Below are 230,686 nucleotides of genomic sequence, written 5' to 3'. Positions count from 1 at the left end.
GTGCAGCGCGGGCAGGGTGAGCAGCGCCGCGAGCACGACGGGAATCGGCAGCAGCAGGAACAGCGCCCGCCACGAGAGCCGATCGGCCAGCGCGCCGGCCACGACCGGGCCGACCAGCGCGGGCAGCGTCCAGGCGGAGGAGGTCAGGGCGACCATGCGGGCCTGCAGGTGGTCCTCGTAGGCCAGACCGATCACCAGGTACGCCAGACCCATCACGGCGCCGACGCCCAGGCCCTGGACGAATCGGCCGGCGACGAAGACCCACCAGGTGGGCGCGACCCCGGCCAGTACGCAGCCGGCGGCGAGGAGCGCGAGGGCCACCGCCAGGGGACGCCGGGGGCCGAGCCGGTCGCCCGCCCCGCCCGCGACGACCGCGCCCAGCACGCTGGTCAGCATCAATGCGGACAGGCCCCAGCCGTACGACTCCAAACCGTCGAGGCTGCGGGCGATGCGGGGCATGATCGCGACGACGCCCATCGCCTCGAAGGCGACCAGACCCACCGAGATCAGCAGGCCCAGGGACAACGGGCGATGCTCGCGGTCCCAGGCCCCGGCGCGCCCCGGGGGCTTCGGGGGCGGGGCGGCCTCCTCGGGGGGTTCGGGTGTGCGCGCCGCGGCGAGGTCCGCCGGGTGTGGGCCCGTGTGGGGCTGTGGTTCGAGTTCGCGTTGCCGTTCGGCTGCCAAGGTCGGCTCCCGGGTCGATTCCATTTATGTTCCGTTCCGGAACAGAACGATATTAGATCCGATCTATACTCGTGACCATGGCCACCTCCGATGTCCGACCGATCACGACCGGTCGCGGTCGCCCCCGCGACCACCGCATCGACGAGGCGGTCCTTGCGGCCACCATGCGATTGCTCGAAGAGGGCGGCTACGCCGACTTCACCCTCGAAGGCGTCGCCGTGATGGCCGGCACCACCAAGCCGGCGATCCGCCGCCGCTGGCCGTCCCGCCGGCACCTGGTGATCGACGCCTTGGTGACCGCGATGGGCGATGCCCCCACACCCGACACGGGATGCACACACTGCGATCTGATCGTCGGGATCGCCACCCTCACCACGGCCTTCGCCGGACCGGGCACCCGGCGGGTGTGGCCGGCCCTTGTCGCGGACCTGGCCGCCGATCCGGCGCTGGCCCAGACGTTCTTCGCCCGACTGTTCGATCCGCGCCGCGCCGCCACGGCGGCGGCGCTGCGGCGGGGGATCGCGCGCGGCGACATCCGGCCGGACACGGACCTGGACCTGCTCCTGGACCTGCTGGCCTCCACCACCTACTACCGGGCGTTGTTCGGCCACCTGCCGATCACGGACACACTGGCCGAGGACATCGTGATGATCGTGATGTCCGGCGTGGCCACGGATGCCTGGCGGGCGGAACACCGGCCTTCGCACACGCACGGCTGAACACCCGGGCGCGGCGGGCGGTACAGGTGCCGGGTATTCGTGATGGGCGACGAACCGCCGCTACGCGGACTTCTCGTGCGGGGGTTGCCGCAGGACCACGATCGGCTCGACGCCGTCGGTCACCGTGCGCTCGTTGATCACGACCTTGGCCACGTCCGTGCGGCCGGGGATGTCGTACATGATCGGACGCAGGACGAGTTCCATGATCGCGCGCAGCCCCCGGGCGCCGGTGCCGCGCAGGAGGGTCCGATCGACGATGGCCTCCAACGCCGAGCGGCTGAACTCCAGTTCGATGTCGTCCATCAGGAACAACTTCCGATACTGCTTCACCAGCGCGTTGCTCGGCTCGGTGAGCGTGCGCAACAACGCGGTCCGGTCCAGGCCGGTCACCCGCGCGACGATCGGCAGTCGGCCGACGAACTCGGGGATGAGGCCGAACGCGATCAGGTCGGCCGGCATGACACCGGCGAACACGTCGCCTTCCGGGACGGCGGACCGGGTGGGTCCGGCGGGCGGTTCGGCGGTGAAGCCCATGCCGCGTTTGCCCACGCGCTCGTCGATGATGCGCTCCAGTCCGGCGAACGCGCCGGCCACGACGAACAGCACGTTCGTCGTGTCGATGTGGATGAACTCCTGATTGGGGTGCTTGCGTCCGCCCTGGGGCGGCACCGCGGCGACGGTGCCCTCCAGGATCTTCAGCAGCGCCTGCTGCACACCCTCGCCGGAGACGTCGCGGGTGATCGAGGTGTTCTCGCCCTTGCGGGCGATCTTGTCGATCTCGTCGATGTAGACGATGCCGGTCTCGGCGCGCGGGACGTCGTAGTCGGCCGCGCGCAGCAGTTTGAGCAGGATGTTCTCGACATCCTCGCCGACGTAGCCGGCCTCGGTGAGGGTCGTCGCGTCGGCGATGGCGAACGGCACGTCCAGTAACTTCGCCAGGGTCTGGGCGAGGTAGGTCTTGCCGCAACCGGTGGGCCCGAGCAGGAGGACGTTGGACTTGGCCACCTCGACCGCGCCCGCCCGGTGGTCGCCGGCCCGGACCCGCTTGTAGTGGTTGTAGACGGCGACCGCCAATGTGCGCTTGGCGGCCTCCTGTCCGATCACGTAGCGGCTGAGGAAGTGGTGGATCTCGGCCGGGACCGGCAGGTCGCCGCTCCGGGGCGCGTCGTGGTCCGGGACCGGCTCCTCGTCGATCAACTCGTTGCACAGGCCGACACATTCGTCGCAGATGTACAGGCCGGCGGGTCCGGCGACGAGTTTTCGCACCTGCTTTCGGGTCTTCGCGCAGAAAGAGCACTTCATCAAGAATTCACCGTCGCCGATGCGTGCCATGACCTCGGACCCGTCCCCTCCGGCGCGCGGCCGAATGTGCTCCGTGCCGGCGTTCGGACCCGGCCGGCGCACGTCAAGTGGTCGCAACAGATGGTCTCACCATCCGGATAGTACGGTACTTTGACCGTCGGGGAACGGCGGTGCGCCTGGGCGGGGCGTCCGGACAGGGAGAGCGATGGCCCGGCTGAGCAGGGCGGAGACGCAACAGCGCACGCGGGGCCGGGTGTTGGCCGCCGCTCGCGCCGAATTCGCCGAATTCGGCTTCCGCGCCGCCCGGATCGATGCCATCGCCGAACGGGCCGCACTCACCCGAGGCGCCGTCTACTCCAACTTCCCCGGCAAACGTGCGCTCTACCTGGCGGTCCTTGCCGAACTCGCCCAAGGTCACGGCGAGTTCGTTCCGGCGCCGCCGGGCACGACGATGCGCGAGGCGTTGGGCGCGCTCGCCCGGGCCTGGGTGGCGCGGCTGCCGCACGCCGACACCGATCCGCACGACCTGGCCCGGCTCGGGTCGGACCTGATCCCCGAGGTGTTGTCCGACGAGCGCATGCGCCTGCCGTATCACCAACTGATGAACCTGGACGCGCTGTTGGTGGCGCTCGCGCTGGAGCGCCTGGACCCGCCCGAGACGGTGCCCGGGGCGCCGCCGGCGCGGCGCGTGCGATTGGCGGAGACGGTGCTCACCGCGCTGCACGGGGCGAGTCAAATGGCCGCGGTGGCACCGGGGTTCGTGGAGCCGTTCGACATCGTCACGGCCTGCGAGCGGTTGGCCGGCCTGCGGCTCGGCGACTGGTGGTCGCCGCCGGCCGTGGTCGCGCCCGCGCATCGGGTGGACGAACGTTGGGTGCCGCCACCGGCGTTCGACCTGGTTCGGGCCGAGCCTGCCGATCTGCTCGACGACGGTCTGGTGGCGATCCTGGGCCTGCATCGACTCGCCGCGGCCGAGCAGGCGGTACGCTCCACGCCGCCCGGCGCGGCGGTGACCCTGGTCATGGTCACCGGGGATCCGCAGGAGTTGACCCCGCTGGCCCGGTTGATCCTCGCCGAGTTGTGCGACTGTCTGCGGCGGGCGTTCCCGCGCGCGGCCTGGCCGCGACTGCGGGTGGTGTGCGACGAATCGGGCGCGGTCGCGGCGGCGGCCGGGGTGTCCGCGGTCAGCGACGCGACCGAGACGGCGGTCCGCATCGATGCCGGCCGGATCCTCACCCGAGCCGAGGGGGCCGGCGCCTGCCACGCGGCGGCATCGACCGTGCCCACACCGACACCGTCCGCCACCGGGTAGGCCCTGTCCGGCGGATCTTGGTGGATCGGGCCGCGTCGTCCGGTGCCGTGCATCGGCGTGCCGGAGAAGCAGCCGCATGGTGGTTCCATTCGGCTGTTTCTCCGGTGCGGCGAGGTGCGGTGCCGGGCGGCGCGGACCCGCCAAGATCCGCCGGACAGGGCCTAGCGCGGGTCCGGCCGCCACTCGGCGCCCGCCGGAGGGTCAGCGCGGCCCGTGCGTGTGCAGGTACAGCACCGTCCCGTCGCCGAGTCCGCCGCGTGCGTTCAGGTCGCGCAGGGCCGCCAACGCCTTCGCGGTGTAGACCGGTTCGAGTTCCGGGCCGCCGATCCTTCGGCTGTCGCGGATCATGCGTTCGCCCTCCGGTGTCGGATGCCCGTAGCCGGCGCCCAACCATTCGCGGGTCATCGTGACGTCCTCGGCACGCAGGCCCTCGACCCTGAAGTCGCCGGTCCGTCTGCGCAGCAGTCGAGCGGTCTTGTTCGCCATCTTGGTGATTTGCTCGGCATCCAGGGGCAGTTGATCGTTGACCACGACCCCCGTCACGCGGGTGCGCAGGCCGGCCAGGCGCAGTCCGACGGCGAGGCCCGCGGCCGTACCTCCGCTGCCGACCGGGAGCACGACGTGCGACGGTTCGGGGAGTTCGCCCGCGTCGACCTGTGCGCCGATCTCCAGGCCGCACTCGACGTACCCGAGCATCCCGACCGGTGACGAGCCGCCGGTCGGCAGGACGTACGCGGGCCTGAACCGGCGGCCGACGAACCGTCCGTGACGCAGGATCAGCCACGGCGCGAGCAGCCTGGTGCGGCGCTTGGTGCGGGTGCGGTGGATCGTCGCCCCGGAGGCCTCGAGCCGCTCCGTCTGCAGGCGCACGTGCTCGTCGACCGGCTGGTCCACCAGAGCGAGCGCGACGTCGAGCCCGTGTGCGCGGGCGAACCGCGCCGTCGCCAACCCGTGGTTGGTGCCCAGCGCCCCGAAGGTGAGGATGGTCGGCGACCGCCGCCCCAGCGCCTCGGCGATCACCCACTCCAACTTGCGGACCTTGTTGCCGCCCCAAAGATCGCCGAACCCGCTCTCGTCCTTGATCCACACGTCGGCGGTGCCGTCCGCGAGCCCGGGGAGCCGGCCGACCGGGGTCGGGCGCTCGCCGAGCGGGAGGTAATGGAAGAACGGCGCATCGGGCTGATGCGTGGGAAAACGCTCGTGCAGCAGCGGAGTCTTCACGACATCCAGCCTACGGACCATCGGCGCCGAGGGTGCGTGAAGGAAGATCGAGAGGTTAGCTTAGGCTGTCCTAACAAGCCGCGACATTTTCGGGCTGTACGCAGAAAGAGGTCATCGATGTCTCTCCGGTTCGAGGGCAGGGTTCGCCGCCGATTCGTGGCGCCCGTCGCGGCGGTTGTCATGGCGCTCGTGCTGGGTGCCTGTGGATCGAAGGACGACAAGGACGACAAGTCCGCCGGGACCGATCGCCCCGCCGGGTCCGCGGGTGCCCCCGCTGCCGGCGTCCCCGGCGCCTTCCCGGTCAGCATCAAAAGTGCCCTCGGCACCGCCACGATCACCAAGAAGCCCGAGCGGGTCGTGACGCTGGGGCAGGGCTCGGCGGAGACCTCGATCGCGCTGGGGCGGGTCCCCGTCGGCATCGAGAGCTACGCGTGGGGCAGCGACGGGTCCGGCTATCTGCCGTGGATCCACGAGGCGGTCACCAAGTCCGGAGGCAAGCTGCCGAAGCAGTTCAAGGGCGGCGAAGAACTCGACATCGAGGCCGTCGCCGCGCTCGACCCGGACGTCATCCTCGCGCCCTGGTCCGGCATCACGCAGAAGCAGTACGACCTGCTGAAGGACATCGCGCCCACGGTCGCGTACCCCGACAAGGCCTGGAGCACCGACTGGGACCAGCAGATCGACATCGTCGGCAAGGCGCTCGGACAGCCGGACAGGGCCAAGGAGTTGACCGCCGGGATCAAGCAGCAGCTGGCGGACGCGGCGGCGAGCCGGCCGAACTACAAGAACGTCACCTTCTCCTACATCTACACGACCGGCCCCGGCACGCTCGGTGTCTTCAAGCCCGAGGAGCAGCGGGTCTCCGTGGTCTCCTCGCTCGGGCTCAAGGTCGACCCGATCGTGCACACCTTCCCGGAGACCGACGGCACCGACTCGGCGGTCATCGGACTGGAGAACGCCGACAAACTCGCCGCCAGTGACGTCGTCTTCACCTTCTACACCGACGACAAGACGCGCCGTGAGATCGAGGCCCAGCCGCTCTACGCGTCGATTCCGGCGGTCAAGCGCGGCGCCGTCGTGGCGAGCAACGACAACCCGTTCGTCACCGCGTCGTCGATGATCAACCCGCTGACCGTGCCGTGGGCCATCCAGCGCTACCTCCCGCAGATCGACGCGGCGGTCGCCAAGGCCGGCAAGTAGCCCCGACCGAACCGACGCGCATGAAAGCCGAGAACGAAGTCGCCGACGGCGGGGTGTTGCGGACCACCGCTCTCCTGATCGGGTGCCTCGTCCTGCTGCTCGTCGCGCTCTTCGCGAGCGTGATGTTCGGCAGCAGGACGACGTCCTTCGGGGACGTGGTCGACGTGCTCACCGGCAACGGCGACCCGTACCTGACCACCGTGGTCGAGAGCCGCTACCCCCGGACCGCGCTCGGGGTACTCGCCGGCGCGAGTCTGGCCGTGGCCGGCACCCTGATGCAGGGCGTCACCCGAAATCCCCTGGCCGACCCGGGACTTCTGGGCATCAACGCGGGTGCGGCGGCCGGCATCGTGACCGGCACCGCCTTCGCCGGCGCCACCGGCGGCTGGGCGGCCATGTGGTGGGCGCTGCCCGGCGCGCTGCTCGCCGGCGGGTTCGTGCACATCCTGGGCGGGGGCGGCGCGGGCGGCGGCACCGTGCGCCTCGTGCTGGCCGGCGCCGTGCTGTCCGCGGTGCTCGGCGCGTACATCCAGGCGGTCGCGCTCAGCAAACCCAAGGTGTTCGACAGCTACCGCTATTGGGTCGTGGGCGCGCTGGGCGGGCGCGGGTGGGACGTGTTCTGGTCGGTGCTGCCGCTCGCCGGGCTCGGTCTGGCCGCCGCGCTGCTGCTCGGCCCCGGGCTGAACGCCCTTGCCCTGGGCGACGACTCGGCCACCGCGCTGGGCGGCAACCCGGCCGTACTGCGTGCCGGCGGTCTGGCCGCGGCCACCGTCGCGAGCGCCGCGGCGACCGCCGCCGTGGGCCCGATCGCCTTCGTCGGCTTGGGAGTTCCGCACATCGTGCGGGCCATGGTCGGCACCGACTTCCGACGCCAGATCGCCTTTGCGGCTCTGCTCGGACCGGCCCTGCTGCTCCTCGCCGACGTGCTGGGCCGGGTCCTGCTCCGCCCCCAGGAGTTGATGGTGGGCGTGGTCACGGCCTTTGTGGGCGCGCCGGCGCTCCTGGTCGCGGTACGGCGCATGCGGCCGGCGACATGAGCACGGTCGAGGCCGAACTCGAAGGCGGTGCGGGTGTGTCGGTCGAGGTGCGTCGGCCGCGCGGCCATCTGCGGATCGGGAACCTGGTCGCGCTGCCCGTAGGCGGGGTCACCGTGCTCGCGGCGATCGTCGTACTCGTGCTGACCGTTGCGGCGGCCGTCGCCACGCTGACCCTGGGGCGGCTCGGGATCGCGCCCGGCGACCTGCTGCCGGCGATCTTCGGCGGTGCGGAGGGCAAGGAGAAGTTCGTCCTGAACCGGTTGCGCGGGCCGCGGCTCGTGGTGTGCCTGGGTGCGGGAGCGGCGTTCGGGTTGTCGGGCGCGCTGTTCCAGACGGCCACCCGCAATCCGCTGGCCAGTCCGGACGTGATCGGGCTCGCGAGTGGCGCGGGCGCGGGTGCGGCGATCTTCGCGCTCGCCATGCCCGGCGGCGCGCCCGTGTGGCTGGGCGCGTTGCTCGGGGCGACCGGCGCGATGGGCATCGTGCACCTGGCCACCGGTACCGGGTTCCGTGACCCGGGGCGGCTGGTCGTCGCCGGGATCGGGGTGGCCGCGATCGGGACGGCGATCACCCAGTACGTGGTCTACGTCGTCGAGCGGGACAAGGCGAGCGCGCTCAGCGCGTACGTCAACGGCAGTGTCGCGGCCCGCTCCTGGGACGACGCCACGACCATCGGCCTGGTCCTGCTCGTGGTGGCCGTCCCGGCCGTGGTCCTGTCCCGGCACCTGGATCTCGGCGAGATGGGCGACGAGGTGGCCCGCTCGCTCGGCGGCAACCCGGGCCGGGCCCGAACCTGCGCGGTGGTCCTGGCCATCGTGCTCTCCGCGGGCGCCGTCACCGTGGCCGGTCCGGTGGCCTTCATCGCGCTCACCGCGCCGCAGATCGCCCGCCGGCTGACCCGCGGATCCGGTCCGCACCTGGTGCTCTCCACCCTGGTCGGGATGTTGCTGCTGACCGTCGCCGACCTGGCCGCCCAGCAACTGCCTTACGTCGAACCGCTTCCCGTCGGCATCTACACCCTCGCCTTCGGCGGGGCCTACCTCGGATTCCTACTGACCCGCGAGTGGAGGAGTGGTCGACTGTGACCGCCGAACCGGCCCCGACGTTTGTCGGGCTGAGCGCCCGCGACGTGACCCTGTCGTACGGTCGCACCCCCGTCGTCGAGGGCGTCGACCTCGACCTCCCCGACGGCGGCCTCACCGTGATCGTGGGCCCCAACGGCTGCGGCAAGTCCACGCTGCTCAAGTCGTTCGCCCGGGTGCTGCGTCCCATCGGCGGCACGATCACCCTCGCCGGTCGGGACGTACACGCATACCGGGGACGGGAGTTCGCCCGCAAGGTGGCGCTGCTGCCGCAGAGCCCGATCGCCCCCGAGGGCATCACGGTGCGCGGCCTGGTCCGCCGCGGCCGATACCCGCACCACACGCTGCTGCGCCAGTGGTCCCCGGACGACGATCGCGCGATCGCCTTCGCCCTCGACCGCACCGGCCTCGCCGACCTGGCGGACACCCCGGTGGGCGACCTGTCCGGCGGGCAGCGGCAACGGGCGTGGATCGCGATGGTGCTCGCCCAGCAGACCCCGGTGATCCTGCTCGACGAGCCGACCACCTTCCTGGATATCGCGCATCAGTACGAACTCCTGGAGCTGTGCGCTGAGTTGAACCACGAGGGCCGCACGATCGCGGCCGTCCTGCACGATCTCGACCAGGCCGCCCGCTTCGCCTCGAACCTGATCGTGATGAAGTCCGGCCGCATCGTCGCCGAGGGCCCACCCGACGCGGTCCTGACCGCCGAACGTGTCCACGACGTCTTCGCCCTCCCCTGCGACATCACCCGGGACCCGATCACCGGAACCCCCAAGGTCATTCCCCATACCCGCACCCCGCGGAGCGGTTCGGGCGTCATGCCGAGCGGCGGTACAGTCGCACGGCCTTGACCATGGCGACGGCGGCGGCGGTGGACAGCACGGCGCGGATGCCGTTCCAGATGTTCCAGGTGGTTTCGAAGTCGGTGCGGGTCTTGGTGGGGTCGGCGCTGCCGGCGTGGGCGAGCATCTGGTTGAGAGGGACGTTGATGCCCGAGGTGGTCAGGACCGTGGTGGTGTAGAGGGCCAGGGCGGCGAGGGCCCACTTCATGGCGGTGCCGCCGCCGAGCTTGCGGAGCTTCCAGGCGGCGACGGCGGGGGCGGCCATGGCGGCGGTGAAGACCGCGAAGAACAGCGGGTTCTCGATGCCGGTGTTGATGTCCTGCATGGTGGTCACGAAGTCGGCGTCGCTCTTGGTGCCGAGCCAGGGCATCACGCCCGCGGAGAAGACGACGTAGGTGCCGGCCATCAGGGTGTTGGTGACGGCGCCGGCGGTCAGCCAGAGGCCGACGGTCTTGTGGGTGCGGGCCGTGGCGGTCGAGGCGGCGGCGAGCGTGTGGTCGATGGCGGCCATGATGAACTCCCTTGTGACGGTCGGGTGTTGGGTGTCGGAGCGGTGGCTTTCCCTGGTGCTCCGCCGTGCCGTTCTTTCCGACACCTCAAGATTCGCGGGTGCGCCGGCTTCGAACAACGGCGGATCACGCAACCACCATTAACCCTCGTGTTATCCATCCGGCCGCTGTCTTCGCGAGGCGTGGAACGTCGTGTGGCCCGCCGAGGATTTCGGCGGGCCACACGACGTTTCGATGGATGGGCGGGAGGCTGGACCACAACCGCCCTCCCGGGCGTTCAGCTGCGCCTCGTGCGCCACATGGCCAGGGAGGTCAGCGCGGTCAGGACGGCGCCGGCGAGCAGGATGCCGGTGGGGGAGATGGCGTCGACCACGATGCCGCCGAGCAGTGCGCCGAGGGCGATGGCCAGGTTGAACATCGAGGTGTTGAGGGCGGTCGCGGCCTCGGTGTCCTCGGCGGCCGAGGAGCGCAGGATCCAGGTCTGCACGCTCACCGGCACGCCGCCGAAGGCCAGGCCCCACAGCAGGAGCATCACCGCGCCGCTGACCCGGGTGGTGCCCAGGAGCGGGAACAGGGCCAGGACACCGGCCAGTACCGCGCTGATCGCCACGATCGTGCCGCGCAGGTTGCGGGCCGCGGCGGTGCCGGCGAGGAAGTTGCCCGCGATGCCGGCGATGCCGAAGCCGAGCAGCAGGGGGCCGACCATGCCCTTGTCCAGACCGGAGACGTCCTCCAGGACCGGACCGACGAAGGTGAAGGCGGCGAAGTGGCCGCTGACCAGGAGGAAGGTGGCCAGCACGCCGGTACGCACGGCCGGGTTGCGGAACTGGGCGGGCAGGGCGCGCAGTCGCACCGGTTCGCCGGCCGGGATCGGCGGGACCAGGAAGACCAGCGCGGTGATCACGAGCAGGCCGAGCGCGGCGACGGACAGGAAGGCCACACGCCACGTGGCGAGGTTGCCGATCAGGGTTCCGGCGGGTACGCCGAGGACGTTGGCGGCGGTGGCGCCGCCGAAGGTGATCGCCACGGCGCGGGGGATGTGCGCCTCGGGCACGAGGCGGACGGCGAGGCCGGCCGCGAGGGCCCAGAACCCGCCGATGCCGATGCCGACCAGGAACCGGGTGGCCAGCAGGACGGCGAAGTTCGGGGCGAACGCCGAGCCGAGGGTGGCCACGACCATCAGGGTGATCAGCGCGAGGAGGACCAACCGGCGGTCGAGTCGGCCGATCAGGACGGGAAGTATCGGCGCGGTCGCGGCGGCGACCAGGCCCGGGATGGTGACCATGAGGCCGGCCAGGCCCTCGGACACCCCGAGCGATCCGCCTACGGAGGTCAGCAGGCCGACCGGGAGTTGTTCGACGGTCACCACGGAGAACGTGCCGACCGCGAGGGCGATCACGGCGAGCCAGCGCTTGAGCGAAACCGTCGAGGTGGTGTTGGTGGTGGTCGGATCGGATGGGGCGGTGGTCATGACGGGCTCCTTCTGAGCGCCTGGTGTGTCTTAGCGCTAAGAGAAAACCACGAAACTCGGTGAACGTCAACTTAATGAACGTTGAGATAAATCGGCGGCCGGCGCCCCCATGAGCGGCCCGCCGGGGGCAACCGACGGACACCCCGCGCGGCTCGCCGATTTCGCCCGCGGCGGACAACGCGGAAACGGCGCGGGGTCGCGGCCTACGATGAACCATGGCCGAGACCGCTCCACCGCTTTCGCCCCGCACCGACGACAAGGCACGCCTCGCGCCGGCGCCCGCGCACCTCGCGCCCGCGCCCGCCGCGCCCGCGCCGACGGCCGCGCCTCGCCGCCCGGCCCCCGTTCCGGACCGCGAGCCGCTGTGGCGACACGTGCTCGGCGAACACCTGCGATCGTTGCGCCACGAACGCGGCGAAACCCTCGCCGAGACGGCCGGCCGGGCCGGTCTGTCGCCGCAATACCTCTCCGAGGTGGAGCGTGGCATCAAGGAGCCGTCGAGCGAGATGATCGCCGCCCTCGGTGGCGCGCTCGACGTGACCCTCGGCGACCTGACCATCGCCGTCGCCGACATCCTGACGCGCGCCCGCCCGACGGGCCGTTCCGCCCCGGTGTGCCGCGCCGCGTTCGGCCTGGCGGCCTGACCGCACGCCCTTACGGAGCCGGCGCGTGTCTTCAGACCCCCGCCGAGCTCCACGACGCCCGGCACCGCACCTCGCCGCCCCGGAGAAACAGGCGAATCAAACCACGATGCACCTGCTTCTCCGGCACGCCGATGCACGGCATCCGCCCTTCGGGCTCCTCGCTGCGCTCACGCCGCGAAGTCCGACGGGGGCTGAAGACACGCGCTGGGGCGCGCCGGGCCGGGTACGTCGGTGTCAGCGCGTCACCGCTCCTCCAGCACCATGTCGATCAGGCCGTACTCCTTCGCGCCCTCGGCGGTGAAGACCCGGTCGTGATCGGTGTCCGCGCGCAGGGTGGCCGTGCTGTTGCCGGTGTGCCGGGACAGGATCTGCTCGATGTCCGCCCGCACCCGCACCACTTCGTCGGCCTGCAGGATCAGATCCGGGATGGTGCCGCGACCCTGCGCGGCGGGCTGGTGCAGCACCACCCGCGCGTGCGGCAGCGCGGCGCGCTTGCCCGGCGCGCCGGCCGCGAGCAACACCGCGCCGACCGCGACCGCCTGGCCGACACACGTGGTGGCGATCTCAGAGCGCACGTACCGCATCGTGTCGTAGATCGCCAGCATCGCGCTGGGGTCGCCGCCCTCGCAGTTGATGTAGAACTGGATCTCGCGGTCCTGGTTGTCCGCCTCCAGGAACAACAACTGCGCGACGAGCGCGTTGGCCACGCCCGCGTCGATCGCGGTGCCGAGGTAGACGACGCGCTCCGCCAGCAGATGCGAATACACGTCCATGATGCGCTCGCCGCGCGAGTCGCGGGTGATCACGTTCGGAATGGCGTAGGTGCTCATGACAGGGTCCCCTGGAAGCCGGCGTTGGTGGTGAGGCGGCGCGGGCCGCGCGGCGCGATCTCGGCGAAGTCCGCCACGATCGAGTCGATGAAGCCGTAGTCGAGCGCTTCGCGCGCGGTGTACCAGCGGTCGTGGAGCGAGTCCTCGAAGATGCGCTCGGCCGGCTGCCCGGTGTCCTCCGCGATCAGGCCGAGCACCGTGTCGCGGGTGTGCCGAAGGTCGTTGGCCTGCAACTCGATGTCGACGGCCGTGCCGCCGATGCCCGCGGAGCCCTGGTGCATCAGCACCCGGGAGTGCGGGAGCGCCCGGCGTTTGCCGCGGGTGCCCGCCGAGAGCAGGAACTGGCCCGCGCTGTACGCGATTCCGAGCACCAGCGTGGATACATCGCACGGGATCACCCGCATGACGTCGCGGATCGCGAGCATCGCCGGCACCGAGCCACCGGGCGAATGGATCCACAGCGCGATGTCGGCCTTCGGGTCCTCTGCCGCCAGGGTCAGCAACTGCGTGGTGAGCAGCGTGCCATTGTCGTCGTCCAACGGTCCGTCGAGCAGCAGCACGCGCTGCGTGTACAGGTCGCGTCGGGTGTGTTCGAGGAGGATGGGGCTCTTCGGGTCGTCGCTCATGTCTCCACCCTGAGCCCTCGGGTCGGGTGGCGACGACCGGATCTGCCGTGAGCGGATCTGCTCACAGCAGATGCCCGAGGCTCGCCCGCGCACGACCCGAACGCGCCTACCGCGTCCGCCGATTCGACCGCGCCGCGCCGGCCCGGCAGTCGGATGGTGAACGTCGAGCCCTCGCCGAGGGTGCTGTGGGCGGTGACCTCGCCGTCGTGTGCCCGGGTGAGGCGCTGGACGATCGCCAGGCCCAGGCCGGTACCGCCGGTGCGGCGGTTGCGGGACTTGTCCGCGCGCCGGAACCGAGCGAACACGTGCGGCAGGTCGTCTCGCGCGATGCCCGTCCCGGTGTCCGTCACCTCGAACACGACCGCCGACCCGTCCTCGCGGGCATGCACCGTCACCCGTCCGCCCGCCGGCGTGTGGCGTACCGCGTTGGACACCGGATTGCCCACCATCTGCCGCAGCCGCACCGGGTCGGCGCGCAGTACCGCCCCCGGCTCGCCCCGCACCACCAACGCGACGCCGGCCGCCGTGGCCCGGGCCGGATGCGCCGCGACCACCTGCTCCGCAACCTCGTACGGCGACACCGATTCCAGCCGCAACCCGAGCCCGCCCGCGTCGGCCTCGTCGTCGGCACCCCATGGCGGTGGAGGCGCTGGGCCAGTCGGCTGACCCCGACGGAAGCCCTGTCCGGTGCCTGAACCCGACGTGCCCCCGGCCGCGTGGCCGGGGGCAGGCCGGTGTGCGGGTCAGACGGTCGCGTTCCGTGCGACGTCGTACATCGCCTGGGTCAGGTCACCGAAGCCGTTGGACATCAGGTACGGGCCGTAGGCCCAGTTCGGGGTGCCGCCGTGCACGATCGCCCAGGCCGCGTCCCACCAGGGGGAGGTGCCGGTGGGGTCGGTGAACCGCGAGGTGACCGCGATCTGGGTGCCGGTACCGGTGGCCGGGTCGAAGTTCATCAGCCACGGGCCGCCGCTGGAGCCGGGTGACATCGCCGAGGCCATGTCGTGCGCGAGGCCGACGGTCGAGTCGGCGATGGTGTCGCCGTGCGCGTACATCAGGGTCCGGCCGTCGAATCCGCGTCGCAGTGAGGGAGCGACGCCGAAGTCGGCGGCGGTGCTGCCGTCGCTGTTCTTCGACCAGTACCAGTTGCGGTTGTTGTCGGTCGGGTAGCCGAACTGGTGCAGCGTCAGCGGATTGGCGGCCACGCCGAACGCGATGTTCTCGCCGCCGGTGATCTGCTGGATCGGGGTGGGGTCGCCGGGTCGTTCGACGGTGGCCATGGCCACGTCGCCGCCGGACCGGAAGGTGCTGTCACCGTCCCAGGTGGGGGTGATCCAGGCGCGCGTGACACCCCAGACGCCGTCCGGTGCGACATCCGTGCCGGGCGGGGGCGCGGTGGAGTCGTCGGTGCCGGTGAAGCGGGGCACGTTCGCGCCGTTGAAGCCGGGGATGAACACCGCGTTGACCACGACGTCGTCGCCGAGCGCGCCCCGCAGATTGGCCGTCACCTTGAAGCAGTGGCCCGCGGTGACGATGGTGCTCCGGTTGGCGGCGGTGATCACGTTGGCCGAGCACGCGGAGGGCACGTACTGGCTCGGGTCGAAAGAATTGCGGTACACCATCAGCAATTTGCCGGTGGTCCGCGACACCGTGCCCTGCCCGGCCCACGGTCGGCTGAGGTCGTCCCAGCCGCCCGGCGGCGGGAACGCGTCGGCGCCGTCGGCATTGAGGCCGTACTCGGCGATCCGCGCCAGGTTCCACCAGTTCACCTCGGTCTGCAACATGCCCGCGTGATTGGCCGGGTCGCCGGTGACCAGGCGCGGCAGTTCGACCGGGGCGGTGTCGTCGGCGCGGGCCGTTGTCGGAGCCGCGAACAACGCGGCGGCGGTGAGCCCGAGTACGCCAACGAGTGTGGTGAACCTGTCGCGTAACGTGCGTCGTAGATACATGAAGTGCTCCACATCCTTTCGAACAGGTGGAAAAACAAAGCCTGTTGCTTTCATGACCGGGCGGTCGGTCATAAGGTGGGCGCGACGGGTCCAACTGTCAAGACGACCAGCCGGTTCGGCCGTCGGGAAGTCGAGGTGGGCGATGGCGCGGCCGGCCGGACCGGGACGCGAGGCGTTGTTGCGCGCTGGGCTCGAAGTCGCCGACACATGCGGACTGTCCAGGATGTCGGTGAACGCCGTGGTGGCCGCGGCCGGCATGGCCAAGGGCAGCTTCTACCAGCACTTCGCGGATCGTCGCGGCTATCTCGTGGCGTTGCACCGCAGATACCACGGCGAGATGGAGGAGCGGGTGCTCGCCGCCGTGGCCGGACTCGCGCCCGGCCCCGAACGGGTGATCGCCGGCGTGCACGGCTACCTGGACGCCGGTCTGGCCACGACCGGCACCCGTGCACTGCTGGTCCAGGCCCGCACCGACCCCGACCTGTTCGAGGAGACGCGGGCCCGCAACGCCCGCACCCGGGAGCTGCTCCGGCCCGAACTCACGGCGCTGGGTTGGGATCCACCGGACGCGATGGCCCACCTGCTCGTCGCGATGGTCTTCGACATCAGCCTCGAGGAATTGTTCGCCGGTCGCCGCGACGACCTGCGCGAGGCATTGCTGGCACTGGTCGTGCGCTGATTTCGGCCGCGCCGATCGGCCGCGGGCGCATCACGATTCGACGTTTGCGGCGAGGCGAAAAACCTCCGCGGGCCGGGAGGCAACTGCGCCCGGGGCCAAAGCCGGCCGGAGGTCTTGGTGGCTCGTGCCAACGCCGCTTTCGGGCCGCTCATTATGCTTCGAGGTGTGGCCAATCGAGGAGTTCGGTGATGGTTGTCCCGTTCGACATGACGGAATTCCGACGCACACTCGGACATCTGCCGACCGGCGTCACGGTGATCACCACCACCGGACCGTTCGGTGGTCCCGTCGGAATGGCGTGCAATTCCTTCGCTTCGGTGTCGTTGACGCCCCCGCTGGTGATGTTCTGCGTGGGCAACGAGTCGGCGACACTGATCGACCTCCGACGCAGCGGCACGTTCTGCGTCAACGTCCTCGGCAGCGACCAGGGACGGTTGTGCCGGCAGTTCGCGGTCAAGGACATCGATCGGTTCGCCGATGTGGGCTGGGCCGAGGCGGCGGCCGGACCGGAACTGTCGGACGCGCTCGCCTGGTTGGCGTGCACGATCGACGTCGAGCACGCCGCCGGTGATCACGTGATCATCGTCGGCAGGGTGAACGCACTACGGGCGAACCGCGACGAGCCCGCGCCGTTGGTGTTCCACCGGGGCAGGTTCGGGTCGTTCCATGAGACGGTGGAACCGCTTGCGGCAACCGGGGTCCCGCCCCGGTCGGGGGCCGGTACCAACGGTCGGACCCCGTCGTCCGTACGGAATACATAGTTCACATGGAGTGCCCTTGTTTCCCGAACCGGATGCCGGATTGTTCGAAGTCTACGAATGGAGCCTGAGCCGGGACGGATTCGCGGTCGACGACATCGCCCACGCATTCGGCTTCACGGACCCCGACGCGAGTGAGGCGATCGTCGCCACACTCCTGGGACTCCAGCTCATTCGACCGTCCCACGACCGCGACGCCTGGTTCGTTCCCGCGGATCCGAGCATCGCCTCCGCGAACCTCCTGACCAGGAGCGAACTGGAACTGCTGGAACGGAAACAGGCGACGGGGCGGTTGCGCAACGACCTGGCGCGGCTTTCGTTGTTGTTCCGGTCGAGCAAGTTCGGCAGCCAGTACACGAATTCGTTCGACATCGTGCAAGTACCCGAGACCATCGAGCTGTTGCTGTCCGAATCGGCGGCGAACAGCTCGGACGAAATCGTCTGCATGCAACCCCGGAGCGAGTGGCCGGCCGAGAATCTGGTCGAGGCTCGGGCCCGGGACTTCCACCGGCCCGACACGGGCGTGCCCATGCGCGTCCTGTACCAGCACGCCGCCCGATTCGACACACCGACCCGCGAACACGCGGGAAGGCTGGTCGAATCCGGCGTGGAGGTACGCACGGCCGGGGCGCTGTTCGGCACGATGTTCATCTTCGACCGCACCGCCGCGTACATCCTGGCGAACGGCGAGGACGGCGGCGCCCTGGTGGTGCAGGAACGTTCGCTGATCGACTTCCTGTACTCGTGTTTCGAGCATGTCTGGGCGACGGCGAAGGAGTTCGACACCGGGCGTGCGGAAACCGACCTGATCAGCAACGACATGAAAAAGGAGATCGTCAGGATGTTGATCTCCGGTGCCAAGGACGAGGCCATCGCCCGACGCCTCGGTGTGTCGGTGCGCACATGTCGCAAACACATCGGTCAGGTCATGCAGATGTTCGGTGCGACGAGCCGCTTCCAGTTCGGCTACCTGGTGAAGGAGGCCAACCTCGCGGAGGACGTATAGCCCCCGACCTGCGCGTTCGCATCACGAGTGGGCTTCGTCGAGTGGCGGCGGGAGAGCTTCATCAAGTGGAAGTGCAGCTTGATGAGCGGGTCGCGGGCTGGAGTCCGCCGGTCCTGCGGCACAGACTTGTAAGCCGTGAGAACGATGCGATCGCGGAGATTCTCGTGGAACCACCAGGGGGCGATATTCCGAACTCCGGTGGCGCGGTGGGCCGCGCCTGACCGGATCGCACGCACCGGATCCGGGCCGTCGTCCCGGAAGCGGATTTCGTAACAGTCATCGCAGGGAACGGCCTTGCAGTCGGCGTCGCGGCGATGCGACTCGGTCGACCTGACGATCCATGCCCGTATTCGGCCCGCGCTTTTGCGCGCGCTCCTTCCTTCCCTTTTTCCTTCCTTCTCGACTTCGGACAACCTTCCTCCGGAAAAGCTTCCGCATGCACAACGCACAAGCTGGGGTGATGATGAGCGGGTCTGTCGTTCGTGACATCGGCCGGGGATCGCCCTGGCCTCGCGCCGTCGCGGCACGGTCGGAAGTGGTCGGCCGATGACCGGCAACGGGCGCGCGCCGCGGCTCGCGGTGTTCGGCGCCGGCGTGATGGGCATCGGCATCGCCACCCTCGCCGTCGCGCGGGGCGTGGCGGTCACGCTCGTGGACGTGGACCGGGCGCGACTGGACACGGCACGCACGCGGTTACGCCACGAACTCCGGCTCGCGCGGATGATGGGAGCGCTCTCTCCGGGTGCGACGATCGGCGACCTGCACCTCGCCGACGCGGCGACGGCGGCCGCGGACGCGACCTGGGTGATCGAGGCGATCACCGAACTCGCCGGGCTCAAGGCCGACGTGCACAAGGAGATCGCCGCCGTGGTCGCGCCCGGCACCCTCCGCGTCACCAACACCTCGTCGATCCCCGTCGACGAACTCGCCGACCAGGTCCCGTCCCCCGAGGACCTGGTCGGCATCCACTTCATGAATCCGCCGTACCTGATCGGCACGTTGGAGATCGTGCGCGGACCGCGCACCGGCGAGCGGGCGATGTCGGCCGTACGGGATCTGCTGTCCACCCTGGACCGCAAGGGCATTGTGGTCGGCGACGGCCCCGGCTTCGTCACCAGCCGGCTGCTGCACCGCATGATCAACGACGCGGCGAACCTCGTCGAGGAGGGCCGGGCCGGCGTCGAGGACGTCGACGCGCTGATGGAGGGCTGCCTGGGACACCCGACCGGACCGTTGCGCACGGCCGACCTGATCGGCATCGACAACCTCGTCGACTCGTTGTGGGTGCTGCACGAACGCACCGGCGACGAGGGATGCCGCCCCAGCGAACTGCTGCTGCGCAAGGTCGCCGAGGGCGAGCACGGCCGCAAGACCGGGCGTGGCTTCTACCAGTACGGAGCGTTGTGATGGCCGGCCAGGTGGAGTTGGACGAGCGCCTGCTCGCGTACGTGCGCTCGGTGTCCCTGCGCGACGACGACATCCTGCGCGACCTGGTCGCCGAGACCGCGTCCATGCCCATGCTGGATGCCATGGTCACCATGCCCGAGGAGGGGCAACTCCTGGCCCTGCTTGTCGGGTTGACCGGTGCCCATCGGGTGTTGGAAATCGGCACGTTCACCGGCTACGGCACCCTGTGCATGGCCCGGGCGCTGCCACCCGACGGGCGCATCGTCACCTGCGACATCAACGAGCGCTGGACCCGGATCGCCCGGCGCTACTGGGACCGTGCCGGCGTTTCGGACCGGATCGAACTCCGACTCGGGGACGGCACGGAGACCATGGCGGCCCTGCTCGCCGAGCACGGCCCCGAAACCTACGACCTGGTGTTCATCGACGCCGACAAGACCGGCTACGCGCGTTACTACGAGGACGCGCTGACCCACCTGCGGCCCGGCGGCCTGATCGTGCTCGACAACACCCTCTACTTCGGCCGGGTCGCCGACCCGGAGGCGGACGACCCGGACACCAGGGCGATCCGCGAACTCAACGCGGCGCTGTTCGCCGACGCCCGGGTGGAGCTGTCGATGCTCGTCATGGCAGACGGGATCACGCTCGCCCGCAAGAACAAGGTGCGATGAGAAAGGGACTCTCCCATGACGGACTCGACAACACGCTCGACGACGGACTCGACCACGTTCGAGCCGGCCGACTCGACCACGGATCTGCCGGTTGCCGCCATCGAGGAGCGCATCGGCGCGTTCCTGACGGCCAAGACCAAGACGACCTGGGAGCGGGAGGTGGACCTGTTCGCCTCGGGCGCGGTGTCCTCGCTCTTCGCGATGGAACTGGTGGTGTTCGTGGAGAGCACCTTCGACATCGAGGTGGAGGGCCCCGACCTCGCCCTGGACAACTTCCGCACCCTGCGCTCGATGAGCGCGCTGGTGCTTCGACTGCGCGGCGGGGGCGACGGTGCCTGACCACCTGAACGCGCTGGTGACCGAGACGGTCGCCGACGCCGCGAGCGGGTGGGACGTGGCGGGCGAGATCCCGATCGCCGTCCTGCGCGCACTCGGCGCCAAGGGCGTGTTGTGCGCCGAGACCGAGCAGAGGTTCGGCGGCCTTGGCCTGTCCTGTACCGACAACGGCGAACTCACCGCGCACACCGGCGCGTTGTGCAGCTCGCTGCGCAGCGTGATGACCTCCCAGGGCATGGCCGCGTGGACGATTCGACGCTTCGGGAACCGGGCACAGCGCGAGGAACACCTGGCGCGACTGACCGGCGGCGAACTGGCCGCGGTCGCGTTCAGCGAACCGGCCGCCGGGAGCGACCTGGCCGCGATGAGCACCGGGATCCGGCGCGACGGCGCCGACATCGTCGTCCACGGCACCAAGACGTGGATCACGGCCGCCGACTACGCCGACTGGATCGTGGTGTTCGGCCGGTACGAGGGCGGCGGCGCGGTTGCCGTGGTGCCGGCGACGGCGCCCGGAGTGCGGGTGACCCGGGTGGCCCACCCGATGGGCTGCCGCGCGGCCGGACACGCCACGGTGGAACTCGACCACGTGCGGCTGCCCGCGGAGCACCTGCTCGCCGTGGCCGGCCAGCCGATCGTCATGCTCACCACCATCGCGCTGACCTACGGCCGGTTGTCGGTGGCCTGGGGTTGCGTCGGCATCCTGCGCGCGTGCCTGACCGCGGTCGCCCGACACGCAGCGACCCGCGAGCAGTTCGGCAAACCCCTCCTCCAACACCAACTCGTCGCCCGTCACCTGGCCGAGCTGTACGCCGCGGAACGCACCGCGACGTTCGCCTGCGAGCGGGCGAGCGGCAGCCGCGACGAGGGATCGCCCGAACAGGTGCCCGCGTCGGTCCTGGCCAAGCACGTCGCGGCCGGCCATGCCACACGCGGCGCGGCGTCCGCGCTCCAGGTGCTCGCCTCCGCGGGGGCGGCGAGCGGACACGTGGTCGAACGCGCTTACCGGGACGCGAAGTTGATGGAAGTCATCGAAGGCAGCAACGAGATCTGCCAGCTGATCCTCGCCGAGCACGCGGCGTCGTCGGCGGGCTGAACCGTCGTACGAAACGGGAGCTGACATGTCCGAAGCACAACCGGTCGTGAAGTGCCTGATCTGGGACCTCGACAACACGCTGTGGCGCGGCACACTGATCGAGGACGGCCACGTCGAGGTGGACGAGGCCGTACGCAAGGTCGTGGTGGAACTCGACGCGCGTGGAGTATTGCAGGCCGTCTCCAGCCGCAACGACCACGACGAGGCATGGGCACGGCTCGAGGAACTGGGCCTGGCCGAATACTTTGTTCTGCCCCAGATCGGCTGGGGCCCGAAGTCGGAGTCGGTGCGCCGGATCGCCGAGCGGCTGAACTTCGCGACCAGGACGATCGCGTTCATCGACGACCTGCCGACCGAGCGCGCCGAGGTCGCCTACCACCTGCCCGACGTACGGTGCTACCCGGCCGAGCAGGCCGAGGCGCTGCTCGACCTGCCCGAGTTCAGCCCGCCGGTGGTTACCGTCGACGCGCGTCGCCGCCGGATGATGTACCGGGCCGGGTTCGAGCGGGACCGGGAGCGGGAGCAATACAGCGGCGCCGACGAGGAGTTCCTGCGCTCGCTCGACCTGGTGATGCGGATCGCCGAGGCCCGGGACGAGGAGATCACCCGGGTCGAGGAACTGACCCTGCGCACCAGCCAGATGAATGCCACCGGCGTGCACTACTCGGACGCCGCGCTGCGCGCCCTGGCCCGCGACGAGGACCACGACGTGCTGGTGGTCTCGATGAGCGACCGCTTCGGTCCGCACGGGGCGGTCGGGGTGATGCTGATCGAGAAGACGCCGCAGACCTGGCACATCAAACTGCTGGCGACCTCCTGCCGGGTCGTCTCCTTCGGCGCGGGCGCGGTACTGCTGCGCTGGCTCACCGACGCCGCAGCCCGGGCCCGGGTGCACCTGGCCGCCGACTTCCGGCGTACCGAGCGCAACCGAATGATGGAAGTTGCCTACCGGTTCGCGGGATTCGCCGATGCGGACTGCACCTGCCTCGCCTCCTTCCCGCCCACCGAAGGCACCGAGGTCCTGCATCTGGAACCGGTCCGCCAGGAGCCGCCGACGACCATGCGGGTCACCGCCCCCGACCCGCAGGCCGGCGGCCGGGAAGCGGAATGGGCGTAGGGCGTTGCCTCAAGCCCTGACCGCGCATCGATCCGAAGTCGCGTATCGATCCCAAGGCGCGTATCGATCCGACGGATGACGCAGAGCACGAACGATCTACGGGGGATCTCTTGCAATTCATGGTGCTTGGCCCGTTAAAACTGATGGACGACGAGAAACCGATCGCGCTCGGCGGCGACCGGCGGCGGGCGACGCTCGGCCTGCTGCTGCTCAACGCCAACCGCGAGGTGGCGACCAGCAAACTCCTCGAGGGCCTGTGGGACACCGAGGAGACGCCGCCGACCGCACGCAAGATCCTGCAGAACGCGGTGCGCGGCCTGCGGGTGATGTTCGCCGAGCACACACGCGGCGACACCCGCCCACCCGCACTGCTGACCTGCTCGCACGGATACCAGTTGCAGGTCGACCCCGAACGGGTCGACATGTTCCGCTTCCACCGCCTCGCCCAAGTCGGTCGCGCGGAACTGGCGGTCGGCCGTCCCGCCGCCGCCGCGGACATCCTGCGCGAGGTGCTGGAGCTGTGGCGCGGACCGGCCCTGGCCGACCTGGTCGAGGCCGGACACTCCTGGACGGAGCTGACCGCACTGCAAAACGCTCGCCTCGACGTGATGGAGGACTACTACGAGGCCGAGTTGGCCAACCGACACCACCAGAGCGTGCTCGGCGAGTTGGAGGCCATGGTCGAGGCCGAGCCACTGCGCGAGCGGGCGTGTCACCAGCTGATGCTCGCGCTGTACCGCAGCGGCCGTCAGGCCGACGCACTTGCGGTCTACCGCCGTGCCCGGCTGCGCCTCGCCGAGCAGTTCGGCCTCGAACCCGGCCGGGAACTGCGGATGTTGCAACACGCGATCCTCGTGCACGACCCATCCCTCGCCACGCCCGCCGGTCCGGCCCGACCCGTGGTGCTCGCCGCGCCCACGTCGGAGCCGGAACAGCCCGAATACCCGCTCGCCCGCACCGCCCCGGCCGCCGTGCCGCAGACCGCCGGGGCTCGGAGCCGGGTCAGCGCCGTACTGATCCGCGCCGACTTCGGCACGGGCTCCCGGGTTGCCGACGTCGGCGAGGCACTGGAGCGCACCGCGACGACCGTACGCGAGGAGGTCGAACGCTTCGGCGGCCTCGTCGCCGGCTCGACCGGCTCGGTCACCCTGGCCGTGTTCCGCTCCGACACCCGGGACGACGACAACGACCGGGTCGCCGAACGCGCCGTGCACGCCGCCATCTCCCTGCGCCGGCGCATCTGCTTCGACGTCCCCGACGGCGAACGACCCGCCCTGCGGGTGGCCGTGTCGACGGGCGAGATCCCGGTGCGGCCCGCCGAACGATTCCTGGAACCGCTGCCGGTCAACGGTGCGTTGCTCGTCGACTGTGAGTCCCTGCTTCAGTTCGCCGAGGACACCGAGATCGTGGTGTGTGACCACACCAACCTCCTGACCGGAGCGGCGATCCGCTACGGCCGCGAGGGCGGACCGCGCCCACGATGGACCGTCCGGGGACCCTGTCCGGACTCACCGCTCACGCCCGAAGCAGTCGATCGTGAACCCGAGTTGGATGTACTGAGCAGCCTGCTCGAACGGGTCCGCCGGCGGGCCCGGCCACACCTGGTGCTGGTCCTCGGCGGGCCCGGGATCGGCAAGTCGCGGTTGCTCGCGGCGTTCGAGAGACGGGTCCGGAACGCCGCGACGATCCGGCTCGACCCGCACGGCCCGGCGACCACCCCCAATGTGGCCGAACTCGCCGAGTACCGCCCACTCGTGGTGTTCGCCGACGACCTGCACCTGGCCGACAGCACGGTCTTGGCCGTCGTCGAGGACCTGCTCGATCAGCCGGAGCCGACCCCGCTCCTGGTGGTCGCCGCCGCCCGCCCGGAATTGTTCCGCCGCCGCCCGGGATGGGGCGACGGTCGCCGGCACGCGAGCCGGATGACCCTGGAGCCGGTCGCACCCGAGGCACCCGCCCGGGTGCCGGAGGAGCGCGACGCACCCAGGCTCTGCCACGTCCCCGGGCGGGTTCGTCCCCGCTCTTTGGTTCGGGGAGCCAGATTCGCCGCCCGGTCCGGGCTTCCGGAACCGGGTTGCCCGCCGCTCTCGCAGGGTTCACTGGCCCCGTTGAGTACTCGGCCGGAGGAGTGACGAGACCATGGAGAACGAAGGCAGGCTACGGAACTACCTCAAGCAGGCGGTCGGCGAGCTCCAGGACACCCGCGAACGGTTGCGGGAACTGGAGCAGGCCGCCGCCGAGCCGATCGCCATCGTCGGCATGGCCTGCCGCTTCCCCGGCGGGGTCGAATCACCCGACGGACTCTGGGAGTTGGTGGCCGAAGGGCGGGACGCGATCGACGCGTTCCCGACCGACCGCGGCTGGGACGTCGACGGCCGCTACGACCCCAACCCCGGTGTGCCGGGCAGCTACTACGCGCGCGGCGGGGGATTCCTGTACGACGCCGCCGAGTTCGACGCCGACTTCTTCGGGATCTCGCCGCGCGAGGCGTTGGCCATGGACCCGCAGCAGCGGCTGCTCCTGGAGACCGCGTGGGAGGCACTGGAACGCACCGGGACGGACCCGCAGACGTTGCGGGGCAGCGACACCGGGGTGTTCGTCGGTCTGATGGGCCACGGCGGACAGCGGTACGGGCTCGGTGCGGAGGAGGCCGGTCAGGGCGGCGACGGCTTCGGTGGGACCGGCAGCGCGGCCAGCGTCGCCTCCGGGCGGATCGCGTACCTGCTCGGCCTGGAGGGTCCGGCCCTGACCGTCGACACGGCGTGCTCGTCGTCACTGGTGTCGATGCACCTGGCGAGTCGGGCATTGCGCAAGGGCGAATGCTCGCTGGCACTGGTCGGCGGCGCCTCGGTGATGGCGACGCTGGACACCTTCGTCGACTTCTCCCGGCAGCGGGGGCTGGCCGAGGATGGCCGCTGCAAGGCGTTCGCGGCCACGGCGGACGGCACGGGGTGGTCCGAGGGCGTGGGCATGGTGGTCCTGGCCCGGCTGTCCGATGCCCGGCGGCTGGGATACCCCGTGCACGCGGTGATCCGGGGGAGTGCGGTCAACTCCGACGGCGCCTCCAACGGCCTGACCGCGCCGAACGGCCCGTCCCAGCAGCGGGTCATCCGCCAGGCACTGGCCGACGCGGGCCTGACCGCCGCCGACGTCGACGTGGTGGACGCGCACGGCACCGGCACCCGACTGGGCGACCCGATCGAGGCACAGGCCCTGCTGGCGACCTATGGCCGGGAACGTCCCGAGGACCGGCCGCTGTGGCTGGGCTCGCTGAAATCCAACATCGGCCACACCCAGGCCGCGGCCGGCGTCGGTGGCGTGATCAAGATGGTGCAGGCGCTGCGACACGGTCTGCTGCCCAAAACGCTGCACGTGGACGAGCCGACCCCCGCCGTGGACTGGGCGTCGGGCGCGGTCGAACTGCTGACCGCGGCGCGCGCCTGGCCCGAGACGGGCCGGGCCCGTCGGGCGGCGGTATCGGCCTTCGGGATCAGCGGAACCAATGCACACGTGATCATCGAGGAGGCCCCGACGCCGGCGGAGCCGGAGCCGGACTCGGAGTCGGTGTTGGAACCGGGTCCGGAACGGGGCTTGGAGCCGGAGCCGGAGCCGGAGTCCGAGCCCCCCGTGGTGCCGCTGCTGCTGTCCGCCGCCTCGGCCCCGGCGCTCGCCGCTCGGGCGCGCCAACTGCACGAGTTCACGGCAGCCGACCCGGCCGCCCCCGTGGCCGCCGCCCTGGCCACCCGGGCCCCACGACTGTCGCACCGCGCGGCCGTGCTCGGCACCGACCCGGCGGCGGGACTGCGCGCCCTCGCCGAGGGCCGGCCGTCCCCGGACGTCCTCCTCGGCACCGCCCGCCCGCGCGGGAAAACCGTGTTCGTCTTCCCCGGCCAGGGCTCGCAATGGTCCGGCATGGCCCTCGACCTGTACCGCGAATCCCCGGTGTTCCGCGCGCAATTGGACCGCTGCGCCGACGCCCTCGAACCGCACGTCGACTGGCTACTCCTCGATGCGCTCGCCGGACCGCTCGACCGCGTCGACGTGGTGCAGCCGGCGCTGTGGGCGGTGATGATCTCGATCGCCGCGCTGTGGGAAAGCCACGGCCTCGCTCCCGATGCGGTACTGGGCCACTCCCAGGGCGAGATCGCCGCCGCGTACGTCGCCGGCGCTCTCTCCCTCGCCGACTCGGCCACCGTCGTCGCCGCCCGCAGCAAGGCCATCGTGCGCCTGGCCGGTACCGGCGGCATGGCCTCCGTGCAACTCGCCACGGCCGACACCGCGCACCGGATCGAGCGCTACGCCGGAGCGGTCGAGATCGCCGCGATCAACGGACCCGGCAGTACGGTCGTCTCGGGTACCCCCGCCGCCCTGACCAACCTCGTCGAGTCCTGCGAGGCCGACGGGATCCGGGCGCGGCTCATCCCGGTGGACTACGCCTCCCATTCGGTGCACGTCGAGGCCCTGCGAGATGACATCCTCGGCACGCTCGCCGGCATCCGACCCCGCCCGACCCGAGTCCCGTTCCACTCCACGGTCACCAACGAGATCCTGGCCGGCCCGGAACTGGACGCCGAGTACTGGTTCCGCAATCTGCGCCACACCGTCGGCTTCGCCGCCGGGACCCGGGCGTTGCTCGACCGGGGACACCGAGTGTTCGTCGAGGTCAGCGCACACCCCGTGCTGACCACCGCGATCGGCGAGACGATCGAGGAAGCCGAAACACCCGACACGGTCGTCCTGGAGTCGCTGCGCCGGGACGAGGGCGGGTCGACGCGCTTCGCCGCCGGACTGGCCAGGGCGTATGTCCACGGCATCGAGGTCGACTGGCAACTACCGGCGACCAACCTGGAGTTGCCGACCTACCCATTCCAACGCCGGTGCTACTGGCTCGAAGAGCCCGCCGCGATCGGCGACATCACCGCCCTCGGCCTGCACCGCGCCGACCACCCGATGCTGGGCGCGGCGCTGCGCACCGCCGACGCGCAGACGCTGGTCCTCACCGGCCGGTTGTCCCGTACCGCGCAACCGTGGCTGGCCGACCACGGGATCGGCGCATCGGTGCTGCTGCCCGGCGCGGCGCTGGTCGAACTCGCCCTCCAGGCCGGCGACCGGGTCGGCCGCGCGCATCTGGCCGAACTGACCATGCAGGCACCGGTGGTCGTCGACACCGACCTCGATCTCCAGGTGCTGATCGGCCCGGAGGTCGACGCCGGTCGGCCGGTGGCGGTGTACACCAGCCCGAGCGGGCGCGACGAGTGGACCCGGCACGCACAGGGTGTGCTGACCGCCGAGGAGCCACCGGCGGTCGGCGAATCGACCTCCTGGCCGCCGCCGGGGGCGGTGGCCGTGCCGGTGGACGGGCTTTACGAGGACCTGGCCGAGCGCGGCTACGCCTACGGCCCGGCCTTTCGCGGCGTGCGGGCGGCGTGGCGCGACGGCGACGTGATCCACGCAGCGGTCGCGCTGCCCGACGAGCTGGACGTCTCCGGTTTCGGGGTGCACCCCGCCCTGTTGGACGCGTCGCTGCACGCGGTCGGTCTCGCCGAGGCCGACGACCTGCGCCTGCCGTTCGGCTGGACCGACGTACACGTGTACGCGAGCGGCGCCCGGACCGTCCGGGTACGCCTGTCCCCGGCCGGGCCGGACACGATCGCCGTACTCGTCACCGACGAGGCGGGGCAACCGGTCGCTTCGGTGGGCCAGTTGTCGCTGCGCCCGGTGGACGCGGGCACGTTCGGTCGGGCCCGGGTGGACGCGTCGGCGCTGTTCGGCGTCGACCTCGTGCCGATCGACCTCCCCGAAGCGTCCCCCGAGCACCCGTGGTTCACCCTCTCGCCGGCAGGCCACGACCGTCCGATCCCTCCGTCTTCCGCACCGGCCGCGCTGTGGACCTGCCCGAGCGGCGAGCTGGAGGACGTCGTCGCCCGGACGCTGGAGGTGGTCCGGGACTGGCTCGCCGACGCGGACCTCGCCGGCGTCCCGCTCGTCGTGCTCACCCGCGCGGACGAGCCCGCACACCGCGCCGTGGCCGGCCTGCTTCGCACCGCCCGGAGCGAACACCCGCGCCGACTCCGGCACATCGACGTCGACGACCACCTGCGCACCCGGCACGCACTGCCCGCCGCGATGGCCGTCGACCACCCCGAACTGGTGATCCGCGCCGGGATCGGCGCGGTCCCGCGCCTGGTCCGCGCGTCCGCGTCGCCCGCCCTGCCCGAGCCGAAGGATCGGCCGTGGCGGCTGGCCCCGACCCATCGCGGCGATCTCGACGGGTTGTCGCTCGCCGCGTGTCCCGAAGTGCTGCGTCCGTTGGCGGCCGGCGAGGTGCGGGTCGCGCTGCGGGCGGGCGGGCTGAACTTCAAGGCCGTGCTCCTCGAACTGGGCATGGTGGCGCGGGACGAGTGGTCCTCGCTGGGCGAGGGCGCCGGAGTCGTCCTGGAGGTCGGTGCGGATGTCACCGGACTGGCCCCGGGGGACCGGGTGATGGGCTTGTTCACCAGCGGTCTGGGTACGGTCGGCATCTCGGATCACCGGCTGGTCGTGCCGATGCCGAAACATCTGTCGTTCGCGCAGGCCGCCGGGGTCCCCGTGGTGTATCTCACCGCCTACTACGGCCTCGCGGACCTGGCCGGGCTGCGATCCGGCGAATCGCTGCTGCTGCACGCCGCGACCGGCGGGGTGGGCTTTGCGGCCCTGCAACTGGCCCGACACTGGGGCGCCGAGGTGTTCGGCACCGCGAGCGCCGGCAAACGCGACATGCTGCACGCGTGGGGCTTCGACGACGACCACCTCGCCGACTCGCGCAGCCTCGGCTACGCCGAGCGGTTCGGCCGGACCACCGGTGGCCGCGGCGTGGATGTCGTGCTCAACGCGTTGGCCCACGAGCACGTCGAGGAGTCGCTGGCCCTGCTGTCGAGCGGCGGACGCTTCGTGGAGATGGGCAAGACCGACATCCGCGACCCCGAGGAGATCGCGAAGACGCATCCCGGGGTGCGTTACCGGGCGTTCGATGTGATGGAGGCCGGCTTCGACCGCCTCGGCGAGATGCTGGAGGCGATCCGCGTCCTGTTCGACGAGGGCGCGCTGCGACCGATGCCGCTGACCACGTTCGAGGTACAGCGGGCCCCGGAGGCGTTCCGGTACCTCCGCCAGGCCCGACACGTGGGCAAGATCGTGCTGACCGTACCCGCACCGCTCGACCCCGACGGCACGGTGCTGATCACCGGCGGGACAGGTGTGCTCGGCGGGGTGATCGCCCGGCACCTGGTCGCCGAACACGGCGTACGGCGACTGCTGTTGACGAGCCGCCGCGGCCCGGCCGCGGAGGGCGCGGGCGCGTTGGTCGAGGACCTGCGCGCGGCGGGCGCCGACGTGGACGTGGTGGCGTGCGACGTCACCGACCGCAAGTCCCTTGCCGAGCTGATCGGCTCGACGCATCGACTGACCGGGGTGGTACATGCCGCCGGGGTGCTCTCCGACGGCGTTCTGGAGGCGCTGACCCGCGACGACCTCGACGCCGTACTGCGGGCCAAGGCCCGCTCGGCATGGGATCTGCACGAGCTGACCCGGGATCACGACCTGTCCCTGTTCGTGCTGTTCTCCTCGGCCGCCGGCGTGCTGGGCAACGCGGGCCAGGGCGGATACGCCGCGGCCAACGCCTTCCTCGACGGCCTCGCGGAACATCGGCGCGGGCTCGGCCTGCCGGGGTTGTCGATTGCGTGGGGCCTGTGGGCCCGGGAAAGCGCGATGACGGGCCACATGAGTGACACCGACCGGGACCGGCTGTCCCGGATGGGGCTGGGCGCGATCACCGACGAGCAGGGCGCGGCCCTGTTCGACGCCGCCCTCGCCCTGCGCCGCCCGGTCGCGGTGGCGGTACCGATCGACGTGGCCGGCCTGCGCAAGAGCGGCCGACCGTGGCCCGACGTGTTGTCGGCCCTGGACCCGAGCGGCCCGACCCGGCGCCGCGTCGCGGCCCGGGCGGCCGACACCTCGCGCGCGGACCGGCTCCTCGAACTGCCCGAACGCCAACGCCGCCGGGAACTGCTCGAACTGGTTCGGGAGTCCGCGGCGCTCGTGCTCGGGCACGACACGGCCGCCGCGGTCGACGCGGACAGCGCGTTCAAGGAACTCGGGTTCGACTCGCTGACGGCGGTGGAACTGCGCAACCGACTGGGCAACGGCACGGGCCTGCGCCTGCCCCCGACGGTCGTGTTCGACCACCCGACGCCGGTCGAACTGGCCGGCTTCCTGGACGAACTGCTCGTGCCCGCCGAGGAGACCGGGGTGCGGTCCGTCGTCACGGAACTCGATCGACTCGCCGTGGCGGATCTCGACGACGAGGAACGCGACCTGCTTGCCAAGGGACTCCAGGAGGTGCTGCGCCGACTCGCCGCACCGACCGACGGAGGCGGCGAGGACAGGGACTTCACCGCCGCCTCCGACGACGAACTCTTCGACTTCATCGACGGCGAACTCGACATCGCATGACTTCGCGTCCGTACGGAAGGGGGCTGCCCGGGATGTCCAACGAGCAGAAGCTGCGCGAGTATCTGAGGCGCGTCACGACGGACCTCCAGCGCGCCCAGCGGGAGCTGCGCGACGCCGAGGCCGCCGCCCGGGAGCCGATCGCGATCGTCGGCATGGCGGCCCGGTTCCCCGGTGCCGCCAACGCGCCCGAGGAGCTGTGGGAACTGATCCGTGGCGGTGGGGAAGCCCTCACGGATTTCCCGAGCGACCGAGGGTGGGATCTCGATCGGCTGTCGGACCCCGACCCCGACACACCCGGAACCACCTACCTCACCCGGGGCGGCTTCCTGGCCGGCGCGGGGCGGTTCGATGCCGAGTTCTTCGGGATCTCACCGCGTGAGGCGGCGGCGATGGACCCGCAGCAGCGGGTGTTGTTGGAAACCTCGTGGGAGGCGTTGGAGAGCGCCCGCATCGACCCGGCGTCGATGCGGGGCAGCTCCACCGGCGTCTTCGTCGGGGTGATCCCGCAGGAGTACATGCCGCGCGCGGGAGAGACGCCCGAGGACCTGGAGGGCTTCGTCCTCACCGGCGGCACCACCAGCGTCGCGTCGGGCCGGATCGCCTATGTGCTCGGCTTGTTGGGACCGGCGGTGACGCTGGACACGGCGTGCTCGTCGTCGCTGGTGTCGATGCACCTGGCGGAGCAGTCGCTGCGCAGCGGGGAGTGCGACCTCGCGCTGGCGGGCGGCGCCACCGTGATGTCCGGGCCGAGCGTGTTCGTGGAGTTCTCCCGACAGCGCGGGTTGGCGCCGGACGGCCGCTGCAAGGCGTTCGCCGCGGGGGCGGACGGCACCGGATTCTCCGAGGGCGTCGGGGTGTTGGTCCTGGCCCGACTGTCCGAGGCGCGACGGCGCGGGTTGCCGGTATTGGCGCTGGTGCGGGGCAGTGCGGTGAACTCCGACGGTGCGTCCAACGGCCTGACCGCGCCGAACGGGCCGTCCCAGCAGCGGGTGATCCGGCAGGCACTGGCCAACGCCGGTCTGTCCCCCGCCGAAGTGGATGTGGTGGAGGGGCATGGCACGGGAACACGGCTGGGCGACCCGATCGAGGCGGACGCGCTGCTGGCCACGTACGGACGGGCACGTACGCCGGGCTCCGACGAACAGGCGTTGCTGCTGGGCTCGGTGAAGTCGAACATCGGCCACACCCAGGCCGCGGCGGGCGTGGCCGGGGTGATCAAGATGGTCATGGCCATGCGGGACGGGGTGGTGCCCAAGACACTGCACGTGGACGAGCCGACACCCGCGGTGGACTGGTCCGCCGGGACGGTCGAGGTGGTGACCGAGTCCCGGCCGTGGCCGACGACGGGTCGGCCGAGGCGGTCGGCGGTGTCGTCGTTCGGGATCAGCGGGACCAACGCGCACGTGATTCTCGAACAGGCCCCAGTGGACGAGCCGGTGGCGGCGACCGACCCGGCCGAGGCACCGGGGACGGCGTTGCCGGTGGTTCCGGTGGTGGTGTCGGCGCGGTCGGCCGCGGCGTTGCGGGCACAGGCGGAGCGGCTGGTGCCCGTGGTCGCGGGCGGCGCGTCGCCGGCGGATGCGGGTTTGTCGGCGGCGGTGTCGCGGTCGACGTTCGAGCACCGTGGGGTGGTGCTGGCGGCTGACGCGGATGAACTCACGGCCGGTTTGCGGGCGTTGGCTGCGGGTGAGTCGGCCCCGAGCTTGGTGTCCGGGGTCGCCGCCGAGGGACTCACGGCATTCCTGTTCACCGGTCAGGGCGCGCAGCGCATGGGCATGGGACGGGAGTTGTACGAGACCTTCCCGGTGTTCGCGGCGGCGTTCGACGAGGTTTGTGGTCACTTCGACACGCTGTTGTCCGGGTCGTTGCGAGACGTCGTGTTCGGGGACGGCGAGGGATTGGACCGGACCGGGTGGACGCAGCCGGCGTTGTTCGCGGTCGAGGTGGCGATGTTCCGGCTGCTGGAATCGTGGGGTGTACGACCCGACTTCGTAACCGGGCACTCGATCGGCGAATTGGCCGCCGCGCATGTTGCCGGGGTGCTCGATATGGCCGACGCCTGTGCGGTCGTGGCGGCGCGGGGCCGGTTGATGCAGGCGTTGCCGGCCGGCGGGGCGATGGTCGCGGTGCGGGCCGGCGAGGCCGAGGTGCGCGAACTGCTGCGCGGGCATGAGGACCGGGCCGGGATCGCGGCGGTCAACGGGCCGACGTCGGTGGTGATCTCCGGCGCCGAGGACGTCGTCCTCGCGGTCGCGGACGCTCTGCGCGAGCGCGGCCACAAGACGAACCGGCTCACCGTGAGCCACGCCTTCCACTCGCCCCTGATGGACCCCGTCCTCGACGCGTTCGCCACGGTCCTGGACGGTGTGGAGTTGGCCGAGCCGTTGATTCCGATGGCCGCCGACCCCGCCGATGTGCGCTCGGCGCGGTATTGGGTCGACCACGTCCGCGAGCCGGTGCGCTTCGCGGAGCACATCGCCCGTCTGCGGGAGCGGGGCGTCACGCGGTTCCTGGAGGTCGGCCCCGACGGCGTACTCACCGCGCTGGGCCCGGAGACCGCACCCGACGCGAGGTTTGTCGCCTTCCAACACCGCGACCGCCCCCAGACCCGTACCGCGCTCACCGCACTCGCGCACCTGCACACCCACGGCCTCACCGTCGACTGGCGACACCTGTTCGCCGACACCGACGCCACCCTCGTCGACCTCCCCACCTACCCCTTCCAACAGCGCCACTACTGGCTGCCGGAGTCGTCCTCGGGCGACGTCGTGTCGGCCGGGCAGGTGGCCGCCGGCCATGCGATGTTGGAAGCCGTGGTGCGGGTCGCCGGTGCCGACGAGGTGGTGTTCACCGGGCGGCTGTCCGTACGGACGCATCCCTGGGTCGCCGAACACGAGCTGGGCGGACGGGCGTTGGTGCCCGGAACCGCGTTGCTCGACATGGCGATCCGGGCCGGGGACGAGGTCGGCTGCGCCGGCGTGGCCGAGATGGTGGTCACCGCGCCGCTGACCCTCCCCGAGTCGGGTGGAGTGCGGGTGCAACTCGTGGTGAACGAGGCGCGGGACGGCGGGGAGCGGCCGTTCGCGATCCACTCCTGCCCGGAGGACGCGTCCGGCGAGGAATGGACCTGCCACGCCATCGGCCTGCTGGCCGCCACGGCGCCCGAGCCGGACTTCGAGTTGAGTGAATGGCCGCCGACCGGGGCTCGACCCGTGCCGGTGGACGGGTTCTACGAGCGGCTCGCGGAGCACGGCTACGTCTACGGCCCGCTGTTCCGCGGGCTGCACACGCTGTGGCGCCGCGACGGGAGCGCCGGGGCCGAGTTCTTCGCCGAGGTCGCGCTGCCGGAACACGCCGAAACGGCCGGGTTCGGGATCCATCCCGCCCTGTTCGACGCGGCGATCCATCCCCGGGTCGTGGCCGCGATCGCCGACGCGGGTGAGGACTTCACGCTCCTGTTGCCGTTCGTGTGGAACGGGATCAGCCTCTACGCCACGGGCGCGACCGCGTTGCGGGTACGGGTCCTGATCGACGACCCGACCGAGGGGACGTCGTGCCGCGTGCAACTCGCCGACCAGGCCGGACAACCGGTCGCCGAGGTGCGCTCGGTCGAGGCCCGTCCGGTGTCGACCGACCGGTCGGCCGCGCGGAACGAGACCGCCGGCTCCCTCTTCGAGGTGGAATGGGTTCCGGTCGAGCCGACCCCGACGGAGCCGACCGGGCGCTGGGTTCTGCTCGGTGCGGCCGACGGCGTCATCGAGGACGCACTGCCCGTCGAGCGCCACGAGACGTTGCGGGAGGCGGCCGGGGCCGACGTGGTGGTCGCCGCGTACACCGCACCCTCGGGCGACGGCGACGGCGACGGCGAAGGCGAAGGCGAAGGCGACGTCGTCGCGTCGGTGCACGACACGACGGTCCGAGTCTTGGGTTTCCTCCGGGAATGGTCGGCCGACGACGCGTTCCTGTCGAGCCGCTTGGTCGTGGTCACCCGGGGTGCGGTGGCGACCGATGCCGCGCCGGACCTGATGGGCGCCGCAGTGTGGGGCCTGTTGCGGTCCGCGCGGGCGGAACATCCCGACCGGATCTTGCTGGTGGACGTCGACGACGACCCGGCCTCGCTCGCGGCCCTGCCCGCCGTGTTGGCGGCCGGCCACGACGAGGTCGCGCTGCGCGCCGGCGCGGTGACGGTACCCCGCCTGGTGCCGCAGCCCGCGCCGGCGGACGGGTCCCGGCCGGTGCCCGCGCCCGACGGCACCGTCCTGGTGACCGGTGGGACCGGCGCGCTGGGCGCGTTGTTCGCCCGGCACCTGGTCACCGAGTACGGCGTCCGGCACCTGGTCCTCACCAGCCGCCGGGGGCAAGCCGCCCCGGGCGCGGGCGAGTTGGTCGAGGCGCTCACCGAACTCGGGGCCACCGTACGGATCGCCGCGTGTGACGTGGCCGACCGGGACGCACTCGCGGCGATCCTCGACACCATCCCCGCCGAACACCCGCTCACCGGTGTCGTGCACACCGCCGGCGTGATCGACGACGGCATCCTCACCGCCCTCACCCCCGAGCGTGTCGACGCGGTGCTTCGGCCCAAGGTCGACGCCGCGTGGTACCTGCACGAGCTGACCCGCGAGCACCCGCTGACGATGTTCGTGCTGTTCTCCTCGCTGGCCGGCACGCTGGGCAACGCCGGACAGGCCAACTACTCGGCGGCCAACCACTTTCTCGACGCGCTCGCGCACCACCGCCGGGCCCACGATCTGCCCGCGGTCTCGCTGGGCTGGGGGTTGTGGGACACCGAGGGCGGCATGCAGGCCGGCGACGCCGACCAGGTGCGACGGAGCGGCCTGCGGGCGATCACGCCGGAGACCGGGCGGGCGTTGTTCGACCGGGCCCTGGCGGCGAACCGTCCGGTGACCCTGCCCGCCCGATTCGACCTGCGCACGTTGCGGGCCGGGTCGGCGCCGATCGTGTCGATGTTGCGGAGCCTGGTCGGGCGTCCGGCACGCCGGGTGGTGCGGCCGGGCGCGGCCGACCAACGGGCCCTGGCCGAACGGCTGGTGGCATTGCCGCTCCGGGAGCGGCAGGAGCAGGTCGCCGACCTGGTCCGGACCGAGGTGGCCGCGGTGCTCGGGTTCGGCGCGGGCGAACGGGTCGGCGAGAGCGTGCCGTTCCGGGACCTGGGCTTCGACTCGCTGACCGCCGTCGAGTTGCGCAACCGGCTGTCCGCGACCACGGGACTGCGCCTGTCGCCCGGGGTGGTGTTCGACTATCCGACGGTCGCGACGCTCGCGGAGCACGTGGTGTCCGAGCTGAGCGGCGATGTGCCCGCTGCGACCACGGCCGTCGCCGCGTCGGTTCCCGGGCCCGGCGGCGCGGACGAACCGATCGCAATCGTCGGCATGGCGTGCCGCTTCCCCGGCGGGGCCGGCACGCCCGAGGAGTTGTGGCGGCTGGTCGTGGACGGCGTGGACGCGATGTCGGACATACCGGATGATCGGGGTTGGGACGTCGCACGGTTGTGGGATCCGGATCCGGACAAGCCCGGCACGTTCTATCCGCGCGCCGGCGGATTCATCGACGAACCCGCCGGGTTCGACGCCGGCTTCTTCGGCATCTCGCCGCGCGAGGCGCTGGCGATGGACCCGCAGCAGCGGTTGTTGCTGGAGACCTCCTGGGAGGCCTTGGAAAGCGGCGGCATCGACCCGCAGTCGTTGCGCGGCAGCGGTACGGGTGTCTACACCGGCCTGACCGCACAGCAGTACGAGGCGGGCGCCGGGACGGTCGAGGAGGGCGTCGAAGGGTATCGGCTGACCGGCTCGACCACGTCCTTCGGATCCGGCCGAATCTCCTACGTCCTGGGCCTGGAGGGCCCGACGATGTCGATCGACACGGCGTGCTCGTCGGTGTTGGTTTCCCTGCACCTCGCCGCCAACGCGGTGCGCAGCGGCGAGTGTGCACTCGCCCTGGCGGGCGGTGCGACGGTGATGGCGCAGCCCATCGGCTTCATCGAGTTCTCCCGGCAGCGCACGTTGTCCCCCGACGGCCGGGCCAAGGCGTTCGCCGAGTCCGCCGACGGCACCGGATGGTCCGAGGGCGTGGGCATGTTCGTCCTGGAACGCCTGTCCGACGCCCGCCGCAACGGGCACCCGGTGCTCGCGCTGATCCGGGGCAGCGCGGTGAACTCCGACGGCGCGTCCAACGGCCTGACCGCGCCCAACGGTCCGTCGCAACAGCGGGTGATTCGGCAGGCGTTGGCGAACGCCGGCCTCGCCGGGTCCGACGTGGACCTGTTGGAGGCTCACGGGACGGGTACCAGGCTCGGTGACCCGATCGAGGCTCAGGCCCTGTTGGCCACCTACGGCCGGGACCGGCCGGCGGATCGGCCCCTGTGGCTGGGTTCGGTCAAATCCAACATCGGGCACACCCAACACGCCGCCGGAGCCGGTGGGTTGATCAAGGCGATCCTGGCCATGCGCGATGGCCTGATGCCGAAGACGCTGCACGTGGACGAGCCGACGTCGGCGGTGGACTGGTCGTCCGGGGCGATGCGCTTGTTGACCGAGGCGCGCCCGTGGCCGGACGTGGACGGACCGCGTCGGGCCGCGGTGTCGGCGTTCGGGATGAGCGGTACGAACGCGCATGTCGTGCTGGAGCAGGCCCCCGAGGAACCGGCCCCGGCGGAGGCCGGGGTGTCCCTGCCGGCGGTGCCGTGGGTGTTGTCGGCCAAGTCGCCGCAGGCGCTGCGGGCGCTGGCCGATCGGCTGTCGTCGCTGTTGCACGCCACGGATGACACCGACGACGCCGCGCCGAGTCCGCTCGACGTCGGCTTCTCGCTGGCGGCCCGGTCCGGGTTCGAGTACCGCGCGGTGCTCGTGGTCGGGGAGGTCGCGGAGGCACGGGCCGGACTGCGGGCGATCGCCGAGCCCCGGCACGAAAACGAGCTTGAGCCCGGGCGGGACGTGCCCGCCGCCGCGGACGGGCGCACGGCGTACCTCTTCACCGACCGCCCCGCGCCCGGTCCGGATCGGGACCTGTACGAGACATGGCCGGTGTACGCCCGGGCGTTCGACGCCGCGCTCGCCGAGGTCGAGGGTGAGGACCGGTTCGCCGCCGAGGTGGCGCTGTTCCGCCTGGTCGAGTCCTGGGGCATGAGCTTCGGCTGCGTCGCCGGGACCGGCGTCGGCGAGCTTGCCGCGGCGTACGTCGCCGGGGCGCTCTCGACGACCGACGTGCGCCGGTTGTTGGTCGATGGGCAACGGGCCGACGGGCGACGGGCCGAGGTGACCTTCGGGGAGCCGCGCATCCCGGTGGTGTCGTTGCGCACCGGCATGCCGCCGGCCGCCGATGACGCGCCGGGAGCGCCCGGAACCGAGGGCGCCGCCGCCGCCGAGCGGTGGATGGCCGAGCAGCGCGTGACCCGCCTCGTCGAATCGGGCGGCGCCGGAAGGGTGTTCCGGCGCTCGGTGGCGCTGCTCCCGGACGATCGGCCGCAGGTGCGCGCCGTGCTCGACGGGATCGGCGAACTGTTCGTGGCCGGCGCGCCCGTCGACTGGTCGGCCGTGTTCGCCGGCACCGGCGCGCGCCGCATCGCCTTGCCCACCTACCCGTTCCGGCACGAGCGGTACTGGCCGGCCGTGCCCGAACCCGCCGAGGGCACCGACGCCGGCACCGCCTCGCTGTTCGAACTGCGCTGGACCCCGGTCGCGGTGCCGGCGGACGACGAGCCGGAGAGCCTGCTCGCCCTGCTCGGCGACGACCCCGCCGGCCTGGCCGCGATGGCGCCGCTGCGCTTCGGCGACGTCGAGGAGGCCGCGACGGCGTTCACCCCGTGGGACGTACTGCTGGTGCAGCCGTCGACCCCGGAGGATCCCGCCGTCGACGGCCCGGCCGAGGTGCACCGTGCGGTGGCCCGGGCGCTCGACGTGGCGCAGGCGTGGCTGGCCCGGGAGAACCTGCCGGACAACCGCCTGATCGTGGTGACCCGGGGCGCGATGGCCGTCGAGGCCGGGGAGGGCGTGCCCGACCCGGCCGGCGCCGCCGTGTGGGGCCTGCTGCGCTCGGCCCAGGCGGAGCACCCGGATCGGATCGTGCTGGTCGACCTGGACGACGACCCGGCCTCGACCGACCTGCTGTTCGTGGCGGCCCAGACCGGGGAACCCCAACTCGCGGTGCGCGCCGGGCGGTTGCTCACCCCGCGCCTGGTGCCGTCGGCGCCCCTGCCGGATGTGGTCCCGCCGACACCGGTGGCGGGCGGCACCGTGCTGGTGACCGGCGCCGGCGGGCCGCTGGGCGCGCTGTTCGCCCGACACCTGGTCACCGCGTACGGGGTGGAACACCTGGTGCTCGCCGACCCGAACGGCCCCGATTCGCCCGCCGGCCGACTGCGGGACGAACTGGCCAAGCTCGGCGCCGCGGCCACCGTGGTCGCCTGCGACCCGGCCGACCGCGAGGCGGTCCGCACGATGCTCGCGGACATCCCGGCCGCGCACCCGCTGACCGGGATCGTGCACACCGAAAACGTGCTGGACGACGGCGTGTTCACCGCGCTGACCCCGGCGCGCGTGGCGGCTGTGTCGCGGCCCAAGGTGGACGGCGCCCGGCATCTGCACGAGCTGACCGTGGACGCCCCGCCCGCGCTGTTCGTGCTGTGCTCGTCGGTGGTCGGCATGCTCGGCAGCCCGGGTCAGGCCAACTTCGCCTCGGCGAACGCCTACCTGGACGCGCTGGCGACCCGCCGCCGGGCCGCCGGACTGCCCGCCGTGTCGCTCGCGTGGGGCCGGATGGTGGCGAGCGCGCAATCCGGCCTGCGGGTGATCGGTGAGGACGAGGCGTGCGCGCTGTTCGACGCCGCGCTCGCCGACGGGCACACCGTGCTCGCCCCCGCCCCACTCGACCTTCCCGCGCTGCGCCGCGACGGTGCGCAGGTCCCGGCGGTGTTGCGGCACCTGGTGCCGCACGACGAGCGCCGGACGGCGAGCACCGAGCCGCCGGCCGACCGGTTCGCCGCGATGAGCCGGGCCGAGGCCGCGGCGTTCCTGCGGGACCTGGTGCGCACCGAGGCCGCGGCCGTGCTCGGTCACGCGGCGCCGGACCGATTGCAGTGGGAGGTGTCCTTCCGGGACTCCGGCTTCGACTCGTTGTCCGCCGTGCAGTTCCGCAACCGGCTGGGGGAGCGCACCGGCCTGTCGCTGCCGACCACGCTGGTCTTCGACTACGCCTCACCGGGCGTACTCGTGGACCACCTCCTCGAACGGCTCGCCGTCACCGACGGAGCGGACCACCGCGCGGCATTGGCCGAACTGGACCGCCTGGAGGCGGTGTTGATGGCCGTGCCGGTCGAGCCGACGGACGACGAGGACGCCGGGCACACCGAGATCGCCGCCCGCCTGAACACCATCCTCGCCCGCTGGAACAGGGCCCGGGCCGACGCCCGTGCACACGCCCCCGGCGGCGTGATCGACCCGGCCACCGCGATCGAGACCGCGACCGAGAACGAGATCTTCGACTTCATCGACCGGGAACTGGGCCGCTCCGCCGCCAACCCGCAACGCTGACCACAAGGAGACACGGTGAACGCACCCACCCGCTACGCCGAGGCCCTGCTGACCGGAATGCTCGGCACCTTCGGTCTGGACGTCCAGTACGTCCGGGCAGAGCGCAACTCGCTGTACCACCTGGACGACACCGGCACCGAGGTGCCCGTGCTCGACCTGATCGGGGGCTGGGGCTCGCTGATGCTCGGGCACAACCATCCGGAGATCGTGGCGTACGCGAAGGAACTCCTGGACACCGGTTGGCCGGTGCACTCCCAGCACTCCGCGCACCCGGTCGCCGACCAGGTCGGCGCGGTGCTCAACGGCATCCTGGGCCGCGAATTCCCCGGCGCCGAGCCGTATTCGATCGGCTTCGCGAACAGCGGTGCGGAGGCGGTCGAAGCGGCGGTCAAACACTGTGAGTTCGACCGGGTGTTGCGGATACAGAGCCTGGTCCAGGAGATCGAGTGGCACGCCGACGTCGCGCTTCGCGCGGTGAGCGACGGAAGTGCGGCGCTACCCGACGACACGTCGCTGCTGCCCGGCGACGTGCCGGTGCCCACCACCGTCGAGGAGTTCGCCGGAGTGCTCGGTGCGATGGCCGCGCACAACCTCTCGCGCGCGGGTACCGGCCCGGTGTTCTTCGCCCTGGAGCGGGCCTTCCACGGAAAGCTGATGGGCAGCACCCAGTTCACCTACAACCCGCTGTTCCGGGCGGCGTTCGCGGCACTCGGCTCGACGGTGACCTTCGTGCCGCCCAACGACGCGGCGGCGTTCGAGAAGGCCGTGGCCGAGCACCGGGTCACCGTGCTCGACGTGGAGGTGGTGCACGGCCGGGTCACCCTCGTCGAGCGGGCCTTCCCGGTGATCGCCGGACTGATCGTCGAGCCGATCCAGGGCGAGGGCGGAATCCACGAGCTGACCGAGGAGTTCGTCGCCCGCGTACGCCGGATCTGCGACGAGGTCGAGTGCCCGATCGTGGTCGACGAGATCCAGACCGGGATGGGGCGCACCGGCCGGTTCTTCGCGAGCAGCCACATCGGACTGCTGGGCGACTACTACGTGTTGGGCAAGTCGCTCGGCGGCGGCATCGCCAAATCCTCCGCGTTCCTCGTGCGACAGTCGCGCTACCGGCCCGAGTTCGAGCTGGTGCACAGCTCCACGTTCGCCAAGGACGGCTTCTCCACGGCGCTCGCGCTGCGCACCCTCGACCTCCTGGAGGCCGACGGCGGGGCCGCGTACGAACGGGCCGCCGAGCGCGGCGAGCGCATCCTGGGCATGCTGCGCGAACTGGCCGCCGAATTTCCCGACGTGGTGGCCGACGTGCGCGGACGCGGGCTGCTGATCGGGCTGGAGTTCGCCGACCAGAGCAACGCGTCGTCCGCGATCATCCGGGGCAAGGCACAGGCCGGGCTGCTCGTCTTCCAGCTGGGCAGCTACCTCCAGGCGGTGCACCGCATCCGCACCGGCCCCACGGCCAGCGTGCCGACCATGTTGCGGATCGAGCCCTCGATCCACATCAGCGACGAGGAGATCGATCGGTTGCGGACCGGCCTCACCCAGGTCTGCCTGATCCTGCGCAACCAGGACGCACTGCCCCTGGTGCACCCGCTGACCGGCGCCGGCGGCCGGCCGCCGCGCGTGGAAAGCGCGGACTTCCGGCCGCGGCGGGGCGATTCGGCCGTGCAGGCCGAGTCGGGCGTACAGGCCACACCGACCGAGCCGGCCGATCGTCGCGTCGCGCTGATCGGCTACCCGCTGACCCCGGACCTGCTGCGGGAGGTCGACCCCTCGCTCGCCGACCTGGACGACGAACACCTGCTCGGCTACTCCCGACGGTCCGAACTGCTCAAGGACCTCCCGGCATGCGCGCCGATCCGCTTCGACTCGCCGCAGGGCACGTCGGTGGACCTCACCGTCTACCCGCTGCTGGTGTCCTCGCAGCAGTTGCGGGAGTACCAGGTCTCCGGGCAGACCTTCCTGATCGGCCTGGACCTCGACCGCCGGGTGCGCGCGGCGAAGGCGGACGGCTGCGACACCGTCGGCCTCGGATTCGGCCTCGGCGCGGTCGCCGGCCACGGTCGCGCGCTGCGTGTTCCCGGGATCACGGTGACCGCCGGCAGCGCGCTGGCGGTCGGCTCGGCGCTGGCCGCCGTCCGACACGCCGCGACAAAGCGGCTGGGCGGGTTCGCCGGATCGACGGTGGCGGTCGTCGGCGCCGGCGGCCGGATCGGCTCGGCACTCGCCGTACTGAGTGCACGCGAGGCCGCCGTGATCGTGCTCGTGGGCAGCGGCCGATCCGGCTCTGCCGATCGACTCCGGGCCACGGAGCAGTGGATCTACCAGGAGGCGTGGGCGCGGATCGCCACCGGCGACGCGTCGACGGGTCTGGCGGCGGCGCTGTCCGCGGAGCCGCTGATCACCGGCTGGCTGGCCCAGGGACGCGCCGCCGACGAGCCGAGCGGGGCCGCCATCGCCGCCCACCTCGCCGAAACGCACGACGTGAACCCGTACGTCGTGGTCACCGACGATCTGCCGGCGGTGCGCCGGGCCCAGGTGGTCTTCGCGGCGCATTCGAGCCCGGTCCCCGTGCTCGACGGGAAACACCTCGCGGACGGCGCCGTGCTCGGCGACGTGTCCTTCTTCGGCACCGGCGCCGAATGCGCCGCGACGGTCGGCCGCGACGACCTGCGATACGTACGCGCCGGCGTGCTCTCCGTATCCGACGGGGCCGAAGTGCCGCGCGCCCTGGGCATCTCGCCGAACACCGGTGAGCTGCTCGCGGGCGTGGCCGAGGCCATCACGCTCGCGTTGTCCGGCGACGGCGGACCCGCGGGCGCCGGCGGACGGAGCGGCGCCGGCGCCCTCACCGGTGAGCGGGTGCAGGCCGTGATCGACCTTGCGCGGCGACACGGCTTCGAGACCGTCACCCCCTGAGAACCGCCGGATACGGCTCGCCGGACCATCGGCCGATGGTCCGGCCCGATCAACAGAAGGTACGCGGAATGTCAGAGTCAGCAGATTCCGAGTCGAAAGTGGCGGCGGAGGGCACGCCGGATCTCCACTACACCAACCGCTGGTTGATCCTGGCGGTGATCGGTCTCGCCCAGATGACGATCTTCCTGGACACGACGGTCGTCAACATCGCGCTGCCGTCGGCGCAGGCGGATCTGGGCTTCGCCGACGGGGACCGCCAGTGGGTCGTCACGGCCTACGCGCTCGCCTTCGGCAGCCTGCTCCTGCTCGGCGGCCGGCTGGTCGACCTCGTGGGGGCCAAACGCTCGCTGATGATCTCGATCGTCGGCTTCGGCGTGATGTCGGTGCTGGGCGGCGCGGCCAACGGCTTCGCGATGCTGGTGACCGCGCGCGCGTTGCAGGGGGCGTTCGCCGCGCTCGTGGCGCCGGCGGCACTGTCCTTTCTGCTGACCGTGTTCAAGGATCCGAAGGAACGGGTCACCGCGTTCGGGGTCTACGGCGCACTGGGCAGCGGCGGGCTCGCGCTGGGGCTGATCCTGGGCGGCGCGTTGACCGACTGGCTGGACTGGCGCTGGTGCCTGTACGTCAACGTGATCCTGACCGCGGTCGTCTTCGTGGGCGCGCTGCTGACGATGCAGAACCGGCAGGCCGCGCAGCGCCCGGAACGGCTCGACCTGCCGGGCACGGTGACCGCCTCGGTCGGCCTGTTCTGTCTCGCCTACGGTCTGTCCAACGCCGCCGACGGCGAATGGGGCGGCGCCGACGTGTGGGGCTACCTGGTCGGGAGCGGGATCCTGCTCGTCGCGTTCGTCGTGTTCGAACTGCGCTCGCGCACTCCGCTGTTGCCGATCCGGATCGTGCTGCACCGCAACCGGGGCAGCGCCTACCTGGCGATGTTCCTGCTCGGTGTCGGGTTGTTCGTGCAGTTCCTGTTCCTGACCTACTACCTGCAATTGATCCTGAAGTTCACCGCGATCGAGAGCGGCCTTGCGTTCCTGCCGATGATCTTCGGCATCGCGATCGGCGCGACCACCGTCCCGCCGGTGCTCGAACCCAAGCTCGGCGCGCGCATCCTGATCCCGGCGGGCCTGCTCCTGGCCGCCGTCGGGTCGTTTTGGCTCAGCCGGCTGAGCACGGACAGCTCGTACGCCGCCGGCGTGCTCGCCCCGTCCTTCATCGCCGGCATCGGCTTCGGCCTGGTGGTCTCGCTCGGCGCGGCGGTGGCCACGGTCGGGGTCGAACCGCAGGACGCCGGTGCCGCGTCGGCACTGGTGAACACCGTGCAGCAGGTGGGTGGTTCGATCGGAACCGCGCTGCTGAGCACGCTGGCAATCACGGCGGCGGACTCGTTCGTCGAGGGCAAGGAGAAGACCGCGAAACTGGCCGCGGAGGCGTCCGTGGAGAGTTATACGACCGCCTTCTTCTGGGGCGCGATGGTCTTTCTCGGGGGGGCGATCGTCTGTGGCCTGCTGTTCGACCGCTTCGTGACGGCGCAGACCGACCCGGAGATCGAGGAGCCGGCCACTCCGGTCGGCGCCTGATCGGTTTCGCCGCACCGGTCGTCCTGCGGTACTGGTTCCCAGTACCAGCGGGACGACCGGTTTTTGGTTTCGGGGCGCTGGGATCGGCCGGCCGCAGGGGATTGACTCGACCGTGAGACGCGGTGCGTGAGCCCGCCCCGATCGGGGCCCGGGCCCGCCGGCGACCCCCGATCGCAGGAGGATTTCATGACAACCGTGACCAGTGAGCGGGCGGAGGAGACGGCCGCGTCCGCGGTCGACCCGGCCGAACTCGTGACCCGTGCCCGCGAACTCGCCCCCCTGATCCGCGAGCACGCGGCGAAGACCGAGGAGGATCGTCGGCTCGCCGAGGAGGTCGTCGTCGCGCTGCGCGACGCCGGGCTGTTCCGGCTCACCACGCCGACCCGGTTCGGCGGCTACGACCTGCGCATGCCGGACCTGCTGACGATCGTCGCCGAGGTCGGCCGGGCGTGCGGCTCGGCCGGCTGGAACCTGTCCATCGACACCGCCTCCACCCGGTTCGCGCTGAACGGGATGCCGGAGACCGCGCTGTCCGACATGTTCGAGGGCAACCCCGACGCGTACGTGATCTCCACGGCCCACCTGAGTACCACCAAGGCGTGGAAGACCGACGGCGGGTGGCGGATCACCGGCACCTTCCCGTGGAGCTCGGGCTGTGAGATCGCCGACTGGGCCTACATCCCGGTCGTGCACGTGTACGACGGCGACGAGCAGACCGCGGACCTGGTCGGCGGCGTCGTGCCGATGAGCGACCTGAGGATCGAGCGCACCTGGCACTCGGCCGGCTTGGGCGGCTCCGGCACGCATACGGTCCTCGCCGAGGACGTGTTCCTCCCGGAGCGGCACGCCGCCGCGTTCAGCCTCACCGACCTCGTCGGCGAGGACGAGCGGGACAGCATGCTCGTCCAGGGCAGCGCGCAGTCGCTCGCCGCGATCGTGGGCGCGGCACGGGGCGCTCTCGAGGTCACCCGGGGCGCCCTGGACAAGAAGCGGCCGATCACCTACGTGAACTACGAGGCGGCCATGGACGCGCCGTCGGTGCAGATGTGGTTCGGCGAGGCCACCCACCTGGTGGAGACCGCCGAGTTGCACCTGCGCGAGATCGGCCGCTCGCTCGACGGGATCCCGGAGACCGCGCCGATGCCATGGGCCGAGCGGGCCCGGCTGCGCATGCACCAGCGCTCCGCCCAGGAGAAGTCGCGCGCGGCCGTGGAGCGCATGCTCGACGTGGTCGGCGGCAGCTCGTTCGCCCTGTCGAACCCGCTCCAGCGGCTGTGGCGGGACATCTCGGTGATGAGCCGGCACACCGCGCTCAACGCGCCGATCATCCTGGAGGACTACAGCCGCGCGGCGCTGGACATCCACCCGGCGGTCACCCTCCTCTACTGAGGGATGCGTCGAGGGATTTCGGCGAGGGATTCGGATTCCATCGAAGTAGATATCGAATGCGTCGGTATTGCTCGGCGACCGGGAGGGTCCGGTGGCCGTCGGGCAATACCGACGTTGTTTTTGGGAATGCGGTCCGCCCGGAATTCCCCTGTTGGTTTCGCTCACCAGATTCGCCGGCGCACTTTGGGCCGGAGGAACAAGCCGTTCCGCGGGCACACGGCGTTGACTGGGGAATATGAGACGGATCGCCGTGGTCGGGTTGGCTTGTCGGTTGCCTGGGGCCGGCGACGGCCGCGCTTTCTGGCGGTTGTTGCGGGACGGGACGGACGCGATACGGGAGGCCCCCGAGGACCGCCTGCGCGGCGCGGAACCTGCGCACCGCATCGGCGGGTTCGTGGCCGACATCGACCGCTTCGATGCCGCCTTCTTCGGCATCTCGCCGCGCGAGGCGGCGGCGATGGACCCGCAGCAGCGGCTGATGTTGGAACTGGCCTGGGAGGCCCTGGAGGACGCGCGGATCGTGCCCGCGCACCTGGCCGGCGGCGACACCGGGGTGTTCGTCGGCGTCATGTGGGACGACTACGCGGCACTGCAGGACCGGCTCGGCGCGGCCGGGATCGACCGGCACACGATGACCGGCACCCGCCGCTCCATCATCGCCAACCGCGTCTCCCACCACCTGGGCCTGCGCGGCCCGAGCCTGGCCGTGGACACCGCGCAATCCTCCTCGCTGGTGGCGGTACACCTGGCCTGCGAGAGCCTGCGGCGCGGCGAGTGCACGACGGCCGTCGCCGGCGGGGTGAACCTGAACATCCTGACCGAGACCACACTCGGCGCGGCGCGGTTCGGCGGTCTGTCCCCCGACGGCCGGTGTCACACCTTCGACGCCCGCGCCAACGGCTTCGTCCGCGGCGAGGGCGGCGGCGCGGTGGTGCTCAAACCGCTGGACGCCGCGCTCGCCGACGGCGACGACATCTACTGCGTCGTCTCCGGCGGCGCGATGAACAACGACGGGGCGGGCGAGGGCGAACACACCGGCCTCACCGTGCCGAGCCGGTCCGCCCAGGAGGAGGTCGTGCGCCAGGCGTATCGGCGGGCCGGCATCACCCGGCGCGCCGTGCAGTACGTGGAACTGCACGGCAGCGGTACGAAGGTGGGCGACCCGATCGAGGCCGCCGCGCTCGGCGCCGCACTGGGCGGCCGGGTCCGCCGGTCCGGCGCGCCGCTGCGGGTGGGTTCGGTCAAGACCAACATCGGCCACCTGGAGGGCGCGGGCGGGATCGCCGGGCTGCTCAAGGTGGCATTGAGCATCCGGCATCGGATGTTGCCGCCCAGCCTGCACTTCGTCGCGCCGCCCCCGGAGATCCCCCTCGACGAGCTGGGCCTGCGGGTGCAGACCGCGCCGACGCCGTGGCCGCAGCCGGACCGGCCGCTGGTGGCGGGGGTCAGCTCGTTCGGGATGGGTGGCACCAACTGCCATCTGGTGCTGACGGAAGCACCGCTCCCGGTCTCGAAGGTCGGTCTCTCGATCGGCCGGCCGGTGGAGGTGGGCGCGGTGGCGTGGCCGGTCGCGGGCCGTACCGCCGCGGCGCTTCGGGGTCAGGCCGACCGGCTGTCCACGTTCCTCGCCGAGGAGGTGTCGTGCGCCGCAGACATCGGCCGCTCGCTGGCCACCACCCGGACCGCCTTCCGGCACCGCGCGGTCGTGGTCGGCGCCGACCCGGCGGAACTGCGGCGTCGCCTGGCCGAGTTCGCCGCCGGCGCGGCCGTCGCGGGGGTGGTCGAGGGGCAGGCCGCAGCGACCGGGAAGGTCGTGTTCGTCTTCCCCGGGCAGGGCGCGCAATGGGCCGGGATGGCGCTCGAACTCATCGAATCCGTTTCGGAGTTCGCCGCCTCGATGCGGGACTGCGAGCGGGCGTTCGCGCCGTACGTCGACTGGTCGCTCCGCGAGGTGTTGGGCGATCCGACCGCGCTGGAACGGGTGGACGTGGTCCAGCCCGCGTTGTTCGCGGTGATGGTGTCGCTGGCCCGGCTGTGGCGCTCGTGCGGGGTCGAGCCGGCCGCCGTGGTCGGACACAGCCAGGGCGAGATCGCCGCCGCGTGTGTGGCCGGAGCGCTCTCGCTCGACGACGCCGCTCGGGTGGTGACATTGCGCAGCCGGGCCCTGTGCGGGCTCTCCGGCGGCGGTGCGATGGTGTCGGTGCTGCGGTCGGCCGACGCGGTGCGCGAGCGGATCGCAGAGTACGGCGGCACGGTGTCGATCGCGGCGGCGAACGGCCCGTCGTCGGTGGTGATTTCCGGCGATCCCGACGCGCTGGACGCGCTGATCGCGCGGTGGACCGAGGAGGGCGTGGAGACTCGACGGATCGCGGTCGACTACGCGTCCCACTCGGCGCAGGTCGAGCAGATCCGCGAGCGGCTGCACACCGTCCTCGACGGGATCCGGCCGATGCCCTCGTCGGTGCCGTTCTACTCGACGGTGACCGGCGACCTGCTCGACACCACCGAACTGGACGCCGCGTACTGGTACCGCAACCTGCGGCGGACCGTGGAGCTGGAACGGGCGTCCCGGGCGCTGATCCGGGACGGACACGGCGTGTTCGTCGAATGCAGCCCGCACCCCGTGCTGCTGCCCGCGCTGCGGGACACCATGGAGCAGGGCGGGACCGGCTCCGGGGTGGTCGCCGGCTCGCTGCGCCGGGGCGAGGGCGGGCCGGCGCGATTCCTCACCTCGCTCGCCGAGGTGCACGTGTGCGGGGTCGAGGTGGACTGGCCCCGCGTGTTCGCGCTGCGCGACGCGCGTACGGTGGCCCTGCCCACCTACGCCTTCCAGCGCGAGCGCCACTGGCTCACCGAGTCCGCGGTTCGGGCCGTCGCACCCGACGCGGAGCCTGCGGTGACCGGTCCGGCCGGGGTCACGGCCGTGATCCCGGCCGGACCGGAAATGCTCGGTCTGGTGCGGTCGATCGTCGCGGTCGTGCTCGGTTATTCGGGCGGCGACGCGGTGGATCCGGACAGTACGTTCAAGGACCTCGGGGTCGACTCGTTGTCCTCCGTGGAACTGCGGGACCGGTTGGGCGCGGCGACCGGGCTCGTGCTGCCGGCGGGGTTGTTGTTCGGCTATCCGACGCCCGCCGAACTCGCCGCGCACCTGCGGACGTTGGCTTCCGGCGGCGAGAGGCCGAGCGATGCCGGTGAAACCGTGTCCGACGGCGACGAGCCGATCGCCATCGTCGGGATGGCCTGCCGGCTGCCCGGCAAAGTCGCGTCGCCGGAGGACCTGTGGCGGCTGGTGACGGAAGGGATCGACGCCGTCACGGAGTTCCCCGACAACCGGGGCTGGGACCTCGACCGGCTCCACGCCGCCGACCCGGACCGGGCGGGCACCTCCTACACCCGGCACGGCGGATTCCTGCACGACGCGGACCTGTTCGACCCGGAGTTCTTCGGCATCTCGCCGAGGGAGGCGCTGGCGATGGATCCACAGCAGCGCCTGCTCCTGGAGACGTCCTGGGAGGCGCTGGAGCGGGCCGGCATCGACCCCGTCGGCCGGCGCGGCACGTCCGTGGGGGTCTTCGTCGGGGCGATGGCGCAGGACTACGGCCCGCCGCTGCACGCCGCGCATGCCGAGTCGGACGGGTACCGGCTCACCGGCAGCACGATCAGCGTCGCGTCCGGCCGGATCGCCTACACGCTGGGCCTGCAGGGGCCGGCGGTCACCGTGGACACGGCGTGCTCCTCGTCGTTGGTGGCGCTGCACCTGGCGGCGCAGGCGTTGCGGGCGGGGGAGTGCTCGTTGGCGCTGGCCGGTGGGGTCGCGGTGATGTCCGGTCCCGGGATGTTCGTGGAGTTCAGTCGGCAGCGCGGGTTGGCCGAGGACGGGCGATGCAAGGCGTTCGCTGCCGGCGCGGACGGTACCGGGTGGGCCGAGGGTGCCGGGATCGTGGTGCTGCAGCGGCTGTCGGACGCGCGGCGTGACGGGCACCGGGTGTTGGCCGTGGTCCGGGGCAGCGCGATCAATCAGGACGGTGCGTCGAACGGGCTGACCGCGCCGAACGGGCGCGCCCAGGAGCGGGTGATCCGCCGGGCGCTGGCCGGCGCGGGGATGGCCGCGACGGACGTCGACGTGGTCGAGGCACACGGGACCGGGACGACCCTCGGCGACCCCATCGAGGCCGAGGCGCTCGCGGCCACGTACGGGCGCGGTCGGGCCGCGGACCGCCCGCTGCTCCTGGGCTCGCTGAAGTCCAACATCGGCCATGCCCAGGCCGCCGCCGGGGTGGCGGGCGTGATCAAGACGGTGCAGGCGCTGAGGTACGGCGTGGTGCCGAGGACGCTGCACGTCGACGAGCCGAGTCCGCACGTGGACTGGGCCGGCGGGGGACTGGAGTTGGCGACCGAGACGCGCGAGTGGCCGTCGACCGGACGGCCGCGCCGAGCCGCGGTGTCGTCGTTCGGGATCAGCGGGACCAACGCCCACGTGATCCTCGAACAGGGCGAGCCGGTGGGGGGATCGGGGCCGGGGGCCGAGTCGGCGCGCGCGCCGGAGGGTACGCGGGCCGCAAGGAGCGGGCGCGCGCCGGAATCCGGGCGCGACGCGGCGCAACCCGGGCGCGCTGCGCCGGAACCTGTGGGCGACGGGCCGGAATCCAGGCGCACTGCGCCGGAGCCCGGGCGCGATGTGCCGGAAGCCGGGCGTGCCGCGTCGGAACCCGGGTGCGCCGCGCCGGGTGGCTCCCGTGTGCCCGTGCTCTCGTGGGTGCTCTCCGCGAGCAGCGAGGAGGCGCTGGCGGCGCAGGCCGATGCGCTGTTGTCCTTCCTGGACGCCAATCCCGACGCGAACCCGGCGGATGTCGGCTTCTCCCTGGCCGGCGCCCGCGCCGGCCTGCCCTACCGTGCCGCCGTGATCACCGCCGATCCGGCCGCGCGCCGCCGAGGCGTGAGCGCCCTGGCCACCGGCGCGGACACACCAACCCTCGTACGCGGCAGCGCGCGGGCGTCGGGCGGCGTGGTGTTCGTCTTCCCCGGCCAAGGCTCCCAATGGGTCGGCATGGCCACCGAACTCATCGACGAAGCACCCGTGTTCGCCCGGTCGATGCGAGCCTGCTCGGAGGCGCTCGCGCCCCACGTGGACTGGAACCTGTTCGACGTGTTGCGCGATCCCGCCGCGCTGGAACGGGTGGACGTGGTCCAGCCCGTGCTGTTCGCGGTGATGGTGTCGCTGGCCGCGCTCTGGCGCTCGTACGGGATCGAACCGGCCGCCGTGGTGGGCCATTCGCAGGGCGAGATCGCCGCCGCCTGCGTCGCCGGTGCGCTGGACCTGGCGGACGCGGCCAGGGTCGTCGCGCTGCGCAGCAGGGCCATCCTGGCGCTGTCCGGCGCGGGCGGCATGGTCTCGGTCGCGCTGTCCGAGGACGAGGTGGCCGAACGCCTGCGCCGCCACGCCGGTCGGCTCTCGACGGCGGTGGTCAACGGCCCGGGATCGGTCGTGGTCTCCGGCGACGTGGACGCGCTGGAGAAGCTGATCGCCGAGTGCGAGGCCGCCGAGGTGCGGGTCAAACGACTGCCGGTGGACTATGCGTCCCATTCCGCGCAAGTAGCGGCAATAGCCGATGAACTGGCCACGGTGCTGGCCGATACCACGCCGCACCCGTCCGCGATCCCCTTCTACTCGACGGTGACCGCCGGCCCGCTGGAGACCACCGCCCTCGATGCCGGCTACTGGTATCGCAATCTCCGCGAACAGGTTCGCTTCGCCGAGACGGTCGAGGTGCTGGCCGAGCGCGGGCACTCGTTGTTCGTCGAGGTCGGCCCGCACCCGGTACTCACGGCGGCGATCGAGGACGTGGCGGAACACGCGCCGGCAGTCGGCTCGTTGCGCCGCGACGAGGGCGGAATCGCGCGTTTCCTGACCTCGCTGGCCGAGGCGTACGTACGCGGAGCGGCCCCCGACTGGCGGGCCGTCTTCCCCGACGCACGGCGGATCGACGTGCCGACCACGGTGTTCCGTCGGCGCCGGTTCTGGCTCGAACCGACGCCCGACGGCGACGCGGCGGGCGTCGCGGCGGCCGGACTGGCCGCCGCAGGGCACCCGTTCCTCGGCGCCGTGATCGAACTGCCGGAATCCGGCGGCGTCCTGCTCACGGGGCAGCTCTCCCGCCGGGCCCACCCGTGGCTGGTCGACCACGGCCTCGGCGACACGGTCCTGCTGCCCGGCACCGCGTTCGTCGAACTGGCGATCCGCGCGGGCGACGAGGTCGGGTGCGAGCGCCTGGCCGAACTCACCTGCGAGGTCCCACTGGTGCTGCCGGCGCACGGCGGGGTGGACCTCCGGGTCACGGTCGCCGAGCCCGACGGGTCCGGACGCCGGCCGTTGGCCGTCCACGCCCGCCCGGCCGACGGTTCCGGCGACTGGACCCGGCACGCGAGCGGGCTGCTCGACCACGGCCCGGCCGAGGAGTTCGACCTCACCGCATGGCCGCCGCCCGGCGCGGTCGCCGTCGACTGGGACGGCGACCACGCGCGTTGGACCGCGCTGGGTTACCACTACGGCCCGGCGTTCCAGGGCCTGCGCGCCTGGTGGCGACGGGGTACGGAGATCTTCGCCGAGGTCGCGCTGCCGCCGGGAATCGAGGCGGACGCGGGCCGGTTCGCGCTGCACCCGGCTCTGCTGGACGCCGCGCTGCACGCCGTCGTCGGCGACGCCCCGGACGCCCGCCTGCCGTTCTCCTGGCAGGGCGTGTCGCTGCGGGCCGGCGGCGCGGCGGCCCTGCGGGTGTGGATCACGCCCGACGGCGAGGACACGGTCACGCTACGCCTCGCCGACGCCACCGGAGCGCCGGTGGCCTCGGTGGAATCCCTGGCCCTGCGGCCGATCCCGGCCGGTACGCCGATCACCGGACCGGCCGACGCGCTGTTCCGCGTGGACTGGATCGAGGCCCGCCTGCCGGAAGCCGCCCCCGAGACCGGCCCGTGGGCGCTGATCGGCGCCGACGACTTCGGGCTCGGCGGACCCACCCACCCCGACCTGGACACGCTGGCCGCCGCCGGGCCCGTCCCGGACCTGGTGCTCGCACCGCTGACCGGCGAGCCCACCGCGGCCGGTGCGCATGCCGTGACCGGCCGCGCGCTGCGCCTGATCCAGGACTGGCTCGCCGACGAACGTTGCGCCGCGTCGAGGCTGGTCCTGCTCACCCGCGACGCGATGGTCGTGGAGTCCGCCGAGGCGGGCGCGGCGGGGATGGCGGGCGCCGGCGTGTGGGGCCTGGTGCGCGCGGCCCAGCGCGAACACCCGGACCGCTTCGTCGTCGTCGACCTGGACGGCCACGAGGCATCGACCACCGCCCTGCCCCTGGCCCTGGCCGGCGCGGAGCCGCAACTGGCCCTGCGCAAGGGGCGTTCGCTGATCCCTCGGCTGGCCCGGGTCAGCGGGACGGCCGCGCCGCGCCCCGACCTTGCGGCGGGCACCGTACTGATCACCGGCGGCACCGGCACGCTCGGCGCCCTGTTCGCCCGCCACCTGGTCGCCCACTACGGCGTGACCCGCCTCCTGCTGGCGGGCCGACGCGGGCCGAACACCCCCGGCACCGCCGAACTCGTCGCCGAATTGGCCGAGTCGGGCGCCACCGCCACCGTGGTCGGCTGCGACATCGCCGACCGGGACGCGCTTGCCGCACTGCTGGCGTCGATCCCCGCCGAACACCCGCTGACCGGCGTCGTGCACGCCGCCGGCCTGCTCGACGACAGCGTGATCGAGGCCATGCGCCCCGAGCAACTGGCCCGCGTACTGCGACCGAAGGTCGACGCCGCGCTGAACCTGCACGAACTGACCCGTGGACTCGACCTGTCCATGTTCGTGCTGTTCTCCTCGATCGCCGGCATTCTCGGACTGCCCGGACAGGCCAACTACGCCGCCGCCAACACCTTCCTGGACACCCTCGCCCAACACCGCGCCGCCCACGGCCTGCCCGCCCTCTCGCTCGCCTGGGGGCTGTGGGCGCAACCCGGCGGGATGACCGGCCGCCTCGCCGACACCGACCTGAGCCGGCTGCGCCGTGCCGGCGTGGCCCCGCTGATCTCGACCGACGGCCTGGCCCTGTTCGACGCCGCGATCTCCTCCGGCGCCGCCCTGCTCGTCCCGGCCCGGATCGACCAGGCCGCGATCCACGCGCAAGGCCCGGTGCCGGCGCTGCTGCGCGGCGTGATCCGCGCACGGGTCCGGCGGGCGGAGGCGGCCGGCGGCACGACCGCCGAAGTCGCCTCCCTGGCCGACCGCCTGGCGGGAATGCCCGACGCGGACCGCGCCGAGGCGCTGCTCGACCTCGTCCGCGAACACACCGCCACCGTGCTGGCCCACGGCACCCCGGGCACGATCGTCCCCGGCCGCACCTTCAAGGAACTCGGATTCGACTCGCTGACGGCGGTGGACCTGCGCAACCGACTCGGTGCGGCCACCGGACTGCGGCTGCGCGCCACGCTGGTCTTCGACTACCCGACCCCGTCGGCCCTCGCCGTCCACCTCGGCACGGCACTCGCCCCGGCGCAGCCGGCCGCGCGACCCCGGCAACCCGAACCGCCCGAGCAACCCACGCAGCCCGTACCCGAGTTGAGCGGGCTGGAGCTCGACGAACTGTTCGACCTCATCGACGGCGAACTCGGCCTGTCCTGAGAACTCGGCCCGTCCCGAACGGAGCGCTTGTGAGCAACGAAGAGAAATTGGTGGAATACCTCAAGCGGGTCACGGCCGAGTTGCAGCAGACCAGGCAGCGGCTGCGCGACGCCGAACAGGCGACCCGCGAGCCGATCGCCGTGGTCGGCATGGCGTGCCGATTCCCCGGCGACATCGGATCCCCCGAGGACCTGTGGCGGCTGCTCGACGCCGGCGGCGACGCGATCGGCGAATTCCCCGCCGACCGGGGCTGGGACCTGGACGCGCTCTACGACCCGAACCCCGACACCCCCGGCCGCACCTACACGCGGCGCGGCGGATTCCTGTGCGGCGCCACCGAGTTCGACCCCGAGTTCTTCGGCATCTCGCCCCGCGAGGCGACGGCCATGGACCCACAGCAGCGCCTGCTCCTGGAAACCTCCTGGGAGGCGCTGGAGCGCGCCGGGATTCGCCCCGCATCGCTGCGCGGCGCCGGAGTGGGGGTGTTCGCCGGAGCGATGGCCCCGGACTACGGCCCCCGGCTGCACCAGGCCGTCGACGGCGCGGAGGCGCACCTGCTCACCGGCACCGCCAACAGTGCCGCGTCCGGCCGGATCGCCTACACCCTCGGATTCGAGGGTCCCGCCGTCACCGTCGACACCGCGTGCTCGTCGTCCCTGGTCGCCCTGCACCTGGCGATGCGCTCCCTGCGCCGGGGCGAGTGCACCATGGCCCTGGCCGGCGGCGCCACCGTGATGTCCACGCCGGGCATGCTCGTCGCGTTCAGCCGACACCGCGGCCTGGCCGCCGACGGGCGATGCAAGTCGTTCGCCGACGCGGCCGACGGCACGGGCTGGGCCGAGGGCGTCGGGATGCTTCTGGTGGAACGCCTCTCCGACGCCCGGCGGCTCGGGCATCCGGTGCTGGCCGTGCTCCGCGGCAGCGCGGTCAACCAGGACGGCGCCTCGAACGGACTGACCGCCCCGAACGGCCCGGCCCAACAACGGGTGATCCGCCAGGCGCTCGACGACGCCGACCTGTCGCCGTCCGACGTGGACGCGGTCGAGGCACACGGCACCGGTACCGGCCTCGGCGACCCGATCGAGGCCCAGGCCGTCCTGGACACCTACGGCCTCGACCGCGAACGCCCCCTGTGGCTGGGCTCGTTGAAGTCCAACATCGGCCACACCCAGGCCGCCGCCGGGATCGGCGGCGTGATCAAGATGGTGCTCGCGCTGCGCCACGGCGTGCTCCCGAGGACGCTGCACGTGGACACCCCGTCCTCGCACGTCGACTGGTCGGCGGGCACGGTACGGCTGCTGACGGAGCGTCGGGAATGGCCGGTGACGGGCGCGCCGAGACGGGCCGCGGTGTCCTCGTTCGGGATCAGCGGCACCAACGCACACCTGATCCTGGAGCAGGCCCCGGAGCCCGAACCGGCCGCGCCGCCGACCCGGGCCGCGCTGCCGCTCGTCCCGCTGATCCTCTCCGGCCCCACCCCCGAAGCGCTCGCCCGCCAGGCCGCGCGACTGCTGTCCACGGCCGACGCCATCGACCCGCTCGACGCCGGCTTCTCGCTGGCCACCACCCGGACGGCGTTCGAGTATCGGGCCGCGCTCGTGGCCGGGGATCGCGACGACATGCGATCCGGTCTCCGGGAGATCGCCGTCGGCGGATCCGGTCCCGGCGTCCTGCGGGGCGTCGCCCACCCCGGCCGTACCGCGTTCGTGTTCGCCGGCCAGGGCAGCCAACGCATCGGCATGGGCCGCGAGTTGTACGCGGCCTTCCCGGCCTTTGCGACAGCCCTGGACGAGGTGTGTACCGGGTTCGACGGCCTGCTCGACCGCCCGCTGCGCGAACTCCTCGTCGAACCGCCGAAGCACGCGGCGGAGTTGCTGGACCGCACCGGCTGGGCACAACCCGCGCTGTTCGCGATCGAGGTCGCGCTGACCCGGCTGCTCGGCTCGTGGGGCGTACGCCCGGAGGTCCTGGCCGGACACTCCGTCGGCGAACTGTCCGCGGCCTTCGTCGCGGGCCTGTGGACGCTTGAGGACGCCTGCCGCGTCGTTGCGGCTCGCGGACTGCTGATGGAACGGCTGCCCGAGGGCGGCGCGATGGTGTCCATCCAGGCCACGGAGGACGAGGTCGCAGCGGCCTCGGCGGACGGCCCGGCCGGCATCGCCGCCGTGAACGGACCCGAGTCGGTGGTCGTCTCCGGCGAGTGGGACGCCGTACTGCGCCTCACCGAACACTTCGCCTCCCTCGGCCGCCGCACCAGGCGCCTGCGGGTCAGCCACGCCTTCCACTCGCCCCTGATGGACCCGATGTTGGCGTCCTACCGAAAGGCTCTCGCCGAAGTCACCTACCACGAACCCGTGTTGCCGATCGTGTCGACCGTCACCGGCGAGCCGTTGGCGGCGGAGACGGTGTGCGCGCCCGAGTACTGGGTGCGCCAGGTCCGCGAGCCGGTGCGATTCGCCGCAGCAATCCGCCGATTGCAGCACGACGGCGTCACCCGCTTCGTCGGCATCGGCCCGGACGCCGCGGTGAGCACGATGGCCGAGGGCTGCTTCACCACGTCCCCCGAACGGGACGCGGCCCCCTTCGCGGTGCCGGTGCTGCGCGCCGACCGCCCGGAACCTCACACCGCGCTGACCGCGCTGGCGACGGCACACGTGCACGGCGTGGAGGTGGACTGGCACCGGGTGTTCGCCGGCACCGGCGCGACCACCGTGACCCTGCCGACCTACGCCTTCGGGCACGACCGCTACTGGATGGACGCCCCCGCCTCGCCGGGCGACCTGCGGGCGGTCGGCCTGTCCGCCGGCGAACACCCGCTGCTCGGCGCGGTGTTGGCCCGCCCGGAGGCCGGCGGTGCGGTTTTGACCGGCCGACTGTCCCTGGCTACCCACCCCTGGCTGGCCGACCACGCGGTCCTCGGCCGGGTGATCGTACCCGGTGCGGCGTTCGTGGAGATGGCGCTGCGCGCCGCCCGCGAGGTGCACTGCGACCTGCTCGACGAACTGACCCTGCACACCCCGCTGGTCCTGGGCGAGCGGGGCGGGGTGCAGGTCCAGGTCGTGGTCGAGGACGCCGACGAGTCGGGGCGACGGGCGGTGTCGGTGCACGCCCGGCACGAGGACGGCGGCGAGTGGGTCCGGCACGCCGCCGGTTCGCTGGTCGAGCGGGCCGAACCGGCGGTGTTCGACGCGGCCGAGTGGCCGCCGGAGGGCGCGGAGGAGGTCGCGATCGGCGATGTCTACGCGGACCTCGCCGCACGCGGCTACGACTACGGTCCGGCGTTCCGGGGGCTTGCGGCGGTGTGGCGGCGCGAGGAGGAGGTGTTCGCCGAGATCGCCCCACCGGCGGAGTCGATGGTGGACGCGGAGCGATTCGGCCTGCATCCGGCGCTGCTCGACGCGGCGCTGCACGCGGTCTGGTACGGCTCGTTCCTGGCCGGCATGGACGGCGCCGTGCTCCCCTTCGCCTGGTCCGGCGTGTCCCTGTCGGCGGTCGGCGCGTCCGCGCTGCGCCTGCGGATGTCGGCGGCCGGCCCGGACACGGTCTCGATCGTGCTTGCCGACCCGACCGGCGCGCCGGTGGCGTCGGTCGAGGGGCTGCGCTTTCGGCGGATGCCGGCCGGCGGCCGGGGTACGCCCGCGGAGTCGATGTTCCGGGTGGACTGGTCGCCGGCGCCGACGCAGCCGACGCCATCGACGCGGCCCGCCCGGTGGACGCTCGTTTCCGCCCTGGCGGAGGTGCCCGCCGACCCGGGCGTGGTGTTCCTGCGCTGTCCGGTCGGACCGGACGCCCGGGAGGTCACCGGCGCGGTGCTGGCGGTCATGCAGGAGTGGCTGGCCGACGAGCGGTACGCCTCCGGGACGCTCGTCCCGGTGACCCGGGGAGCGGTGGGCACCGATACGAAGGATCCGGTCGACGGGCTCGCCCAGGCAGGCGTGTGGGGTCTCGTACGGTCCGCGCAGACCGAGAACCCGGGCCGATTCGCCCTGGTCGACGTCGACGTCGACGTCGACGTCGACGCGCACGCGGACACGGACGCGGACTCCGAGTCGCCGTCGTGGGACACCCTCGCCGCGCTGATCCCGCAGGAGCCACAACTGGCCGTGCGGTCCGGCCGGGTCCTGGTACCCAGGCTCGTTCGCGCGGATGTCGGCTCCGGCACCGCACCGGCAACGGCGTACGGGTCCGGGACGGTGCTCGTCACCGGCGGGACCGGCACGCTCGGCGTGATCGTCGCCCGCCACCTGGTCGCCACGCACGGGGTTCGGCGGTTGGTGCTGGTCAGCCGCGCCGGCGCGGACTCCCCGAGAGGTGCGGAACTCGCGGCCGAACTGACCGCGGCGGGCGCCGAGGTCGTGCTGGCCGCCTGTGACACGACCGACCGCGCCGCGCTGTCCCGGGTCCTGGCCGACATCCCGGCCGAGGCCCCGCTGACCGCGGTCGTGCACGCGGCCGGCGTCCTGGCCGACGGGATCCTCACCGAACTGACCCCGCAGCGGCTCGACGCGGCACTGAACCCCAAAATCGTCGCCGCCCGGAACCTGCACGAGGCGACCCGCGACCTCGACCTGTCCGCGTTCGTGCTGTTCTCCTCGATGTCCGGCCTGATCGGCCCCGCCGGCCAGGCGAACTACGCGGCGGGCAACACCTACCTGGACGCCCTCGCGCAACACCGACGGGCCCGGGGACTGCCCGCGGTGTCCCTGGCCTGGGGCATGTGGGCCGAGCGCAGCACGATGACCGAGCGACTGACCGACATCGACCTGGCCCGGCTGGCCCGGCTCGGGGTGACCCTGTCCTCCTCGGCGGAGGGCGTCGCGCTGCTGGACGCCGCGCTGGGCCTGGACGAGCCGACGCTGGTCCCGGTCGCCCTCGACCTGGCCCAGGTACGCGCCCAGGCGGACGTACCGCCGCTGCTGCGCCGCCTGGCCGGGCGCGAGGCCGTGGCCCGAACACCGCGACGGGCACCGGCCGGGTCGGGCCCCGTTCCGCTGTCGGACCGCCTGGCCGGCCTGCCGGAGGACGCCCGGTACGAGGTGCTGCTCGACCTGGTGTGCACCCGGATGGCCGAGGTGTTGCAGTACGCGCCCGGCCGCACGGTCGACCCCGACCGGGCCTTCGCCGACCTCGGCGTCGACTCGGTGTCCGCCGTCGAGTTCCGCAACCGGCTCGGCGCCGAGACGGGCCTTCGGCCGGCCCAGACGCTGGTGTTCGACCACCCCACGGCCGCCGCGGTGGCCCGCGAGCTGGTCCGTACCCTGGCGATCCGCGGCCAGGCGCCGCCGGGGTCGGTACTGGTCGAGCTGGACCGGGTCGAATCGGCGCTCACCATGGACTCGGCGACCGGTCCCGACGGCGACGAGATCGCCGAACGCATCGAGGGCCTGCTCCTGAAGCTGCGTACGTTCCGCGACTACGCCGACCGCCCCGACGCCAAGCTGGACGTCACCGCCGCGACGGACGAGGAACTCTTCCAGTTCCTCGACGGCCGCCAGTAGTACCGAACGGCCAAGGGTCCGCCGGGGCTTCGATGCCCCGGCGGACCCTTCGGCTTGCGCGCCGCAGCCCGCGGCCCGACCGCCTTATCCGACCCGCGCCGGGGTCGGGAAGTAGCCGACTCCGGCGAAGAACTGCGCGTACCTGCCGAACAGTTCCGCGTCGATCTCCGGGCAGGAGATGCCGGTACCGGCCAACGCGGCCTCCGTCGCGGCCACATCCATCCGCATGTACAGCGCCTCGCCCGCCGTCATGTAGCTCCGGAAGATGTCGATCGTCGGGAAGAGCGCGTTGTCCCGATCGGCACGCACACCGGCGACGAACTCGTCCCAGGACACCTCGTCCAGGACATGGCCGGACTCGCGCAACCGCCCCACCATGTCGGCGAATTCGATCGCCACGGGATTGAACAGGTGGAACGTGCGCCCGGTCGTCGTGCGGGACAGGGCCAGCACGGCCGCGGCGACGTAGTCCACCGGCACCATCGGGAACAGTGCGTTCGCCCCCACCGGCACCGCCCGGGCCTGGAGGCTGCCCTTCAGGCTCAACCAGACGAAGTCGCGGGTCTGGCAGGCGCCGTTGGTCTGCGCGCCCGAGACGACGTCGGCGCGATAGATCGACACGGGCAGGCCGCGGTCCCGGGCCAGTTCGATCACCTTCTCGGCGATGTACTTGCTCTGTCGGTACCCGTTGGTCAACTCCTCCGGCGGCCCGGTGGGATCCTGCGGGGTCAACCCGGCGCCGCCGGGTGCCGGCCGAGCGAAGACGCCCGTGCTGGACACGTAGTGCAGCGGCACCGTGCGGTACAGCGCCGCGAGCCGCAGCGCCTCCTCCGTACCGGTCACGTTGGCCGCCTTCAACGACGTGTACGGGTGCAGCCAGTTCACCGTCGCGCCCGCGTGGTACACCACGTCGACCTCGCGGGCCAGGCGCTCGTACCGCTCGGCATCCAGCCCGAAGCGCGGCTCGGCGAGGTCACCGGTGACCACCGACAGCCGGTCCCGGTCGATCTCGTCCCAGATGCCGTACCAGCTCAGATTCGCCCGCAGCCGCTCCAGCGCGGTCGCCTCGTCGGCACCCCGGACCAGGCAGTGCACGACGGTCCGCGTCTCGCGCATCAGGTCCCGGAGCAGGAAGGCGCCGACGAACCCGGTCGCGCCGGTGAGGAACACCCGCTGCGGATCGGCGACCACGTCGACGACCTCCGCGGCCGGGACCACATCCTCGGCCAGCCGCACCTCGGCCGCGAAGTCCACGGCGGAGCGCGCCGGAGAATCGGCACGGCTGGAGAGTTCGGCGAGAAGGAAATCGATCAGCGCCGCCGGGGTGTTGTGGTCGAACAGCAGGGTCGGCGGCAGGCGCAGCCCCGTTTCGCCCTCCAGCCGGTTGCGCAACTCGACCGCGGTCAGCGAGTCGAAACCCAACTCGGTGAAGACGACTCCGGGGGCAATGTGGTCGGTGCCGCGGTGACCCAGGATCGAGGCCACGGCCACGTGCACCAGATCGAGAAGGAGTTCGCGCCGACCGGCGTCGTCGAGCGGGGTCAGGCGCTCCGCGAGGTGCCCGGTGTCCCGGGTCGTCGCGGTGATCATCCGCCGAGCCGATGTGCGCACCAGGCCGCGCAACACGGGCATGACCGGGCCGGGTTGCCGCTCGATCCGGGCGATGTCGAGATGCATCGGCACCGTCGTCGGGTGCACGGCCACCAGCGCCGCGTCGAACAGGTCGGGGCCCTCCGCGGGTTCGATCGGACGCAGCCCGGCCTGCGTCGCGCGACTGCGGTCCACCTCGGACAACCGGGACGCCATGCCGTGCTCCTGCGCCCATGCCGCCCAGGCGAGCGCGTGCGCCGGCAGCCCATTGGCCCGACGGTGCTGCGCGAGTGCGTCCAGGAACTGGTTGGCGGCCGAGTAGTTCGCCTGCCCCGGCGACCCGACCACACCGGCGACGGAGGAGAACAGCACGAACATGGCCAGGTCGTCGTCGAGGGTCGCCTCGTGCAGATGCAGAGCGGCGTCGACCTTGGGCCGCAGTACGGAGGCGACACGTTCGCGCGTGAGCGCGGTGACGATGCCGTCGTCGATGACCCCGGCGGTGTGCACGATGCCGGTCAGCGCGTGCTCCGCGGGGATCGCGGCGAGCAGCCGGTCCACGGCGTCGCGGTCGGTGATGTCGGCCGCGACGACGGTGACCCGGGCGCCGAGCGCGGCGAGTTCGTCCCGCAACTCCCGGGCCCCGGGCGCGTCCGGCCCCCGTCGACTGGTCAGGACCAGGTTCCGCACGCCGTACTCGGTGACCAGGTGGCGGGCGAACAGCGCGCCCAGCGCGCCCGTTCCGCCGGTGACCAGGACCGTGCCGTCGGGCTTCAACTCCGGCCCGGCCACGGCCTCCGGGCACACCCTGGCCAGCCGGGGAGTACTCGCGTGCCCGCCGCGGATGGCCACCTGCTCGTGCCCGGACACGATCGCCGCGCCGAGGCGCGCGGCGCTGGCCGGGCTGTCGTCGACGTCGATCAGCGTGATCCGCCCCGGGTTCTCCGCCTGGGCCGACCTGACCAGACCCCAGACCGGGGCCGAGCCGAGTTCGACGTCCGCGTATTCGTGCGTGGCGACCGCGTTGCGCGTGACCACCACGAGGCGGGAGGTGCCGAACGCCAGGTTCTCCTGGACCAGTTCCAGCGCGCGCACGGTGGCCCGGTGCGCCGCGTCCGCGAGATCGGTCCCGGCCGGTTCGTCGATCATCGCGACGAGGACGTCCCCGGCGGCCTCCGCGACCCGCCCGACGCGTCGGGCGTGCCCGACGGGCGGCGAATCCCCGAGCACGGCCCAGCCGGTGGGGTCGAGGTCGTCCGGGTCGGGGAGGGTGATCGGCGACCAGGCCGTATGGAACAGGGAGTTCGCCATCACCCGGTCGTGCCGGCCGGTGACGGGAGCCCGCCGACGCCGCAACGCACGCACCTCGGCGACCGGTTCACCCGCCTCGTCGGCCAGCCACACCCGGAACCCGTCCCGCTCCCCGGGCCTGATCCGAACCCTGAGCGCACGCGGACCGGCGGCATACAGGTCGAACCCGCGCCACGACAGCTCGGCGGCGTCCTGCCCCACCGCAAGCAACGTGTGCAGCGCGGCGTCGAGCAGCGCCGGATGGATCCCGAACGTGTCCGGGTCCGTGTCGTCGGGAAGCCGCACCTCGGCGAACAGATCCGCCCCCTGCCGCCACAGCGCCCGCAGCCCCCGGAAGACCGGCCCGTACGCGCGACCCTTCCCGTCGAGCCGCGCGTAGAGGTCGTCGAGCCCGACCGGGACCGCGTCGGGCGGGGGCCAGGCGGCCAGGGAGATCAGCGGCGCCGGCGCCGGCTCGGTGAGCAGCCCGCCGGCGTGCACGAGCCACACCGCGCCCGGCTCGTCCCGATCCGGGCGAGAGCCGATCGTGATCGGTCGACAACCGTCCTCGTCGGGCGGACCCAGGGTCACCTGGATCTGCACGCCGCCGCTGTCCGGGACGGCCAGGGGAACATGCATCGTCAGATCCGCGACGCCGGAGCAGCCGACCTCGTCGCCGGCCCGGACCGCCAACTCCACCAGGGCCGCCGGGGGCAGCGTCACGGTGTCGTGGACGCGGTGGTCGGCGAGCCAGGGATGGGTGTGCAGGGAGATCCGACCGGTGAGCACGAGCCCGGCGCCGCCCGCGAGTTCGATGGCGGTCGTCAGCAGCGGGTGTTCCGGCGTGATCGGCCCGAGGCCGATGGTCCGGCGTCCGCCGGGGGAGGTGCCGTCCAGCCAGTACGGCCGGTGCTCGAAGGGGTAGGTGGGCAGATCGACGAGCGAGGCGTTCGTGTCGGCGAACAGGCGTCGCCAATCGATGGTGTGCCCGTGGATGTGCAGGCGCGCGAGCGCGGTGAGAGCCGTACGGGCCTGGGGGCGGTCGCGGTGCTGGAGGGCGACGAACAACCCGTCCGGCGCGGACTCCGCGCCCAGTGCCGTGAGCACACCGTCGGGGCCGATCTCCAGGAACCGCGTGACGCCCCGCTCCCGCAGACGGGCGATGTGCTCCGCGAAGCGCACCGGCTCGCGGACGTGGTCGACCCAGTACCGCGCCGAGCGCACATCGGCCGTGTCGGCCGCCATGGGAATGCCGGGCTCGCCGAGTTCGACCGTATCCAGGACACCGGCGAACTCGTCGAGGATCGCATCCATCGCCGGCGAGTGGAAGGCGTGGCTCACGGTGAGCCGGTTCGTCTTGTGGCCGCGCTCGCGCAGAGCGTCCGCGACCGCGAGGACGACGTCCTCGGCGCCGGAGATCACCACCGACGTCGGCCCGTTGACCGCCGCGATCCCGGCGCGGTCCGCATGCCCGCGCAGCAGTTCGCGCACCTCGGCCTCGCCGGCCCGCACCGCGACCATCGCCCCGCCGGCCGGCAACGCCTGCATCAACCGCCCACGAGCGGCGACGACCCGGCACGCGTCGCCCAGGCCCAGCACACCCGCGGCATGCGCGGCGGCCAACTCCCCGATCGAGTGCCCGGTTACGAAGTCGGGTCGTACACCCCACGATTCCAGCAGCCGGAACATCGCCACCTCGACCGCGAACAACGCCGGCTGGGTCCACCCGGTCTGATCCAGCCCCTCGCTGTCCCCGAAGACGACGTCCTTCACCGTCCCGGGCAACCCGGCGTCGAAGTGACCACAGACCTCGTCGAACGCCGCCGCGAACACCGGGTAGGCGTCGTACAACTCCCGGCCCATGCCGACACGTTGTGCCCCCTGGCCGGTGAACAGGAACGCCAGACGCCCCTCGCCCACCGGCCCGGACACCAGCCCCGCCGACGACTCACCGGCGGTCAACGCCCGTAACCCCGAGACGAGTTCGTCCCGATCCCCGGCCACCACGACCGCACGGTGCTCGAACATCGACCGCGACACCGCCGCCGACAAGCCCACATCCGGCAACGACACACCGTCGACGCCGTCCACCACCGACACCAACCGCTCCGCCTGCGCCCGCAACGCGCCGGCAGACCGCGCCGACAACACCACCGGAACCACCGGCAACACCGACCCGGCCACCGGCTCCACCGGTTCCGGGTCCTCGACCGGCGCCTGCTCGACGACAAGATGCGCGTTCGTCCCGCTCACCCCGAACGACGACACCGCCGCCCGCCGCGGCCGTCCGGTCGAAGGCCACGCGCGCCGCTCCGTGACCAGCTCGATCGCCCCGGACGACCAGTCGACCGCGGGTGTCGGCGCGTCCACGTGCAGCGTCTTGGGCACCACGCCGTGGCGCATGGCCATGACCATCTTGATCACCCCGGCCACCCCCGCAGCGGCCTGCGTGTGTCCGATGTTCGACTTCAACGAGCCCAACAACAGCGGCTCGCCCGCCGGCCGAGACTGCCCGTACGTCGCCAACAACGCCTGGGCCTCGATCGGATCGCCGAGCATCGTGCCCGTGCCGTGCGCATCGATGACGTCGACCTCGGCGGGGGAGAGTCCGGCGTTCGCCAGTGCGCGACGGATCACCCGCTGCTGCGCCGGACCGCTCGGCGCGGTCAGGCCGTTGGACGCGCCGTCGGAGTTCACCGCGCTGCCGCGGATCACCGCGAGCACCGGATGGCCGAGCCGCCGTGCGTCGGACAGCCGGGCCAGCACCAGCATCCCGACACCCTCGGAGAACCCGGTGCCGTCCGCCGCCGCCGCGAACGCCTTGCAGCGGCCGTCGGGTGCGAGTCCGCGCTGCCGGGAGAACTCGACGAAGCCGTCCGGCACCGGGATCACCATCGCGCCGCCCGTGAGCGCCAGCGAGCACTCGCCGTTGCGCAGCGCGGTGAGGGCGTGGTGGATGGACACCAGGGACGACGAGCAGGCCGTGTCCATGCTGACCGTCGGCCCCTCCAGGCCCAGGACGTAGGAGAGCCGGCCGGACGCGACGCTGGTCAACATGCCGGTCATCGCGTAGCCCTCGATGCCGGTCGCCGACGCGCTGACCGTCGAGGCGTAGCCGGTGTACATCACACCGACGAACACCCCGGTGTCGGTGCCGCGCAGGGACCGCGGGTCCATCCGGGCCCGCTCGACGGCCTCCCAGGTGGTCTCCAGGAGCAGCCGCTGTTGGGGGTCCATCGCCAGTGCCTCGCGCGGCGAGATGCCGAAGAAGGCCGCGTCGAATCCCTTCACGTCGTCGAGGAATCCGCCTTCCCGAGCGTAGAACTTGCCCATGGCGTCGGGATCCGGGTCGTAACCGCCCTCGACGTCCCAGTCGCGGTCGGTGGGAAAACCCGAGATCGCATCGACGCCGTCGGCGGCCAGGCGCCACAACTCCTCGGGCGTGGACACGTTCCCGGGGTAGCGGCAGCCCATGCCCACGATGGCGATGGGTTCGGTTCGGCTCGACTCCAACTCCTCGACCCGGCTTCGGGCCTTGTGCAGGTCGGTGGTGACCCACTTGAGATAGTCGAGCAGCTTCTCGTCCTTGTTCATGTCCCGACCGCCGTTCGTCCCCCGACCGCCGTCCGTCTCCCGACCACCGTTCATCCCACGCCCACCACCGCTCATGAGGACACCGCCCGAATCGAGTGCTCCAGTCCCGCCGCAGGGCCCTGTTTGGCCAGTACGGACGAGCCGAGCCGCTCCGCCAGATACAGTGCGAAGTGCAGGCGCAGGTGGTCCTCGCGCAACGACCGCCCGAGCAACTGCTCCGCTTTCTTGACCCGATACACCACGGTGTTCTTCGCGATGTGCAGGTGTTTGGCCGTGGTCGCCACGCCCCGCTCGTTGTCCAGCAGGCACCGCACGGTCTCGCGCAACGCGGCCATGGTGCGGTTGTCGGCGGCGAGCGGTCCGAGTTCGCGACGTACGAAGTCGGCGGCGGCATCGGCATCGTTCCCGAGCAGGATGACCAGTTCCAGGTCGCCGTAGTCGCACAACCTCGACGGGCCGGGCTCGGTGATGCGGCCGACCCGCTCGGCGGTGATCGCCTGCTGGTGCGAGCGCCGGAAACCCGCGATGCCGTCGCCGGGCAGCCCCGAGGCGACATGCACGTGTGCGGGCAGATCCATCGGTTTGGCGGAGCGTCGCAGTTCGCCCGGATGGTCGGTGGCGCGCCCACCCCATGCCCACAGGCGTCCCGGGCCCGCCGGGAGCAGCAACATCGAAGAGCAGCCCACCTGGTCGAGCAGGCGCAGCGCGGTGGTCTCCAGGTCGCGTCTGCTGTCCGGAGTGATCTCGTCCTGCCACAGGATCAGCGCGACGTGATGCAGGGTCAGGTCGTAGCGCAGCTGGTGCAGCGCCTTGCGGGTGTCGATCGGCTTGCCCTTGAGGATCGCGGAGACCAACTCGAAGCGCTCGCCGACGGATCCGGCGAACCAGCGATTGCGTTCGGCGGCGAACTTCTCCGTCACCGAGGCGGACAGGGTCTCCATGCCCTCGAACAGGTCGGCCGAGATGGAGCGCATCATGGCCGGCTGGTCCTCGGCGGGGATCATCGTCTCGCGGAACTCGAACAACTCGCGGGTGAAGTTCGCGTGAGTGGCCCGGACGTAGCGGAGCAGGAGGTCGACGGTCGTATTGTCGGCGATCCGTTCCCGGATGGCGTTGGTGAGTTCGGCGGAAAGCAGGCCGGTGATGGCCCGCACGCCGCTGAGTCGCAGGACGACCCACAGCGCGATCGCCTCGACCAACCGGGTTTCGCTGCACGACTTGCGATCGAAGCGGGCGAACGGTTCCTCGGCCAACTCGGCCAGTAACAACCGACTGTTCTCGATGGCCCAACCGGTCGCCCCGGAGCCGACGCGGGCGACGACCTCCTCGATCAGCTGCGGGTTCGTCGCCGGTAAGTGGAGTACGGAATCGTCGACGGGTTGCAGTAGGTGGAGCAGGGAATAGGTGGACGTTATCTGTCGTGGCGCGGGAATGGTGGCCTGCGATATCGAATAGCCCGACAACGAGTTGCCTCCGTACCGGAAAGCGGACGCGACTGGGTGTCGGCAGCCTGGCACGGTTTCTTGCGCCGGGGGTAATCATCCGGTAACCGCACGCTCGGAACAAGATTACCGACCGGTGGGCGGAAGCGGTCGACGTGCGTGGTGTGGTGTGATTCGCCGCCCGGGAACGGGCGGAGACGGTAGGCCACCGCCTCCGCCGCAGTGCGCGAAACCCGGGAAACAACGGTTGTTCGGATCGTATGGAAGACGGAGCGTTCCCTATTTCGTCACGCCGAGACCGTCCGTACTCAGCGGCGTCGTCACTCGGGAGGAAAATCCGGCGGCCTTGCCGGAATTGGCCCGGTGCCGCCCGAAACGCCGCACCAGTGGCATCTCCACGAAGCGATGGAGGACGAAGGAACACGCGAGCGCCACCAGGAACAGCGGGACGATCAGCAGCGCGCCGGTGGTCGACGAGAAGGTACGGGTGGGCCCGATCCAGTCGGCGGCCGCGCCGATGACGATCCAGTGGACCATGTAGAAGGCGAAGGAGAGTTCGCCCAGCAGGACCATCGTCGGTCTGCGGAACACCGAGGCGGTGCGCCGGCGGTCCGCGACCGCGGCGGAGGCGATCAGCGGCGCGGTCCAGACCGTCGCGACCCCGGCGGTGCCCGCCAGATACGGTTCGTACCGGCCGATCACGTAGCCGGTGACGGCGATCGCGAACGCCGGCACGAGTCCGATATTCGGCCACCGCCTCGCGGCCACGATCCGGGCCAGCAGAATGCCCAGGACGAATTCGAGCGCGCGGACGGGCGGGAAGAAGTACACGAACCACACTTGGTCGAACGACACTTCACCGGACACGGCGAAGGCGGCGAGGCGCGGCTGGTCGTCCACCACGAAGGTGGCGACCAGGAACGCCCCCACGATCAACGCGAGTACGGCGGCCAGCGCCGGCCACAACCACGCCTCGCGGATGCGGCGCAAGAGGGGATACAGGAGCGGGAAGGCGAGGTAGAAGAAGAACTCGCAACACAGCGACCAGGTCACGCCGTTGACCGCCGACACGGACCGGATGTCCGGAATCCACGCCTGCTGCATGCTCAAGGCGGCGAACCAGTCGACTCCGCGGGTCGGCCGATCGGTGTGCAGCACGAGCAGGGCGGCCAGCCCGAAGGTGACCAGGTGCATCGGGCCGATCTTGACCATACGGCGGCGCCAGAACGACCGGGTCGTGTCGCCCGCGCTCGCGGTCCAGGTCAGCACGAAGCCGCTGAGGATGAAGAAGAAACCGACGCCGTACGAGCCCGCCAGGGCGAAGGTCTTGCGGAGGTGGTCCCCGGTGTCGCCCGGGACCAACTGAGGGGTGTACCAGAGGACATGCGTGGTGAAGACCAGCAGCGCCGCCACGAAGCGCAGTCCCGTCAACGACGGCAGTCGCGAGGGTTCGGGATCCGTGGAGGCGTTGGCCCTGCCGGCGGTGCTCGGGCCGGTCTCCCGGGTCACCATGTCGGCGTCGCGGGTCGCGGTGTGTGCTCGGGTGCATGCTTCGGACTGCGCTGCGAAGTGTGCTGCGAAGTGTGCTTCGGTGTGTACACGAGGGATGGCGCGGATGTGCGCGCGGATGTCTGCGCAGGATTAGTCGCCTGCGATATCGGATTGCCCGACACGGATAGCCTCCGTACTGGAAAGCCGGCGCGGCTGGGGCTCGGCAGCCTTCCACGATTTCACGCGTGTTCGGTAATCCGTCGGTAATCGTGCCCGCGCGGCCCGATTACCGCACGGTGGGCCGAAGATGCGGCCTCGTGGATATCTTGCGAGGCACGCACAGTCCACCGTTCGGCACCGACGAGGAGTGCTCGTGAGCAAGCCGGCCATTCAAGACGTTCGGATCGGTGCCGCGGCCGGCACCGTGCCGTGGGTGTTGTCCGGGCGCAGCGCGGCGGGCCTGCGCGGCCAGGCCGCCCGCCTGCTGTCCAGACTGGAATCCGACGCGGCGCGCGACGTCGCCGCCGATGTCGCCGAAGTCGGCCGATCCCTGGTGGCGGCCGGCGCGACCCACGAGCACCGGGCCGTCGTGCTGGGCGGCGACCGGACCGAACTGGTCGCCGGGGTACGGGCGCTCGTCGACGAACGGGCCGCGCCGAACGTGTTCACCGGGCAGGCGACCCGGCAGGCCCAGGCGGATTCCCGGCCGGTGTTCGTCTTCCCCGGCCAGGGCACCCAGTGGGTCGGCATGGCGGTGGAACTCCTGGACACCTGCCCCGAGTTCGCCCGCGAGATCCGGGCCTGCGCGGAGGCGCTGACGCCGCACGTGGACTGGTCCCTGGAGGACGTTCTGCGGGGCGCCCCGGACACTCCGCCGCTGGATCGGGTGGATGTCGTGCAACCCGTGCTGTTCTCGATGATGGTGTCGCTGGCCCGCCTGTGGTGCCGCTTCGGTGTGCGACCGGCCGCGACCGTCGGCCACTCCCAGGGCGAGATCGTCGCCGCGCACATCGCCGGAGCGTTGTCCCTGGCGGACGCGGCGCGGATCGTGGCGTTGCGCAGTCGGGCCCTGACCGCGATTCGGGGCCGCGGCGAGATGTTGACCGTGCTCGCCCCCAATGACCGCGTGCGGACGATGCTGGTCGACCGGGGCGGCGTGTTGGCGGTCGCCGCGGTGAACGGTCCGGCCACCATGACGGTCTCGGGCGACGTGGCGGCGATGAAGGAGTTCGGCGCCGCGCTGTCCGCGGCCCGGATGATGCGCTGGCGAGTGCCCGGCGTGGACTTCGCGGCACACTCCCCGCACGTGGAGGATCTGCGCGAGACGCTGCTCGACCTGGCGGCCGGGATCGAACCGGCGCGCAGCGACGTGCCGTTCTACTCGACGGTGACCGGAGGGCCGGTGGAGACCGACGAGTTGACCGCGGAGTACTGGTACCGCAACCTGCGCCAGACGGTGCGCTTCGACGACGCGGTTCGCGCGCTGGTCGCCGACGGCCACCGGCTCTTCGTCGAGTGCAGCGCGCAACCGGTGCTCTCGGTCGGGATCCAGGACACCGCCGAAGAGTTGGGCCGCCCGGCCGTGTTGCTGGCCACGCTCCGCAACGAGGACGGCGGGATGGGCCGGTTCCTGGCCGCACTGGCCGAGGCGTACGTACACGGCGTCACGGTCGACTGGACGGCGGCCTTCGCCTGAGGGACGGCGCGGTGCCGCCCGGTCGGGTCGGCTCCGCGCGGGACGGACGAGGTCGCCGTCCGGGAGCCGGCGACCTCGTCACGTTCACCCGAGCGCACGGTTCAGCCGGTACGCCGACCACCCGCGGGGCCGGAGGGCGGTGTGGTGCGTGGGGGTTGGTTCTCCGGGGGAGCGGTCCGGCGGTCGGACCCGGGGATCGTCTCCGGGGGCGTCGGGGTGTTCGACCCGGTTGCTCTCGTCGGCGGCGTCGTGGTGGCCGTGGACGGGCTCGGCGCGCCGGTGCTCGGCGCGGTCTCGACGGGCGGCGCACCTGTGGGTGGCGCGGGCACGGCCGGCGGTACGGTCACCGGGCGCGGGCCGTGCGGCGTCGAGGTCGACCCGATCACCATCCAACCCGCCGCGGCCACCGCGATCGCCGCCACCGCCACCGCCGGCCGCAACGGAACACGCAGCCGACGCACCGGCGCGGCCGGCAGTGGTACCTCGCGCGCACGCAGCGTCGCGGGTTTCACCGCATCGGCCCGTCGGGCCATCCAGTCCCGCAACTCCGTTTCCAGAGCTGCGTGTTCCGGCGTTCCCGAGCGCAGGGGTTCGCCACGGTCACGGCGTCGGTTCACGTGTCCTCCTCCCTCAGCAGCCGATGCAGCGCGGTCAGCCCGCGACTCGCGGTGGATTTCACGGTGCCGGACGGTATGCCCAGCGTGCCGGCGATCTCGCTCTCGCTCAGGTTCTCCCAATAGCGCAACACCAGTACCTCGCGCTGCCGCCGGGTGAGTTGTCCCAACGCCTGCCGCAGTCGCCGATCGCGCTCCGCGCGAAGCGCGTCGTCCTCGGGCGAGGCCGCCGGCGGCAGCACCGGCGGCACCCAGGCCCGGGCCGTACGCCGCCGGCGCAATACCGATCGTGCGCCGTTGACCACACAACGCCGCAAATACGCGGGCGGATCGTCCAGCTCGCCCAGCCGCGCGCCGTACCGTCGAAAGGCGGCGGTGAACGCCTCCTGGACGACGTCCTCCGCCGTCTCCTGGTCGTCCACCAGCAACGTGGCCAGGCGCACCAACCGGATCCGATGCGCGTGATAGAGCTGCGTCATGGTCGGCGGCGGCTCGCCCGCCTCCCGGGTCCGGCGCCGGAACAGGCCGAAGGCCCGCCGCCGGGGCGACGGGGCCTCGGCGGGCGGTACCCGAGAGGGCGGGGTCGGGTCGTATCGGACCCTGATGTGGGATTCCTGGATGGCCGTGAACTCCTCGGACGCGAACCGATGAACCACCGGCGCCATACGGCACCGGGTGCCCGGCCGGTGCACCGGGGACAAGGACATCCCCGGCGCACCGGCCGGTTCCCGCGCCGATCAGGCCGCGGTCCGCCCGCGCCGCCGGCCGGCCACCACGGCCCCGCCACCGAGCAGCAGCAGGCCGCCCGCGCCGCCGATGTACCAGACGGTCTTGTCGTCACCCCCGGTTTCCGCCAGCCGAGGCGGCACCGTCGTCGGCGGAGTGGACGGCACACCTTCGCGCCCACCCGAGACCGCGCCCGACGGCGTCGGGGCAACGGTCGACCGCTCGCCCCGGGGCGACGAGCTGGGCGGTACGGCGCTCGGCGCCCTGGTCGCCGGCGGGGCGGTGGCGGGCGGGGCGGCGGTCGGCGGGGCGGTGGCCGGCGGAACCCGCCCCGCCGACCCGCGCGCCGCGCCCTCGTCGGCCACGGCCACCCCCTGCGCCAACACCACAGCGGAGGCCGCCGCCAACAAGCCGGCCCCGAGCACCCGACCCACTCGCACCCGACCTCGACGACCACCCGGCGGGGAGCCGATCACGGAACCCGAAACACGCGGCGAACGAATAGTCACCATTCTCCTCAAGGACCATCAACCACCCGGATCCCCGTGCCAGGAACACACGGAGCCGAGGCCGCCACCATCCGGCGACAGCCATCCAGACGCCCGACGGCCCCCGGGGTTCCCAATCCCACCAAACTTTTTTCCGAAGCCACCGAGCCACCGAGCCACCGAGCCTCTGAGCCACCGAATCGTCGAGCAGGCGGCCCCGATGACCCGCCCCCGCACGACAACCTCGGACGCGGGTGCTGCCAGGATCAACGGGCCCGACCATTCCGCGGCGCAGCCCAGGTCACCCGAGAGGTACGAACGGTGCACTCCACCTTGTTACGAGCCGTGGTCGCTTCCGGGATGGCGCTCACCCTCGGGGCCTGCACGGCCTCCGCCCCCGAAACCGTGTGCACCGCCGATTGGCGGGTGCCGGTTACCATCGACATCGCCTCCGAAGTGGCCGATCGGGTCACCGACATCTCGATACGGCTGTGTCGGGCCGGATCGTGCCAGGAGCCCCAGGTGACCCTGTCGCCCGTCCGAGAGGGCTCCGCCCGGGTCGGGGGCGTCCTCGACGCGGGTCTGACGGCGGACCCGATGGAGACCACCGTGCAGGTGAGCACGGCGTCAGCCGCCACCCGTGTCTCACGCCTGAGCGTGACGCCGCAGACGACCCGTCGCGGTGCGAACTGCGGCGTCGAGCACCACGTCCGGCTTCGTGTTTCCGCCGACGCGGGCGTTACCCAAGCCTGAGCGGGGGCGGTGTGTTGGGGGCGCCGGGGAGGACGGGGCCTCCTGCAGTCGCGTGTGCGACGGCGTACGGTGCGAAGGTCGGGGCCGGTGCGCCGAACGCGGGCGAGGGCAATGTCGCTTCGCGCTTCTTCTGCAACGTCGTGATGTGGGCGATCACGGCGACCGCGAGAGCGGTGGCGACGATTTGCACGACGAAGAGGCCGGCCTTGACCAGGCTCACCGTCCGGGCGGCCTCGGCGTCGGCGACGGTGTCGACCAGGAGGGAGGAGATTTCCGGGTCGGCATCGGGGCCGAGGTAGCGCACGCCCAGTGGGATCGTCATCGCAGCGACGAAGGTGATCCACCAACCCCATACCAGAACGAGGCCACCCCGCGTGATGCCGCCGCCGTGCTGTGCGCGGGGGTCACTGGCCCGCCACACGTCCACCGTGATCCGCGGCGGGAACCACAGGTTGACCACCGGACAGAACCAGCCGCCGATCGCCCAGCCGGAGGGCAATGTTCGCCGCGCCTGCCCCGGGTAGGTGTCGATGTTGCGGCGCGCACGATGGAACCAGATCAGGAACACCACCATCAGGGCGAGTTGTACGAACGAGTAGGGCCGCCAGAACAGGGCGAGGGAGTCGTTGAACTCGTTCGGTTCCCGAGCTGGGCGGCGCCCGTGGGCGATGTCGTCCCACAATCCCGCCCGGTAGACCAGGGTGACGACCGCGAACGCCGATACCAGCGCCGAGATTCCCATCATGACGTAGAGCGCGACGGCGAGCCCGCGCAACGGGCGTGGCCGCGGCGGGTGGTAGGCGAACGGGTGTGGTGGACTCGGGGGGAAGCCCGAGTACGCCTGCCCACCGCACGCACCGCAGGGTCCGGGAACGACGGGTCGTCCACCACAGAACGGGCACAGCACGAAGCAGGTTCTCCTGTCGATGAGTTCGGACCGCCCGCGTCGTGTGCCGGCGCCGATCCGCGTCGGCCGCACGGGTTCGGCGGGGCGTCCGAGGCATCATCCCGTGCCGATCGATCCACGTCACGAGGTTTGTCCGCGCCGTCGATGTGAGCCGCATCTCGAACGTACGGCCGCGGTATCACGAACAACCATGCCCTGTCACTCTGTTGACCATCGGGCCCATTTCGGGTCGAAGGCAGGCATCGCGTCGCAGTTCCCGTGATATGGGAGGTTCCCGTGGCGTGGGGATTGTCCTGAACCCTTCTGGTGACGGTGATTGGGATCCGCCTACGGTGCCAGAGGCCGTCAACGAACCCGAGGGAGGCAATCTCCGTGTGTCCGGCATCTGCCGGTGGGTGAGGGAAATGCGGCTCGGTCGGGCCCGGTTCGCGCCGGACGGGCAGGACCACATCGTGTACCCGCGCAACGCCCACGGTGTGCCCTCGGTCGCCGCGACGGCCCGTACCGAGAACCGAACCACCACCAAGAGGCGGAAATGAGCAAAGCCGGCAAGTTCGTCACCACGGCAGCGGTTTGCGCGACCTCCTTCGCTGCCCTGGTACTTTCCGGCGCGACGGCCTCCGCGGTCGGATCGAGCCCGAACGGCGGGGCCACCCCGCTCGCCGGCACCGGTCCGATCGTGCACTGGGTCAGCGGCAAGTGCATGGACGTCGCCGGTGCAGGCGACATCGACGGCACCCCCGTACGGCTCGATGCCTGCAGCTCCGGCTCCGCGGCACAACAGTGGACCATCGCCAACGGCACCATCGTGGCCAAGGCCAAATGTCTCGACGGCGGCAATCTGCTGCCCGGGACGCAACTCGCCATTCGGGACTGCACCGGCGGTGCCAACCAGGAGTGGCGTCGCCTCAACTTCGACCGGCTGTACAACCCTGCGTCCGCCCTCTGCATCAACGTTCCCAACGGCAACGCGACCAACGGTGCCCGACTCGACATCGAACCCTGCGCTCGTACGGGCAACATGGTCTGGACCGTGCCCGCCGGCAGCTTCTGAGCCCAGGGCCTGTGGATAGTTCGGCTCCGTTTCACAACCTGTCGTAACGGAGCATGATTTCGGTCAGGCGCAATCCGCTGTCGGACCCGCCTGAGGCCGGCCCCGCCACACATCCCGCCATACGAGACGTCCGGTTCCCATGCGGACGCCTTCGACCCGGCGACCGTGGCGGGGCCGGTGCCGTTCACGGCGAGCGCATGAATTCGGGAGTGCCGGCGGCGGCCGACGGAGGGCAATCGGTTCTCTCTACCCCCGTGGTGTCCGGCCTAACATATCGGCCCGTCTCGACGTCCTCGGATGCTTCGAGGATATCGCTGAGTAACCCGGTGGAGGACGCCGTGTGATCGGTCGCGCATTTTTGGATGGAATGGCTTCCGATCCGGCCGCGGAGGGTTGCGTCGAACGAATTGTGTTTAGCATCATGGCATCGGGACAGGTTGTGCACAGAGTCGACGAGTAACACGGTGTCGGCCGTACGACATGATCGGCGGGACGACGAATCCGGGTCGCGACCGGGTCTCGGGGCCCAGGAAAAACGGTTGGCCTCGGCAGTGAACTGGGCTCGGCAGTCTGGGAGTTGGTCGTACCGGCCGAGTCGAGGGCGCGGAGCGATACGACACGAGACAGATACGAGCAGCAGGCTCGCGTGGTGGGGCCGGGCGCACGACAGGTGGGGCGTATTCGTTGATTGCGAATTGCGGTCCGATATGCGGAACTGCCCGGGTTCAGGCGCGTCGACGTGGGTGGAATGTTTGCCGACGGCTCTCCATGAATTGTCGGTGAATGCGGTGCGGGCGCACCTCGATTCTTCGCGGGCCTGAATTTTCCATGAGCATTCTGGAATGAGGATCGCGTGGAAGTCAAAATTTTACGGTGGCCGTCCGAGGCGGAAAAGCGCGCGGTGTGCAGGTCACGGGGACTGCCCTGCCTGCTGGTCCTGGAGGGTCACGGCGTGTCGGCGCCCACGGGCCTGAACGTCCTGGAGGACTGGGTCAGGCCGCCGATCAGTCGAGCGGATTTCGGCGCGCGCCGGGCCGCGCTCGCGGCCAGGGCCCAGGCGGGTGCGTTGCCCTGCATCGATCGTGAGGGTGTACTGCGCTTCGGCGGTCGCAGACTCTCGCTGTCTCCGGCGGAGGCGGATCTGATGCGCGTCCTGGTCGAGTCGTTCCAGGAGGTGGTGTCCCGGGAGAGCCTGGTCCGGCGGGTGTGGCCGGGCGATTGCGCGCAGCGGCGCAATGCCCTGGACCTGCGCATACTGCGACTTCGTCGGCGGATCGGCTGCCTGCACCTGTCCATTCGCACGGCGTGGGGGCGCGGATATCTGCTCGACCTGCACGACCCGAGGGAGGACGACCTCGCCTGGTCGGGTGTCGGCGGGCACTGAGCCGCCGGGGGTGGCGCGGGGACGCGGAGGCGTCGCGGGCGGGTGACCGGATCCGGGCGGGATGGGGGCGCCCGGCCCGCTCGCCCGCGCCCGCCGGCACACCGCTCAACCGCCGACCCGGGACAGCGCCGTCAGCCGGGCGTGGAGCATGGCGGCCAACTCCGTTGCGCGCTCGTGGGGTACGTCCGTCGGTCGATGGGCGAGAGCACCCGCCAACCCGCCGTCGGACCCCATGGCCAGTTCCAGGCTCAGCGACGTCTTGGCGTAGCCGAAGTCCACGTCCTCGACACCGAGGCAACCGGGCAACTCCGCCACCCCGTCCGCCTCGTCCAGGGTCAATCGCACCCTGATGTCCTCGTCCCGGACCGGCCCGTCCACGTCCGTGTCGCGGCCGGTGAGGGCGGCGAAGACCCGCTCGAAGGGGGCGTCGCCGTCGCCCAGTGCGGCGGTCAGCTCGTCCCGGGTCCCGCGGAGCGCATCGGCCTGGTCCGGCCGCGGTCGGGCCGCGACGCGGACCACCATCGTGTTGGCCAAGTCGGCCAGCACGCCGCCCAGTTCCGGGCGGTGGCGACCCGAGGTGCAGCAGCCCACGAGCGTGTCCGCGCGGTCGTGAGCCTCGGCCACCACCGACCCCCAGGCGGCCAACAGCACGGCGAACAGGCTCGATCCGCTCGACCGGGCGAGCCGGTCGAGGCCGCGTGTCGTCGCGGCGTCGATCCGCACCGGCAGCCGGGCCCCCTTCCGGTTGCCGAGGTCGGGCAGGGCGAGCGGTACGCCCGGAGCCAACCGCGCTATGCGGCGGGCCAGTTGTTGCCGAACCACGCCCGACTCCAGGCTGCGGCGCTGCCAGTGCGCCACGTCGCGCGGGCGCAGGCCGCCCGACGCCGGCGCCCCGCACAGCTGCGGCAGGAGGACCGTGCGCATCCCGTACCGGTCGCACGCGATGTCGTGCGCCACCACGCTCAGCAGCACCGCCGCCGGCCGCGCGTCCGTCACCCGGAATCGCACCGGCGGCCGATCCAATCGAAACGCCAACCTCCCATCTCGCACAGCCAGTTCCCGGGCCCTGCGCCAGGCCCCCGCCCGATCGGTCGAGGTCGCGACGGTGTACTCCACCGGTACGTCGTCGACGTCGTGTCCGCGCAACCGGACACCGCCTCGCCCGTCAGGGTGGTACGAGCAGCGCAGCGCCTCGTGCCGTGCGACGGCCTCGCGCACGGCCCGCGCGACGTCCTCGGGCGTACGGTCCGGCGCGAAGCCGCAGAGCAGGCCGACGTGGTGGAAGTCGCCGTCGTCGCCGCCCCGATGGGCCCGCCACAACGCCTCCTGCTTGACGGTGACCTCGTCCGGCTCGCCCTCGACCGGCTCCGGGCCGCCGTCCAGGTAGTGCAGGAGCCCCCGTTCGGCCAGCCGCGCGGTCAGCAGTTCGCGCTTGGCCGGAGACAACGCCCGTAGCCGCGCCCGTAGTTCCGCGCCGTCCGTGCTCATCGTCCCGGCTCCCGCACCTCGTCCTCCGGCAGGCCGGCCACCTCGGCGACCAGCGCCGCCACGCTCTCCTCCTCGTCGCGGCATCGGTCGATCGCGGCGGCCAGGTCCGCGACGGCGCTGGACTCCAACCACGTGCGCAGCGGCAGCCGTACCCCGAACCGGCTGCGCACGGCCGCGATCACTCGGGTAGCCAGCAACGAGTTGCCGCCCACGGCGAAGAAGTCGTCGAGCACGCCGACGCTCGGAACACGCAACACGTCCTGCCAGATCCGGGCGACCTCGTGTTCCGTGTCGGTGCGCGGTGCCACCCCGTCGGTCAGCCGCTCGTCGATCACGCCGCGCGGCGCGGGCAACGCCTTGCGGTCGATCTTGCCGGTGTGCCCGAGGGGGAAGGCGGACAACGTGGCGATCGAGGTCGGCACCATGTAGCCGGGCATCCGCGCGGCGAGGAAGGTCCGCAGTCCGGCCACGTCCAAGTCGTCGCCTCGCGGCACGACATAGGCCGCCAGGCTGCGTTCGCTGCCGTCGCCCCACGGCACGACCAGGCACTCCCGGACCTCGGGATGATCGGCGATCTCCGCCTCGACCTCGTGCGGTTCGATCCGGATGCCGCGCACCTTCACCTGATGGTCGCTGCGGCCCAGGAAGTGCAGATTCCCGTCCGGCAGCATCGTCGCCACGTCCCCGGTGCGGTACAGCCGGGCCCCGCCGCCCGCGAACGGGTCCGGGACGAACCGGTCGGCGGTCAGGCCCGGACGCCCGTGGTAGCCGCGCGTGACACTCTCCCCGCCGATGTACACCTCTCCGCGCGCGCCGAACGGCACCGGTTCCAGATGCCGGTCCAGCACGTAGGTGGTCTCGTTGTTCATCGGCCGACCCGAGGGCACGAACGGCAGCCCGACCTCGCGGGGCAACACGTGGAACGTGGTGTCGATGGAGACCTCGGTGACGCCGTACAGATTGATCAGATCCGCGTCGAGCGTCTTGTGGAATCGCTCGGCCAGGGTGGGTGGAATCGGCTCGCCGCTGGCGAAGACGAAACGCAACGACGTGCAGGAATCGGCGTCCTCGGCGGTGAGGAAGGTCTGCAACATCGCCGGGACGAAGTGCAATGTGGCGACCCGTTCGGTACGGATCAACTCGGTGAAACGATCCAGGTCCAGGTGCAGCCTCGGCGGCGCCAGTACGGCGCGCGCGCCGACGAACAGCGGCCAGAACAACTCCCATACGGCGGCGTCGAAGCTGTACGCGGTCCACTGCAACGCGGCCTCTTCCGCCTGCAGTTCGTACAGTCGACTGATCCACCACACGAAGTTGACCGCGCCACCGTGCTGCACCAATACGCCCTTGGGGCGGCCCGTGGACCCGGAGGTATACATGACATAGGCGAGATTGTCCGGGGCCACCCCGGTGTCCGGCCGATCACCCGGGCGGTCCGCCCACGCCTGGGGCTCGTCCAGGATCACCAAGTGGCGCGGCTTCGGGAGAAGTTCGACGAACCGGCGCGATACGAGGACCACCTCGCAGGCCAGGTCCCGGGCCAGGTAGTGCAGCCGGTCCGGTGGGAAGGACGGATCCAGCGGGGCATAGGCGCCGCCCGCCTTGAGGATGGCCAGGATGGCCACGTTCAGCTCGAACCCGGGCTCCGCGCACAGGCCCACGATGGTGTCGGGCCTTACACCGAGGTCGATCAGGTGGTGGGCCAGGCGGTTCGCGGCGAGGTCGAGTTCGGCGTAGCTCATGGCGGCGCCCTCGTGGACCAGGGCGGGGCGATCCGGCGTGCGGTCCACCTGGTCCTCGACGTGCTGGTGCAGGCACCTGTCGCGGGGGTGGTCCACCGCCGTGTCGTTGTGCGCGTTCAGCGCCGCCGCCTCGGCCGCGTCGATCAGGGGGAGCCGGCTCATCGGAGTGTCCGGCGTGGCCGCCGCCCCGGTGAGCACCGCCGCCGTGCAGCGCAGCAGCCGTTCGACCCGCTCCGCGTCGGCGACCTCGGGGGCGTACCGGGCCACCAGGGTCAGCGTCGCGCCGTCGTCCTCGACACCGACGGCCAGCGGTGGGCCCGCGGCCTCCGGCGCCGGCACCGCCGCATCGTCGCGCGCGTCGACCACCGAGTCGTACAGCGCCACGCCGCGTTCCGCGCCGGAGAGTTCGTGCAGCACCGCGCCCGGGAGTCGGCCGTACGCGCGGGCCTGTTCCATCCACCGCGACAGCGCGGCGATCCACGCCGCGGCGGGGGTGTCGTCCAGTCGGACGGGGGTGGGCAGGGTGCGTTCGAAGGGGCTCAGGCACGCCCGCAGCGCGGGGGGCCGGGTGTCGACGGACAGGCCGATCACCGCGAGCGATTCGCCGCGGAACCTGGCCACCACGGACGCCCACGCGGCGGCGACCACGCGCAACTTGCACGAGTTGGCGGTCGCGGCCAACTCCCGGACCGCGTCGGTCGCGGGAGCGGACAGCGTGACGCGTACCGTCCCCGGCTCCCGACCGGCGCGGGCGGCGGGTTCGGGGAACAGCGGTGTCGCGCCGTCGACGTCCGCGAGCGAACGCCGCCAGAACGCGGTCGCCTCGGCCTGCTCGGCCGAATCCGGCCGGACCGGTCGGTCGTTCGGCCGATCCACCGGTCGTTCACCGCGCAGCAGGGACGCGAGGTCGCTCAGGAGCAGGTGCGCGCCCAAGTCGTCGACGAGCAGCGGGTGGTAGGTGAACACCGCCTCGTGGGTCGTGTCCGACCACAGGAGACGGCCGAGCGCGGTGTCCAGCTCCGGCGGGAAGCCGCGCCGCAACTCCTCGACCGCCGCCCGTTCGTGGGCCGCGCGGTCGGGTGAAGTGCCGTCGTACGTAGCCCCGTCGGGCGGCGTCGGGGTGTCCTCGGTGCGGCGGAAGGGCAGCGCGACGCCGGTGCCCACGAGCGTCGGGCGAGCCTGGGACCAGTCGACCCGGACCGCCAACTCCGGGCGCAGTCGCATGAGTTCCGCCCAGGCGTGCGCTACGTCGGCGGTCGTGGTATCGGCCAGGGTGAGGCGGATCTGGCGGGCGAGGCCGCGGACCGAGCCGTCCAGCGCCGCCGCGACGAGGATGTCCTGCCGGGCGGGGGAGAGGGGGATACGGTCGGGAACGGGCGGTTCGTCTGCGGGGGTGACCATTGCCACGGTGACCTCACGAGAGTCGGGTCGGGTCGGTCGGGGCGTCGTCGAGGGCGTCTTCGACGGTGGTGAGCAGTTCGTCGATGGTGTCCAGGTCCCGGGACTCGACGGCGCGTGCGTGGTCGAGCGATTCGGCGAGCCGGCGCAACGTGGGCGCCGCGAATACGTCGGCCAACGCGACGTCCACGCCATGGGCCGCGTGTACCCGGGCCAGGACCTGGATCAACTGGAGCGAGGTGCCGCCGAGTCCGAAGAAGTTGTCGTCGCGGCCCACGCGGGCAACGCCCAGGACCGGTACGAGTACGTCGCGCGCCAGGGCACGCTCGGTGTCGGTCGCGGGCGGCGTGTACGGGCGCGCGTCGAGCCGGGCGGCGCGTTCGGCGGCGGATCGGGCGGCACGGGCGAGGGTGGCGGTGTGGGTCGGCTCGGTACGGCCGGCGATCTCGGTGTTTTCGATGACGAACACGGTCTCGGGAACGGCGGCGCCCGGCACGAGGCGGCGCAGCCGATCGGGCAGGTCCTCCGACGTCGGGGTCCGGTCTCCGCCTGCGCCGATCGCCGCGTACGGGCGCTCGGCCCGGCCCCAGTCGAGTGGTTGCGCACCCGCCACCGCCGGCCGGCCGGTCTCCTGGGCGAGTGTCGCGGTGAGGTCCGCGAGCAGGATCGAGCGACCGCGTACGCAGACCCGGTCGTCGGGCGGGCGGACCAGACGCAGCGTGCCGTCGGCGCCGACCCGGACCAGCGCGCGGGTGTTCGCGATGCGACCGCCTCCGCCGACCGGATCGGGACGGAAGTCGTCGGCGCAGGCCGCCGGTTCGTCGAGGTAGCCGGTGCCGGGTTCGACGGTCGCCCACAGGGTCCCGGTACCGCCGACGGGTACCGGCAGCAGGTCGTCGTTGAGCACGTGGTAGGGCGTCGCGCACGTCGAGGCGTGTGGATCAGGGCCGGTGAGGAGGGCGTCCGGGACGGCGGGGGCCCACCAGCGCCGCCGCGGTGCGGCGTCCTGCCCCTCGCCGGGCGAGGCGGGCTCGGTGAGTCGGCGATACGCGGCGCGCAGCTCCAGCAGGTGCACCGGGACGGATTCGGCAAAGGAGAAAGGCAGTTCGGCGACGGTGGCACCGGCCTCGGACAGCGCGTCGAAGCGTGCGTCGGCCGGCTCGGCACCGGCGGGCAGCAGCAGCGTGGCGCCGGCGCGGGCGGCGGCGAGTACGCAGATCGCGGCGTCCTCGCCACCCCAGGCGAAGTCGGGCGCGAACACGTCCGAGACGGCCGTCCCCAAGGCGTCCGCGAGCCGATCGGCGGCGCGCAGCAGGGCGCTCGACGGGATGCGCAGGACGCGCGGCGTCGGCCGGGCCCGCAGGCCGACCAGGAGCGCGCCGGACGGGTCGTGAGGGGTGTCGGCGTCGTCGCCCGTCGACGCCTCGGCGGTGCGCGCGCACGGCGCCGACTCCGGCCGCTCCGCGACGTGGTTGACCGTGCCGTCCGGGAGCAGTTCGAACCGGGCGTGTGCGGCGGTCGCCACCGCGTCCGACCAGGCCGCCGGGTCGTCGGCGTTGCGGACCAGTACGTCCGCCCCGAAATCGAGGGCGCCGAGCAGCGCGGCGGCGCTGTCGGCGGAGTCGTCGGCGGCCAGCACGACGGTCTCCCCGTCGCGCGCGCCGGCTTCGGCCAGCGCCGCGCGGATCGCGCGTACGGCCGCCACGACCCGCGCACCGGCCAGCTCCCCGCGCCGTGTGGTGATCAGCACGTCGTCCGTCGGCCTGGCGGCCCAGCCGGTGAGGAGGCCGGTGTCGCCGAGGGCACGCTCGCGGGGAATCGCGGGCGCGGTGAGCGGCGTCGGGGTGCCGCTCGCCGCCGGGTCCAGGAAGTGGGCGACCAGGGTCGCCAGCGCGTCGATGGTGGTCGGGTCGAACAGGTCGGGGTCGTATTCGGTGAGCAGTTCCGACTCGTCCCCGTCGACCGCCAACACGAACTCCAGGCCGTACATCGGGACGGGCGAGGGCAGCAGCCGGATCCGCGCCGGGCCGTCGCCCGGGTGCGGCACGGGCAGGGACACGGTGTCCAGGCCCACCGGGAGCAGCGGTTCGGCCTCCCAGGTCTGCGGCCGCAGATCGGCGAGCGCGGCCAGTGGCAACGGCGCGCGTTCGCATGCCGCGATCGCCTCCCGGGCACGTGGGGTCAGCGCGGCCGCGTCCACGCCGCCGTCGATCCGCAACGGCAGGACGCCGACCGTGCCGAGCCGGCCCACCAGTTCGGCGGTCTGCGGGGTGTGCCGGCCGGGATCCTCCAGACCCAGCCGCAGCGGCGACGCCGCGCCGAACCTGCGCAGCGCCGCTCCGACGGCGGCCAACAGCGCCACCCGGGGCTCGGCGGGCGCGGGCACCCGGCGGCTCAGCGAGGCACCGGCGGCGGACGCGGGCCCGACGACGGGCGGGCGGTCGTACGGCAACAACGAGGGCCGCGCCGGGCCCAGCCGCTCGGCCGCCGTCGGCAGCAGTTCGGCCAGGCGCTCGGGGGAGAAGCGACGGCGGTGCCAGTACGCGTGATCCGCGACGCCGAACCCGCCCGTCGGCGGCACCGTGCCGTCGCGGTAGGCGTCCGCGACGGCGGCCAGGAGCAGTCCCATCGACGTGCGGTCGATCGAATGCCGCGCGACGGCGAGCGTCAGCGCGCAGCCGGTGTCGGACGAGCCGATCGCGGCCCGGCACAGCGGACCGTGCCGAGGGTCGAACGGCGCGCTCCACGCGGGCTCGTCCGGTGTGTCGTGCCAGCGCACCCGCGCGCCCGAGCCCGGCACCTGGACGAGGGTGCCGCCACGCTCCTCGACCAGCAGGCCCAGCGCGGGAGTTGCGGCCGCGACCGTCTCGACCGCGTCGCGCAGCCGGGCATGGTCGAGCCGGTGCTCGGTCTCCAGGCGGCCCGTGACCGCCATCCCGGCCAGGTCCGACACGGCCGACGCGGCCGTGTACAGCCACTCCTGGTCCAGCGTGAGCGGAACGTCGGCGCCCTCGGGGCGGGGCTCGGTGAACTCCCGCCCCCGCGCCTCGCGATCGATGCGGCGCAGTACGGATCGCAGTGCCCGGCGGCGGGCCTGCGGTGCCGGGCTTTTCGGGCCGGTCATGCGAGATCGCCTCCGTTCAGGGTCTCCAGGACCCGGCGCCGCTCACCGGGCATCATCCAGGCCACGTCGCGCACGGCACGCTCGGGCCGGCTCACCGCCCAGTCCAGGAAGACGCCGAGTCGCCGGGCCAGGTCCGCTCCGGTGGTGTCGTCGAACAGGGTCTTGCTGTAGTCGAGTTGCACCGTCGGCCGTGGGCCGCCGAGCAGAAACGTGGCGTTCAGGTCGAATCGACTCGACGTGCCGGCCGGAGCCACGAACTCGCAGTCGAGCCCGTCGAGTTCGAACGAGGGTGGAGCATCCACGCCGGAGCAGAAGGCGCGGAAGAGCGGATTACGATCGGCGCGCCGATCCGGGCCCAGGGCGCGGACCAACTCCTCGAAGGGCAAAGCCTGATGGGCCATCGCGTCGGCCAGCGTCAGATGGGTACGCCGCACCGACTCGACGAACGACTCACCCGGGCGCAGCGCGGACCGCAGGCACAGCGTGTTGACGAAGCAGCCGATCAACGGTTCCAGGGCCAGATCCGTACGCCCGCCGACCGGCATGCCGACCACGAAGTCGCGCTGTCCGCCGTAGCGGCCGAGCACCGCGAACCACGCGGCAAGCGCGACGGCGAAGGTGCTCGTGCCCGCCTGCGCGGCCACCGCGCGGATCCGCTCCATGGTCGAAGCGGACAGCTCGTGGCGCACGGTACCCATCGGCCCGCCCACCCCGTGGCCCGGCCGGTCGGTGGGCAGTTCCAACTCCCGCACACCGTCGAGCGCACCGCGCCAGTACCGCAGCAGCGCCTCCCGGTCGTGGTCCAGGGTCCGCCGCTCCCACCAGGCGTAGTCGCTGTAGGAGATCTCGGGCGCGGGCAACGCGGGCTCGCCGCGTCGGCGGTAGTCCTCGGCGAGTTCGCGCAGCAGGATCGCGGTGGACCAGCCGTCGAAGGCGAGGTGATGCAGGGTCAGTACGAGCACGACGGTGTCGCCCGCGTCGTCGAGCGGGGCCAGTCGCACCCGCAGCGGGGGTTCGCGCTCCAGGTCGAAGACGTGGGCGAGTTCGCCGGAAGCGGTGGCGACGGCGCGGGCCATGGCGTCGGCGCCGGGCGCGGCCGGTCGGTGGTCCACGGCGGGCGGATCGGCCAGGACGCGCTGGACCGGCGGGCCGTCCGGGCGCGGCTCGACCACGGTGCGCAGCGGTTCGTGACGCCGCACCAGGCGGTGGATCGCGCCGACGAGCGCGTCGAGGTCCGGTTTCCCGCGCAGCAGCAGCGCCACCTGCAGGTTGTACTCGGCGGTCGGCGGCCGGCTGGTGTGCACGAACCACAGCCGGGCCTGCGCGGTGGACAGCGGCGCGGGGCGCTCCGCGACGGGCACCACGGGGGCGCGGGCCGGCGCGCGCGGGAGGGCGGCTTCGGAGGTGCTCACGCGGGCACCACCGCCTCGGTCAGTGTGCTCGCGGCGTGGGCGGCGGCGGTCACGGCCCGCTCCACGCCCGCGTCCGAGACGTCCCGATGGGTGACGAACCGGACCAGGCCCGGGACCACCTCGGTGACCAGGACGCCGTGTTCGGCCAGCGCCGCCACGAACGGGGCCGCCGCGCGGCCGATCGGCATCGTCACGATGTTGGTGCGCGGCGGATCCGGGGCGGCCCATGCGGGCAACACCTCGCGCAGGCCGCGCCCCAGTTCGGCCGCGCGCCGGTGGTCGGCGGCGAGGTCGTCGATCCCGTCCAACGCGATCGAGCCCGCCGCGGCCACCACGCCGACCTGACGCAGCGTCGCGCCGAGCCGACGCCGGATCTCGGCGGCGCACACACGCACCTCGGCGGTGCAGCACAGCAGCGAACCCATCGGCGCGCCGAGGCCCTTGTACAGCGAGAACGTCACGGTGTCGCACAGCGCGCCCACGTCGGCGGCCGAATAGCCGCCGGCCACACAGGCGTTGAACAGGCGGGCGCCGTCGCAGTGCAGCGGGACACCCGCCGCGCGACAGGCCGTCGACAACTCGCGCAGGTCGGCCAGGTCCCACAGCGCGCCGCCGCTCGCGCCGTGGGTGTTCTCCACCGCGACCATGCCGGTACGCGGGGCCCGCCAGTCGTCGCGGGCGAGCAGATCGGCGACGTCCGCCGGGCCGAACACGCCTCGGATTCCGTGGATCGGGGCGAGTTGTACGCCGGCGAGGCCGGAGGTGGAATGCGATTCCCAGCGCACCAGGTCGGAGTCGGCCTCCGCGAGCACCTCGTGGCCGGGTGGGACCAGCGCCATCACCGCGGCCAGATTGGCCATCGTCCCGCTCACCACGAACAGCGCGGCCTCGGTGCCGGTCAGCGCCGCGGCGCGCTCCTCGAGGGCGCGCACGGTGGGGTCCTCGCCATAGAAGTCGTCGCCGACCTGTGCCGAGGCCATCGCCTCGCGCATCCGCTCGGTCGGTACCGTCACCGTGTCCGAACGCAGGTCCACGGGTGCGGAATCGCTCACCGGAAAGCCTCCTCGGGTCGCCCGCGGCGGTGGTCACCGTCGTGCCGGTGCTCGTCTTCGTGCTCGCTTTTCGTTCTCGTTCCGGCACGACGGACACGGGGCACGGGGACGCGGCGCCGGACGAGGGCACGCGTCGCCCCGAACCGGCATCGTGCGCCGGAATCGACGGCGGCGCCGATTATCTTTCAGGAACCCGTCGGCCCTTTCCGGAGTATTTCCCGGCCGCTTCCGCGATGCCGTCCCGGTGGGTAATTGTGGGCACGATGGAATTCATTCCCGTCGTCGGCGCATCGGAGCCGACGACAACCCACCCGACACCAAGGGGACTTCGATGGAGGAGCAGGCGGACGACCGCGTCTACAACGTCGTGGTGAACGACGAGGAGCAATATTCCATCTGGTTCGCCGACCGCGCGCTGCCGGGCGGGTGGCGCGCGGAGGGCACCACCGGCACCCGGCAGGAGTGCCTCGACCACATCGAGCGGGTGTGGACCGACATGCGACCGCGCAGTGTTCGGGAGCGGTTGGCGGCGGGCTGAACCCGGTACGAATCGCGGGCCTGCCCGGAGTCGCGGCCGAGACCGTGCGGGGCGGAACGATCGAGCCATCCCGCCCCGGCCGGACGCGGGATGCCACGGCGGGAGGAGAGAGCACCCATGGGCGACAGGCCCGACCACACGCTGCCCGTCGAGGACCAAACCCGGGGCGCCCCGATCACCCTGCTCGACCTGCCCATGGCGGCGGCCAGAGGCAACGGCCCCGTGCGGCGCACCCACACGCACGTGGTCGACGGCCGCGCGAGCGCGCCGACCGGGCAGCCGACGCCGGCGACCGTACTCGCCGCCTACCTCGCCGTCCTGCACCGCTACACCGGGACCCGGGACCTCGTGGTCATGGTGGACGCGGAGGCCCGCGACGCGGGGGGCGGGGCGCCCGGCGAGGAGGGCGCCGTCCCGCCCGACGGCGCGACGGTGCGGGTCGTACACGGCCCGCGCCACCGCCCCATCCGCTTCGCCTGGGACCCGCGCGATACCGGCGCCGCGCTGGCCGCCGAGGTGGACCGACACCTGCGCGCCGGCACCGAAGCCGAAGCCGCGACCGACCCGCCCACGCGCCACTCCGCCGCCTTTCGGGTCCGACGGGCGCACCTCGGCCCGCCTCACCCGTCCGGCGCGTCGCAGGCCGCTCCACCCGACGCCTCGGGCCTGGAGCCCGCCGAACTCACGCTCACCCTCGTCGAGAACCCCGAGCCCGACGCCGCGCACCTGGAGATCACCCACGACGCGGACCTGATCGACGTCGCCACCGCCGAGCGGTTCGGCCGGCACGTGCTGCGGATGCTCGACGGCATCACCGGCCGGCCCGACACACCCGTCGCCGACCTGGACCCGCTCGGCCCGGACGACCACACGCTGCTGCGCGCCTGGGGGTCCACCCCGGACATCCCCGACGCCCCGCACACGATCCCGCGCCTGCTTGCCGACCGGGCGGCGGCCACCCCCGACGCGGTGGCCCTCGAGTATCGGGGCGAGACCCTGACCCACGCCGAACTCGACGCGCGCGCCGCTGCCTTGGCTCATCGACTCGTGGCACAGGGATCCTCGGCGGGCACGGTGGTCGGGCTGTGCATGCCGCGCTGCCCCGAACTGGTCGTGGCGATGCTCGCCGTGCACCGGGCGGGCGCCGCCGCGCTGATGCTCGATCCCAAGGCACCCGACGCGTACCTGGGCCGCTTCCTCGCCCAGGCCGACGCCCGGCTCGTACTCATCACCAGCCGCTTCGAACGCACCCTGCCACCGCAGGCCAAGGACGCCCTGGTCCTCGCGCCGACGGGCCGCGTGCCCGGTCCGGCGGCCCCCGAACGCCCGCTGCCCGAGCCGGCCCCGGACGATCCGGCCTTCCTGGTGCAGACCTCCGGATCCACCGGCACGCCCAAACTGGTCGTGGTCACCCACCGCGCCGCGACACACTCCGCGCGGGCGCAGATCCGGGCGCACGGTGTGGCGGCGGGGGAACGCGGCGGCTGGACCTTCCCGCCACAGACCAACGTGTCGGTGACCGTGGTGGTGTGGGCGTACCTGATCGCCGGTGCGCCGCTGCACATCGCCGCCGACGAGGACCTGTCCGCGCCGGAACACCTGCGCGACTGGTTGTTGTCCCGAGCGGTCACCCAGGTCTTCGTGGTGGCCCCGCTCGCCGAGGCGCTGGTCGCGATCGACTGGCCCGCCCGTACACCGCTGCGCACCCTGTTGACCGGGAGCGACCGGGTGCGCCGCTGGGCCCCCGAGGAACTGCCGTTCGAGGTGGGCAACTGGTACGGCGCGAACGAGGTCAACATCGTCACCTCGCCGCTGATCCCCCGGGAGCGCCCGATCACCTCGCATACCGCGACCGCGCGGGACCGCACCCTGCCGCCGCCGATCGGACGCCCGTGGCCTGGCGCCCGGCTGTACGTCCTGGACGGCGACCTGCGGCTCGTCCCGCCTGGCGTGGTGGGCGAGTTGGCGGTATCCGGGCCCGAACAGGCGCGTGGATACCTCACCGCCCGCCAGACGGCCGAGCGCTTCGTACCGGACCCTTTCGGCGACGCGCCGGGTGGTCGGCTCTACCTCACCGGCGACCTGGTCCGCTTCCGGGCCGACGGGGTCCTGGAACACCGGGGCCGGGCGGACCACCAGCTCAAGATCGCCGGTCTGCGGGTCGAAGTGGGCGAGGTCGAACAGGCGTTGCTGGCCGTCGACGGCGTGCGAGAGGCGGCGGTCGTGGCGCCCGAGGACCCTCGGGGCATTCGACGGCTGGTCGCCTGCCTGGTCACGGACGACGACCTCGACGTACCCGCGCTGCGCCGCGAACTCGCGCGTGCGGTCCCGGACCACATGGTGCCGCAGGTGTTCCTGCGGCTGGACGCGCTGCCGCTCAACTCCGGCGACAAGATCGACCGCAACGCCCTGCCGATACCCGACTGGGGGCGCGCGACCGGCTCAGCCGACGGCCGCGATCGTCCCCCGGCCGAGGAGCGCACGGCGGTGGAGGAGACGTTGGTGCGGGTGTGGGAGGAAATACTCGACCGGGAACACCTGGGCGTACACGACGACTTCTTCCTGCTCGGCGGCGAATCCCTGAGCGCCCAACGGGCGGTGCGCCTGATCGGCGAACGCCTCGGCGTCCCGCTCAAGGTCCGCGCCCTGATGCTCAACCCGACACCGGCCGAACTGGCCCGCGAACTCGCCCTGCCGGCCTGAGTGGCGCCTCGGCAGCCTTTCAACGAGACAACGAGACAACGAGACAACGAGACAACGAGACAACGAGACGAGGGACGGTCCGCGACCCGGGCATCCCGGCCGTGAACCGTCCCTCGCGCCGCTCGGACGCGCGCATTCAGTCGGAGGGCGCCCCGCCGCCCGCCAGGTCCCGCGTCACCACCTCGACGAGGGCCGGCGGACAGCGCAGGAAATCCAGATGCCTGCCCGCCAGCGCCTCCACCCGCACGTCCGCGCACTCCGCCCAGCCCGGCGGTACCGTTTCCGGCGGCACCACGTCGTCCTCCGACCACGAGATCACCGTCACCGGACACGGCAGCCTGCGGGCGACGTCGTAGCGGTAGGGCCGCTGCACCTCCAAGTCCTCGCGCAGGACCCGGGCGCCGAGTTCGGCCATCTCCTCCGGCGGTTCGCCCTGCCCGGACTGGCGGTAGCGCTGCCGCACCTCCTCCGCCAGATCGGCGGTGTCCAGGTCGACGAAGTTCAGCTCGCCGTACAGCCCCCGGTGCGGCGCACCCCAACTGGACGCGAACAGCCGTTCGGGCAGCGGCAGTCCCCGATCGTCCAGGGTCAGGATCGTCTCCAGTGCGAACGGCACCGCGCCGCAGTGCCCGATGAAGGCGAACGGCCGGTCCAGCAGCGGCGCGAGCTGCGCGACGAGGTCCGCGGCGAAGCCGGCGTGGTCGGTCGGCGCGGGTTCGCGATAACGATTCTCCCGACCGGGCGGCTGGAGCGCGCACACGGCGATGCCGTCGGGCAGGGACTGCGGCCACTGCCGGTACGAGGAGGCGCCAACCCCCGCGTACGGGAAGCAGAACAACAGTGTCGCACTGTCTTCCGGCGGCTTTCGAAGCAACCATTTCCCGCTCTTCACAGGTGTATTCACCCCGGACACGGTAGTCGGCCGAGGACGCGGCGAAAAGGAATCGGGGATTTATCGAAAGACTTCGGAAAGAAGTCCGCGGACGCCTTCCGGCGATTCCTTTCGGGACCGAGAAAGAATCATTGCCGGGCCTCTCCCACCGATATACGTTCCGAACCGTGCGTGCGCTGCACCGAGTGCGCCTGGACGCAGGACGGGAGAACTCCGCGATGCTCATGACCGGCCCCGGGACCGATGAGCGAGTGCCGCTCGACTCGATCGATCTCTACGATCCACGCCGATTCCAGACCCATCCGCAACACGTCGCGCTCGCGACGCTGCGCGAGGTGGCACCCGTGTGGGCGCAACACACCCCCACCGGCGCCCGGTTCTGGTCCGTCACGCGCTACGACGACGTCGTGCGCGTGCTCAAGGACGCGCGTCGCTTCAGCTCCGAGCACGGCACCATCCTCGACGTCACCGGCGGGGACAGCGCCGGCGGCAAGACGATCAACCTGATGGACCGCCCTCGGCACACGGCGGTACGCACACCCGCGTTCCACACCATGACCACGAACATCCTCGCCCAGCGCACCGAACGCATCCGCGAACACGTGCTGCGGATCATCGAACCGCTCGAAGCGGGCGGCGAACACGACTTCGCCCGGACGATGTTCGACCTGCCGATGGCCGCCGTCGGCGAGATCCTGGGCATTCCCCGGCAATACTGGGCCGACATCCCGCACTGGACGATGGCCGGAGTGGCTCCCGACGACCCGGAGTTCGCGAAGGGTCGGACCGACCGGACGCTGCGCGAGGCACACCACGACCTGTTCGCGATGTTCAGCGAACTGATCGCCGACCGCCGTCGCGAACCCCGCGACGATCTGGTCACCCGGCTCGCGCACGTGGAGATCGACGGCGCGCCGATGGACGACAGCCTGGTCCTGCTCAACTGCTACAGCTTCGTCATGGGCGCCACCACCACGACGCCGCACACCGGTACCCACATGCTGCTCGCGCTGATCGAACGCCCCGAGGTGTGGCGGCGGATCCAGGAGGACCCGCAGTGCGCGGCGGCGGCCGTGCAGGAGGCGCTGCGCTGGTCCACGCCGACCAACCACCTGATGCGCCGCACCCTGACCGACGTCGAGATCGCCGGAACCCGGATCGACGCGGGCGAACTCGTGGTGGCCTGGGTCGCGTCCGCGAACCGCGACGAGCGGGTGTTCCACGACCCCTACTCGTTCCTGATCGACCGCACGCCCAACCCGCACATCGCCTTCGGTATCGGCCCGCACTACTGTGTCGGCGGCCCCGCCGCCCGAGTCGCGCTCACCGTGCTGCTGGAGGAACTGGTGCGCCGCTTCGACCGATTCGAGTCGGCCGGCGATCCGGTGCACCTGCGCTCGAACTTCATCAACGGACTCACCCGGCTGCCGATCACGGCCCACCCGCGAGCCGCGGCGGTCGCGGCGGCCGGGGCGAAGGAGGTGACCCGGTCGTGACGGCCACCCCGACCGAAGCACTGCCCGCGACACCGGTACAGGAACAGATGTGGCTCGTCGACGAGATGGACCGCGAGGCCGCCGTCTACAACGAGCACCTGGCGTTCCGGCTGACCGGCCCGCTGTCGGTGCCCGCTCTCGAAGCCGGTTTCGACCTGCTCGTCGAGCGGCACGCGGCGCTGCGCACGATCCTGCCGGTGGACAAGGGCCGATTGCGCCAGACGGTAGTGGACCCGTGGTCGGTACGCCTGGACGCGCCGCCCGACTTCACCGGCCGTCCCGAGGACGCGCTCGACTGGGCCCGGCGGTTGGTGGAGGAGCCGTACCGGCCCTCGCTGACCCCGCCGGTACGGTTCGGCCTGGCCCGGCTCGGCCCGGACGAACACCTGCTCGTGCTCGCCTTCCACCACGAGGTGATGGACGCCGGCGCCGCCGCGCAACTGCTCGACGAACTCTCCCTCGCGTATACCGCGCACCGGGGCGGCCGTCGCCCCGACCTGCCATCGGTCCGCGCCGACTACCGCGATTTCACCCGCTGGCACGGCGAACTCCTGGACAGCGGCGCCCTGGACGCCGAGCGCGCCGCGTGGATCGCCGAACTGGCGGACGCCCCGCACGTGTTGCGAATGCCCGAGGATGCCCCCAGGCCGCCCACCAAACGAAACCGCGGCGCGCTGGCGATCCACCCCTTCCCGGCGGGCCTGGTGCCCCGACTGCGCCGGTTCTCCGCCGGCCATCGGGTCACTCCGTTCCATACGCTGCTCGCGGCGTTCGCGACCGTGCTGCACCGGCACACACGCGCCGAGGACATGGTGGTCGGGATCTGCGGGGACGGCCGGCCGGAAAAGTACCGGGACGTGGTCGGACCGCTGTCCTGCATGATCCCGGTGCGCATGCGCACGCCGGGCGACCTGCCGTTCGCCGACCTGCTCGCCGCCGCCCGCGACGCCACGCTCACCGCGTACGACCGGCAGTTCATCCCCTTCCGCCAGGTGGTGCAGGAGAGCCTGGTCGGCCGCGACCCCGGCTACTCCCCGCTGGTCCAGGTGGTCTTCAACGCGCCGCCGCTGCACTTTCGCCCGGACACCTTCCCGGGCCTGACCATGAGCGTCGTCCATGTGCCGCGCGGCCGTTGCCGATTCGACCTGCTGTTCAACCTCGAATGGCACGGGGACGACGTCGTGGCCACCGTCGAGTACGACACCGCGATCTTCGCGGCGGCCGGCGTCGAACGGCTCGTGGACCACGTCGCGACGGCCGTGGAGTCGGCGATGACCGACCCCGACGCGACCCTGGACACCCTGGAACTGGGGCCCGCCCCGGCCGCCTCGGCGCCCCCGCCCACACCGGCCGCCGACGGCGACGGGCACACCGTGCCCACCCCGTCCGGGCCGGTCGTGCTGCGCGTGGATCCGGCCTGGCCCGGCGGCGACCGCGGCGAGGTGACGGCCGTTCCGGGCCGCGCCGAGGTGCGTGAACCCACCGGCCGGCCCGCCCCCTGCGGCCTGGAGGGTGTGCTGCACGTCGACGCGGCCCCGGTGTCCGCGCCGGACGGCGGTGCACTTCGGGTGCGCCGGATGGAGAACGGTCGCCTGCTGTGGCGGATGGTCGACCCACCCCGCGAGGACCGGCCGGCGCCGGTCGGCCCCGCCCCGGCGCGGGCACGGCGCGCCCCGGCCGTGGAGCGGCGCGTCGTCGCGCTGTGCCGCGAACTCCTCGACGACGACACGATCACCGGCGAGGACGACTTCTTCGCGGTGGGCGGCCACTCGATGATCGCCTCGCGGATGACCCAGACGCTCGCCGAGGAGTTCGGGGCCGACGTCCCGCTGCTCTTCGTCTTCGAGCACCCCGAACTGCACACGTTCGCCGCCGCGATCGCCGCCCGGCACCCCGATGTCGCCGCCGCCCTGGCCGAGTTGGAGACGCTGACCGACGACGAGATCGAGGCACTGGCGGACGAGCCGGACGAAGCCGCGCCGAACGCGTCCACGCCGCTCGTCCCACCCGTGCCCAGGGAGCGCACGAACGCACTGGGCGCCGCCGAGGAACCGTTCTGGCTGATGGAGCAGTTCGTCCCGGGCAGCGCGGTGAATACCCTCACCCTGTCGCTGCGCGTCGAGGGCCCACTCGACGAGGGCGCGCTGGAATGGGCGTTCGCCCAGGCGATCGACCGCGAGGAGATTCTGCGCACCACCTACCACCTGGGCGAGGGGGACGTCGCCCCGAGCCGACGGGTGCACGACGAAAACCCGTTCACGATCGAGGTGGTGGACCTGCGCCGAACCCCCGCCGAGGAGCGCGAGCAGGCCGCCGCGCGGGTGGCTGCCGAGCGGGCGGACCGCGGCTTCGACGTGTCCGAACTGCCGCTGATCCGGCTGACCGTGGTCCGTCTGGACACCGGCACCCGCGACCTGCTGCTGACCTGCCACCACCTGGTGATGGACTACTGGGCGGTGACCAAGGTGCTGTTCCCGCAGATCGCCGCCTACTACCACCGGCGCACCACCGGCGAGGGCGAGTTGCCCGCGTCGCGCACCACGACCTTCCGCGACGTCGTCGCGGCCGAACGCCGCCGCGCGGCGACCGGCGGCGCGGAGGAGCAGCGTCGCTACTGGCATCGCCGCCTTGCCGGCCTGCGCGAATTGAGCCTGCCCACCGACCACCCCCGCCCGCAGACGCCGTCCTTCGACGGGGACGTGGTGTACCGCCTGGCGCCGCCGGCCGTGCGCGACGCGGTGTACACCTTCGCCGCCCGCGAACGGGTCACCCCGTTCATCGTGGTGGCCGCCGCGCTGTCCGCGGTCGTGCGGCAGTGGTCCGGGCAGGACGACGTACAGCTGCTCACCCCGTGCGAGAACCGCCTCGACCTCGACGCGGCGGACGTGATGGGGGCGTTCGTCAACCTGCTCGTGTTGCGCTTCGACGACTTCGCCCCGGACACCACCTGGCGCGAACACCTGACCCGGACCCGGGCCGTGGTGGCCGGCGCCTACGCCAACCAGTCCTGCCCCGCCGGTGACGCACTGCGGGCCGCGGGAGCGGACTCGCTCGTGGTCGGCGGGCGCGGATCGTACGTGACGCTCAACGTGTTCCAGGCCGAATCCGGCTTCACCCTGACGGGCTGCCGGGTGCACCCGGGGCGCATCGTGGCGAACACGAAGGCCAGTACCGACCTGGAGGTGTCCACGCTGATCGTCGAGGACGGGCTGCTGTTCGACGTCAAGTACCGCACGGCGCTGTGGGAACGCGCCTCGGTCGAGCGCTTCGCGGCGGCCTGCGAGGCCGCGCTGCGCGCGCTGGTCGAGAACCCGGACGCCGCCCTGTGCGCGCCGGTCGAGGACCCGGACGCCACCTTGCGTGCGCCGGTCGAGGACCCGGACGCAGCCATGCCCGGTCGTCCCACGGGACACGCCTGACATGGCGGCCACCATCGATCCCGCCGCCTTCGACCGGGGCCGGGCGGGCCGGCTCACCGTGGTGGGCCCGCCCGCGCGACCCCGCGTGGCCCTGGGCAGCGCGATGGCCCATCACGGCGAGATCCTCCAGGGCGTCTTCGAACGCGACGACGGCCGACTCACACACGCCGTCGTCTCGCTGCCCCTGCCCGCACTGCATGCCCGCGCCACCTTCGTCCCCGAGCGCGCCTTCGGCGTCACGGTCAGCCCGGTGTGGAAGACCAAGGCCGCCGGCGCCGCCGAGGAGACGCTGCGCCGACTGGGCGTTCGTGCGGGCGGCCGGCTGAGCGTACACAGCTCGATTCCCGTCGAACGCGGCATGGGCTCCTCCACCGCCGACGTGGTCAGTACGATCCGCGCGGTGGCCCGCGCATACGGCCGCGTGCCGACCGAGGCGGAGGTCGCGGCCCTGGCCGTGCGGGCCGAAGGCGCCTCGGACGGCGTGATGTTCGGACACCGCGCCGTGTTGTACGCCAACCGGGACGGTTACGTCCTGGAGGACCTCGGCGGCCCGCTGCCGGCCCTGGAGGTGCTCGGCTTCGATGTGGGCGGACCGGATGTGGACACCATCGCCCAGCCGCCGCGCGTGTACCACCCGCACGAGATCGAGCACCTGCGGCAGTTGCGCACGATGCTGCGCCGCGCGGTGACCGAGGCGGACTGCGCGCTGCTGGCCCGCACCGCCACCGCCAGCGCCCGGCTCAACCAGCGCTTCCTGCCCCAGGCCGCGCTGCCGCTCGCCGAGCGCATCTGCCGCGCGGACGACGGCATCGGCGTCCAGGTCGCGCACAGCGGCCGGGTCCTGGCCGTGCTGTTCGACCCGGCCGCCCCCGAGCTGGCGGCCCGGGTGGCCGACGCCCGGCGGCGACTGCGGGCCGCCGGAGTACGACGGGTGTGGTCGTTTCGTACCGCGTCCGCAGCGACCGGGACACCGGTCGGGCCGTGCGACGCGGACAATCGTGAGGAACTGTGGTGAGGACGTCGATCCCGATCCTGCTGACCCAGGACGACCTACGGATCCTGGCCCCGGACCGGCCCGAACAACCGGACACGGGCCGGGCCGGCCCCGCACCCGCCGAACCCGGCGCGGCGGACCCGGTGACCGACCCCGGCCGGCCCGCCGAGGGCGACGGTTGGGACGACGACGGGCCCTCGCCGTTGTGGAGTTGGCGATGAACACCGTCGAACAGGACCGACTGCTGCCCGCCGACGTCGTGCCGCGCAACACCCCCGGCGGCTCCGACCGACCCGGCGCCGTCCTGGTGACCGGTGCGACCGGCTTCCTCGGCGCCGCCGTGGTCGCCGAACTCGCCGAGCACACCGACCGACGGATCCACTGCCTGGTCCGCCCCCGGGACGGCACCGCACAGGAGCGCCTGGAAGCGGCGCTGCGCGACTTCGGCCTGTGGAGCGACGCGTGGTCCGGCCGGGTGACCGCGCTCGCGGGCGACCTGGCCCGGCCCGGCTGCGGCCTGTCCGACGTCGACCGGCGTGTGGTGCTCGACGACGTCGACACGATCCACCACTGCGGCGCGGGCGTGAACGTCAGCTACCCGTACGAGGCGCTGCGTGCCGCCAACGTCACCGGCACAGTGGAGGTACTGCGCCTGGTGTGCGAGGGCCGACCCAAACGGCTCGCGCACGTGTCCACGGTCTCGGTGCTCTACGGACGAGCGCCCGGCGATCGGGAAACCCCGGATGTCGTACCGGACTTCGCCGAACTCGGGCCGGCCGGCGCGCTCGGCGGCTACGGACTGAGCAAGTGGGTGGCCGAGGACCTCGTCGCCCGGGCCCGCGAACGCGGCGTGGACGCCCTGGTGTTCCGCCCGGGCGCGCTGGCCGGGCACACCCGCACCGGGGTGTCCAACCCCAACGACTACGCGTGGCTGTTCCTGCGTACCTGCGCCGCGATGGGCGCGGCCCCGTTGGCCGGCGCGCCGCTGTGGTGGGCGCCGGTCGACCACGCGGCGCGGGCTGTCGTACGGCTGACCGACGCGAGCGTGGCAGCGGCGCCGCCCGCCTACCACCTGATCGCGCCCGAACCCACCCGCTACACAACGCTGTTCTCCTGGCTGCGCCGCTTCGGCCACCGGCTGCGCCCCGTCGACTTCGCCCTGTGGCGGGGACGGTTGCTCGACGCGGCCGTCGCCTCGGACCGGGACGAGGTGCGGCGGATCGCGGCCACGCTGCCCGGCTCGTCGGCGGGCGGCGCCGCCGCGATCCCGGATGTCGCCTCGGACCGCACCGACGCCGCGCTGGCCGAACTCGGCGTGCGCTGCCCGGTCCTGGACGAGCCGCTGGCCCGCAGGTACTTCGAAGTCGGCGTCGCCCGCGCGGAGTTGGCCGCCCCCGAAACGATCGCCATGGCACCACGAACGTCGAGGAGAGGACCATGACCGGATCGAACGCCGCGGCGTACAACGCCGTCGCCGAGGTGTACGACGAGTGGACCGGCCCATTGCCCGACACCCCCGCCACGGTGGAGTTCCTGGCCGGACGCGCGGGCAAGGGCGCGGTCCTCGAACTGGGCGTCGGCACCGGTCGGGTGGCCCTGCCGCTGGCCGCCACGGGCCTGGAGGTGATCGGCATCGAGGGCGCCGACAAGATGATCGACAAGCTCCGACAGCGACCCGGCGGCGACACGTTCCCGGTGATCCTCGGGGACATGGCCGACGTCGCGGTCGACCGTACGTTCTCCCTGGTCTACATCGTCTTCAACACCTTCCTGTGCCTGCTCGACCAGCGCGACCAGGTGCGCTGTCTGCGCAACGCGGCCGAGCACTTGGAGCCGGACGGCACCCTGGTCACCGAGATGCACGTCCCGGACCTGACACGCACCGACGCCGACGGGCAACGCCTGGCCACCGGCAGCGTCGAGCGCGACCGGGTGTTCCTGGAGGCGACCATGCACGACCCGGTGCGCCAGCGGATCCGGACCCAGGTGGTCGTGGTGAGCGAGCGCGGCATCCGGCTGTATCCCAATCAGGTCCGGTACGTCTGGCCCGCCGAACTGGACCTGATGGCGCAACTGGCCGGGCTCGAACCGGTCGACCGGTACGGGGGTTGGACGGGCGAGCCATTCACGGCCAAGAGCACGCGGCACGTGTCGGTGTTCCGCAAGGCGGCGTGACCCCGCCGCACACCCCCACGAACGGCGCGGCCCCGCCCCTCTCGGGCGAGGCCGCGCCGTCGTTTCGTGGTGCCCTCACGTCCGGGCCGGCCACCGCCGCTCCTGTGCGACGGTCTCGGCGAAGCGCGCGGCGAGTTCGTGCGCCGCGTCCGGGGCGAGCAGGTCGACGCGGTGCTGCAGCAGGCCGACGAGATCGTCGCCGTCCGCCCACAGGTCCACCGACACCGGCAGCGCGGTGCGCTGGGCGCCCTCGCTCGGGGCGGCCTCCGGCTGCGGCGACACCGGCTCCAGCCACACCCCGGGGCCGATCTCGCGCGGCGCGGGCAGGGGCTCGCGCAGGGTCAGGGCCGACCAGGGCAGGGCCCGGCGCAGCTCCGGCATGCCGCCGAGGCCGTCCTCGTCCAGGAGGGCCTGCGCGGGCACCGTCGACGCGGCCGACGCCGGGACCGGATCGCCGCCCGACGGCCGATCCCACGTCGACAACGTCAGGGTGGCCAGCGGCGCGACCAGATCACCGGTATCCGCCGAACGCCCCGACTCGACCCGGGCGACCACCATCGACGACCCCCACTCCGGGGGCAACACGCGCAGCAGCGCCCGCGTCAACACACTCTCCCGGACCGGGCCGGCTGCCGCCGCCGCGTCCAGCCGGACCGGCACCAGGCCGGTGTCGTAGCCACCCTCGGGGACCGGCACGAAAGCGTCCGCCGCGGCGCGGAACGCGGCGACCGCGTCGGCCAGGGCCGTCCCGGACGCGGCCTCGCGGCGAGCCCGGGCCAGTGGGGCGAACCGCGCGGCGTCGTCGGGTTCGGCGGCGGGATCGCCCGCGTACGCGTCCGCGAACTGCGACACGATCACCCCCAGCGACGCGACGTCCGCCACCGCGTCGTGCACCCGGATCTCCAACTCGAAACGCTCGTCCGCGAACTGCCGCAGCGCCGCCCGCAGCAGCGGCCCGTTGGCCAGGTCGAACGGGGCATCCATCGCCTCGTTCGACCCACCCGCGTTTGCCGGCGCGTCGCGCAGATCCTCCTCGAACACGTCGAACTCCACGTAGGGCGAGACGAGTTGCCTGCCGTCCCGGGCGACCGGTGCGAACCGGGTACGCAGGCACTCCTGACGTCGCACTACCGCCGCCAGCGCCTCGACCACCCGCCCGGTGTCCACGGCGCCGGTCAGCGTGGCCCGCACCGCCAGGCCGGGGGAGGTGATCCCGGGCACCAGCCGCTCCGCCCTGCACAGCGCCCGCTGCTCCGGCGACAGCTCCACCTCGCGCTCCCGCGTCTCGGCGTCGTCGGCGGGCGACGCGGACGCACGATCGATGACCTCGGCCCACGCGCGCACGGTCGGCTCGGCGAACAACTCCCAGACCGGCAGCTCCAGCGCGTACTCGGTGCGCAGCCGGGAGACCACCTCCATGGCGAGCAGCGAGTGACCGCCCAGGTCGAAGAAGCCGGCCCGGGCGTCGACCTCGGCCAGCCCGAGCACCTCGCCCCAGACCGCGGCCACCGCCTTCTCGGTCGGGCCGTCGGGCGCTCCGTCGGGGTCGGGCCCGGCCGGGTCCGGCGCGGCCTCGGCCGGCTCCTGCCACGCGAGCAGCGCCGCGTGGTCGACCTTCCCGTTGGCCGTCATCGGCAGCGCGGGCAGGAACGACAGCCGATCGGGCACCATCGCCTCGGGCAGCAGGCGGCGCGCGTGCGCGCGTACGTCGGCGGCTGTCGGTGCGTGCCCCGGCTCGGCCACCAGATAGCCGGCGAGCGTATCCCGGTGCGCAAGTACCGCCGCCTGGCGGATCGCGGGCGACTTCTCCAGCGCCGCGACCACCTCGCCGGGCTCGACACGATGGCCGCGGATCTTGACCTGGTCGTCGGTACGCCCGATGAAGTGCAGGTCGCCGCCGGAGGTCAGCCGGACCACGTCGCCGGTGCGATACATCCGCGCGCCGCGCACTCCCGAGAACGGGTCCGGGACGAACTTCTCGGCGGTCAGCGCCGGTCGCCGATGATAGCCGGAGGACACCTGGAGGCCGCCCACGTAGAGCTCACCGCGCGGGCCCGGCGGCAACAACTCCCCGTCCGGATCCAGGACATAGAGCCGCGTGCCCGGGATCGGACCGCCCAGCGGCAGTCGGTTCGGATCCGAGATCGGCGCGAACGTCGCGTAGACCGTGGTCTCCGTCGGGCCGTAGCCGTTGTGCAACGACTCGGTCCGCGCCAGGAGTTCGCGGGCCAGCCGCTCGGTCAGCTTCTCCCCGCCGCCGAATGCCCGCACCCGGCGCCGACCGTGGGTCCCCAGTCCCGCGAGCACCAACATGCGCCACAACGACGGCGTGGCCAGGACGGTGGTGACCCGATGCCGGTCGATCAGATCCAGCAGCAGGTCGGGGTCACGCGTACGCTCGTCGGGCGGCAGCACGACCGACGCGCCCGCCGCCAAGGGCACGAAGATGTCCGTGACCGACATGTCGAACGCGATCGAGGCCACCGACAACACCACGTCGCCCTCGGCGAGCGCCGGACCCCGCGCGCGCAACGCCCGGACCAGGGTGGCCAGTCCGCCGTGCGTGGCCACCACACCCTTGGGTGTGCCGGTCGAGCCGGACGTGTAGATCACATACGCCGGGTCCGAGGGGAACAGACGTGTGGGGCGGGCCGGTTCGTCCGGCGGTTCCGCGTCCAGGCGCAGTGCCGGGGCCGCATCGATCACCGCCGCCGGCGCGCCCTCGTCCACCAGCACGAGTTCGGGACGGGCATCCGACAGGGTCAACGCGATGCGCTCGCCCGGATGGGCGGGATCCAGCGGCACGTACACCCGACCCGCCCGCATACAACCCAACGCCGCGGCCACCAACGACGCGCCGCGCCGCCCGCACACCGCCACCCACCCGCCGGGGGAGACCCGCCCGGCCACCGCCGCCGCCCAGCGGTCCGCCGCCGCGTCCAGGGCGGCGAACGAGGTCTCGCCGTGCGCGTCGAAGACGGCGGCCAGATCCGGCGAACGGCGCGCGATCGCGGCCACCGCCCGGGGGAGGGACCCGATCGCCGGGTCGGCACGGTCGGCGCGGTCGGGGTTCGGCTCGTCCGCACGATCGGGAACAGGCATCGCCATCCGTTCCGAGGCGACTCGGCACGCGCCTCATTTCCCGGAGAAATCGCATTACTTGCACGATTACCTCGGACCGGGGAACTCCGCAAAGATTCTGTCGGACATCTGTACGGAATCCTTCCCGGGCACGGATGCCGGCGGATATCGGCGTAGCATCGACAGGCATTCCCGACCCGACGCGTCCGAGAAATCGATCGAACGAAGAGGTGCGCTCGTGAATGACGGCGACAGCGAACAGGTGGACCGGGAGCGGGTGCTCGCGTTCCGCGCGGCCGGCCAACAGCTGACCGACGCGAGTGCGGCGCCCGACCTGTGGGCCGCCGCGGCTGCCGCAGGCGCCCAGAACACCCCACCGGGCAACGGGTCGATCGCGCTGCTGGCCCGCGTGCCGGGACTGACCGTCGACGAGGTGGACCGGGCCCTGGCCGAGGACAAGTCGCTGCTCCAGGCGTGGGCGGTGCGGCAGTCGCCGTACCTGTTCCCGACCCGCGACCTCCCGGTGTTCACCCGGCCGATGTTGCCCGAGGACGAGGAGTCCTGGCGGGTGGCCGTGCAGGGCTTCGTGCCGATGCTCGACGGGATGAAACGTTCGGCGGTCGACGTCGTGGAGCTGACCCGGGCGGCGATCGAAGACGCCCTGGACGGGCAGGTGTTGACCAAGCGCGAATTGGGGGTCGCGCTGGGGAAACGTATGCCCGACGAGTTCTCCGGATGGTTCGAGCCGGACACCTTCAGCGGCTTCACCGCGATCCTGGCCCGGGCCATCTCGCTCACCGGCCTGTTCGTGATCGCGCCGCGCGCGGGCCGCGAGGCGTCGTTCGTGCGGACCGACCAGTGGCTGGGCAAAAAGCCGCCGCATCGGTCCGCATCGGCCGCGCGCAAGGAGTTCGTCCGCCGCTACCTGCGCGCCTACGGACCCTCGACTCCCGAGCACCTTGCCGAGTGGGCGGGCACCGCGCAGCCGGTCGCCGCCAAGGCGTGGCAGGCGGCGGCCGACGAGCTGCGCGAGGTGCGCGTCGACGGCCGCACGACGTGGATCCATCGCGACGACCACCGGGCGCTCGTCGACCCGCCCGAGGTGCGCGGACTGCGCGTCCTCCCCGCCTACGACCCGTGGCTGCACCAGCGCGACCGGGAGACCGCCGTCCCGGACGGCGCGCTGCGCAAACGGGTCTGGAAGCACACCGGCAACCCCGGAGTGGTGCTGCGCGACGGCGAACTCGTGGCCCTGTGGCGGTCCCGAAAGAGCGGCCGCACGCTGCGACTGACCGTGGAGACGGTACGCAAGCTGCGCAAGGCGGACCGGGAGGGCATCGAGCAACGCGCCGCCGACATCGCGCCGTTCCGGGGCTGCACACGAGCCGAGACCGAATTCACGGACTGAAACCGGGGCCGGACCCGCGTCGGGACCAGGCGTGTGCGCCGAGGGAGCGACAGATCCGACAAAGATCTCGCGCGAGCGAACCGCCCGTGTTCGAGCATGTGGTGGCGTCCGTCGTACCGCGCGCCCGCCGGTCGGGCGAGGCGTGCCCGATCGCGAGGAGACCACCGTGCAGTCGCAGCCGCGACCACCCACCACGTCCCGCCGCCGCTCGTGGCTCGTGTCCACGGCCACCGTGCTGGCCGCCGTGGCGACCACCCTGGCCGTACCGTCCTCGGCCGTCGCGACCCCCGGGCCCGCCGTGCCGAAGCCGACCTGGACCGGCTGCGGCGACGGCTTCGAATGTGCGACCGTCGGCGTCCCGATGCGACCGGGCGCGGCCGACGGCAAGACCGTCGACCTGGCCCTGATCCGCATCCCCGCCCGGGACCGGGCACACCGCATCGGCACACTCTTCGTCAACGGCGGGCTCCAGGGCGGCAACGGCGTGGCCCTGCTGCGCACCCGCACGGCCCCCTTCGCCGCCCTCGCGGACCGCTACGACGTCGTCGGCTTCGACCAGCGCGGCCAGTCGAACAGCGTGCCCGGCGCGCACTGCATGAGCTACGAGCAGGAACGCGAGATCGAGGAACCGCTCCCGGCCTACCCCACGCTCGCCGACCGCCCGGCCAAACTCGCCGAAGCCAAGGCGCTGACCGCCGCATGCGCCCGCAACACCGATCCGACACTGCTGCGCACGATGAGCACCGCCGACTCGGCCGCCGACCTGGACCTGCTGCGTCGGGCCGTGGGCGACGACCGGCTCCACTACCTGGGCCAGTCCTACGGCACGGTGCTCGGGCAGATCTACGCCGCGCGCTACCCGCACCGGGTCGGTGCGATGGTCCTGGACGCGGCGATCGACGCGCGCGACTACGTCGTTGAGCCGCTGCGCTTCGACCGGGAACAACTCGCCGCCGGCGAGTTCGCGCTCGGCCGCTTCCTGAACTGGTGCAAGGGCAATCCCGCGCTGTGTCCATTCGGGGCCGGGGACCCGGTGAGGGCGTTCGACGCGCTGGTGGACAAGCTGGAACGCAACCGGATCGCCCACCCGGGCCGGCACGACATCCTCACCGGCGGCCTGCTGCTCACCCAGGTCATCGGCGGACTGACCGCCTCCGAAGGTTGGCCGCGCTTCGCGGCGTACCTGGCGGCGACGGCCGCCCAGGACGTGCCCACCACCGAACCACCCACCGGCCCGGACGACGTGACGGCCCAACAGCTCGCGAACTCCTGCCTCGACCGGGACGTACCCACCGATCTGCGCGTGCACGACCGGCACTTCACCGCGTCCGCAACGGCGTCGGCGCACTTCGGGCGGCTGTACGGCTACGGCGAACTCAAGTGCGCGCAGTGGCCGGTCCGGCCCGCGCACCGCTTCGAGGGCCCCTGGCGCTACACCGGACACGACCGCGCACTGGTGATCGGCGTCGACGGCGACCCGCTGGCCCCGCTCGCCTGGGCCCGCGATGTGACCGAAACGATGAACCGCGCACGCCTGTTGAGCGTCAACGGCGATGGGCACACCGCGTACGGACGAGGCAGCGCGTGCGTCGACGACGCGGTCCGGACCTACCTCACGTCCGGCCGGCTGCCGGATCGGGGCGCGACCTGCACGCTGCCGGCCCCGAGTGCGACGACCGCCAAGGGTTGACCCCACCGCCACGAGCCGACCTGCGAAAGACCGCCGGTACCGAGCCATTCGGCTCGGTACCGGCGGCGTGTGTGTCGACGCGGGACCGACGAGCTATCGGTCCTACCGCCCACCCCCGCCGACCCCGACCACTCCCGACCCGTGCAACGCCGAGCGCGCCTCCCACAGTTCGGGAAACGGCACCGCCAGCCGCCGGGCCAGGAAGTCCGCGCCCGTGGTGCGACCGGTACCCGGCCGGGCGCCGATCTGTCGCACCACCACCTCGACATGCGCCAATTGGCAACGGCGCACCGCCTGGGACAGGTCCACCAGACCCTCGGCCAGCAGATACGGCAAGCCGGACTGCGGCGCCCGCCGATACACCTCGGCCACGGTCAGATCCCGCTCGGCCAGAGCGCCCAGAAACTCGCGAAACAGCGCGCTCTCCGCGCCGTACAGCCCCAACGCCCGGTAGAGCGCGTGGAACTGCGCCGACTGGGCCCCGCTGGCCCGCCCGAGCGCGCCGCGAAAGCGGGCGAAGGAGGACACGGTCAGCCGCTCCAGCACGGTGAAGTGCTCGGCGATCATGGCCAGCACGTGTGTGGTGCGCCGGACCTGCTCCAAACACAGGTGCAGATCGCGCGGCCGGGAGCCGATCGCGTCGGCCGCCAACTCCAGGTCGAGGAGTGCCTGTTTGAGCCACAACTCGCAACTCTGGTGCGCGACGATGAAGAAGTGCTCGGCGGCGTGCGTACACCGGTCGCTCTCCGCCGTGGTCGGGGCCTGTGCGCCCAGGATCGTCGACAGGCGCAGATACCCGTCGTAGGTGGGCCCGGCGGCGCCGTCGGCTGCGCTCGTGTTCGGGTGCGGGGCGGACGTACGGGCCGCGGAGCCGTTCACTCCCGACCGCCCGACGCCGTGGTGAGCAGCCGTTCGACGCCGGCCCGCAGCAGCTCGCCGTCGCCGCAGAAGGCGATCCGCAACAACCCGTGTGAGCGCGGCGACTGCCCCAGGCCGGTCACCCGGCAGTGCGCGTCGATGATCGGGCGCAGCGCGAAACCCCGGCCCGGCGCCACCGCCGTACCATGCTCGGCGAGCAACTCGGCCGCGAACACATCCGCGTCCAGGCCCACCGAGGCCAGGTCCAACAGCGCGTACCAACCGCCCGGCGGGACGCGGCCCAGCAGGCCCGCCGCCACCAGGTCCGGCAGCGCCCGATCCCGATTCGCCCGCACCGTCTCGCGGTTGCGCGCCGCCGCGCCGGGGGCGCCGAGCGCGGCGAGTCCCGCGTACTGCACGGGAGTCGGCGGAGCCACGATGCTCGCTTCCTGCACCACCCGCAGCGCGCTCGCCGCGCGCTCGTTCGGCACGGCGATGTAGCCGAGCCGGTAGCCCGTCATCGCGTAGCTCTTGGAGAAGCTGAACGCCGAGTGCACCAGGCGCTCCCGCTCCGGCACGTCCCGCTCCAGCGCGGCCATGGACACGTGCGTGCCCTCGAACACGAAGTGCTCGTACGCCTCGTCGCTGATGATCCGCCAGCGCCGCCGCCGGGCGAGGTCCAACACCGCCCGCAGGAAAGGCTCGTCGAGCACCACACCGGCGGGGTTGGAGGGCGTGTTCAGCAGGATCAGCCGAGTGTCCGCACCGCCCGCGTCGGCCAGCGAGTCCGCGTCGGGCCTAAAGTCCCGGTCCAGCGGGTAGAACCTCGGCCGCAACCCGGCCAGCAGGGCCTGTTGGAGATGGATCGGCCAGTGGATCTCCGGCAACAGGATCTCGTCGCCGGGATCGGCCATCGACTGCATCAACGCCGCGAGCCCCTGACACGACCCGGGGGAGACGAACACCCGGTCCGGAGCGGTGTGATGGCCGTTCTCGGTGGCCAACTTGGCGGCCAGCGCCTCGCGCAGCTCGATCATGCCCTCCGCCGAGGTGTACGCGGCGCGCCCGTCGCGCGCCGCCGCGCCCAGCGCCTCGACCGCCGCGGCCGGGGGCGCGAACGCCGGCTCGCCCACGTGCAATCGGATCGCGGCGCGGCGGTGCGTGCGCTCCCACACCTCTGCCGAGCGGAACACGTCGTGCAGACACGACGGCGGGATGGACGCCGCGCGGGAGACGGCCAAGGGTGCCGCGCTCGTCTCGAAGGTCGACATGAGGACTCTCTTTCCGCTGGTACGCGTGGGTGCGACGGGTGCCGGACGGCTTCGCGAGGCGCGCCACCCGGCGGTGGCGGCGCCGCAGGTCGTCGAGAGCCGCCACCGACACGGCCCGAGGGTTCCGGGCCGGGGCGGGGACGGATCCGAAGGCGCGTCAGCGCCGCGGTCGGGGCGCGAACTCGTAGAGGTAGAAGCTCTGCAGGTCCGGCGGCCGGTTGCCGATGACGTTGGTCGACAGCGGCCGGAACCCGTTGAGTTCCAGGTCGCGGCGCACGATCAGCGGGGAGAGCTTGTGCTCCTCGTCGAACGATGTGGTCAGGTCGTCGCGGGTGATCTGCAACTCGGCCAGCACCACGGTCCAGTTGTCCTTGGCCATCGCGTAGTCGACGACGAACTTGTACCAGTGCCACAGCGCGCGCCGGCGTTTGGCCTCCAGGTCGCGCGACCACTGTGGGACGACGCCGTCGGCCCGGTACGCGGCCACCTCGCGGTGCGAGGTCAGCACCAGGCCGTCGGCCAGGTGGATCACCTCGGCGGTGGTCACCCGGGCCGCGTCGTTGTCGTCGCAGTACTCCGGGCAGAACTCGTCGCCGATGATCAGCACACCGTCGTCGACGAGCAGCGTGCGCACATGGTCGAGGTAGGTGTTCGGCAGGTGGTGGTGCGAGCCCCAGGAGATGACCACGTCCAGCGGCTCCTTCCACTCCTGGAACGGCCGGTCGAAGACCTCGCCGCCGGCGAAGTCGGCGAGCCGCGAGCGGGCCTGGGCGATCAACCGGGGCTCGACCTCGTTGGCGATCACCCGGTGTCCCGGAAGGCTGTGCGCCAACATCGCCGAGACCACGCCGGACCCGGAGCCGACGTCCATCACCGTCAGCGGGCGGCCCAGGGTCTGCGCCCGGCGGCGGACCAGGTCCACGATCAACCGGTCGCCGTCGGTGATGTCGGGGTGGCCGTGGCGCATCGTGTCGCCGATGTCGATGTCGGCGAACTCGGGTCGTCCGTATACGGTCGTGGCGTCTTCGGTGGTGGTCACGGTCTCTCCTCCTGCGATGTCGATGAGGTGTGGTCCGTGGTGGCCCTGGCCCGCGCCGGGCCGCGGTCCGGCGCGGGTCGGGCGCGCGGCGCCCCGGGGTCCGGCGACCGGGGGACGCCGTGCGAAGCCCGCCCTACGCGGTGCGTCCGCCGTCGACCGGCAGCAGTACGCCGGTGATCCACCCGGACCGCTCGGCGTCCAGCAGCGCGCACACCCAGTGGGCGACCTCGTCGGGCGTCCCGAAACGGCCCATCGGGGTGCCGGCGAGCAGGCCCGCCCGCAACGCCGCCGTCGCCGGCTCGTCCAGGCCGAGGTCGTCGTACATCGGGGTCTCCACCGGCCCGGGCAGGACCGCGTTCACCCGTACGTCCGGCGCCAACTCGTGGGCCAGCGAACGGGTCAGGCTGTTCAGCGCCGCCTTGCTCGCGCCGTAGAGGGAGCGTCCCGGCATGGCCAGGACCCCGCCCACGGACGAGACGTTGACCACGCTGCCCCGGTCCGCGCGCAGCGCCGGCAGACAGGCCCGGATCAGCGCGACCGGGCCGCGTACGTGGGTGTCGAGCATGGTGTCCAGATCCGCGCTCGCGGCATCCTCCAACGGCGCGAAGCGGGCCACGCCGGCGTTGTTGACCAGACCGTCGATCCGGCCCAGCCGTTCGATCGCGGCGCCGACCAGTCGATCCGCGCCGGGCTCGGTGCGTACGTCCCACGGCAGTACGGCGGTTCGCGTGCGCTCGCCGGCGGTGCGCCGGATCAGCGCGGCGGTCTCCTCCAGCGCCCCGACCCGCCGGCCCACCAGGGCAACCGAGGCCCCGGCGCATGCGGCCCGCACCGCGACCGCCGCACCGATCCCGGATCCGGCGCCCGTGACGAGAACCACCTTGCCGGTCAGCGCCATCGAGAGGTCCCACGGGGCCGAATCCACAGTGCCCGTCCACGGTGTCGTAGGTGTCGTCGGTGTCTTGTCCACCGTGGCGTCATGTTCGTCGGTGAAATGCCGCGCCGTCATGATTCTTTCCCGGATGTTTCCCGTCGCGCCGCGCCTTCTCGGCGCCGTCCCGACTACCTTCCGAATTCCTTCGCGGACGTTGACCACGAGGCGCGTCCGAACAATTGTCGAAAAGCCATTCCTTTGGCGGTTCGGCGACGCGGAGCGGAGCGGAAGGCGATGACAACGACGAATATGACGGCGTCCGAAGCGCATCCGACGGAGCGCGACGCGGTGGTATTGCACGAACTGGTCGAGCATCAGGCACTGCGCGATCCGGACGCGATCGCGGTCGTCTCGATCGAGGGGGACACCCTCACCTACGGCGAACTCCACGCCCGAGCATGCGGGTTGACGAGTCGCCTGCGCGCCGCCGGGGTGGGCCACGAGGATCGGGTCGCGGTGACCGTGCCGCGCTCCCCGACGGCGATCGTGGCCCTCCTGGGCGTGTTGGCCGCGGGCGCCGCGTACGTGCCGATCGACCCCGACTTCCCCCTGGAGCGGCAACGCTTCATGGTGCGCGACAGTGCCGTTTCGGCCGTGGTCGCCGAACGCAACGCCGGCGTCCCGGACTTCGTGGACGACGGCGTGCCGGTGCTGTACGCCGACGCCGAGGCGGTCGACGGCGACGCGGCCGCGAACGATCCGCTCGCGGAACTCGCGGCCGGTCGGGTGCGACCCGACCAGGCGGCCTACGTGATCTACACGTCCGGATCCACCGGCGTACCCAAGGGCGTCGTGGTCGAACACGCCGCCGTGGTCGCGCTCGTCCTGGACGAGGAACGCATCGCGGTGCGTCCCGGCCAGTCGGTGGCCCAGTACGCGCCGATGGCGTTCGACGCCTCGACATTCGAGATCTGGGCCGCGCTGTGCCGCGGCGGCCGGGTGGAGATCCTGCGCGGCGGGCCCGTCGCGGTCGAGGACCTGTCGGCCGAACTGGCCAAGCGGCGGCCCGACTGGCTGTTCCTGACCACGGGCCTGTTCCACGTCCTGGCCGACCACGCGCCGCACGCCCTGGAGCCGGTCGGCACGCTGATCACCGGCGGCGACGTGCTGTCCCCGCAGCACATACGAACGGCCGCTGCCGTGGCGGGACTTCGGGTCCTCGCGGCCTATGGGCCCACGGAGACCACGACGTTCGCGTCGCTGCACGCCGCCGATCCGGACGCGCAGTGGGATCGGGTGCCGATCGGCACACCGCTGAGCGGACGCACGATGTACGTACTCGACGAGGACCTGCGCGAGGTCGAGCCCGGCGAGGTCGGCGAGTTGTACGTCGGCGGCGTCGGCGTCGCCCGAGGCTACCTGCGGCGCGCGGCCCTGACCGCGGAGCGGTTCCTGCCCGACCCCTTCCGGGGCGGCCGGGCGAGCCGGATGTATCGCACCGGCGACCTCGCGCGGCGCCGCGAGGACGGCGCGTTCGAGTTCCGCGGTCGTACCGACCGGCAGGTCAAGATCCGCGGCTTCCGGATCGAACCCGGGGAGATCGAGGCCGTGCTCAACGGCCGCCCCGAGGTGGCCGAGGCCGTGGTCGCCGTGTTCGGCACCGAGGCGGACGGAAAGCGCCTGGTCGGCTACGCGGTACCGGCCGGCGACGCCCGGGTCACCGCCTCCACGATGCGCGCGTGGCTGGGCGAGCGCCTGCCCGCGCACATGGTCCCCGGCACCTGCCTGGTCCTGGAGGAGATGCCGCACGACCCCAACGGCAAACCGGACCGGTCCGCGCTCGCGGCACCGTGGACCGCGCGCGAGCGACTGGGCGACCTGCCCGAATACCGGGCGCCGCACAGCGAGGCCGAATCGCTGATGGCCGACGTCTGGGCGGAGGTGCTCGGCCTGGACCGGGTCGGCGTCGACGACAACTTCTACGAACTCGGCGGCGACTCGCTGCTCAGCGTGGACACCATCGAACGCCTGCGCAGGCTCGGCATCGACTGCTCGGCCGGAGCGTTCTTCCGGCACCAGACCATCGCCGAACTGGCCGCGGCCACCGGCGGCGACCGCGACGGCGCCCGCTGATGGAGATCACCGCGCCCCCTCCCGGCCTGCGCGTCCCCTACGCCGACATCGACTTCACCGACCCCGCCGTCTACGAGGAGTGCCAACACGCCAGATGGCGCACGATGCGCGAGGACACGGCGGTGACCAGACACACCGCGCCCGCCGTCGGCGACGTCTTCCGGGGCTTCGCACGGCACGCCGAATGCGACCGCATCGTCAAGGACCACCGCGTCTTCGGATCCGAGGACGGCACCATCCTGGCCTCGGTCGGCGTCGGGGACAGCGCCGGCGGGCGCACCATCACGCTGATGGACCCGCCCCTGCACAGTGACATCCGCCGACCCACGATGCGCACCATCGGTCACGCGGTCGTCCGCAAACACGCCGCCGGAATCCGCGAGCGGGTCCGCACCCTGGCCCGACCCCTGCTCGACGGCGGCGAACACGACTTCGCGAAGCTGATGCGGCTGCTGCCGATGGTGGTCATCGGAGAACTCATGGGCATCCCGGACACGTACTGGGAGACCATCGCCCACTACACCACCGCCAGCATCGCGCCCGACGACCCCGAATACGCCAGCGGCGAGACCACCCACGAGACACTGCGCCGCGCCCACCACGAACTCTTCGCGTGCTTCACCGAGATCATCGAAAGCAAGCGCGCCCACCCGGGTGAGGACCTGATCAGCGCGCTGACCACGCTGGAGACCGAGGGCGCGCCGATGGACGACCTGCGCGTCGCGCTGAACTGCTACAGCTTCCTGCTCGGCGCCAACTCCACCACGCCGCACGTGGCTTCACACACCCTGCTCGCCCTCGCCGAGCGTCCGCACCTGTGGGACGGCGCACTGGCCGACGAGCACAGCACGGCCCTGCTGGTGGAGGAGGGCGCGCGCTGGACGACGCCGACCAATCACCTGGTGCGCCGGGTCCGCGAGGACACCGAGGTGGCCGGGACCACGCTGCGCCGAGGCGAGTGGGTGTGCGCCTGGGTGGCCTCGGCGAACCGCGACGAGAGCGTGTTCGCCGACCCCTACACCTTCGACCCGAGCCGATCGCCCAACCCGCACCTTGCGTTCGGCGGCGGCCCGCACTACTGCATCGGCGCGCCGTCGAGCCGGATGGCCCTGGGGATGCTCTTCGACGAACTGGGCACCGCCCTCGAAGGCGCCGAACCCACCGGAAAGGTCACCCACCTGCGTTCCAACTGGATCAACGGGATCACGTCCATGCCGATGCGTTTCCACCGTCGCGGACGGAACAGCCGGTGAACGGGCGGGCGTTGAACCGGCAGGCGTTGAACGGGACGGCGCCGGTCGCGCGAAGCGTCGGGATCGGCGACGCGGTCGCCGCCACCGAGATGCCCCGACTGGTCCGGCTCGAACACAACCTCTACGCGGCCTGCTTCACCGTGATGAAGCTGCTCCCGGCCCGGCACATCCTGGACACCGCCATCGCACGCGGCGAACTGCGGCCGGGCATGACCGTCGTGGAGACCAGCTCCGGCACCTTCGGACTGGGCCTGGCCATGGTGACCGCGCTGCGCGGCTACCCGCTGGTCCTGGTCAGCGACCCCGTCCTGGACGCGCCGCTGCGGGCCAGGCTCGAAGACCTGGGCGCCCGAGTCGAGATCGTCCCCGAGCCGGCGCCGGTCGGCGGACACCAACGCGCCCGCCTCGACCGACTCGACGAGATCCGCAAGGAGTACGCGCCGGCCTTCGTGCCTTCGCAATACGACAACCCGCTCAACCCCGACGCCTACACGGCGGTCGCCGACCTGGTCCACGAGCGGATCGGACCCGTGGACACCCTGGTGGGCTGTGTCGGCTCCGGCGGCTCGATGTGCGGCACGGCGCACGGACTGCGCCGCCACCGCCCCGAAACCCGCGCGGTGGCCGTGGACACCCACCACAGTGTGCTCTTCGGGCTGCCCGACGGCCCCCGCACGCTGCGCGGGCTCGGCAACAGCCTGATGCCGGGCAACGTCGAGCACGACACCTTCGACGACGTGCATTGGCTGGGCGCCGCCGAGGCGTTCGGCGCGACCGGCCGACTGCACCGCGATCACGCGCTGTTCATGGGGCCCACCAGCGGCGCCGCCCACCTGGTCGCCCGCTGGGAGGCCCGCCGGCACCCGGACCGAACGGTGCTGGCGCTGTTCGCCGACGAGGGGCACCGCTACCAGTCCACCTCGGGCGACCCGCACTGGCTGCGCCGGCACGGGCTGCACCTGACCGTACTGCCCACCGAACCGCACACCGTCACCGACCCCGCCCGGGTGCGCGGCCACTGGGACCGCATGGTGTGGGGGCGCCGCGCCGCCCCGGATGTGGCCCGGCCCCCGCACGAAAGGGCGCCGGTGCGATGACCGCGACCCTGGTCTTGGTGGAGAGCAACACCACCGGCAACGGACGAGCCCTGGTGCGGGCCGCGCGCCGCGAGGGCCTGCGGCCGGTACTGCTGTGCGCGCGACCGGAGCGCTACGCCTACGTGCGCAAGGACGACGTCCCGGTCGTGGTCACCGACACCGGGTCGCTCGACGCGCTCGTGGCGGCGGTCCGAGCCCTGCCCGGCCCGGTGGCGGGCGTGGCCGGCACCTCGGACCACTACATCGAGACGGTCGCCGCACTGGCCGGCCGGCTCGGCCTGCCCGGGGCCGACCCGCAGGCAGTGGCGACCTGTCGCGACAAGGGTCGACAGCGCCGCACCCTGGCGGCGGCCGGGGTGGCCGTACCCGAGGGCGTCACCGTCACCGACGTCTCGCTCCTCGACGACGCGCGACGTCGGCTGGGCCCCGGACCGGTGCTGGTCAAGCCGGTGACCGGCAGCGGCAGCGTGGGCGTGCGCCTGTGTACGGACGCGGACGAACTGCGCCGGCACGCGGCGGCGCTGCTGGGCGCGCCCGTCAACGAACGCGGACTCGCCGTGCCCACCGGGGTGTTGCTCCAGGAGTACGTGGCCGGCCCGGAGTTCTCCGTCGAATCGGTCGGCGGCCGGGTGGTCGGCGTGGTGGCCAAACACCTGGGCGAACTGCCGTATTTCGTGGAGACCGGACACGACTTCCCGGCCGTCGCCGAGCCCGAACTGATCGCCGCGCTGCGCTCGCGCGCCACGGCGGCGGTCACGGCGCTGGGGCTCGCCGACCAACCGACGCATGTCGAACTGCGGGTGGGAGCGAGGGGACCGGTGGTGATCGAGGTCAACCCTCGGCTTGCGGGCGGGCATATTCCCGAACTCGTGCTCGCCGCCCATGGGGTGGACCTGATCGACGCGCTTTTGGCCACGGCGTTGGGTCGGTCGGTGGCGCCGCGTCCGGCGGACCGTGCGGGGGCGGCGGCCGTGCGCTTTCTGCTCGCGCCCGCGAGCGGCGTGTGGGCCGGCGTCGACGGGGTTTCGGAGGCGGCCGGGATGCCGGGTGTGCGGCGGGTCGACATCGATCGGGCGGCCGGATCGATCGTGCGGCACGGTGACTTCCGCGACCGGGTCGGTGCGGTGCTGACCACCGCGCCGGACCCGGAGACGGCGGCGGCGCTGGCCGAACGGGCCCTGCGCAGGCTTACGGCGCGCACGATGGTGGGGGAGGCGGTGCGGTGAGCGCCGGTTTGCCACAGTCCATCGACGACCGGGTACACACGGGCGGCCGCGTCCCGATGCATCCGCGTGTGCGGGCGCTGACCCAACAGCCGGGAGTGGACGCGGCGTTCGCGGGGGCACTCCGGCTCACCACGCAGATCGACCGGGCACATGTGGTGATGCTCGCCGAACGCGGCATCCTGCCGATGGACGCCGCCGCCCGACTGCTCGCCGCCGTGGACGACCTGCGCGCCGAGGACTTCGCGTCACTGCGCGAGCGCCCGGCCCCGCGCGGCTGGTACCTGATGTACGAACTGTTCCTGACGGAGCGACTGGGCCCGGACGTCGGCGGTCAACTGCAACTCGGCCGTTCACGCAACGACCTCACCGCCACGCTCCAGCAACTCCGGCTGCGCGGCCCGTATCTGGACCTGCTGTGGCAGTCGCTGCGCCTGCTCGGCACATTGACCCGCACGGCACGGCAATACGCACGCGTGGTGATGCCCGCCTTCACCCACCACCAGGCCGCCGTGCCGATCACGTACGGCCACTACTTGAGCGGTGTCGCGGTGGCATTGGCGGCCGACATCGACGCGCTGGCCCGCGTCGCCGAGGACCTGGACCGCAGTCCGCTGGGCGCGGGCGGCGTGGGTGGCACCACGGTGCCGATCGACGCCGGCCGCACCGCCACACTGCTCGGCTTCGCCGGGGCACGGGCCAATTCCGTCGAGGCGGTCGCCTCACGCGACGCGGGGTTGCGGCTGCTGGCGGCCGGCGCCGTCCTGGGCGTGCTGCTCGCCCGGGTGGCCACCGACCTGTCGTCGTGGACCACGTCGGACAGCGCGCTGTTGACCGTCCCCGACGAACTGACCAGCGGCAGTTCGATGATGCCGCAAAAGCGCAACGTCTTCGTCCTGGAACACGTCGCCGGCAAGGCGGCGGCCCCGCTCGGCGCGTTCGTCACGGCCGCGACCGCGATGCACAAGACCCCGTTCAGCAACTCCATCGCCGTGCACGCCGAGGGCATGCGCCCGGTCGAGGACGCGGTAGGTCAACTCGCCCAGGCCGCAGAGCTGTTGCGCCTGATCATCGGCGCAGCCCGACCGGACGCCGAGCGCATGAGGGCCTGCGCGGAAGCCGGCTACACGGCGGCGACCGAGGCCGCCAATCGCCTCGCCCTCGACACGGATCTCGGCTTCCGGGCCGCGCACGCCGCCGTCGCCGGGGCGGTCCATACCGCACTGGCCAACGGCGGCGAACCGCTGGCCGACGCATTGGCCCGACTGCCCGACGCGAACGGCCTTACCAGGCCGCCTGCTTCGCCCGACACGGTGGCCGAGAGCGCCGAATACGGCGGTGGCCCCGGCCCCAGGGCGCTCGACGACTGCCTGCGCACGACCCGACACCGCCTCGGCGACCAACTCGCCCTGCTGCGCGCGCTGCGCCACCGCTGGACCGGCTACGAACCCGCCCTGGACGCGGCGGTGGCGGAGGTACGGCGGGCAGGAGCGGCCCATGTCGACACCCGCGGCCGCCCGAATCGCCCGACGCCCCACGACCTCTCGGACCGAAGGAGCACGTGATGACCGGCCAACGCCGTGGCCCGTGGGTGACATCGCCCCGTCCGCGCCCCGACGCCGACCTGCGGCTGTACTGCCTCCCCTACGCGGGCGCGGGTGCCTCCGCCTTCCGCGACTGGCCCGAAGCGCTCGATGTGCTCGGGTCGTTCGAGGTCGCGCCGATCCAATACCCGGGACGCGAGACCCGACTCCGCGAGCCCCCGCACATCGACATCGACGCGATGGCCGCCGCGGTCGCCGCGAGCATCGATCGCCCCTACGCCGTCTTCGGCCACAGCATCGGCGGCCGGCTCGCATTCGAACTGTGTCGCAGGCTGCGCGACCTCGACGCACCACCCCCGGTACGGCTGTTCGCGTCCGGATGCCCGGCCCCCCAGTACCCCCCGACCGCGATCCGCGACTCGGACCTGCCCGACGACGAGTTCATCGCCCGCATCGAAGGCATGGGCAGCCTCCCGGCCGAGGTCGTTGCCGACCCGGAACTACGCGAACTGGTCCTGCCCGTACTGCGCTCCGACTTCGCGATGGTCGACGACTACATCTACCTCGCGCAGCCCCCGTTGCCCCACCCCATCAGTGCGTTCGTGGGCGACGCCGACCCGGAGGCCACCGAGGCGACCGCGGCCGGCTGGCAGGAGCAAACCACCGCCGACTTCGCCCTGCACGTCCTCCCGGGCGACCACTTCTTCCTCCACAGCGCCCGCAGCACCCTCCTGACCACTGTGGCCCGTGAACTGTCCGCCCCGACCACCCTCGAAAGGATCGTGGAGTCATGCCGGACGACGCCATCGCCGTAGTGGCGCTGTGCAAGAGGTACGGCGACGTACACGCGCTGGACGGACTCGATCTGACCGTCGAACAGGGCACGATCCTGGGCCTGTTGGGTCCCAACGGAGCCGGCAAGACCACGGTCGTGCGAATCCTGGCCACGCTCCTGCGCCCCGACTCCGGATCCGTGCACGTATGCGGGGTGGACGCACTGCGCCACCCCGAACAGGTCAGGCCCCGCATCGGCCTCACCGGCCAGTACGCGGCGGTCGACGAAAAACTCACCGGCTACGAAAACCTGCGCATGCTCGGCCGCCTCGCCCGCCGCGGTCGCGCCGAATCCCGCACCCGCGCGCACGAACTCCTCGACCAATTCGACCTCGCCGACGCCGCCGAACGCCTGGTCCGCACCTACTCGGGCGGTATGCGCCGCCGGCTCGACCTCGCGGCCAGTCTGATCGCCCGTCCCGAAGTCATCTTCCTCGACGAACCCACCACCGGCCTCGACCCGAGAAGCAGGGAATCGATCTGGCAGGTGATCACCGACCTGTCCGCCGCCGGCACCACGGTCCTTCTGACGACCCAATACCTGGAGGAGGCCGACCACCTCGCGGACACGGTCGCGGTCGTCGAACACGGCACGGTGATCGCACAGGGCACCCCCGACCAACTCAAGGACCGGGTGGGCGGCGAACGACTGGAGATCCACCTCGACAACCCCGCCACCCACGAACGCGCCGAACAGGCGATCCGCCCGGTCATCCGCGACAGCCCGTGCAACCACGACGGCAAGGGCCGGCTGACGGTGACGACCACCGGCGCGGCACTGCTGATGCCCGACCTGGTCCGCGAGTTGGACGCGGCCAAGGTGACCGTCCTGGACATGGCGGTCCGCCGCCCCACCCTCGACGACGCCTTCTTCGCCCTGACCGACCACCACGAGCCCCCGACTCCCGACGCCGAACACCTCACCGCGGTCACGACCAAGGGGACGGAGCAGCGATGAGCAGCATCTCGCGCGAAAAGTCCGCACCGATCGCGCGCCCCAACCCGGGCACGTCAACGACCCAGGCGGCCCCCGGCGCGGGTACATACGTCCCCAGGGGCGGCATCAAGTGGTGGCTCTCCGACGCCGGGGAAATGGCGCTTCGCAACCTCAAACACCTCCACCGCACCCCCGATCTGCTGATGTACGCGCTCATCCAGCCGGTGATGTTCATCCTGCTGTTCCGCTACGTCCTGGGCGGCGCGATCGAGGTCCCGGGCGGCGACTACGGTCAGTTCCTGCTTCCCGGCATCTTCGTGCAAATGGTGCTGTTCGGGTCGGTCGCGGGCACCGCCGTCGGACTCGCCGACGACATGAACAAGGGCATCATGGACCGCTTCCGCTCGATGCCGGTGAGCCGATCCGCGGTCCTGGCCGGCCGCACGTTCTCCGAACTGGCCCGCACCCTGGTGGCCGTGGTCGTGATGGTCGCCGTCGGTCTTGCGGTCGGCTTCCGCTTCGAAGGCGAACCCCTGCCCATGGCGGGCGCCTTCCTCCTCCTTTTCGCCTTCGGCTATGCCTTCTCGTGGTTGGCCGCCCTCATCGGCATGGCGGTATCCAGCCCGGAAGCCGCCCAAGCGGGCGGCACGGCCTGGCTGTTCCCGTTCACCTTCATCAGCTCGATCTTCGTCCCGGTTTCCACGATGCCGTCCTGGCTCCGCCCTTACGCCGACCACAGCCCGACAACGGTGGTGGTGGACACCATGCGCGCCTGGTTCAACGGTACCGACGCAGGCTCATCCCCCTGGCAGGCATTGGCCTGGACCCTCGCCATAACCGCCATCTGCGCCCCTTTGGCGATAGCCCGCTACCACAACAAATCCACCTGACCGGCGGGGAGGCGCGTGGACCGTGCCTCTCGCGCCTCGCACCATCTCAGCGGCCGGTCACCAGGACGATCTGGTCCCCGTGGACCTCGGTGGTCTCGGCATGGGCCGGCAGACCCGCGAGTCCGGCCGCGCCCGCTGCGGTGGGGTGTACTCCGTAGCGGCCCAGCAGGGCTTGGGCGGCCAGTAGTTCGTCGTCGGTCGCGGCGTGGGCCGCGCCGCCCGAGGCGGCGATCGCGGCCAGAGCCTCGGGGCCGTGCAGGGCATGCCAGTTGACCAGTGGCTCGTTGTGCTCCGTCGTGACCACCTCGTGGCTCGACAGCGTGCGGTACGGGCCCGGCCAACTCGTCACGATCGGGTTGTTGCCGGGGGAGCCGACCGCGTGGAGGGCCACCGGCCAGGCCAGGAGGCGGGCTTGGCGATGCGCGGCGACGATCGTCGTACCGTTGCCGACCGGGATCCACAGCGCGGCCGGAGCGGCGCCCAGCTCACGGTGCAGCACGCGCACGACATGCCCGTGCCCCGCCAGGATCGCGTCCGTGCAGGGCCCGTCGACATTGCCGTCCAGAGCGCCCAACTCGACGGCCAGGCGGTGGGATTCGTCGACGGCGTCCTCGTAACCGCCGCGCACGAAACGGATGTCGGCCCCGGCGGTCGCGACGGCGGCGCCGCCGTCACCCCAGTCGGCGGGCAGCACCACCGTGGACCGCAGGCCCGCCGCCGCGCACGCCGTTGCCATCGCCCGGCCGTAACTGCCGCACGAGCCCACGACGATCCGGTCGTGCCCCTCGGCGACGGCGCGGGCCACGACCGCGCGGGCGGCGGGTTCCTTGTGGCTGCCGGAGGCATAGCGTGACTCGTCCTGCCGTCGAGGTGGAATCGGGCCGAGTCGCCGGTGCGGTACATCCGGGCGCCGGGCGCGGCGACGAACGGATCGCTCACGAACCGCTCGGCGGTCAGCTCGGGCCGCTCGTGATAGCCGGGTGCGACGCCGAGCCCGCCCAGATACAGCTCACCGACCACGCCCGCGGGAACCGGTCGGCGGTGCGCGTCGAGGACGTAGACCCGGTTGTTCGGGAAGGGCCGTCCGATCGGCAACGGCGCGTCGTCGGCAAGGTGTTCGACCGAACCCTCGAACAGCACGTTGTCGACGGTGGCCTCGGTGACACCGTACGAATTGACGACGCGGTTGCCCGGCCCGACCAGGCGTTTCGCCAACGCGTACTCCTTGACGTGCCACTTCTCGCCGCCGCCGATCAGCAGCCGGACGAACGCCAGGTCCGCTCCGCTGCGTTCGGTGTGGTCGAGGAGCGTGCGCAGCACCGCGGGGACCAGTTCGGTGCAGGCGACGTGCTCGGTCTTCATCAGCGCGTGGAGATCGGCCGGGTCGAGCAGGGTCTCGCGCGGGGCGACCACCAGCCGGCCGCCGCTGAGGTGGGCCCGGAGCGTTTCGCCCACGAACATGTCGAAGGAGAAGCTCGCTGCCTGCAGGTAGGTCCACTCCGGCCGCAGCCGGTACGCCTGCCGCCACATGCCGGCGGCGTGCACGAGGTTGCCGTGCGTGACCACGACGCCCTTGGGCCTGCCGGTGGATCCCGAGGTGTAGATGACATACGCGGGATCGTCGGCCGTGTTGCACAGGGACAGGTCGCCGTCGTCGTCGGGAAGCCCTTCGGGCAGCCCTTCGGGCAGCCCTTCGGGCAGCCCTTCGGCGAGGTAGTCCCGGTTGATCACGACCGTCGCCCCGCTGTCGGCCGGCATGTACTCCAGCCGGTCGCTCGGGTAGGCCGGATCCAATGGCACGTATGCGCCACCCGCCTTGAGCACCGCCCACATCGCGGTGAAGAGTTCGACGCCGCGATCCAGGTTGATCGCGACCCGATGGCCCGGCCGAACCCCCTCCCGGCGCAGTCTCCGGGCGAGCCGATTGGCCCGGCGGTTCAACTCCCCGTAGGCCAAGGTGTCGTCGCCGACGGTGAGCGCGGGCGCGTCGGGTGTGGCTGCGGCGTGGCGTTCGAACAGTTGGTGTACGGCGACGGCATCCGGGATGGGGGCGACGATGTCGTTCCAGTCGTCCACGATGCGCCGATGCTCACCTGCGGTGAGCATCGGCAGCCGGGTGACCGGCGTACTCGCCCCGCCGATCGCCGCGTCGAGGAGCGTCAGCAGGTGGTCGACGAACGCCTCGACGCGTGCCTCGTCGAAGAGTTCGGCGGCGTAGTCCGCGTTCAACACCGCGCCGTCGGCGGGGAAGCCGAGCCCGATCGCGAGGTCGACCATGGTCGCGGCCGGCGCCAACTCACCGGCGTAGCGGAGGAGCTGATCGTCCGCCGTCGGCGTGTTGTGTACGGTCAGCATCACCGGACTCGGCCGCTTGGCCCCGCCGGGCCGCGCCAACGCGTCCACCAGATCCGGCAGCGCGAGTTGCCCGCGGTCGAGGTCGCCCAGAACCGCGTCCCGTACCCGCGCGACGAGTTCGGCGAACGACGGATCGCCGGACACATCGCCGCGCAGCGGCAGTACGTTCAATGCGGGGCCGATCAACGAGGCCGACTCGGCGGTCCTTGAGCAGGGTGACGGCCTTCTGCCAGGTGGGCTCCGCGGCCCAGCGGTCCTCTCAGACGTGGAGCTGGAGAAGGTCGATCCTGTCGACGCCGAGGTTGTCCAGGCTGCGCCGCGTGTAGTCGAGGATGTGGTCGAGGGGGAAGACGTCCTCGATGGTGTCCTGCGGGCGCGGGGGCCATTCGCGGTTGAGTGGGGGAACCTTGGTGGCCGGCCGGATCCCGGCGTCGGGGCGGCGGTCGCGCAGTTCGCCCAGCAGTTCCTCGGACTTGCCGCGCCCGTAGGCCCAGGCCGTGTCGAAGAACGTACAGCCCATGTCCACGGCGAGGTCGAGGGCATCCGGGGCGATGTCGTAGTCCCAGCCGGTGAATCCGCCCGGGCCGCCGCCGATTCCCCACATGCCGTAGCCGACCTCGCCGACCCTCCAGCCGAGGCGTCCCATGGTGCGCCGGCGCATCGGCGTCTGTTGCTCGTTGACGACCATCGGTCGCTCCTCGTCATGCACCGACAGGCTCCTTCGGGCGGGTGTGCGATGTGGTGAACAGGGCGGCTCGAAACGGGCCTGGGCAGAGCCGGCGACACAGCCCTGGCCGCACTCCCGAACTTCACCCTGCCAGGAGACATCTCCGCCTCGAACCGCTACTTCGCCACCGACATCACCGAGCCCTTCACCCTGCAAGACGGCCACCTGACAGTCCCCAAAACCCCCGGCCTGGGCGTCACACCCATCCCATCGGCACTCGACGAGGCCACCACGACAACAACCGAACTACACCAAAGCTGACCCCACCAAACCGCAACGCCACACGCAGAGCCCGCGATCCGAGAAGCCCCGACCGTCCCCGCGCTCCCACCCAACGGCCCACCGCCGACGCCTCGGCCGTGCGAACGGCAGTCGACCGCGCGGGGGCCGACGACGGATGGCCGACCCCATCGTGGTCCCGGACGGTGCCCGCGTGGCCGAACGCCCGCCTGACCGACAACCCCTCCCGTTGGCGGGGTCCGACACCAAGCGCCGGACCACGTCGACCGAGCCGCGTCTCCGAGGTTGGTAAAAGTTGTTTCCGGGTGACCGATGAGTTGTGCCGGCGGAGCAGGTCTTCCCTGCATCGCGTACATCACCGTTGGCAGTTCGAACCGAAGAGGACACCATGACCATCACGGCCCCCACCACCACCGCCCCCGCCGTCGCACCCCGTTCGCTCATTCGCACCGGCATTCCGGCGACCGTACTCGCCGCCGCCGCGACCTCCATGGTCGCCGCTGCGGGCAACGCCGCCGGCATCAGCCTCGACATCGACGGATCACCGATTCCCGTCACCGGCTTCGCCGTGCTGACTGCCGTCTTCTCGCTCGTCGGCCTCGCGCTCGCCGCCGTCCTCAACCGCCGGGCACGCACCCCGCGCCGCACCTTCGTCCGGACCACCGTGGCGCTCACCGCACTGTCGGTCGTCCCCGACATCATCGTCGACGCCGCTCCGTCGACGAAGGCACTCCTTGCCCTGACACACCTCGTCGCCGCCACGATCGTCATCCCCGCCCTTGCACGCCGCCTCGCCGCCTGACCGACCACAGCCGCCGAGCATGACCCACCGCCCCGTTCCACCACCGAGTCTGCGCAGGGCGGCGGCCATCAACCAGGACGCTCGCCACCCGGGTGTGCCACACCCAGGCAGCACACCGGGCCGCCGCCCAGCCTGCACACATGCCCACCCGCAGAGTCGCCGAACTGCGCCGGGCAGCCGGCTTCGACCCGGACGACCCACGCCGGCGCGAACTCGTCCGAGGTCAGACCGGTGGCATCAGATCGCTCTCGCTGACGGTGTAGGACAGTGGGGGGTAGGTGAAGTCCGTTTCGTTGTTCTCGCGGCGCCGCAGGTGGTAGAAATCTTTCCTCTGCTCATCGTCGGCCGATATGAGACGCATACCCTGCGCAAGGTATGCGTGCCCGTCGTGAAAACGAACGAAGGTCTTGGACGTGCGAAACGTCACGCCCAGCCATTGATTGTCCGCCTGCCGGACGGGCGCGTCCGATACGATTTTGTGTTTGAATCGCCGATTCGAGTCGACGGAAAAGGCGACGATACTGTCGTGGGTGAGAGGAATCTCGAACTTCTCGCCGCCGGATGCCTTTGATTCGAAGATCAGCTTTCTCGGCGGGCTCGCGTCGGGATACTGATAGCAGGAGAAGACGGCGATGAACGACTCGTCGGCGAGATCGAGGGCCTGGTCGGAATGGCTGCCCATGGTTGTGTAGGCGTTCGTGTAGATCTCGATGAGAGCGTTGTTGAAATCGACCGAAAGCGCCGCGCGCTCCTGAATCCGTTGTGCCAGCCGTTCGTGCACCGCCCGGAAACGCTGCGCCGGGCTGCTGTACCGAGTGGTGGTACGTACGAGGGCCACGCCACCGGCCTCGTCGACCTTGGTCAGCACGGTGCCTCGCCGGCCTTTTCCGACGTCTTCCCAATGAACCGACGCGGACAGCTCTGCAAAGAGATTCTTTTCGGTCGACAAAGTGCATGCGAGGATTTCATCCGGGATTCTAGACTCGCGGGGCAACGTAGTCTCCCGTGTTCATGCTGAAAAGAAACTCGTCACCGTAGTCGATGAAGGACGTGGTCCGGTTCTCCTCTGCGTACAGCCTGCGCAGCTCGTCCATGCCGGCCGGTGTGGGTGGCGCCAGCTTCACCAAGTCTTCGGCCGCTTTGAGGAACGTATGGCCGTTCTTGTGCACGGCTTCGGCGCTCGAACAGCGCACCACGTATCCCAGGCGGGTGGGGAGGAGTTCGGCGTCCAACGTCGAGGGCCGGATCTCGTGTGTATACAGGCGGTTGGTGGACAGCGGCATGAAGAATACCGAGCCGGGATAGAGCGTCAGAGTGAACTGCGAGGGGAGTGCGCCCCCATCGCGCCCTGCGGTCGGCTCCTTGAGGTGAAAACGGAGTCTGGTCAGGCCGCTGACGCCCTTCACGCCGTGGTCGAACGCGTCTTCGGCCATAGGCCGCAGCTTGTCCAGCTCGTCGTAGAAAGTGCAGAAGGCCATGATGCCATTGACCGGCATGTCCTTGGTCTTGTCGGCATGGGCCGAGATCTTGGCCTTGGACTGCTTGCGCTCGTCCGTGGCAAGGGTGTTGTGGTAGGTCTGAGCGAGGACGTGGTTCAGGGGTGCCTGGTCCCGAAAGACGGTGGCGGCCTCGCGGTTCAGAGCCTCGACGATGTGCGTGTCGGTCGAGCGAAAGTTCTCGGTCGGCCCCGAGAGATTCGTGGAGCACCGGAGCAGGCGGAAATGTAGTTCGTCACCGTTTTGTGTGACGGGCGTCAGATATATGCCGCTGCGGTGGGCCGTTCCAGGCTTGGTGGACTCCGTCAGGGACTGGAACGCGTGCTCCGCGTGGATCCGCCCGAAGTGGTCGGCGCCGAGTCCGAAAAAGCGACGGTAGTACACGCCGATGCCGTGCACCCGGATGGGAACCCGACCGAGGTCGACGAGCGTCCAAGGTTCGTCGACGCCCTCGTGGTAGCCGTGTGACAGCTCCCTGATGACGAATACCCGGGCAGCCGCACGCAGTTGACGACCGCTGACCCCGGATATGTCGCCACACAGATAGACAGTCTTCTGCGCGAGATCGGGCGAACCGGACGCAAGATCCTCCGGTGTGATCGTGGACCCGAAGAAATCCCTGACCAAGTCGTTGTCATGCAACACCGAAGGCGCGACCAGGATGTTGCTCGCATCGTCGATGCGGGCTTCCGCCGACTCTGGTGTGTACATCAACGCTACCTGCCATTCGCAGAACCTGATGATTTACTCAAAACCTTGATCCTCTCACGGGGGCTCGACAGCGGGCAACGGGCCTCGCGGCACGGGCGCTTGGGCGGCGATCAGGTCGGCGGCCGGCCGACCGCTCGCCGGATCAGCTCGGTCGCGGACCAGGCGCACCCACGGCGCCGTTCGCGAACGCAGCCGACCGACGATGGGGCTCGTGGCCGTATTCGCCGGGGGCTACCCCCACTGATTCCTCGATTCCTCCGCGTCCGGGTCGGGGAGCGATGGTCCGGGGCACCGATGCGGTGGGCCGGGAGCGCCCGACGTTCTTCGACGCCTGACAGCCACGAATCGCCGCGTGTAGCGTCACCCCATGACCGACGAGATCACGGCCAGGGCAGGCAGAGAGTTCTACACATTCGACGGCCGGATCCTGGAGATCTTCGGCGGCTACCCGAAGCGCTTCCACATCCGGAACATGGCCCTGCGCGTCACGCCCCCCGACCGCAAGGGGAGGCGGACCATCGAGATCATCGCCGGTCCGCCCGAAGCCCCGGCATCGAAGCACACATGGCACCACTCGGCCGAGGAGTGGCAACAGGCCCAGGACCTGGAAACCCTACTCGAGGCAGTACAGACGGCTATCGCGTCGACCCGGGACCACGAAGCCCAAGGGCGTTTCCCACAACCGTGATCGAGCACGACCACACGGTGTGGACCGGCGCCGACCACGTCTTCGCGGCCGCGCTGCGCCGGGTCCGGGGTTGGCGCCGGTCCCTGCCGACGTGACCGGGGAGCTGTACGTGGCCGGTCCCGGCGTGGCGCGTGGGTACCCCGGGTACCCCGGGCAGACCGCGCAGCGGTTCGTGCCGCGTCTGCTCGGCCGCCCGGCGGGCGCATGTACCGGACCGGCTGCGGTGGGGCGCCGACGACCTGCCGGAGTATGTGGGCCGAGCCGACACCCAGGCACGGCAACGACACCGAGCGGGTGCCGGCCCAGGCACTCGCCGACGTGCTCGACATCGACCGGGTGGCCCGCCCCGATGCCCGGATGGACGCGCTGCGCGACGAGTTCGGCTCGCTCATGGTGTTCGACGACGTCAACCGGTATCTGCGCGGCATGCTTGCCGGCCTGGACATCCGCTATCGGGTCGGCGGCAACCGGGCGGCCGAACCCGCCGGCATCCCCGACACCTCGGCACTTCGAACCGCCCTCACCACCTGGTTCGGCCCGCCCCGGCGGGGCTGACACACCCGAGCTCCTTTCGCCGGCGCCAAGTCGCCAGGATCCGCCGCTCCTTCGCCGGTTCCATTCCGTGTTCGTCGTGGCGGGGGTGCGCCACGGCGGGGTCGCCGGTGGTCATCCATGCCCAGGTGTCGTGGATGGTCTCCTCGATCGGGCGACAGGAGAATCCGGCGGCACGCGCGCGGTCGCCCGCGATGGTCCACGTCCGGGGTCCGGGCTGCCACAGGGGCAACTCGGTGAAAGGGCTGATGCCACAGCGCCGGAGGAGGCCGTCGTCCACCCAGGCGAAGGAGGCCGTGGAGCCGGTGGTCAGCCGGCAGGCATGGAGCATTCGGGCGAAGGTGAGCGATCCGTCGAGGGGCGTGGTGAGGTTGAACGACGTGTCCTGCGAGCGTGTGGCCACGTCGAGGGCGAAGGTGGCGATGTCGCGCACATCCGTGACCTGCACCTGCCGGTTCGGATCCCCCGGGGCGAGTACGGTCCCGCCGCGCTGCACGCGCCGCAGCCACCACGGCAGACGGCCGACGTATTCGTACGGGCCGACCAGGACGCCGGCTCGCAACATCGTCGATCGGTCGCCGAAGACGGCGCGGACGGCGCGTTCGCAGCCCGCCTTGAGCTCTCCGTAGCGTTGCGGCGCGAACGGCCGCACGGAGCCCGGCGGTGAACCGGTGGCGTCCGGTGGGCAGTTCCGGATCGCCGACTCGTCGCTCACGTGCCGCTCGGGCCAGTCGCTGTAGGCGGCGGCGCTCGACACGAACACGTACCGGTCGACGGCCTCGTGGAGGCTGCGCGCGCCGTGCAGAACGGTGTGGGGGATGTAGCCGCTGGTGTCGATCACGGCGTCCCACGGGCCATACGCCGACAGGCTCGGCATGGCGTCGGGCGACGAGCGGTCGCCGCGCAGGGCCCGGACGCCGGGTGTGTCGGGGCCCGACAGGCCGCGGTTGAACGTGGTGACGCACAGGCCGCGCCGGACGGCCTCCTCGGCCAGGGCGCGGCCGAGGAACCAGGTTCCGCCGAGAATCAGCAGCCTCACGAGTGACTCGGCTCCGCCCGCGGAGGTTGGGTCGGGATGACGGGCGGCGTCGGCGCTTCGAGGTGGGCCAGGGACTGGAGGTAGAAGTCGGCCATCCGCTCCCCGAGGGGCAGCGCCTCGTCGACGACGAGGCACAGTTGTGCACTCGTGCCGTGGACGAGCAGGGCCGCCACGAACAGGTGACCGGGCGGCAGAGCGGGATGGAAGGCCACGAACTTCGGGTCGAAGCCCGCACCGGCGGTGAACACGAGCGTGGTGCTGCCGCCGATCACATGCCGGGGATGCAGTTGCCGACCCAGCAGCCAACCGCAGAGGCGACCGGGCAGCCACCGCACCAGGTCCTGGGCCGCCGCGCGACGACTTCGGGCGGCGGCGCCTCGGGCGATCAGGTCCACCAGCCGCTCCCGGGGCGAACCGGATGCGCCGAGCAGGGGCAACCGAAGGGCGAGCACACGGTTGCCCCACGACGGCAGGTCGTCGGGACGGCGGGCATCGACGGCCAGGAACAGCGCGGGCCGGCCCAGCCGCACTCCGGACGCCGCCGACCATCGGTGCAACATGCCGGTGAGCGCGGCGAGATGGGCCTCGTTCGGGCCGCCGCCGAGCGGCTGGGCCACGCGTCGCAGGCGTGCCGTGTCCACGTGGGCGTACAAGAGACGACGTCGCCCCGACAGCGGTGTCGCCGTGCTCGCCCCGACGACGCTCGTCGCGGCGATCTCGCCCAGCAGTCGGCCCATCAGCGCGGCGGCCCGCACCACCCGGCCCGGCAGCGGTGCGGGCCGGCTCGTCCCGGTCGGAGCGGCGCCGGTGAGCACGGTGCGCAGTGTGTGCGACGCCGCGCCGCCGTCCTGGCAGCAGTGGTGGACGCGGTAACACAGGCTGTAGCAGCCGGGTTTGTAGCCGTGGATCAGCGACAGGTCCCAGTCGGGCCGATCCCGTTCCAGCGGGCGGTCGAGCACGCGGGCCGCCACCGCTTCGAGGGGCGTGTCCCTCGCCACCTCGACCTCCACGACGTGCCGGTCGAGATCGAAGTGGTGGTCGTGGACCCACCGGGCGCGCCGTGACGAGCCCACGAGCCGGCAGGTCAGTCCCGGCAGAACATCGACGAAGCCCGCGAGCCACGCGCGCAGATCCTCCACACGCGGTGGGGCGCCCTCGAAATGTGCGATCCCCGAGACATCCGAGCGCCCCGGATCGCGCTCCTCCCATCCGAGGAACATGCGGTCGAGTCCGTGCGCCCGAAAACTGGGTGTCAACGTCACGACCGGGAGCGTACCAACTTTCATGCCGCATACATGACATACAGTAACCAAATGGGCGAACGGTCAATCCCTGATCGCCTTGCATCTTTCCCACGTCTCGGACCCGTGCCCGGCCGTGTCGGTCCGGCTCGCCAAGGAGCCCGGCACGGTGTGAGCGTGCCGACGATGCCCGAACAGGCACGAGAGGCGAGCCTGTTGCTCTTCAATGCCGGCCCTCAAGCCCGTTCCCACTACGCGGGCCGCAATACCCGGCATTCACCGCGGGCAGCGCGTGGTCCGCCGAGGTCACCACGACCGCACCGCCCGAGCGTCGCGAACCGAGACGGCCCGTCGTCCGCGCAGGCCGGGGCTCTCGCGTGTTGCGAGGACTCGAATGGTTCCCACAAGAGCGGAAACTCCTGCGGGTCACCTGGCTGTCGGCCGGCCGGGTCCACGTGCGATGGCAGAAGCCCGGCCTAGAGCGGTGGTGACGGCGCGTCGGATGCCGGCGGCGGTGAGGCGTCGCCCGAACAGGCGGGTGCAGACCCCCGGGGGAGGGGACTGCCGGAGGTGGCGAGCCGGGGAAACCCCGCTCGGAGTTCGGCCGGTCGGGCCGACGGTTGTCGAACAACTCGGACCCGGTGCGCGCGGCACACCGCCGAAGCAGGACACGCCACCGTGCCCATCGGTGGCCTCCCGTTCGGGAACCCGACGTTTCGTCGGGGCACCGGGCCATGGTGTGGCGTTGTCCGGCCTGGGGCTTCGGTGTGTGGTGTCGCAGAGTTCGGGGCTGCGCGAGTGCTCTGCCTCGCCCGGTCGCCCTTCGGGCCCGGGGACCACGCCTCGGGTCGGCGGGGTGCCCTGCATGGTGGGAGGGTTGCGTATGACTTTCGACTGGACGGTTCCACCGTGGCAGCGGGACGAGGACTGCACGCACACGGCGGTGACCTTGAAGCATCTGCGCGCACGGGAATTCGCCATGTCCTCGGACCTCGTGCGCGGCGACAACGCCGCCGAAGCGCTCGCCGATCTGCTCATGGGGCGCTCCGGTATGAGCGACATGATGTCGAATCGCGGTTTCGCCTTCGTGGTGGTCCAACGCGGCTTCGGAACGATGCATATGAGCAGTCCGTGGCAAGACGAGGAAGGCGAATGGAACCTGTCCGCGAGTGCGGGAGATGCCGAGGTGACGATCTTCTCCGCAGCCGACACGCGGGAGATGTTCATACGCCTGCAGGCCGCGTACCCCGACCGGTAGCGCCGACGATCGAGGGCATTGCCCGGCCGGACAGCGGCCGACGCCGAGACGAGCCACCCCGGAGCTCCGTCCGGATCGGTGCCCACGATCCACCGCCCGTCGCAAACCTCACCCGCAACCGCCCGGCACCGGGGTCCGAGCAATCCGCATCCCGGCCTCCCCACGCCCCGCCCAGCGCCGGCGACCGCCGTGGACGCGCACATCCCGATGACGCTCCTGCACGACCCCGACCCGCAGGTGCGGGAGGCAGCCGCATACGCCCTGGCCGCGGCCTCGAGCCGCGCGAGGGAGATCTCCGCTGACCTACACGAGCGCCTGCGCACCGAAACCGTCCCGCGGGTGCGCGCGGGCCTGGTCTTTGCGATCGCGCAACCGGCCCGGGAGCACCGCCACGAGGATGCCGCCGCGTTCACCCGCGCCCTGTGGTCGGATACGACCCATCCCCCGGAGATCCGGGTGAGCGCCGCTTTGGGGTGGCTGTGCCTGGTCGACGACCCCGTCCCCGACACCCTGCGCGCCGTGATCGACAAGACCGTCACCCCCGAACTGCGCCGGGTGTTGTCCCCGTCGCCCTGGATGAGGCAGGTCGAGGACACCGGCGCCGAAGGTTTGTCGCACACTCTGTGGCAGATGCTCGACCCCGACACCTGGCCCGGCCCCCCGCCGGAGCCCTGCTTCCGACGTCCCGCCCCCGAACCGCGGGCGTCGATGCCCCGGGGCGTATCGGTCCGTCGTCGGATACGACGCGTTCGTCGAACGCGGGAGCCTGCCGGTGGGTGCGGGAACGGGGAGAAGCCGTCGTGTGTCACAGGCAGCTCCACGGCCGGTGGCCGCCTGCGCAGGTGGCGGGGGATTGGGGGAGCATCGGGGTGCGGCGTGGAGTGGGCTTCGGCTTGGTGCGCTCGGTCCGGTATCGGGTCGTCACGGATGCGCGGACGACGAACGGGTGCTCGGTGTAGGCGTGTTGCCAACGCACGGGTTCGGCATGCAGGCCGCTCCCCCAGGGCGGACCGTATTGCTCGCCCGCCCCCGGAGGTGGCGTCGGGTCCGGGAAGCGCAGGTCCGGAACCGGTTGTGGCCTCGCCCAGTTCGCCGTATCCGGCGTCAACCCGAGCCTTCGTGCCTCCCGCTCGAACTCGGCCATCGACGTCGTGGGATCGTCCGCACCGTAGAAGTGCACGGCCGTGAACGTGCAGATCACGCCCATCATGCCCGCCTGCGGCTTGGGCCGGGTCGTGGTGTCGCGCCAACACCGATCGAATTCGAAGCGCTCGAACTCCGCACTCGCCGGCCCGAGGAAGACCCGGAAAGGCACCTCCACATCGTCCCGGGCGCGCCTCTCTTCCGCGCGGTGCCGCTCGTATGCCTCCTTCTCCCTCTCGGCAGCCGCGAACTGCCGTTGGCACGCGTACAGTCCGCCGAAGAAAGTGACGACCGCCAGGGTGATCACAGCCAGGACGAACCGTCCGAGCCACAACAGACAACCACCCATCGGCCGCGTATCGGGACGCGAAGACATACGCCCATCATGGCCCGCAACTCCGCCCGGTTAAGCGCTCGTTGCCCACTCGCAACCCACCCCGCCACGCGCATCCCCTCGGCACGCACATCCCCTCGGCACGACACGACGCGGCACGACCCAAACCCGGCACGCCACGCCCGACCGGGCCCGTCGGCCACGGTCGAGGCCCGCCCCGGACAGCCTTGCCGATCCCGGACCGGTCGTCGAGCAACGCCCAGGGCTTGTCCTTTTTGCGCCGGCCCGGCCCCGGGTCCGCGATGCCGGGCAGGGCGCCGTCCTGCTTCTGTTTCGGTCGGGCTGCGGCGGATCGGCCCGGGGCGCCGGCGGCTTGCCGCACGCTCCCCGACGCGCCGAGCGCCGAGCCCTTGGACCTTGCGAAGCGACTCGAGCGATTGACGGTCCGTATTCCCCGGGCGACAGGGGGGAAGCGGTTGTTTCGCATGCCCACGTCGGAGGCAGCGTTCCACCGGTCGCCGACGACGGCTCCCAGGGCGCCCGCGGTTTTGGTACCGGCCCGGTACCGCCGGTGGTACCTGCCTGGTACCTTGTCGCCATGCCAGCTTTGAACATCGAGTACACGGACGAGGAACTCGCCGCCGTGCGCAAGGCCGCGCAGTTGGGGGGCAAGTCGGTGAAGGCGCATGTGCACGACCTGAGCGTGTCCGAGGCCGCCCGCCGCAACTTCGTCACCGGCGCCGCCACGTTCGTCACCGACCACCTGGCCGAGTTCGAGGATGCCTTCCCCGAGGGGCAGCGTTGATCCTGCGTGTCGACGCCGGATGGGTCCTGGACATCCAGACCGCGAACACCCCGGTGAACCTGCCGCTCACCGACTGGGGATCGTTCGCGTTCTGCGTCGAGCGCCACCGCTACGAACGCTTCCGCGGCGAGCTGTACTACGAGGAGACCGCCGCGCGCGCCGCGACCTTTGCTCACTCCATGATCGTCCTGGAGCCCTTCGCCGACTTCAACGCCATCGTCGGCTGCGCCTGCGCCGACCGCTACATGGCCGGTTCCGACGAGCCCCTCACCGTCCCTCCCGGCGGCTGGGTCCAGTTGACCCGCGGCATCCGCGAACGCAAACACTCCCTCACCGACGTCGCCCGAACCCTCCGCGCCTGGAGCCGGCCGCAAACCGATTGAACATCGGCCCCATCCCTCGGCGGCGACAACTCCCCGAACGAACCCGGAAGGAACGCCGGACGGAACGCCGGAAGGAACGTCCGTAGGCGACCCGGTCACCCGGGTGATGCGGGGACGTCATCCCGCCCCACCAACCCACCCGGGCCGACGTCGACCCGCGCGCCGGCCGTACCCGCGTCGACCCCCGCCGCCCGGGTCGGTGCTCAGTCCCAGACCAGGGACACGACCCGGTGGCCTTCGGGGCTGTCGGGAAGGTCCGTGAACCGGTCGACCCGGTACACGAATCCTTCGATCACCCCGTCGGCACACAACGATTCGTGATCCACTCGGCGTTCGATCTCCCGCGTCGTGGCGCTCGTGCACACGGCGACGGCCTCGGCCACGACGCCGTCGCGACAGACGAGGTCGTCGTGCGGTTGCACACGGATCCACGCGACGTCGGGCGCTTCTTGAAGAACGCGCAACCGCCGGTGGATCTCTGCGAGTTCGGGCCGTGCGTCGGCGGGACGGTCCGGTTCCCATTGGTTCGGGGCGAGGGAGTCCTGCGCGTCGTTGCCCACGAAGAACTCGTCGAGCGTGAGCAGTGGGAGGGCTCCGCCGGCGGCCTCGGAACGGGCGATGAGTTCGATGGAGGTGATCACAAGGGCACCGTACGGCCGGCAGTGTCGACCCACGACCCGCGAGCGCGAACACCGCCGACACCCCGCCGGCCGCAGCGCCCTGGCGGGCTCGCTCGCACGGGTCGACGGACATGCTTCCCGATGACGTCCCGCAGCGGACCGGGCCGAGGCGGTGTTCGGGAAGTAGGCAGGCGAGGGACGCCGTCAAGCTACCTGCGGAGCGCGGTGTGGGAGGGCAGTTCGGCGAAACGGTCGCGATACTCGCCGGCGAAGCGGCCGAGATGCGAGACGCCCCACCGGTAGGCGATCGTGCCGACGGGGTCGGTGGAGGTGAGGATGTTCTCCCGAATCCGGTCGAGCCGCAGGTTGCGGACGTAGGCCATGGGCGAGAGGCCAAGCCGGTCGCGGAACGCGGAGCCGAGGGTCCGCAGGCTGCAGCCCGCGGCATCGGCGATGTCGCCGAGACTGATGTGCTCGGCGAGGTTCGCCTCGATGAACGCGAGGGCTGCCCGCAAGGAGCGCGGGTAGCCGGGTTGCGAACCGTCGTGCAACTCGCCGGTGTGCGAGTGCGGCTGGCCCAGGAGCAGGGCGGTGACCAGGCAACGCACCTGGCTGCGCTGGAGCTCCTCGCGCCGGAACAGCGGGTCGCCCGAGTCCAACTGTTCAAGCAGGGAACCGACCAGCAGCCGCACCGTCCGTCCCTTGGACGCGGCCAGGTCGAGCGCGAAATCGAAGCGCACGGGGGACACCGGGGGATGTCCGGTCAGCGCGGCGAATTCCTGGTCGACCAGGGCGGCGGCGATCCGCAGGCCCAGGAACCGCGTCCTTTGGCTGCGCAGGGGGCGCAGTTCCTGGGTGTCCCCGGGGTTGGCGACTCCCGCTGTCGCCTCGTCGAGGCCGGCCCGCAGGCCGCCGCACGATGCCGAGATGGCGCCGGAGACACCGATGTTGACGAAGTAGGAGCCGCGGTCACGGCCCTTGGTCGAGGCGACGCGCACGTCGAGTGGCGAGGCGAAGTAGCCCACCGCGAAGTCGTGTGTGGCGACGCCGCGCAGTTCGTGATCGCCGCCGCACAGCTCGTCCAGAGGCGATGTGGTGATCGAGCCGCCGAACAGGCGGGTGGCGGCGTTGAGCAGATCGGCGGGGTTTCGGGATCTGGTGATGAGGTGATTGCGCAGCGGGGTCGTCACGATGTGGGGTCACCTCCCTGGAGGCCATCGTCGATCACGGCGGTCGGCGGAGTCGAGTCCCGGTGTGCGCCGGGGCGTGCGAACCGATGAGGGTTGCCTCGAACGCCGATCGGAACGCGGCGCGCGGCGTGCCGAACCGGCACGCGCTCCGGCGCGGACACCCGGCCGAAGTACTCCACGGCCCGGTCGTACGCGTGCTGCTTCGCCGGGTGCAGCGGGCAGGGGTATCGGCCCAGGAACGCGAACCGGTACGCCTGCCACCAGTTCTCCAGCGCTTCGTCGCGATCGCCGCTCTCCTCGGCCGTGCGCGCCCGGCCGCGAAATCCTCCGCCCCGGCCGGCCAATGCCCGGCCCAGGACCGGGGATCGATGCCCGGAAGCGTTTCGATGTGCCGCGCGGCGGCATCGTGACCGATGGCGTCGAACGGGTTCTTGCGCTGCTCCAGATGCTCGGGCAGCCACTGCTTCGCCTCGGGCAGGGTTCGGGTTGTTGCAGCGGACATTCGTTCCTCCTCGTCCGTCCTTCCTCGGGCGTTGCGCGAACGGCGGGTCGTCGAAGACGCCCTTCGCGCCGGCTGGTTACGCGGGCTCGGCCATGAGCCGGTGGCAGGAATCGACCAGCGGATACGCCTCGAAGTGGCGCTGCGCCTGCTCCAGGCCGACGATCGCCACCGAGGTCTCCACGAGCGTTCGGCAGCGCTGCCTGCGCCGGCCGACGAACGCCCGGATCCCCGCGCCGACCGATGCGTGCCGTCCGAGTTCCCGGGCCAACAGGAGGCCGTCCTCGACGGCCAGGGCGGCGCCGCTTGCCATCTGCGGTGCGGGCGCGTGCGCGGCGTCACCGATGACCACGCTGTTGCCCCGATTCCAGGCACCCGCCAGGAGCGCCGTCAGCACCGGGCGGCGCACCACCGATTCCGACCCGGACACCATGGAGCGGATCTCCCGCACCCGGCCGGGGAAGGTCTTCAGCAACTCCAGTAGGCGCGGGGCGAGCCGGGCGTCGGGCAGGACGCCGCGTTCCACCCCGTTCTCGGTCAGGAACACGTACGCCCGCGTGTCCGAGAGGGGCACGAGACCGGCCGTGTCGGTCTTCCCGGCGAACTGATGGATCCCGGTGGCCCACGGCGGGCGGGGCACCAGAGCCCGCCAGACCATCTGCCCGTGAAAGTCGAGTGAGGTCCGGAGCCCCAGCAGGTCCCGCGTCGTCGAGCGGATCCCGTCCGCGCCCACCAACAACGCCACCTCGCGGACCGTCCCGTCCGACAACCGCGCCCGGACCGACTCGCCCTCCTGCTCCACCGCGGCAACGGTCACTCCGTGGCGTATCTCCACGCCGCACCGCTCGGCTTCCGCGCGCAGGATCCGGTGCAGTACGGGGCGCGCGATGCCGACCATCGCCGGCCGCCGCGCACCGATAAGCCGCGGCAACCGGATCTCGTTTACCCGCTCGCCGTTCACGTCCACGTGCGTGATCGTGTTCATGCCGAAGCCCTCGGCCAGACACGCGTGCGCCAGACCCGACTCGTCCAGCGCGCGCAGCGAAGGACCGGTCAGGCACAACCCCCATCCGGACGTCGCCTCCGGTGGGCCGATCTCCACGACCTCGACCCGCCACCCGTCGCGTGCCAGCGCGGTCGCCGCGGTCAGACCGGCCACTCCCGCACCCACGATCACAGCCGTCCGCGCACCGCGATAGCCGTCCATATACGCCTCCAGAGCGCCGATTTCCTCGGAACCCTAGGACGCGTCGGCGCTCGGCCTTATCCGAATCGGGCGACGGCCATCCACTGTCGGCAGGCGATGGTTCGAGCGGCTGATTCCGGGGGTGGTCGGCGGATCGCAAATGGGGCTGCCGATGTGTCCGAAGTCCTCGCCGAACACGTCCTCGCCGAACACGTCCTCGTCGCAACGGACGAGGTTGGCACGGGCCTTCGCGGGTTGTGCATGCATCGTGGGTCGAGGACGGCGATCCGGTGCCTACTCGGGTGTACTTGAGTACGCGTACTCTGCTGCGCGCCGTGCGGCGCTCCTAGGTTTGGCTCGACGTCGACGAGAGCACGACGTCGACGCGACCTCGGGAGAGACATGATGCGGGCCGGAACCGGACCTCGGAACACATTCGCCGCGATCGTCGTGACCACGGCGGCGCTGACGCTCGTCACCGGGTGCGGGCACGCGGAAGCGGGAGCGCGGGATGCCGGGGCGCCGGTCGGCGCGAGCGAGGTGTCGCCGGAGCCGGCCGGTACAGGCGAGGCGCCGCCACCGGACGAGGACGCCTCGAGCGGCGACGACATACCGGGCGTGCGGGTGAACGACACGAAGGCGCGGTTGAGTTACGTACGGCCCTCCGGATGGACGGACATGATCCAGGACTACCCGGACGTGCTGACGTCCGGCGTGAAGGCCGGCAGGCAGTGGCAGCCGTCGGACGGCATCGGCAGGCCCGCCGACGCGGCGTACTTCCATGTACAGACGCTCGATGGGCCATTGCTCGCGGCATCCGGCGGCACCTGGCACGCGGCCAAGACCTTCACGAACATCATCGCCTGCCCGCACGAGTACCAGGGCAGACTCGTCGCGGACACCGAGGCCACCCGGGTCGACGGCCACGACGCCTGGTACTCCGAGGGCGAGTGCGTCCTTCCGGGCACCGATCGGCCGCCGCTGCGCACCCGCGTCACCTTCATCGACACCGGCGGCGACGCCGTCATCGTCACGGGCAGCGCGAGCGCGCCCGCACGACTGGACGAGATCGCCACGATCACCAAAAGCCTGCGGATCCAATAGGCCGACACCATCGGGCGACCTCGAAACGCGCCACCGAACGCCGACGCCGCCCCGGGCCCGTCCGTACGGTCGTCGACGAACCGCATACGCAACCCGGGCATGCCCGACTCGGTGAGGAGCCGTCCGTGTGCTCGCGGCTCGATCCGCGGTCGCACCCGACCGGCACCGCCACCCCGCGCCCACGACCGAAACCGGCCCCGACTCGACCCCACCGCGCGAACGGCGGGTATGCGTAGGGATGCCGGCGGGCGCCCGTGTCGTCGACAAGGCGCCCCTGCCGCCCCGGCCGCCCCGGCCGCCCCGGCCGCCCCTGCCGCCCCGGCCGCCCCGGCCGCCCCGGCCGGGCGGCCGGGAACGCCACCCGACCGAGCGCGATGCGCGCTGCGGATCCGGCCCACCGCTGTCCTCCCGCCACGCTCTCCGGCGGGAACGCCCCCAGTCCGTCGCGGTGTTCGCGGATCGTACGGCGAAGGATTCCGATGAGAGGTAGGGGACCGACAGCGCACGAGTGGACGCGGGGCACGGTGGCGGAGGCGATCGTGATCCCCGACAGGAACAAGCACTGAAGACGCGACAGCCAGGGCCGGTGACCGGAGCACGTATCCACCACGGCGACCGGGGGGCGGCCGGATGAGCTTGGACCACCGGGCCCTGCTCGTGTTCCGCCGGACCTGACGTCGTACCCGGCGGCACGCGGCGCGGTGGGCGGGATGGCACGAGGGCGTGGTGCCGGCCGTGGCACGGGACGGGCACGACACCGCCGCCCTGCCCGCACCCGCACGACGCGGTGCCGGTGCACGCGATCGACGGGGCGCTCAGGACGTACGAGTACGAGGGATCCCGCGCCATCGCGACCGACGCTTCCGCGAACTCCGGCTCGGGACATCCCCGAGGGATCGATACCGGGCGCCACGGCGAGGAAGAACGCGGGCGCGGGTGTGTGGTGGTCGATCCGGCTCCCCGCAACCGGCCGCACTGCCACCGAGCACCGCTACGGCGCGGGCTTCATCGACGACAAACTCGACGCCGACACCACCCTCGTCGGTGAAGTCCCCACCCCGGCCGCCGACTTCGAGTACGTCTTCGCCGTGTTCGCGTAGCGCGCCGAGGCGGCAGCTGTTGACGATCAGCGCTCCGTCGCGCACCGCCGGCATCGCCAACGCGGCTTGCCGGCGGGCCGGGTCGAGCCCTGGAGTCGGCGCGGCCCGACGTGCACGCGGTGGATGGCGAGGCGGCCGTAAGCGACGACCTTCCGTATCAGGCGCTACTGATGACGCGCGCGGCGACGTGCGGACCGACCGCATGCGCGTGGGTGTGGTTCTGCGGGCGGACGACCACGCGCCGCGCCATGACCCGAAGAGGGATGCGACCGATGCCGGGGCGACCGGTCTCGAGGCCGGACGACGAGATCGCGGTCCTCGGCTCGCCTCGGCGCGGGACGGGGGGTTGGTCGTCCGGGGTCGCGAGCCCCCCATCCAATTGTCATCTGAACGATGACACCAATGCTTGTCATCTAATAGACGACATGCTACAAAGGTGTCAGCGAAGCGCATTGGCGGCAACCGCCCGAACGTGCTGGAGGTGTTTTGACGATGTTGATGCGCACCGACCCCTTCCGTGAGCTGGACCGACTGTCGCAGCAGCTGATGGGCCCGGGTACGTGGTCGAGGCCGTCGGCGATGCCGATGGACGCCTACCGCGAGGGCGACGAGTACGTGGTGGCCTTCGACCTTCCCGGCGTCGGCCCGGACGCGATCGACATCGACGTCGAGCGGAACATGCTGACGGTCAGGGCCGAGCGCCGACCGGTGGCGAAGGCCGACGACGTGCAGATGGAGCTCTCCGAGCGGCCGCTGGGCGTCTTCTCCCGCCAGATCGTGCTCGCCGACACCCTGGACACCGAGCACATCAAGGCCGACTACGACGCGGGTGTGCTCACCCTGCGCATCCCGATCGCCGAGCGAGCCAAGCCCCGCAGGATTTCCATCGGCGTCGGCACCGGCGATCGCAAGGAGATCTCCGGCTGACACCGGCCGAACCGGTGCGGAGGACGGGCACCCGAACTCCCTCTCGCCTCGCCCTCCGCACCCCCGTGGGCAGCCCGAAGGACAGGAAGGGGTGGCGGCCGCGATGGTCATGCGACACGAAACGTTCCTCGACCACGTCAAGGAGCGCGGCGAGTACGACACCGTTGGGGAAGCCGAGCGCGCGGCCCGTGTGGTGCTCGCCCTGCTCGGCGCGCACTTGGTCGGCGAGGTCCGCGCCCGGCTCGCCGCCCGGCTGCCGGACGAATTCGCCCTGATCCTCCTGAACCCGCTGCAGAGCGCCGAACCGCTGCCGACGGAGCGGTTCGTCAGGGCCACCGCAGCCTGGATCGAGGGCGCCACCGAGCAGACCGCGACCTGGGACGTGAGCGCCGTGCTGTCCACGGTCGCCGACGCCGCCGGCGACGACCTGATGGAGCAGATCCTGCTCCAGCTCCCCGCCGGCTACGACCTCCTCTTCGGCCGCCACCAGCCCACCTGACCCCAACCCCGGGACCACAACACCCGCACTGCGCACGCAAGGCCCGCAGCGAGGTCGCCGTCGTCCAGGGTGCGCGGTGATGCGGCGATGCGGTATGCGGTCGGCAGGCGCGCGCGGTGGATGGCGCCGGTTGGTTCGACGACCACCGTCGTGCACCCCGCGCGTGCGGTTCACCATTCGCCGGCGTCGCGGGTTCCCGCCTTCGGCTGGGGCGGACCATGATGGACCCCTGGGAGGGCATCCGAGTTCGGGGTGCCTTCCGAGGTGTTGACCGACAACGGCAAGCAGTTCACCGGCAAGTACACGAAGCCGTTCCCGGCCGAGGTGCTGTCCGACCACATCCGCCGCGAGAACGGCATCACCGCCAGGCCGACCAAGCCCCGTTCGCCTACAAGCACCGGCAAGATCGAGGCGGCCTGCGGCGTCGGCACTGCCCGCCGGGCACGCGACGGCCCGGCTCCTGTGCCACGGTGTCGGGGCGCCGGCCGGGGCGGATCACGAGGGTCCGGACGGCCTGGAGGACGAGGCTCCGACCGTGTCGGGCCATGCGCTCGCGCGCCGGGCGCGAGTGGGTGACGCCCGCGGGCCGGCGCCCTTCGTCACGCCGCGCCGGGCACGATCATCTTTGCCGGTTGGGCCGCGGCGCCGGTCACGACGCCACCGCCCAACGCGATCGACGCGACGCATCGCGAGGATCACGATCTCGGCGCGGTCCGCCACCTCCCGGTTGTCGGCGCACACCTCGACGCCCTCGTACCGCCGGCCTCGCGATGACGTTGCGGTGCCCCCGGAGTTCGAAGTCGAGCCGCACCACCCGTGCGCGGCTTCGTCGACATCGAGGCTCCGACCTGGGCAATCCAACTCCGTTCAAGGTTTGTTCAGGATCGGCCCGGCACCGTTGCGGATGTCGCCCGACGGTGACTGCGGCCCGATCCGCTCGTCGTGTAACCGTCCCGGCGCCGGCGTGTCCCGTTGTCTTGCTCGTATCTCGTCGCCGCTCGAAAGGAGATCCCGATGGACGTTCGGTATTCGGCCTTCTGTCTTGCGGACCCGAGGTTCTACGAATCCCCGGACCGACTGCGCCCGGACGTGGGCCAACTCGACTATCGAACGCTCGTCGACGTCCCGCCGGGATGGGAGTCGGTCGATGTCGGCCCCTGGGCTCATCTGCGCCCCCCGACCGACGCGGCCCCGTTGCCCGCGCAGGGCTGGAAGATCCATGTCGCGGCCACGCTCGCCAACGCGGCCGAACTGCTGGAGCAGGTGACCGCGTATTGCTTTGCGCACGAGATCGCGGTCAAGTTCCTGCCCACCTCCCTTGTCCTCCAGGCGCGAAACGGCAAGTACGCCCCGCGCGAGGGCAGCGGCAAGTTCCTCACCCTCTACCCCCGGGACGTCGGGGAACTGCGGCGCACGCTCGTCGACTTGGACGCGCTGGTCGGTGGGGCGCCCGGTCCGTACATCCTCAGCGATCTGCGCTGGAACGAGGGCCCGTTGTACGTGCGCTACGGCGGATTCCGTCTGCGCCATGTCTACGAGCAGGACGGCACCAGGACACCCGCCGTGGAACGGCCCGACGGCGTGCTGGTGCCCGACCGCCGCGAACCCAGGTTCACCGTGCCGGACTGGGTCGAGGTCCCCGACTTCCTCGCCCCCTCGGCCACACCGCGGATCAGCAGCGAACAACCGGAGGAATTTCCCTACGAGATGCTCTCTGCGCTGCACTTCTCCAACGGCGGCGGCGTCTACCGGGTCCGTCGGTTCGGCGATCGCGCCGAGTTGGTGCTCAAGGAGGGCAGGCCCCACGCGGGCCTGGACCGCCTCGGTCGGGACGCGCCCGCGCGGCTGCGCGACGAATACGCGATCCTGGTCGACCTGAAGGGCATTCCGGGGATTCCGCGCGCACACGACTACCACCTCCTGGGCGGCCACGAGTTCCTGGCCATGGACCACGTCCCGGGCCTGTCGCTGCAATCCTGGGTCACACTGCACTACCCGAGTCCGGACCGCGAGGGCGACTCCACCGCCGCATACGTGGACACGGTCGAGCGCATCCTCGGGCGGTTGGAGCAGACGGTACGAGCCGTGCATGCGCGGGGCTACCTGTTCAACGACCTGCATCCGGGCAACGTGTTGATCGATGACGACCTGAACGTGTCGTTGATCGACTTCGAGGCCGCACAGCCCCGCGACACGCCCGATCCCCGCCCCCTGGGCGCTCCCGGCTTCGCCGCGCCGGACGCACTGCGGGGCGAGGCCGCCGACCTGTACTCCCTCAACGCGATTCGGCTGTTCCTGTACCTGCCGTTGAACAGCCTCCTGGCGCTGTGCCCGGCCAAGGCCCCCACGCTCGTCGCCAAGGCGCAACAGCGCCTGGGCCTCGCGGACGCCGTGGTACGCCCCCTCGTTCGGGCGCTCGCCGTCCCCACCGAACCGGCCTCGGGACTGCGTCCCCCGGATGCGGAGTCGACCTTCGCCGCAGTCACCGACGACTCCTGGCAGCGGCACACGAACTCGCTGACGGCGTCCATCCGCGCGGGGGCCACCCCGGATCGACGCGATCGGCTGTTCCCCGGCGACATCAACCAGTTCTCGCACGGCGGCGGCGGGATGGCGTTCGGCGCGGCCGGGGTGATCGACACCCTGCGCACCGCCGGCGTCGGCGTCGACGAGTTGGCGGGCGCCGCGGATTGGCTCGAACACGACCTCGAGGTCGGGCGCGACCCGCGCTTCGGCCTCTACGACGGCGCGGCCGGAGTCTGCCACGCGCTGTACAACCTGGGCCGCACCGACACCGCCCTCGCGTTCTACGACCGTTGCCTGGTCCGCGGCCCACAGGTGCGCGGCGTCAAGCTCTTCGACGGGCTCGCCGGCATCGGCCTGACGAGTTTGGACTTCCACCGCAGAACCGGTGAACCGAACCTTCTCAAGCACGCGGAGCAGGTGGCCTCGACCGTGGAATCGGCGGTCGAACAGGGGGTGTTCGGCCTAGGGGAGCGCGCCGTCGCGGCCGGTCGGCCGTTGCGCGATCGGACGGGGAACGCCGTGGACAACTTCACCGGCGGACTGCTCTACGGCTGGACGGGCCCCGCGCTGTTCCTGCTGCGGATGTACGAGGTCACCGGTCGCGGCCACTGGCTGGAGGCGGCCGTCGCGGCCCTGCACCGCGACCTGGACCAATGCCGATCGTTGCCCGACGGCAGCTTGCAGGTCGAGAACGGCCGGCGCGTCCTGCCCTATCTGGCCACCGGCAGCGCGGGCCTGGCCCTGGTCGGCGACCTGATCCTGGCCCACGGGAACGACGAGCGGATCGCCGACGCCGTACCGGCTCTGGCCCTGGCCTGCACGGACGATGTGTGCGTCGGCGCCGGGCTGTTCAACGGCCGCGCCGGACTGGTCGGCGTGCTGCGCGAGTTGGGCTCGCGACCGAAGCGAAGGCACCTGGCCGGGCGGGTCGACGCGGGCGTGGCGGCACTGGACCTGTACGCGCTCGCCGACGAACACGGCCTCGTCTTCCCCGGAGAGCAAAATCTGCGCGCCTCACTCGACCTTGCCACCGGATCCGCCGGCGTGTTGCGCCTGATCAACGTGCTGGCCGGACGCACCGCGGAGTTGTTGCCCTTCGTCGGCGCCGCGTCCTGGGCGAACGCCCACCCCGAACTCGCGGCCGAGGTCCCCGATACGACGGGACACCGGTCCGAGAACACCATCACCGCGAGTTTTGGAGGGAGGTGAACCCCATGTCGAACTTCGTGCTCGGCCTGCAGGAGATGCAGTCCGAAATCGGTACCGAGGACGGCTTCGCGAGCGGCTGGACGTCGGTGTGCTGCGCGTGCAGCTGGGCGAGCCTGGGCTGTTGATCGAAGCGTGTTCGTGCCGGGGCGCGGAATCCGTCGATTCCGCGCCCCGGCCGGTGCCGTGAACGACGAGGACGAAAGCGGGTGGATCCACCATGCCAATCCGTTCGGTGGGCGCGCGATGAGCCGGGCCCCCCGGGTCGGGCCACGGGAACTGTTGCGATACCTGCGCGGTCACGTGCGGGTGATGGCCGTGGCCGGTGTACTGTCCCTGATCGCCGCAGCCGGGACACTACTGCAACCGCTGCTGATTCGATCGGTGATCCGGGCGATCGAGGAGTCCCGCTCGACGGTCGGTCCGGCGCTGGCGCTCGGCGCCCTGCTCCTGGGTGCCGCGGTGATCAACGGGTTTCGGGAGTACCTGTTGGCGCGCACCGCCGAACGGCTGGTGCTGACGGTGCGCGAACGGCTCACCGCGCATGTCCTGCGCCTGCCGGTGGCGCACTACGACCGACTCCGCACCGGTGACCTGCTGTCCCGGATCGGCGCGGACAGTGCGCTGCTGCGACTCGTGGTCACCGCGGGCCTGTTCGAACTGGCGACCGGCGGGTTGATGATCCTGGGCGCCGCCACCGCGGCACTGCTGGTCGATCCCGTGTTGTTCGCGGTTACGTGCGGCGGGTTGGCCTCGGTGCTGCTGGGCGCGATGGTGATCAGTGGTCGCACGCGCCCGGTGTCCGAGCAGGCGCAGGCCCGTCTCGGTGAAATGGCCTCCGGGCTCGAGCGTGCGATCGGCGCCGTCCGTACCATCCGTGCCGCCCGTGCCGAGCGGCGCGAGACCGAGACGATCAACGACAGTGCCCGACTGGCCTACGCCTCCGGGCTTCGGCTGGCCCGGCTCAAGGCGCTGATCACACCGATCGCGCACCTCGCCACGCACGGTGTCTTTCTTCTGGTGCTGGGTGTCGGCGGGGCCAGGGTTGCCGATGGCACGCTGTCCGTGGGCGATCTGGTGGCGTTCGTGCTGTTCCTGTTCTTCCTGGTGGTCCCGTTGGGTCAGGTGGTCACCGCCTACACCCAACTACAGACCGGCCTGGGCGCGATCCAACGGGTCGAGGAGATACTGCGCCTGCCCACCGAGACGGCCGGCGACACCCGTGTGGCGGAGCGGTCTCCATCGATGCCCGCCGGATCCTCCCCGGCGCGGGCGTACGCGGTCGAGCCCGCGGGTTTCGCCCCGTCGCCCACCAGCGCGTCCGCGATCGCCTTCGAGCACGTCACGTTCGGCTATCGGGCCGAGGAACCGGTGCTGCGCGATGTCACCTTCGATATCGCGCCGGGCACTCGAACGGCGCTCGTGGGACCGTCGGGCGCGGGCAAGTCCACCGTGTTGGCGTTGGTGGAGCGCTTCTACGAGGTGACCGAGGGGGCGATCCGTCTCGGCGGGATCGACATCCGGGACCTGCCGCGCGATCTGCTGCGCGCGCGACTGGGCTACGTCGAGCAGGAGGCACCCGTCCTGGCCGGGACAATCCGGGACAATCTCCTGCTCGCCGCGCCCGAAGTGGACGACGGGCGGCTGTTCGCGGTCCTGGAGGCGGTCAACCTGACCGGCATCGTCGAACGTTCGCCGCTGGGTCTGGACACCGAGGTCGGTGAGAGCGGCGTACTGCTGTCCGGTGGCGAACGCCAGCGGCTGGCGATCGCCCGCACACTCCTGGCCGCCCCGCCGATCCTGCTTCTCGACGAACCCACGAGCAATCTCGACGCACGCAACGAGTTCGCCTTCCGCGAGGCGATCCGGGCCGTCTCCGCCGAGCACACGCTGCTGATCGTCGCGCACCGGCTCGCCACCGTCGTCGACGCGGATCGCATCGTGGTCCTGGACGAGGGCCGGGTCGCGGCGGTGGGCCGGCACGACGAACTGGTCGACACCAGCCCGCTGTACCGCGACCTGGCCACCCGTCAACTGCTCATCGTGTGAAGGATTCCAGGAGTCCCCATGACGAGATCATCGGCGACCCGGGCAACCCCAACGGGCCGGACGGCCACTCCCGAGGGGCACGCAAAGCAGGAACCCGTCAGCCACATCCGGCCGCCCCGGGCCGTTCGACACCCCATGGAGATGCCGTGAGCGACGCAGACCCGGCCGCACCGGGCCACTCGCCCGTGCCGAGCATCGCGATCATCGGCGCGGGTCCGCGCGGTACATCCGTCCTGGAGCGCATCGTCGCCAATGCGCGCGAGTGTGCGCCCGGCCTGTGCCCCGAGGTACACGTCTTCGACCCGTTTCCGCCCGGCGGCGGACGAGTGTGGCGCAGCGACCAGTCCGCGCTCCTGTGGTCGAACACCAGGGCCGACGACTGCACGTTGTTCACGGACGCGAGCGTGTCCTGCGCGGGCCCGATCCTGCCGGGCCCCACCCTGGCACAGTGGGCTCGCGCGCTGGGCTCGGGCGATGTGCCCCACCCGCGCGGATTCCGGCCGCGCGCGGACACGGCGGCGGAGGCGGCCTCGGTGCACGACGGTTGGTTCGCCACGCGCGCTCTGGTCGGGGACTACCTGGCATGGGTCTTCCATCGGACGGTGGCTGCCGCGGCGCCCGGGGTGCGCGTCCGTCTCCACGCCGCGAGCGTTGTCGACATCCGTGATCTGCCGGACGGCCGGCAACGCATCTCGTCGACGGGGCGCGAGCCCTTGGACGTCGACGTGGTCGTGCACGCGCAGGGCAACTTTCGGGTGGATCCGTACCCGCAGGAGGCGATACTGGCCGAGTACGCCACCCGGCATCGGCTCACCCATCTGCCCACCACACACGACCCGGAGACCGCGCAGGCCCGGGTCGAGGCCGGTGAGCCCGTGCTGGTGCGCGGGTTGGGCCTGGCGTTCGTCGACACGATGATGCTGCTGACCGAGGGCCGCGGCGGCGTCTTCCATCGGGACGCCTCGGGAACACTGCGCTACGAGCCGTCCGGACACGAACCCGTGATGCACGTGGGCTCCCGCCGAGGTGTGCCCTATAGGTCCAAGTTCGGCTACACGCGGACCGCGGCGCCGGAGGCCGCGCCGCGCTATCTGGATCCCGATGTACTCGGGGACCGCGTACCGGACTTCCTCACCGAGTTGTGGCCACTGATCGCACACGACCTCGCCGGGGCCGGCTATCGCGAACTCGCACACGCACATCCGGAGCGGTTGAGCACCGACCCGGCCGCCTTTCTCGCGGCGCTGGAGAACACCGCATGGAACAGCCCCGACTACCGCGAACTCGTGACGCGCGCCGTGCCGGACCCGCGCGACCGCATCGACCTCGACGGCCTGGACCGCCCGCTCGCCGGCCGTCGCTTCGCCCATCCCGGCGCCCTGCGGGACTGGATGATCGACTACCTGGCCGCCGACGTCGAACGCGGGCGCGATCCGCGACACAGCGCGCACCTGGCCGTCTACCACAGACTCCTCACGGTGTCCGAGACCCTGTGGACGTTGGTGCGGGACCATCGGCTGTCGCCGGGTTCGACTTCCCGGGGACTACCGGAGTTCTTCGACTTCTGCCGCTTCCGCACCAGCGGCCCGCCCGGCCCACGCGTGGAACGACTTCTCGCGCTGATCCGGGCCGGCATCGTCCACCCTCTCGGCGCCGGGCTCGACATCTCCGCCCGCGACGGTGCCTTCCACGCCCGCTCGGTCAGCGTGGATACGGTCGTCCGGGCCAAGACGCTGATCGAGGCCCGGCTGCCGGGGCGTGACCTCGGACGCGTGAACGACCCTCTGCTGGTCCGGATGACGGCGCACGGCGGACTTCGGGAACAGACACGGATCGATCCCGTCCGGCGCACCCGCCACCCCACCGGCATGGTGGACACCGTCGAGCACCGGGTCCGCCGTCGAGACGGGAGCGTGCATCGCGGCCGCTTCTTCCTCGACCCCGGCGACTTCCCCCGTCCCCGTAGTGACGCCGGGTTCCTGCGACACAGCGACGAGGTGGCCCGACAGGCGTTGTACGAACTCGTCGCCTTGGCGGCGGACGCCGCGAGGGCGCCCGCCGAGTCCGGCGCACCACTGCTCGGATGACGGGGACAGGCCGGTTCGCGCGACCATGCCGGCGACTCGGGCTCGTCGAGCCGTCTCGGGGCAGCGAAGGATCATGCCTGAGCGGGCGGTTCCGGTCCCAGGCTCGCCAAGAGCGCGCGCAGGCGTTCGGCGCATCCGGCGCGGTGCTGGGCCCGGTACAGGCTCAGCGCCCGAGACCATGCGTCACGGGCCTGGCGAACCCGCCCCAGGCGGCGTTGGACCCGCCCGATTCCGGTCAGCGTGTCGGCTTCCCCGAACGTGTCCAGGAGGGTGCGCCGCAGGGCCAGCGCCCGGTCGTGGTGCGCCAACGCGAGCGGGTATGCCCCGGCGTCCTCGGCCAGCCGGCTCAGGCTGTCCCGCACGTCCGCCTCGCCCTCGCGGAAGCGGTAGAGCCGACATCCGACCAGCGCCCGCTCGCAGTGGCCGCGGGCGAGCCCGATGTGTCCCAATCGGGCGTGATACCGACCCACCGCGACCAGCGCCGCCACGCCCACGCGCGGATCGGCGCGCCGCGCGTGCGTCCGAAGGTACGCCCCCACATACGCTCGATGGACCCGCAGACTCTGCTCTGCGTGTGCCAACGCCTGCCTGTGGTCGCCCTGTTGCTCCCAGGCGCGGGCGAGCAGGAGATGTGCCCGGGCCTGCCCCGGCTCGTCGTCGATCGCCGCCGACGCCGCGAGCGCCTTCCGCAGGTGACGCAGCGCCTGGCTGTGCTCTCCCAGCGGCACCAGCGCCCGGCCCAGGAGGCGATGTGCGTGCGCCGATATGGCGGGTTCGTCCGGGAGTCCGGCGGCGACGGTCGCGCGCAGCATGTCCAGGCGCTCGCGCAGCCGGCCCCGACGCCAGTGGAACGTGTCCAGGGACAGGGCCAGTTCCCAGGAGCTCCGGGACATTCCCCGCTCGGTGGCGAAGACGTGCGCCGCACGCAGGCACGCTCGTTCGGTCTCGAACCACGCGATCGCGGCGGCGGCATCGCGGAAACCCGACGGCGTGTCACCGCCCCCGGTTCGGCCCGTGGCGCGCGGTGATGGGACCTCGGACAGTCGGCGGTCGGCCGCGTGCGCGAGGTCGAGATAAAAATCGACCAGTCGGAGCAGCGCCGGCTCGATGGGTGCGGTATGTGTGCCGCGCGCGGTGTCCACGTCGCGCTCGGTGACGTGTAATCGGAGCAGGTCGTGCAGTCGGTGGCGTCCGGTGCCGTGTTCGCGGACCAGATGCGCGGCCTCCAGCGCGCGCAGGTGCGTTCGAGCCCGAACAGGGGGCAGGCCGGTGAGCGCGGCCACGGCCGGCACGCCGATGTCGGGTCCGGGCGCGTGGGCCAGCAGGTCGAGTACGCGCGCCGTCGCGGGGTTCAGGGCGCGATACGACGAGGCGAAGGCGGCGCGGACACCGGCCGTGTGGTCGTCCGTCTCCAGCGCGTCCAACCGACCTGATTCCTCCCGCAGTTCGGCCACCATCGCGGCCAGCGGCCGATCCGGACGGGCGATGGCGCGAGCGGCGACGATCCCCAAGGCCAGGGGAAGGCCCGCACAGTGTTCGACCAACGCGGCGACCGCGTCCGGCTCGGCCGCCGCCGCGGCGCCCAGGCGCCGACTCAACAGCGCCCTTGCCTCCCGCGGGTCCAGTGCATCCAAGGACAGCGACCGGGCGCCGTGCGCGGTGACCAGGCCGGTGAGCCGGCGGCGGCTGGTGACCAGCACCACGCACGAGGTCGACCCCGGGAGCAGCGGTCGGACCTGTGCGCTGTCCCGGGCGTTGTCGAGCACGATCAGCAAACGTTTGCCTGTCGTCACGGTCCGGTAGAGAGCGACCTGTTCCGCCTCGTCGGAGCCGATTGCCTCGGATCCGACACCGAGTGCGTTGAGGAAGCCGCGAACCGCGTCACCGGGCGGCACGGGCGGTGCCTCCGGCGCGAAGCCGCGCAGGTCGACATACAACTGCCCGTCGGCGAAGGCGTCCGCGTGCCGGTGGGCCGCGCGCAGTGCCAGCCAGGTCTTACCCGTCCCGCCGGCGCCGCCGATCACGGCGATGGGACAGGCGCCGCCGGGCTCGCGTGGCGAGGCGAGGATGTGGTCCAGGTCGGACAGGGCGCGCGCTCGTCCGATGAACAGGGGCGGTGCCGGCGGGAGTTGTCGCGGGATCGGCGCCGGGGGCGGCGGTGGCGCCGGGTTGGGCGCGGTGGGCGGCGCGACCGTGAGGGCCGGCGAGCTCGCGAGGATTCGTTGGTGTAGCCGTTGCAGATCCGTACTCGGATCGATGCCCAACTCGTCGGCCAATCGATCGCGCACGCTTCGGTAGTGTGCCAGGGCATCGGCGGAACGCCCGTTGCGGTACAGGGCGAGCATCAGCTGGCCGGCGGATCGTTCGTCCAGCGGATCGATCCGGGCCCGCTCGATCAGTCGGGGCAACAGCGTGGTGTGCTCGCCGCGCCGCAGCAAAAGTTCGTCGAGATCCAATTCGACCTGACGGCGCTCGCGGTGCAGGGCCTCGCGGAGTGTGTTGAACCACGGCGTGTCGACGGTGGCGAAGGCGTCCCCGCGCCAGAGGTCGAGTGACCGTGTCCAGTGCGACGCGGCACCGTGGTCGTCGTCCGCGCGCCGGCCCCGGGCGGCCAGATCGCGGAAACGATGCAGATCGACGACCGACGTGTCGGTCTCCAGCAGGTAGCCGCCCGAGCGCCGGACGAGGCGCGCCTGCGTGGCGCGCAGTCGTCGGCGCAGCCGGGAGACGTAGCTGTACAACGTGTGGCGGGCCCGGTCCGGGCAGTCATGACCCCACACCCGTTCGACGACGGACTCGATGGGCACGACGCGGTTGGCCTCGACCAACAGCACGGCCAGCACGCACCGTTGACGGATATGGCCCAGGTCGAGCGGTTCCCCGTCGATCCGGGCCTCGATGTCGCCGAGGACGCCGAATCGCGGAATCATCCGCACCTCCGGTCGTACACTTCGCTCGCCCCGACGGTATGGCCGGGACATCGTGGGCCGGGCCGGCAACCGTGGCGGGGTGGGCCGGCCACATCGGGATCGGGGCAGGAGGATCTTGAGATCATGAGGTCTCCGCATCGTGGAATACGCGAACCGCGTGCCACCGATACTTGAACCGAACAGTCGCTCCGAGGAAGCCCACATCGGCCCATCGCCCTGTCCCGAACATGTTCCGAACAGCCCGAACAGGGCAAACCCGGTGCTCGGCCGGCCGGTGGACGGCGTCGGCATGCCCCCGAGGTGTTGTGCCGCGCTGCGGCCTTCGTCGGAATCGCCGGATCAGGTGGTCGACGACGTCGGCGAGCAGTACGAGGTCCTCGGAGGCGGGGGCCGCGTCGGGGGCTCTGATCTCGAGGGCGGGTACGTGGTGGGAGGGTCTGATGTCCCGGCCCGGTGGTGAGCCGCGGTTCACCGCCGTCCAGTCACGGTTTGGGATCGGTCGGCTCGTGTGGCCGTCCGTTGCGGGGGCGGTCGCGGTTGGCGGGCGCCGAGTACCGGATCTCCGTTTCGTTCAGCGCGCGGGTGATCCGGGCCGTTCCGCCAGCGCATCACGTAGGGCGGAGCGTGAGGTGATGCCCAGTTTCGGGAAGATGCGGTACAAGTGGGCGCTGACGGTGCGCGGCGACAGGTAAAGGCGTTCGGCGATCTCCTTGTTGCTGAGCCCCGTCGCGGCGAGTTCCGCGACCTCCATCTGCTGCGGGGTCAGCAGTTCGGCGCCCTGGCCCGGTGCATCGCTCGGTTCACGGTGCACCGCCACGCCGGAGGCGCGCAGTTCGTGTTCGGCGCGGCGGCACCAGGCGGTCGCGCCGATGCGGCGGAAGATGTCGGCGGCACGCTGGAGTTCCGGTCGTGCGTCGCCCGGGCGATGGTTGCGCCGGTGCAACTCGCCCAGCAGGAGCCGGAGTCGGGCGTGGTCGAAGGGCCACTGTTCGACCATGGGCAGTGCCAGGGCGGACCTCAGCCGTGCTGCGGCCGCTTCGGGGGCGGGGGCCGCGTCGATCAGGGAGTGGGCCGCGGCCATGTGCAGCCGCAGCCGTGGGGTGCGGTCGGCGACCGCGGCGCGGTCGGCGGCGGCCACCTGGGCCGCGGCTTCGGCGACGCGCCCGGTGCGCATCGCCGCCTCGACGAGGTCGAGCAGCATCCAGGGTCCGTAGCCCGGCGCGGCGGCACTGTCCGGCACCCCGCCGTGCACACACTGCTCATAGGCGGCCTCGTAGTCGCCCTGGGACAGTTCGGCCAAGGCCCGGTTCCGCGCCGACAGCACCAGGTGGAACCGGCTGCCGCGCGGCTCGGCCCACTGCTCGACGGTGCGGCTGTAGGCACGGGCGCTGTCCACGTCGCCGCGGCCGGCGGCGACCCAGCCGAGTGCGCAGCGCAGGTCCTGGGCCGGCAGTTCCAGGTCGTGGCGCACGCACAGGTCCAGGCCCGCGTTGGCGGCCGCTTCCGCCTCGTCCCATTCTCCGGACAGGGTGTGGTCGTGCGCTTTGAACCAGTAGCCGCCGGCGGCGTACGTCAGTGCCCCGCGACCGGTCTCCTGCTCGACAAGCCGGGCGAACTGGGGTCTGCACATATGGAGTTGGTCGATCCACGCGGCGGCCCGGCACAGCTCGGCGACGTATCCGGGCGGCGCGGTCTCGGCCGTGTCGGCGAGGTGTGCGCCGAGCCGGTCGGCCAGTCCGGAGGCGGTAGTCGGCAGGTCGGCGAGCACGTCGTACATCAGGGCCGTCAGCGCTCCGGGACGGGCGCCGTCGGCGGACTTCACCAGGTCCCGCAGGCGTTCCCATTCGGCCGGGTCCTGAGCGTACGCGGCGGCGACCAGCCGTACCTGAAGGGCCCGGTCGGTCGCGTCGCCTGCGGCCGGCGCGCGGTCGAGGAGCCGCCGGACCGCGGCCAGATCGCCGTCGCGCAGCAACAGGACCCGGGCGCGGGTGGTCAGGCCGTGGGTCAGGTGCTCGGGGCGGTCCACGGTGCGGCGGGCTTCGTCCACGAGGCGCTGCGCGGCGTCCATCTGCCCTGATTCGCTGGCCAGTTCGGCGGCCCGCTGAAGCCTGCGCGCGGTAGCACCGGACTCCGGGGTGAGCGCCGCGGCGCGGCGCAGCGCGGTGACCGCGAGTCCGGCTCCGCCGCGGGTGCACAGGGACTCGGCGGCGCTTTCTATTTCCGCGGCGACCTCCTCGTCGGGTTCGACCGCGGCGGCCGCCAGGTGCCACATCCTGCGTTCCGGTTCGCGCCGGTACTGCTCGGCCAAGGTCGTGTGGGCGTCGCGGAGTTCGTCGGGCGAGGCGGTCGCGATGATCGCGGAGCGCACCAGGGGGTGGCGGAACCGCAGGCCCGAGGGGGTGGAATCGCGGGCGATCAGGCCCAGGCGTTCGATGGCCACGATGTCGTGCGCCGTCAGGCCGCTGGGCCGCCGCACGTCGGCCGCGCTCTCCAGCCCGTCGCCGTCCAGCGCGGCGCGCAGCAGGGCGGTGCGCAGGGCGGACGGCAGGGTCAGGGCGCGGCCGGCGTACCCGGTCTCCAGGCGGCTGCGCAGCGGCGCCCCGGAGGGCAGCAGGTCCAGGCTGTCGGCGGCGTCGGTGCCGAACGCGGCGGGAAGTTCGGCGATGGCCAGCGGATTGCCGACGGCGTCGGCCAGCACCCGGTCCCGGACCGCCGCGGGCAGGCCGGGGTGCAGTTCGGCGAGGAGCTCGGCCGCGGCCTCGGCGTCCAGCGGGGGGACTTCCAGCATGCCGATGCCGGGGGACACCCGTTCGGTGGCGGTCAGCGGCCGGCGGGCGAACACGGCGCGGATGTCGTACGGCTCCAGGCGCAGGATCAGGAACATCACGACCTCGCGCGTCGGACGGTCCACCCAGTGCGCGTCCTCGACGGCGATCAACACGGGACCGTCCTCGGCGACCGCGGCCAGCACGGACAGCGAGGCGATGGAGACCGCCAGCCGGTCCGGCGCCGGCCCGTCCCGGAATCCCATCACCCGGCGCAGCGTGTCGCGGTGGAACGGTTCAACCCGGTCGAAGTAGGCCGGCACGGGCGCGAACAGCTGGTGGAGGCCGGCCCACGCCATCTCGGCCTCGCTCTCGTAGCCGGTGCCGCCCAGGACGCGCATGCCCCGTTCCCGACCGTAGGCGACCGCCTCGCGCAGCAGGACGGACTTCCCCACCCCCGGATCCCCGTGCAGCGTCAGGTTGCACGGCGCCGATGGCGCCCTGTCCACGGTCGCCCGGATCGCGGCCAACTCCCGCTCACGCCCAATGATGCGCACATGCGCTCCTTCCCCCGTGCGGCGCGGGCACCGGTCCGCGTGTGACATCGTGCGGTCGTGCGCGGCCGTGTGCAGTCAGATGACCGATGGCAGCACCCGGGCCCCTGAACAGACTGGAGGCGTCTGCGAAGGAGTACCAGCGATGCCGAACGTACGGGTCCACCCCGGAACCCCCGATGAGGTCGAACTCGCCTACGAGGCGGCCGGTTCCGGACACCCGGTGATCCTGGTGCACGGCTGGCCGTTCACCTCGCGGTTCTGGGACGGGCAGATGCGCACGCTCACCGACGCCGGCTACCGCGCGATCCGTTACGACCGGCGGGGCACCGGGAAGTCAGCCCATCCGTGGAGCGGTTACGATGCCGAGACCCTGGCCGGGGACCTGCTCGCGTTCCTGGACCATCTGGACGTCGGCCCCGTGGCGGCGGTGGCCTTCGGGTCGGCGGCCGCCGAGACTGCCCGCGCCGCGGTGCGCGCGCCGGAGCGCTTCGCCCGGCTGGTCCTGGCCGGGACCGTCGTGGCCTGCGCCGACAGCGCACGGATCCGGGACCTGGCCACCGCCGCACGCCGGCATCGGATCGCGATGCTGGACGACCTGATCGGGCGATGCTTCTCCGTCGACGGGGAACGCGTGCTGGACGAGCCGACCCTGCGGCACCTGGTGCACGACGCGGCGGCGGCGTCCGCGCAGAGCACGCTGGACGCGCTCGCCTCGTGGTCCGCCGCCGACTTCCTCGCCGACCTCGGACGCGTCGCCCTGCCGGTGCTGGTCGTGCACGGGGCCGCCGACGCGTTCATGCCGTACGCGGTCAGCGGTGCCCGTGCGGTCGCCGCGGCACGGGCCGCCACCTCGGTGGTGATCGACCACGCTCCTCATGCCATGCCCCTCACTCATCAGCACGAATTCGACACGGCGGTACTCGACTTCCTCAGCGGTCCAACCGCGTCGGGAGCCGCATCCGGGACGGCGTGACCCGCCGGGTCGAGGGCCGTGCGCGATGCCGCCGTGCACGAACACGGCCCACGGCCGTAAACCAGGAGCCACCCCAGGATCGTCGCAACCAGGGGCTCGCGCCGATCGCCCCTGTCTGCCGTGTGCGCGACTCTCGGTGCCATCCGCCGACCGGCGCAACGACCCGGGCACGCCCGGCCCTGGGAGTCGGTCCGCGATGCTGCTCCTCGACACCGCCGCCGCCCCTGCCGAGGACCGCGTCCACGCGTTCGCCGAGGCGTTCCTCGACGTCTCGGTCCCCTCGCACGTCACCCATGAGGACCCGGCCGCGCACACGCGGGCATCGAGGCCTGGGGCTTCGGCGGCGCCGCCCGGACACCCGCCACCGCCCCGTCGCCGCCATTGCCCGCGACGCTTCCGCGACGCGTTCCGCGAGCCTCCTCGTCAGTGGCGGGACCGGCACCTGCACGATGAGGCGGGCGGACGCGGACGGCCCCGCGATCAGTCGCCGGATGACCCCGTCGCGCCCGAGGCGACGGCGCAGCCGGCCCCGTTCCCACCCGCCCGGCGATACGGGCGATACCGCACCGGATCCGGCAGCGGCGGCAGATGCGGCCGCTGGCGCCGCGCGGCGCGGTTGGCCACGATGTAGCCGGGGAGGCGCGGTGCTCGGTGTTCGGCCGAGCAGCGGGCCGGTGCGTCGAGCGTGGAGGGGGTGCCGCGTGTTGCTGTTGGAGACGGACGATGTGCCGCCGGCCGACCGGATCGAGCTCTACCACACCGTGGCGACCGGCGCAGCAGGCGCGAGTTCGGTCGAGCACGAGCCGGGCGAGCGGTTCCGCAAGCGTGTGGAGACCTGGACGTTCGGGCCGGTCGTCCTGTTCGCGACCAGCGGCTCGGGGATGCGTTACTGGCAGACCGCGCGGCATCTGCGCATGGACTCCAGGAACACCGTCTCGGTCATCACACAGCCGGTCGGGCGGGGCGGCTTCATCTGGAACGACCATCAGCGGGCGGTCACATCAGACGACCTGGTGCTGACATCCAAGAGCGCCGGCTACTGGGAGACGCGTTGGTCCGGCACGGGCACCAGCGTCGCGTTCATGGTGGACGTCGAGCAGTTGGAATTGCCCGAACGGGTGATCCACAACGCCGTTCCCCTCATCGGGCGCAGCCCGATCACCCCGCTGCTGCTGTCGCATCTGCGCGCCCTGCACCATGACGCGGACCGGCTGGTGGACACCGTCGGCGCGCAAGACATCGGCGGCTCGACGTTGGCGCTCACCAGGGCGCTGGTGGCCTCATTGGCGCAAGGACCGCAACAGCGGACCGTCGCGGAGGAGACGCTGCTGATCCGCGTGTTGGCCTACGTCCGGGCGCACCTGCGTGATCCAGGGCTGACACCCGCGAAGGTGGCGGCAATACACAACGTTTCGGTGCGGTCGCTGTACCGGGTGTGCGAGGAGGGCGGGGTCAGCCTGGAGCAGTGGATCATCCGGCGGCGACTGGAAGCCGCCCGCCGCGAACTCGTGGCGCCCGAGCACGCGCATCGGACCATCGACGCGATCGCACGGTCGTGGGGCTTCGCCAGCCCCTCCCATTTCGGACGGCGTTTCCGCGCCGCGTACGGCGTCACCCCGCGCGCGTGGCGCGCCGGAGGCGGGACACCGGCGAGGACGGTGAATTGACATGCTTTTGCTGGATACCGACCACCTTCCCCCGGCCTCTCGGATGGACGCGTACCGCAACATGGCGATCGCGGAGGCGGGCATGTGCGGGATCGAACACGAAGGCGACGCCGACACGCGGTTCCACAAGCGGATGGAAGCCTGGTACTTCGGCCCCGTCACGCTGTTCCGGACCCGGGGCTCGGGAATGCGGTATTGGCAGACCCCCGCGCACTTGCGCCGGGATTCTTGGGACACCGTCTCGCTCATGACGCAGACGACCGGGGCCGGCGGGTTCGGGTGGGGAGGGCTGCAGCGCCGACTCACGTCCGCCGACATCGCGCTGGCCGGCAAATCCGTGGGCCCCTGGGAGTGCCGGTGGTCGGGAACCGGCGAGAGTCTGGCGCTGATGTTCGACGCCGACCGGCTCGGCCTGTCCGACGGCATGGTCCGGAGCGCCATTCCGCGTATCCCGCACAGTGAGATCACCCCGCTCGTGCTTGCCCACTTGCACGCGCTCGGCGTCGACGCCGACCGGCTGGCCACCGATGCCGGCGCCGAGGCGATCGGCGACTCCGTGATCGCCCTGGTGCGCGCTCTCGTCGCGTCCGTGGCCGACGGCGCCGCGAGCCGCGACGTCGTGGAGGAGTCACGCCTGCCGGTGATCCTGGCGTACGCCCGCAGCCACCTCCACGAGCCCGACCTCACTTTGGCCCGGATCGCCGCGGCCCACGACTTGTCCTTGCGGAGGCTCTACCGCGTGTGCGAGGCGGGTGGTCTGGACTTGGCCGACTGGATCACCGGACAGCGCCGCCGCGCCGTGCGCCGGGCCACCCGCCGGGGCGTCTGAACGCAGGTCCTCAGGTCCGGAGTTCGACCTCCGGCCGGGCACGCCGACGCGTGCCCGGCCGGAGGTCGGGGTCACCATGGCCCGATTGGCGGATCGGCCCCTGGCCGGGGCGGGCGATGCCGCAGTCAGCCGGTCGCGCGGGCCGCGCCGACGATGACCCGGTAGACCGCGTCGGGATGCGACATCATCACCACGTGCGAGGAGTCGATCTCCTGCACCGTGCTGTTCGCGCGCCGGGCCATGAAGCGCTGCGCGTCCGGGGGGATGACCTTGTCCCCGCGCGGGATCAGGTACCAGGACGGCAGGGTCTTCCAGGCCGGGGCGCCGCTGCCGCCGGACAGCCCCTCGACGCTGCCCGGCCGCTGCGCTGCGGCCATCACCCGGGTCTGGGACGCGGGCAGATCGGCGGCGAACACGGCGCGGAACTTGTCCGCCTTGATGTAGCCGTCATGACCGTACTTGCCGTCGCCGAGCGGGTACTGCTTCACGTCCAGCGCCGCGCCGAGCTCGCTGCCCGGGAACCGCGTCGCGATGCCGAGCGGGGTCTCGCCCTCGTCGAGCGCGAAAGCACCCAGGTAGACCAGGGCCTTGACGTTGGCGTGGCCGCGGGCGGCGTTCGTGATGACCGCGCCGCCGTAGGAGTGTCCGGCCAGGATGACCGGGCCGGTGATGCTGTCGATCACGCTGGAGATGTACGCCGCGTCGGCAGGCAGGTCGCGCAGCGGATTGGCCGGCGCGACGACCGGGTAGCCGGCGCGCTGCAGCCTCTCGATCACCGCGCTGAAGCCCGAGGCGTCGGCGAACACCCCGTGGACCAGGACGACGGTCGGCTTCGGCCCGGAGGGGCGCTTGCTCTCGGAGGACGGATCGCCGTGCGCGACGGCGGCTCCGGTGCCGGCGAGGAGCGCGATCGAGGTCGCGACTATGGCGAGGGTCCGGTGCGAGCGGCGGGACGGCTTCATTGCGTACTCCTGACGTTGGCGAGCCCGACTGGGGTGCTTCGAGACTGCGGGCCCACCGCGGGTCTGCGCGTCGGTCGTCGTACTGCACTTCGGCGGCATGCACGCGGCAAACGGGTGCAGTCAAATGTCGGATGCCAGGACGCCCGAAGCCGACTTAGCGTCAGTTGGCAAGCGGCGCCGCCCCACCGGGGTCCGCGAAGCCGCCCTTCGCCACCACCCCGCACGCCATTCGCGAGAGGAACAGCCATGCCTTTCATCACGACGAACGACGGCACCGAGATCTTCCACAAGGACTGGGGCCAGGGGCAGCCCGTGGTGTTCAGCCACGGCTGGCCGCTCAACGCCGACGCGTGGGACGAGCAGCTCAACCTGGTGGCCGCCCACGGCTACCGCGCCATCGCGCACGACCGCCGCGGCCACGGGCGCTCCTCGCAGCCGTGGAACGGCAACGACATGGACACCTACGCCGACGACCTCGCCCAGCTGATCGAGACCCTGGACCTGCGCGACATCGTGCTCGTCGGCCACTCCACCGGCGGCGGCGAGGTCACCCGCTACATGGGCCGGCACGGCACCGACCGGGTCGCCAAGGCGGTGCTGCTCGGCGCCGTCCCGCCGCTGATGCTCAAGACCGACGCCAACCCCGAGGGCCTGCCGATCGAGGTGTTCGACGGCATCCGTGCCGGGGTCTCGGCCGATCGCTCGCAGTTCTACTACGACCTGAGCTTCCCGTTCTACGGCTTCAACCGGGACGGCGCGCAGGTGTCCGAGGGCATCTCCCGCGCGTTCTGGGCGCAGTCGATGCAGGTCGGTATCAAGGGCGCGCTCGACTGCATCAAGGCCTTCTCGCAGACGGACCTGACCGAGGACCTCAAGCGCATCGACGTCCCCACCCTCATCGCCCACGGAGACGACGACCAGATCGTCCCGATCGTCGCGTCGGCGCTGAAGTCGGCCGAACTCGTCAAGGACGCCACGCTCAAGATCTACCCGGGCCGCCCGCACGGCCTGTACGGCGACTTCAAGGACGAGTTCAACGCCGACCTGCTGGCGTTCCTGGCCTCCTGAGCGGCCTCCTCCTCGCACCACCAGGGCAATTCGTGCACGTACGCATCCGCCCGACCGCGACACGTCCGACTCCACCCACCGCCTTCCGTGAGGACTCCCCATGACCGGTACGTCGCCCGACACGATCGTCCTCATCCACGGCTTCTGGGTCACCCCCCGGAGCTGGGAGCACTGGATCACGCACTACAAGGCCCAGGGGTTCCGGGTGCTGGCCCCCGCCTACCCGGGGTTCGAGGCGGAGGTCGAGTCCCTCAACGCCGACCCCACCGCCATCGAGCACCTCGAAGTGGGCGAGATCATCCGCTCGTTGAAGGAAGTCATCCGCGACGTGGGCGCCCCGCCGATCCTCATGGGGCACTCGGCCGGCGGGGTGTTCACGCAGATCCTCCTCGACCACGGCTACGGCGCGTGCGGGGTGGCCATGAACTCCGCACCCACCGAAGGCGTCGCCGTCGCCCCCCTGTCCCAGATCCGCGCCACCTTCCCGATCCTGCGGAACCCCGCCAACCGACACAAGGCCGTCGGCCTCACCTACGACCAGTGGCGCTACACGTTCACCAACACCTTCCCCGAGGACCAGGCCAAGGCGGCGTACGAGCGCTACCACGTGCCCGCCTCCGGGCACGTGTTCTTCGGCAGCGCGCTGGCCAACGTCCGCCCCGGCCACACCGACACCTACGTCGACTACCGCAACCCGGACCGCAAGCCCCTGCTGTTCGTCTCCGGCGAGAACGACCACCTCATGCCGCCCAAGGTCCAGGCATCCAACGCCAAGCACTACAAGGCCTCCGGCACGGTCACCGAACACGTCGTCTTCCCCGGGCGCTCGCACCTGATGCCGGCCCAGGACGGGTGGGAAGAAGTCGCCGACCACGCCCTGGACTGGGCGCTCGCACACGCCTGAACACCAGGGCCGTCGTCGTGACACCGGGCCCGGGGCGCCTGCAGGTCGTGCGCGCCCCGGGCCCGGACCATCCAAGGAGAACCCTGTGAGCGACGTCCGCATCACGCACATCGGCGGGCCGACCGTCCTGATCGAGACCGACGGTTGGACGCTGCCGACCGACCCGACGTTCGACCCGCCGGGGCGCAGCTACGCGTTCGGCTGGGGCACGTCCTCCCGCAAGGAGACCGGCCCCGCCCTGCCGCCCGCCGAACTGCCCGAGGTCGACGCCGTGCTGCCGACCCACGACCACCACGCCGACAACCTTGACGACGCCGGCCGTACGGTCGCCGCCGGCGCGCGAACGGTGGTGACCACACCCGCCCGGGCCCGCCGCCTCGGCGCGAATGCCCGCGCACTGGCCCCGTGGCAGACCACCCGGCTCACCGCTTCCGAGCGTCCGGACCTGGAGATCACCGCGACCCCGGCCCGGCACGGGCCGCCATTGTCCGGGGCGTTCGTCGGCCAGGTCACCGGCTTCGCGCTCACCTGGGAGGGGCAACGCCACGGAGCGCTGTGGATCTCCGGCGACACCGTCCTGTTCGGCGGGGTACGCGAGGTCGCCCGCCGCTTCACCGTGGGGACCGCGCTGCTGCACCTGGGCGGCGTGCGCTTTCCCGTCACCGGCCCGCTCTGCTACACCATGACCGCCCGCCAAGCGATGCGTCTGTGCGCCGAACTTCGTCCGCGTACCGCGTTCCCCGTGCACTACGAGGGCCGGCGGCACTTCGCCGAAGGCCGCGCCGGCATCGAACGTGCACTCGCCGCCGCCCCGCACGACGTGCGCGACCGGATCCGTTGGCTGCCCCTCGGCGCCCCGCACGACCACGAAGCCTGACACTTCGCCGTACACGGCGCCGACCACCGGAGTAGCAATGCCCGACGCACCTTCCCTGCTGCCCGCCCGCGACCGCGACGTCGTCGGCACCGCGCTCCAGGGCACCCTGACCGACCTGCTCCACCTCGCCGCGACCGCCAAACAGGCCCACTGGAACCTGTACGGCCCACGCTTTCGGCCCGTGCACCTCCAACTCGACGACATCGTCGAGACGGCACGAACCCTCGCCGACACCGTGGCCGAGCGCGCCGCCACCATCGGATTCGCACCCGACGGCCGCCCGTCCACGACCGCCGATACCGGCGCCTCCGCGGACCTGCCGGCCGGCCCCGTGGCCGACACCGACGTCGTGGCCGCCTTCACTACCGCCGTCGGGGCCTCTTCCGCGCGGATACGCCGACGCATCGCCGACACCGAAGGCCTCGACCCGGTCTCGCAGGACCTCCTCGTCGCCACCGCCGCGGCCCTGGAGAAGCACCACTGGATGCTGCGCGCCGAGAACACCGGCTGACCGGGCGTCATCGCAGCCGTGCCGTGCACGGACGGATCGCCACACCGCACCCAACCCGAGTTCGGTCCGAACATCCGGAAGCCGACAAGCCCCCCGGAGGTGGACATGGCCAAGGACGCCGACGCGGCGCGCGGTGATCCCGACCGTGGACGACGATCCGGGCGCGGTGTGTACGCGGGTGCCTTCCATGCCTACCTCAACGACCAGGTCCCGCAGGTCTACAACAACTCGATGCGGGTCACCGAGCGGTCCCGGTTCTTCGTGCTGCCCGCAGAGACCTTCACGGCAATCATGCACGACCGGGTCCCGCCGGCCGTGCATCTGCCGGAGGGGCTGTTCTTCGGCACCAAGAACATCCGGCAGGCCATCGGCCGGCGCGCACGCGTGCTCGCGCTGGGCTCGTCGACCACGGGCCTGACGCACGAGCCGAACAACCCGGCGGCGGCCGCGGTGCGGGCCACCGCCGAACTCCGCGACCGCGTCGCCGCCATGCGCCGCAAGCTCGGGGCCATCGCGGCCGCCTCGCTACGCCGCGACCGCGCGCTACCGCCGTCACGCGCTGCGACGCCGCACCAGGACGGCCTTCCCCTTGTTGGAGCAAGGGGAAGGCCTGGTCCCCGGTCTGCGAGGCCGCGCTTCCACCGTGACCCCGGACCGCGAACAACGGTATGGCGGCCACGTCGATGCCCGCGTACACGAACGTCGCGCCGATGCGCTCCGTCAGGTCCTTCAACAGGTCGGCCATCTCCGCTACGGCGTCACGCGGCGACCGGCGTCACGGTCAGGCGGCCCATTTCAGTCGGAGAGGAACCCGGCCTCCAGCAACCGGTGGGCCAGTGCGCTGCTGCGTGCCGCGACGAACGACAGGGGTTTGTCGTGCATGGAGCGCCGCGCGGTGAACGGATATCCGTCCCGATCCAGCACACAACCACCGGCCGACTGCACCAGGAAGAGTCCTCCGCAGACGTCGAGAAGATAGCCCGCGTGGCACACCATCGCGTCGATGGCGCCGCTCGCCACGAGGGCGAGGTCGAGCGCGGGCGCCCACAGGTTCACCGCTCGGCGGCACCCCTTCGCGGCCAGGGCGTCGGCTCGACGAAACCATTCGTATCCGGTATCGGAGTAGTTGGTGACCAGGGAGACGACGGCCTCCTCCATGGCCACCTCCGTCGTCGGCACGCTCGGCAGCGGTGAGTGCGCCGTGGCCACGTACTCGCGCTGCGACAACGGGTCGAGCACCAGGGCGAGCCGGACCCGATCACGGTCGAACAAACTGATGGCGATCGCACAGTGAGCGATGCCATAGCCGAAGTTGTTGGTTCCGTCGAGCGGATCCACCGCCCAGACGAACGGCTGATCCGACCAGTGGGTGTACGGCTCCTCCTCGGCCACCACGCCATGGTGCGGGAAGGCTTCCAGCAGATGTCGAACAATGATGCGCTGGGCGGCGAGGTCGGCTTCCAGTTGGACGTCGTTGAGGCCCTTGTGCGCGGTGATCGAGCGTGACCCGAACCGCTCACGCAAGGCCCGCCCGGCCTCCCGCGCCGCCTCGCGGGCGATCGCCGACTCGCGGGCCATGGGCGGAAGCGGGTCCCGACCCGGCCCGAGGTCGCTCGTCCGGGCTCCGCCGGGTTCGGGGCCCATGCTCATTGCGTCCCGGGCCCGGCCGTGTTGCCGGCACGTCTGAGCCGATGTTCCTCGGCGACGATGGCGGGGATCGTGGCGCTGACGACCGGCAGCACGATGCTCGCCACCGCAGCCCACGCCTGTCGGGCCGAGGAACTCGACCCCAACTGTGCGAACACGCCTCCCTGCCACAGGATCAGGGCCGCGCCCGCGACCGCGAGCGTGGACAGCAACGCGGTCGACCATCGACTGCGGCCGTCGGCCGGCGCGGCCGAGTGCCCGGAGATCCAGGCGCTTTGGTGGGCGAGACAGGCCAGCGTCGCGCGACGGTCGCGTTCGACGTATCGGGCGACGGCGACCGGCACGAGGTCGCGGGTTCCGGCCCGCAACACGGTACGCAGGGCCAGAACCGCGTCGTGCGTGGCCCACACGGGTGGGGATTCGGGGGCCGTGACACTGCACTTCCACGTACCGTTGGCCTGTTGCAGCGCGAGCAACCGACGGACCCCGTCCAGCATGATCGCCTCGTCGAGGCCGTGCCCCGCGAGGCTCAGCGCCGTCAACGCCCATGGCGTGCCGAAGTGCCGGTAGTCCATGCGGATCGAACGGGAGGGGTCGACGGAGGTGTTGGCCGTGGTCGACTCCCACGGCTCGTCCTTGAAGGCGTCGAACGTCTCGATCAAATGGTCGCAGCCGGCGACCACGGCCGGGTCGGTGGCCGGCGACTGGGCGGCGAGCAGGGCGACGATCGCGTAGCCCGTGTACGCGGCGGAGGGGGTCCCGTTGCTGTCGGTGGCGCGTGCGGACGCGCCCCAGCCGCCGTTGGGGCACTGTGCGTGGCGCAACCAGGAAACGCCCCTGGTCATGGCGTCCATCCGGCCGAAACCGGCCAGGGCCCGCACCGCGACAGTGGTCGGAAAGACCATCGACTGATCGTCCGCCGGCGACGACGACCAACCGCCGTCCGTGCGTTGCCGAGCCTCCAACCAGGCGATCCCTCGGGCGATCGTGGGATCCGCGGCCGAGCGGCCGGCTTCGCGCAGGGCCATCAGTGACGCGGCGGTGCTCTCGATGATCGACAGGCTGCTCTGGCCGCCGATCAGCGAACTACGCACCCGCCAACCGCCGTCCGGATTTTGTACGGCCTCGAGCGTTTGCGCCGGTCGGGTGACGAATTCCCCTTGGGCCCCGGCGTAGATGTGCGCGAGCAGGGCTTCGGCGGTGGACAGCACGCCGATGGATCGGCCGTCCTGGTACTGGTTCCATCCCCACTGGCCGTTCTCGATCGACAGGTGGCTGTCCAGGTAGGCGACGGACATCGTGAACGCGCGCTGGATCGACATCGTCAGGTCGGTGGCCGAGCCGGCCGCCCGGCACCAGTCGCGTGCCGTGACCAGGTGGGCCGCGTGGTCGATGTCGGTCCCCCGACCGGCCGCGTCCGCGAAGCTCAACACGCGCAACTGCCGGTCGCCGGGGAGCGTGACCTGCGCTGGCCGGACGGTGGCGACCGCGACGAGCACCACCGTGTCGTCGACACGTTCGCACGCGAGCAGGCCCACGTACGAGACGTCCACCCCCAGAATCCGTGACGCGTGGTTTTGGACGAGTGCGTCGAAACCGATCGTGCGGTCCGCGCCGGTGGCGGTGAGGTCCAGCCGCACGTACCCCAGACGGGATCCGTCGGCCCGGAACACGAACCAGTCGCCGTCCGGGGCGAGCAGGATGAGGTCGACCCGGGTCAACACGAGGCGTCCTCCGAGAATTCGACACCCTCCAAGTGCTCCAGCAGGAAGGTCAGTTGGCGGGCCAGGCAGGGCGGCGAGAACGGCGTGAGCGCGATTGCCGGGCCGGCCGGCAGGCCGCTCCGGGCGAAGACGTCGACGCTCGCGCGGCGGTCCCGTCCCTGAAGGACCAGGCTCGCGGTCGTGCGTGACGGGTCGCCCAGCACCCGGTGCAGCACGTCGGCCGAGAGTTCGTACTTGGTGCCGGCCGCCAGGTCGGCGTCGAAGACGCACAGCAGTCGGCGCGTACCTCGGGGGATCAGCGAGTACGAGGAGGAGTCGTCGGCGGAGTGGTACGCGTAGGCGTGGAACGGTTGCCCCGGTTCGGATCCTCGTTCGAGTCCCGGTTCCCTCGCCCGTTCGACCCCTGGTTCGATCCCCGGTTCGGCTCCGGGCGCGACCGAGGCCGGCATCACCGGATCCAGGGGAACGAACTGCTGGTAGCGGTAGCCTCCGGTGAGCAACAACGAGGAGAAGTCCCAACGGTGATTGTGCACATTGGCGGTGTCGTGCCGGGTCGCCTCGCGCATCCACCAGATGTGCAATCGCAACTGGTGATGCGGACCCGAGGCGAGGACGACCTTCGAGAAGCCGTTCGGATGGCGGTACGACTTCGCCGCGACGGCGGCCAATCCGGCCTCGCTTGCAAGGATCGTCCGCAGGAGTTCGCCGACGACTCGTCGCTGCTCGAACGGAGCGAGCGCGTCGGCGAGGGCGCCCCGGCGGCCGCACGCGTGCATCTCCTCCTGTTCGGCGAGGTTGGCGACCGAAGCCGCGGGATGCATGGCGGAGACCACGACTTCACCCTCGCGCGATGTCGGCGTTCGAGAACTGCGGAACTCCGGTGACTTCCCGATCGATGCGCAGGAAATCCGGCAGGACCACCTCTTGCCGTTCGTCGTCGAGTTGGATCTCCAGGATGCGACAGGCACGGGAAGCGGGTTCGCGAATGTCGTCGAGCTCGAACAACTGGCCACGCCACGTGAAGAACCAGCGTTCCTTCGTCACGGGTCGTCGACCGGGATCATGGCGTTCGCGCAATGCGTCGTACTGATCGCCGGTGATCTCCACCTCTTCGATCTCGCGCACTCCGGGGCGCAACGGCCTCAGGATGGTGTGGGCGTAGTGAACCGCCTCCTTGCCCTCCTTACGCCTGATTCGCTCCTCCGCGTGGGCGCTCACCTCGAGGTAGATCTGTTCGAGGTTCACCCGTTCCGCGGCGTCGAGGACCGGGTGCCGAAGGCTCCCCGAAGCGGCCAACAGGAACTTGCGCTCAATCTCGACGAGCACCGCGTCTCCCCCCGGACGGCGACGACATACGGCGGCCGCTACTCGGCGCCGTTCTCGGGCACCGCGTTGGTCGACCGCACCATCACTCGATGGTAGCGACCGGCCACGCGCCGTGGATCCCCTTTGCCGGATATTGCCCATCCGCCGGAACACGAGCGCCGAAACCCCTGGGGACGGCCCGCTTACGCGGCTGCGACGCACGCGAGGCTCTCGTCCGGGATTCGATCCGCGACGCCCCGGGCCGAACGGCCCCTGTGTCCGCGCGCCCGACAACCGGCTCCGGGGCTGCCTGCACCGCCCCGAACAGGCCCCACCCCGCCGACTGCCGCCCGGCCACCCCCTGGACCGCGGGCGAATAGCGACGGGCATTGCCGGGAGTTGCCGGTATTGGCCGAACGCCGGCACCGGCGGCGTGAGGCGATTTGCGCCCGGGTAACTGCGACCGGCAGCCAACGCGAAGAAGGAGCAGAAGTGACAAGTGCATTACGGGGGTTGGTCGCGGTCGCCTCGACACTGGCGGTGCTCGCCGGCATGTCCGGGTGTTCCGGTGGCGGCGGTTCGGCGAGCGGCTCCGGGAAGCTCACCGTGTGGCTCACCGTCGACGCCCAGGAGAGTTGGCCGGACCTGGTGAAGTCCGTCAACGATCGGTTCGAACAAGCGCATCCGGGCACGAACGTCACCGTCCAGTACCAGCAGTGGACCAGCAAGAACCTGAAACTGGACGCCGCCCTGGCCGGCCGCGACGTACCGGATGTCGTGGAGATGGGCAACAGCGAGACCGTCAACTACATCGTCAACAACGCCTTCGCGCCCGTCGACCCCGCGAAGTTCGACCACGCCGACCAATGGCTCGAAGCCCTTCGCAAACCCTGTGAGTACCACGGCAAGGTCTACTGCGTGCCGTACTACGTCGGCGCCCGGGTCGGCATCTACCGCACCGACCTCCTCCAACAGGTCGGCATCACGAAGGCACCCACCACCTACCCCGAGCTGATCGCCGGACTCGACGCGCTCAAGGCGAGGTTCGGCTCCAAGGACCGCGCCTTCTCCGCGCTCTACATGCCCGGTCGTTACTGGTACGCAGCGCTGGCCTTCATCAAGGACACCGGCGGCGAGATCGCCGTCGACAAGGATGGCCGCTGGCAGAGCACACTGTCCGACCCCCGGTCCGTCCAGGGGCTCCAGGCGTGGAAGGACCTGATCGACGCCTACTACGTGGGCGACCGCTCCAAGGACAACAGCGACGAGCCGGCCGTGGTCGGCCAGGGCAAGGTCGGGATGTTCTACGGCAACACCTGGGAGGCCGAAGCCGCCACCGACTCGAAGTCCGGCGGGAACCCGGAACTGAAGGGTCGTTTCGCCTCGTTCGCGTTCCCCGGCCCCTCCGGCGAACCGCTGCCGCCCTTCCTGGGCGGCTCCGAACTGGCCGTCCCCGTGAAGTCCGAGAAGCGGGAACTCGCCCAGGAATGGATTCGGCTCTTCACCGACCGGACGTCGCAACAACGCCTGATCCGGGCCAACACCCTGCCCAACAACACCGCGCAACTCGTCGACGTGGACGCGGAAGGCGTCAACGGACCCGCCGCCAAGGCCGCCACACGCGGCTGGGTCACCCCGCAGGCCCCCGGCTGGGCGGCCGTGGAAAAGGCCAACATCCTCCAGGAGATGTTGGAGGACATCGCCACCGGCAAACACTCGGTGAAGGACGCCACCAAGTCGGCGGACGGGCGGATCGATGCCGTCATCAACAAGAACTGAGGAGGCGGTGCGGCCCGCCGAGCCCCCGCCTTCACCCACACCCCCGCGCACGCGCCGACCTCCCGGCAGGCGGCGCATCGCGCGACGGGCCACCCCATACCTGCTGATCGCGCCCACGATCGCGACGTTGTTGCTGGTGCTGGGGTACCCGCTGCTCGACATGATCCTGCTTTCCTTCCAGGACATGACCCGCAAGGAGCTGTTCGCGGGCAGCTCCCCACCCTGGGTCGGCCCGGACCAATACCGGATGGTCCTGTCGGACCACTTCTTTTGGGTCGTGGTGGCCCGCACGGTGGCCTTCGCCGCGGTCTGCGCGACGCTGACCATGCTGTGCGGACTGGGATTCGCACTGCTGCTGCGTGAGGTCTCGCCCTGGGTGCGAACGGTGATGATCGGCGTCCTCGTCGCGGTGTGGGCCATGCCGTTCATGGTCGCCGCGTCGGTGTTCCGTTGGCTCTCCGACGCCGACTACGGCGTGATCAACTGGCTGCTCGGCCGGCTCACCGATTCGGACTTCCAGGGCCACAACTGGTTCGCCGACCCCTGGCAGGGCTTCGCCGTCATCGTCGCCGTCGTGGTCTGGGGAGCGATCCCGTTCGCCGCCATCACCCTGCACGCGGCGCTCGCCCAGGTGCCCGCCGAGTTGGAGGAGGCCGCGCGGGTCGACGGCGCCAGGGGACTGACACTCTTTAGGCATGTCACCTTCCCGATGATCAGACCGCTGTTCGTGGTGGTCGCGGCGCTGTCGACGATCTGGGATTTCGGCGCGTTCAGTCAGATCTGGCTGATGCGTGGCGGCCAGCCCGAGCGCGACTACTACCTGCTCGGCGTCTACTCCTTCATCGAGTCCTTCGCCGTCAACCGTTACAGCGCGGGAGCCGCCATCGCCGTCGTCACCGTCCTGCTGCTGCTCGTCGGCTCCGCGGTCTACCTGCGCCAGATCCTCCGGACGGGAGAAGTCGAATGAGCATCGACAGCCGCCGACGTCGACGCCGCCGCCGTGCCGACGCCGTCGGGCTGATCGCCGCCGCCGTCATGGTCTTTCCCGTGTACTGGATGGTCCTGACGGCCTTCCGGCCCGCGAGCCGAATCCTGAGCGTGCCGCCGCGGTTTCGGCCCGGCCCGTTCACGCTGGACAACTTCCGCCGGGCGATCGGCTCGGATACGTTCTGGGCCAACGTGCGCTCCAGCGTCGTCGTCGGCGCGGGGACGGTGTTGATCTCGTTGGTCATCGGCACGCTCGCCGCCTTCGCCGTCGCCCGTTTCGCCTTCGCCGGGCGGCGGGCGTTGATCCTCGTCCTGTTGGCCGTCCAGACGATCCCGCTCATCGCCCTCGTCATTCCCGTCTACCTGCTGCTCAACGACCTGGCGCTCACCGACACCCTGACCGGAGTGATCCTCACCTACCTCGCGTTCGCTCTCCCCTTCACGGTGTGGATGCTGCGCGGGTTCATCGTGGCCATCCCCCCGGAACTGGAGGAGGCCGCGATGGTGGACGGGTGCGGCCGACTCGGCGCCTTCCGGCGCGTCACCCTGCCGCTGCTCGCCCCCGGCCTGGTCGCCACCTCGATCTTCGGCCTGGTGCAGGCGTGGAACGAGTACGTCCTCGCGTACGTCCTCCTCTCGAGCAACGACAAGCGCACGCTGCCCGTGTGGCTGGTCTCCTTCCAGACGAGCTTCGGCACCGACTACGGCGGTCTCATGGCCGGCGCCACCCTGACCGCGTTGCCCGTCGTCGTCGCCTTCCTCCTCGTCCAACGCCGAATAGCGGCCGGCCTGGCCACAGGCGCCATCCGCGGCTGACCCACACGGCCCCCGATGCCGGCCGACCGCATCCACAACCACCGCGACGCCGGCGCATCCAGCCGATACGACAAGACCGCCACCATTCAGGAATCGGCCTGGACGGCGGCTGTGGTCTCGCGGAGTTCTCGCGCTGCGGCGAGTGCGGACGCGGCGGCTTTGCGGTCGGTCGGCGAGAGGGGTAGGCGGGTGAGTTCGTCCAGTTGTTCGCGGGCGCGGGCGAAGTCGTCGAGGCGGATGTGGAGTTCGGCGAGGTACGCGTGTGCCTCGGCTCGTCCGGCGGGTGTCGCGGCGGGGTCCTCGCGGGATATGGCGCCGGCGAGGATCCTGGCGGCCTGCGCGACGTCGCCGCGCGAGTCGGCCGATACGATCGCGTTCGCCAGTGCTGCCGCGAGTCTGCCCTCGGTGGCGGCCGGCTCATCCGTCGTGTCGGTGTGGTCGGGTGCGTCGGTCTTCGGTGCGTCCGGGCTGCGGACCACACGGATCCAGTTCCCCGCGGGGTCGATGAGGCTGAACCCGCTCAGGCCACCGTAGTTCTTGCGTGGGCGGGGTCGGGTGATGCGCGGGAATCCGGTGAGGGGGAGCCTGCCGTACCGCGTGCGCAGGCCGGCGGAGAACGCCTCGAACAGACCGCGGGTGTCCGGTGTGACCAGGAGGCAGGAGCCGTACGAGTCCTCCGGACGAAGGCCGGGAATGCCGTTGTAGTGCAGTTCGATGTCGCCGCGCCGCAGCGCGAGATAGGGGTTGGGGCGTATCTGCCGGTACGTCACCTCGAAGCCGAGGGGAAGAAGGAAGTCGCGGATCTCGTCGATCGAGGGACAGGGGAGGATGGGGACCATCCGTGCGTCGACCATGGCGGCGATTCAATCATCGGTGACGGCGAGCACGCACATGTCGACCGATGGCCGCGTACGGCTCGGCGCTTCGGGGGCGGCCCGTCGAGATCGTCGTGCCGATGCGCACCACCGAACCACTCCTGCCCGCACCGACCCTGACCGGGAGGCGTGCGCCGCCCACCGCGACGACGCACGCCTCCCCGGCGCCTCCGACCTCGCCTTCCACCCCCACCGCCCCGACAATCGGCAGCCGGTTGTTGTCCCGGCCGGGCCGCAGCGCGAGCGAACGGACCAGCTGCCGGGTTTCGCTTCCCAGAGACAGCAGCTGTCGGTTCACCGAGGTCAGGTCGGCGGCGAGCCGCTCGGCACTCTTTCGCACGTTGCTCGGATCGTCGTTCGGCACAGTTCCTCCAAGCGCGCCGGCTTTTTCTGGTGTGGTCATGGCTCCGAGCCTGGATCCTCTCCTCGGATCTCGGTGCGGTTCGACGGCGTCGAGGCCCGTGGGCGCACGGCCACGGGCGCACTGCTCCGTGGCGCTCCGGCCCGCGCCCGTCAGGCGCCGATGAGTCGGCTGATCACGGTGTACGGGCCGCTGGTGGGGAAGTTGAAGGGCTCGGTGATGAGGTACGCCCTTGCTGCCTCGTCCGTGTTGGGCCAGAGGGCGCAGTTCTGCGTGTAGCGGTAGTAGTCGCCGCCGTAGATCGCGCAGTACCAGAAGTACCTGTCGGCGCGGAGACGGATCTGGCGTTCCTTCCGGCTGCCCGGCACGATCTTGCGGGCCGTCTCGTCGTAGAGCATGACCTGCCACACGTAGGTGTCCGCGGCCAGGGCGATGTACCGCCCGTCGGTCTGGGCGTAGTCGTACGCGGTCGGCCACGCGGTCAGGTGGAGGGTCCGCTTGATCTCCGCTGTTCCGGCGGTGGCGGGCCCGATCGAGCCGACCACAAGAACGACCGCGGCCGACAGCACCGCCCCGGCCCTGGCCATGCCGCGCCGCGCGCGCCCGAAGAACCTCACGACACTTGCCTCCTCGTTGCCGTATCGGCTGGTTGGAATATCTGACGGAAGCCAGACGGGTTGTGGATCTCGGCCAAGAGCCAGGTCGATCCGCGCATCTGCGGTGGACACTCAGGTGCGCCGGCGGCGCGGAAGAAGCATGCCGACCAGGGCGATTGCCGCGGCCAGGCCTGCGGCGACAAGGAACACGAGGTCATAGCCGTCAGCCAGGGCGTTCGCCGAGTTGGCATCGGACGCATGGGCCGCCCGGGCGGCCGCGGCGGTGGCGAGCGCGGCAAGCCCGAGCGATCCGCCCACCTGGACGGCGGTGTTCGCCAGACCGCCGGCCGTACCCGCGTCCCCGCCCGCGACCCCGGCGGTGGCGGCAGCCATCAAGGTCGGGAAGGTCAGACCGATGCCGGCCGCGATCAGCAACGTCGGGCCGAGCACGTCCGCCAGGTAGCCGCTGTCCGCGCCGGCCCGGGACAGCAGGCCGAAGCCGACCACAAAGCACGCCGAGCCACCGAGGACCAACAGGCGCGCACCGACGCGCGGAAGCAGGGTCGCCGACTGTCGGGCAACCAGCATGAACGCAATGGCGGCCGGGGTCTGGCCGAGCCCGGCACGCAGGGCGCTGTAGTCGAGTACGTTTTGGAGGAACAGCGACGTGAAGTACCACATGGCGATGGTGATCCCGCCGAACAGCAAGAGCGTCAGGTTCCCGACGGCCACACCGCGGAGACCGAACAGCCGCAACGGAAGCATCGGTTGGGCGGCGAACCGGGCCTCGACGACGGTGAACACCGCCAGCAGGACCAGTCCGGCGGCGGTCGGCGCGACGACGTGCGCAGACGTCCAGCCGAATTCGGTGCCCTGCATGACACCGTAGATCAGCGCGGCGAGGCCGGCCGTACCGGTGACTGCGCCGGCCAGATCGAGCGACGTGCCGCGTTCGGCGCGTACGTCGGGCAGGACGGTCATCGCCACGGCGACGAGGACCGCGCCGATCGGCATGTTGATGAGGAAGACCCACCGCCACGACAGGCCCGTGGTGAGCGCGCCGCCCGTCAGCGCACCGGCCATCCCGCCGACACCGCCCGCGGCCGACCAGGCGCCGAACGCCCGGGCGCGGGCGTGTTCTTCGGTGAAAGTGGTGTTGAGGACGGCCAGAGTCGTCGGCGCCAGGACTGCGGCCCCGACACCCTGGGTGATGCGGGCGCCCACCAGGATTTCCGGAGTGCCGGCGAGGCCGCCGACCAGGCTCGCCGCGGAGAACACCGACAGCCCGGCGACGAGCATCCGGCGGTGGCCGAATACGTCGGCGGCACGGCCGCCGAGCAGCATGAAGCCCGCGAAGGTGAGCAGGTAGCCGTTCACCACCCAGGCCAGCCCGGTCGAGGTGAAGCCGAGGTCGCGACGGACGGACGGCAGCGCCACGTTCACGATCGACGCGTCCAGGATGACCATGAACTGGCACGCGCAGGCCAGGGCCAGGATCAGCCGGACGGGGCCGGAGCGGGGTGCGGTGGCTGCGGATTCGGTGGTTGTGGTGGTCATGGCTTCCCCTTGTGGCAGACGCAGGCTCATGCGGCGCGGGTAGCGGGCGTGCCGCCGTCACGCGGTGCGTCGGCGGTGATGTCACGGCCTGCGAGGAGCCGGTCGGTGATGGCGACCAGGCGGCGGCCCTGGTAGGCGGCCGCGGCCGGCGCCGCATCGTCGGGAACCTCCCCGGACGGGCCTGTGACGGCGGAAGTGCCATAGGGGTTGCCGCCCGCCGCATAGACGGTGGGGTCGGTGAATCCGGGCGGCACGATCAGCGCGCCCCAATGGTAGAAGACGTTGCTCAGCGACAAGATCGTCGCCTCGCTGCCGCCGTGCCGGTTGTACGCCGACGTGAAGGCGGTCACGGGCTTGTCCGCCAGACCGCCCTCGTGCCACAGGCCGCCGGCTTGGTCGAGGAACTGCTTGAGCTGTGCGGCGGGTGCCCCGAATCGGCTGGGCGTGCCGAACGCGAACGCATCGGCCCAGGCCAGGTCGTCGATCGCGGCTTCGGGGATGGACGCGGTGGCATCGGTGTGGCTGCGCCACAGCGGGTTCTCGTCGATCGAGCTGTCGGGTGCGAGCTCGGCGGCTCGGCGCAGGCGCACGTCCGCTCCGGCCGCGGCGGCGGCGTCCGCGAGGGCCTTGGCGAGAGCGTGCACCGAACCGGTGGCGCTGTAGTAGACGACGGCGATCTTGGCGGTCATGTCCGGCTCCTGGGCAAGACGAGGGCAGGTGACGGCGCGCGGCGGCCCGTGAAGGCGTGCGGCAGCCAGAACCGCCCTCGGGGTGGTGCATCGAGTGCTTACGCGCATAAGATTATCTGCATAATGTTATGCGCCTAAGTATTTCGTCAAGGAGGAGGACCGTGGACTTCGCACAAGCCGATGCCCTCAACCAGGCCATCCGACTGTTGAGCCTGCGGCACCGGGCCCGGGCCGCGGCGCTGATCGCGCCGCTCGGACTGCACCCCGGCCAGGAAGCGCTTCTGCTCGAACTCGCCCGCACCGGCCCGCGCATCCAGGCCCAGTTGAGTGAGGCGCTCGGAGTGGAGCCGCCGAGTGTCACGCTGATGGCCCGCAAGCTGGAAGCGTCGGGGTACATCCGTCGCACGCAGGCCCCTTCCGACAAGCGCGCGAGCATCGTCGAGTTGACCGACAGCGGCCGGGAAATCGCCGAGCAGGTCAAGGAGTTGTGGCGCAAGCTCGGCGAGGAGACGGTGGCAGGGATCGCCGAGGCGACGGTGGCCGAGCTGCCCCGCGTACTCGCGGCCATGACGGCCAACGTCGACGCGCGTCGCGCCGGCACGGGTGCGTCATGAACCTCGGACGGCAACGAAGTGCCGGCTTCGAAGTGCAGCCCGACCAGCCCGGACGCCCCACCGATCGCCCCACACGAACAGCCGGGCGGGCTCTCCCGGCGGCCCAGGAGGCTCCGCCGACATGGCACCAGAACTGCGGCGCCCTCCGCTCCAAGCGGACGAACGTACCGTGATCATCGGCCGGCTTGACCTGCAGCGGCAGATCTTGCGCTGGACATGCGAGGGTTTGAGCGATGCGGACGCGCACCGCTCGCCCATCCCGACGTCACCACTCATGACGATCACCGGCCTTGTCTCCCACATGCGCTGGACCGAGCACATGTGGCTGGAGGTGCTGTTCCTCTGCGGTGACGCGAGGCGGAACCCGTCCTTCGACGAGTCCACCGACGACGCCGACCGGCGCACCGACGGCCGCCCGCTCGCCGAACTCCTCGCGGAGTATGAAGCCCAGTGCGCCCGCGGCAACGAGATCGCCGCCGAGGCGTCCCTCGACGACATCGGCCGCCACGCCGGGTTCCACTCCGGCGGCGCCAACCTCCGCTGGATGCTGATCCACCTCGTCGAGGAAACCGGCCGCCACGCCGGACACGCCGACATCGTCCGCGAACTGCTCGACGCAACGAAGGGCCACTCCTGAGTCACGCCGGCCGGCCCTGACGGTCCCGGCAGCCGCGAGAGGGCGCCGGACTCGTCCGCAAGACGCTGCGTCGGCGCTCTCCCGGCGGCTTCGCCCCGGTAGCCCCCTTCGTCGCCGTCCACCAGCACAGGCCGCCCAGCGGGTGTCGGAGCGCACGGTGTGGCGCCGGCCGGCCGATGCCACCACACCCGCCACCGCCGCCCACCCGGATGCCCGCCACAACGACCGCTTCGAGATCACCCCACCCCTCCGGGTGCCGCCGGCCTACCGGCACGGCAACGCCTGCTCGATCCACCGCGAACTCGTGACCCGCGTCCGTGGGGTCACCGGTGCGGGGAGGCCGGCCGGCGACCCCGCCTCGCCCACATCACCACCGAACCGCCCGGGCGGCATGCCGCTCCCGGGCGCCGCGCCATCGGCCGCCGTGCCGTTGCCGGAGCCGCTCCCCTCGCGACGTTCCTGCGCGCACTTCGCCGGGATCCGACGCCGGGGGAGCGATCGACTACCGCAAGGACCCCGAAGCCGCCCGAGCGCCGGACGTGTTCGCCAAACACCCCCACGCCCAGCGCAACCACGTCCGGGCAGCCGACCACGCCGGGCCCCACCACGCGTGACCGCCGACGACGACCTCGTCCACCCGTACGTCACCCGGTTCATCGACTGCGCGACCAAGGCGATCACCGGCGTCGCCGTCACCCCCGGCCACCCCACGCGGGCCTGTGTCCCGGCCGCGTTGCGCTCCGCGATCGTGCACACCGATCCGTACGGGCCCTTCGCCGGCCCGCCCGAGCACGTGCGCTTCGACCGCGGCCGGGACTTCCTCTCCCGCACCCTGACCACCGCGCTGAACGCCCTGGACGCCGACACCACCGTGCCCGTCCTGGCGCCCTACGGCCCCCACCTGAAAGGCGGCACGAAGTCGACCTGTAGGTCAAGCTCACCTCCGGCAGAGGCTTTGCGGCTTACCGGGCGTTGAGCCACCGGGCCGGACGTTTCGGCGATCGCACACTGTTGTCGACCGTTATGGAAGGGTTCAGTGTGCGGCGTCCAGTTTGGCGCGCTGCTCTCCGGTCAACTCCAGGTCCACGGCCGCCAGACTCTCCTCCAGTTGCGCCACCGAGGATGCGCCGACCAGGGGGATGACCGGTATCTCGCCGCCGATGAGCCAGGACAGCACCACCTGGTTGGGGGTGGCGCCGGTTTCGTCGGCCACCTGGTGCAGCGCCGCGAGGCGGGCGGGCGTGCCCGCATGGTCGAAGCCGGCGTCCAGGGGCTTGTCCCGGCGTACGTAGGCGCCGCCCAGCAGCGGGGAGTAGGCGACCAGCGCGAGGCCGGGCTCGGCTCGCACATAGCTGAGCAGGTCACCGGAGATCGTGCCGATCTCCCCGTCGGGGGAGCGCCTGCCGGGCAGGTCGCCCCGTCGCCGCAGGTAGCTGTGGTGGTACTGGAGAACCTCGTAGCCGGGCACGCCGGCGGCTGTGGCCAGGTTCCTGGCCCGCTCCACGCTCCACGCCCAGTGGTTGCTGGCACCCAGCAGGTCGACCGTGCCGTCTGCGACCAGTGCGCCGAACGCCTCGACGATCTCCTGCCACGGCGCGTCGGGGAACCCGATGTGCGCATACAACAGGTCCAGCCTCTCCACGCCGAGGCGCTCGCGGCTGGCGGCCGAGGCCTCGCGGATCACCTTGGCGTTCACCCCCTCGACGCCGTCCGAGGGGACCAGCCTGCTGGTGGAGCCGGTCGGCTCGGTGGTGGCGGTCGGCCGGCCGCCGAGCTTGGTGGCGATGGTGATCTCCTCTCCGATACCGCGGCTGCGCCGCCAACGGCCGAGCAGTGCCTCGCTTTCCCCGCCTTGACTGCCGGTGTTCCAGTACGCGTAGTTGTTCGCGGTGTCGATGAACGTGCCGCCCGCCTCGACATACCGATCGAGAATTGCGAACGACGTCTCCTCGTCGATGGTCGTCCCGAACAACATCGCGCCGAGACTGAGCACGCTCACCTCACGCCGCGTCGCCGGGTCGGCGCCGATGGTGCGGTATTTCACGGGAGTTCCCTCTCATTCGGCCTGGCCGGTGGCAGCGTAAACGGCACTTCCGCAACGCGCTCCGTGCGCTGACACATTGCTCCGGCGCCCAACTCCGGAGAGGTCGACCGCAACCCAGGCCGCCCGGACCGGAGTCCGGAGCAGCCCGCACCACGCGACAGCGCGTGGATCCGGCTCGAAGGCCGGAACACGTGGCGGCGACTTTCATGTTGATGATCGTCACGTGGCCGTACCGCGGCGGCGTAGAAGATTCTTGTGCACATTCACTCACCCGGGCCGGCCGGTCTCAGCATCGCCCGGACCGCGCTGGGCACCTGTCCCGTGTGCTGTCGGAACACGCGGGTCAGGTGGGCCTGGTCGGCGAAGCCGTAGGTGGCGGCCAGCGTCCGCAGTGAGGAGTGTCCGTCGGCGAGGTCTTCGGCCACGGCGCGGACCCGTAGCCGGTTGCGGTAGTGGTTGAGGGTCTGCCCGGTGACCCGGTGGAACACCCTGCTGAGGTGGAAGGGGGAGCAGCCCACCTGGCGGCCGAGTTCCTCCAGGCTCACCGTCAGCGGTCCATCGATCAGCACCGCCCGCGTGTGTTCGACCAGCCTGCGGTGCGCCTGAACAGTGGCCGCGCGCCGCCCGGTCCGTGCCGGAGTGTGCGGGGTGGGGGCTGTGGTGAGCAGGTGATGCACCCGCTCGGCGACCTCGAAGCGGTCGATCCCGGCCCGGCAGGCGGAGACCAGCCGCCGGTGGGCCAGATCGAGCGCGGCGGTAACCGGTACGACAGGATCGCGGGCCGGTGGTGGGAGGAGGTCACCGTAGACGTCCTGGCCGAGATCGAGCATCGTGCTGATGTCGCGGGTGTGGGCCGGGTGGGCGAAGGCCACATCATCGCCTTGGCGGAGCACGAATCCCGTGACCGGGTCGGTGAACTCCTCACGGCCGTTGACCCGCGCCAAGAACCCGCCGGAGCGGACCAACAGCATCCGCGTGACCCCGGCTTCGGGCTCGGAAACCAGGATCGGCGGACGAAACGACCGCCGATCGTCACAACACGTGATCTCGACAATGTCGAGGGACGAATCCTCCGCCAGAGGACGTCTGATTCCCGGCCCGCCCTCCAGGGTCTCCCGACACATCGCGGCCACCCGCCCCGGACCCTCGATCACCTCGGCGTCACCCACGGAACCACACAGCAAGGGCCCACCCGGCCGTATTCCCCCGCAGTACCCTCGCCCGCCGACCATCGTGTTCGCCGCCGCCCGGCCGTGGTCGAGGCGTGGGAGGTGCAGGCACAGGTCGGTTCCGGCGAGGACGCCGGCGGAGGTGAAGACGCCCGTGTGCTCGACATGGAGTTCCGCTTCGCGGATCGTGACCGACGGATGACGCTCCCGCAGCAGACCGGCCCAGTACCAGCGGGTGGTGGCACTGCGGCCGTCCAGGATTCCGGCGGCGGCCTGCTCGCGGGCGCGGTGCCGCCCGAGATCGACGAGGTGCCGGCGAAGACCTACCCGGTCCTCGTCGGCGACGGAATCCCCACCGCGTTGCCCGGCATCGGTTCCCCGAAACAAGTGCGGGAGATCCGCCAAAAGGTCGAGTCCCGGACCTTCCCCGAGCCCTACGACGTGCGCAGGATCACGACCTGACCACGCAGCCGCGCAGCCGCGCTGCCTTGCGCCGGTCAGGGCAGGAACTCGGACGGCGATGATGTCCTCGACGGGGCGGGACGGCCCCATGGAAGAGGGACACTGAAGATGTAGCGGCACCGCACCCGGCGCCGCCGGGTGCGGTGGGCCGCAGGAGGTTCTCATGCCTGACACCGAGGTGCGCAGCAAGCACCGGCCTCACGACGACCACCACGGAATGCACTCGCCCCCGCGCGTGGTGGTGCGGGAAAGCGACATGCGCCCGTCCGACGAAGACGCCACATCGGAGCAGACCGCCCACGCCTACGAGACGTCGCAGGCCGAAGGTGACCGCACCGAGGACGAGGACGAAGACGGCTGACCGATCGGATCGGCAGGCCCGGCCGCGGCCGGATCGGCAGGAGGCCGCACGGTCTTCGGGAGCGCCGGCGCGGCCGGGAGACCGATGAGGGACCCACCGTGGCCACCGCCACGGCGGTCCGAATCATCCCGCTCACCGAGACCAACACCGCCACGCCGGCCCCGGCCTCGCAGTTGCGCGCAACCGCTCCAGGCGATCGGCACGATATTCCTGAAACTCGGCTGTTGTGGGCAAATCACTTCGAAAGGAGGAATTACACGCCAAACAGGTAGAACCCCCACGAAGCAGACTCTCAGCGAAACATCACTCACGGACAGCGACGCCCCGCTCTGCGCCGTACACGCGGACCGCAGACCACCCCACGGGGTTACGACACGTGATCGGACGACCGGCGAGCCGACCCGCACACACGCACGGACCACGAAAACCCCGCCCGGCGACACGAACCGCCACGCAGGGTCGGAGGCACGGCGGAACACACCCCCGATGGCGCCCTTGCCTGTCATGGCGCCGGCAGGCATTCACCCGCCGCATCCCAGAGCGGCACGACGTCCACTCGGTTGTGCCGGCAGAACTTCAACCACTGACAACAACTTCGCCGAAACACCGACACCTTCGCGACCGGGCTACGCGGCACTCCCCACTCCTGTGACGGGGCAGCCCGCCCCGATATCGGGACGGGCTGCTCGCCCTACGGGGAGTCCGGGAGAACGGTGTCGAAGACCAGGCACACGGCACTCGTGTACGCGCCGCGTTCGGTGGCGCTCGGACGCGCGGCGGTGATCCTGAGTTCGGCTCCCACACCCGGGGTTGCCTCGGCCTCGTTCACGACCTCCTGTGGGACGCCCGTCAGTGTGACGCCGTTGAGTGTGGTGGTCAGCGGGATGTTCTGCGACCCGTGGCGCCGATCGGACTCAGCATCGGCTACAGCCTGACCAACGCCAACCCGCTCAATGCGCCGCGCCGTTGGGTGGCCTGGACAACTACCGGATGCTGCTGCACGACCAGCAGTTCCTGACCACGCTGCGGGTCACCGCGATCCTCACCCTGATCGTGGTGATCCTCCCCAACGTGCCGGGGCTGCTGATCGCGCTCCTGCTGGACAAGCGCGGCCGCTTCCACAACGCGATGCGCAGCGTGTTCTTCACACCGATGATCCTCGGTTCGGTGGCCGTCAGCGTCATCCGGACCGTCTGCTCGACGCGGCGGTCCGTCCGGTCAACCAGGTGCTGGGCGCGGTCTTCGCACTGATGTTCCTGGCGACGCCTCCCGTGCTCGTGTTCTACCTCGCCCTGCAGAAGCACTTCATCAAGGGTCTGACGGGAGGAGCAACGAAAGGCTGACCGACGGGTGACCGGCGCTCCTGCGCACGGTGACCGCGGTCCGGGTCCGGGCTCGGACCCCCGACGGGTGGACACCGCAGGATCCCACTCGGATCTGCGCGCTTGTGCTCCGAATGTTCACTTATTGATCAACAGCCCGCTTCCTGCTGCCTCCTCCCCAGGCGCCGAGACGTCGTTAGCGTGCCGACCCGTCCACACGAGTCGACACGGAAACGGCGGTTCCATGACTTCCTCCGACAATGCCTCCCACCTCGGACGGCGCAGGTTCCTCCAACTCGGCGGCGCGGGAGCGGCCGCGACGGCCGGGGCGACGATGTTCCCCCCGGCCATCGCCAAGGCAATGGCACTGCCCGCGATTTCGCGTACCCGTTCCATTCAGGACGTCAAGCACGTGGTGATCCTGATGCAGGAGAACCGCTCCTTCGACCACTACTACGGCACCCTGCGCGGCGTCCGTGGTTTCGCCGACCCGCGCCCGGCGCTGTTGCCGAACGGGAAGTCCGTCTTCCACCAGCCGACCGTCGAGACGAAGACGAGCCGCTACCACGACCGCGGGCTTCCCGCCGGTGAGACCGAAGTGCTGCCCTGGTACATCGACCCGCGCAACACCACGGAGAACCAGGCCGGCACCGACCACGGCTGGAGCAGCGGGCACCTCGCCGTCAACCAGGGCCGTCAGGACCAGTGGGTGAACCAGAAGCAGGACGTCCTGACCATGGGCCACCTCAAGCGTCAGGACCTGGAGTACCACTTCGCTCTCGCCGAGGCGTTCACCGTCTGCGACGCGTACTTCTGCTCGGTCCACGCCGACACCGCGCCCAACCGCATCTACCTGTGGACGGGCACCATGGACCCGCGCAACGTCTACGGGAAAACCAAGCTCAACGGCCCCGGCACCGGCGAACGCAACGACACCAACGGCTACACCTGGACCACCTACCCCGAACTGCTCGAACAGGCCGGGATCGGTTGGAAGTTGTACCAGGGTGGCAGCGGAATCCCGGGCACTCCGACCGACAACTACACCGACAACTCGCTGATGTTCTTCGAGCAGTTCCAGATCGCCGAAGGCGCCAGGGGCCCGCTCGTGGACAAGGGCGCCTCGAACCACACACTCGCCGAGTTCGCCGCCGACGTAAAGTCCGGCACGCTCCCGGCGGTCACTTGGATCGTCCCGCCCTACAAGTACAGCGAACACCCCGCCGCCTCACCGACCGACGGCGCCTACTACATCAACCTGGTACTGGAGGCCTTGACAGCCAACCCGGAGGTGTGGGGCAGCACCGCGCTGTTTCTCAACTACGACGAGAACGACGGCCTGTATGACCACATCGTGCCGCCCATGCCACCCCTGCACAGCGCGCCCGGGGGCGAGGGAATGGTCTCCGAGAGCCTGCGCGCCTCCCTGGCCGACGAGTTCCTGGACCTGGACGTGCACCACGGTGAGATGAGCCCGCTCGTGCCGGGCGCGGACCCCGGCGGCAAGCAGCCGATAGGCCTGGGCCCCCGGGTGCCGATGACGGTCATCTCGCCTTGGTCACGCGGCGGTTACGTCTGCTCGGAGACCTTCGACCATACGTCGGTGCTGCGTTTCCTGGAGCAGCGCTTCGGCATTCGCTCGCCCTACATCAGTGACTGGCGCCGCTCGGTCTGCGGCGACCTCACCTCCGCGTTCGACTTCACCGGGAAGGACGCCACGCCGCCGCACTTCCCGGTGCCCGCGCCGATCCAGGGGCTGGGCAAGCCGTACCAGGTGGCCGTTCCCCAGCGGATGCCGACACAGGAACCGGGCGTCCGGCCCGCCCGCCCGCTGGGCTACCGGACACTGGTCAACGAGGATCACCGACAGGCCGACGTCTTCGCGCTCAAGCTGGAGAACCACGGTCGCCTCGGCGCCGCGTTGTACATCTACGACCGGCTTCAGCCGCAGGCCGCGCCCCGCCGCTACACGGTCGCCGCAAACGACACGCTGCGCGACCACTGGCAGCTGGGTGCGGGCGACCGCTACCAACTGTCGGCCTACGGCCCCAACGGCAGTCTGTACGAATTCGCCGGCACCGGTCTGGACGGGCTCACGGTGAACTTCTCCGAAGAGAACGGCAACCAGGTCCGGGTCACGGTGAAGAACCGCAGCAAGGACCGCCGCATCGTCCGCCTGGCCAACGCGTACCAGCCCGGCGGCCGGGGAACGACCGCGAAGGTCCTTCCCGCGAACGGCGAGTTCGAGTTCCGCTGGCAGACAGGCAAGCAGGCCAACTGGTACGACGTCTCGGTGACCGTCGCCGAGGACCCGTCCTTCAACCGCCGCTACGCCGGACACCTTGAGAACGGCCGCGCCGGCACCAGCGACCCCGGCCCCAACGCGAGCTGAACTCCGCCCGCGGGCGTGCGGAGTCACACCCACACGCCCGCGGGCAGCCGCGACATCCCGAACGCGTCGCCCGTCCGCGACGGCACCACCACCGACACCCAGTGCTTCACCTACGACGGCCACCGCCGCCCCAAGGAAGCCTGGCCCTTGGGCCGCCCGCCGCACGACCGCGCACGACCCACCCCAGACCCGTCCCGCGTGACCTCGCCCGACAGGCCGCCCACCTGATCGACCCCACCCACGACTGGCCCCACCGGCGGCTTCCCGGCGAACCGGCCCTGATCGACGACGTGTTCGCCGCCCGCCGCACGGCCCTGCACACCTACCGCACCCTCCTGGACGCCGAACCCCACGCCCGCCCCGACCACGACACCGCCCTCGACGCCTTCCTCCACGCCCACCTCGCCCGAGACACCCGCATCCCCGACCATCCGGACCCACACGCCGACGTCATGCGCCTGGCCCGGGCCACCGCGCTCGATCCCCGCCGCAATGCGACACGCCCGTGACCAAGGCGCTCCCCGAGCAACCGGCGGACGCCCACCGCCGACACCTTCCGCCCGCCGACAGTCCGCAGGAGACCCGACTGCACCTGTCGATCCTCGACTTCCGTGCCCGCGGCCACGCACGGTCGCCTTCGGCCATCCGGTCACGGAACTCGCTCAACACCGCAGTCGTGCCGGCGACAGACCGCGACGCCCGTCGACGGGATACCACTCGTTGGCTTGTGGTCGCAGCCTGCGGGCTGCCTCCCTGACAAATCGCGGCCCGGGCCCGCTCCTTCGGGCATGCGCTGATCGCCGATCCCGTGTCCCGCCGGGCCCGATGGATACGGTGGGCTCATGGAACGTCGACGCTGGGACATCGATCAACGCTTCACCGGTATCGCCTCGGGCCGGGCCCTGGCGCCCGACGTGGAGCGGCTCGCCGCGGTGCTGACCCGGGAGGGCTGGGTGACCGAGGATCCCGACGCCCATCTCCTGCCGCATCTGCAGCGGGCGTGCGAGGAGTCCGGTTCACCCTGGCGCCTGCGCGGTGCACGACTGTGCGAAGACGGCGTCTACGAAGTCGATGTCGAGGCCACTGCCGAGTCGGCGACACCGGACCTTCCCATCCGCGACGCGATCACACTCCTGGCGCCGGTCGCCGAGGCGTCCTTCGCGGTCCGCCAGGTCGACCGGAACACCGTGGAGTGCGTGACCGGCATGCTCGACGGGGACGGTGACTACGCTGCCCACGGACACCTGATCCGCCTGCGCCTTCACACCTGAAACGAGACCACCCCTCGTCCGGGGGCCGGCCGGAACACGTCATTGCGGGTTCGGGAAGAGTCCTTCCCGGAAGACCCGGAAGACCCGGAAGACCCGGAAGACCCGGAAGACCCGGTAGCGGTAGGAGCCGACGCGGCCACACGGGTCTCGTCCGGGTCGAAGTCCTGATCGAACGAGTTGTTTTCGCGGCCGACGGTGGTGAGCGAGAACGCGGCGGAGCCGGCGCTCGCGGTCACCGGCGGCGAACGCACCCTGCTTTTCGGCCGCCCGTGCGGGTCGCGCCCAAGAGCGGCAGCCTGGTCGGCGTGTATCCACAACAAGATCGGCGCGATCTCCCACCCCGACGGCCGCGGATACGCCGAAGCCGTCTTCACCCCCTCCCGGCCGGGCTCGGACGACGCCGCGATCACCCGGGCCATCGGCACCGTCACCGCACGGGCCGTCCGCCGCGCTGCGGAACGCAAGCGTGTGAAAGCCCGGCCGGCGCCGGCTTCGGGCGAGTCCCTCGGGGATCTCCGACAAGCTCCGACGGCGTAGCCGAAGTGGGGCAACCACCCACACCCACGGATCAACCAGAGGTACGTCACCAAGTGGCCGACCGACACCGGGAAGGAGCAAAGCTCAAAGACCTGTGGATCGGCCCGGGGTGGGTGCCTCGCGGGATGTGGAGGGCGTCTTCCCGGTTGATCGACTCAAGGTCACCGAGTGGGCCCGCGTTCGAGTACCGGCTGGGAAGGCACGTCCGTGCTCGGCGTAGTCAACGAAGACGGCACTACCGAGACGGGCTCCCTGTTGGACGACATCGTTCGGGAGGGTGCCCGGCGGTTGCTCGCGGCGGCTCTGGAAGCCGAAGTCAGCCAGTACACAGCCGAGTCGGCCGAGCAGCGGGCGGAAACCGGCCTTCGTCCGGTGGCCCGCAACGGCCACCACCGTGAGCGGGCGGTGGCCACGGCTGCGGGGCCGGTCATCGTGGTGACCTCGTGCCCGCGATGGAGCAGTTCCCGGGCTCGGCGGCCGGTCTCTCGCCGGCGACGGTGACCCGGCTGACGCGGCAGTGGCAGGACGACCACACCGCCTTCCGGGACCGCGACCCCTCCGGCACGGACTACGTCTACGTGTGGGCCGACGGTATCCATCCCAAAATCCGCCTCGGTCAGGCCCGCTCCTGCATCCGGGTCCTGATGGGCGTCCGCCCGGACGGCCGCAAGGAACTCGTCGCGTCGGCCGAGGGACTGCGGGAGTCCACCGAGTCCTGGGCGGACCTGCTGCGGGACTGCCGCCGACGCGGGATGCGCGACCCCGAGCTCGTCGTCGGCGACGGCGCAATGGGTCCGTGGAGGGCCCCGGCGGAGATCTTTGCGCAGGCCAGGCGCCAAAGGTGCTGGATTCACAAAACCCGCAACGTCATGAACACACTGCCGAAGTCCGCGCAGCCGACGCCTTCGACGTGTCGGCCGCGGTCGAACCCTGTGCGAGCAGGTCCAGCAGCGGCTCCGGATCGGCGCGCAGGGCCTTTGCCAACGCCACCACCGTGCTCGGTGAGGGCACCGCCCGGCCGTTCAACGCCTGACTCACGGTGGTACGCCCCAGCCCCGACCGCGCCCGCAGTGCGTCCACCGAGAGCCCGCGCTCCGCACATAACCGACGCAAACGCTCAGCCAGTCGCCCCAACGGATTCTCGACCGATCCCGCCACCCCAACGCTCCCAGACCGTGATCGCTCACGTTCGACTTCGTTCGCCCGAACCCCGGCGAACACCCCACCGAAGACGGTGTGTCCACGCATCCCTACCACTCTCGGGACTCACACGATGGACACTTCCCTCACTCGCCTGACCCTGCTACTCCTCGCGCCGGCGGTCGCCGTGCTGTTCGCCGCGATGGTCGCTGTTGCCGCCGCCGTATTTGAGCCGCCTCGACGGAGGACGCCCGGTCGCCTGTGTCGAACGGGGCGCAGTTGCATTCCTGGCCACGCTCACGGTGTGTGTGGCGACGCTGTCGCTTATGGTTACGGCGCTGTAGATCCGCCGATGTCACGCACGTCTGGCGTTGATGGTCTGAACTGGCCCCGGTCTTCCGGCTTGAGTCGGCCCCGCTTGGGGGCGTACGCAAGGGTTCAGGGGGTGTTCCGGTGTGAGTTGGCCCCACAGGGTGTGGGGACCTGAGACGCTCGGGTTGGGTCGCCGTGAGGGGGCGATGCATGGTGGCGTCCTCGAAGGAAGAGCTGTTCCTGGCGATTCGGCGGGACTCGTGGCGCGAGGGCTTGTCGGTTCGTGCGTTGGCGCGCAAGTACCGGGTGCATCGCCGCCTGGTGCGTGAGGCGCTGTCGTCGGCGGTGCCCGCGCCGCGTCGCACGCCGCGTCGGCGCCCGCTCAAGCTGGAGCCGTTCAAGAAGACGATCGACCAGTGGCTCCAGGACGATTTGGACGCCCCACCCAAGCAACGGCACACCGTGACGCGGATCCTGGCGCGGCTGCGGCAGGAGGCCGGTGCGGACGTCGCCTATTCGACGGTGTGGGACTACGTGAGCCGGCGCCGCCGGGAAATCGCCGAGGCCGCGAGGGCGGCGCCGACCGCAGGGTTCGTGATCCGCCACAAACCAGCCCGGGATGGACGCGGAGGTCGACTTCGGCGAGGTGTGGGTGGACCTGGCTGGAAGCCGCACCAAGTGCTACCTGTTCGCGTTCCGGCCGGCCTATTCCGGCAAGGCCGTGCACCGCATCACGGCGTCCTGCGGGCAGGAGGCGTTCTTCGACGGCCACGTGCACGCGTTCCGCACGCTGGGCGGTGTCCCGGCCGGCCAGACCCGCTACGACAACCTCTCCCCGGCGGTCTCCCGGGTGATGCACAAGAGCCGGTCACGTGAGGAGCATCCGCGCTGGGCCGACTTTCGGCGGCACTACTCGATCAGCCCCTTCTACTGCGAGCCCGGACTCCGCGGCGCGCACGAGAAGGGCGGGGCGGAGGGGGAGATCGGCTATTGGCGCCGCAACTTCCTGACCCCAATCCCGCGCATCGACAGCCTCGATGCGCTCAACGCCGCGTTCGCGGAGTTCGAGCGGGCCGAGGAAAGGCCCTGGTCCAGGTCCTACTGCTGCACCGGCACCTGCAGCACCGCGACGTGGCCGAGCATTACGCGGCGCGCGCCGCGGCCACCCAGTTGACCAAGGTCACACTGCCGTCCGGCCGCACCCACGCCGAGGTCGCCTACGACGCCCGCACCGACCGCGTCACGCAGGTCACCGACGTCAACGGCGGCGCGTGGAAGTTGTCCCAGCCCACCTACACGGCATCCTCCGCCGCCTACGCGAGCGCCGTCACCCACGCCGGTCGCCTACTACCGCCTCGGCGAGCAGAACGGCACCACCGCGCGCAACACCTCGGGCAACGCCGGACCCGGCACCTACCACGAGGTTATCCCCGGCCGCGCCGGTGCGTGCGTTTGCGGGTGGCGACGACACGGCGGCCGAGTTCAACGGCACCACCTCCTGGGTCGAATTGCCGCAGAACCTGCTGCGGACGATGCCCCGGCTCTCCCTCGAGCTGTGGTTCAAGACGGACAAGCCCGGAGTGATCCTCGGACACCAGTCCAACACGATCGACGACCCCGCAGGGGTCGGCGGAAACTACACGCCCGCGCTCTACGTCGACACCAACGGCAAACTCCGCGGGAAGTTCCTCCAGGCCGACGCCCCCTGGCAGCCACCGATCGCCTCCACCACGTCGGTCACCGACAGCCGCTGGCACCACGCGGTGCTCACCGCCGACGGAACAGTACAGGCGCTCTACCTGGACGGCACCAAGACGGGCACCGTCAACGGAGCGGTCAATCACGAAAGTTCGAGCCGCGTATACCTGGGCGCCGGATTTGCCACCGGCCGGCCGGAAGCCCCCGGCACCGCCAGCCGCTTCGACGGCTCGATCGACGAAGTGGCGGTCTACGACCGCGCGATCGACGCGAGCGCGGTGACCGAACACTTCGCGGTGCGAAGCGCGGCGGTCCCGAACAGCGCCCCCGCGTACCGGGCGGCGGTTACGTCCTCGGGCCCGTGGTCGTACTACCGACTCAACGAGACCTCCGGAGCCCGCGTCGACTCCCAGCAGGGCACCCGCGGCACCAACGGCGCCGGACGCGCCCACGACACGACCGGCTACCCCGTGGGCACCACGGAGGACGAGGGCTCCGCGGACTTCAACGGCACCACGTCCTACATCGAACTGCCGCAGGGCCTGATCCACGGCTCCTCCCAGGCCACCATCGAGTTGTCCTTCCGCACGTCGACGCCGGGCGTGTTGTTCGCCGGGATCGGCGAGCCCCAAACGACCTACACACCCGCCCTGTACGTCGACACCGACGGGAAACTCCGCAGCAAGTTCTTCACGACCAGCGGAACCGCCCTTCCACAGATCGTCACCGAGGCATCGGTGACGGACGATTACTGGCATCACGTCGTACTGACCACCGACGGCCTCGTCCACACCCTCTACCTCGACGGGGTGGCGGCCGGCACGATCAGCGGCGCGGTCTTCCACGAGAAGAGCCTGCGCAACTTCATCGGCGCCGGAACCACGGCCGGATACGAGAAGGCGCCGCCGGGCGACGGACACTTCTACGGGCAGATCGACGAAGTTGCCGTCTACCGCAAGAGCCTGGACGCGACCACCGCCGCCGCACACGCGAGCGCGGCCCAGGACCTGGCGGCGGACTACCGCAGGACGATCCTCGCTTCCGGCCCGACCGGATACTGGCCCCTCACGCTCACCGACAGCGCCACCGCGCCGATCGACCTCGTGCCCGGACCCGCCACCGACGCCGCCGGTGCCTGGAACGTCCGACAGGGCGTCGTGGGCGCCTTCGACCCCGGCGGCGACCGAGCGGCGGGCTTCGACGGCACCGCATCGAACATCCGCCTGCCCAAGGACCAACTGACGGGCGTCCCACAATTCACCGTGGAAATGTGGTTCCAAGCCGAGGGCCCGGGCGTGCTGATGGGCTACTCCACCCAGGAACTCCCGTACACGAACCCCGACACCCCGGCCACACTCATGCTCTACGTCGGCACCGACGGCCAACTGCGCGGCGAGGTCTGGAACGGCACCCCCGCGCCGATCACCTCACCGGAATCGGTCCTCGACGGCCGCTGGCACCACCTCGCCCTCAGCGTCGACACCCCGGGCAAGACACTGGTCCACACCGTCTACGGAGTCCCGACCGCGATCAACGCCGCCACAGCCGCCTACTTCGTCTTCGACCGCGTCTTCGAAGACCTCCTGCCGCCGGACGACTTCCTGCGGCTGCGCGTCTACCAGCGGTGCGTACGAGCACTGCGGGCAGCGCACGGCGGCCAGGCGGTCGACATCGCCGGGCACACCGCGGCCATGGACGTGGCCGTCGCCGCGCACGACGCGAGCGCACTGCCGGGGATCGAGGCGGCCCACCGGTTCGAGACCGGCGTGCCGGCCCGCTGCTCCTGGGGTACTCCGACGCCCGCACGGGGCACATTCCGGGAGTTGCGGAAACCACCGTGCGGTCGCACGTACGGTGGGCGAAACGGACCTCGGCCCGGGAGTTGGGGCTGGAGGACCCGGAGGTCGAGGGAGAGTGAACGTGCGCGGGAAGGGCGTGGAACGGACGATCGAGGACGTCCTGGCGACGGCCCGTGTCCTGGTCTGCGAGTACGAGGACCTCGACCTGGACGACGACCGCGCCGCCGGCCCGCCCTCCCGAGCCGCCGGGCCGGGCCTGCCCCGGCACGAACGCGCCGCCCGCCAATCGCGGTCACCGACGTCCTGGTGCTCACCTCGCCCAAGGCCGCGGCCCGCCTCGGCCGCCTGGTCAACGACCACCGGCTGATCGACCCCCGCGGCGTGCTCGTGTTCGCCTGCCTGTTGCAGGTGTCCGGCCGGGACGAGGGGGCGATGTTCTGGTGGCGGTTCGCCGCCGGCGCGGGCAGCCACCATGCCGCGTGGTGCCTGTACCTCAAACACCGCAGCCGCGGCGAGGCCCGCGACGCCGACTACTGGCTCGACCAGGCCCGGGTGCTGTCCGCCCTCACCCGGGCCACCCCACCACCCCCTTTCACACCCACCGAGGACGACCGCCCGCTCCTGCCCGCCGACGCCCGCGAGACCATCCGGGCCCAGTGCGAACGCGGCGACCGTCCCCGACTGCCCCACCACCTGGAGACGGTGATGCGCCGGCTGCGCGTCGAGGGCGATGACGACTATCCGGGCGTCCCCCAGCCCTGCCGCGGTCTGCCCGACGCACTCACCGCCGCGTCCTGCTGACCTCGGGCGGTCGGGACCGGGCGGTTCGCCGGAGTCACAGTGCGCCTTCCCGCCGTGAGGCGACTCTTTCCGGGTGCAAACGCCTATACCGGGGTTATCTTGACGATCTTCGGGACCGCATTCGCGCCGGGGGGAACCGTGATCCAGATCCGTCCGACCCGAACGTTCCGGGCCTGTCCCGCGACCTGGGTCGACGCATTCACCGTGAACTCCAGGATCTCGCCGCCGTCGTCGAGGGCCGCCCTCCTGACCGACGTGGGGTGGATGTCGACTTCGCGTGCGGCCCCGTCGAGCTGCATTTCGATGATCACTTGCTGGTGGAGGTAGGGGACCCTGCCTGGCTCCATGAACGCACGCTCGGAGTCGTAGGGCGTGTGCCAGAAGCCGTAGTCGGGTTGGGTCATCGCCTTCGCCTCTCACTCCGCGTCGGATGTGGTGTCCGGACGTCGAGACTTTTCGTGGGTTCAGCATCGCAGCGCGTGAGCTTGGAGCCGGTCCTTTCGGCTCTTTTGGCCGCCGCGCGGGATCCGGGTTCGGTGGCATGGTGTCGGCGCGGGCTTCCCCCCACCCACATTCGAGGACGGCGCCGTTCACGTGTCTCGTCGTGCTTCGGCGGCACCTGGATCGCGTCGGGATCGGGATGCCCGGCCGGGCAACGCGGCGACCCGCGCCGGTAGCGAAAGCGTCACCCACCGGCCAGACGCCGGGTGGCGCCCGCCCGGTCCCCGCGGCACCGTCCCGGTCGTCAGGGCGCGCGACGAAGGAGGACGCGCGACTCCTCGCGTTGTCGGTCTTCGTCGGTGGGGACGCCGCGTTCGATGAAGGCGGTGGGACGGGATGCCGAGTCCGCCGGGTGCGAAAGATGCGGGGTCGGCGCGGCGGTGTGTCTATCGGTCGAGGGCGTGGTGGGTGTGGCCGAGGGCGGTGAGTGTCCGGGCCTGTTGGGCGCGGTCGCCGAATGCGCGATACAGGTCGAGGGCCTGTTCGAGGAGCGGTTCCGCGCCGGTGTGGTCGCCCAGGTACTGATGGGTGCATCCCAGGGCCAGAAGGGTGTCGGCGCGGCTGTGGTCGTCGTCGAGTTCGGTGAACAGTTCGAGTGCCTGTCGTTGCAGCGACGTGGCTTGGGAGTGGTCGCCGAGCGCGTTTCGGATGTGGCTCAGGTCGAGGAGGGCGACGGCGCGGCCGCGGTGGCTGCCCGCTTCCTCCCACAATCGGTGGGCCTCGCGGTGCAGGGGTTTGGCTTCGGTGTGGTTCCCGAGGGCCCGGAGTGCCCGGCCTTGGCCGGTGAGGGCGTTGGCCTGGCCGTAGCGGTCGCCGACGTCCCGGTACAACCCGAGGGCTTCGGCATGTAGGGGTTCGGCGCCCGCGGGGTCGTCGAGGTCGCGTCGGGCGTCGCCCAGGGCGTCGAGGCCGCGGGCCCGGGCGTGGCGGTCGTGGAGGTCGCGGTAGAGCTCGAGGGCCTGGGCGTGGAGGGCCTCGGCGCCTTCGAGGTCGCCCCGTTTTCCCAGGGCGCTGCCCAGGTTCAGCGTGGCCTCGGCCTGCTGCTGTCGACGCTCGAGCGTGCGGTTGCACTCCCGGCTTTCGCGCAGGACCGGTTCGGCGTCCGCGTGATCGCCCGCGAGCAGGAGCGCGATGCCCAGTCCCAGAAGCGCGTCGGCTCGCCCCGGGCGATCGTCGAGGTGCTCGTGGAGTTCGAGTGCCTGTCGATGCGTGTGTGCGGCGCCGAGGTAGTCGTGTCGCCAGCGTCGTGCCCAGCCGAGTCGCACCAGAGCGCCGGCGTGCGCCGTGTGCCGGCCGGCGTCGCGGTACAACGTGATCGTCCGCAAGCGCAGTTCCTCCTCCTCGGCGCCTCGACCGTGCGTGCGCTTGATGTCGGCCAACGCGTCCAGCGCGGTGGCCTGACCGTCGGCGTCGCCGAGTTCGCGGTACAGCTCCAACGCCCGCAGGTGCGTCCGCTCCGCCCGGCCGGGTTCCGGGGCGCGTGATGTCGGTGTCCCCGGCGACGGTTCGGGAGTGGCCGGGGGAGGCGTTTCCGCGTCCGGCGGTGGTTCGCCTCCGTGGTTCGGGTCCGGTGTGCGCGCCGTGGTCGGTGGATCGGCGAGGCGGGGGACCGGCGTCGGCACGGGGTTCGGGGTGCGGGCGTCGCGTTCGGTGTCCCACAGGGCGTGGAAGCGCAGGGCTACGGCGTCGGGGTCCGGGCGGTGGACCGAGTTCTTCGCGAGATGGCGCACGGTGGATTCCAGGCGCCGCCAGTCGGGGACGGCCCGCCCGTGCAGGAGGTGGTTGAGCGTCTCGTGCGCGATCGTCGCGTCCAGGGACTGATCCCTGGTGATGGCGTCGGCCATCGCGCGCGTGCCGGGTCGTCCGGCGTCGCGGTACAACGCGTGCACCGCCTCCACCAGGTCCCGCCGCGGTCCGGCCGGCAACGCGTTCTCGTCGGGCATCGCGATCGCCATCCGGGCGCCCCCTCGTGTGCCAACTCCCGCCAGGTTGCGCCAATTCTGGCGCGTCGGCCCGGATTCCCGCAGGCGGTTCGGTGATCGATCGCGCACGACTTGCTGTCGTACGCGCACGACCTTCGACCGGCGCCGTGCGATCTGGAGACCTGCCCACGCCCGGCCCCGCGACGGTGGACACACGGCGCCGAGACCACACCCGACCCGACTCCCGAAGGGGCACCGCGATGCATCACGACGACACGAACGACCGAGCCTCCGTCCCCGGTTCCGGGCGGGCCCGCACACGCTGGACGCGGACACTGGGCGCCGCGGTCGCGGCGGGCCTGGCCCGCGCACTGGGCGAATGGGTCCTGCGCACCCTGACCCGGGACTGACCCCCGTGCCTCCCGGTTGCCGCTGCGGCGGCACCGGGAAACCCGTGGTCGTCGCGGAATCGACGTGGGCGCGTCGTCGTTCGATTCGGCGGACGGTCCGTCGACCCCGAGACCCCCGACGACCTCACCCCCGCCGAACACGCACGCCTGGCCGACTGCATCGCGGGCTTCGAACTGCTCTCCACCGCCCACTGGATCGCCGGCAAATCCCTCGACACCATCGCCCGCGGCAAACCGTTCCGACAACCTCACCCCGCAACGCCGGTCCGGCCGCGAGCACATCCAGGAGCCGGGGCAACGGCACTCCGGCGAACCGGGGCCCCTGACCAGGCACGACACGGCCGGCCCGGCTCGGGTACGTTTCACCCTCGAACCCACCGCCGACCGCACCCCGTACCCCACCCCTGCGGCTACCGGTCGGCGCCCCGGCGCAGGATCTCGGCGGAGTTCGTCCGGATCGTTGCGTCGGGTCCGTGTTCGCGCAGCGCGTCGAAGCGGCAGATGTTGACGATCAACGCCCCGTCGCGCACTGCCGGCACCTTCAGCGCGGCGCGCATCACGCGGTTGCTGCGTCGGTCGAGTTCGGCTCGACCGGCGCCGGCGAGGACGACCAGGAGGGAGGGGCACCGCGGCCCGGGGTACGTGGCCTGCCATGCGGGCCGGGTCGATCCCTGGAGCCGTTTGGGTCCGAGGTGCACGCGGTGGGTGGCGTACCGGCCGTAGGCGGCGACCTTCCGCGCCAGGCGCCACGCCTGCATCGACGCCCGATCGACCTCCACCCACCAGCCACCGGTGCTCCAGCGTCAGCACCGCGTCGGTGGTGACCCGCCCGCCCTCGATCGGGTGCGCCACCTCCACCGCCCAGTCCGTGATCTCGCCCCACCCGTGCCGGGCGAACTCGATCGCGGTCGCCGTCACGGTGAGCGCGCGCGGCCAACCCGTTGCGCAGCGCCGCCTCGCCGGTAGCCGCGCGCCGTCGCTCGGGCGCCCCGGCCTCGATCAGGGCGCGCCGGCCCGCCTCGGTCGGGTGCCACACCCACGTCCGCCCGACGCCAGATCCGGCGTCAACGCGAGATGCAACTGCGCGGTGTCCGCCACGCGGACCGCGCCCGGCATCGACAGCACCCGTGCCCGCAACGGATCGTCCTCGAACTCGAACACCACGGTGCGATCCTCCAGCCGCGCGGGCCCCTCCCGCGCCCGGCCGGCATCGTGCACTCTCCCCCCTTGCGGTCCAGCACGGCGAAGTCCTCGGCGCCCACAGCGGCGAACGTGCGGCGTGAGCGTTTCCGCCCACGCCGCAAGGTGCTTCTCGGTCGCAGCGATGAGGCCGGCCCGCAGGGCGTCGTCGCCGACCCGATGCGAGGAGCCGTCCACGTTCGTGCGCTCGGACGGGCCGTCACGTGGCAGAGCTGGTAACACTCGGGCGGATGCCGTGGAGATCACGTTGGTGAGTGTCACCCAGGACATCGCAGACCACGAGCCTGATGTCAACCACGGACAGCCGCTCCCGGCCTTTGGCATTCAATGCGAGAAGCTCCATGCCGTCACGCCAGTTGCTCGACATCGGTATCGCCGCACCGGCCCCGACATGCAGGAGGAAGAAATCCCGATCCCGCTCGAGCCCGAGCGCCTCGAAGAAGTCGACAACGACATTGAAATGAACCCACCCCGGCGGCTCCGCGACCCGACCCGCGTACGCCTCGGCCGCCCGCAGCCGATACGACACCGAACACACCACCGCTCGCCCGCCCCCCGCGTTCCGTACCATCACCGTCCGGCGCGAATCCACCACCTGATGACTATCACCCCTGAACCCGGACCAACTCAAAACCGGACGCAACGTATGCGACAACTGAACCCGGGTCACCACAATCCCACCCAACAACGTCACCAGCGTGGCACACGAAGACACGTCCAACACCGTGAACCGCCACGGCCACTCCCCCCGAACCCCACGATCCAGATTCGCCTTCACCACCTCCCACGCCAGATCCACCACCACGAACACCAACACCACCGCCGGAAGCCGCAACGTCACACCACTCACGGAAACCCGCCGCTGCGCCCAGGGATCCATGGCGGGTCCGGTACCGGTCGACATCCATCCCCCAGGTGTCCGCGGGCGTCGTGTTCCCGGACGCCTCGCCCCATCAGACAGCACCCGATCACCGGCCGGAAGGGGTATCTCGGCCCATTCGGCCCATGTGGTTTCCCCGAGGCCGAACTTCGCCGGCGTGCGCACACGCCGCTGGACCCGAGCCACCCGGTCCACCGCTGCGCCCGCTCCCGTTGGGCCCGCCGGGCCGGCCGACTGGACCACGCCCGCCCAACCCGAGGCCGGCCCCGACACCGATCCTGCGCGTCCGCGCGCCGACCCCGTCCGAGCGCCCCCGCATGTCAGTCGGCCGGGCGGGTGCCGCCGGTGGTGTCCAACAGGAGTGCGGTCAGTGCCTCGGCGACGGTGGCGAGTGCGGGCAGGAGCGCGGTCCGCCCGGCCGGGTCGTCCGCTGTGCCGAGCACCAGGCAGTGCGCGGCGGCCAGTTGCGCGGCGGCGACGGTCAGGTGTGCGTGCGCCTGGTCGACGTCGATCAGGATGTACGAGTACGAGGGTTCCCGCGCTGCGGCGACCGAGCGCGCCGTAGTCCTGGTCGAACGCGCGCTCGCGGGTGAGCGGTGGCCGGCCCGGCAGCCCCGAACGGGGGGCGATTTTGAAACCGGCGACCCGGGCGGCGGGTTGCCTACCGTGTTGCCGTACGTGTTGCCCACCGTATTGCCGTACGTATTGCCATACGTGTTGCCTACGCATCCGGCCGCACACGACCGTTCCCCCTGGTCGTGACCCCCGAACACCCGCCGCCGTGCGCGGACTTCCTCCCCGGGCCACCCCTGGACGGGGTGGCCCGGGGAAGAAGTCCGCCCCGCCCGGCGCTGCGGCTGCGCCCGACCCGGCCAGTGCCGCATCGGGCAACGTTCGCCCTGTGTTCGATGTGAGATACGGTCCACAGCCATGGGTGAATTGGTGTTGATCAGGCACGGCGAGACTGCATGGAGCCGGACCGGCAGGCATGCCGGCCGTACCGACCTGCCGCTGACCGAGGCGGGGGAGCACGCGGCGCGTGCGCTTGCGCCTCGGCTGGCCGAACGAGGGTTCGCCGCCGTCTACAGCAGCCCGCTGACTCGTGCCGTGCGGACCGCCGAACTGGCGGGGCTGAGCGGCGCGGAGCCCGACACGGACCTGATCGAGTGGGACTACGGTCGCTACGAGGGGCTGACCGCCGAGCAGATCCAGGAGCTCAAGCCTGGCTGGGAGCTGTGGCGCGACGGCGTCGACGCCGGCGAGGGTCTCGGGCAGGTGACGGTGCGGGTCGACGCCTTCCTCGGCCGGGTCCGGCCGCTGCTGGACAAGGGCGACGTGGCCGTCGTTGCGCACGGCCACCTGTCACGCATCCTCGCCGCGCGCTGGCTCGGGCTCGACGCGTCGGCCGCGCGGCAGTTCGGGCACCCGCATCCGGGGACGATCAACACGCTGGGTTACGAGCACGAGCTGCCGGTCGTGCTCGCGTGGAACGTGCCGTAATGGCGACTGTCGATATCCAGTCCAAGGTGTAACTACTGCCGTTTCAGGCGACGTTCGCCCGAGCGACCACCCGCCGCAATCGGGCGCACGCCGACCGCCGACCCGGCCCGACCGAGGTCGATCACCCCGGTCCACTCACCGACCGGCCGTGGTTCGTACCGTGTCGTCGCGTCGGTCTTGGGCGAGGGGGCCGTGTGCGGGCGGGATGTGAGGGTGACTCGCGTCGTTTCGATCCCGGGGGAAGGCGTCGATGCCCACCGGCCGGCATGAGGAGTTGCGTGCGGCGATCACGCGGGCGCGTGCCGCGTTGGCCGAGTACCCGGACGCGGAGACCGCCGCGGCGCCGGCGGCTTTGATCGCCGCGGCGGAGCCGTTCGCGAACTTCTCCCAGGCGGTGGCGCCCCCGCCCCGACGCGTGGACGCGCTCGCTCCGGACACCGCGTCGAACACCGTCCGCCCGCTCACCCGCCGCAAGACCGAACCCTAGACACCACGACCGCGGCGCCCTCGCGCGCACCGTCGGCCCCGCGTGGCCGCCCCGGCCCCCCGGGGGCCCGGGGCCCGGCAGGTGGGGCGTTGTGAAGGCGGCCCCGGCAGGACGCGGCGGAACACAAAGAAAGGGGCGCCGACCGCACAGCGGTCGACGCCCTTCCCCGATGCCGGATTCCGCGGGGCACACCCGCACAGCACGCCACAAGGCGAATGTGTGGACCCCACGACCGGGCACCCGACCACCCTGGCACCGAACCCGCCCCGGCACCCCGAAGTTCACCCGAACGAGACCCGACCCGGCCGACCGATTACCCGTCGTCTGCCCCGTAGCCTGGGGCGTCGTCCTTGGAAACGACGGGCCAGGAACCGGCGTTCGGGCCGGTCGGGGGCCGATGTGCACCCTCGAACATGCGCAGGCTGTATATGGGGTCCATCGTGAGTAACCCCAACCCACCCACGTCCGGCCCGGCCGCCCCCGGCTCACGTCCAGCGCATGCCCAACGTGTCCATCTCGGCGATGCGTTCGGCCGCCGGCTTCGCCCGCCTGCTCTTGGTCGTGGTCACCCACACCCCCGACCTGACGTCCTCCGGCCACCCGTCGAACGCGGTCACCGACTCCACGTGGGCGCGCGGGACTTCCAGGTGCCCCACCCGGGCCCGGTAGGCCGCCGCGGCTGGCGCGATCGCCCACGCCTGCTCGCGCGTGCGCTTGGGCCGAGGCCCCTCCGGCACTGGCACCGGCACCGTCGCAGCCTCGGCCTCGGCCTCGGCCGCCGCGTCGACCGTCGCGGTGGGATCCCGGACGGGTAACGGGCGACGAACGCGAGCGGTGCGGTGTCCCGGGTCGGGACACCGCACCGCTCGCCCGTGACTACTTCACTTCGAGCAGCCAGCCGACGGGCGCGTTGTCCACGAAGTCGTTGGCGGCCTTCTTCTCCCGGCCGATGCTGATCTTCTGAGCGCCGGCCGGGAGTTGCTGGGCGACCCGTCCGTTCGCCGCGACCACGTCGATGTGCTTGACCCAGACCCACGTCGAGCCGTCGTGGACGGCCACCCGCAGCCTGACATCGGCCCAGTCCGAGCCGAAACTGATCCAGGAGTCGCCCCACACGCCGGTCTGGTTGGCCGCCGGCGTGGCGAGGAGGACGACGTGCTTGTAGTGGAAGAGATTGCCGTCCTCGTTGTACGCGAACCCGTGCGGGACCTCGCCGAGTTGGAAAGCAGCCGTAGTCATCTCATCTCCTTCGCCGCGACGACCAAGACACAACCAACCGTAGGGATGCATATATCGCATCGGCTGATCTTCACCGGCAAACCACTCGTACGAACGGGGCGGGAGCGCGCGCGCAGGGCCCGCACCTCGCCGGCACCACGTCGGCGCGCCCCATGCGCCGCACAATCCGCCCACACGACGGCGACGCGGCGTGAAACGTCGCCGTCGTGTCGCCACGCCGGTCCGCCATCGATCCCTCCCCGGGAAAGTAGGGGCTGTCCAGCGGAATCGGGCGGCCCCCGGATCGGCCGGGACCACCACGAGCGGCATGTCACGACGTCGTACGTTGACCCACGCTTTTGTCCCACGCTTTGGCCGGGCGTCGTCGTCCCCACCCCGCCGATCCGGTCGCTCCGCGAGGTCCGGGTCGACGGCGACCGGATCTGCCGGGGCATCGGGGGGCTCGCGAACCGGCCGGAACCGGTCGAGCTCCCCGAGGACTTCTACCTGCGGGAGCTCCCAAAGACTCCCGTCGACGACCTCGACGCCGCAGCCCAACTCTTCGTCGACCACGGACTTTCGTTCGATCCCTCCTGTCGTGACCTGAGCCTGAGCAGCCCCGCCCGAGAGGAAAACGCCCGGATCAACGCCATCCCCGACCCGGACGCGACGACGACGGCCGCTTCCGGCTGGGCGTCCACCGCGACCCGGCCGCCTCCACCCGGGAACCGCCCGGGAAGCGATCACGACCTGGCTCGCCTGCCAACGCGAGGGCGGTCTCGAACAACTCGTGGAACCCCGGGTCGACGACGCCGAACTCGCCGCGGCACGCGCACACAACCCCACCCGGGACCCACCGTGGCCGGCCTCCCTCGACGAGCTGATGGCTCGCCGGCACGTCCAAGCGGCGCTCGCCGCGGCGCGCAACGGCTACGGCACCGCCCGGGTGGACCTGCGCGACGCGATCCCGGTGCACGCGATCGACGGGGTGTTGAGGATGTACGAGTACGAGGGATCCCGCGCCGCGGCGACGGAGCGTGCCGTGGCCCTGGTCGAACGCGCGCTCGCGGGTGAACGATGGCCGGCCCGGCCGCCTCGAACGGGGAGCGATTCTTGAAACCGGCGGCCCCGGACCGGGGTTGCCTACCGTGTTGCCGTACCTGTTGCCCACCGTGTTGCGTTTCGTATTGCCCACCGTGTTGCTCACCGTGTTGCCTGCGCGTCCGATCCCACGGGACCGTTTCCCCTGGTCACACCCCCCGAACAGCGGGGGACGGGTGCGGACTTCTTCCCTGGGCGACCCCTCGGCCGGGTCGTCCCGCTCGAACACCGCCCACACCCGGCGCCCCGGTACCACCGACCCGAGCACCCTCCGAGCACCCGGGCCCGATGGCCGATGCGGAACAGCCCCGATCCGCCCGGCTGGCGGTTCGGGTCGTCTCCGCGCGCGCGGCGCGCACCGCCCGCACCAGTTAGTCCCGGCTCGCCGGCCGGGGCAACATCTCGTGGTCGTCCGGGCCGGCCACGATCCGCCACCGGGCGATCCGGTTGCCGCAGTCGATGCCGAGAGGTGGGCGATCTGCGGTAGTTGTTCCGGGGTGTGTTCGGCGCGGGAGAGCACGCCCCGCCAAACACACCCTGTTCCCTGCCCGATGCCCGGGGGTCCGGCTACGGCCGGGTCACCTCGGTGGCTCGGATGTTGCGCAGTGCGCCGTCGCCGGCGTCGTACTGGGACTTGTAGAGCACCTGTACGCGGAAGGTGAGGGGTTCACCGGGTTCGATGGTGTGTCCCGAGTCGGGGGAGGTGAGGATCACCGGTCCTTCGGTGCCGTCCCTGGTCACGGTGAACCAGTACTGCTGGGTCGGGTTGATCCGGCCGACACCGGGCGGGATGTCGAAGAGGACCTCCCATCGCAGTACCCGGTCCTGGTTCGCGACGAGGGTGAGGTCGTAGGGGATCACCCATCCCTTCGCGTCCTCGGGATAGGTCTGTCCGAATCCCGGGAGTTGCTCGTACTCGATGCCGACCCGGGGCGGTTCGACGTCGGTGTGGACCGAGTCGGAGTATTGCTCGGCGGTGTTGGCGCGGGTCGGCGAGGTGATCCGGCTCGAGGTCGTGAGCCGGCCCCGGAAGTCCGCCGCGATGGTGCCGGTCAGGCCGATCGTCGCCTTGCCGCCCACGGGCAGATCGATCGGCAGCCGCAGGCCGTCGCGCACCGACCCGGTCCCGCAGAACGCGCCGTTCTCCCCGCGCGCGGACAATTCCACGTCGGTCAACTCCGGCGGGAACTCGGCCTCCACGACGGCGTCCGGCGCGTGGTTGGGACCCAGATTCTGCACGCCGATGTCGTAGGCGATCCGCTCGCCCGACTTGGCGGCCGACGGGCCGCTCATCTCCAACGGCATGTTCACCGGCAGCGCCACGACGAGATTCCGGATCCGGTGCGCCGCGATGGCGCCGCCGGTGCCCGCCGCGAAGCCCAGCTTGAACGTGTCGGGCACCGGCACCTGGTGGGGGGCGCCGGCGAGGTCGAAGTCGCCGATCACCAGGGTGCCGTTCGGATTCGCCCGATCCGCCACCCGCACGGTCAGCCGGCCGGCGATCACGGACACCTGCACGTGGGCACCCTTGTCCCACCCGCCGCGGAAGCCGCCCTCCACCTGTTCACCGACGAGCCAGTGGAACCCCTCCTTCAGATTGCCGGAGCCGCGGACGCCGACGGTGTTCGGCTGCCGGCCCGGGCCGTCGGGACCGGCCGCCGGAGCGGAGAAGTTGCCGAAGTTGTCGAATCCGATGCCCACATAACCGGCGGTGACCCCGTCGGCAACGATGCTCGAACCCGATTTCGTGGTCGAGTAGCCGAGCGCGCCGCCCCGACCCCCGGGGGCGGTGGTGTGCGCGCCGTCGATCAGGTAGACGCTGAAGCCGTCCCCGAAACCGTTCCCGCCGCCGCCCTCGCACGAGTAGTCGAAGTCGATGGTGACGCCGAGCGTCGAGGAGAAGGGCTGGTCGAGAAACGCCGTGCCGGCCTTGGCCTGCGCGTTGGGCGTCAGTTCCAGACTCCCGTCGAGCGTCGCGCTGCCCAGCAGTTGCCAATGAGGATTGGTCGGGATGTCCTCGGTGAACGATTCGACGATCGGGAACTGCGCGTGTGGGGTCGTTGTCTCCGCGGACGGTTGTTGCGTCATGGGTCTCCTCCCAAGCCGGATGCACCGAGGAACCGAGGGTGACGAATAGTGAACGTTCCGTATACGTGAACAGTCCGAGGCTACGGGTGTAGACGTTCCTTGGGAACTGCGAGATCCGGCCAGTCGGCGAAGACGGGAAGCCGGAAAAACGAGACAGGGGCGACCCAAGCCGGCTACAGAGAGCTGCTCACCACTTCGTCGTAGCCATACGAGCGCACCACCGACGCCCACCCGCGATGTGCCCGGCCGGCCTCGGGGGAGGGGCCGACCCGGCGCGGCCGACCCGGCGACGAGGAGACACCGAACCACCACACCGGACCCAACGACCACCGCCACCCGAGGTGACGCGGCATGCCGAGCACCCCCGGACCGTTCACCCGTCGCCTGGGGCGTCGCCTGCCCCGTCGCCTGGGGCGTCGTCCTTGGAAACGACGGGGCCCACGCGGGTGTTCGGGCCGGTCGGGGGCCGATGTGCACCCTCGAAAATGCGCAGGCTGTATACGGGGTTCATCGTGAGCAACCCCCATCCACCCCGGGCCGGCCCGGCCGCCCCCACTCACGGCCGGCGCATCCCCAACGCGTCCGACTCCGCGATCCGCTCGGCCGCCGGCTTCGCCCGCCTGCTCCCGGTCGTGGTCACCCACACCACCAGCCGGACATCCTCCGGCCACCCGTCGAACGCCACCACCGACTCCACATGGGCGCGCGGCACCTCCACATGCCCCACCCGGGCCCGGTACGCCGCCGCCGCGCCCCGCCGCGATCGCCCACGCCTGCTCGCGCGTCCGCTTCGGCCGAGGCCCCTCCGGCACCGCCACCGCCCCCGGCCTCGGCCGCCGCCGCGTCGACCAGCGCGGGCGGAGTCCACCCGAGCGCCACCAGATGCTCGCGCTGCGGCTCGTTCGGCCCGTCCAGCCCGGACCGCTGCCGAGCCACACCGACCGATCGACGTCCCTCGGTACGCCGGCACGGTCCGGGACATCGGGACCCCACGAACGGCCGGCGCCGTCGGTGCTCGTCTTGGAACCGGCTCGACCCCGGTAGTGGTGCCCCTGTGCATCCGCGTGTCAGGAGACGTGTGACGAACTGCCGGTCGCGAGGGTGATCGCCGTGGGGCGGGCTGCAAGGGTGTGGGGCGATGCGGCGCGTCGGGGATTTCCCACCGACCCGTGGGCGGGTGATGTGCGGTCCCGGGTGGGGACGGGGGGTTCAGGTGGTCCAGGTGAAGGTGAATCGGTTGCCGTCGGTGCGGTGGTGGGTCAGGCCGTGGGGGAGTTGGCTCTTGTCGGGGTCGATGTCGACGGCGCCGGTGGCGGGGTCGTGGGTGAAGTAGGCGGAGCCGGTGGCGAGGTCCTGTCCGGTGGAGACGCGGCGGACGACGAGGTGGGTGGCCTCGGTGTCGCGGGTGTCCACGACCGAGCAGCCCCCGCCGGAGAGGAGTTCCTGGTGGTCGGTGCCGACCTTGAACGTCAGGGCGTGGGTGTCCTGGGGGTCGCCGGTGGTGACGAAGGACGCGCAGATCTGCCGGGGCCGCAACGGCCCGCAGTCGTCGTCGGCGTCGGCGATCACGGCGAGGCCGACGTGGGTGCCGACGGCCGCGGTGTGGACGGTGCGGCCGGCGGTGGCGGCCAGGATCCCGGAGATCTGGTGTCGGCCGTCGTCGCCGGCGGCCAGCAGGACGCCGTCGCGGGTGCGGGCGGTGGTGACGCCGAGGCCGCCGGCCAGGGTGGCGATTGCGCGGCCGGCGGCGGCCTCGATGATCCCGGCGACCTGTTCGGAGTGGTGCCCGGTCGCGGTGAGCGTGCCGTCGCCGTTCAGGGCGAGGGCGAAGAACCCGCCCAGCGAGACGGCCGTGACGCCTCGACCGGTGCCCGCCTCGACAAGGTCCGTCAGGTATCGCTGACGCGGATCGGAGACCAGCACGACGCCGTCGTCGGTCACCGCCACACTCTCGTTGATGCCCGCGGCGACGTACACGACCCTCCTGCCCTCGGCGGCGGCCCGCAGCCCGGAGATCTGCCCCGAGCCGTCGTTGCCCGCGCCGAGGACGTCGCCGTCCTCGGTCACGGCCAGGCAGAACCCGCTGCCGATCGCCACCGACGCGACCTTCCTGCCCTCGGCGGCGCGCATTACCTCCCCGGCGTACGTCGGGCCCGCGAGCAGGGTGCCGTCCTCGGTCACGGCCGCGCTCGCGCCGCCACCCGCGGCGACGGACCGGATCCTCCTGCCCTCGACCACGGCCACCAGGTCCGACGCCTCCTCGCCCGCCCCCACCAGCACGCCGCCCTCGGTGACCGCCAACGCGGACCAGGTCGCGGTGGCCACCGCCGTGACCCGCGCGCCCGCGGCGGCCCGAAGGATCGGTGACACCACGGCGTCGTCACCGGCCGCCGCCAGACGCCCCGACGCCACCGTCCTCGAAGAACCCTCGACCAACGACATGAGACCGACACCTCTCGCCCGGGAAGGCCATACCCGACGGTGACACCGTCAGGACACACCGTATCGATCCGGGGGCGCGGTCGTCCGGGACCCCGAAACCCTCCCGAACACGACACCGCGCGAAACGCGCGCCGACGACAGGGCACCAACCGATCCCATCGCCACCGCACCCCGAGACGCCGCCCCGGCCCGGATCGATTACCCGTCGCGCTTGGAAACGACAGGGCCCACGGCTGTGTTCGGGCCGGTCGGGGGCCGATGTGCGCCCCCGCGAATGCGCGGCCCGTATATGGGGTTCATCGTGAGCAACCCCCGTCCACCCCGCCCGACCCGGCCCGGCCACCCCGCCTCACGGCCGGCGCATGCCCAACGCGTCGAGTGCCGCGATGCGTTCGGCGGACAACTCGGCCCGCCGTGACCGGGTGGTGGTCACCCACACCCCCAACCTGACGTCCTGCGGCCACCCGCCGAACGCTGTCACCGACTCCACGTCCGCGCGCGGCACCTCCAAATGCCCCACCCGGGCGCGGTACGCCGCCGCCGCGCCCCGCCGCGATCGCCCGCGCCTGCTCGCGCGCGTTTCGGCCGAGGCCCCTCCGACACCGCCACCACCGCCCCGGCCCCGGCCGTCGCGGTGTCGACCGTCGCGGAACCGCCGCGTTGTGGCATCCGGATACGTTGATCGACGATGATCTCCCCTGGTGGCAGCAGCAGTTGCCGCTCGTGATGCTCGGTGGGACTCGCCCTGGGGCGAAGGTCTCGTGTCACGTGGATTCATCGGAGGGATGTTTTGGATGAGCGAGTCCGGGACCGGCGAAAGCGGTCCGAGCGTGGAACCGACGATCCTGACGATCTCGGCGGAGAACCTGGTCGATGCCGGGCTGGAGCCACAGCTCCGGTCGTGGGTCGGCGAGGGCCCCAACGAGCCGATCACCGCCGATCAGATCGTTGTGCTCGTCGGCGAGGATCGGCTCGCCGAGGCCGCCGACGCCCTGGGCAGGACGTCCGGTGACCTGGCAGCGGACCTCGCCGCCGAACTCCCCGGACTCATCGCCGCCGGCGCGTCCGACGACGCGAACACCCCCAACGATCGGAGCCGGACACCCGGTCTCCAGGCCAGGGTGCAAGCGTTCACCCTGATCGCGCCGGCCTCCGATCTGTCGCTCCTCGACGAGTTGCCGATCGACGGTCACGCAACGCTTCAGCTCAAGTACGTGTAGGACGGCGACCCGGAACGGGCGGGAGCCGGCGGCAGTGGTCCGGATGCCCGTCCGTCGGTGCCGGTCGTTCTCGCGGGATGTCGGTGACATGAAGCCGCATCGACCGGCGACGGTCCTTCCGCACCTCACGGCGGCAACCGACATCCCGCTCCCGCGGCCGGCCGTTTGTCACCGTTCGGACGAACCACCCCCACGAGCGGCCGGGCGGCCGGCACGGTGGGAGGCTGCTCCTCGCGGGGTCCACACCATTCGCCTCGCGTGCTGTGTGCCCCGTGACGGGGCGACACGGAACAGCCCCGGAACCGCACGCGGCCCGGGGCCGTTCACATCACGGCCGGCGCATGCCGAACGTGTCCAACTCCGCGATCCGCTCCTCCGAGAGCGCTTCGCCCGCCTGCTCCCGGTCGTGGTCACCCACACCCCCAACCGCACGTCCTCCGGCCACCCGTCGAACGCGGTCACCGTCTCCACGTGGGCGCGCGGCACCTCCACATGCCCCACCCGGGCCCGATACGCCGCCGCCGCGCCCACCGCGATCGCCCACGCCTGCTCGCGCGTGCGCTTCGGCCGAGGCCCGTCCGCCACCGCCACCGCCACCCCGGCCGCCGAGGTGTCGACCATCGCGGGCTGGGTGAGCCCGAGCGCCAGCAGCTGCTCGCGCTGCGCCGCGTTCAGCCCGTCCCACCCGGACCGCTGCCGAGCCACCCACCGCCCCATCGACGTCCCCCGGTGAACCACGTCCAGGCCGACGTCGTCGGGCCGGCCACCCCCGCCCCGCTCGGCCCGCTCGCGCAGATACTCGTCCGCGTGGGTCGGGTGCCGCTGCCACGCCACCGGCCAATCCGGCGAATGCCACGACTCACCCTCCACCAACGCGTCCAACGCCGCGCCGCGCCCGGCGGACAGCTCGCCCCGCCGGTCCTGCGCGCGGCGGTTCGAGAGCCACGTCCCGATGGGGTAGTCGTCGACCACGGCATCGGTCGGAGCGGCCAACGTGGCGTGTGCAGATCTGCATCAGCTTGTCAGTGATGTGCGTGGAGTGTCGGAGGCCCGGTACACGAATTGATGCCCGGTCCCTGGGCTGGACCGGGCGCGGTGCCACCGATGGTGCAGAAATCCTGGTGACGTGTGCTGACGATCTCTGGTGACGTTTTCGTGCGGCGCTCCACCGAGCGCGTCCAACGCCGCGCTCCGCATGGGCTCTGCAGTTCGAGGCCGCGAACGGGCCGCGGGGAGTGTGGTTCCAGGACGGTTGGTGGCCGGAACGGGTCGGTATTCGTGATCGAGCCATTCGGCCGCGTGATATGGATTCGTTGTCGGTGGATTGCTACGGTCATGGCGACCAACCGTATTTTCTCGACGAAAGACGTTCCATGAAGACGCTCAGGTCGCCGCTGACAGTATGTGTATCCGCAATACTGATAAGTCTTGGTCTCTCCAGCACGGCATCCGCCGAAGCGCCATCACAGATTAGATATATCACTTCGAATATCCAGAACTACTACAGTGCAAGGTGTATCTTCGCACCCCCAACGGGAGGTGAGACGCCCGTTGTGCAGGCGGACTGCGGCGGGTATGCGGATCAAAAATGGGTAATGCATCAGAACGTTGATGCAACGTACTGGTTCTCCAATGTGAGTAATAATCTGTGCCTGGTCGCGCGCGCTCAGCAGGAGGCGCGGCAGATCGGCTGCTCGGGCGCCCAGGCGGACGCCGATTGGTACACCAGCATCATCGACCCGAACGATCCGCAATGGGTGCAGCTCGTAAACAAAGCCACGGGTAATTGTCTGGTTCCCCAGAACGGCAACCTGAACGTTCCGTTCATGCAAGCCACCTGCAGCTACACCACTAACCCGCCCGCCGATCAACGGTGGCGGTTCACCAATTTCTAGCCCATATTTCGGGGTTCTCATTGGTAAACGGCGACTCCAGCGAGGGGCTGACACCCATGAAGAAGCCGGCCCGATCGGGCCGGCTTCTTCATGGGTGCGAAGCACTGTTATGTCCACCGCATGCCCAACGCGTCCAACACCTCGATGCGTTCGGCTGGCAGTTTCGCCCGCCTGCTCCTGGTGGTGGTGACCCACACCCCCAGCCGTACGTCCTCGGGCCACCCGTCGAACGCCACCACCGTCTCCACGTGGGCGCGCGGTACTTCGAGGTGCCCGACCCGGTTCCGGTACGCCGCCGCCGCGGCCACCGCGATCGCCCACGCCTGCTCGCGCGTGCGCTTGGGCCGAGGCCCGTCCGGTACCGGCACCGCCGCCGCCTCGGCCTCGGCCTCGGCCGCCGCAGTGTCGGCCGCCGCGGGCGGGGTGAGCCCGAGCGCGCGCAGCTGCTCGCGCTGCGGCTCGTTCAGCCCGTCCCACCCGGACCGCTGCCGAGCCACCCACCGCCCGATCCCCGTCCCGCGGTGAGCCACGTCCAGGCCCACGTCGTCCAACCGCGCCCCCGCGCCTTGCTCGGCCTGTTCGGTCAGGTATTCGGCCGCGTGGGTGAGGTGGCGTTGCCAGGCGACCGGCCAATGCGGCGGATGCCACGGTTCGCCGTCGACCAGGGCGTCCAGCGCCGCGGCGCGCCCGGCAGGCAGTTCTCCGCGTCGGTCCTGGGCGCGGCGGTTCGCGAGCCACGTCCCGATGGGGTAGCCGTCGACCACGGCATCGGTCGGAGCGGCCAACGTGCCGTGCCAGCGGGCGTATTCGCGCGCTATGGCCAGCCCGTCCTCCCACGCCTGGTCGTGGACGGACCACACCATCCCGAGGGCATCTGCAGATCTGCATCAGCTTGTCAGTGATGTGCGTGGAGTGTCGGAGGCCCGGTACACGAATTGATGCCCGGTCCCTGGGCTGGACCGGGCGCGGTGCCACCGATGGTGCAGAAATCCTGGTGACGTGTGCTGACGATCTCTGGTGACGTTTTCGTGCGGCGCTCCAGAGGGACCCGGATGTCGCGGGAAAAGGACGCGGATCGTCGAGCTGTACACCAGCCCGCGCGAAGACGCGGTCGTCTGCGTCGACGAACTCGGCCCGATGATCCCACGCGCGTTCCCACCGGCGCCGGGCCGGTCGCCGAACGGGCGCCGCATCAAGAACGTGCTCGACTTCAGCCGCGGCCCGGAGAAGACCCGGGTCCACGGCGGCCTGCGGGTCCGGGACGGGACCGAGGTCACGATGACCGCCTCGTCGCGCAACAGCGTCAGTGGCTTGTTGACCATCTCAGGATCCAACATGTCTTCATCCCGGTCGGCGCCTGCTGGTTGAACCTGCAGGAGGGATGGTGGCGTATCTTTCGCAAAGTCGCCCTGGCAGGCCGATCCTTCGTCAACTTGGACGAGATAGACCACGCCACCCGCGTCGCGACAACCCAACTCAACACCCGGGCCAAACCCTGGATGTGGGGTGGACCCGCCCCACCGACCCGTACATTACGGCGCCGGTTCGTGTACACCCTTTGAGGAATACAGCAGTAGTACTCCAGCGGCGGTTCGATATCTTCGCAGGTCAGTGGCCATGTCGAGCTGTTTCCTGTTTCTAACCTATCTGGGGTGTCTCGGTGGATTGCTGAATATCGGCGGATTCTGCATCGATAGTGGCAGCGGCGGGCCACAAAACCTCGATCAGCCTGCGATCCTGCCGGCGCTCTCGCCCCATGGACCGAGTCCTCCTGCGATGACGTCCGGACGTCGGCTCCGCCTGTCGTCCTTCTCGACCTCACCGAACCGAGAGATCCATCCCGTCTTTACGCTCGACCAGGCAACCCTCTCCGGATGAACATGCTTGGCGCTGGGCGTAGCCTTGACGTGACGGGTCGTCCGGCAATCGAAGGCCGGGGTCGGCAGGCGAGGGCTTCAGACGAGGCATGGACGGAAATCCATTCCGTCCGCCCGACCGCCCCGATTTTACGAGCGTATTCCTTTGCAATCGGTGGCGAGCGCTTGTATCGGTTTCGCTGGGAGGCGTCACCGCCCCGGCGTGAACGTCGACTTTTCGAGCGTTTTGGCAGCAATGTGAGCGCCGTGAGGGACATCATGACTTCCACATTTTTGACGGACAGCAGGCGAGCCGTTCGGATCGATTTCGAAGGCGATGTGCCGCTTGAGCAGCGTGCACTGGTAGAACGTTCGATTGCGGCCATGGCCGCGCGTTCGATGGAGGCGACCTCGCGAGTCCTCGCTGCGGAATCCGAGCGTGCGGCCCTGGCGGCCGAGATCAACCGACCGCTCGTGAAGTTGATTGAAGGGGATCCCGATGCAGCCAAGGCGCTCGGCGAACTGCAAACCCGGCCGCAATTTGACGACTTCGCCTCCCTGACCGCGCCGGGCGAATACGAGTCGCTCACTGGTGCGGGGAACGCCGAGATCGTTCTGCGGGGACTCACCGACACGGTCGAGGTTCCGCCCTACCACTACAGCTGGAACTGGTTCCACACAGCTGGCAGTGCACCCTTCCGCGTGGTGACCGAACGCCCTTCCGGAATTCTGGCGCTGGACGCACGATCGGGGGGGCTCGTTCCCGGAGGGGCCAACACGTTCGTCGAGGCGCATGCGGGTTTCGGCCTCAGTCTGCCTTCCCGCCACTGTAAGTGGGGGGCGGACTCCGTGCGGCGAATGCGGCACAGCTTCGCTGTAGGAGCCCAAAGTCTCGGAGGCAACGCCACATCCGAGGGCGGCGTGGAATGCACCGTCATGGAGGACGCGAATCTGCTGACCTCCGCGAGTCATAAACTCTGGCGTAGCCGCGTGAGCGGCTTTGAGTCGGACCACGGTGGTAGCGGTGCCGACTATATAACGGATAGTCCGTTGTATGTCGAATGGGTGGCAAGCGCAGGGCATTATTACACCTTCAACGTGGGCATATGGGCATTCAGTGACACGCATTCGGGCGTGGGTTCTGCCGGGGCTCAAGCTCTGATCGAGGGATTCGTACCTACAATGACCGATGGGCGCATCGTCTGCTTCTTCGACTGAACCCGTCACCGGGGAGTCCGTAGCGTCAAGCGACACCGCGCGACGTGGCCCCGCATCCGTTGCTGCGGGCGGCTCCCGCCGGACCGAGGCGACGTCCCACCCGCGAGAGCAACGACCCCAACTCGGCCGACCACGGCTCGACAGCCTCGGTCCCAGTCGCTACCGGACCAACGCGAGACGCGGGACTGCGTCATGGATCACGGCCGGAAAACGCGATCGGTCCCGAGAGCAAACCGAAAACGAGTACGGTCGAGGACCGAATCAAGTCTTTGACCTGCGAAGATATCGAACCGGGGGATTCACGAGACGATCGACACCGCGAGCCGGTAGCCCTCTCGGCCGGCTCCTGCGGCGTTCCGCACCGGGCGGTCGCGGTGGGCACGCACCGGTCGACGGCGGCGATCAAACCGCGCTCCAGGGGGAGAACGCCTCGGTCTCCTTCACCGGGCTTCGGCGCTCGCCGACAGCCTCACCGCATCTCGGACCTCTTCAATCCCATACGCCAACGAGTCGGCGGCCGACCTTTCGTTGCCTCGCGCCCCGAGGACCAAGCGGACGCATCCCGGGCCGTGTGACCATCACGACCTACCACAACGCCAAAGGCCGAGAATTCTCCGTTGTCATCCTGCCGTGCCTCATGGACGGTGTCGTCCCCAACTACCACGACAAGCAAAGCCCGCGAGCCCTCCAGGCCGCCCGACACATGTTCTACGTCGCGGTCACCCGTGCCCAACACGAGATCGTCCTGCTCACCGGCGAACACCACTACACCCGCTTCGGGACCAGGCACTCCGACGGCCGAACCCGATTCCTCAACGACATGCTCAAAGACCCGCCCGGAACCATCTGACGACCGTTCCCAACGGCACCGACACGCCCCCGGCGCGGCCGAGGACGGAGGGCTTCGACCCGACGCCGGGGACGGCCCCCGGTCGTGCGCCAGGGTCCTCGTCCCGACATCGGACGTGCGCCCGGTCGGATGGGCCCGCTCCTCGATGGTCTCGCAGGGGCCGCCGGTGGTTTCTGCGGGTTCAGCGGGCGTCGCTTCGGTTGTCGGTGGCCGGTGTGGGGAGGAGGTGGTCGAGCGGCCGGGCGTCGTCGTGGGTTCCGCTGTAGGGAGTCGAGTTGGTGATGCCGATGAAGACCGGACCTCGGGTGGTGCGTGTCTCCAGCGCGGTCCACTGGTCGAGTTCGTGTTCGGCGTAGGCGTGGAGCAGGAGGGCGAGTCGGATCTCGTGGGCGGGGGTGAAGCGGTTCTCCCGCGCGCCGAGCGGCGGCAGCAGAGGGTCGATCGAGTGGAAGTAGCCGTCGATGGTGCCCGGGGGGAACGTACGGAACATCTCGAGGTATACGTCCCCGTACTTCGTCCGCACCCGCAGTATGGCCACCTCGTCCAGGGCGTGTTCGGCGTATTCGTGCAACACCAGGGAGAGTTGCCGTCGGCTGGTGTCGTCGAACCCGGTCATCGCCTCAACGTATCGGTGCCCCCGGGAGCCCCACCCGGACGGGTTCCGGTTCCCGGCCCGGATGAGGCACGGTCGCTACGGTCGGGGCTGTCGAGCGGGCTCGGGCGACCGTGCCGCGGTGCTGTCCCGCGCCCCGGTGCGCCCCCTGGCAATCGATGCCTGCCAGGTCGAGTGCCCCTCGTACCGACGGCCCCCGCACGTGCGTCGGCAGGCTGCCGTCAGTGTCGGGGTACCGCCCAGGCCGCACAGGGCGCCTTGTCGCACCACACCCGCTGCTCCCCGTCGGGCAGGACGTCGAGGCCGAAGGTGTCGAAGGCGGGACGTCCGTGCTCGTTCCACCACCCCCACGCCGTTTCGACCTCGTCCCAGACGCGGCGGGGCCCGTGTTGGCGGACGTGGAAGGTGTCGAGCTGGTGTCCGTCGTAGTCGACGCTCGCCCACGATGTCCCGGCGTCGTCGCCGACCCACAGCCGTGATCGCACGCCGATCTCGTCGGGTTCGTCGTTCCAGTGGGTCCACAGTCCGGGTAGCAGCAGGCCCATGACGGCCTCGTCGTGGCGGTCGCCGCCCGCGACGGCCCACGGCGACAGCGTGGTGATCGACGTGTCGGGCCGGTGGTCGGGACGGACGACGTCGGCCACGTCGGCGACGGGGGAGCGGTGCCCGCGCATGGCCATGAACGCCCCACCGGGACCGAACCTCCCACGCGCTCCGCCGTCTTCGCCGACGTCCAGGCGCAGGATGCCGTAGGCGGTCCAGGCGGTGGCCCACGGTGTGACGATCCGCCCGCCGGGCGTGCTCTGCTCCAGCCACGCCCCGGGGACGCGGGTGACCGAGCACGTGCACACGATCCGCCGGTACGGGCCGCCCGGCGCCCATCCCTGTTCGCCGTCGCCGGTGACCACGCGCGGGCGCAGGTCGAGTGCCTCCAGGCGCCCGCTCGCGCTCGCGGCCAGGACCGGATCCACCTCCACGGTGACCACCCGATCGCCTCCGAGCCGGTGGGCCAGGAGCCCGGCGTTCCAGCCGGCACCGGTGCCGATCTCCAACACCGTGTCGTCGACGGCCGGTTCGAGCGCGAGCAGCGTCGCGGCGACGATCGAGGGCTGCGACACCGACGACGACGGCCACGGCGTCTGCCCGGGCTCCCACGGCATCCCGTCGCGCACCTGCACGACCACGGGGACGTCCGCGTAGGCCGCGTCCCACCACCGCGCCGGATCCTCCCCGCGGACCACCCGCTCGTGCCCGAGGCCGTCCGCGGTGCGCAGCCAGATCACGTCGGGCAGGAACGCGTGCCGCGGCACCCCCGCGAACGCCTCGCGCCAGGGCCCGGGCAGCGCCCCGACGACGTCCTCGACGCGGCGGAGCAGGCCCCGGGGGGCCTGCTCCGTATCCGCGGCCGCGATGTCGGTGTCGACCGCCATGTCACTCACTTCTTCGTGGGGGTGCCGGGGTTCGGTGGTTTGTCCGGTGGGATCGGTGGTGGGATCGGCCGGCCGGGATGGTTCCCGTCGTCGGTACTGGGATCGCGATGCTCGCGCATACGCGTCTCCTTCCCGCTGCTCCTCGGCAACCTGCTTCACGGTCCGTACGGACACGGATACGCCTCTACCGTAAGACTCCGCCACCCCGCCGGGGAATCCCCATCACGAACACGGGCCCGCCCGGCCCCTGCGCCCCAAGCCACGGGCCGTCGCGTCCCGGCACCACATGCCGCGCCCGGCGAGCAGCCGCTCTCGTCCCTTCTCAAGCGCTTCCCGCCCGGCGCGTAGGTTGTCGATCCGCGTGCCCAGCCCGCCGGTCCGCCCCGGCCGCAACGGCCTCCACGCGCCCACAAAGCACATCGCGGAATCCTTCGTCTTCGCGGTAGGCGACGGCGGCCAAAAAGAGGCCTCCCACACCGTCCCGCCCTCGCGGAATCGCCCATCGCGTCCCTTCGGCCCGCCCGCGCGCGCCCGCGTGGAGCTGCGCGGCGCGGTGCCGGTGCACGGCATGGACGCGGTGATGCGGATGTACGAACACGAGGGATCCCGCGCGGCGGTCACCGAGCGCGCGGTGGGCCTGGTGGAGCGTGCGCTGGCCGGCGAACGGTGGCCCGCCCGGCCGCGCCCGACCGACCCGCCCGACTAGCGGTTCGGACCCGTCCCCTCGCGCCGTGCGCCGCACGCACGAGGTCGTCGCGCCCGTGGTGTGGGACCCGGGGGAGCGGCACGGGATGGCCCGACGTCGCCGAGGAGACGCGAGCCGTCGCCGCCTACGTCGCCGGCCCCGCGCCGGTAGCGGCGTCGAGCGCGTACACGTTCTTGTCCCAGTCGCCGATGTACACCAGGCCGTCCACCACTGCGGGGGACGAATAGATCCCGCTGCCGGTGGTGTAGGCCCATTTTTTGGTTCCCGTTGCGGCGTCGAGCGCGTAGAGGTTCTTGTCCTGGCTGCCGATGTACACCACGCCGCCCACCACCGCCGGGGTCGCATTGACCTCACCGCCGGTGGTGAAGCGCCATGGTCGGACGGTCGCGGCGACTGCGGCGGCTCCGGGAGGCGACGTCGCCGGTTGCGTCCGCCGGCCGGTGGACGGGTTCGTCGTGTGCGCCGCGGTGTCGCCTCCGGTGTGGGTGAGGGCGATGGTGATGCCGGTTGTGGCTGCGGCCGCGGTTCCGGCGGCGATCCACAGGAACCGGCGTCGCCCGGGAGATGCAGGCGCCGATGAGGCCCCACCGGTGCCGGTGCCGGTGTCACGCTCAGCGGTGGCGGGTACCGGTTCGGGGTCGGGTGCGGCGGGGGTTGCCGCCGGCCGGTCGTCCGCCGGGGTCGGGGATACGGGTGTCGCCCGGTCGGGTGTGCCGATGGCGTGCAGGCGTGTGTGTAGCTCGTCGGCGGTGGCGGGTCGGTCGTCGGGGTTCTTGGCGAGCAGTGCGAGGACGAGGTCGTCGAGCCGGGCGGGGACACCCGGGCGGTGTTCGCCGGGGCGTTCGGGGGTCCTGCGGAGGTGGGCGTTCATCATCGAGACGGGGCTGGTGGCCTCGAACGGGACCGTGCCGGTGAGGAGTTCGTGCAGGACGCAGCCCAGGGAGTACAGGTCGGAGCGGGCGTCGCCGGGGTGCTCGTCCAATCGTTCCGGGGGCATGTAGGCCAGCGTGCCGATGACCTTGCTGGACCGGTGGGTGGACTCCACGAACCTGGCGATCCCGAAGTCGAGGACCTTGATGCGTCCGTCGGTGGCGAGCATCAGGTTCGCGGGCTTCAGGTCCTGGTGGACGATCCCCGCGGCGTGTGCCCGGGACAGCGCCGCGGCGACCTGCGCGGCCCACTCGACGGCGACGGCGACCGGCGGCGGCCCGTCCTCGCGCAACACCGTCGCCAGATCGCGGCCCTCGACGAACTCCATCACCAGGAACAACGACCCGTCCGCCTCGTCCCGGCCCAGATCGTGCACCGTCACCACCCCGGGGTGGTGCAGCGCCCCGGCCGTGCGGGCCTCGCGCAGGAACAACGCCGCCCCGGCCGCGTCCCCCGGCGCGTGCGGCAGCAGTTTGACTGCGACCCGCCGCGCGATCACCCGGTCGCGGCCCTCCCACACCTCCCCCATCCCGCCCCGGCCCACGAACCGCACCAACTCGTACCGCCCCGCCAACACCCGCACGACCACCCACCCCCCCGGACCGGCGCCCCCACAGCGCCGCGTCCCAACGTGCCATCGCCGATCCCGCCGACACCCGCGAGTGACCGAATCGTGTTCATCCGCCGAGGACGTCGTCGATCCGGCGGCGGCGTGCGGCGAGCCGCTGGACGACACAGGGCGCGAGGGCGTCCTCGCCCGCCTGTGCCCGGCCGACCCGGCCGGTTACCGGTTCGGGTCGTCCCCGCGCGCCGCGCGCACCGCCCGCCGCAGTTCGTCCCGGCCGGCCGGGCGGGGCGTGTCGTCGTCCGGGTCGCCGGCGACGATCCACCGCCGGTCCGCGATCTCGGCCGCGACCCGCTCGGCGGCCCGCGCCACCGTCGCGGTGTCGTCGGGGGAGCCGTGCGACGAGATGCCGTGCCACTCCCCGGGATCCCACACCACCAGGACCTCCCCGAGGTGGACCGCGCAGCCGAGCACGGAGTCCTCGGCGCCGCACGCTGCCACCCACCCCAGCAGGAACTCGTCCGCGTCGTCGATCAACAGCGTCGGTAGCGAGTCCTGACACGAGACGCAGCCGTCCATCGCCGCCCCAACGAGCGACCCCAGCAAGACGTGGTCCGCCGGACGGCCGCCGTGGCAGGTCGCGGTCGATGCGATTGCGGGTGGGTGGCCGGATGATTCGGGGACGCTCGCGTTGCTTCGCGACCTCGCCACCACCGATACCTACGCCGGCGTTCGGGAAGCTGCGGTCGGGGCGATTACGGGTGGGTGGCCGGATGATTCGGGGACGCTCGCGTTGCTTCGCGACCTCGCCACCACCGACACCCACGCTGGCGTTCGGGAAGTCGCGGTCCAAGCCAGCACGCGACACCACGCCAAGGATCGCCAACAGGCCTCTGAGTGAGGGGTGTCTTTGTACATGCGCTCATGGGTGCGGGGGTCTGCCAGGGTTGGTTGCTGCCGCAGCAGGTGGTCCGTTAACCGAGCTAGATCGCACGTTTTCGCAGGTCAGAGCGGGTTTCTGCTAGCTTCCCGGCGTGCTTTGGACTGCCTCTGTCACATCTCGTCGGTTGCATCGAAGCCCTGCTGCGACCACTCGCGCAAGAGTTTGACGCCGTCGTGGTCGCCCGCTGTTTGTCGCAAGTGAGCCAAGCTCATCAGCACATGCCTGTTTCCGGCCTCGACCGCTTCACGGGCCAGGCGCTCCGCGTCCATGTGATCACCCGCCTTCTCTCGCCACTCTGCCAGGGATGACAGGGCATAGGAATGTCCGTGGACGGCCGCCTGACGGGCTAGGTGTTCGGCGCTCGCACGATCGCCTGCCTGCTCGCGCAGCAGGGTCAGCCCTGCCAAAGCGTAGTAATTTCCTTTAATGGCGGTTTGGTGGGCCCAGTGTTCCGCGCTTTCGTGGTCTCCTGTTTTCTCGCGCAGCACGGCCAGTTGTGTCAGCGCGTCGAAGTTTCCCGCGTCGGCGGCTTGGCGGGCCAGGTGTTCGGCGGTTTCTCGATCGCCCGCCTGTTCGCGCAGCAGGACCAGCCCTTTCAGTGCCTCAACGTTTCCCATGTCGGCGGCTTCGCGGTACAAGTGTTCGGCGCCTTCACGATCGCCCAGTCGCTCGCGCAGCGCGGCCAACCAGACCAGCGCCTCGGGGTTCCTGGTGTCTGTGGTTTTGCGGTACAGCCGTTGGGCGCTCTCATGTTCGCCTGTTGCGTCCAGCCACGTCAGTGCCCGAAGGTTCCCGGCTTCGGCGGCTTCGAGAACCAAGCGTTCCGCGCTCTCATGGTCGCCTGCCTCCTCCCGCAGCGCGGCCAGCTGTGTCAGTGCGTCAATGCTTCCCGCGTTGTTGGCTTGGCGGGCCAGGTGTTCGGCGCTTTCATGGTCGCCCGCTTGCTCGCGCAGCAGGGCCAGCCCCGTCAGGGCTTCACGGGTTCCCGTGTCGGCGGCTTTGCGGTACAGGTGTTCGGCGCCCTCATGGTCGCCGGCTTGCCTGCGTAGCGCGGCCAACCGCATGAGTGCCCCGACGTCCCCGGCGTCGGCGGCTTCGCGGTACAGATTGTCGACTCCGTCACGATCACCTGCCCGTTCCCTCAACAGGGCCAGGTCCGTGAGTACCTCCGGGTGACCGATGCCAGCGGCTCTGCGGGCCAAATCTTCAGCTTCCTGATGATCGCCTGCCTGTTCCCGTAGTTCGGCCAACCATGACAGCGAGTAGAAGTGTCCGGCATCGGCGGCTTCGCGGGCCAGGCGTTCGGCGGCCTCGCGATCGCCCCCTCTTTCGCAAGCCGTGGCCGCCCACATCAGCGCGTTGTGGGAGCCGGCTTCGGCGGCTTCGCGTGCCAGGGGTTCAGCGTTCGCCAAATCCCCTGCGTCCGCCAGCACCAGAACCAGCCGTTCCAATGCCTCGGTGTCTCCGGCGTCGGCGGCTTGGCGGTAGAACCGCTCGGCGCTCTCAAGGTCTCCCGCCTCGTGCCGCGAATAGGCCAGTGCGCCCCACCCGCGTGGATCGCCGGCGTTCGCTGCCTTCGCGTAGAGGCGTTCGGCGTGGCGTATCCGTAGCCGTGCGTATGCGGCGCGACCGAGGGTGAGAGTGTCGTCGGTGGTGCGGGCGTGGTCGTGGGCGGCGTTCCAGAAGGAGGTGCCAGGACATTCGGCGCCGCGTGTGTGGCGTGCGTGTTGTTCGAGGTAGTCGGCGAGGCGATAGGTGGGTCCGTCGCCCGTGGCCGGGTTGCGGGTGCGTCGTCGTGGTCGGATGCGGGTCAGGGGCGCGGTGGCGCCGTGGACGCGTTCTGTGGTGTAGGCGAGGGCCTGTTCGAACCAGTCGTCGGCCAGTGCGTCGGATTCGTCGTCGGTGAGGTACGCGTCGGCTGCGTCCTCGAGGAATCCCTGGCGTAGGACGGGGCCGTGGCCGAGGCGGCGGGCATCCATGGCGGCTTCGAGTACCGCCCGTGCGTGGGCCGGGGCGAGGTCGAGGCGTTTGAGCAGTGCGCGGGCGCCCGCCAGGAACTGGGCCACGCGCCCGTCGTCCCCACTGGCGAGGGCGTGCGCCAACCGCGGGTCCTCGCCCGCTGTGGCGCACAGGGTCTCCAGGTCGGTGCCGGTGAACGCCTCGGGCACGCGCACATCGGTACCGGTGAGCAGCGCCCGTGCCTGCGCGTGCGGATCCGGGCGGTCGGCGGGGGGCCGACTGGTGAGGGTGTTCCAGAAGGGTTCCGGCCACAACGTCGCCAGGACGAGCACCGGCGCGCGGGCGCGATCACGCAGGAGTTCGCGTAGTTCGGCCGCGACGCGCTCGCCGATGCCGGCCGGTTCCAGGTAGAACTGGGCCTCGTTGAGCCACACGACCGTCCGCGGCCCCACCGCGGACAGTTCGGCCAGGACGGCTTCGGGTCGTCCGGGGGCGATGGGGTGCCACAACCGCCACCCGTCCGGCACGCCCCGGAGCGCTTCCCAGCACGCCCGGGTCTTGCCCGTCGACGACCCGGCCACCAACGTGACCATCACGCTCTCGCCACCCGCCGCGCGTTCCACCACTTGGCGCAGCACTTGGTCATGGGCGCGAGGCACGTAGACCGGCAGTACTGGCAGCCCCGCTCGCGTGTGTTCGGGTCCGTCGATCGCGCGGTGCACCTCCAACGCGAACGGATCTGTGAACTCCCGGACCGGCCTGCCCGCGAAACTGCCGCTCTCGGTCGCAGGTTCGGCGGTGCGCGTCGCGTGGGGTCGTCCGGCGGGGCGGCGTTCGCGCACTGCCCTGCCGCGCAGATGCTCCCAGGCCGCGACCGGTGTCGGATCGTAGGCGCGGTCGAGCCGATGCGCCTCGTGTTCGAGCCAGCTCACCAGGAACGCAAACCGGTCGGCATCGTCCGGCACGGCTTGCCCCATGAACCACTGACCGAGGGACGTGGTGTTCAACTTCACCGCGGGTCGTTGCTCGGCACCTCGGCGGACGAGTGTTGCGTACGTGGGCGATCCGGCCCGCTCGTACAACTTCCGCAGCGACTCCGCCAGTTCCGTCGCCTTGCCGACCGCATCCCCCGCCACGAACCCCGACCTTCTCGACGCATCCGGTCCGGATCCGATCCGGACGGCCACCGGATAACCCGCGCACCCGGACCCAGCAGCCTAGAGACGGACGACCGGCCCTGGGGCGGTCGCCGGAAAAACGTCCGTGGGCGCTCGATGGGACGACGCGAACCCGCCCAGGAGTTCGCACCCACTCGGGGAGACCACCGTGAACGACGACCAGTCGACCAACGACCCGACCACCGCGCGCCGAGGCCGCCTCGTCCGCATCGCCCGATCCCTCGCCGCAAGCACCGCGCATGCCCTGGCCACCGATGCCGGCACGCCCGACCACCCCACCGCCTCGTCCACCATGACCGCGCGGGCACGTCTGGCCCGTGCCGGCCGAGTCCTGACCGCGACCGCGGCGCGGGGTCTGGCGACCGGTGTCGGTACCGCCGCCGGGACGTGGATCGTGTGGTGGATCACCCACCGCTGACATCTCGTGCGGGCCCCGCGCGTATCGACTCGCCCCGCCGGGCCGGTCGGGGCACTGAGTCCGCCGCCCACATGCACCTTTCGTGCACCCGGGCCGATCCCGCCCGGCCGAGCGGGATCAGCCCGGGTGTCGAGGGTGAGCGCGATCAGGGCCTCGGCGACCGTGGCGACTGCGGGCAGGAGCGATACGTCCGGCCGCGTCGTTCGCCGAGCACCAGCCGGTGCGCGGAGCCCAGTTGTTTCGCGCACTCGGACCCGATCCCGTTCAACCGGGCTCCTTCAACCCGGCCGGTGGGGGTTTCATGCGGGGGTCGGCCTAAAGGGCGGGTCTTGGCCGGTGGGGTGTCGAGGCCGGTTCGTCACCTGCGGCGGGTCACTCGACCTCGTCGCTTTCCCGATGGGTGTGTCGGCGGTTGCGGAGGCGGCGGAGGGCCGAGGGGGCGAAGGCGGCAGCGAGTGCGGAGGGCAGACCGGCCGCGAGGCCGACGGCGGCCTGTTCGAGGAGGAGTCGGATGAAGGTCATGGCGTCCCCCGGGGTGCGGGTTGCGGTTCCGGTGGCGGGTGCCTCCGGTCCTTCCTTGATAGGCGGGCGCCGCCGCAGGTCCGTGCATCCTGCGCGAAGTCGCGCCGCACCTGGGCGAGTTGGGGGAATCGCAGGTGGGGGCGCGGGTGCGGTTCTAGGCTCAGGGGCGGGATTGGGGCGCAAGTTGCGGCGCAACATCGGGGGAGGGGCGCGCTGTGGAGGACCTGGAGGACGTGGCCACACCGGAGGATTTCACCGCGGCGTTGGGGGCGCTGCTGGACGAGGCGCTGCGCACACGATCCGCGGCTTCGCTGGCGAGGGCCGCGGGCATCGCGGAGAACAGCATCGCGAACTGGCGGGCCGGCGCGATCCCCCAGGCCGGCCCGTTGGACGAACTACTGTCCGTGTGCCGGGTTTCGCCGGAGCGGGCCCGGCTCTGGCAACAGGCGCGCACCCGTGCCACCCAAGTTCGCAACGCCCGCCGTACCGACGAGCCGCACGACCGCGGCCGGCTGGGAGGCAACCACCTGCTCGCGGGCTTCGCCGGCCCCCCGGCGTGGATCGCGATCTTCGGACGGGACCCCTTGCGTGTCTACGTCGGCACGGCGACGGGGGAGGAGGCCGTGGCGGACCTGGAGACCGGCGACCGACTCCCGGACACCTCCTGGACCGACCGGCGCGCAGCGGCGCAGCGCCAGGTCGGCGAGCGCGGGTACGTCCAGGTCGACCGTGACGGCTCCATCGCCGTGTGGGTGACGCTGCCCGACGGGAACGGGAGGGTGGAGATCCGCAGCCCCTGGGTCGACGAGCGGGACTACGAGACGATCACCCTCACCGCGGTGGTGCAGCCCGGCGACACGCTCACCCCGATCGCGTACTCGTCGGACCGGATGTGTCGGGCGTTCGCGATCGGCAGCACCCTGTTCGTGTACCGCGGGCACGCGCTCGGGGACGCCCGGAGCCCGTACGCGCACGATGTGCCGAATCCGCGCGACAGCTATCCCTCCTCGCGGCCGGAGCAGATCTCACACGTCATCGTGGCGCCGGACGGCGACCTGATCGTGACCGTCTCGGAGGTCTCCGGCGTGGACCTGTGGGACCCGGCCTCACTGCGCGTGGTCGGCAAACCCTTCGGAGTCCCCGCCCGGGTTGAGGCGGTGGAAGTGTCCCCGGACGGGACGACGCTCGCCGTGGCCTCGGGCGGCGCCGTGCACCTGTTCGACCCCTACAGCCTGCGCGACCGGCACGGCCGCCCGCTTGACGGCCACACCGGCGACGTCCGGCTCATGCGTTTCTCCCCCGACGGCACACTCCTGGCGACCAGCAGCGTCCACGGCGGCGTGCGCCTGTGGGACCCGACCACCGGCCGCCCGCTCGCCGACCGCCTGGCCCACGACCCCGACACCATCCTGCGCTTCGCCTTCTCTCCCGACGGCACCCGGTTCGCCGTCGCCGAGGCCGTTGGCATCCGCGTCCACACCCTGCACCCGAGGACATGACTGCTCCCCGCCGCTGGTACCCGACTCGGTCCTACGCTGCCTCCACAGTGTTCGTCACCGAACGCGTCGCCCGACAAATGTTGTCGCCTGACGAACGTTTCCGGCGCAAACGCCGAGCAGCCGGGCCGGACCGGGACGCGACCCGGGTAACGCGTCGGCCTGCGCGGGTAACGCGGGTGTTACCCGCCGGGTAACACCCGCCGGCCTTCGTGGGCGTTACGAACGGCTCCGGGCCGGGGCCGACTCGACCTGCACGCGGCGCCGCCTCGCCGCGCACGCGCCCGGCCGGGCCGCCAGGATGGAGAAGGCGAGGGGGAGGGTGTCTCTCCCGGTGCGGGTACACACCAGGGAGAGATGTCGGCGCCCCGTCCACCCCTTGACCGGGGCCCCTGACCAGGCACGACACGACCGGCTCGGCGGGGGCACGTTTCACCCTCGAACCCACCGCCGACCGCACCCCGCACCCCGCCCCTGCGGCTACCGGTCGGTGCCCCGGCGCAGGATGTCGGCGGAGTTCGCCCGGATCGTCGCGTCGGGTCCGTGTTCGCGCAGCGCGTCGAAGCGGCAGATGTTGACGATCAGCGCCCCGTCGCGCACTGCCGGCACCTTCAGCGCGGCGCGCATCACGCGGTTGCTGCGTCGGTCGAGTTCGGGTCGGGGGGCGCCGGCGAGGAGGATCAGGAGCGAGGGGCACCGCGGCCCGGGGTACGCGCCCTGCCAGGCAGGCCGGGTCGAGCCCTGGAGCCGGTGCGGTCCGACGTGCACGCGGTGGGGGGCGTACCGGCCGTATGCGGCGACCTTCCGTATCAGGCGCCGCTCCGCCATCGACGCGCGGTCGACCTCCACCCACAGCCACCGGTGCTCCAGCCGCGTCGGTGGTGACCCGCCCGCCCTCGATCGGGTGCGCGACCTCCACCGCCCAGTCCGTGACCTCGCCCCACCCGTGCCGGGCGAACTCGATCGCGGTCGCCGTCACCGTGAGCGCGTGCGCCGCCAACCCGCTGCGCAGCGCCGCCTCCCCGGTGGCGGCGCGCCGGCGCTCGGGCGCCCCGGCCTCGACCAGGGCGCGCCGGCCGGTCTCGGTCAGGTGCCACACCCACACGCGCCCTCGAGGCACCCGGCCCACCAGGCCGGCGTCGAGCAGCTGCATCACCACCCGCCGCGCGAACGCCAGCGACGCCAGGTCCGACGTCAAGGGACTCGCGGTCGACCGCGACCTCGACAAGGCCGTGCCTGCCGTCGATGCCCCCGCGTACACCGGCCCCACCTGCGCCGGTTGCTACGCGCCGCTCGCCGCCTCGCTGGTCGAGGCCGGAAGGCACGTTATGTGCTGATCAATCGCCAACACTAACGCGGTGTGCACCGCAACCATGCAACACGATATTGCAAAGTCGAATTGCAATGTCGAGTTGTATGTTCACCGCCCCTGACCTGCAAACTTCGCTTAAAAATCATGTTTTGTGAACGTGAATCGACCAAAATCCGAGAAAGATTATTCTGCAATCGCGGGCGTACGTTCCTGCAGGTGAGCGTACGTACGGCCTATCTGCAAACGTCGTGACACCTGCGTCGCTCGATTGCCTCCCGGCAGACAACTGATCCGGCGTCAGTTCCCGTCGTCCACAGCCAAGTCATCTCTGAGTTGCAGACCCATCTCTCTAACGCCTACGGTCAGTTCCAGGGTCAGCTCGCGGAGTCTGCGGATTGCTTCGCCACTGCGCGCTGCCCCGAAATAGATGCGGCGTCGATCGGGATCAACTTTGCCGGGAGATCCGAACGACGCCGCGATGGACCCTCAACCACGCGTAGAAGGGAGTCGGCTCCATCATGGCGTTGGGGCGGCCATGCGTCCACTGACGGACGGGTGGTGGTAGTGCCACCCGGTTCATTGGAGTCCAAGCGTTGAACCAGCTCGTGGTTCTGACCATCCTCCTGGTGCTCTCCGGCTCGCTGAACGCAGGCCTCGGTACCTGGATCGTCGTCACGGTCTACACCTCGGCCTCCCGCTTCCAGCGGCTGAGCGCCGCAGCCGCGGTCGTGGCGGGTGTCTTCTCGATGATGGTGATGGTCGTTCAGACCTACAGGTAGTGGACCCACCTCCTCCCGGCAGGAGATGGCCCCGACGGCTGCGAAGTCCGAGGCCGTCGGGGCCACCACCCCGATCGGGTACGACCTGTCAATGCGAGACACAGCGCGCGGTGTCCGCGACCCGGACCGCGCCCAGCATCGCCAGCACCCGCGCCCGCAACGGATCGTTCTCGAACTCCACGGTGCGACCTCCAACCGCGCCGACCCCTCCCGCGCACGGCCGACACCCTGCAACGCGTCCCCTTGTCCGACGTCTGTTCGCCCCGGTTCGTCCGATCCCACGGATACGGTTCAAGGGGTCGAGTGGACACGCCCCGTAGCGGACAAGGGGGGTGCCATGTCACCCGTTGACCGGGTGCACGGGCCGCTGGCCCCTAATCGGTCCGTGCCACCTCCATGCCACCTTCGTGCACCCGGGCCCGATCCCTGCTGCGACCCGCCCCCTCGGCCGACCGGACCCGGGTCGCCTCATTCGGGGTCGGATTTTTGAAAGTGGCCCCAACTGCGCGGGATTGTGAGCGCGCGAAGTGCCTGTTCCCGGCGCCGTCGATCCGGGATGGGCGGGACGCGGTGTTGCGCCGGCCGTGCCGCCGCCGTGAGAACCGGCACGCGCGACCGCGCCGCACCGGGCCGCCGGGCCGGGAAGCGGTGCCGTTCGCCCCGCCGTTCGGGGCGCCGATTGGGATCGGCTCCCCCCGGGTGGGCATCGCCGCAGGTCGGCGCCCCTGTATGCCACCGCGAATGGCGCAGACTGGTAGGGGATTTCACCGAATCCTCCCGCAATCCCCCACCGCGCCGCGCCCGGCCGGGCCGGAGTGGCCCCGGTCGGGCGCGATCCGACCAGGGTGTTCTCCCGATTTCCGTTCGCGCGTCGGTCGTGCCGGCTAGCTGTTCGCGCTGCGGCTCGTTCAGCCCGTCCCACCCGGACCGTTGTTGGGCGACCCACCGCCCGATCCCCGTCCTGCGGTGAACGACGTCCAGGCCCACGTCGTCCAACCGGCCACCCTCGCCCCGCTCGGCCCGCTCGCTCAGGTAGTCGGTGGCGTGGGTGAGGTGGCGTTGCCACGCCACCGGCCAGTGCGGCGGATGCCACGGCTCACCCTCCACCAACGCGTCCAGCCCCGCGCCGCGCCCCGGGGACCGCCGATCAACAGGGGGGAGCCATGGGGGAGATCGAGATGAGTGCATGGGAGGCCGGGTCGTCCAGTGTCGGATCCGGCGTCGTGCGGGCGAACCTCGCGTGGCGGCCCTACGATCACCGGTTACGGGATCGGGTGGGTTCGCACGTCCTCCTGTACGGCATCGGTGTCGGCGGACGGTGGACGCCCGGGTTCCGTGGTGTCGGTCCCGCGTTCGTGGGGTCGCCGCGACATGCTTCGTGTCGGGGGTGTCGGTTTTGCCCGGGGGGCAGTGGATGAGTCCGGTCGTGCAGCGTTTCGTGGGTGCCGCAGGGGCGGTGGTGGTCGCGGTCGTGGTGAACCTGGCCACCGGGTTCCTCACCGATCACCGGTCGACGGCCTGGTGGGTCTCCGCAGCCGTGTTGCTGGTGGTGGGTGTCGGGGTGCAGTGGTGCCTCCCGGTGCCGGCCGCGCGGACCAGACGCCAGTCGGCGGAGGACAACACGGTCGGCGGCTCGTTCACGCAGACGTCCGTGGGACCTGCCGAGCAGCAGGCGCAGCGGAACGCGATCACGGGTGACTTCGAGCAGCGCCAGGATGGGTGAGCCGCGGAAGGGTCTTCGGCGCCTGTTCGGCCGGCGTCCCGCGCGGCGACCCGAGGTCGTCCAGGACGCGCACGGCAACACGGCCGCGGGGAGCCTGCAGCAGAACATCGGCGGGACCAACGTGGGCGGTGACCAGCACAACGTCACCGCGCACACCGTCCTGGGGAACCTCAACGTCTTCCAGGCCGCAGCCGGGGACGACACCGGCGCCGGCGAGTCGCAGGACGCGGCTTTCGCACGGGAGCGGCGAGAGTACCTGCATCGCGTGTGCGACCGGTACCGGCGGGTGGACCTGGAGATCCTCACCCCCCTCGACGCGCAGGACGAACACCCGGAGATGCTCCTCCGTGAAGTGTTCGTCCCCCAGAACGTGCGGGAGAACCCCCCTCCCTTCGAACTCCTCGACCTCCCCCGCGAGGTCCTGCGGCGCCTCGCCGACGGCGAACACATACCCGCTCTGCCGGACCGCCTGGACCGCGAACGCCTGGAACAGGCCCGCCGCGCCTACCGCGACCGCCCCGCGCACCCGGTCCTGGACGCGCTCGCCCGCACGGACCGAGCCGTGATCCTCGGCGACCCCGGAGCCGGCAAATCCACCCGCGCCCGCTTCGCGATGCTCGCCCTGGCCACGGCCGAACTCGAACCCCACACCGACACCACCACCGTGCCCGCCGATTGGGAGGGCTGGCTGCCGCTCCTGGTCGAACTGCGCTCCTACGCCGACCCGATGTGGCGCGGCCGCGGCTTCCTCGACCTGATCGACGAACTCGGGCGCGAACACAACCTGGGCCTGCCCAAGACCCGACTGAAAGCCTTCCTGGACGACGGCGGACGGGCACTGGTCGTCTTCGACGGCCTCGACGAGATCTTCGACCCCGACACCAGAGCCGACGTCGTCGCCCGCATCGAGGGATTCGCCTCCCTGTATCGAGGCGTCCGCACGATCGCCACCTCCCGCGTCATCGGCTACCGCCGAGCCGCGCTCGACGCCGCCGGGTTCACCACCCACATGCTCCAGGACCTCGAACCCGCCCAGATCGAAGCGTTCGCCACCGCCTGGTACGACCGCAGCTGCAAAGGCGACCCCCAAGCGGGCACACGGATGCGCGCCCGCCTCCTGGACGCCATCTCCGACTCCAACGCCGTCGCCGAACTCGCCGGCAACCCGATGCTGCTGACCATCCTGGCCATCATCGCCCGCCGACGAGAACTGCCCCGCGACCGACGAACCGTCTACCGACACGCCGTCACCGTCCTGATCGAACACTGGGACGTCAACAAACACCTCGGACACACCGCGAACAGCGGACTACCCCGCCCCGAACCCGACGACAAACTCGCCATGCTCCACCGCATCGCCCGCCGCATGCAGGACGGCCCCGCCGGACTCGCCGGCAACCACCTCGCCGCCAAAGACCTGATCGAAGAACTCACCACCTACTTCACCGACGAACTCAAATACCCCCACGACCGCGCCCACACGGCCGCCCGTGCCATCCTCAACCAATTCCAACACCGCAACTTCATCCTCTCCAGCTTCGGCGCCGGCCTCTACGGCTTCGTCCACCGCGCCTTCCTCGAATACCTCGCCGCCGACGACATCAACGAACGACTCACCAACCGCGAGCTGGAAGAACCCCAACTCCTCGCCATCTTCGCCACCCACGCCCACGACCCCGCCTGGAGGGAAACACTCCTCCTCCTCGTCGGCATGATCCCCAACAAATTCGCCGCCGCCGCCGTCACCCGACTCCGCGACGCCACCCCCGCCTGGCAACTCCACACCCGCCTGCCGACCACTTCCTTCCTCGCCCTGAGCGCCGTCGGCGAGATCCGCCACCTCCCCACCCTCACAAGCCTGGCCCCCGACACCACCCGCCTTCTCATCCGACTGCTCACCGAAGCCGCGAGAAGAGAAAGAACCTACGACCGGGCCTCATCAACGCGCTGAGATCTCGGGCACTGCCCGCCCTCGAACAACCACCCGCATGGCTGGACGCCCCCCGGTATCAGGCCTGGCACCAGGCTTCCGGATACGCCCTGCGGCAGACCCACGCCACCAGCCACACCGCCGCGCGCCTCTACCTCGCCACCCAAAACCCGACCCCGACCTCCTTGCATCACTACGCCACCTTCGACAACAACCCAACTCTTCGGCAGGTCGCGGTCGGGGCGATTGCGGATGGGTGGCCGGATGATGCGGGGGCGCTCGGGTTGCTTCGCGACCTCGCCACCACCGACACCGACACCGGTGTTCGGCAGGCCGCGATCGATGCGATCGCGCGGGCGGGAGCCGGTGATTCGGAGACGCTCGGGTTGCTTCGCCACCTCGCCACCACCGACACCGGTGTTCGGCAGGCCGCGGTCGATGTGATCGCGGGTGGGTGGCCGGATGATCCGGGGACGCTCGCGTTGCTTCGCGACCTCGCCACCACCAATGAGAACTGGGAGGTTCGCTGGGTCGCGGTCGATGTTATCGCGGGTGGGTGGCCGGATGATCCGGGGACGCTCGCTTTGCTTCGCGACCTCGCCACTACCGACACCGAAAGTGTTGTCCGGCAGGTCGCGGTTAGGGCGCTCGCGCGGGTGGGAGCCGGTGATTCCGGGACGCTCGGGTTGCTTCGCGACCTCGCCACCACCGACACCGACGCCATTGTTCGGGGTACCGCGGTTGGGGCGATCGCGGGTGGGTGGTCGGATGATCCGGGAACGCTGGGGTTGCTTCGTGACCTGGCCACCACCGACACCGAAGGTGGTGTCCGGCGTGCAGCAGTCGTTGCGATCGCGCGGGTGGGAGCCGGTGATTCCGGGACGCTCGGGTTGCTTCGCGACCTCGCCACCACCGACACCGAAGGTGCTGTCCGGCAGGCTGCGGTGGGGGCGATCGCGGATGGCTGGCCGGACGATCCGGAGACGCTCGCGTTGCTTCGCGACCGGGTCATCGCCGCCAAGAGTGGTGCTGTCCGGCAGGCCGCGGTTGGGGCGATCGCGCGGGTGGGAGCCGGTGATTCCGGGACGCTGGGGTTGCTTCGTGACCTGGCCACCACCGACACCGAAGGTGGTGTCCGGCAGGTCGCGGTGGGGGCGATCGCGGGTGGGTGGCCGGATGATGCGGGGACGCTTGCGTTGCTTCGCGACCGGGTCATCGCCGACACCGAAGGTGCTGTTCGGTGTGCAGCAGTCGTTGCGATCGCGTGGGTGGGAGCCGGTGATTCCGGGACGCTCGGGTTGCTTCGCGACCGCGCCACCACCGATACCGACGCTGGCGTTCGGCGTTCCGCGGTCGATGCGATCGCGGATGGGTGGCCGGACGATCCGGGAACGTTTGCGTTGCTTTGTGACCGCGCCACCACCGATACCGACGCTGGCGTTCGGCGTTCCGCGGTCGATGCGATCGCGGATGGGTGGCCGGACGATCCGGGAACGTTTGCGTTG

168 protein-coding genes and 9 pseudogenes (1 of these 177 cut by a window edge) are annotated in these 230,686 nt (G+C 71.4%); 101 read left to right on the top strand and 76 right to left on the bottom strand.

What is annotated here, in order from left to right:
• Positions 1–708: the 5' end (the start) of an MFS transporter gene (locus ACFXKZ_RS15085; protein ID WP_380000385.1), read on the bottom strand. The gene continues 858 nt to the left of window position 1, outside the view; only the first 708 of its 1,566 coding nucleotides appear in the window; the start codon lies at positions 706–708; its stop codon lies beyond the left edge, outside the window.
• Positions 709–761: 53 nt separating this feature from the next.
• On the opposite strand from ACFXKZ_RS15085, the gene ACFXKZ_RS15080 reads away from it, so the two are divergent.
• The gene (locus tag ACFXKZ_RS15080; protein ID WP_380000382.1) at positions 762–1,403 is read left to right on the top strand and encodes a TetR/AcrR family transcriptional regulator; all 642 of its coding nucleotides are present in this window, start codon (positions 762–764) and stop codon (positions 1,401–1,403) included.
• Between the two features lie 60 nt (positions 1,404–1,463).
• Here the strand turns inward: ACFXKZ_RS15080 and clpX are convergent, their stop codons facing one another.
• Positions 1,464–2,735 (bottom strand): ATP-dependent Clp protease ATP-binding subunit ClpX, encoded by a 1,272-nt coding sequence (gene clpX / locus ACFXKZ_RS15075; RefSeq protein WP_380000380.1) that lies wholly within the window; start codon positions 2,733–2,735, stop codon positions 1,464–1,466.
• Between the two features lie 175 nt (positions 2,736–2,910).
• Between clpX and ACFXKZ_RS15070 the strand changes: the two genes are divergently transcribed.
• Positions 2,911–4,017: a TetR/AcrR family transcriptional regulator gene (locus ACFXKZ_RS15070; RefSeq protein ID WP_380000378.1), complete on the top strand. Its 1,107-nt coding sequence runs from the start codon at positions 2,911–2,913 to the stop codon at positions 4,015–4,017.
• 201 nt (positions 4,018–4,218) lie between these two features.
• Here the strand turns inward: ACFXKZ_RS15070 and ACFXKZ_RS15065 are convergent, their stop codons facing one another.
• Positions 4,219–5,238: a 1-aminocyclopropane-1-carboxylate deaminase/D-cysteine desulfhydrase gene (locus tag ACFXKZ_RS15065; RefSeq protein ID WP_380000375.1), complete on the bottom strand. Its 1,020-nt coding sequence runs from the start codon at positions 5,236–5,238 to the stop codon at positions 4,219–4,221.
• 117 nt (positions 5,239–5,355) lie between these two features.
• Between ACFXKZ_RS15065 and ACFXKZ_RS15060 the strand changes: the two genes are divergently transcribed.
• The 4 genes from ACFXKZ_RS15060 to ACFXKZ_RS15045 are packed head-to-tail and all read left to right on the top strand — an operon-like array spanning position 5,356 to position 9,411.
• Positions 5,356–6,438 (top strand): iron-siderophore ABC transporter substrate-binding protein, encoded by a 1,083-nt coding sequence (locus tag ACFXKZ_RS15060; protein WP_380000372.1) that lies wholly within the window; start codon positions 5,356–5,358, stop codon positions 6,436–6,438.
• A 20-nt stretch (positions 6,439–6,458) separates the two neighbouring features.
• Entirely contained in the window at positions 6,459–7,475 is a 1,017-nt protein-coding gene (locus tag ACFXKZ_RS15055) for a FecCD family ABC transporter permease (RefSeq protein ID WP_380000370.1), read from the top strand.
• Positions 7,472–8,560 carry a FecCD family ABC transporter permease gene (locus ACFXKZ_RS15050; RefSeq protein ID WP_380000368.1) on the top strand — a complete coding sequence of 363 codons (1,089 nt, stop codon included), beginning with the start codon at positions 7,472–7,474 and terminating at the stop codon, positions 8,558–8,560. The genes ACFXKZ_RS15055 and ACFXKZ_RS15050 overlap by 4 nt, the downstream gene beginning before the upstream one ends.
• Positions 8,557–9,411: an ABC transporter ATP-binding protein gene (locus ACFXKZ_RS15045; RefSeq protein WP_380000366.1), complete on the top strand. Its 855-nt coding sequence runs from the start codon at positions 8,557–8,559 to the stop codon at positions 9,409–9,411. Before ACFXKZ_RS15050 ends, ACFXKZ_RS15045 begins: the two co-directional genes overlap by 4 nt.
• Here the strand turns inward: ACFXKZ_RS15045 and ACFXKZ_RS15040 are convergent.
• On the bottom strand, positions 9,377–9,913 hold the full coding sequence (locus ACFXKZ_RS15040; protein ID WP_380000364.1) for a DUF1772 domain-containing protein: 537 nt from the start codon (positions 9,911–9,913) through the stop codon (positions 9,377–9,379). The genes ACFXKZ_RS15045 and ACFXKZ_RS15040 overlap by 35 nt on opposite strands.
• A gap of 275 nt (positions 9,914–10,188) precedes the next feature.
• Positions 10,189–11,382, bottom strand: coding sequence for an MFS transporter (locus tag ACFXKZ_RS15035; RefSeq protein WP_380000362.1), 1,194 nt, complete (start codon positions 11,380–11,382; stop codon positions 10,189–10,191).
• Positions 11,383–11,597: 215 nt separating this feature from the next.
• Here ACFXKZ_RS15035 and ACFXKZ_RS15030 point away from each other — a divergent pair, with 215 nt between their 5' ends.
• Positions 11,598–12,026, top strand: a complete 429-nt coding sequence (locus tag ACFXKZ_RS15030) for a helix-turn-helix domain-containing protein (RefSeq protein ID WP_380000360.1) — start codon at positions 11,598–11,600, stop codon at positions 12,024–12,026.
• A 242-nt stretch (positions 12,027–12,268) separates the two neighbouring features.
• Here the strand turns inward: ACFXKZ_RS15030 and ACFXKZ_RS15025 are convergent, their stop codons facing one another.
• The 4 genes from ACFXKZ_RS15025 to ACFXKZ_RS15010 all read right to left on the bottom strand — a co-directional run bounded on the left by ACFXKZ_RS15025 (position 12,269) and on the right by ACFXKZ_RS15010 (position 15,431).
• Positions 12,269–12,856 carry a ClpP family protease gene (locus tag ACFXKZ_RS15025; protein ID WP_380000358.1) on the bottom strand — a complete coding sequence of 196 codons (588 nt, stop codon included), beginning with the start codon at positions 12,854–12,856 and terminating at the stop codon, positions 12,269–12,271.
• A complete protein-coding gene (locus ACFXKZ_RS15020) occupies positions 12,853–13,482 on the bottom strand; it encodes a ClpP family protease (RefSeq protein WP_380000356.1) in 630 nt (209 codons plus the stop codon). Before ACFXKZ_RS15020 ends, ACFXKZ_RS15025 begins: the two co-directional genes overlap by 4 nt.
• Positions 13,479–14,063 (bottom strand): sensor histidine kinase, encoded by a 585-nt coding sequence (locus tag ACFXKZ_RS15015; RefSeq protein ID WP_380000354.1) that lies wholly within the window; start codon positions 14,061–14,063, stop codon positions 13,479–13,481. Before ACFXKZ_RS15015 ends, ACFXKZ_RS15020 begins: the two co-directional genes overlap by 4 nt.
• 162 nt (positions 14,064–14,225) lie before the next feature.
• Positions 14,226–15,431: a trypsin-like serine peptidase gene (locus tag ACFXKZ_RS15010; protein ID WP_380000352.1), complete on the bottom strand. Its 1,206-nt coding sequence runs from the start codon at positions 15,429–15,431 to the stop codon at positions 14,226–14,228.
• Here ACFXKZ_RS15010 and ACFXKZ_RS15005 point away from each other — a divergent pair.
• The 16 genes and pseudogenes from ACFXKZ_RS15005 to ACFXKZ_RS14930 all read left to right on the top strand — a co-directional run.
• Complete coding sequence (locus tag ACFXKZ_RS15005) at positions 15,430–16,110, top strand: TetR/AcrR family transcriptional regulator (protein WP_380000350.1); 681 nt, start codon at positions 15,430–15,432, stop codon at positions 16,108–16,110. The two genes, ACFXKZ_RS15010 and ACFXKZ_RS15005, sit on opposite strands and share 2 nt — an antisense overlap.
• Before the next feature lie 188 nt (positions 16,111–16,298).
• A complete protein-coding gene (locus ACFXKZ_RS15000) occupies positions 16,299–16,871 on the top strand; it encodes a flavin reductase family protein (protein ID WP_380000348.1) in 573 nt (190 codons plus the stop codon).
• 16 nt (positions 16,872–16,887) lie between these two features.
• Positions 16,888–17,874, top strand: a complete 987-nt coding sequence (locus ACFXKZ_RS14995) for a LuxR C-terminal-related transcriptional regulator (RefSeq protein ID WP_380000346.1) — start codon at positions 16,888–16,890, stop codon at positions 17,872–17,874.
• A gap of 546 nt (positions 17,875–18,420) precedes the next feature.
• Positions 18,421–19,281 carry a 3-hydroxyacyl-CoA dehydrogenase family protein gene (locus ACFXKZ_RS14990; RefSeq protein ID WP_380000344.1) on the top strand — a complete coding sequence of 287 codons (861 nt, stop codon included), beginning with the start codon at positions 18,421–18,423 and terminating at the stop codon, positions 19,279–19,281.
• Positions 19,281–19,952: an O-methyltransferase gene (locus ACFXKZ_RS14985; protein WP_380000342.1), complete on the top strand. Its 672-nt coding sequence runs from the start codon at positions 19,281–19,283 to the stop codon at positions 19,950–19,952. Before ACFXKZ_RS14990 ends, ACFXKZ_RS14985 begins: the two co-directional genes overlap by 1 nt.
• Positions 19,953–19,967: 15 nt before the next feature.
• A complete protein-coding gene (locus ACFXKZ_RS14980) occupies positions 19,968–20,291 on the top strand; it encodes an acyl carrier protein (protein WP_380000340.1) in 324 nt (107 codons plus the stop codon).
• Entirely contained in the window at positions 20,284–21,384 is a 1,101-nt protein-coding gene (locus tag ACFXKZ_RS14975; protein ID WP_380000338.1) for an acyl-CoA dehydrogenase family protein, read from the top strand. Before ACFXKZ_RS14980 ends, ACFXKZ_RS14975 begins: the two co-directional genes overlap by 8 nt.
• Positions 21,385–21,409: 25 nt before the next feature.
• Complete coding sequence (locus ACFXKZ_RS14970) at positions 21,410–22,501, top strand: HAD-IIIC family phosphatase (protein ID WP_380000336.1); 1,092 nt, start codon at positions 21,410–21,412, stop codon at positions 22,499–22,501.
• A 143-nt stretch (positions 22,502–22,644) separates the two neighbouring features.
• On the top strand, positions 22,645–24,633 hold the full coding sequence (locus ACFXKZ_RS14965; RefSeq protein WP_380000334.1) for a BTAD domain-containing putative transcriptional regulator: 1,989 nt from the start codon (positions 22,645–22,647) through the stop codon (positions 24,631–24,633).
• Positions 24,634–24,640: 7 nt separating this feature from the next.
• Positions 24,641–30,991 (top strand): SDR family NAD(P)-dependent oxidoreductase, encoded by a 6,351-nt coding sequence (locus ACFXKZ_RS14960; protein ID WP_380000332.1) that lies wholly within the window; start codon positions 24,641–24,643, stop codon positions 30,989–30,991.
• A 59-nt stretch (positions 30,992–31,050) separates the two neighbouring features.
• Positions 31,051–40,539, top strand: a pseudogene (locus tag ACFXKZ_RS14955) (SDR family NAD(P)-dependent oxidoreductase); the annotation flags it as partial.
• Between the two features lie 15 nt (positions 40,540–40,554).
• On the top strand, positions 40,555–43,455 hold the full coding sequence (locus ACFXKZ_RS14950) for an aminotransferase class III-fold pyridoxal phosphate-dependent enzyme (protein ID WP_380000330.1): 2,901 nt from the start codon (positions 40,555–40,557) through the stop codon (positions 43,453–43,455).
• A gap of 68 nt (positions 43,456–43,523) precedes the next feature.
• Positions 43,524–45,035: a DHA2 family efflux MFS transporter permease subunit gene (locus tag ACFXKZ_RS14945; protein WP_380000328.1), complete on the top strand. Its 1,512-nt coding sequence runs from the start codon at positions 43,524–43,526 to the stop codon at positions 45,033–45,035.
• A gap of 186 nt (positions 45,036–45,221) precedes the next feature.
• Positions 45,222–46,424: an acyl-CoA dehydrogenase family protein gene (locus ACFXKZ_RS14940; protein WP_380000326.1), complete on the top strand. Its 1,203-nt coding sequence runs from the start codon at positions 45,222–45,224 to the stop codon at positions 46,422–46,424.
• A 235-nt stretch (positions 46,425–46,659) separates the two neighbouring features.
• A complete protein-coding gene (locus ACFXKZ_RS14935) occupies positions 46,660–55,092 on the top strand; it encodes a type I polyketide synthase (protein ID WP_380000324.1) in 8,433 nt (2,810 codons plus the stop codon).
• Between the two features lie 71 nt (positions 55,093–55,163).
• Positions 55,164–60,590, top strand: a pseudogene (locus ACFXKZ_RS14930) (SDR family NAD(P)-dependent oxidoreductase); the annotation flags it as partial.
• Between the two features lie 84 nt (positions 60,591–60,674).
• Here ACFXKZ_RS14930 and ACFXKZ_RS14925 read toward each other — a convergent pair.
• The 3 genes from ACFXKZ_RS14925 to ACFXKZ_RS14915 form a co-directional block, all read right to left on the bottom strand.
• Positions 60,675–67,064: a type I polyketide synthase gene (locus ACFXKZ_RS14925; RefSeq protein WP_380000322.1), complete on the bottom strand. Its 6,390-nt coding sequence runs from the start codon at positions 67,062–67,064 to the stop codon at positions 60,675–60,677.
• A 71-nt stretch (positions 67,065–67,135) separates the two neighbouring features.
• A complete protein-coding gene (locus tag ACFXKZ_RS14920; RefSeq protein ID WP_380000320.1) occupies positions 67,136–68,527 on the bottom strand; it encodes a PucR family transcriptional regulator in 1,392 nt (463 codons plus the stop codon).
• Between the two features lie 258 nt (positions 68,528–68,785).
• Complete coding sequence (locus ACFXKZ_RS14915) at positions 68,786–70,018, bottom strand: acyltransferase family protein (protein ID WP_380000318.1); 1,233 nt, start codon at positions 70,016–70,018, stop codon at positions 68,786–68,788.
• A gap of 352 nt (positions 70,019–70,370) precedes the next feature.
• On the opposite strand from ACFXKZ_RS14915, the gene ACFXKZ_RS14910 reads away from it, so the two are divergent.
• Positions 70,371–71,693: an acyltransferase domain-containing protein gene (locus ACFXKZ_RS14910; RefSeq protein WP_380000316.1), complete on the top strand. Its 1,323-nt coding sequence runs from the start codon at positions 70,371–70,373 to the stop codon at positions 71,691–71,693.
• Positions 71,694–71,794: 101 nt separating this feature from the next.
• Here the strand turns inward: ACFXKZ_RS14910 and ACFXKZ_RS14905 are convergent, their stop codons facing one another.
• From ACFXKZ_RS14905 to ACFXKZ_RS14895, 3 genes are all read right to left on the bottom strand, one after another.
• Entirely contained in the window at positions 71,795–72,310 is a 516-nt protein-coding gene (locus ACFXKZ_RS14905; RefSeq protein WP_380000314.1) for a hypothetical protein, read from the bottom strand.
• Positions 72,307–72,972 carry an RNA polymerase sigma factor gene (locus ACFXKZ_RS14900; RefSeq protein WP_380000312.1) on the bottom strand — a complete coding sequence of 222 codons (666 nt, stop codon included), beginning with the start codon at positions 72,970–72,972 and terminating at the stop codon, positions 72,307–72,309. The genes ACFXKZ_RS14905 and ACFXKZ_RS14900 overlap by 4 nt, the downstream gene beginning before the upstream one ends.
• A 72-nt stretch (positions 72,973–73,044) precedes the next feature.
• Positions 73,045–73,458 (bottom strand): LAETG motif-containing sortase-dependent surface protein, encoded by a 414-nt coding sequence (locus ACFXKZ_RS14895; RefSeq protein WP_380000310.1) that lies wholly within the window; start codon positions 73,456–73,458, stop codon positions 73,045–73,047.
• Positions 73,459–73,842: 384 nt separating this feature from the next.
• Between ACFXKZ_RS14895 and ACFXKZ_RS14890 the strand changes: the two genes are divergently transcribed.
• Positions 73,843–74,274: a hypothetical protein gene (locus ACFXKZ_RS14890; protein ID WP_380000308.1), complete on the top strand. Its 432-nt coding sequence runs from the start codon at positions 73,843–73,845 to the stop codon at positions 74,272–74,274.
• Here ACFXKZ_RS14890 and ACFXKZ_RS14885 read toward each other — a convergent pair.
• The gene (locus ACFXKZ_RS14885) at positions 74,261–75,019 is read right to left on the bottom strand and encodes a DUF4328 domain-containing protein (protein ID WP_380000306.1); all 759 of its coding nucleotides are present in this window, start codon (positions 75,017–75,019) and stop codon (positions 74,261–74,263) included. The two genes, ACFXKZ_RS14890 and ACFXKZ_RS14885, sit on opposite strands and share 14 nt — an antisense overlap.
• Positions 75,020–75,716: 697 nt before the next feature.
• On the opposite strand from ACFXKZ_RS14885, the gene ACFXKZ_RS14880 reads away from it, so the two are divergent.
• Positions 75,717–76,235, top strand: coding sequence for an RICIN domain-containing protein (locus ACFXKZ_RS14880; RefSeq protein ID WP_380000304.1), 519 nt, complete (start codon positions 75,717–75,719; stop codon positions 76,233–76,235).
• Between the two features lie 853 nt (positions 76,236–77,088).
• The gene (locus ACFXKZ_RS14875) at positions 77,089–77,619 is read left to right on the top strand and encodes a winged helix-turn-helix domain-containing protein (RefSeq protein ID WP_380000302.1); all 531 of its coding nucleotides are present in this window, start codon (positions 77,089–77,091) and stop codon (positions 77,617–77,619) included.
• Between the two features lie 105 nt (positions 77,620–77,724).
• On the opposite strand, the gene ACFXKZ_RS14870 is transcribed toward ACFXKZ_RS14875, so the two are convergent.
• Genes ACFXKZ_RS14870 through ACFXKZ_RS14850 form a run of 5 tightly spaced genes read right to left on the bottom strand, consistent with a single transcriptional unit; the run spans position 77,725 to position 87,835 of the window.
• Positions 77,725–79,107 (bottom strand): condensation domain-containing protein, encoded by a 1,383-nt coding sequence (locus ACFXKZ_RS14870; RefSeq protein ID WP_380000300.1) that lies wholly within the window; start codon positions 79,105–79,107, stop codon positions 77,725–77,727.
• A complete protein-coding gene (locus tag ACFXKZ_RS14865) occupies positions 79,104–82,250 on the bottom strand; it encodes an amino acid adenylation domain-containing protein (RefSeq protein WP_380000298.1) in 3,147 nt (1,048 codons plus the stop codon). The genes ACFXKZ_RS14870 and ACFXKZ_RS14865 overlap by 4 nt, the downstream gene beginning before the upstream one ends.
• A 13-nt stretch (positions 82,251–82,263) precedes the next feature.
• Complete coding sequence (locus tag ACFXKZ_RS14860; protein ID WP_380000296.1) at positions 82,264–85,371, bottom strand: phosphopantetheine-binding protein; 3,108 nt, start codon at positions 85,369–85,371, stop codon at positions 82,264–82,266.
• On the bottom strand, positions 85,368–86,783 hold the full coding sequence (locus ACFXKZ_RS14855) for a condensation domain-containing protein (RefSeq protein ID WP_380000294.1): 1,416 nt from the start codon (positions 86,781–86,783) through the stop codon (positions 85,368–85,370). The genes ACFXKZ_RS14860 and ACFXKZ_RS14855 overlap by 4 nt, the downstream gene beginning before the upstream one ends.
• A complete protein-coding gene (locus ACFXKZ_RS14850; RefSeq protein ID WP_380000292.1) occupies positions 86,780–87,835 on the bottom strand; it encodes a threonine aldolase family protein in 1,056 nt (351 codons plus the stop codon). Before ACFXKZ_RS14850 ends, ACFXKZ_RS14855 begins: the two co-directional genes overlap by 4 nt.
• 331 nt (positions 87,836–88,166) lie before the next feature.
• Here ACFXKZ_RS14850 and ACFXKZ_RS14845 point away from each other — a divergent pair, with 331 nt between their 5' ends.
• Together ACFXKZ_RS14845 and ACFXKZ_RS14840 are read left to right on the top strand one after the other, a co-directional pair.
• Positions 88,167–88,373: an MbtH family protein gene (locus tag ACFXKZ_RS14845; RefSeq protein ID WP_380000290.1), complete on the top strand. Its 207-nt coding sequence runs from the start codon at positions 88,167–88,169 to the stop codon at positions 88,371–88,373.
• A 117-nt stretch (positions 88,374–88,490) separates the two neighbouring features.
• Positions 88,491–91,076, top strand: a complete 2,586-nt coding sequence (locus ACFXKZ_RS14840; RefSeq protein WP_380000288.1) for an AMP-binding protein — start codon at positions 88,491–88,493, stop codon at positions 91,074–91,076.
• A gap of 136 nt (positions 91,077–91,212) precedes the next feature.
• On the opposite strand, the gene ACFXKZ_RS14835 is transcribed toward ACFXKZ_RS14840, so the two are convergent.
• On the bottom strand, positions 91,213–91,980 hold the full coding sequence (locus tag ACFXKZ_RS14835) for a thioesterase II family protein (RefSeq protein WP_380000286.1): 768 nt from the start codon (positions 91,978–91,980) through the stop codon (positions 91,213–91,215).
• Between the two features lie 155 nt (positions 91,981–92,135).
• Here ACFXKZ_RS14835 and ACFXKZ_RS14830 point away from each other — a divergent pair, with 155 nt between their 5' ends.
• From ACFXKZ_RS14830 to ACFXKZ_RS14805, 6 genes are read left to right on the top strand one after another with little or no spacing between them, the layout of a single operon-like run.
• Entirely contained in the window at positions 92,136–93,464 is a 1,329-nt protein-coding gene (locus tag ACFXKZ_RS14830; protein ID WP_380000284.1) for a cytochrome P450, read from the top strand.
• A complete protein-coding gene (locus ACFXKZ_RS14825; protein ID WP_380000282.1) occupies positions 93,461–96,883 on the top strand; it encodes a condensation domain-containing protein in 3,423 nt (1,140 codons plus the stop codon). Before ACFXKZ_RS14830 ends, ACFXKZ_RS14825 begins: the two co-directional genes overlap by 4 nt.
• A 1-nt stretch (position 96,884) precedes the next feature.
• A complete protein-coding gene (locus ACFXKZ_RS14820) occupies positions 96,885–97,898 on the top strand; it encodes a hypothetical protein (RefSeq protein ID WP_380000279.1) in 1,014 nt (337 codons plus the stop codon).
• Complete coding sequence (locus ACFXKZ_RS14815) at positions 97,895–98,098, top strand: hypothetical protein (protein ID WP_380000277.1); 204 nt, start codon at positions 97,895–97,897, stop codon at positions 98,096–98,098. Before ACFXKZ_RS14820 ends, ACFXKZ_RS14815 begins: the two co-directional genes overlap by 4 nt.
• Complete coding sequence (locus tag ACFXKZ_RS14810) at positions 98,095–99,318, top strand: thioester reductase domain-containing protein (RefSeq protein ID WP_380000275.1); 1,224 nt, start codon at positions 98,095–98,097, stop codon at positions 99,316–99,318. Before ACFXKZ_RS14815 ends, ACFXKZ_RS14810 begins: the two co-directional genes overlap by 4 nt.
• The gene (locus ACFXKZ_RS14805; protein ID WP_380000273.1) at positions 99,315–100,052 is read left to right on the top strand and encodes a class I SAM-dependent DNA methyltransferase; all 738 of its coding nucleotides are present in this window, start codon (positions 99,315–99,317) and stop codon (positions 100,050–100,052) included. Before ACFXKZ_RS14810 ends, ACFXKZ_RS14805 begins: the two co-directional genes overlap by 4 nt.
• Before the next feature lie 75 nt (positions 100,053–100,127).
• Here ACFXKZ_RS14805 and ACFXKZ_RS14800 read toward each other — a convergent pair whose 3' ends face one another.
• Positions 100,128–103,154: an amino acid adenylation domain-containing protein gene (locus tag ACFXKZ_RS14800; RefSeq protein ID WP_380000271.1), complete on the bottom strand. Its 3,027-nt coding sequence runs from the start codon at positions 103,152–103,154 to the stop codon at positions 100,128–100,130.
• 217 nt (positions 103,155–103,371) lie between these two features.
• Here ACFXKZ_RS14800 and ACFXKZ_RS14795 point away from each other — a divergent pair, with 217 nt between their 5' ends.
• On the top strand, positions 103,372–104,541 hold the full coding sequence (locus ACFXKZ_RS14795; RefSeq protein WP_380000269.1) for a winged helix DNA-binding domain-containing protein: 1,170 nt from the start codon (positions 103,372–103,374) through the stop codon (positions 104,539–104,541).
• Positions 104,542–104,707: 166 nt separating this feature from the next.
• Entirely contained in the window at positions 104,708–106,231 is a 1,524-nt protein-coding gene (locus ACFXKZ_RS14790; protein ID WP_380000267.1) for an alpha/beta hydrolase, read from the top strand.
• 102 nt (positions 106,232–106,333) lie between these two features.
• Here ACFXKZ_RS14790 and ACFXKZ_RS14785 read toward each other — a convergent pair whose 3' ends face one another.
• The 4 genes from ACFXKZ_RS14785 to ACFXKZ_RS14770 form a co-directional block, all read right to left on the bottom strand.
• Positions 106,334–107,110, bottom strand: a complete 777-nt coding sequence (locus ACFXKZ_RS14785) for a tryptophan 2,3-dioxygenase family protein (RefSeq protein WP_380000265.1) — start codon at positions 107,108–107,110, stop codon at positions 106,334–106,336.
• On the bottom strand, positions 107,107–108,360 hold the full coding sequence (locus ACFXKZ_RS14780) for a pyridoxal phosphate-dependent aminotransferase (protein ID WP_380000263.1): 1,254 nt from the start codon (positions 108,358–108,360) through the stop codon (positions 107,107–107,109). The genes ACFXKZ_RS14785 and ACFXKZ_RS14780 overlap by 4 nt, the downstream gene beginning before the upstream one ends.
• Positions 108,361–108,517: 157 nt before the next feature.
• Entirely contained in the window at positions 108,518–109,399 is an 882-nt protein-coding gene (locus ACFXKZ_RS14775; protein ID WP_380000261.1) for a class I SAM-dependent methyltransferase, read from the bottom strand.
• 133 nt (positions 109,400–109,532) lie between these two features.
• The gene (locus ACFXKZ_RS14770; protein ID WP_380000259.1) at positions 109,533–110,408 is read right to left on the bottom strand and encodes an SDR family NAD(P)-dependent oxidoreductase; all 876 of its coding nucleotides are present in this window, start codon (positions 110,406–110,408) and stop codon (positions 109,533–109,535) included.
• Between the two features lie 174 nt (positions 110,409–110,582).
• Between ACFXKZ_RS14770 and ACFXKZ_RS14765 the strand changes: the two genes are divergently transcribed.
• Genes ACFXKZ_RS14765 through ACFXKZ_RS14730 form a run of 8 tightly spaced genes read left to right on the top strand, consistent with a single transcriptional unit; the run spans position 110,583 to position 120,184 of the window.
• Positions 110,583–112,406: an amino acid adenylation domain-containing protein gene (locus ACFXKZ_RS14765; protein ID WP_380000257.1), complete on the top strand. Its 1,824-nt coding sequence runs from the start codon at positions 110,583–110,585 to the stop codon at positions 112,404–112,406.
• Positions 112,406–113,659 (top strand): cytochrome P450, encoded by a 1,254-nt coding sequence (locus ACFXKZ_RS14760; protein WP_380000255.1) that lies wholly within the window; start codon positions 112,406–112,408, stop codon positions 113,657–113,659. Before ACFXKZ_RS14765 ends, ACFXKZ_RS14760 begins: the two co-directional genes overlap by 1 nt.
• Positions 113,656–114,756: a cysteine synthase family protein gene (locus ACFXKZ_RS14755; RefSeq protein ID WP_380000253.1), complete on the top strand. Its 1,101-nt coding sequence runs from the start codon at positions 113,656–113,658 to the stop codon at positions 114,754–114,756. Before ACFXKZ_RS14760 ends, ACFXKZ_RS14755 begins: the two co-directional genes overlap by 4 nt.
• Positions 114,753–115,982: an ATP-grasp domain-containing protein gene (locus ACFXKZ_RS14750; RefSeq protein WP_380000251.1), complete on the top strand. Its 1,230-nt coding sequence runs from the start codon at positions 114,753–114,755 to the stop codon at positions 115,980–115,982. The genes ACFXKZ_RS14755 and ACFXKZ_RS14750 overlap by 4 nt, the downstream gene beginning before the upstream one ends.
• Positions 115,979–117,544, top strand: coding sequence for a lyase family protein (locus ACFXKZ_RS14745; RefSeq protein ID WP_380000249.1), 1,566 nt, complete (start codon positions 115,979–115,981; stop codon positions 117,542–117,544). Before ACFXKZ_RS14750 ends, ACFXKZ_RS14745 begins: the two co-directional genes overlap by 4 nt.
• A complete protein-coding gene (locus ACFXKZ_RS14740) occupies positions 117,544–118,338 on the top strand; it encodes a thioesterase II family protein (protein ID WP_380000247.1) in 795 nt (264 codons plus the stop codon). Before ACFXKZ_RS14745 ends, ACFXKZ_RS14740 begins: the two co-directional genes overlap by 1 nt.
• Positions 118,314–119,315: an ATP-binding cassette domain-containing protein gene (locus ACFXKZ_RS14735; protein ID WP_380000245.1), complete on the top strand. Its 1,002-nt coding sequence runs from the start codon at positions 118,314–118,316 to the stop codon at positions 119,313–119,315. The genes ACFXKZ_RS14740 and ACFXKZ_RS14735 overlap by 25 nt, the downstream gene beginning before the upstream one ends.
• Positions 119,312–120,184 carry an ABC transporter permease gene (locus tag ACFXKZ_RS14730; protein WP_380000243.1) on the top strand — a complete coding sequence of 291 codons (873 nt, stop codon included), beginning with the start codon at positions 119,312–119,314 and terminating at the stop codon, positions 120,182–120,184. The genes ACFXKZ_RS14735 and ACFXKZ_RS14730 overlap by 4 nt, the downstream gene beginning before the upstream one ends.
• A 46-nt stretch (positions 120,185–120,230) precedes the next feature.
• Here the strand turns inward: ACFXKZ_RS14730 and ACFXKZ_RS14725 are convergent, their stop codons facing one another.
• The 3 genes and pseudogenes from ACFXKZ_RS14725 to ACFXKZ_RS14715 form a co-directional block, all read right to left on the bottom strand.
• On the bottom strand, positions 120,231–120,989 hold the full coding sequence (locus tag ACFXKZ_RS14725; RefSeq protein ID WP_380000241.1) for a pyridoxal-phosphate dependent enzyme: 759 nt from the start codon (positions 120,987–120,989) through the stop codon (positions 120,231–120,233).
• Positions 120,990–121,099: 110 nt separating this feature from the next.
• Positions 121,100–122,710 (bottom strand): annotated as a pseudogene (locus ACFXKZ_RS14720) (amino acid adenylation domain-containing protein); the annotation flags it as partial.
• Positions 122,711–122,798: 88 nt separating this feature from the next.
• Positions 122,799–123,248: an aldo/keto reductase gene (locus tag ACFXKZ_RS14715; protein ID WP_380000239.1), complete on the bottom strand. Its 450-nt coding sequence runs from the start codon at positions 123,246–123,248 to the stop codon at positions 122,799–122,801.
• Between the two features lie 39 nt (positions 123,249–123,287).
• Here ACFXKZ_RS14715 and ACFXKZ_RS14710 point away from each other — a divergent pair.
• Both ACFXKZ_RS14710 and ACFXKZ_RS14705 read left to right on the top strand, forming a co-directional pair.
• A pseudogene (locus ACFXKZ_RS14710) lies at positions 123,288–123,527 on the top strand (o-succinylbenzoate synthase); the annotation flags it as partial.
• 367 nt (positions 123,528–123,894) lie between these two features.
• Positions 123,895–124,308 (top strand): DUF6069 family protein, encoded by a 414-nt coding sequence (locus ACFXKZ_RS14705; protein ID WP_380000237.1) that lies wholly within the window; start codon positions 123,895–123,897, stop codon positions 124,306–124,308.
• 223 nt (positions 124,309–124,531) lie between these two features.
• Here ACFXKZ_RS14705 and ACFXKZ_RS14700 read toward each other — a convergent pair whose 3' ends face one another.
• Both ACFXKZ_RS14700 and ACFXKZ_RS14695 read right to left on the bottom strand, forming a co-directional pair.
• A complete protein-coding gene (locus tag ACFXKZ_RS14700; protein WP_380000234.1) occupies positions 124,532–125,302 on the bottom strand; it encodes an alpha-ketoglutarate-dependent dioxygenase AlkB in 771 nt (256 codons plus the stop codon).
• A complete protein-coding gene (locus tag ACFXKZ_RS14695) occupies positions 125,286–126,515 on the bottom strand; it encodes a hypothetical protein (RefSeq protein ID WP_380000232.1) in 1,230 nt (409 codons plus the stop codon). The genes ACFXKZ_RS14700 and ACFXKZ_RS14695 overlap by 17 nt, the downstream gene beginning before the upstream one ends.
• Positions 126,516–126,882: 367 nt before the next feature.
• On the opposite strand from ACFXKZ_RS14695, the gene ACFXKZ_RS14690 reads away from it, so the two are divergent.
• Both ACFXKZ_RS14690 and ACFXKZ_RS14685 read left to right on the top strand, forming a co-directional pair.
• On the top strand, positions 126,883–127,203 hold the full coding sequence (locus ACFXKZ_RS14690) for a hypothetical protein (protein WP_380000230.1): 321 nt from the start codon (positions 126,883–126,885) through the stop codon (positions 127,201–127,203).
• A 249-nt stretch (positions 127,204–127,452) separates the two neighbouring features.
• Positions 127,453–127,758 carry a hypothetical protein gene (locus tag ACFXKZ_RS14685; RefSeq protein ID WP_380000228.1) on the top strand — a complete coding sequence of 102 codons (306 nt, stop codon included), beginning with the start codon at positions 127,453–127,455 and terminating at the stop codon, positions 127,756–127,758.
• Here the strand turns inward: ACFXKZ_RS14685 and ACFXKZ_RS14680 are convergent.
• Positions 127,724–128,794 carry an NAD-dependent epimerase/dehydratase family protein gene (locus ACFXKZ_RS14680; RefSeq protein ID WP_380000226.1) on the bottom strand — a complete coding sequence of 357 codons (1,071 nt, stop codon included), beginning with the start codon at positions 128,792–128,794 and terminating at the stop codon, positions 127,724–127,726. The two genes, ACFXKZ_RS14685 and ACFXKZ_RS14680, sit on opposite strands and share 35 nt — an antisense overlap.
• Positions 128,791–130,056: a wax ester/triacylglycerol synthase domain-containing protein gene (locus ACFXKZ_RS14675; RefSeq protein WP_380000223.1), complete on the bottom strand. Its 1,266-nt coding sequence runs from the start codon at positions 130,054–130,056 to the stop codon at positions 128,791–128,793. Before ACFXKZ_RS14675 ends, ACFXKZ_RS14680 begins: the two co-directional genes overlap by 4 nt.
• 862 nt (positions 130,057–130,918) lie before the next feature.
• Here ACFXKZ_RS14675 and ACFXKZ_RS14670 point away from each other — a divergent pair.
• Complete coding sequence (locus tag ACFXKZ_RS14670) at positions 130,919–131,293, top strand: hypothetical protein (RefSeq protein ID WP_380000221.1); 375 nt, start codon at positions 130,919–130,921, stop codon at positions 131,291–131,293.
• Between the two features lie 805 nt (positions 131,294–132,098).
• Here ACFXKZ_RS14670 and ACFXKZ_RS14665 read toward each other — a convergent pair.
• Positions 132,099–132,812, bottom strand: coding sequence for a hypothetical protein (locus tag ACFXKZ_RS14665; RefSeq protein ID WP_380000219.1), 714 nt, complete (start codon positions 132,810–132,812; stop codon positions 132,099–132,101).
• 556 nt (positions 132,813–133,368) lie between these two features.
• On the opposite strand from ACFXKZ_RS14665, the gene ACFXKZ_RS14660 reads away from it, so the two are divergent.
• A complete protein-coding gene (locus ACFXKZ_RS14660; RefSeq protein ID WP_380000217.1) occupies positions 133,369–133,575 on the top strand; it encodes a hypothetical protein in 207 nt (68 codons plus the stop codon).
• Entirely contained in the window at positions 133,572–133,958 is a 387-nt protein-coding gene (locus ACFXKZ_RS14655) for a hypothetical protein (RefSeq protein ID WP_380000215.1), read from the top strand. The genes ACFXKZ_RS14660 and ACFXKZ_RS14655 overlap by 4 nt, the downstream gene beginning before the upstream one ends.
• Positions 133,959–134,161: 203 nt before the next feature.
• Here the strand turns inward: ACFXKZ_RS14655 and ACFXKZ_RS14650 are convergent, their stop codons facing one another.
• The 3 genes from ACFXKZ_RS14650 to ACFXKZ_RS14640 all read right to left on the bottom strand — a co-directional run bounded on the left by ACFXKZ_RS14650 (position 134,162) and on the right by ACFXKZ_RS14640 (position 137,474).
• Positions 134,162–134,599, bottom strand: a complete 438-nt coding sequence (locus ACFXKZ_RS14650; protein ID WP_380000213.1) for a hypothetical protein — start codon at positions 134,597–134,599, stop codon at positions 134,162–134,164.
• 188 nt (positions 134,600–134,787) lie between these two features.
• Positions 134,788–135,768 carry an AraC family transcriptional regulator gene (locus ACFXKZ_RS14645; RefSeq protein ID WP_380000211.1) on the bottom strand — a complete coding sequence of 327 codons (981 nt, stop codon included), beginning with the start codon at positions 135,766–135,768 and terminating at the stop codon, positions 134,788–134,790.
• A gap of 578 nt (positions 135,769–136,346) precedes the next feature.
• Entirely contained in the window at positions 136,347–137,474 is a 1,128-nt protein-coding gene (locus ACFXKZ_RS14640) for an FAD-dependent monooxygenase (protein ID WP_380000209.1), read from the bottom strand.
• A 429-nt stretch (positions 137,475–137,903) separates the two neighbouring features.
• Between ACFXKZ_RS14640 and ACFXKZ_RS14635 the strand changes: the two genes are divergently transcribed.
• The 8 genes and pseudogenes from ACFXKZ_RS14635 to ACFXKZ_RS14600 all read left to right on the top strand — a co-directional run bounded on the left by ACFXKZ_RS14635 (position 137,904) and on the right by ACFXKZ_RS14600 (position 148,951).
• Positions 137,904–138,557: a hypothetical protein gene (locus ACFXKZ_RS14635; protein ID WP_380000207.1), complete on the top strand. Its 654-nt coding sequence runs from the start codon at positions 137,904–137,906 to the stop codon at positions 138,555–138,557.
• Positions 138,558–139,495: 938 nt separating this feature from the next.
• The gene (locus ACFXKZ_RS14630) at positions 139,496–139,657 is read left to right on the top strand and encodes a hypothetical protein (protein WP_380000205.1); all 162 of its coding nucleotides are present in this window, start codon (positions 139,496–139,498) and stop codon (positions 139,655–139,657) included.
• Positions 139,658–140,149: 492 nt separating this feature from the next.
• Positions 140,150–140,584, top strand: a complete 435-nt coding sequence (locus tag ACFXKZ_RS14625; protein WP_380000203.1) for an Hsp20/alpha crystallin family protein — start codon at positions 140,150–140,152, stop codon at positions 140,582–140,584.
• Positions 140,585–140,687: 103 nt separating this feature from the next.
• Complete coding sequence (locus tag ACFXKZ_RS14620) at positions 140,688–141,083, top strand: DUF2267 domain-containing protein (RefSeq protein ID WP_380000200.1); 396 nt, start codon at positions 140,688–140,690, stop codon at positions 141,081–141,083.
• A gap of 246 nt (positions 141,084–141,329) precedes the next feature.
• A pseudogene (locus ACFXKZ_RS14615) lies at positions 141,330–141,494 on the top strand (IS481 family transposase); the annotation flags it as partial.
• A gap of 603 nt (positions 141,495–142,097) precedes the next feature.
• Positions 142,098–144,818, top strand: coding sequence for a class III lanthionine synthetase LanKC (gene lanKC / locus ACFXKZ_RS14610; protein ID WP_380000198.1), 2,721 nt, complete (start codon positions 142,098–142,100; stop codon positions 144,816–144,818).
• Between the two features lie 243 nt (positions 144,819–145,061).
• Positions 145,062–146,864 (top strand): ABC transporter ATP-binding protein, encoded by a 1,803-nt coding sequence (locus ACFXKZ_RS14605; protein WP_380000195.1) that lies wholly within the window; start codon positions 145,062–145,064, stop codon positions 146,862–146,864.
• A gap of 146 nt (positions 146,865–147,010) precedes the next feature.
• Complete coding sequence (locus tag ACFXKZ_RS14600) at positions 147,011–148,951, top strand: FAD/NAD(P)-binding protein (protein ID WP_380000193.1); 1,941 nt, start codon at positions 147,011–147,013, stop codon at positions 148,949–148,951.
• Between the two features lie 71 nt (positions 148,952–149,022).
• Here ACFXKZ_RS14600 and ACFXKZ_RS14595 read toward each other — a convergent pair whose 3' ends face one another.
• Together ACFXKZ_RS14595 and ACFXKZ_RS14590 are read right to left on the bottom strand one after the other, a co-directional pair.
• Entirely contained in the window at positions 149,023–151,881 is a 2,859-nt protein-coding gene (locus ACFXKZ_RS14595; protein ID WP_380000191.1) for a BTAD domain-containing putative transcriptional regulator, read from the bottom strand.
• 571 nt (positions 151,882–152,452) lie between these two features.
• Positions 152,453–155,203, bottom strand: coding sequence for a LuxR C-terminal-related transcriptional regulator (locus tag ACFXKZ_RS14590; protein WP_380000189.1), 2,751 nt, complete (start codon positions 155,201–155,203; stop codon positions 152,453–152,455).
• A 142-nt stretch (positions 155,204–155,345) separates the two neighbouring features.
• Between ACFXKZ_RS14590 and ACFXKZ_RS14585 the strand changes: the two genes are divergently transcribed.
• The 3 genes from ACFXKZ_RS14585 (at position 155,346) to ACFXKZ_RS14575 (ending at position 158,672) form a co-directional block, all read left to right on the top strand.
• Positions 155,346–156,176: an alpha/beta fold hydrolase gene (locus ACFXKZ_RS14585; protein WP_380000187.1), complete on the top strand. Its 831-nt coding sequence runs from the start codon at positions 155,346–155,348 to the stop codon at positions 156,174–156,176.
• A 701-nt stretch (positions 156,177–156,877) separates the two neighbouring features.
• Positions 156,878–157,843 (top strand): helix-turn-helix domain-containing protein, encoded by a 966-nt coding sequence (locus tag ACFXKZ_RS14580; RefSeq protein ID WP_380000185.1) that lies wholly within the window; start codon positions 156,878–156,880, stop codon positions 157,841–157,843.
• A 1-nt stretch (position 157,844) separates the two neighbouring features.
• Positions 157,845–158,672 carry an AraC family transcriptional regulator gene (locus ACFXKZ_RS14575; RefSeq protein ID WP_380000183.1) on the top strand — a complete coding sequence of 276 codons (828 nt, stop codon included), beginning with the start codon at positions 157,845–157,847 and terminating at the stop codon, positions 158,670–158,672.
• A gap of 125 nt (positions 158,673–158,797) precedes the next feature.
• Here the strand turns inward: ACFXKZ_RS14575 and ACFXKZ_RS14570 are convergent, their stop codons facing one another.
• Positions 158,798–159,634: an alpha/beta fold hydrolase gene (locus ACFXKZ_RS14570; protein WP_380000181.1), complete on the bottom strand. Its 837-nt coding sequence runs from the start codon at positions 159,632–159,634 to the stop codon at positions 158,798–158,800.
• 246 nt (positions 159,635–159,880) lie between these two features.
• Here ACFXKZ_RS14570 and ACFXKZ_RS14565 point away from each other — a divergent pair, with 246 nt between their 5' ends.
• The 5 genes and pseudogenes from ACFXKZ_RS14565 to ACFXKZ_RS14545 all read left to right on the top strand — a co-directional run.
• Entirely contained in the window at positions 159,881–160,702 is an 822-nt protein-coding gene (locus ACFXKZ_RS14565) for an alpha/beta fold hydrolase (RefSeq protein WP_380000179.1), read from the top strand.
• 100 nt (positions 160,703–160,802) lie between these two features.
• A complete protein-coding gene (locus tag ACFXKZ_RS14560) occupies positions 160,803–161,606 on the top strand; it encodes an alpha/beta hydrolase (RefSeq protein ID WP_380000177.1) in 804 nt (267 codons plus the stop codon).
• An 85-nt stretch (positions 161,607–161,691) separates the two neighbouring features.
• A complete protein-coding gene (locus tag ACFXKZ_RS14555) occupies positions 161,692–162,483 on the top strand; it encodes an MBL fold metallo-hydrolase (protein ID WP_380000175.1) in 792 nt (263 codons plus the stop codon).
• A 37-nt stretch (positions 162,484–162,520) separates the two neighbouring features.
• A complete protein-coding gene (locus ACFXKZ_RS14550) occupies positions 162,521–162,994 on the top strand; it encodes a DNA starvation/stationary phase protection protein (RefSeq protein WP_380000173.1) in 474 nt (157 codons plus the stop codon).
• Positions 162,995–163,144: 150 nt separating this feature from the next.
• Positions 163,145–163,531, top strand: a pseudogene (locus tag ACFXKZ_RS14545) (histidine kinase); the annotation flags it as partial.
• Positions 163,532–163,640: 109 nt separating this feature from the next.
• Here the strand turns inward: ACFXKZ_RS14545 and ACFXKZ_RS14540 are convergent.
• From ACFXKZ_RS14540 to ACFXKZ_RS14520, 5 genes and pseudogenes are all read right to left on the bottom strand, one after another.
• Positions 163,641–163,769, bottom strand: a pseudogene (locus tag ACFXKZ_RS14540) (ATP/GTP-binding protein); the annotation flags it as partial.
• A 20-nt stretch (positions 163,770–163,789) separates the two neighbouring features.
• Positions 163,790–164,572, bottom strand: coding sequence for an inositol monophosphatase family protein (locus tag ACFXKZ_RS14535; protein ID WP_380000171.1), 783 nt, complete (start codon positions 164,570–164,572; stop codon positions 163,790–163,792).
• Between the two features lie 68 nt (positions 164,573–164,640).
• Entirely contained in the window at positions 164,641–166,365 is a 1,725-nt protein-coding gene (locus ACFXKZ_RS14530; protein ID WP_380000169.1) for a prenyltransferase/squalene oxidase repeat-containing protein, read from the bottom strand.
• A complete protein-coding gene (locus ACFXKZ_RS14525) occupies positions 166,359–167,198 on the bottom strand; it encodes a hypothetical protein (protein ID WP_380000167.1) in 840 nt (279 codons plus the stop codon). Before ACFXKZ_RS14525 ends, ACFXKZ_RS14530 begins: the two co-directional genes overlap by 7 nt.
• 4 nt (positions 167,199–167,202) lie before the next feature.
• Positions 167,203–167,691: a hypothetical protein gene (locus tag ACFXKZ_RS14520; RefSeq protein WP_380000165.1), complete on the bottom strand. Its 489-nt coding sequence runs from the start codon at positions 167,689–167,691 to the stop codon at positions 167,203–167,205.
• Positions 167,692–168,162: 471 nt separating this feature from the next.
• Between ACFXKZ_RS14520 and ACFXKZ_RS14515 the strand changes: the two genes are divergently transcribed.
• The 3 genes from ACFXKZ_RS14515 to ACFXKZ_RS14505 are packed head-to-tail and all read left to right on the top strand — an operon-like array spanning position 168,163 to position 171,252.
• Positions 168,163–169,449 (top strand): extracellular solute-binding protein, encoded by a 1,287-nt coding sequence (locus ACFXKZ_RS14515; protein ID WP_380000163.1) that lies wholly within the window; start codon positions 168,163–168,165, stop codon positions 169,447–169,449.
• Complete coding sequence (locus ACFXKZ_RS14510) at positions 169,427–170,416, top strand: carbohydrate ABC transporter permease (RefSeq protein WP_380000161.1); 990 nt, start codon at positions 169,427–169,429, stop codon at positions 170,414–170,416. The genes ACFXKZ_RS14515 and ACFXKZ_RS14510 overlap by 23 nt, the downstream gene beginning before the upstream one ends.
• A complete protein-coding gene (locus tag ACFXKZ_RS14505; RefSeq protein WP_380000160.1) occupies positions 170,413–171,252 on the top strand; it encodes a carbohydrate ABC transporter permease in 840 nt (279 codons plus the stop codon). Before ACFXKZ_RS14510 ends, ACFXKZ_RS14505 begins: the two co-directional genes overlap by 4 nt.
• A gap of 86 nt (positions 171,253–171,338) precedes the next feature.
• Here the strand turns inward: ACFXKZ_RS14505 and ACFXKZ_RS14500 are convergent, their stop codons facing one another.
• From ACFXKZ_RS14500 to wrbA, 5 genes are all read right to left on the bottom strand, one after another.
• Complete coding sequence (locus ACFXKZ_RS14500) at positions 171,339–172,106, bottom strand: VOC family protein (RefSeq protein WP_380000159.1); 768 nt, start codon at positions 172,104–172,106, stop codon at positions 171,339–171,341.
• Positions 172,107–172,119: 13 nt separating this feature from the next.
• A complete protein-coding gene (locus ACFXKZ_RS14495) occupies positions 172,120–172,530 on the bottom strand; it encodes a hypothetical protein (protein WP_380000157.1) in 411 nt (136 codons plus the stop codon).
• Between the two features lie 110 nt (positions 172,531–172,640).
• Positions 172,641–173,105: a hypothetical protein gene (locus ACFXKZ_RS14490; RefSeq protein WP_380000155.1), complete on the bottom strand. Its 465-nt coding sequence runs from the start codon at positions 173,103–173,105 to the stop codon at positions 172,641–172,643.
• Positions 173,106–173,216: 111 nt separating this feature from the next.
• Complete coding sequence (locus tag ACFXKZ_RS14485) at positions 173,217–174,641, bottom strand: MFS transporter (RefSeq protein WP_380000153.1); 1,425 nt, start codon at positions 174,639–174,641, stop codon at positions 173,217–173,219.
• A 26-nt stretch (positions 174,642–174,667) separates the two neighbouring features.
• The gene (wrbA, locus tag ACFXKZ_RS14480) at positions 174,668–175,330 is read right to left on the bottom strand and encodes an NAD(P)H:quinone oxidoreductase (RefSeq protein ID WP_380000150.1); all 663 of its coding nucleotides are present in this window, start codon (positions 175,328–175,330) and stop codon (positions 174,668–174,670) included.
• 161 nt (positions 175,331–175,491) lie between these two features.
• On the opposite strand from wrbA, the gene ACFXKZ_RS14475 reads away from it, so the two are divergent.
• The 3 genes from ACFXKZ_RS14475 to ACFXKZ_RS14465 all read left to right on the top strand — a co-directional run bounded on the left by ACFXKZ_RS14475 (position 175,492) and on the right by ACFXKZ_RS14465 (position 177,557).
• Positions 175,492–175,944, top strand: a complete 453-nt coding sequence (locus ACFXKZ_RS14475; protein ID WP_380000148.1) for a MarR family winged helix-turn-helix transcriptional regulator — start codon at positions 175,492–175,494, stop codon at positions 175,942–175,944.
• Positions 175,945–176,065: 121 nt separating this feature from the next.
• Positions 176,066–176,581, top strand: coding sequence for a DinB family protein (locus tag ACFXKZ_RS14470; protein ID WP_380000146.1), 516 nt, complete (start codon positions 176,066–176,068; stop codon positions 176,579–176,581).
• Between the two features lie 610 nt (positions 176,582–177,191).
• The gene (locus ACFXKZ_RS14465; protein WP_380000144.1) at positions 177,192–177,557 is read left to right on the top strand and encodes a hypothetical protein; all 366 of its coding nucleotides are present in this window, start codon (positions 177,192–177,194) and stop codon (positions 177,555–177,557) included.
• Between the two features lie 57 nt (positions 177,558–177,614).
• Here the strand turns inward: ACFXKZ_RS14465 and ACFXKZ_RS14460 are convergent, their stop codons facing one another.
• Both ACFXKZ_RS14460 and ACFXKZ_RS14455 read right to left on the bottom strand, forming a co-directional pair.
• Positions 177,615–178,625, bottom strand: a complete 1,011-nt coding sequence (locus ACFXKZ_RS14460) for an aldo/keto reductase (protein WP_380000141.1) — start codon at positions 178,623–178,625, stop codon at positions 177,615–177,617.
• A 263-nt stretch (positions 178,626–178,888) separates the two neighbouring features.
• Positions 178,889–179,794, bottom strand: a complete 906-nt coding sequence (locus ACFXKZ_RS14455; protein ID WP_380000139.1) for a helix-turn-helix transcriptional regulator — start codon at positions 179,792–179,794, stop codon at positions 178,889–178,891.
• 102 nt (positions 179,795–179,896) lie between these two features.
• Here ACFXKZ_RS14455 and ACFXKZ_RS14450 point away from each other — a divergent pair, with 102 nt between their 5' ends.
• Positions 179,897–180,256, top strand: a complete 360-nt coding sequence (locus ACFXKZ_RS14450) for a hypothetical protein (RefSeq protein WP_380000138.1) — start codon at positions 179,897–179,899, stop codon at positions 180,254–180,256.
• A gap of 163 nt (positions 180,257–180,419) precedes the next feature.
• Positions 180,420–180,617 carry a hypothetical protein gene (locus ACFXKZ_RS14445; protein ID WP_380000136.1) on the top strand — a complete coding sequence of 66 codons (198 nt, stop codon included), beginning with the start codon at positions 180,420–180,422 and terminating at the stop codon, positions 180,615–180,617.
• 691 nt (positions 180,618–181,308) lie between these two features.
• Here the strand turns inward: ACFXKZ_RS14445 and ACFXKZ_RS14440 are convergent.
• Positions 181,309–181,446 (bottom strand): hypothetical protein, encoded by a 138-nt coding sequence (locus ACFXKZ_RS14440; RefSeq protein WP_380000134.1) that lies wholly within the window; start codon positions 181,444–181,446, stop codon positions 181,309–181,311.
• A gap of 137 nt (positions 181,447–181,583) precedes the next feature.
• Between ACFXKZ_RS14440 and ACFXKZ_RS14435 the strand changes: the two genes are divergently transcribed.
• The 6 genes and pseudogenes from ACFXKZ_RS14435 to ACFXKZ_RS14410 all read left to right on the top strand — a co-directional run.
• Positions 181,584–181,868, top strand: a complete 285-nt coding sequence (locus ACFXKZ_RS14435) for a carbohydrate ABC transporter permease (RefSeq protein WP_380000132.1) — start codon at positions 181,584–181,586, stop codon at positions 181,866–181,868.
• Positions 181,850–181,960, top strand: a pseudogene (locus ACFXKZ_RS14430) (carbohydrate ABC transporter permease); the annotation flags it as partial. The gene ACFXKZ_RS14435 and the pseudogene ACFXKZ_RS14430, both read left to right, overlap by 19 nt.
• A 223-nt stretch (positions 181,961–182,183) precedes the next feature.
• Entirely contained in the window at positions 182,184–184,331 is a 2,148-nt protein-coding gene (locus ACFXKZ_RS14425; protein WP_380000130.1) for a phosphocholine-specific phospholipase C, read from the top strand.
• Between the two features lie 101 nt (positions 184,332–184,432).
• Positions 184,433–184,840 (top strand): hypothetical protein, encoded by a 408-nt coding sequence (locus ACFXKZ_RS14420; protein WP_380000128.1) that lies wholly within the window; start codon positions 184,433–184,435, stop codon positions 184,838–184,840.
• 333 nt (positions 184,841–185,173) lie between these two features.
• Positions 185,174–185,602 (top strand): hypothetical protein, encoded by a 429-nt coding sequence (locus ACFXKZ_RS14415; protein ID WP_380000126.1) that lies wholly within the window; start codon positions 185,174–185,176, stop codon positions 185,600–185,602.
• A gap of 744 nt (positions 185,603–186,346) precedes the next feature.
• Positions 186,347–187,038: pseudogene (locus tag ACFXKZ_RS14410) on the top strand (transposase); the annotation flags it as partial.
• Here ACFXKZ_RS14410 and ACFXKZ_RS14405 read toward each other — a convergent pair.
• A complete protein-coding gene (locus tag ACFXKZ_RS14405; RefSeq protein WP_380000124.1) occupies positions 187,007–187,387 on the bottom strand; it encodes a helix-turn-helix domain-containing protein in 381 nt (126 codons plus the stop codon). The pseudogene ACFXKZ_RS14410 and the gene ACFXKZ_RS14405 overlap by 32 nt on opposite strands.
• An 823-nt stretch (positions 187,388–188,210) precedes the next feature.
• Between ACFXKZ_RS14405 and ACFXKZ_RS14400 the strand changes: the two genes are divergently transcribed.
• Together ACFXKZ_RS14400 and ACFXKZ_RS14395 are read left to right on the top strand one after the other, a co-directional pair.
• The gene (locus ACFXKZ_RS14400; RefSeq protein ID WP_380000122.1) at positions 188,211–188,765 is read left to right on the top strand and encodes a hypothetical protein; all 555 of its coding nucleotides are present in this window, start codon (positions 188,211–188,213) and stop codon (positions 188,763–188,765) included.
• Between the two features lie 268 nt (positions 188,766–189,033).
• On the top strand, positions 189,034–191,889 hold the full coding sequence (locus ACFXKZ_RS14395; protein ID WP_380000120.1) for a LamG-like jellyroll fold domain-containing protein: 2,856 nt from the start codon (positions 189,034–189,036) through the stop codon (positions 191,887–191,889).
• A gap of 83 nt (positions 191,890–191,972) precedes the next feature.
• Here the strand turns inward: ACFXKZ_RS14395 and ACFXKZ_RS14390 are convergent, their stop codons facing one another.
• Both ACFXKZ_RS14390 and ACFXKZ_RS14385 read right to left on the bottom strand, forming a co-directional pair.
• The gene (locus ACFXKZ_RS14390; RefSeq protein WP_380000118.1) at positions 191,973–192,293 is read right to left on the bottom strand and encodes a hypothetical protein; all 321 of its coding nucleotides are present in this window, start codon (positions 192,291–192,293) and stop codon (positions 191,973–191,975) included.
• A 483-nt stretch (positions 192,294–192,776) separates the two neighbouring features.
• Complete coding sequence (locus ACFXKZ_RS14385; protein WP_380000116.1) at positions 192,777–194,345, bottom strand: tetratricopeptide repeat protein; 1,569 nt, start codon at positions 194,343–194,345, stop codon at positions 192,777–192,779.
• Between the two features lie 227 nt (positions 194,346–194,572).
• On the opposite strand from ACFXKZ_RS14385, the gene ACFXKZ_RS14380 reads away from it, so the two are divergent.
• Positions 194,573–194,722: a hypothetical protein gene (locus tag ACFXKZ_RS14380; protein ID WP_380000114.1), complete on the top strand. Its 150-nt coding sequence runs from the start codon at positions 194,573–194,575 to the stop codon at positions 194,720–194,722.
• A 410-nt stretch (positions 194,723–195,132) separates the two neighbouring features.
• On the opposite strand, the gene ACFXKZ_RS14375 is transcribed toward ACFXKZ_RS14380, so the two are convergent.
• The 4 genes from ACFXKZ_RS14375 to ACFXKZ_RS14360 all read right to left on the bottom strand — a co-directional run bounded on the left by ACFXKZ_RS14375 (position 195,133) and on the right by ACFXKZ_RS14360 (position 197,491).
• Entirely contained in the window at positions 195,133–195,501 is a 369-nt protein-coding gene (locus ACFXKZ_RS14375) for a hypothetical protein (protein ID WP_380000112.1), read from the bottom strand.
• Between the two features lie 220 nt (positions 195,502–195,721).
• Positions 195,722–195,940, bottom strand: a complete 219-nt coding sequence (locus tag ACFXKZ_RS14370; protein ID WP_380000110.1) for a hypothetical protein — start codon at positions 195,938–195,940, stop codon at positions 195,722–195,724.
• 181 nt (positions 195,941–196,121) lie between these two features.
• The gene (locus ACFXKZ_RS14365; RefSeq protein ID WP_380000109.1) at positions 196,122–196,802 is read right to left on the bottom strand and encodes a hypothetical protein; all 681 of its coding nucleotides are present in this window, start codon (positions 196,800–196,802) and stop codon (positions 196,122–196,124) included.
• Between the two features lie 320 nt (positions 196,803–197,122).
• Positions 197,123–197,491: a hypothetical protein gene (locus ACFXKZ_RS14360; protein WP_380000108.1), complete on the bottom strand. Its 369-nt coding sequence runs from the start codon at positions 197,489–197,491 to the stop codon at positions 197,123–197,125.
• 241 nt (positions 197,492–197,732) lie between these two features.
• Between ACFXKZ_RS14360 and ACFXKZ_RS14355 the strand changes: the two genes are divergently transcribed.
• Positions 197,733–198,302, top strand: coding sequence for a histidine phosphatase family protein (locus ACFXKZ_RS14355; RefSeq protein ID WP_380000106.1), 570 nt, complete (start codon positions 197,733–197,735; stop codon positions 198,300–198,302).
• Positions 198,303–198,552: 250 nt separating this feature from the next.
• The gene (locus ACFXKZ_RS14350; protein ID WP_380000104.1) at positions 198,553–198,789 is read left to right on the top strand and encodes a hypothetical protein; all 237 of its coding nucleotides are present in this window, start codon (positions 198,553–198,555) and stop codon (positions 198,787–198,789) included.
• A gap of 485 nt (positions 198,790–199,274) precedes the next feature.
• Here the strand turns inward: ACFXKZ_RS14350 and ACFXKZ_RS14345 are convergent, their stop codons facing one another.
• On the bottom strand, positions 199,275–199,538 hold the full coding sequence (locus ACFXKZ_RS14345) for a Helicase associated domain protein (RefSeq protein ID WP_380000102.1): 264 nt from the start codon (positions 199,536–199,538) through the stop codon (positions 199,275–199,277).
• A 127-nt stretch (positions 199,539–199,665) separates the two neighbouring features.
• Positions 199,666–200,028 carry a hypothetical protein gene (locus tag ACFXKZ_RS14340; protein WP_380000100.1) on the bottom strand — a complete coding sequence of 121 codons (363 nt, stop codon included), beginning with the start codon at positions 200,026–200,028 and terminating at the stop codon, positions 199,666–199,668.
• Between the two features lie 769 nt (positions 200,029–200,797).
• Here ACFXKZ_RS14340 and ACFXKZ_RS14335 point away from each other — a divergent pair.
• Positions 200,798–201,124 carry a hypothetical protein gene (locus ACFXKZ_RS14335; protein ID WP_380000098.1) on the top strand — a complete coding sequence of 109 codons (327 nt, stop codon included), beginning with the start codon at positions 200,798–200,800 and terminating at the stop codon, positions 201,122–201,124.
• A gap of 551 nt (positions 201,125–201,675) precedes the next feature.
• Here the strand turns inward: ACFXKZ_RS14335 and ACFXKZ_RS14330 are convergent.
• The 4 genes from ACFXKZ_RS14330 to ACFXKZ_RS14315 form a co-directional block, all read right to left on the bottom strand.
• Entirely contained in the window at positions 201,676–203,196 is a 1,521-nt protein-coding gene (locus tag ACFXKZ_RS14330) for a hypothetical protein (RefSeq protein ID WP_380000096.1), read from the bottom strand.
• A 556-nt stretch (positions 203,197–203,752) separates the two neighbouring features.
• Positions 203,753–203,923, bottom strand: a complete 171-nt coding sequence (locus ACFXKZ_RS14325; protein WP_380000094.1) for a hypothetical protein — start codon at positions 203,921–203,923, stop codon at positions 203,753–203,755.
• A 482-nt stretch (positions 203,924–204,405) separates the two neighbouring features.
• Positions 204,406–205,638, bottom strand: coding sequence for a hypothetical protein (locus ACFXKZ_RS14320; protein ID WP_380000093.1), 1,233 nt, complete (start codon positions 205,636–205,638; stop codon positions 204,406–204,408).
• A 349-nt stretch (positions 205,639–205,987) separates the two neighbouring features.
• Complete coding sequence (locus ACFXKZ_RS14315) at positions 205,988–206,416, bottom strand: helicase associated domain-containing protein (protein ID WP_380000091.1); 429 nt, start codon at positions 206,414–206,416, stop codon at positions 205,988–205,990.
• Positions 206,417–206,432: 16 nt separating this feature from the next.
• On the opposite strand from ACFXKZ_RS14315, the gene ACFXKZ_RS14310 reads away from it, so the two are divergent.
• Positions 206,433–206,858: a YidB family protein gene (locus tag ACFXKZ_RS14310; protein WP_380000089.1), complete on the top strand. Its 426-nt coding sequence runs from the start codon at positions 206,433–206,435 to the stop codon at positions 206,856–206,858.
• Positions 206,859–207,026: 168 nt separating this feature from the next.
• Here the strand turns inward: ACFXKZ_RS14310 and ACFXKZ_RS14305 are convergent, their stop codons facing one another.
• On the bottom strand, positions 207,027–207,851 hold the full coding sequence (locus tag ACFXKZ_RS14305; RefSeq protein WP_380000087.1) for a helicase associated domain-containing protein: 825 nt from the start codon (positions 207,849–207,851) through the stop codon (positions 207,027–207,029).
• Between the two features lie 602 nt (positions 207,852–208,453).
• Between ACFXKZ_RS14305 and ACFXKZ_RS14300 the strand changes: the two genes are divergently transcribed.
• A complete protein-coding gene (locus tag ACFXKZ_RS14300) occupies positions 208,454–208,753 on the top strand; it encodes a hypothetical protein (RefSeq protein ID WP_380000085.1) in 300 nt (99 codons plus the stop codon).
• A 107-nt stretch (positions 208,754–208,860) separates the two neighbouring features.
• Here the strand turns inward: ACFXKZ_RS14300 and ACFXKZ_RS14295 are convergent, their stop codons facing one another.
• On the bottom strand, positions 208,861–209,616 hold the full coding sequence (locus ACFXKZ_RS14295) for a helicase associated domain-containing protein (protein WP_380000083.1): 756 nt from the start codon (positions 209,614–209,616) through the stop codon (positions 208,861–208,863).
• A 1,011-nt stretch (positions 209,617–210,627) separates the two neighbouring features.
• On the opposite strand from ACFXKZ_RS14295, the gene ACFXKZ_RS14290 reads away from it, so the two are divergent.
• Both ACFXKZ_RS14290 and ACFXKZ_RS14285 read left to right on the top strand, forming a co-directional pair.
• Positions 210,628–211,827: a hypothetical protein gene (locus tag ACFXKZ_RS14290; protein WP_380000081.1), complete on the top strand. Its 1,200-nt coding sequence runs from the start codon at positions 210,628–210,630 to the stop codon at positions 211,825–211,827.
• Positions 211,828–212,398: 571 nt separating this feature from the next.
• Positions 212,399–212,677: a 3'-5' exonuclease gene (locus ACFXKZ_RS14285; protein WP_380000079.1), complete on the top strand. Its 279-nt coding sequence runs from the start codon at positions 212,399–212,401 to the stop codon at positions 212,675–212,677.
• 181 nt (positions 212,678–212,858) lie between these two features.
• On the opposite strand, the gene ACFXKZ_RS14280 is transcribed toward ACFXKZ_RS14285, so the two are convergent.
• Together ACFXKZ_RS14280 and ACFXKZ_RS14275 are read right to left on the bottom strand one after the other, a co-directional pair.
• Positions 212,859–213,293 carry a hypothetical protein gene (locus ACFXKZ_RS14280; RefSeq protein ID WP_380000077.1) on the bottom strand — a complete coding sequence of 145 codons (435 nt, stop codon included), beginning with the start codon at positions 213,291–213,293 and terminating at the stop codon, positions 212,859–212,861.
• A 218-nt stretch (positions 213,294–213,511) separates the two neighbouring features.
• A complete protein-coding gene (locus ACFXKZ_RS14275; RefSeq protein ID WP_380000075.1) occupies positions 213,512–214,720 on the bottom strand; it encodes a methyltransferase domain-containing protein in 1,209 nt (402 codons plus the stop codon).
• A gap of 361 nt (positions 214,721–215,081) precedes the next feature.
• Here ACFXKZ_RS14275 and ACFXKZ_RS14270 point away from each other — a divergent pair, with 361 nt between their 5' ends.
• Entirely contained in the window at positions 215,082–215,426 is a 345-nt protein-coding gene (locus ACFXKZ_RS14270) for a hypothetical protein (protein ID WP_380000073.1), read from the top strand.
• Positions 215,427–215,550: 124 nt separating this feature from the next.
• Here ACFXKZ_RS14270 and ACFXKZ_RS14265 read toward each other — a convergent pair whose 3' ends face one another.
• Both ACFXKZ_RS14265 and ACFXKZ_RS14260 read right to left on the bottom strand, forming a co-directional pair.
• A complete protein-coding gene (locus tag ACFXKZ_RS14265) occupies positions 215,551–216,939 on the bottom strand; it encodes a protein kinase (RefSeq protein WP_380000071.1) in 1,389 nt (462 codons plus the stop codon).
• A 201-nt stretch (positions 216,940–217,140) separates the two neighbouring features.
• Entirely contained in the window at positions 217,141–217,527 is a 387-nt protein-coding gene (locus ACFXKZ_RS14260; protein ID WP_380000069.1) for a hypothetical protein, read from the bottom strand.
• Between ACFXKZ_RS14260 and ACFXKZ_RS14255 the strand changes: the two genes are divergently transcribed.
• Complete coding sequence (locus tag ACFXKZ_RS14255) at positions 217,499–217,822, top strand: HEAT repeat domain-containing protein (RefSeq protein ID WP_380001127.1); 324 nt, start codon at positions 217,499–217,501, stop codon at positions 217,820–217,822. The two genes, ACFXKZ_RS14260 and ACFXKZ_RS14255, sit on opposite strands and share 29 nt — an antisense overlap.
• Before the next feature lie 152 nt (positions 217,823–217,974).
• Here the strand turns inward: ACFXKZ_RS14255 and ACFXKZ_RS14250 are convergent, their stop codons facing one another.
• Positions 217,975–220,551, bottom strand: coding sequence for a transcriptional regulator (locus ACFXKZ_RS14250; RefSeq protein ID WP_380000067.1), 2,577 nt, complete (start codon positions 220,549–220,551; stop codon positions 217,975–217,977).
• Between the two features lie 598 nt (positions 220,552–221,149).
• On the opposite strand from ACFXKZ_RS14250, the gene ACFXKZ_RS14245 reads away from it, so the two are divergent.
• Entirely contained in the window at positions 221,150–221,419 is a 270-nt protein-coding gene (locus ACFXKZ_RS14245; RefSeq protein WP_380000065.1) for a hypothetical protein, read from the top strand.
• Positions 221,420–221,791: 372 nt separating this feature from the next.
• Here the strand turns inward: ACFXKZ_RS14245 and ACFXKZ_RS14240 are convergent, their stop codons facing one another.
• Positions 221,792–221,941: a hypothetical protein gene (locus ACFXKZ_RS14240; protein ID WP_380000063.1), complete on the bottom strand. Its 150-nt coding sequence runs from the start codon at positions 221,939–221,941 to the stop codon at positions 221,792–221,794.
• A gap of 215 nt (positions 221,942–222,156) precedes the next feature.
• On the opposite strand from ACFXKZ_RS14240, the gene ACFXKZ_RS14235 reads away from it, so the two are divergent.
• Positions 222,157–223,440, top strand: coding sequence for a WD40 repeat domain-containing protein (locus ACFXKZ_RS14235; protein WP_380000061.1), 1,284 nt, complete (start codon positions 222,157–222,159; stop codon positions 223,438–223,440).
• A gap of 477 nt (positions 223,441–223,917) precedes the next feature.
• Here ACFXKZ_RS14235 and ACFXKZ_RS14230 read toward each other — a convergent pair whose 3' ends face one another.
• Positions 223,918–224,286: a hypothetical protein gene (locus ACFXKZ_RS14230; RefSeq protein WP_380000059.1), complete on the bottom strand. Its 369-nt coding sequence runs from the start codon at positions 224,284–224,286 to the stop codon at positions 223,918–223,920.
• Positions 224,287–224,366: 80 nt separating this feature from the next.
• Here ACFXKZ_RS14230 and ACFXKZ_RS14225 point away from each other — a divergent pair, with 80 nt between their 5' ends.
• The 5 genes from ACFXKZ_RS14225 to ACFXKZ_RS14205 all read left to right on the top strand — a co-directional run.
• On the top strand, positions 224,367–224,774 hold the full coding sequence (locus ACFXKZ_RS14225) for a hypothetical protein (protein WP_380000057.1): 408 nt from the start codon (positions 224,367–224,369) through the stop codon (positions 224,772–224,774).
• 568 nt (positions 224,775–225,342) lie between these two features.
• Positions 225,343–225,528 (top strand): hypothetical protein, encoded by a 186-nt coding sequence (locus ACFXKZ_RS14220; protein WP_380000055.1) that lies wholly within the window; start codon positions 225,343–225,345, stop codon positions 225,526–225,528.
• A gap of 1,414 nt (positions 225,529–226,942) precedes the next feature.
• The gene (locus tag ACFXKZ_RS14215; RefSeq protein WP_380000053.1) at positions 226,943–227,251 is read left to right on the top strand and encodes a hypothetical protein; all 309 of its coding nucleotides are present in this window, start codon (positions 226,943–226,945) and stop codon (positions 227,249–227,251) included.
• Positions 227,244–229,202: an NACHT domain-containing protein gene (locus tag ACFXKZ_RS14210; RefSeq protein WP_380000051.1), complete on the top strand. Its 1,959-nt coding sequence runs from the start codon at positions 227,244–227,246 to the stop codon at positions 229,200–229,202. Before ACFXKZ_RS14215 ends, ACFXKZ_RS14210 begins: the two co-directional genes overlap by 8 nt.
• A 164-nt stretch (positions 229,203–229,366) precedes the next feature.
• Positions 229,367–230,686 (top strand): HEAT repeat domain-containing protein (locus ACFXKZ_RS14205; protein ID WP_380000049.1); only part of this gene is annotated, 1,320 nt, incomplete at its 3' end.

The sequence above is a fragment of the Embleya sp. NPDC059237 genome, assembly GCF_042754105.1.
Lineage (GTDB): Bacteria > Actinomycetota > Actinomycetes > Streptomycetales > Streptomycetaceae > Embleya.
The sequence above is the reverse complement of the archived record's forward strand: the minus strand, read 5'-3'. Positions and strand labels throughout refer to the sequence as shown.

Bases quoted from the DNA above. Each gene is read 5' to 3' on its own strand.
- ACFXKZ_RS15080 (WP_380000382.1), top strand. From the start codon at position 762: ATGGCCACCTCCGATGTCCGACCGATCACGACCGGTCGCGGTCGCCCC.
- clpX (WP_380000380.1), bottom strand. From the start codon at position 2,735: ATGGCACGCATCGGCGACGGTGAATTCTTGATGAAGTGCTCTTTCTGC.
- ACFXKZ_RS15070 (WP_380000378.1), top strand. From the start codon at position 2,911: ATGGCCCGGCTGAGCAGGGCGGAGACGCAACAGCGCACGCGGGGCCGG.
- ACFXKZ_RS15060 (WP_380000372.1), top strand. From the start codon at position 5,356: ATGTCTCTCCGGTTCGAGGGCAGGGTTCGCCGCCGATTCGTGGCGCCC.
- ACFXKZ_RS15055 (WP_380000370.1), top strand. From the start codon at position 6,459: ATGAAAGCCGAGAACGAAGTCGCCGACGGCGGGGTGTTGCGGACCACC.
- ACFXKZ_RS15050 (WP_380000368.1), top strand. From the start codon at position 7,472: ATGAGCACGGTCGAGGCCGAACTCGAAGGCGGTGCGGGTGTGTCGGTC.
- ACFXKZ_RS15040 (WP_380000364.1), bottom strand. From the start codon at position 9,913: ATGGCCGCCATCGACCACACGCTCGCCGCCGCCTCGACCGCCACGGCC.
- ACFXKZ_RS15035 (WP_380000362.1), bottom strand. From the start codon at position 11,382: ATGACCACCGCCCCATCCGATCCGACCACCACCAACACCACCTCGACG.
- ACFXKZ_RS15030 (WP_380000360.1), top strand. From the start codon at position 11,598: ATGGCCGAGACCGCTCCACCGCTTTCGCCCCGCACCGACGACAAGGCA.
- ACFXKZ_RS15025 (WP_380000358.1), bottom strand. From the start codon at position 12,856: ATGAGCACCTACGCCATTCCGAACGTGATCACCCGCGACTCGCGCGGC.
- ACFXKZ_RS15020 (WP_380000356.1), bottom strand. From the start codon at position 13,482: ATGAGCGACGACCCGAAGAGCCCCATCCTCCTCGAACACACCCGACGC.
- ACFXKZ_RS15005 (WP_380000350.1), top strand. From the start codon at position 15,430: ATGAAGTGCTCCACATCCTTTCGAACAGGTGGAAAAACAAAGCCTGTT.
- ACFXKZ_RS15010 (WP_380000352.1), bottom strand. From the start codon at position 15,431: ATGTATCTACGACGCACGTTACGCGACAGGTTCACCACACTCGTTGGC.
- ACFXKZ_RS15000 (WP_380000348.1), top strand. From the start codon at position 16,299: ATGGTTGTCCCGTTCGACATGACGGAATTCCGACGCACACTCGGACAT.
- ACFXKZ_RS14990 (WP_380000344.1), top strand. From the start codon at position 18,421: ATGACCGGCAACGGGCGCGCGCCGCGGCTCGCGGTGTTCGGCGCCGGC.
- ACFXKZ_RS14985 (WP_380000342.1), top strand. From the start codon at position 19,281: ATGGCCGGCCAGGTGGAGTTGGACGAGCGCCTGCTCGCGTACGTGCGC.
- ACFXKZ_RS14980 (WP_380000340.1), top strand. From the start codon at position 19,968: ATGACGGACTCGACAACACGCTCGACGACGGACTCGACCACGTTCGAG.
- ACFXKZ_RS14970 (WP_380000336.1), top strand. From the start codon at position 21,410: ATGTCCGAAGCACAACCGGTCGTGAAGTGCCTGATCTGGGACCTCGAC.
- ACFXKZ_RS14965 (WP_380000334.1), top strand. From the start codon at position 22,645: ATGGACGACGAGAAACCGATCGCGCTCGGCGGCGACCGGCGGCGGGCG.
- ACFXKZ_RS14960 (WP_380000332.1), top strand. From the start codon at position 24,641: ATGGAGAACGAAGGCAGGCTACGGAACTACCTCAAGCAGGCGGTCGGC.
- ACFXKZ_RS14945 (WP_380000328.1), top strand. From the start codon at position 43,524: ATGTCAGAGTCAGCAGATTCCGAGTCGAAAGTGGCGGCGGAGGGCACG.
- ACFXKZ_RS14940 (WP_380000326.1), top strand. From the start codon at position 45,222: ATGACAACCGTGACCAGTGAGCGGGCGGAGGAGACGGCCGCGTCCGCG.
- ACFXKZ_RS14935 (WP_380000324.1), top strand. From the start codon at position 46,660: ATGAGACGGATCGCCGTGGTCGGGTTGGCTTGTCGGTTGCCTGGGGCC.
- ACFXKZ_RS14925 (WP_380000322.1), bottom strand. From the start codon at position 67,064: ATGAACAAGGACGAGAAGCTGCTCGACTATCTCAAGTGGGTCACCACC.
- ACFXKZ_RS14915 (WP_380000318.1), bottom strand. From the start codon at position 70,018: ATGGTGACCCGGGAGACCGGCCCGAGCACCGCCGGCAGGGCCAACGCC.
- ACFXKZ_RS14900 (WP_380000312.1), bottom strand. From the start codon at position 72,972: ATGGCGCCGGTGGTTCATCGGTTCGCGTCCGAGGAGTTCACGGCCATC.
- ACFXKZ_RS14885 (WP_380000306.1), bottom strand. From the start codon at position 75,019: ATGATGGGAATCTCGGCGCTGGTATCGGCGTTCGCGGTCGTCACCCTG.
- ACFXKZ_RS14880 (WP_380000304.1), top strand. From the start codon at position 75,717: ATGAGCAAAGCCGGCAAGTTCGTCACCACGGCAGCGGTTTGCGCGACC.
- ACFXKZ_RS14870 (WP_380000300.1), bottom strand. From the start codon at position 79,107: ATGAGCACGGACGGCGCGGAACTACGGGCGCGGCTACGGGCGTTGTCT.
- ACFXKZ_RS14865 (WP_380000298.1), bottom strand. From the start codon at position 82,250: ATGGTCACCCCCGCAGACGAACCGCCCGTTCCCGACCGTATCCCCCTC.
- ACFXKZ_RS14860 (WP_380000296.1), bottom strand. From the start codon at position 85,371: ATGACCGGCCCGAAAAGCCCGGCACCGCAGGCCCGCCGCCGGGCACTG.
- ACFXKZ_RS14845 (WP_380000290.1), top strand. From the start codon at position 88,167: ATGGAGGAGCAGGCGGACGACCGCGTCTACAACGTCGTGGTGAACGAC.
- ACFXKZ_RS14840 (WP_380000288.1), top strand. From the start codon at position 88,491: ATGGGCGACAGGCCCGACCACACGCTGCCCGTCGAGGACCAAACCCGG.
- ACFXKZ_RS14820 (WP_380000279.1), top strand. From the start codon at position 96,885: ATGGCGGCCACCATCGATCCCGCCGCCTTCGACCGGGGCCGGGCGGGC.
- ACFXKZ_RS14810 (WP_380000275.1), top strand. From the start codon at position 98,095: ATGAACACCGTCGAACAGGACCGACTGCTGCCCGCCGACGTCGTGCCG.
- ACFXKZ_RS14805 (WP_380000273.1), top strand. From the start codon at position 99,315: ATGACCGGATCGAACGCCGCGGCGTACAACGCCGTCGCCGAGGTGTAC.
- ACFXKZ_RS14800 (WP_380000271.1), bottom strand. From the start codon at position 103,154: ATGCCTGTTCCCGATCGTGCGGACGAGCCGAACCCCGACCGCGCCGAC.
- ACFXKZ_RS14780 (WP_380000263.1), bottom strand. From the start codon at position 108,360: ATGTCGACCTTCGAGACGAGCGCGGCACCCTTGGCCGTCTCCCGCGCG.
- ACFXKZ_RS14770 (WP_380000259.1), bottom strand. From the start codon at position 110,408: ATGACGGCGCGGCATTTCACCGACGAACATGACGCCACGGTGGACAAG.
- ACFXKZ_RS14765 (WP_380000257.1), top strand. From the start codon at position 110,583: ATGACGGCGTCCGAAGCGCATCCGACGGAGCGCGACGCGGTGGTATTG.
- ACFXKZ_RS14760 (WP_380000255.1), top strand. From the start codon at position 112,406: ATGGAGATCACCGCGCCCCCTCCCGGCCTGCGCGTCCCCTACGCCGAC.
- ACFXKZ_RS14750 (WP_380000251.1), top strand. From the start codon at position 114,753: ATGACCGCGACCCTGGTCTTGGTGGAGAGCAACACCACCGGCAACGGA.
- ACFXKZ_RS14740 (WP_380000247.1), top strand. From the start codon at position 117,544: ATGACCGGCCAACGCCGTGGCCCGTGGGTGACATCGCCCCGTCCGCGC.
- ACFXKZ_RS14735 (WP_380000245.1), top strand. From the start codon at position 118,314: ATGCCGGACGACGCCATCGCCGTAGTGGCGCTGTGCAAGAGGTACGGC.
- ACFXKZ_RS14730 (WP_380000243.1), top strand. From the start codon at position 119,312: ATGAGCAGCATCTCGCGCGAAAAGTCCGCACCGATCGCGCGCCCCAAC.
- ACFXKZ_RS14705 (WP_380000237.1), top strand. From the start codon at position 123,895: ATGACCATCACGGCCCCCACCACCACCGCCCCCGCCGTCGCACCCCGT.
- ACFXKZ_RS14695 (WP_380000232.1), bottom strand. From the start codon at position 126,515: ATGTACACACCAGAGTCGGCGGAAGCCCGCATCGACGATGCGAGCAAC.
- ACFXKZ_RS14690 (WP_380000230.1), top strand. From the start codon at position 126,883: ATGACCGACGAGATCACGGCCAGGGCAGGCAGAGAGTTCTACACATTC.
- ACFXKZ_RS14685 (WP_380000228.1), top strand. From the start codon at position 127,453: ATGTGGGCCGAGCCGACACCCAGGCACGGCAACGACACCGAGCGGGTG.
- ACFXKZ_RS14670 (WP_380000221.1), top strand. From the start codon at position 130,919: ATGACTTTCGACTGGACGGTTCCACCGTGGCAGCGGGACGAGGACTGC.
- ACFXKZ_RS14665 (WP_380000219.1), bottom strand. From the start codon at position 132,812: ATGTCTTCGCGTCCCGATACGCGGCCGATGGGTGGTTGTCTGTTGTGG.
- ACFXKZ_RS14660 (WP_380000217.1), top strand. From the start codon at position 133,369: ATGCCAGCTTTGAACATCGAGTACACGGACGAGGAACTCGCCGCCGTG.
- ACFXKZ_RS14640 (WP_380000209.1), bottom strand. From the start codon at position 137,474: ATGGACGGCTATCGCGGTGCGCGGACGGCTGTGATCGTGGGTGCGGGA.
- ACFXKZ_RS14625 (WP_380000203.1), top strand. From the start codon at position 140,150: ATGTTGATGCGCACCGACCCCTTCCGTGAGCTGGACCGACTGTCGCAG.
- ACFXKZ_RS14620 (WP_380000200.1), top strand. From the start codon at position 140,688: ATGGTCATGCGACACGAAACGTTCCTCGACCACGTCAAGGAGCGCGGC.
- lanKC (WP_380000198.1), top strand. From the start codon at position 142,098: ATGGACGTTCGGTATTCGGCCTTCTGTCTTGCGGACCCGAGGTTCTAC.
- ACFXKZ_RS14605 (WP_380000195.1), top strand. From the start codon at position 145,062: ATGAGCCGGGCCCCCCGGGTCGGGCCACGGGAACTGTTGCGATACCTG.
- ACFXKZ_RS14595 (WP_380000191.1), bottom strand. From the start codon at position 151,881: ATGATTCCGCGATTCGGCGTCCTCGGCGACATCGAGGCCCGGATCGAC.
- ACFXKZ_RS14585 (WP_380000187.1), top strand. From the start codon at position 155,346: ATGCCGAACGTACGGGTCCACCCCGGAACCCCCGATGAGGTCGAACTC.
- ACFXKZ_RS14575 (WP_380000183.1), top strand. From the start codon at position 157,845: ATGCTTTTGCTGGATACCGACCACCTTCCCCCGGCCTCTCGGATGGAC.
- ACFXKZ_RS14570 (WP_380000181.1), bottom strand. From the start codon at position 159,634: ATGAAGCCGTCCCGCCGCTCGCACCGGACCCTCGCCATAGTCGCGACC.
- ACFXKZ_RS14565 (WP_380000179.1), top strand. From the start codon at position 159,881: ATGCCTTTCATCACGACGAACGACGGCACCGAGATCTTCCACAAGGAC.
- ACFXKZ_RS14560 (WP_380000177.1), top strand. From the start codon at position 160,803: ATGACCGGTACGTCGCCCGACACGATCGTCCTCATCCACGGCTTCTGG.
- ACFXKZ_RS14550 (WP_380000173.1), top strand. From the start codon at position 162,521: ATGCCCGACGCACCTTCCCTGCTGCCCGCCCGCGACCGCGACGTCGTC.
- ACFXKZ_RS14535 (WP_380000171.1), bottom strand. From the start codon at position 164,572: ATGGCCCGCGAGTCGGCGATCGCCCGCGAGGCGGCGCGGGAGGCCGGG.
- ACFXKZ_RS14510 (WP_380000161.1), top strand. From the start codon at position 169,427: ATGCCGTCATCAACAAGAACTGAGGAGGCGGTGCGGCCCGCCGAGCCC.
- ACFXKZ_RS14505 (WP_380000160.1), top strand. From the start codon at position 170,413: ATGAGCATCGACAGCCGCCGACGTCGACGCCGCCGCCGTGCCGACGCC.
- ACFXKZ_RS14500 (WP_380000159.1), bottom strand. From the start codon at position 172,106: ATGGTCGACGCACGGATGGTCCCCATCCTCCCCTGTCCCTCGATCGAC.
- ACFXKZ_RS14495 (WP_380000157.1), bottom strand. From the start codon at position 172,530: ATGACCACACCAGAAAAAGCCGGCGCGCTTGGAGGAACTGTGCCGAAC.
- ACFXKZ_RS14485 (WP_380000153.1), bottom strand. From the start codon at position 174,641: ATGACCACCACAACCACCGAATCCGCAGCCACCGCACCCCGCTCCGGC.
- wrbA (WP_380000150.1), bottom strand. From the start codon at position 175,330: ATGACCGCCAAGATCGCCGTCGTCTACTACAGCGCCACCGGTTCGGTG.
- ACFXKZ_RS14470 (WP_380000146.1), top strand. From the start codon at position 176,066: ATGGCACCAGAACTGCGGCGCCCTCCGCTCCAAGCGGACGAACGTACC.
- ACFXKZ_RS14445 (WP_380000136.1), top strand. From the start codon at position 180,420: ATGCCTGACACCGAGGTGCGCAGCAAGCACCGGCCTCACGACGACCAC.
- ACFXKZ_RS14425 (WP_380000130.1), top strand. From the start codon at position 182,184: ATGACTTCCTCCGACAATGCCTCCCACCTCGGACGGCGCAGGTTCCTC.
- ACFXKZ_RS14415 (WP_380000126.1), top strand. From the start codon at position 185,174: ATGGAACGTCGACGCTGGGACATCGATCAACGCTTCACCGGTATCGCC.
- ACFXKZ_RS14405 (WP_380000124.1), bottom strand. From the start codon at position 187,387: ATGCGTGGACACACCGTCTTCGGTGGGGTGTTCGCCGGGGTTCGGGCG.
- ACFXKZ_RS14400 (WP_380000122.1), top strand. From the start codon at position 188,211: ATGGACGCGGAGGTCGACTTCGGCGAGGTGTGGGTGGACCTGGCTGGA.
- ACFXKZ_RS14390 (WP_380000118.1), bottom strand. From the start codon at position 192,293: ATGACCCAACCCGACTACGGCTTCTGGCACACGCCCTACGACTCCGAG.
- ACFXKZ_RS14385 (WP_380000116.1), bottom strand. From the start codon at position 194,345: ATGGCGATCGCGATGCCCGACGAGAACGCGTTGCCGGCCGGACCGCGG.
- ACFXKZ_RS14380 (WP_380000114.1), top strand. From the start codon at position 194,573: ATGCATCACGACGACACGAACGACCGAGCCTCCGTCCCCGGTTCCGGG.
- ACFXKZ_RS14365 (WP_380000109.1), bottom strand. From the start codon at position 196,802: ATGGATCCCTGGGCGCAGCGGCGGGTTTCCGTGAGTGGTGTGACGTTG.
- ACFXKZ_RS14355 (WP_380000106.1), top strand. From the start codon at position 197,733: ATGGGTGAATTGGTGTTGATCAGGCACGGCGAGACTGCATGGAGCCGG.
- ACFXKZ_RS14350 (WP_380000104.1), top strand. From the start codon at position 198,553: ATGCCCACCGGCCGGCATGAGGAGTTGCGTGCGGCGATCACGCGGGCG.
- ACFXKZ_RS14340 (WP_380000100.1), bottom strand. From the start codon at position 200,028: ATGACTACGGCTGCTTTCCAACTCGGCGAGGTCCCGCACGGGTTCGCG.
- ACFXKZ_RS14330 (WP_380000096.1), bottom strand. From the start codon at position 203,196: ATGACGCAACAACCGTCCGCGGAGACAACGACCCCACACGCGCAGTTC.
- ACFXKZ_RS14320 (WP_380000093.1), bottom strand. From the start codon at position 205,638: ATGTCGTTGGTCGAGGGTTCTTCGAGGACGGTGGCGTCGGGGCGTCTG.
- ACFXKZ_RS14315 (WP_380000091.1), bottom strand. From the start codon at position 206,416: ATGAATCCACGTGACACGAGACCTTCGCCCCAGGGCGAGTCCCACCGA.
- ACFXKZ_RS14310 (WP_380000089.1), top strand. From the start codon at position 206,433: ATGAGCGAGTCCGGGACCGGCGAAAGCGGTCCGAGCGTGGAACCGACG.
- ACFXKZ_RS14300 (WP_380000085.1), top strand. From the start codon at position 208,454: ATGCATCAGAACGTTGATGCAACGTACTGGTTCTCCAATGTGAGTAAT.
- ACFXKZ_RS14295 (WP_380000083.1), bottom strand. From the start codon at position 209,616: ATGGTGTGGTCCGTCCACGACCAGGCGTGGGAGGACGGGCTGGCCATA.
- ACFXKZ_RS14290 (WP_380000081.1), top strand. From the start codon at position 210,628: ATGAACATGCTTGGCGCTGGGCGTAGCCTTGACGTGACGGGTCGTCCG.
- ACFXKZ_RS14280 (WP_380000077.1), bottom strand. From the start codon at position 213,293: ATGACCGGGTTCGACGACACCAGCCGACGGCAACTCTCCCTGGTGTTG.
- ACFXKZ_RS14275 (WP_380000075.1), bottom strand. From the start codon at position 214,720: ATGGCGGTCGACACCGACATCGCGGCCGCGGATACGGAGCAGGCCCCC.
- ACFXKZ_RS14240 (WP_380000063.1), bottom strand. From the start codon at position 221,941: ATGACCTTCATCCGACTCCTCCTCGAACAGGCCGCCGTCGGCCTCGCG.
- ACFXKZ_RS14215 (WP_380000053.1), top strand. From the start codon at position 226,943: ATGAGTCCGGTCGTGCAGCGTTTCGTGGGTGCCGCAGGGGCGGTGGTG.
- ACFXKZ_RS14210 (WP_380000051.1), top strand. From the start codon at position 227,244: ATGGGTGAGCCGCGGAAGGGTCTTCGGCGCCTGTTCGGCCGGCGTCCC.